Source organism: candidate division KSB1 bacterium, assembly GCA_024655945.1.
Taxonomy (GTDB): Bacteria; Zhuqueibacterota; Zhuqueibacteria; order JANLFK01; family Oleimicrobiaceae; genus Oleimicrobium.
Genome location: JANLFK010000001.1, coordinates 230,687 through 461,372 on the forward strand (window position 1 = coordinate 230,687; position 230,686 = coordinate 461,372).

The following is a 230,686-nucleotide window of genomic DNA, read 5'->3' on the forward strand; positions in this document are numbered from 1 at the left end:
TGTCGAGGTGCCAAAGTCCTGGTCGCAGATGGCCACCAATGTGGTAGCCTCCAAGTACTTCTGCACCAGGCTGCGTTCCGATTTCGAGGAAACCAGCCTCAAGCAGCTCATCGAGCGGGTGGCACGTACCATCTGCACCTGGGGCATGGAGGACGGCTACTTTGCCACCCAGGCGGATGCCCAAACCTACCACGACGAACTGGTCTACCTTCTGGTAAACCAGATGGCTTCCTTTAACAGCCCGGTCTGGTTCAACCTGGGTGTGGAGGAGCGCCCACAGTGCTCCGCCTGCTTCATCAACTCAGTAGAAGACACCATGGAGTCCATCCTCGACCTGGCCAAGGTCGAGGGTTTGCTTTTCAAGTGGGGCTCGGGAACCGGCACTAACCTATCCACGCTCCGTTCCTCCAAGGAAAGGGTGAGCGGTGGCGGCCTTGCGTCGGGACCTGTCTCCTTCATGAAAGGCTATGATGCCTTCGCCGGGGTCATCAAGTCGGGGGGCAAGACCCGCCGTGCGGCGAAGATGGTCATCCTGAACATCGACCACCCGGACATTGTCGAGTTCATCAACTGCAAGGCCAATGAGGAGCGGAAGGCGTGGGCCCTGATCGAGGCTGGCTACGACGGCTCCTTTGATGGCGAAGCCTACAGCTCGGTCTTTTTCCAGAATTCCAACAACAGCGTGCGCGTGCCCGATGCCTTCATGCACGCGGTGAAGAACAACGAGAAGTGGCACACGCGCGCCGTGCTGGACGGCAAGATTGTGGATACTTATGATGCAGTTGACCTCATGCAAATGATCGCGCAGGCGGCTCATCTGTGCGGCGACCCGGGGATGCAGTTCGATACCACCATCAACAAGTGGAACACCTGCGCCGCCTCCGGGCGCATCAACGCTTCCAACCCTTGTAGCGAGTTCATGTTCCTGGACGACTCGGCCTGCAATCTCGCCTCCATCAACCTGATGAGCTTTCGCAAGGACGGCATGGAATTTGACGTGGAGGCCTTTCGGGCAGCGGTGGACATCATGCTCATCGCCCAGGACATTCTGGTGGACCGATCCAGCTATCCCACGGAAAAAATCACCCGCAACAGCAAGATCTTCCGTCCGTTAGGGCTTGGCTACACGAACTTGGGCGCCTTGCTCATGTCGTGGGGCGTGCCCTACGATAGCCAGCAGGGGACGGCCTTAGCTGCAGCAATCACCGCCCTGATGACCGGGCAGGCGTACGTGACCTCGGCGCGCATGGCGGAGCGCTTGGGGCCCTTCGCAGAGTTCAAGAAAAATCAGGAATGCATGCTCAACGTCATCCGCATGTACCAGCAAGCGCTCAATGACGTCAACGCCGCGCTTGTGCCGTCCACGCTCTGGCAGGCTGCCCAGAAGGTCTGGGAAGAGGCAGTGGCACTGGGCGAGCAGTTCGGCTTCCGCAACGCGCAGGTTACCGCCCTGGCCCCCACAGGCACGATTAGCTTCATGATGGACGCCGACACCACGGGCGTCGAGCCCGAGGTGGCTCTCGTGAAATGGAAAAGGATGGTTGGCGGAGGCAAGGCCAAGCTGGTCAACACCACCGTCCCCATGGCCCTCAAGCACCTGGGCTACTCCCCCGAGGAGATCCGCACGATTGTTGCTTACGTGGACGCGGAAGGGACCATCGAAGGGGCGCCTCACCTGAAGCCCGAGCACTTGCCGGTCTTCGAGTGCGCGATGCGGCCAGCCAAAGGCACGCGCTGCATCAGCCACATGGGGCACATCCGCATGCTGGCGGCGGTGCAACCGTTCATCTCCGGTTCCATCTCCAAGACGGTGAATATGCCCAATGACGCCACCCCCCAGGACGTGATGAACGCCTACATGACCGCCTGGGAACTGGGGCTCAAGTGCATCGCTATCTATCGCGATGGTTCGAAGCGGACGCAGCCTCTCAGCACCTCAGCCAAGAGCGAAGGTCAAGCCGAGGGCAAGTTCAAAGCGAGTCGCCGGCGGTTGCCTGCAGAGCGACGCGCTCTGACCCACAGGTTCAATATCGCGGGCCACGAAGGTTACCTCACGGTAGGGCTGTACGATGACGGCACGCCCGGGGAGATCTTCATTGTCATGGCCAAGGAAGGTTCGGTGGTCTCCGGGCTCATGGACTCCTTTGCCACCGCCATTTCCTTAGCGCTCCAGTACGGGGTGCCGCTCAAGGTGCTGGTGAACAAGTTCAGCCACACGCGTTTTGAGCCCTGGGGCTACACCGACAACCCCGACATTCCGTTCGCCAAGTCGGTCATGGACTACATTTTCCGCTACCTGGCGCTCAAGTTCCTGCCGCCAAGCGAGCAGGCAGACGCCAGCGGCAACGGGCAGGGGCTGCAGGAATTCGTCGCGCAGCGCCCCATGCCGGCAGTGGCCCCGCAGCAGCGTGAGGAGGAAGGGGCCGGCTGGTTGAGCGACACTCCGCCCTGTCCGGAGTGCGGCTCCATCATGATTCGCGCGGGCAGCTGTTACAAGTGCTTGAATTGCGGTTCCAACACCGGGTGTGGCGGATGACCCCAGGGGGCGGCGACCGCTAAAGGTCTACCGACTCGTCTTGCCCCTCTCCTTTTTTCGCCTCGTCTGCTTCCCGGGCGGCTTCCTCGGCAAGGTGGTCGATGTCCTCACCGAGGTCTTCGCCGAGCGCGCTCCCCATTTTTTTCACGAAGCGGGCCACGCTGGCCGCGTCATTCTCATCGAAGCCGCTCCACTGGCTCGGGTCGGCCAGCCGTTCGAGGCGCGCTTCTTCGGACAAGGGGGCCGCGAAGCGGGACATAATGCGGCGAAGTTTGGTGCTCCCGCACTTGGTGCATTTCTCCTCATCGCCGCCCGAAGGCCAGATGAGCAGACTCACCTTTTTGCCACAGGACTCGCAGATGTACTCGTAGATGGGCATAGCTGCTCCCCATTCAAGTTGCTTCAGCCTCCCGGTCCCTTCATGAGGGGTTTGCCACTGAGTTGAGGAGCCTGATGGCCTCCTGTTCGCTGGCAAACGTCGGCAGAATTTCCTGCAAATGAGCAATGCGCATGAGGTCCGACACGCGCTTTTGGGTGTTCACCAGGACCATCTTGCCTCCTTTGTCGCGAGCCTGGCGCACCCCCAAAAGCAGCGCGCCCAGACCTGAGCTATCGGCATATTCGACTTCACCAAGGTCCAAGACGATCTTGTGAGGCGGCTGGCTCAGCAACACCAAAAGCTCGGTCTTCAGTTTCGGGGCCAGTGGGCTATCCAGCCGCTTCTCATGCAGCCGGACCACCTTGAGCCCTTCGCGTTCCTCTACGGATATCTGCATGTGGTCTTCCTCCCCTAGCGCAGGTCACTCCGGCCCGTGCTCCGTCTCCGCCGCCTCTCCTCTCCTGCTGGCGCGGAGATCGGCAAACCGAGCTTTTGGGCGCTCGGCTGGTGTCTTTGCTGGCCTTCATGCCAGATCTTCGCGTACTTGGCAAACGTATGCCCTGCCGACAGGAGCGCGAGTATGAGTCCCTGGATACCATCCAAAAAACCTGCCTTGAAAAAATACATTTTCGCGAAAGTGTGCACCGGCCTGGCAAGCATTTCCCATAGACCAACGGTTCGTCCCTTGGCCAGAGATGCATGCGCAGACAGCGTGGTGTAGGTGTTTAGCTTGTCCAGATAGTGTTCCAGAGTCAGATCGGTGTAGTGGAGCAAATGGTGCTGCAGTCGCCCGCAAGGCCCCGACAGTACCACCCCCTCGTGCACCGGGTCGTCGGAAAAACGGCCCTGGCCGCACCGGAAGAGGCGCACCACGCGTCCCGGATACCAGCCGCCGTGTCGTATCCATCGGCCCATGAAAAAGGCAAGCCTCGGAATCTCAAAGCCGGCAACGGCAGGATCCGCGGCCAGCGTGCTCTGAATCTCCCGAGCGAGCAGTTCGGCTACGCGCTCGTCGGCATCCAGCCACAGGACCCACTCACCCGTCGCCTTTGCCAGCGCAAAATTCTTGTTGGCCGAGTAGCCCTGCCACGGGACGATGTACACCTTGGGGGTGAACTGCCGCGCCAGGTCGGCCGTGCCGTCGTCGCTGCCGGAATCCACGACGATAATCTCGTCGGCCCAGGACACACTGCGCAGGCAGTCCACAACGTTGTGCGCCTCATTGCGCGTGATGGTGATCACCGAAAGACGCATCGTCTCCCACTGCTTCAAGCTGACACCGGGGTGCCCCGGCGCGCTGATAGGCCTCCATGAGCTGCTCCCGGTGTTGCAGTTGCCAAATCTTCATGTAAAGGGCCATTTTCTGGAACGCAGACATCGCGCAGAGGACGAAGCCGTGCGTCCCTTCCAGAGTTCCCCCAAGAGCGACGAACTTTCTCAAGAACTCAGAAAGCGGATGCAGCACAAAGTCGTACCACCTGACCCTCGTTTGAGCTGCTCGGTCGAGCGCCTCCAGCGTCGAATAGCGGTTCAACTTCTGCAGATTCTCTTCGAGATCGCGATACGAGTAGTGGAGCAACTCCCCACGGAGGTAGCCGACTTTACCCTGCACGATGAAGCCCTCGTGCACGCGCGACTGGGCTACGCCCACCTTGCTTTTCCGGAAAAAGCGCAGCTGATACCCGGGATACCAGCCGCAACGCCTGATCCATTTGCCGAGATACGAACTGAGCCGAGGAACATAGTAGCCGTCACATTCCGTTCGCAAAGCGATGAGGGTGGCGAGCTCGGCCCGTAGCGCATCGCTCACCCTTTCGTCCGCGTCCAGGCTCAACACCCACTCATGTCTGGCCTGCGCCACGGCGAAGGCCTTTTGCGCCGCATAGCCGGGCCACGGGCGCCGAAAGACCCGCTGTGTGAACTTGCGGCAAAGCTCCACGGTCCGGTCCCGGCTCTCCGCGTCCACCACCACAATGTCATCCGCCCACTGCACGCTCTCCAGGCAGCCTTCGATGTTGTCCTCTTCGTCCCGAGTGATGACCACCACCGAAATGGGGAGCCAGGAGCTCTGTCCGCCCATGCGAGCCTTACTCCTGGTCAGGCTGACCTGTGCTGAGCGCCTTAGCACACGCGGCATAGACCGTCTCCACCGCCAACTCTCGCATGCAGGCTCCGTCTTCGCACACCGTGCGATTGCATCCCAGACACGAAAGCGACTCATTGCGCACCACTATGTGCCCCGGCCCGAACGGCCCTTGCAGCAAGGGATTGGTGGGCCCAAACAGAGCCACCACTGGCGTGCCCACGGCTGCGGCGATGTGCATGGGAGCCGAGTCGGTGGTCACCAACAAGCGGAGGTCAGCCAGCAGGGCCGCGAGCTGGTGCAAGTCCGTGGGGGGAGCCAGCAGCACGCCCTGGCCAGCAACCGCAGCAATCTGCTCGGCCTGAGCCTGCTCCCCAGGTCCCCACAGCAGCAACACCGTTGCCCCATGGCGTTTGACCAGAAGTTGGGCCAGTCGCGCGACCCTTTCGGGCAGCCATCGCTTCGCCGGCCAGCCGCCGGAGTTATTCAAGCCTATGAGCAGCTTGTCGGACAGTTTGTTCCTCGCCACAAACTCCTGGGCATACTGCCGGGCAGGTTCGGGCACCGGGAAATGGAGTCGCGGGGCTCCCACCTGCACACCGATGGCCCGCAGGGCATCGAGGTTGAATTCCACTTCGTGCACCAAGTGCCCACGGGCAGGCACACGGACATTGTACGCCGCCTGCCTGAATCGGAAGTTGAAACCCACCCGCGTCGCAGCGCCGGTCAGCAGAGTCAGCAAGGCGCTGCGCGGATTGCCGAACAAGTCGATGACCAGGTCATAGCGCTTGGCCCGCAACCGCCGCAGAAAACGCACGCGCGTCGCAAGAGAAGCCTGCCGGTCATGGAGTAACAGCTCATCGACATCAGGGTTCCCCTCCAGCACCTGCCGTGAGGGCGGCTCGGTCAGAAAATCGATCTGCCCCCGTGGGAAGGCCCTGCGGGCTTCAGCCAGCGCCGGCGTGGCCAGCACCACGTCGCCAATCGCCCTCAGCTTGATCAGCAATATGCGCTGCGGGGCACCTCTCATGCCGTAGTATACGGAATTTTTCGACCCAACGCAAGCATTTTCCTCGGATGATGCTACTGGAGAGCGCGCAGTTCCTCCGTGACACACTCGTTGCGCACCTCCTCGGCCACCAATCGCACATGCGGGCTCAGCGCGGCCAGCGTGGTGAGAATCTGGCTGCGCCAGGTGTACTGGCGAAGGATTCGTTCGAGACCAGCCCTGCGCACACGTTCCCTCTCCGCATCAGTCATCGCCATGATGCGCCGCACCGTCTCCGCCACGTGGGCCACGTCGTCCTGCCGGGTGATGAATCCGTCCACGCCGTGCTCAATCTGCTCCGGCAAGCCGCCGGTGTCCGAGGTGATGACCAGAGGCCCCTGACGCCTTGCCTGCATGCGCGCCTCCATAGGCGTCAAGCCGCATGGCTCCAAGTAGGCCAAGATTGGCACCGCAACCGTGTTCTTCCACTGCAGCAAGCAGGCGATAAGCTCGGCATCAAAGGCAAAGATCAAGGACATGTCCAGGTGTAGGTCTTCCTTGAGCTGGAGGAGCTCCTGCGAACGTGGCGAGACGACAACCACGGCGTGCACTGCATCACGCAACTCGGCAGCGACCTTCATGACCACGTCGAAGCGCTTGTACAAGACTGCCCTTCCCCATGTCACCATGAGCGGTTTGTCAAGCGGGATGTGGTGTTCGCGCAGCTTTGCCACGATCTCCTGCTCGCTCCGCAAGCGAAAATGTGGGTCGTCGGGATTGAGGCCGTTGCCAGTGGGCACGGTGTGCTCCGGGCGCACGCCATAGTCCGAGATGAGGTGCCCGCGGATGAATTCGCTGATATAGCCGATGCGCACGCGGGGCGAGACCTTCGGCCAGTGCATGGCCACCGCCTCCGCCATGAGTCGATCTGGGTTGGGTAGCGGCAACTCGTGCGTCAATGCCGTCGAGTGCACCACATAGACGGCGCGGATGTCCGTCCCATAGGCCTCTGCCTCCAAGGCCGCGTACAGCGAGGCCAAGGCATAGACGCAGTCGTGGCAATAGAGCACCGCGGCCTGGTGGCGTCGCGCAAAGTTCAAGGCAAGGGCGGCACCCGAAGCGCAGGCGTGTTTCCAATTTTCCACCGGACCAAGGTCCTTCACCCCCCACTTGGTGAACGGCTCATCACCGACGCTGTAGTTGGTGAGGTAGGCAACCTCGCCTCCCATCGCCGCCGCCTTCTGGCGCGCGTATTCCTCGTAGCGCCGATCCCTGCGGGGATGGTCGGGCGCGTAAGCGATTTCCAGGAAATAGGGCGTGACCCGTATCGCTCGCCGTCGCAATTTGTCCTGCAAACGACCGAGGGCTTCCAGGTGCCCCCTTGTCACGGTGCAGACACCTCCTCCGAAAATCTGAATCCCCTCAAAGGTAAGGTGTACTACCGCCAAGTCCAGCTGGCGGTCGTCTTGCCGAAGCTTGCGAAGTTCTCCTTCAGAAATCGTGAATACGCTCTCCATGCTCCGTTCCTTTCCGGCCTTTTCTCAATGCTCCCGTGCATGTCCAAAATCGACCACGTAAGTGCAATGGTTGCGCAGCGTGCAGCACAGAGTCTCCCGAGCCCCGCGCCGCTGCACGCGGAATGGCGGCACCTCCCCTTTTGGGCCGCGGATGGCTCGCATCGGGCTCTGTCCAGCGAAGTCGAGCCGAACCTCAAACAAGCCGTTACCTTTGCCCTCGTAGACGAGGTCAAATTGCTGTCCGCAAAAGGAGAGGTTGCGGACACCCAGGCTGTGGGCCGGCCCAGACGCCATATCCGCAGGCAGCGCCGGGTTGAGAGTGATGGCGCTGGGCCGCTGCGGGCATTCCCGGAAGCCGAGAAGGCCCCGGATGATGTGCATGGGCATGGTCGCCCCCCAGCCGTAGCCCTCAGAGCCTCTTGGCTCGTCAAAACCCCAGCACTCAAGGCTGACGCCAGGCAGGGGCCCGCCTGGCTCCCAGGACGCACGGTCCCACTGGCGGTAGATCCGGTCTGCTGTCTGGTGGATGAGCTCACCGGCCATCTCCAACTCGCCCAGGCGGAAAAGGATCTCCGCAAACATGAAGAAGAAAGAAGGCCATTCGAGCCAGTAACGGGGATTGTCCACGTACCAGCGAATCCTGGGCTTGAGAAGGCGCAGCTGCTCTTCGCCGGCCAAGCCGCAGAGAAGGGGTGCCAGGTTTGTGATGTCCCAATAGTCGTGCGGGTGGACCCATTCCAGGCTGCGTCGGTCAAAGTCACAGAACCAGTCTCCCTGCCACATCTTGCCGATCATGGCAGCCAGGCGGTGCTCATCTCTCCTCCAGCGTGCAACCGGCAAGCCAAGTACCTTGCGCAGCCGTACCAGCACATCGACGCTGCAGTGCAGGCCAGCCTGCAAGTCCACCGGGCGAAGGTGTTCGACCAGCTCCCCTCCGGTTGGCTGTGCGATGCGAAATTTCTCGGAGCAATCCTGACCGCTTTCCCAGCTGCATTTGTAGAATCCCCACCCCTCTTGGTCGCAGCGATTCTTCAGCCACCAGCTAAGGTAGCGCTCCAAGTGGGGCAAGAGCTCCCGCAGCCACCCGCAGTCTCCGCTGCGGAGAAAGACCGATTCGATGCAGTAGAAGGGAAAGCACCAGGCGGGCGATGTCCCGCACTCGCTGCCATCGGCTGCGACCATATTGGTCGAGCCATCCTCGCGGGCGCATGGTACCTGCGGCCCGAGCGCGTCTGCGAAGGTGCCCAGCAATACCTCCTTGGCGAGCGACGGATCGGCGTAGCTGAGCATCATCATGTCCAGAGCAGTTTCGGCCAACACCACGCGCGGCTTCTGCACCTGCATACCATCCCACCGTCTGCGGAAGACTCCTGCTGGCTGACGGACGCACATGCGCAAGGTCTCCCAATCGTACACCCAACCATGTTGCCAGTGAGAGGGCCAATCGCCGACCAGTTGCGGACACCTGCGCCAGAAGGCGTCATCCTCCCTCCTCTTGGCAGCAATGGTGCGCGCCGGCTTCGCCATCTTGCTCTGCAAAACAGCCAACACCTCAGACTCTGACCAGCCCCTGGCTACCCCGCACTCCACAACGCGCTTCTCCCGTGAGCCGAGGGCAAATGGAATTTCCATCAGCGCCCCGCAGAGATTCTCTCCTGGCTTGGGCTGCTCGAGGACAAGCCCTTTCCATTCGCGCAAGAGCTTGTCGGCCCAGGGGCTCTGGGGTCCTATCAACTCCACAGCTTCCGGGCGAACCGAGGGCTGCACGGCAAAAACGGGGCCTTCAGCAAAGCTGCGCACAATCAAGGTTCCGTGGGAATGCTGGTATTGCCCGGCTGCCCCAAACTGCCACAAGCCAGTGCGGTCCTGGCCGGAAGCGTAGCTCACCAGCATCAGCAATGCAGCGTTCAGGGGCTCGTCGCTTCGATTGGCAAAATGGCAGGCGACCTCCAGCAGGTCAGCGGCCCCCATGGCGAACTCCACCGTGAACTCAAGGGCGCCCAGCCTGGCGCGGTGTATCATCAGGTTCTTGCTATGGTAGGGGCATGCTATCTCAGCCCCGGCTCGGGCCAGATCTCGACCTACGGCAGTGGTGGAGCCAATCCGGAGGCCCACGTGCAATGACAGCGCTGCGGTGCAATGAGGCGCGCTGGGGTAGTACCAGACTGCCCGCAGAGGCGCAACGAGGCGCACGAGCCCTGCGCGGTTCAACTTCCAGGTGTGGCCAGGGTTATCGAGGTAACCGAAAGGTGTATAGTTGTCGGTCGGAAAACCGGATCTCACTTCCCAGCAGCCCTTCCGCAAGTAGCCCAGCTCCGTCAGGGAACACAGATTGGCGCGCGTAATATAGCACAACCGCGCCAGCTTTGCAAGAAGTTTGTGCGCCTCATGCGCCGCTCAGAGGATCCCGCGTCTGACCTGTCCTTGCCGGACTCAGCAAAAAGACGGTCAAGTCCCCTCAGCGGGGCCGAAGCAGTGGCCGCCAAGAGCAAGCCAGCCGGGTGCTGCTCCTTCGCGCTTTGCGACCCGCGCCTTGGCTACCAGTAGATGAGGCGCATGAGTTTGTTGCGGTCGGAGCTTGGTAGATCAGCGACCGAGGGGATCACATAGCGGTTGTCGAAAGTATCGAGCAGCACCTTGCCGTTCTGGCCGTACTCCAACGCCTTCTCGTGCTGCCATCGCATGCTGAACTGCGTGCGCCCGTTGTCGGTCTCCACGTCGAAGAAGATGAGCCCGTACTCCCATCGCGTCTCGTATATGCGGCGAATGCGCTGCTCGTAGTACTGGCGGCCAAGACTTTGGCGAATGAGCTTCTGCATCTCGCCAGGAAAATCCTCTAAGCGCACGATGACGCCAATTTCGTGCTCCTTGCCCTGCTCGTCCGTGTACCACACCGAGATGAAGTTTTGCGGAAAGCTGATAGGGAACGAGAGCAGACAGTGCACATTGGCGTATGCCTCCTGGTCATCGACGATGCAATGCAGTGAGCCGAAGCTACCGATGAAGAAGTGGGAGTTTTCGGGCGTGAGGTAGCGCACACCCACTTCCCGCAGGGTAGCCCGTCCGTTGTCCTCGATCTCAGACATTGCCTGCCTCTTGTTCCTCCTACTCACAGCTCGCCTGGGGCTGCTACGCCTCCAACTTGGTCAGGCGGGTTTGAATCATGACGAGTCGATAGTAGAGCCCTTCCTTGCGCATGAGCTCCTCATGCGAGCCTTGTTCCACAACGCATCCATCGTCCAGCACATAGATGATGTCCGCGCCGCGCAGGGTGGAAAGACGATGGGCGATGGCTATGGTGGTCCTCCCTTTGCAGGGACAGCGAGCGCCTCCTGAATCTGCAGCTCCGATTCGGTGTCCACGTTGGAGGTGGCTTCATCCAAGATCAGGATGCTCGGGTCGCAGAGGAGAGCGCGCGCGATGCTGATGCGTTGCTTCTCACCGCCGGAAAGGCCAGCGCCTCGTTCGCCCAGCCGGGTGTCGTAGCCACTTGCTTGCCGCATGATGAACCGGTGGGCGTTGGCCGCTTTTGCGGCGTCGATAATCTCGGCAGGCGTGGCGTCAGGACGCCCATAGGCAATATTCTCGGCAATGGTGGCGCGAAAGAGAAACGGCTCCTGCAGCACCAGCCCCACGTGACGGCGGAGGTCTTCGTTGCACATCTCCCGCACGTCCACCCCATCGATAAGGATCTGCCCCTGCTGCGGTTCGTAGAAGCGGCAGATGAGGTTGACCAGCGTGGTTTTGCCGGAACCACTCTTGCCCACGATCCCCACCAACTGCCCAGGCTCAATCACCAGCGAGACATTGCGCAGAACGGGATCGTAGGGGTCGTAGCCAAAAGTGACGTTGCGGAACTCGATCCGGCCTCTGACGGCGCGCACAGGCCGCGGGTGTGCGGGCGGGCGCAGGGTCAGATCGGCGTCCAACACCTCGAAAATCCGTTGGCCGGCGGTGAGAAAGCCAGTCAGCCAGTTGGAAAACATGGTGAGAGCCGAGATCGGCCCGTAGAACACGCCCAAGTAGCCGAGGAAGGCCATGAGCGTCCCCAGGGTGATCTGCCCGCCGATCACGCTCTTTCCCCCGGCCAACCACACAATGAGGCCACCCAGGCTGAACGCATAGCCGAAAATGGGAAAGAAGGTAGCGGAACCACGGTCGACAGCACGCCGGGAGTCGCGCAAGTAGGCAGCCACGCCGTCGAAGCGCTTCTGCTCCCGACGCTCCTGGGCAAAAGCCTTCACGGTGCGAATACCCGAAAGCATCCCATTGAGCAGGGCGGCGAGCTTTGACTGGCTGTCCCAGAAACGATAGTAGCAGGGATAAATCGTGTGCCAAAAAAACCACGTCCCCAGCACCACGAACGGCACCGGGATGAGCACAAACAGGGCCAGCCGGGCATTTAGGCTAAAGAGCATGAAGCCAATGCCCACCACAAGAAAAATGTTCACCATGAAGCCAGAGGCAACTTGCTGTACGAAGCCGTGGAAGTAGTCCACATCGTGCAGGAGACGGGTCATTAGCGTACCCACAGAGGTCCGGTCGTAGAAGTCGACCGAGCTCCGACAGCTTCCGTTGCAGCTGCCGCCGCAGCTCGTAGGTGATGCGCGTGCCGATCTGCGTGCTTGTCCGGCCGATGGCGATGTTGAGGCCGGCACGGAGCAGCGTTGTTCCGGCCAATCCGAGCACCAGCCAGGGGAGCCACGCCACGTGCTGCTTGCTCGTCAACACATCGTCCACCAAAATACGGGTGAGATATGGTGGCACCAGGTCTAACGCCACCCCGGCCAGCATCATGACCAGCAACACGAACACGAACAGGCGGTAGGGAGACATCATGCGCAGCGTCCGGCGCACCAGGCCACCCTGCCGGGCGCAGCGCGGGCAAACTGCCTCCCGCGACGGCAAGGCCAATCCGCAGACTTCGCAGAACCAGGGATCCTTCTTCCGGAAAATCTCTAAGGGGGCAGGCCTCTTTTCCAACAGCCCCTCCAAGTAGAGGTGCGCCCTGTTGAACTCCTCCCGGCGAGCGTTGCTGAAGCGGATCACATCGACGTAGAAGTTCTGGATATACACCTGCAGGAAGCTACTTCCCACCCCGGTGAAGACGCGCGCCTTACTGATGCAGGCCAATACAAAAGCGCCGACGATCCGATCGCCACTGGGCGCGGAGGGGGTGATGGACACCACCGACTCATCGGTGATGAGCAACCAACTGGAGGCGTGGCCTCCTCGCAAATCGAGGTCACTGCGGATAGCCACCCGCACATTGGTGGGACGTATGCCACACTGTCTGAGCTCGCTGGTCACTTCCTCGGGCGGCTGCCCGCGAAGGATACCGGTATCTCGCCGTGCCGATTTCTCAGCCTTCGCCATAGTTGCTTTTTCCGCGTGAGAACGCTTGGCGGAGAATTTTTTCCGTCTCTTGGTCGGAATAGGGATTCTTGATCACTATCCAGCTACGGCGGTGCGCCAAAAGGGCAAGGCGCAGCCCCGGCCGCACCACCACCGGCCACCCGACAAAAGACAGGAGGAACCTGTCGTCCCAGTGGTCGGCGATGGCCCCGGCTTGCGCTGGCAGGAGCTTCTGCTCCTGCAGCCATTGCCTTGCGGCTGTCACTTTGCGCACCCCTCGCGGGTGGGGCCGCGCGAGGCTCCCAGTGAGCACTCCGTCCACTAGCGCCGGCTCGGCGCAGACGAGCTCGGCAATGCCAAGGTGTCGCGCCAGGGGAGCGGCAAGAAAGGTCGGCGCACCACTCAGGATCACGATTCGCACTCCGCGGTGTTGCAGCTCTTGCACCAGCGGTGCAATGCCGGGGAAAAGTCGCCCTTTGACGACCTTCTCCCAACACTCTTTGGCCCATTGCTCCACAGTCGCCAAGTGGATACCCGCAAGGTAGCGCAACTTAAGGTCGAACCAGCTTCTAGTCGACGCACTGAGGAGGCTCCGACAGTACAAAACAACCGCCTTAGCCGGACGCATCAGTCCCTCTTGAATCAGGTAGGGGACAAACCATTGCTCTAAGCTCCTGGGCAGGAGTGTGCCGTCGATGTCAAGAAACACCACTTCCGGCAACTTCGCTCTCCTTCTGGCGAATGAGCGCCAGGCCTTCGACGACCACCGGAACGCCCCGCACCAGGCACAGCACGGCAGTGAGCACGGCGGCCCAGTAGCCGATCTTCAGCCCGACGCTGGCCGCTCCACTCAGCCCTGGCTGCCACCGGCTTGCCGCTTCGCTTAGCACGCTCAGCAAGAGAATCCAGCCGAACGTGAAAGCCTTCAGCACCGCATAGGAAGTGCGCATCCAGGGCGAACCGGTGAGGAATCGACCTGCCCGGCTGCGCATCATAGTACTCTTGCCAAAGGCCGTATACCCGAAGCGCAGGGCAAAGCCGCGCATGCTGTCCGTGAGGATGTCCCGCGAAACGACCACAATGGGGATCCACACCGGCACGAGGCGCAGGTCAGCAAGCACAATCCACAACACCGCCTCGATGATGCGGTCGCCAGCAATGTCCAGGACACTGCCCAGCACCGTCGCAGCGTCCAGCCTCCGTGCCAGGTATCCGTCCAGCCAATCCATGACGATCACCAGGACGGCCAAGGCTGCGGCGGCAAGTCGCGCCCACAGGTTTTGGTTGTAGACCAGCACCGCCAGGAAAAACAGCAACCCTATTCGCGCCAAGGTGATCCGGTTCGGCCAGCTCAGCAGCACTCGCATGCGCGCCTCCGTCAATCGGGGTCTCTATGCCTTATCGCCGCACAGCCTCTTGCCCACGGCACGCACAACGCTCAGCGCCGGAAACCGAGCAAGCGGTAGATTGGCAGGACTTTGTCCTGGAAGAGGTCGCTAAACTGGTCGTAATGGGACAAGCCATAAAGGCTTCTCGGCTCCATAATCTGGACCAGCTTGGCCGCACCCACTCCATTGACCGGTACCAGCAATGCCCCGGGGTTGAAGGTCTTCTTGGCCCGCCAGTAGCCCCCTGCGGGCACGACGGTTTTTCGCCCCTCGCAGCGCAGAGTATCCCAGCCCTCCACTCGGAATTCTTCGACCATCATGGACTTCTTCGCCGTCAGCAGCTCATGAGCGAAGCCATGCGCCGCCAGCAGCTCCAGAAGAGGTCCGGTTGGCCGCTCGACCACATAGGCCTCCGGGGGCTCCACCGCATACAGCACCTCCGGCGCGCTGCGATAGTCCGGAAGCACGATGGTGGTGTCGCGCAGGTCGCGCGTGCTGAGGATCGTCACCTGCAAGGTGCCAGACGACGAAAGCGTGTAGTCGGCCTGAATGGCGACCTCTCGCGGCGGCTGAGCCGCCCGCGCCTTTCTCGCCTCGGACACCACCCGCACAATCTCTTCATGGTTCGCCTCGCACACGGCCAGGAACGACTCGATGAAGGCTAGTTGCCCCTTCGCCCTCTGCCATATGCGGTCGCCAGGCCAGAGGCCGTTGGGCCCTTCGAGGATAAACGACAACGTGCAGTCGATTCCGAATCCGTTGCGCCCGTCATCTATATCGGTGGTGCTGTGCCTCACCGGCAGAGCCGGGTCGTCTTGAGTGACAAGGTAGCGATTTGCGTTGACCCCCCGCTCGCGGGCTCTCTCAATGGCCGGCCACAGGAGACGCTCCCGGGCGAACTCCAGGAGCACCTCGGGGATCGCAGGGTTGCTTATGCAATCAAACTGCTCCCCCAGGTCCTTGCTGAGACCCTGACGCAACCAAGAGCGGATGCCGTACTCGTGCACGTCCAAGGTCACCTGCGCCGCATAGCGGTTGAAGAGCGTGCGCAGCAACCTTGTCTCCGGTTCGGTGAGAATGGCGTGGTTGCGATTGAGGTCCACCTGCCTGTCATTGCGGCGGCGGTGGGCCTCGCCGCCATCCGGATTGACGCTGGGCACAATCATGAGGTTGAGGTGCAAGAACGGCCACCCTGCCGGCTCCGCGCAAAAGTCATCCAACAACATCAGCAAAGCCTCTTTGCCCGAGGGCTCGTCGCCGTGCTGCTGGGCAAAAATCATCACCGTGGCGGCTTCAGTCCGCCACCTGCTGCGCGGGGGAATGAAGACGGCGGGTATCTCCCGACCGGCCACGCTCTGCCCGGCGATTTCCAACTCCATCTCAGGGCAGCGGCTGCACAGCGCGGTGAGGTAGGCAAGCATCTCCTTATGGGTGGTCCCCACCGGTGGTGTCTGAACTGCCAGAGGAAGCCGCGGCTTGGCAACCTCCTGGTGGCTTTTCCCTGAGGAACCGCCGCCGTCGGCCCTGGGCAACGACCTCTCCTCTTGACCGAGCACGCACCCGGCCAGCAATCCGAGCACCAGCAGAGCTGAGCGAATTCTCATGGCAACTACTCTTTGAAGGAACATGCCCACACTCCCCTCAATAAAGGAGAACGCACTTCCTGGTCAGACGCACATCGCCAACTACCAGCTGGTAGAGGTAGACGCCGCTGGCTAAGCGCACACCGTTCGCGTCCGTCCCATCCCAGGTGACCTGGTGGTAACCCTGGGGTAAGAGTTCGTCCCTGAGAATCCGCACCACCTGACCCAGCGAGTTGAGAACACGTACCTGCACCCTCGCCGCCTTGGGCAGTGCGAAGAAGATGTGGGTCCCCGGATTGAAAGGATTGGGATAATTGGGCGCCAGCGCGAAGTCTGCCGGCACGTGCTCTTCTGCCGGCTCCTCAACATCGCTCACCGTACCTTGCAGCCAGTCGAGGATGCGCATGAGCAGCAATTGCCGGAGCTGCGCGTCGGCGATCCCCTCCCATCCGAAACCGAAAAAGACCGCGCGGTAGGTAGCTCCCTCCGCTGCCACGGCCCCAGCCCCGCTGGATCGGATAGTGCCTGGGCCCTCCGGGGTGCTTCGATCATAGAAAAGCAACGCCTGGCCCGGTGCAATCGCGTCCACTTCGTTGGGGAGCGGCTGCCTATTGCCGCCCTCCCGCGACAGCCAGAACTGGACGCTGCCAAGGACCTGGTTAGCGCCCTGGGTCACCAGCCGGTGCAGCTGCGTGTTGTGATTGACGTAGGCAACGCGCAGCCAGTCCCGCAACAGCGTGCTGTTTTTCAGAGAAAGACCCAACATGGAACCATTCAGGAACAAATTGCCGCCACTGGCAAGATAGGCCTCCAAGGCTGCGGTGCCGTGGCTGTACAGGGTGTGGCCGAAATAGTGGCCAGTGTACCAGATGACGCGCGTGAACATGCGCAGCGTGTCTTCAGGCACCGGGCCCTCAACTCCGGTACCCCAATAGCGGAAGTTGAGCCCGAGCGTGTTGAGGGCGGATGTGTAGTAATCCGCCAAGGCAAAGTCCCCATCGTCCTCCACAAGCAGGATTCTGCCCTGTCCCACAGCAATGTTGAGAGGCAGAGTGGCTCGGCAGAAGCCGCCTCCTTCCCGGACTTCAAGCTGGAAGGCAATGGTGGAGGACGGAGCACCGGGCGCCACCCGCGCAGCGAATCTGTCTGCCCAATTGGCTCGCACTTGACCCACTCCGATATCGGGATATGCGGCGACGCTATCTTCGATGGTAACCCACGGCGAAGCGGTTCGCAGTACGGCCTCCACATGTTGCGCCGGGCGCAATCCGCTGTTCTTCAGGGAAACCGCCACGGTGAAGGTCTCGCCTGGGTCGATCTTGCCATCAGCGTTTCCGGTACTTTCCTGCACGGTCTGCGCCACGTAAGCGAATTCCGGCATGGTGACCAGCATCTTCAGCACGTCCGACCACATGCCGCCGGCGGCGTCGCGCGTCACCACCCGCAGCTCCACTCGTTGCCCGGCAGTAAGAGCTGGGGACAAGGCGACGACGACCGGAGTTTGGCTCTGCAGCACCGCTCCCACTGGCACATCGCCAACGTGGGCACTGTCCACCACCACTTCCACGCGGCGGTCATCGCTGTGTGCCTTGCAGTAGACGCCCTGTCCCGGTCGGTTGCCAAAGTTTCGCACATTGAGGTTGAGTTCCAGCCTTTCCCCAGCGTCGACGTAGCCGTTGCCGTTGCCCTGGCTATTCCCAACGGCGTCGTCGTCAACGGAAAAAGCCACCACCTTGACGAAGGGCACATCGCCGAAATTGTCGGCCGGACCAGCCAAGGCAGCAATGGCTGCGACGCTGGCCTGCACCACTTCGCGCATGTAGGGGAAATCCATGTTGCTGGTGACATCAGTCGGTTGATGCCAATGAGGGCTAAAGTCGCCCTCCGCCACAAATATAGCCGGTTGCCCCCACACCTGGAAGGAGCGATGGTCGCTGCCACTGCTGTTGCCCGGGATGGAAGGCAAGAGCGTTGTGTAAGTCCGAAACATGTCGGCAACAAACTCGGCAAATGGCCGCGAGGCCGCGTCGGTGTAGATGACCACGTCACGGGGCGGAGCCGCAGGGTTGTAGTTGCCGATCATGTCGCCATTCAGGTAGAAGGAGACCGGCCGACCGCTGCGGTAGGCTTTCTGGGCATAGGCGGCGCTTCCCACCAGGCCGATCTCTTCGGCATCCCACGCAGCAAACTTGAGCGTGGCCTCGAAGTTATGACAGGCCAGCACCCGCGCAGCCTCAAGCGCCAGCACGGTGCCGGAGGCGTTGTCGTCCGCGCCCGGCGCCCACACCAGCGGGTTGGCACCAGCACCGAGCACAATGGAGTCATAGTGCCCGCCGATCATGATGACGCTATCCGGATAAATAAGCCCCGGTTTGGCAGCAACGACGTTGAAGTGCGGTACGCCGGAAATGTAGAAGGTGTCGAACTCCACATCGGTGAAGCCAAGGGCTAAGTAGCGTTTGTAGAGCCACTGCGCCGCCTTGCGGATCGAATCCGAGTAGGTGTAACGGGTGCGAAAGTCCTGCAGACGCTGCACCCAGCGCTGCAGTGTATCGGCGCTCACCTCGGCGATGATGCTGGCAATAGTAGAGTCAAAAGCGCCGGGAACCAGGGAAATCTTAGGAGTCGCCGCACGGGGCACCGGTTTGGCCACACGGCTGATCTGCTGCAGGCTGTAGCCCGAATGAGCGAGGGCCAGAGCCTCGTCCGGCGAGGCCTTCACCAAAGCTTGCTTCGCCCGAGTGTACAGAATCCGCCCCTTGGGCAGCGCACTCAGGCTCGGTCCATGCACTCCTTCCGCCACCACGTAGTACTGGCCGCTCCAGCCGCTCTTGTCAACTACCTCATGGCGGATTCCCCGTCGCTGAAGGTCAGCGAGACCATTCTGGTCAATCTCGCCGAAGGCGAGGTCATCCTCAAAGTGATAAGGGACAAAGGGAGCCACTTCGCTGAGCTGCTGGAAATCGCTCGTGCGCACCACCACAAGCACGGGTTGCTGGCCTTGCGGTGCGTGCACCGCTATCACCAGCAACAGAACTACGAAAAGCACCGCCGATGCACTCCTTTTCACCGTGAGTTCCTCCTGGCGATTTATTCTGGCTAGTCACTCCGCATCACTATTCAGGCTTGTCTCTTTGAAGCCAGTGACGAGCGACTTGACGCTGATCGGCCGGCCGTCACGCAGGTACACACGGGGCAGCCGTGATCCAAAGCGCGCCATGACCTCGTATGACACCGAACCAATGGCATCAGCGATGTCATGCGGCGAGATCTCCTCCTCGCCATCCTTTCCCATCAGCGTCACGACGTCGCCCACACGCACCTCTCCCACCCCGTCTACGCGCACGAAGCAGGCATCCATGCAAATGCCCCCGACGATGGGCGCTCGCTTCCCTCGGATGAGCACCGTTCCCACGTTACGCAGGCCGCGATCGTAGCCATCCGCATAGCCGATTTGCAGCACGGCGATGCGCTCCTGACCTTCTGCCATGTAGCGCCGCCCGTAGCCAACTGTGTCGCCGCGCGCGATGGTTCGCACCTGCATGACCTTTGCCTTCACTGCCATGGCCGGCTCGAGAGCAAGGGGCATGTGGACATCCGGCGAGGGATAGTAGCCGTACAGCAAGAGCCCACATCTCACCATGTCCAGGTGCGCCTGCGGAAGATCCAGGATGGCTCCGCTATTGGCCGTGTGCCAGGCAGGTACGTGGATCCCCTGCGCCTCCACCTGCCGCCGCACCTGCTGGAAACGGCAAAGCTGCAGTTCGGTGAAGCTCTTGTCCAGGGCATCTGACATGGCAAAGTGCGTGAACACGCCCGCGCACTGTAGGCCGCGCAGGCGAGCTATCTGGGCGATCCACGCCGCCGCCTGGTCGAAGCGCACACCCCAGCGGCTCATGCCAGTGTCGACCTTGAGGTGGACCACTACCTGCTCCCCCGCGGCGACTGCCGCTCTGGACAACGCCTCGGCCACTTCGGTACTGGTCACCGCCTGTTCAATGTCGTATTCCACCGCCAGGTGGGCGTGTTCGGGGAGAATGCCGCCGACATTAAGGATCGGCGCCTGAATTCCCGCCCGCCGCAGTTCGATTGCCTCGTCCAGGAGAACGACACCCAACTTGTCGGCTCCGTTCTCCAGCATGACTCGCGCCACCTGCACTGCGCCACAGCCGTAGCCGTCCGCTTTGACAATTGCCAGAAGTTTGGTGTTCGTCAGCAGCTGCTTGACGGCCTGGGTGTTATGGGCAATGGCGTCCAAGTCGACTTCAACCCAAGCCGGGCGAAGGTCGCGAAGGGTGCTACTGTGCATCAATGGTGGTCCTCTCCGAGACAACGTCGCTCAGAACTCATGTGCAAAAGACAGAAGTATCCCGTTGCCTTCTGCTCTGCTGCCACATCCCCAGCCTAAATTCAACGGGCCCAGGGCAATGTACGCGACAAGGCCGCGCAGTGTCCGGCCGCATCCGGGGCGGCAAACTGGGTTAGAGTCTGCTTCACCATGCATCGGCAAAAGGGCCGAGCCTGCAGCAAGGTGATGAGGCAAAACCAGTTGAGACAACCAACGCGCCCCTTCGGCGCCCACCGCTTCGGCGTGCGCCGACCAACCAGCACCACGCGTACTCAACCCCGAGCACGGCGGCGGCTGTGGCGTTTGTGCCGCAATCCGAAGAGGTGAGCACCCTAGTGCGAGCACCAATCCACAGCGCGGGCTGGGCCGCCACCAGGCGATGTGGCCTGTGGTGAGACTTCCGTCTTTGGAGGGCAAATATAGCACTTTTTCCAAGGATTGCCAATGGATTTTGCACCGCGGGCAGAAAGCAAAAAGGGGAAGGCAAGTGCCTTCCCCTTGGCAATGCAAGGGCAGGACTCAGTTCTCTGGTCCGTGCATGGGACATTCCTCTGGCTTCATGCCAGGGTGTCCCATGGGGCCCGGCCGCCCTTTGCCAAGCCCTGGACGGCCCTTCATCCAGCCGGCAGTGCGTCCCGGGCGGGCGTCGAAAACGGCCTTTTGCTCATCGGTGAGCAGGCTGCGGATCTGCAGGCGATGGGCCACCTGCTTCTTCTCGATGTCCGCGCGCAACTTCGCGATCGCGTCGATCTTGGCGTTGATGGCCTTCTGGTCGGGGTTGTTGGCCGTTTTCAGCGACATCAACGCAAAGCGCTCCGAACGCAGTTGGTTACGCAACGGCGCCATCTCCTTGAGAAACGCCCGGTGCAGCTGTTCAATCTTTTGCTTCTGCTCATCCGTGAGGTTCGGGATGTGGCAGTACATCGCCGCCAGCCCCGGACCTTGAGCGGGTTTCTCCTGGCTGAATGCAGGCTGCCACGAGGACAGCGCAGCCAGCACGAGGAGCACCGTCGCTGCAATACTGAGTGTGTGTCTCATACCGAACAACCTCCTTTCTTGCCTGAACTCCTGTTACCTACAACGCTGCTGTGGAACCGTTCGCTCCACTCCTTTGGGAGTTCCCGGGATCCCTCCCTCACGCAGTGGGGGAACTGGTTCTCGTGATGGGCGCACTATCCCCCTGTGTTCCATGGCCCGTTCTTCAAACATGCGAATCAAAAAATCCAAACGCTCCTTGCCGATCCTGGGTTTTAGTGCCAGGAGGTGTCGCATCGTGAGCCGCTCCAGTTCGGCCTGGTGGGAGGCGAGCTCGTCGATGATCGCCATGATCTTGGTGGTGTCGGGCTTTTCCTGCCGCAAGAGCTCCACCAGTTGCAGCCGTGCCGCACGCAGGCTCATCTTCTCCTTCTGCGCCCTCTCAAAGTAGTCTCGCACCATCTTGGCCACGACCTCGTCCCCCTCTGGGTGGAAACGTGGCCGGCCTTCGCTTCTCCAGTGGGCCTGCGGCGCAGGCCTGCCCGGCGGCTTGGAGAACCAAAATACCGCCAGAGTCACCAAGGCTACCAGATTGACGGTCAGGGAGAACGCCAGAGCCACAAGCATCCATCTATTGCGCATGTTGCACCTATTTGATGTTGTTCGCCGAAGCCAAGGTTACGTATGCCTCGCTCAGCGAGCCTGGTGGCAAATCGCCAAAGCTTTCGAACTCCGTCGCAACCTGAGTGACCAGCGCCTCGCTCCCGTGCCGATACCCCCCGGTGATCCAACTGCCCAGCCGGCTGCCGAGGAGCACACCGGCCAGGATGCCTACCGACACCGCGATGGGCAGCAGCGGGCGAGCAAACACCAGCTCCCCCACCCGCTCAACTAGGTTTCGGCGCCCTGCCTTCACCTGCGCTAAGACACGCGTGGCAAAGAACGGCGGCGCTTGTACCGGCGGCAAGCTTCCCAAAAGCTGCCACACCTTCTGCAAGCGAGCCAACTCGGCGGCGCACTCCGTGCATCGGCTCACGTGCTCCCCTACCTGGCGAGTCAGCTCCTCGGTCAGCTCCCCATCCAGGAATGCTGACAGGCGACGTTGTACTGTCTTACAGGTCATCGTTCGTACTCCATGCCTTGTAACACGGCCCGAGGGTCAAACTTGCGGCCCTTCCTCCAGAAGATCGGAAAGCTCTCGATACAACTGGCGTTTGGCTCGGTGCAGAATTGACTCAACTGCCGAGACTGTCGTCTCCATCACCTCGGCGATCTCGGCATAGGACAAGTTCCCGAAGCGGGCGAGAACTGTGGCCACCTTCTGGCTCTCCGGCAAGGAGTCAATAGCCTTCCACAACGCTCGCCCGCACTCTTCTTGTTCCACAGCGCCATCCGGACCAGGGCCAGGGTCGCATTGGGCTGACGGTAGGTAGCCGTCGGCCTCGGGCTCCGTCCGCTGCAGCGAAAAGAACCGCCTCACCTTGCGAGCCCGCAGAACGTTCAAACAGTGGTTCGTGCTGATGCGGTAAAGCCAGGTAGAAAACTTTGCCCGGGGGTCAAAGCGCGGCAAAGCGTCGTACACCTTGACAAAGACCTCCTGGGCAGCATCCTCGGCATCGGCATGGTTGCCGAGCATGCGCACGCAGGTGGCCATGACCTTGTCCTGGTAACGACGCACCAACTCCTCAAAGGCGCCAACATCGCCCTTGCGGAATTGCTCTACCAGAGCCGCATCGTCCATTGTGCTGATGTCCCGTACACCGTAGTCACGCACACTGTTTGAACACGCCAGTCTCGGAAAAACTGCGCCGCGCCAAACAGTCCGGAGGCAGCAGGCAAGGCAGGATCAACGGAGCAATACCCCAGGCAGTTTCTTACGCCTCAGGGAACGGAGGAGTAGTCGACGGACCTCGGCGGAGGTGACGCGACCGAGCACGCAGTCGGCGAGCTCGGCCGCTTCCCGGCTATCCACGGCGCGCACCACGCGCTTGACCTCGGGGATGAAGTGCGGACTCATGCTCAGCTCGCGAAAGCCCAAGCCGATGAGAAGCTCCGTGTAGATCGGGTCGCCTGCCATCTCGCCGCAGAGACTTGCCTCTTTGCCAGCTGCGGCAGCCGCCTGCGCAACGCGCTTCAGAAGATGCAACACAGCCGGGTTGAGGGGATCGTAGAGGTTGGTGACCCGTTCATTGCTCCTGTCCACTGCCAGGGTGTATTGAATGAGGTCGTTCGTGCCCACGCTCACAAAGTCTGCTTCTTGCAAGAAGGCGTCGGCAAGCAGCGCGGCTGAGGGAATCTCAATCATGACTCCCAACGCCAACCTTTCTGCGCACTGCTGGCCTGTGGCCCGCACCTCGTCAGCCGCCTGGCGGAGAAGGGCCTTAACGCGCCTGACTTCATCCACAGACGAGATCATAGGCACTAAGATGGCGGCAGAACCGAACGCTCCCGCGCGCAATACTGCCCGCAATTGGGCACGGAACATCTCCGGGTGCTCTAAGGAGAGGCGGACCGCCCGCAGCCCGAGGTACGGGTTGGCCTCGCCACGCAGACCAGGCAGTGCCCGCACGAACTTGTCCCCGCCGATGTCGATGGTGCGAATCACCACAGGGCGCGGCGCCACCATTTCCACCACCTGGCGGTAAACGGCAAATTGTTCCTCCTCCGGAGGGAAGGAGTCGCGATCCAGAAAGAGCACCTCGGTGCGAAAAAGCCCGATCCCTTCGGCCCCCGTCTGCTTGGCCCATTCAACGTCCGCCACCGTCCCCACATTGGCCTTCAAGGCGACATGCACGCCGTCCACCGTGTGCGAGGGGAGTGCAGCAAACTCTGCCAGTTCGCGGGCGGTGCCGTCCAACAGGGCGCGGCGTTCTCGGTAGGCCTTCTCATCATCCGCTGAGGGATTGACAACCACCTGGCCACGATAGCCATCAACGATGAGCCTGTCTCCTACGGCCACTCGCCGCTGCGCGTCCTTCACGCCGGAGACCAGTGGCACGCCCATGGTTCTGGCCAGAATGGCAGCGTGCGAGGTAGCCCCGCCTCTTTCCGTCACAAAGGCCTTCACTTTGTGCCGGTCGAGCCCAACTGTCTGCGAGGGGGTCAGCTCCTCGGCAACGACAACCACCTCATCGTGAGCAGCGAAAAAGTCTTGTTGACTGCGGCCCAACAGGTGTCGCAACAGGCGGGTGCCCACATCGCGCAGGTCAACTGCCCGCTCCCGCAGGTAAGCATCCTCCACGGCGCTGAGCAAGCGCTCGGACTCCTCCATCACTTCGGCGATGGCTTGCTCCAGGCCCTTGCGCTCCCCGAAGAGCTTTTGCTCCACCTCCCGCTTCAGGTAAGGGTCATCCAGGAACAGAAGATGTGCCTCGAAGATCTCCGCCTCGCGCGGGCCCAGCTCTCTCTTTACGCCGTCGCGGAGGTCGAGCAGCTCACGGCGTGTCTGGGCTATGGCGCCTTCCAGCCGCGCCAGCTCCTGGCTTGCCTCTCCTGGGCGAAGAGTACGCTGGGGAATGGCAAGCCGCTCGCCCATCAGGCAGGCGTGACCGATGGCCAGACCGGGGGAGAGTGGCAGTCCCCGCAAGCGTCTGTGGCGTTCTGCAGTCATCTCGCCCCTTGTGGGTGGCAGAGATCCCATGCGGGCGCTATTGAATCACGCCATGCCTGCGCCCGACCTTGGCAAAGGCCCCCAGGGCGCGGTCGAGGTGTTCCTGCTCATGGGCAGCCGAGATCTGCACGCGAACGCGCGCCTCTCCCTTGGGCACCACCGGGTAGCTGAACCCCACCACGTAGATCCCTTCTTCCAGGAGGTCCCGGGCCATCAACTGCGCCAGCTGCGCATCATGGGGAAAGCGGCTCAGCATAATCGGCACAATGGGATGCTCTCCCGGCTTCACATCAAAACCCAGGCGGGCGATCTCGCTCCGGAAGTAGGCAGTGTTGCGCCACAGCTTCGTGCGCAATTCATCGACCGCCGAGAGGAGCTCCAGCACAGCCAACGACGTTCCTACCACCACCGGCGAAAGGGTGTTGGAAAAGAGGTATGGCCGCGAGTGCTGCCGCAGCACATCGACAATCTCCTTCCTGCCCGAGGTAAAGCCGCCCGAAGCACCCCCCAAGGCCTTGCCCAAGGTGCTGGTAATGATATCCACTCTCCCTTGCACGCCGTGATATTCCGGCGTACCGCGCCCATGGGCGCCAAGAAAACCGGTCGCGTGGGAATCATCCACCATCACCACGGCGTTGTGGCGCTCCGCCAGATCGCAGATGGCCGGGAGATTGGCGATGGCGCCATCCATGCTGAACACCCCGTCGGTAGCAATCAGCTTGACGCGCGCATTCCCGGCATTGACCAACGCCTCCTCCAAAGCAGCCATGTCGTTGTGTTGGTAGCGGTAGCGCTCCGCCTTGCACAGGCGGATGCCGTCGATGATGGAAGCATGGTTCAAAGAGTCGGAAATGACTGCATCTTCCGGCCCGAGCAGCGTCTCGAATAACCCGCCATTGGCATCGAAACAAGAGGAGTAGAGGATGGTGTCCTCGGTGCCAAGAAAGTCGCTAATCCGCTCTTCCAGCTCCCGATGGATGTCCTGTGTGCCGCAGATAAAACGCACCGAGGAGAGGCCGTAGCCTCGTTCCTCGAGGGCGCGGTGGGCTGCCTCGATGACCTTGGGGTGGCTTGACAGACCGAGGTAGTTGTTCGCACAGAAGTTCAGCACCTCCTTGCCCGGGCGAACGCGGATCTGCGGCCCCTGCGGCGTAACGATGATGCGTTCCTCCTTGTACAGTCCAGACTCCTTCACCTCGGAAAGCCGTTTCTGCAAGATCGGACGCAGTTGTTCGTACATTACGCTCCCTCCATGCTGAGTCCCTTCGACGAATCTACGGGCCTGCCCTGCGATGCCACCTCACATCCCGTACATCTCGATGATCTCTTTCTTCCCTTTGCCCAGGATGTTGTACTTTCTGCCGACCTTGACGAAGGCATCGATCGCCCGGTCCAGATGCGCCTGCTCGTGGTCTGCGGAAATCTGCACGCGGATGCGCGCCTGACCTTGGGGCACCACAGGATAGAAGAACCCAACCACGTAGATGCCCTCCTCGTAAAGGTCGCGCGCCATGTTCTGGGCCAATTTGGCGTTGTACAACATGATCGGCACTATGGGGTGGACGCCTTCGCGAATGTCGAATCCCGCCTCCTTCATCCGGCGCCGGAAGTAGAGGGTGCTCTTTTCCAACTTGTCCCGCCGCTCTGTCGTTTCCGAGATGAGATCGAGCACCGCCAGCCCTGCCGAGACTATCACCGGTGGCACAGTGTTGGAAAAGAGGTAAGGCCGCCCGCGCTGGCGGAGCATGTCCACCAGCTCCTTGCGCCCGCTGCCGCAGCCGCCCGATGCACCCCCCAAGGCCTTGCCGAGGGTGGTGGTGATGAGGTCCACCTGGCCCATGACGCCGCAGTGCTCATGGGTGCCACGGCCGGTCTTGCCCACGAAACCGGTGGCGTGAGAATCGTCCACCATGACCATGGCGTCGTATTTGTCGGCGAGCGCGCAAATCCGGTCCAGGGGGGCAATGTCCCCGTCCATGGAGAACACTCCGTCGGTGACGATCATGCGGAAGCGGCAGGACTGCGCTTCCTGGAGCTTCTCCTCAAGATGCGCCATGTCGAGGTGTTTGTAGACAAACTGTTGGGCACTGCACAGGCGGATGCCGTCGATGATCGACGCGTGTACCAATTTGTCGGCGATCACGGCATCCTCGCGGCCGAGCAGAGCCTCGAACACGGCGGCGTTGGCATCTAGGCAGGAGGCGAAGAGGATCGTGTCCTCTGTGCCGAGAAAGCGCGTCAACTTCTCTTCCAACTGCCGGTGGATGTCCTGAGTGCCGCAGATGAAGCGCACCGAAGACATCCCATAGCCGCGCTCCTCCAGGCCCTTGCGCGCCGCTTCCAAGATTCGCGGATGGCTGGAAAGGCCGAGGTAGTTGTTGGCGCAAAAATTGATGACCTCGCGTGTCGGCGCCCCCTTTGGGAATTCCACCGTGATCTCGGCTCCCTGGGGGGAGCAGATGTAGCGCTCCTCTTTGTACAGGCCGGCCTCACGAATCTTTGCTATCTCCTGCGCGTAGTAGTCGCGCGCTTTGCCGAATGCCACGTCAACCTCCCGCACCAAGCAAGTTGGCGCCTTTTTCCACGTGCATCACCATCCCCGAGCGCCGGCGTCAGGCCGAGGTCTGGCCCGCCTCACCCCGCAGCTCGTTCACCAAGGAGACGATGCCGTTGACCGTGTCGAACGCTTCCGGCGTGACCTTGGAATCCGGAATCTGGATCGCGTACTGCTTTTCCAGAAAGGTCTTCAACGAGACCATTGAGAAAGAGTCGACGATGCCACCGGAGATGAGAGGCGTGGTGTCGGTAATCTCGGTGTCGTCGGCCTCATCGAGGTACTCTTTCTTGATAAAGTCGATAATGAGCTTCTTCATGTCCTTCATGGCAGTTCCCTTCCTTTGCCTCTCCACCCCTCACGCGCCTGGCCGCCCAGCGAAGGCGCAGACTCTGCCCGTGGCCTTTGTCAGCTCGGGAGCGCAGCCGCTTGGTATGACTCCCTCCCCCCGCTCACGGAAAGAGCCTCGGCCAGTGGCTCTTCTTCATCGTCTGCACAAAGCTCCCGATTGACCGAAGTTCCTGGCACCAGCGCGACTCCCCGGGTAGCCGGTGTCAGCGCTTCACCCAATCCTCGAGCCTTCTACCCCCTTTCCAGAACCACCACCGCAGCAGCAGACTCCTTAGAGTGCGACACTGAGACGTGCACCTGGGTTACCCCCTGCCGCTCGGCGAGCTCTTTTGCTCTGCCGCGCAGGCTGACAGATGGCTTGCCCTGATGGTCATTTACCAGCACTACGTCCTGCCACGACAAGCCGTCTTGCCAGCCGGTGCCCAGGGCCTTGAAGGTGGCCTCCTTGGCGGCAAACCGCACCGCGTAATGTTGCGCGCGATGCGCCATGCGTTCGCAGTAAGCCACTTCTTCCGGCGCAAACACGCGGGTCAGGAACCGCTCGCCATGCCGCCTTACCTGTTCGTCCACCCGCGCGATCTCGATGATGTCGATCCCCACGCCAACGACCATTGGCTGGCCCTCCACCAGCGCTGCGGCTACGGCACGAGCACGATCTTGCCGCAATTGCCCTCTGCCATGAGCTGCATCCCCATCTCGAACTCTGCCAGCGGAAAGGTGTGGGTGATGATCGTCCTCAGGTCGATGAGGCCGCTCTTGATAAAGCCGGCGCTCTTGTACCAGGTCTGGAACATGGTGCGGCCGGTCACTCCGTAGATCCGCAAAGCCTTGAACACCACATCGTTGTTGAGGTCCAGCGTAACATTCCCATTGTACAGGCCCAAAATGGAGACGCGGCCACCGGGAGTGGTCACTCTCAGGGCCTGGCGCAGTGCCTCTGCGTTGCCCGACATCTCGAGGGCGACATCCACGCCGTTCCCATCGGTGGCCTCGATGATCTCGGCGACAACGTCAGTGGCGCGTGGGTTAAAGGTCTCGGTCGCGCCAAGCTTGCGCGCAAGGTTCAGGCGGTACTCGTTGACCTCAGTCACATAGATGGCCGAGGCCCCGGAAGCGCGAGCCACGGCAATGCCGAACAGGCCCACCGGGCCGGCGCCCATCACGGCCACCGTCTTGCCAGCCACGTCCTCAGAAAGCACGGTGTCCACGGCATTGCCCAACGGCTCCTGCACCGAGGCGAACTCATAGGGCACCGCCGGGTCGTTCTTGATAACGTCCACCTCAGGGACGACTGCGTACTCGGCAAACACACCGTCGCGATCCACGCCAAAGATTTTCAAGTTTCGGCAGATGGCCATACGTCCGGTGCGGCACTGGTAGCAGTGCCCACAAGGGATGTGCGTTTCGGCAGAAATTTTGTCGCCCACCTTCACGAAGTGGACATTCCGGCCCACCTCGACCACCTCGCCTGCCAGCTCGTGACCCATGATTTGCGGCGTCTTGATGCGGCTGGCCGCCCACTGGTTCCACTCGTAGATGTGCAGGTCTGTGCCGCAGATCGAAGTGGCGTGCACCTTGACGAGCACTTCGTCCGGCCCGCATCGGGGAATATCCACTTCGAGATACTCGGCCCCCGGGCCCGGTTTCGTCTTCACCACCGCTTTCATCTTCTCTGCCATACAGTCTCCCTTCCAGCTGTGCTCTCCGTGGCCCGTACAGGGCTCCAGCTCCCTAGCGGAGCAACGTCATCTTACGGACAATCCTTCCGGTTGGCGTAATCATTACGCAAAAGTAGACTCCGCTCGGCAGCGCATTGCCATTTCTGTCGTCGCCATGCCACCACAGCTTATGCGTTCCCGGCGGCAGTTCGTCGTCCAGAAGCCGCCGCACAAGGCGACCGCTGAGGTCGTAGATGCCCACCACCACGCGGGCCCGCTGGCCCACGATGCAGGTAATCTCCGTCTGCGGGTTGAACGGGTTCGGGTAGTTCCCCTGGATGTCGAACTGAGCCGCGCAAGCCGCGCCTGACTTGCCGGGCACAGGAGCTATCAAGTGGCCAGGCGCGACCACGATATCGTCCAAATAGACCCCCTCGTACTCTATTGCCGGGTCGCTCTCGAAGAGGAAGCGAATGGCAGTGAGCGTCCCCGGATCCAAGAAGGAGATGTCATAAACGTACGGGAGCCAATCGATGCCCATGAGGGCGGAATCCAGGGCGCCTCCGGTACCGATGAAGTCGAGAAGCACCCATTGGCCCTTGTCGCGGACCTGCACGTAGAGGCCGTCGCCGCGGTATCCCGGCTCCGAGTAAACGGCCACGTCATACCAGGCCCAGAAGCTCAAGGTGGCTGCAGGCGGCACGCGGAATTCGGGCGTGATGAGCGCAGTGTACATGTTCGGCAGATAGCGCGCCGAATCCTCTTGGCCGCAATACCAGGCATGCAGCCCAGAGTGCTGGCGTCGGCTGGAAACGTGCCACAGGTCGCGAGCCCCACCGTGCACATAGCCCGCCAGCGGCACTTCCACGTCGTCGTGGAAGCCTGTGGCACCGACGATGATTGTGGCGGAGGCGGTAAAGACCTGTCCAGCCTCGGTCAGCAAGCGAAACGCCACCGTCGGAAAGCATGGCGAAGCCGTCCCAAAGGCCACGCGCATCTCCACCGGGACAGAGACGGTGTCGCCAATCCCGACAGTCCCCAACTTGCGCCGAGGGGTAACCACCTCTAAAGCCTCTCCCCCTGCTTCGCACTCCAGCACGACGCCACGCGCCTGGCGCGAGCCGCGATTCACAACGGTGACCTCCAGGTCGACGACTTCGCCTGGCTCGAGCACGCCATCGCCATCTCCCAGGCGACGGTCCGATGGGGTCGCACTGGCAAGGGTCAACAGAGGCGCAGCAACCGGCACCCGGAAGGCACTACGCCAGGTTTGTCCATCGCGATCTGTAGCGATGAGGGAGAACCCCGCCACGTCCCCGTGGCTGCACTGCTCAGACACACGCAGCAGAAAGCCGCTGCCAGGCGGCACCGGGTAGGAAGAAGCCCCCGGCGGCAGATCGCCAAAGCTCGCGGTGCTGTCCAACAACGTCCCCAGCTGACCCTGCGGCCTGAGCACGCACTCCACCCCCATCGCGGGTGCCGTACCACGGTTGACCAGCTCCACCTCCAGGCGCACCTCAGCGCCCGGCTCGAACGCGCCATCCGGGACTGAGGTACCTTCAAGTCGGTAGCCCTTGTAGAGCACGTAAGGCCCTTCGCCCTGTACCGGAACGGTGACCACCCGCGGCAGGTAGTTCTGCGCCGTGACCGTGACGGTGAGCGAATCGAGTGTCGAGCCCGGGGCGACAGGCGCGACAAACAAGCCCGCGGCGTCGGTACTCCCCCGCTCGTAGACCCCGGCTCCGGCCATCACGCAGACCGATGCCCCTTTCACAGGCTGCCCCCCATCCAGCACACGCACCGCGAACTCTTGCTCTCCCGTGGGCACAGTCGCTGGGCAGTCCACCGTCAACTCTCGCGGTACGTCGGTCCAAATGGGCATCTCCGGGTCGCCCAACAGGGTGATTTCGTACTGACACCAGCGGTATACATTCTCCTGCCGAGAGAAAGGCGCATAGTAGGCCTTGGCCATGCCAATGGCTTGGCCAACGCGCGTCAGGCCCTCCTGAAAGAGGAAGCGGAAAAACTGCTGGTCGAACCTGTCAGAGTAGCCGTATTTTGGGTTCCCGGGTGAGCCCCACCCGTAACGCGAATTGCCGATGAAGGCAACACCACCCCCGCGAGCGTTGCGGACAAAATGCTCGGCGATGCAATCTTCTTCAAAATTGGCCGGGTAGCAGCCAATGGAATAGAGTACCGAAAAGCGCGGACCATTGGCCAGCCTGTCCATGTCCGCCATCTGCAAATAGCCGGTGCCCACCCCCATGACCGTGGTGAAGGCGTGGCCGTCATGGTTGACCAGATTCATCCCGCGATTCAGCGCGCTGACGACCGACTGCACGCTCTCGTTCCCCCGAGAGTGGTAGAGTTTAGTTATCTCGAAGCGGGCGGGCACGTACAATTCATCGATCAGGTCTTTGCCCACGCCAGAATCGGTGTACGGGTTATCCCACAGGACATCGGCTGCGAACAGGGCCCGGGTCTGGTAGTCGCAAGGCGGATTTCGCTCGTAAGTAAGAACCTTTTCCACGAACGCCTGAACTTGCGCCACGTTGTTCACCGGTGCCCGCCCCACGAACACGTCGGGATAGAGGTCCACGCTGTCGGCCACCTCTCCGTACACCAAAGACCTGTTCTCATCCCATGTGCGGTCCAAGTCGGAGAAGTAGAGGTCGCACGGGATCGCATTTGCTTTCGCCCCCTGCAGACAGTCCATGGCATAGGCCGTGCGATAGGGCACATGGTCAACATCGCCGCCCAGCAATACCCATCTGATGTTCCACACCGACCGCATAGCCTTGAGGAACTCTCGGATGCGAACTGCATTGTCCTTGGCGACATAGGTCCCGTAGATTTCCTCGGTGGTCACAACTGTCGCTGCCAGGCCCTTCTGCCGCTTCCAGTCAGCGAGTGGCTGGAAAGCGTCCCTGAAGGCTGGAGGCGTGATGATGACGTATTCGTGCTCCTCGGTGGGGGCCTTCACCCGCTTGGCCAGGCCGAGAGCCCTGTGGCGATCAACTTCCTCCTTGTTATCCACAAGCTTGGCAAGGAGCAGGAGGCCCTCTTCGTCCAGCTCCTGGGCCGGGCTGCCCTGGTCAAAGCGTACGCAAAGATGGATCTCGCGCCGCAAGAAGAGCCGATGCTGCGCCGGGACAAAGGCGACCGGGTAAACAGCTATCTCCGCAATGGTCATCCCTGCGAGTAGCCCCTGGCCTAAGAAGCGCGCCTGCACAGCCGGGTATGGCTCGGCGCTCATGTAGGCCTCCGGCTTTGGGACGACAAAGGGGATCTCCTGCGAGTGCGAATAGGGGTACGCCGGCTGCGCAGGAAAAACGGTCACCCCCGATGCCAGCTCCTGCGCATCCGAGGCCGTGGCTTCGACACTTAGCACTCGCACCCCAGGCGGCAACGCCAAGCGCACCACGCGCGCCGGCAGCTGTGGCTCCCCTACTGCCTCAGTGAGCTCACACCCTTCCATGGTCACCCGCGTGAAGCCCTGCACGTTCTGGAGCTCCACTTCCACCTCAGAAAAGCTGACAGTGTGGTGATACTCTCCACCGCGCACTGACCAGGCCGCCAATGACACGAAGGCCACAATGGCCAACGCAGCCACGCTGCTTTTCGTCCGCATACGCGCCTCGGGGCTGTGATAGGCGCTCATTTCACCAGGCTCACTTTCTGAACGACCCGGGTCCCTCCTGCCTCGAGCACGCAAAAGTAGATTCCGGAGCACACCGCGTTGCCCCGGTCGTCCATGCCTTCCCACGTCAGCTGGCGTTCCCCCGCGGCGATGGGGCCATCGTAGAGGGTGGCGACTCGCTGCCCGCGCACGTCGTAGATGGCAACGGACGCACATTCCGGAAGCGGGGATAGTCCGCCAGGTTGCGCCAGGACCTTCATCGCGGCGCGCGCCCGCTGAGTGAAGGGATTCGGGTGGAAAAGCGAGAGCTCCAGCTTCGTGGGGACTGCAGCGGCGAGGTTGCTGAAAGCAGGCTCGACCAAGGTGCGCAGGTCATCGCGTCCGCCAGCAGCGCGGTAACGCTGCGCAAACTCCTGCAGAAACTGGTTGGCAATGTCAGCGTCGTGGATGATGAGCGTATTCTCATCGTTGATCGTCTCCGCACTGCTGCTCCAGTTATGCGAGCCCGTGATGACCAGCGGGTCGCTTGCAGTCGCGTAAACGTCCACAATGGCATACTTGTGATGCAAAAGGCCTGCCTCCAAGTCAATCCAGACATCGGCCTTTGGCGACCAAGGGTAGGGGCCAGTCCCCGCCATGTTGCCAAACTGAGAGGCTGCATGACGCGCCTCGCTACTGTCGAACACGCCTTTCAGCTTGAATCCCGGCACTCCGTACCACTTCTCCCGCATCGCCGCTGCCACATCCGACCGCGTGAAGGAGTAGATGCAGAAGTAGATTGAAGCTTCTGCCGTGTTGAGGGCAGCGATTATCTTGCTGGTCGTACGGTCAGAAGGGCTCATGTATTGCTCCACGGCCCTGCCGCCAATCATGAACCTATGGGGCGTGTTTTCCCTTTTGCGCGAGCCAAATCGGGCATTTGCAGAATTGGGGGTGCTGCTCTCCCTACCCCACATTTCGTTGAACTCTGCGGTGTAGCAGGCGGCCAGCGCCTGATCCTGCACGAGCACGACGTTCTCGGCATTGCTGCTCACTCCCGCGTAGCTGGCATTGTAGGAGCCAGTCCAGACCCAGTCATCGGCAGCGCTGCTCTTGTCCCAGTAATCGAATACGGCGAACTTGTTGTGCATATACCCGGAGCCGTCGTTGTTGCCATAAGCATCGTCAATGACCGGGATGCCAGCGGCTACCAGGTCGGCAATTTGGGTGCTGCGGTTATCGCGTTCGGTGATTACCCGCACCCTCACCCCACGCTGCTTGGCCGCCACCAACGCCTGGGCTACGAGGGCATGGGTAAGATTGTAGAAGCAAAAGTCAATGGAGTACTGCGCAGCCTGAATGCGCTCCGTCAGGCGCTGCGCCACATCCACCTCTCCGTTGGCCACCGTGGTGCTGGCGTAAGCAGCATTGACGCTCTTGGTGAAGTAGACAATGATTTGTCCCGTACATTCCGGGGGCGAAGCCGTGCTGAAGAGCAGGTCCCTTCCGGCGGTGGTCCCCGCGGCATTGGTGGAAAGGACTTGGCAATGATAGAACGTCGCCGGTTCCAACCCCGTCAGTCTGATTGCGTGTTGTGTCACCAAGCTGCTGTCGCCGACGCTGCCCAGCTCATACTCATCCGTCCTGCCGTATCGCACCAAGCTGGAAGCAGGGGTGTCGGTCTCCCAAGTTATCATCACACTGTAAGGCTCGATCTCCGTCTCTGTCGCGTCGCGCACAAGGTGCGGCCCAGAGCTCATGATGATGTCGGTTCGATAGCGCGGTGATACCTCATAGCCGGAGGTGAAAGGAGAAGTCTGGTCATACTGTTTGAGGATGCCCACGACGTCAAAAATCCCGGTGGGATGCGGGATGCCAGTGTCCCTGTCGATGAAGAGGTCGCAGGAGGCAGTGCCATCGGAAATGGGGCCGCCGTAGAGGCCGGTCTGAGTGTAGGTCACGCGGTTTATGCGCACCAACCTCCCCTCGTTGGGTTCACTTCCGTCGGCGAGGAAAGAGTTGGCCACATCCCAGCAGGTCAACACCAGAGGGTCCGGTACGCGGAACCCTGACCCGTGGATGGTGAATTGCAGCGGCTGCGTTGGAAATCCGTAGATCTCCGTCAGACCGTAGTAAGACTTGACCACCCCTGTGACCGTGAGGCTATCCCCGAGCTCGACACGCGTAGGATCGTTGAGGCCAAACACGCACACCCCGGCGGTGGCGTCCTGCACGAAAATCTCAAGGTTGCTACCATAGGTGCCCGATCCCACGGTGGCGATCCCGGTCACGGTGACCTGGGTACCCTCAGCATATGGCGCTTTGGGCATGCCGGTGTGGTCGTTATGGTGCAGGTCGATGATTGGTACTACCTGGCCGAACAATAGGCCAGTGCGCAGCGAGAGCAACGCGCCCAACCCCAAAGCCCACATCACGGTTCTCCTGCATCGCATAGCAGTCTCCCGCCTAACCCTCACTACTTTCTGTTCTTCGTATCCCGCGCGCACTGCTATTTCCCCACAACACCACCGGCAACTTTCGCCACCCGAGGAAGCTTAAGCAAGGAGTTGGTCCGATGTTGGACCGCAGGCGCCGATGGAGGGCATCGGTGTGCTGGGGCTGCCTATGCTCTTCCCTGCCCAATGGATACCAAGGGCGAGGTTCGCCTGCGGCTCCGCCGGATTGGGAGCAAGAGGCATTGAAAGAAGCAACAGGTCCGATTCCGCCCGGCACGCGCATCCTTATCGATGGTGGTAACCACACGCTCGTTCTTCGTGGCAAATATACTGATATCCGCCCTTATTGTCAAGCTGATTGTCCCAGCGGCGTGGCATAGCCAGGCAAGACCCTCTCAGTAGTGCTGTGGTGGGGGTTGTGGAGGAGTTCGGCGGGGCAGAGGGGGAGTCTGTCGAGGATGACGGGCGGGAGGAAGGGCAGGGATGAGGGTGCCTGCGGGAGTTTTTCCTGGAGGAACTGGGAGGGGGTGAGGGCAGGTGTTGCCTGACCTCTCCAGCTTGCGACAAAATGATCCTTGATTCCCAAAGTCACCTTTACTACCTTTGCAATCGGCATGAGAGACCTCTTCGTAGCTCTAGGTGCTGCACAACGCACGAAGAGTTACGGATATGTCTCATGCCGTTCAACCATTTGCCTCAGGCACAGCCTGCACAAATTCCGGAGAGGAGCCCAAGCGTTGTCGGGCGCAATCTTTGGAGCGATAGGCAAAATCACAGGGAGGAGTGAAGAGTAAATGGCGAGAGTGTTCAACGTTATTATCGAGCGCGACGCGGAAGGGTGGTATGTGGCCAGTGTCTCTGAATTGCGTGGCTGTCACACTCAAGCTAAATCGCTGGATACCCTGATGAAGCGGATTAGAGAAGCAATTGAGTTATGCCTCGAAGTCGAAGGCTCAGAAATCCCGCCTCAAGAGTTCATAGGGGTTCAGCGTATCTGGGTCGAAGTATGACAAAACTGCCGCAGCTCAAAGGACAAGAACTAATCGCAGCGTTACGCAAGGCTGGTTTTGAAGTGATCCGTATCAAGGGAAGCCATCACTTTTTGCGTCACCCTGAGGGACGGTGTACAGTTGTTCCCGTTCATCGTGGAGAGACCATTGGTGATTGTGAGATGACGTCTGACGAGTTGCTGGAACTATTGTAAGGCATGCCTCTCTTGTTCCACGCACGTTGCGCCTAACAAGCGCTTCACGTAACGCCGCTCCGCTGCCCTTCGCGGCGCAAGTGAAGCCCGTGCCGTTGGGCCGCCTCGTCCAACGGTTAGACCGGATTGAAATTCTGGGCCACTTGGCGATTGGTGCTATAATTGTAGTACACTATCAGTGGGTACTGGCCATCAGCGGTGAGAATAGGCAGCGATGAAGGTTCGTGACGTTATCAAGATGATCGAAGAGGACGGCTGGTATCTGGTGGTCACGAGAGGCAGTCGCCGGCAGTACAAACATCCTACCAAACCTGGTTGAGTCACAATAGCCGGACACCCCAACGATGATTTGGCGCCGGGTACACTCAACAGCGTCCTCAAACAGGCACAGTTAGCAAAGCCAAGGAAGGAGGAGAGCTAGAGATGTACCGTTTTCTGATTGTTGTCGAAAAAGCGGATGGGAACTACTCAGCCTACTCGCCAGACCTACCCGGTTGTGTGGCGACAGGCAAGACCCGCGAACAAGTCACGCGCAATATGCACAAGGCAATCGAGATGCATATTCACGGTCTGCTTGAAGGGAACCTCCCTATTCCAAAGTCTCGTTCTTTTGCTGAATATGTTGCTGTTTCCTTGTAACCGGGGGACGGCGCAACCAACTCCCGGGGAGGGCAGAATCGGCCGCCCGCCGGCGTTCTTTGAGAAACCAGGGCAGGGCCCAACCAGGGTACCGGTTGCTCTCAAAACCTGGAACGACAAGGTTACCGGATGCCCTGATTGCTCCTCGAGGATGGAGAGGTTCCGGACTGCTTTGAACGAGCAACACCTCACTCCATCACGAAGAAGGCCGGCGCCCTGTGTTGGGCACCGGCCGCAGTCACCTCAGGCAGCTGCAACGGCCTCTTCCCCCTTAGGAGCTCTGAGGCCCCTTCCTACGTGATCCACACCCGCCGCGCAGCCGCCTGAGATGCCTCCCGTCTGATGCCACAGACACTATAGGTGCATCGCTGCAGATACCCGGTGCGTGCCGCGCAGTTGGTAGCTCACAAAGGCATAGTCCATGCGCACGCCACCCAGCCGCAAGCCCGCTCCCACCGCCAGGTCGCCGTCGTGCGAGCCAAGGCGCAGCGCCACTACCCTCCCTACGACAAGCTCGCCGCCCAGGTAGACCCCCTCTGCCCCAAAGTACTCCTTGTCAAGAGCCAGGCCTGCCTGCGACCTGAGGAAGGGCAGATTTTGCGTCAACGCCACCCCGCAGCGCACCACCGGCACGGTGCGGTCGATGACTCTTGCCGGACTGTTCCATTTGAGCGAGGTGCGCGAGAGGTCGCGCACACTGACGCCCAGACCCAGACTGCGCACCGGCTGGCCAGCAGACTCCGCCTCGGTGGTCAAACGCAGCAAGAGTCCAGCGTCCAGGCCTTGACCATGGCCAGAGAAGGAATCAAGGTGCTGTTCGAGGTACTTGTAGGTAGCTCCCAGGCAGAGCTCCGTGGGAATCCACACCCGCGACAGGCCCAGGCCAAGGCTCACCTCAAAGTCCATCTTGCGGGCAAAGGAGAGCATAATGGCGTTCTCGCTATCACTGAAATAGCCTTCTGGTTGTCCGGTGGAACGCAACGCAGGATTGGTGAACCGGTCCCAGCGGGTCTCGGCGAGCTCTCCGTAGCGGGGAATGTCTTCCACGCCTAGCCGGATCCAGCTCAACCCCACTGCCATCCCCGGCATCACGCGCAGGGCGATGCTGGCAACGTTGTATTGCGCAATACCGCCGAACATAGGGGTGTGCTCGAAGGTTAGCTCGGCGTGGCGCAGGTACGCTAAGCCTGCCGGATTCCAGTAGAAGGCCGTCCCGTCGTTGGCCAATGCCGCAAATGCGCTCCCCATTGCCGCAGCCCGTGCGCCGACCCCGATGCGCAGGAACTCGGCCGCATAGGTGCCGGCACGCAAGAGTTGCGGCATCAAAACCATCCATGCAACCAAGAGCATTGTCCCCCCCCACGTCTTTGCCCGCATAGTCATCTCTCCCATTCACTGCAAGAAGCAACTATCGCAACCTGGCGACTTTCTCGATCGTCTCGATCTTGTCCCGGCCTCGCTTGGCCACCAGCTTCAGGTAATAGACGCCGTTTGCTACCTGCTCGCCCTCTTCATCTGTGCCGTCCCACACGACCTCGGTGTAGCCGATCACCGACTCGACCTCGCGCGTCAGGTCTCGCACCAGGCGGCCTGAGGTGCTGTAGACGCGCAGTTGCACCTCCTCCGCCTCGGCGGTCAGCGTAAAGGCGATGACCGTCTGCTGGGAAAAGGGGTTCGGGTGATTGGCGATGTTGCGCAGGGCAAAGTTCTCGCTCACCGTGAAGGTGGCTTCTGCCACGCCCTTGTTGCCGTGCACGTCGTAGGCGGTCACCTGCAACTCGTGCTGGCCTGGGTGGAGGTTAGGGCTGAGGCCTACCACCAGCATGTTGGGCGAGTCAGGTGTCGAAGTGCACGAGAACTCGGCGGGGGCAAGCTCGCGTCCGTCCAGTACCACCCGCACCGGGCGAAGGTCATTGTCCACCGGGCTCTGATCCTCGACGATAGCGACGATGTTCGGCTTGGCAGGCACAAAGTCGCCCTGGGCAAACGTCTGGCCCTGGAACGTGAGGCGAATCGTGGGCGCTTGGCTGTCCACATTCACAAAGAGGCCGTAGACAGAGAAAAGAGTTGCGGCACTGGCGGTCACCTTGGCGCGCGGCAGGTCAATTTGGCTATTCAAGGACACCCACTGTCCCACAGCCTTATCCCACGCGTAGAGTTTGAGTCGACCCAGCGATGCTGCGTGGGCGGCCAACGTGTCGGTGGGGTCGAAGTACGTCGCCACAGTGTACGGGGAAGAAAAGCTGAGGGTGCTGTCGTCGCTGGCCAGGGCGTAGAGGTAGTTGGACTTGCCATCCTTCAATCTCACAGGCACCAGGTCTATCGCCTTGCCTGCACCTGCAAAGTGCTGCAGCGGCATGCCACTCACTGCGATGGCCGTGTGGCGTGACATGGCCTGCGGCGGGATGGTTAGCGAAAAGTTGCCCTCCGCTTCAATCGGCTGGGCACCGGTCCCTGTCGTCCTCAGCACGATCCAGCGGGTGCGCTGGGCGCTGTTGTTGCCGCGGTTCTGTTCCTTGACCGCTTTGGCAGAATCGGCGACCACGCGGAAGGTGCGCAGCCCTTCCACCGGGTTGGCGCAGACAAATGTCACGATGGTATCCCGCCCGGGGGCCAGGTTGGTCAGGCGTTGCTCTGGGGCAATGAGCACCTTTTGCCCAGAGGTGACATCGAAAAGGTGGAGGGCAAATGGGCCGCTGTCTACGTCCCCGGTATTGGCTATTTTGGCGCGCACCTCCAAGGCGCTCGTCCCTGAAACCGTCATGCCCTCGGCAGTCACCGCTACGTCGGCGGACTTTATCACGTCATAGCTAAAGACCTCGCTGACTAAGCTACGGAGTTCCCCTGCACTGTACTCAGCAACGATGCGGTAGTAGACGCGTGCCCCCCCTTCCACCTGCAGCGGGGCAACGGTTCTGTACAACCCTTCCCCCCGGGATTCCATGACCAGACGCGTCCATGTAGCGCTGTTGCGCGACCATTCGCAGGAGACCCCAGTTATGCCACCAGGGGCCAAGGTAGGAGAAACCACCACCTGGGCCGAAATGTACACCGAATCCATGTGGGCGGGGCGCGCAGGCTCGGTATAGACTTGGACAAAGTGGGGCTCATTGAGCCTGAATCGCACCGCGCCGATGCCGTCGCTCTGCTCGTCCCAGAAATAGGCGCGCACCACGCCAACTCCCTTGCTCCCCTGCCAATGCTGCGCAAACTGCGTCGTCACCTGCGCTAAATCGGCTTGGAAACGCCCGCTGCTGACCGGGACTATCGTGTCGGCCACCACCGAGTCGGCATCGTTGACGACCTCCAGCAAGACCATCCCGGTGCCGCCGCCTGCAACGGTGCCACTCACGGAGAGCACCTCACCGACACTTAGACTGGCCTTGGTCAAGGAGAGCTCCACGCTTGTCCGCGGCAGGGCAATTTCCAGCGCCGGATCGCCCATGAGGTTGAAGCTTTTCGCCTCGTCCGGATAGCGAAAGCCCCCGGCCAGCATGCTCAGCTTGCCTTCGGTCGTCACCTGTCCGACGCGCCGCCTGCCAATGGCAAAGAGCGACTTGAACAGGCCAATGTTCAAGAGCTGGTCGCCATACAAGCGTGCCCGCCCTGCCGAGCCAAAGTGGGCCACGATTCCCCTTCCGGGGACACGAAGTAGCTCCTCACCCAGCGAGGCCTTGGTGGGACTGTCGAAGTAGCCGATGAAACAGGTCAAGCTGAAGAGTACCGGGAACTTCATGGTGTTGTTGAGCAGGTTCACGTCATCGATTTGGAAGAGTTCCTCATCGGAAAAGACTCCGCCGCCGCCGTGGCCGATGAAGTTCATGATCACGGTGCCCTCCTCGAACAAGCGCACCAGGTCCTCGGTGCTGCCCATGTGCGGCGAGCGGGTATCGGTGGACAAGCGACGCACGCGGATCTCCGGCGGCGTGCAGGTGCGCTGCAGGTAGTCGGCGTTCATCTCGAACTCGTTGCGGGTAGCGGTACCAGTGCCGGTGATGAGGCCGAGCTGCCGCCGCCACTGGCCAATGAGCGGGTAGCGTTCATACTGGATGATTTTGGCCACTACGGCGCCGGCTTCCTGCGCGCTCGCCACGGGCAGACGCCCGATGTACAGGTCCGGCAGCACATCTGTGCCACTCACGCAGGCAAAGTAGTTGTCGCTGGACAGGATGCCCCAGGTGGTCGTGTACTCCAGCATGGTCGGCACGTAGGTCTTCGCCTTCCAGCCACGCGCCACTTCCTTGTCAAAACCGTAGGTGCAATCGCCGACCAGCAGGACGTAACTCAGCCGCGGCGGGGCCCAGTGCTCGTAGGCGTATTGCAGAAACCGCTTTATCGCCCTGGGGTCCATGCTGCCGTCGCCAAACTCATCGTAGACGTCGGCCACGTCCACCACCATCGTGCGGAGGCCCCTGGCGCGGCGATGCTCGGCCAGGCGCTCCACCTCAGCCATGAAGTCGGCGTGGGTGATAATCACATAGTCGGCGCTGTTGCCGGGATCGCGCAGCTGCGACGGGGAATCCTTGACGATGGCCGCCGGAGTTTGCCAGCCGTCAGCCGGCAGCAGGTAGTATGTGGTGCTCAGCGGCGCTCTGTCCTGAAATGTCACGCGATAGAGGTTCCCCTCCCTTTCCCAGGCAAGGTTGGTGAACCTCCTGCCCACGGCATCGATGATGAGCGCATCGTTGCGCGTGAGGCCGCCGATGCGGTACTCCACCACCTGTCTCCGGCTGCCTTGAGCCCGCTGTAGTTGGAATCTGTTGCCCACAGCTTCAAGACGCGCGTCATATTCCACTTCGATCCAGTCCAGCAAGACCAGGTCAATATCGCCTGCTCCCGTGTCGCCAGGCAACTCGATGCTGAGCGCATTCTCTCCGTCGCTGAGGGCAGAAGCAGGCACAGAGGCATTGTCCACGGTGTATGCTGCTTGCCCGTCCCACATCACGTCGCCGATGACCCAGCCGTTCAGCTTCACCACCACGTGGTGGTCAGGGTTGGCATACGAGGGGTAGGTGAGCCCCCTCAGCCGCACCTTCACCCGCGCCGGCCGGCCATCCGTGGCGGGCTTGTCCAGGCGCAACGGAATGACCCGCAGGCTGCCGGGTTGCAGTTGCATCCAGAACCAGTGGTCGGCAGTTTCATCAGAAACCAAGAGCAGACGCTCGAAAATGAGGTCTTCCTCGAAGTGTCTGGTCAACCTCGTGCTCGCCGGCCGCAAGGGATCCGGGTCATACAAGCCGCCGTCCACTTCCACCACTTGTGCGCCGGGTACCTCGCCAATGGTCAGCCAGTAGACGTTGGCCGGCGTGTAAGGGGAATGGTAGCTGTAGTCGCCACGGTTGAAGTCACCGCGAAAGCGGATGGCGTCCTGCGGGTCGAAGGTGCCATCACGGGTGCCGGTCACCCACACGGGCACAGGCTGTCCCTTATTGGTGAGGCTGATCAGGCGTGGGTCAACCCCATTGAGGACGGCGCCTGCGCCCTGTAAGTCACGACCGGTGACCTGGTAGAAGCCGTCTTTTTCCACAATGATTTTGAACACCTGCCCGGCGCGTGACGCCGTGGAACTCTTGGCGAGCGCCAGCGGCGTCTCTTGCCCTTTGCGCCACTGTCTGGCCTGCGCATAGTTAGCCAACGTGGTCCGGAAAAAGTCCTCAAAGACCGACTGCTGGGGAGAAACCTGCTGTGTGGTCACGGTTACCACCCCCGGCTGACCAAAGAGAACCGCCACGCGGATTGAGCGCGCCACCTGGGCACGGTGGGTTGCCTGGTTAACGCGCACCGGGTAGAATACCACCTGAGCTATGCGCTGTTCGCGCACAAAGCCCACTTGGCCCAAGGTGACAAAGTCGGCCGGATACCACTCGCTTGCCCCGCCGACGCCAACGCTCGCCTCCTGCGACTCATCCGGCGCCTTCTGGATGTCGGGGACAGTCTGCTCCACAAAGTCCACGCCTTGCACTTGCAGGGCGACCTCGCCCTCCTCGGGGACGCCGACCACTGCGGCGGTCGTGGGCAGCACAGGCCTGCCTGGTTCGCCAGTGCTGCCGTAGCCATCGATGACCAGCGAGACGACTTCCGCTTGCCCCTCAACCGGCACAATGCGCAACGAATCAACCCGCAGCTCTATCGTCACGCCAGTCGAAGTTGCATTGACCAGCTCCACTCCTGGATACGCGGGGAGCACTGCTACGCTCCCCAGCGCTATTGTCATAGCCATCTTCTTGCACCGCCTCATCACGCTCAGTCTCCCTTCCGCTCCGCAGCCATCAGCGTCAATGTTCCTTCAGCGCCTTCCATCTTGCGCCTGGCAAGGTACCGTTGGAGCCACGCCTCTGCCCCCACGCCAAATTCAGACCCAGTAGATTATCGTTGCGGCCATCAATGCCCAAAGGATGATAGCCGCCAGCAAGGGCACATCCGCAAAGAGGAGCACCTCCGGATTGCCGCCCCCATTTTCGTGATGCACCAGGTACAGGTAGCGAAAAATGCCAAAGACCACCAGTGGGACAGTGTAGACCAAGTTGGGCGTCCCAAACTCAGCCAAAGTGTGCGGCGACAGCGTGTACAGCGTGTAGCTCATCACCGCCGAGGTTGCCGCCAAGATGATAAATTGGTCAAGAAGCACCGGGCTGTAGGCAATCAGAGCCCGACGATGCGCGGTGGCAACGCTGCCCAGGGCGGTCAGCTCGTGGCGACGTTTGCAAAGGGCGACAAAGAGGGCCAAGAAGGTGGTGCACACCACCAGCCACTGCGAGATCGCCACGTCGACCACCACGGCTCCAGCCACCGCGCGCAGCACAAACCCGATGGCGATGATTAGCGTGTCAAGAGGCGCCACTCGCTTCAGCCACATGGAGTAGATGACCATCAGGACGTAGTAGCCCACGGCAAGTGCGGCGAATTGTGCATTCAGGCAGACGGCGCCGAAGATGCCGACAACTGCCAACATGCCGGCGACGCTGAGGGCGAAGACAGGCCTGAGCACGCCACTGGCTACCGGGCGCATGCGCTTGAGAGGGTGCTGCCGGTCCTGTTCGGCATCGATTACGTCGTTGACCAGATACACAGAACTCGAAAGAAGGCAGAATACCGCAAATGCCAGACAGGCCCTCATCACCAACGGGGCGGAGCCAAGGTTCAACGAGAACATGACGCCGGCAAAGAGCAACAGGTTCTTTGTCCACTGCCTGGGCCTGATTGCCACCAGCAATGCGCCAATGGTTTCCCTGCGCCACGACCGCGCGCGCGGCTGTGTGCCGGCTACCGCCGGTAAGCTGTAGCCTCCCATTTCACCTCCGCAGATTTGACCTGTTCGGCTCCAGGCTTCGTGCCGCCTGCTGCCCGCCACCGTTGCACAAGCCAGACGACCCCGAAGCCGGCAAAGGGCATGAGGAACACATCAAGCGGCAGCCGCAGCCGCACGATGGCAATGTACAGCGCGTGCGCCACATCAAAGCCGATGAAAAGGCAAAGGAACGCAAGGTTCTCTCGGGGACTCCTTCGCCACGAGGCGATCAACCCCAGTATGGCCAAGCCGAGCAGCGGACCGAAGGTCACGATGCTCGCCACTTTGGACAGCCTTTCGTTCTGCTTGAAGCCGGTTGAGGGCACCGGGTAGAGGCGCCAAAACGCCACCGCCTTGCTGGCGGCCAAACGGAGAAAGCGAACGGGCTGCTGGCGAATGAAAGCCAAGCCGGTGGCGTAGTAGATGCGGTCCCGCTCCACCTCGGAACTGGCCTGGTCTAACCTTTGGGCCAAGTCAGGGGGCAAGGCCACTTCGTTCCCTGTATCTGCCGTCGCCGCCGGGTTATTGCCAAGCCAGAAGTTGCGCCCCCCGTTGGTAGTCAGAGTGAATGCGCCCAGGCGCACGTAGTTTCTGGCGACCCATGGTGCAATAGTGGCAATTGCGACCAGCAGAGAGAGCGCGGCCATCCAGGCCAGCATGCGTCGGCGAACGCCCGGCACCCAGCAATACCACGCCACAAAGAAGGGCAGCGCCGCCAGAAGATTCGGCCTGATCAGCAACAGCGCCCCCAGCAACGTACCAAGGCCCACGAAGCGCAGGGTTCTTGGCTCATCGCAGGCGCGAATGAAACGGTACACGGCATAGGCCAAAAGGAACACGCAAAGGGCCTCCGAGTACAACACCCCTGCCACATAAACGAAGTAAGGATACAGCGCACAGATGCCGGCTGCGATGCGCGCCACTCGCCGATCAAACAAGCGCAACGCGAGCAGGTAGACCACGCCCACCAACGCGGTGGTCAAAACTGATTGCACTATGCGCACTGCCGCCAAACTCCGGCCAAAGAGTAGGTAGATGAGTGCCAAGAAGGCCGGATAGCCAACTGGCCGATATGCAGTGGCGCGTCCCTGCTCGTCCACGTAACCGTTGCCGGCCACCAATGAGCGGGCCAGATGGTCGTAGGCATTCTCGTCTATCGGCCAGTAGAGCCTGTTCTCCAGACTCGCCACGAAGAGCAGGCGAGCCGCCAGGGCCAGCAAGGAGATAACGACAAAAACGCGGTCTGCCAGCAGTTGTCTAACGGTTCGTGGCATACCGGAACACACCTCCGCCATAGGTTCCCGCATAGATAGCAGGCGCAGTTGCCACCATTGCACGCACGTTGCTGTGGGTCAATCCGTCACTCATCGTCGTCCACGTTTGCCCGCCGTCGTTGCTCTGCGTGGCGCCGCGGTCGGTGGCCGCATACAGCCGCAGGCGATTGCCCCTGTCAATGGCCACCTGCCGCACACGACGCCAGTCGAGGCCTTCGCTCATCAGCTTCCAGGTTTCGCCCCCGTCTTCGCTCTTGTGCAGATCCACAACGCCGGTGGGAGCGTATATCACCGCTGGATCCGCCGGGTCGAAGACAATGTGCCAGGGGGCATCGTAGGAACCCTCGGTTCTGTGCAGCCCGCTGTTCTTCGCCTGCCAGGTGATTCCGCCATCATCAGACCTCAGCACGCCGTGGTATTCCACACCGACGTAGAGCACCTGGGCTATCTGGGGGTGCACGGCGACACTCCGCACATTGCCATAGGGGAAACATGGCGACCAGGTACATCCACCGTCGTCGCTGAGGAACATCGCATCGGTCGTGGCTGCGTAGATGCGCGAGGTGTCATGCAGGTCAAACGCCACGGCGTTGATGCGCGGATTGCGGATGCCGTTGCTCCTGGCAGACCAGGTCTGGCCGCCGTCCTCGCTCAGGAACACCCCTTTGCCCCAGGTGCCGCACAGCATCACACCCGGGCGGTGGGGCGAGACGGCCACCGCCGAGATGTCGCTGCTGGTGATCCCCTGGCCGCAGGGTTCCCAGCGTCGTCCGCCGTTGGTGCTGCGGAAGAGCCCCCCAAAGGTACCCGCATAGAGGGTGTTGTCGTCATGCGGGTCGACGGCCAGGCACTGAACGTAGAGACTGCCGAGCCCCAAGTTGCAAGGGGTCCACACCGGGGCTTGGGGCGAAACAGGGTCCTTGGTGCACGCCACCAAGAGAAGCCCCATCATAGCCGCTGCGAGGGTCCCTCTTGCCATTGCATACGTCATCTTCCTCACCTCACTCCAACTCGCTCACGCACCCGTACCTTCGGCACCCAGCTTGGCGAGATGGCCAATCGCCAGGTGCGCGGTCTTCGCGGCGCGCCTGAGAGAAAGCCACTCGTATGCTCTCACCAGGCTGACGCTGGTATGCTCCCAGGAGAGCTGTTCCATCACTCGTTGCCGGCCGATCCTTCCCATGCGCGCACGCAGGGGCTCGTCCAACAGGACGCGTTTGATCTGCAGCGCAAGGTCGCTCTCCTCGTTGGGGCGAGCGTACACGGCTGCCTGGCCGGCAGAACGGCGGTGCTCCTTTAAATCGAAAGCCACTATGGGCTTTCCCAATGCCATGTATTCGAGAATCTTGTTCATGGTCGATCGGTCTGCCCACTCGCTCTTTGGGTCTGGATCCACGCAAAGATCGGCGGTGGAAAGGTAGCGGCACAAGTCGTGATCCGACACCCTTCCGGTGAATTTCACTGTGCCGTCCAGACCCAAGGAGTCGGCGTAGGCGCGGAGCGCAGGCAGCGCCGGCCCGCCGCCGATGAGCACCACGAGGACGTCAGCCATCCCCAGCTCATCCCGTAGCACCTTGACCGCGCGCAACAGGTAGTCGACCCCGTCTTGGGGGCACATCTCGCCCAAATAGGCGACCAGATATTTTCTCCCCTCCTTGAGCGCCGGCTCTGCAGGCAACTGCCGCAGCCGCGCGAAATCGGGGCCACTGCGCACGATGTGGATGCGCTCCTGAGGAACGCCGCCGCGCAGCAGGGCAATCTCTTTGTGCGATTCGTTCGTGGCCAGCACAAGATCGGCCGTTCTGAAGGTCATTCTTTCCAGGAACAGCAGGGCACGATAGAAGGCGCCCCTGCTGTCCGGAAACTTGGCCAGGTACATCTCCGGCGAGAGGTCGTGGTGGTCAAAGACGAACTTCTTCCCCGCCAGCTTGTACAATGCCGCTAGCGCGAAATAGGTGTCTGGCGGGTTGCAGGCCTGGATGATATCGAACCCTTCGCGCACCGCCACTACTAGCGAGAGGAGCGCCGTGGCCAACCAGCAATAGACGAATTCAAACGCATAGCCCAGCACGCCCCGGGCATTGCCGGGAACCCAATAGCGATACAAGGCCACCCCCTGCAGCACGGTGTAGGTCGCCTCTCCTCGGTCGCGAGGGGAAATCACGCTGACCTTGTACCCGTGCTTGGTGAGCGTAGTCGCTTCCAGCCATACCCGGCGATCAAAGGGCACGGGCAGGTTCTGCACGATGATCAGCACGCACCTACCAGCAGATCCCTTCATAGCTGCAGTCCTTGAGTTCACCGTTCACCACCAGACCAGCCAGGTCGATTACCGTATGGGACGCGTCTGCAGAACGCAGGGCGCGCCGATGCTCTTCGGATTCGTTGCCGACCACGATGACCTCCGACTCGGCCACTACCTCCTCTGGGCTCGACCGCAACAGGCGGGCGATGTGCGGAATCTCGCGCTCGATGTACTCCTTGTTGGAGCCCACCAAGGTTGCCAAGGAGACGTTTCGGTCAAAAATCGCCACGTCGTACCCTTTGCCAATCAGGTACTCGATGGTGGTCACCAGGGGGCTCTCGCGCAGGTCGTCGGTGCCGGCCTTGAAGCTCATGCCCAGAAAGCCGATGCGCCGTTTGCCAGTGCGGCGGATCTCGTCGATGGCGTGCTCGATGTGCCGCCGGTTGCTCTCCATGGCCGCCCCCAGCAGAGGCACCTCCACGTCCAACTCCTTGGCGCGATAGGTGATGGCGCGCAGGTCTTTGGGCAAGCAAGAGCCGCCAAAGGCAAAACCTGGACGAAGATAGTAAGGCGAGATGTTCAGCTTTGTGTCCTGGACAAAGATCGCCATCACCTGGCGGCTGTCCAGGCCGAGCCGCTTGCACAGGCGTCCGATCTCGTTGGCAAAGGCAATCTTGACCGCATGGAAGGCGTTGTCCGCATACTTGACCATCGATGCCGTATCGATGTCCACGCGGAAGAGGGGCGCTGGCAGGTGCTGGTAGAGGGCCACGAGCGGCTCGCCGCTGCGCTCGTCATACTCGCCAATCACCGTCTTGGGCGGATGGCGGAAGTCGTCCACCGCGGTCCCTTCGCGCAAAAACTCCGGGTTGACGCAGAAGCCGACATCTCTGCCCGGCTCCTTGCCTGAGGCGGCGACCAGTGCTGGCAATGCCACGCGACGCGCAATGCCGGGCAAGATGGTGCTCCGGATGGCGACCACGTGGTAACCCTCCTTGTGGCGAAGGGCTCCCCCAATTTCGGTGCAGACGCGGCCAATGTGCTTGAAGTCGAGACTGCCGTTGCCGTTGCTGGGCGTGCCCACACACACAAAGGAGACATCCGAGTTCGCGACCGCCTCCGTAGCGTCCTGAGTAGCCCGCAGTTTTCCTGCGGCCACGGCCTTGGCGATGATGGCCTCGATGTCCTTCTCGATGATCGGAGAGCGCCCGGCATTAACCAGGTCAACCTTCAATTGATTCTTGTCGACGCCGATGACCGTGTGTCCATCTTCAGCAAGGCACCCGGCGGAGACACACCCCACATAGCCCAAGCCGAACACGCTGATGCGCATAGCCACACCTCCTCACGTCCTCGTCGCTTGCAAGCGCACTCAACTGCGCACCTTTGACACGACCGCGCGGAACTTGCCCGTCTTGCTGCGGGGGATGCGGTCAACGACCTTGATGGTCACCTGCATGCGCGAACCCACACGCTCCTGCAGCTTGCGGCGGACGAATTCTGCGTCGCTGCTGTCGAACCTGCTGTCGGGCACGATGCGAACCTCCACCCTATCGACCACCTCCTGAACCATTTGCGCTTCTACGATGTGCCGCGCCCCCTTGAACACATGGTCCAGGCGGCCGATGAGGGCTCCGCTGGGCGTCACCAGGTAGTTGTCGCGCCGACCGACGATGGCCTTAGCCGTGGGGTAGGCGCGCCCGCAGGGGCACTTTTCCCGCGAAAGCTCCACCGTGTCCCCTATGCGGTACCTGAGCAGCGGCATGGCAAGGTTGTGCAGGCCAGTGCCCACGAGCTCGTAAACGTCGCGCTGATCCACCCCCGGGACCGGCAGAAACTCAGCGATGCCGTATTCGGGCAGCACGTGGTAGCTGCCGTGCTCACAGGTATGGATGGCCACCACTCGCTCTGCTTGCCCGTAGTAGTCGAACACTTTGCAGCCAAACACTTCTTCGATGAGCTCTCGCTGACGAGGTTCGAGCGTCTCCGAAGTGGTGAACACTGCCTTGAGCGGAATGGTGAGCCCTTGTTCCGCCATGAAGCGGGCGAGGGCATAGACCGATGACGGGTACCCTTCCAGGCCCACCGGCTTGAACCTGCGCAGCGCGGCGATGTAGGCCTCTGCGTTGCGCCTGGACAAGTGGTAGGAGGACATCACTAACTTCCTTTCCGAGGGACTGGAGCGCCAGAAGGGTGGCTTGTTGCGGTCTGCTGGCACCCTCTTTTCGCCTTTCAGCGTGGCCAACCGGTCGTTGTGCCGCAGTCCCCCCCACAGCCATTGCCTCTGCAAGGTGGCGTACTCGTAGACCACATTGTCCAGGTCACGATACACGGTCAAGGGCTTGCCGGTGGTGCCGCTGGTGTGCGCCTTGCGCAGCAGCCAGCGCTTCTTGGTGCGCGACACAAACAGCTCGCCCTGGGCACGAAGGGTGTCCTTTTCCAAAAGAGGGATCATGCGCAGGTCATCCACCGTGCGCACATCTTCCGGGCACAGTCCTATCTCGCGGAACAGCTCGGCGTAGTACGGCACGTGCGCGTCGCAATAGGCCACCAGTTGCCGAAGAGCCTGGTCTTGCAGCTGCCGCAGGCGTTCTTCGTCGTACCACTGGCTCTCCATGATTTGTCGCCAGTATTGGCCAAACCGGCCCGAATAGCGCTTGGTCAGCACGTAGATGCCGCCTTTGACAATGGTCACCACGTCAAACATCTGCCTCACTCCCATCTCACCTCGTCACTGAAGCACCTCCACACCATCAATTCCCGTCTGCCCTGGGGCACTGCGGCGTTCGCCAAGCAGGTTCAGGTAGTAGGGTCGCACGCGGTCCCAGGTGAGCGAGGTGGCCAACTGGCGCGCCTGTCGGCGACAGCGCCGACACAGGTCTTCGTTGGCCAAGGCATAGAGTACCGTTTTGGCCAGGGATTCTGGGCTCCCTGGCTCGAAAAAAAGCCCATGCCTGCCGTGCACCATGAGGTGCGGCAGTTCTCCCACCGGAGTGGCGATTACCATGGCGCCGGCATGCATGGCCTCGAGCACCGAGGTGGGCAGATTGTCCACCCGCGCCGCGCTAATGTACAGGTCCGCCTCAGCCAAGAGCTGGGCCATGGCTTCGTTCGTCACATGGCCGACAAAGGTCACGTTCAAGCCTCGGCGTGTGGCAAAGTGCTGCAGCGCGTCCTGCTGGCTCCCAAAACCGGCGACGACGAGCTTCGCCCTGGGGGAGGCTGCCTGCACTACCGAGAAAGCCTCCAGGATGGTGGACACGTCGTAGAGTGGCTCCAGGTAGCGATTGCTGAGCAGCGTCGGCCCGCGGCCATTGGCACGGCTCGCACGCACAGGCACGCACTCAATGATTGGAGGCACCACGACAGTCTCGATGCCATAGTTTCGAAAGACTCCCTGCAGCCATCGGGAAGTCACGGCCACCATATCGGCGCGTCGTAACAGCGGCTGCACCCACCAGTGATGCAGGCGGAGGAACTGGGGCGCGGCCCCCCCGTGGTAGAGCACGCTCACCGGCTTTCTATGCCGCTGGGCGACCAGGATCGCCACCGCCACCGGCATGAAGCCCCACCACGAGCACCCGGCCACCAGGACCCGGTCAACTTCTCGCACGCGGGACCTGCACGCGGCAATCAGAGCCAGCACTTGCCGCAGGCCCTTCCACACCTTGCCGCAAACACCCCTGCTCGGTGCCGCATAGTGGGCGTTCACCCGCACGACGGGCACCCCCTCTTGCTCCAGGCGTCGGGCAAGCGTGGCGCTCTGCAGCGGCAGGCCACCCACACGCGGGGGGAAGAGGCTCACGAACAGGACCTTGTCAGGCTTGTTGCTCATGACCTTACCCTCGACCTGCCCGCTTCCTTGCCAACCACGCCCACACGATTTCCCCTCCGGCCCCGGCGTAGACCGCCAGCACCGGCAGCAGCGGCACGTGGAAGCGTTGGTTGGCGAAAAACACACAGCTGACCAAGGTGAAGTAGACAATTGTGGCCAGCAGAATCCACGTCCGCCGACGCCGCAGGGTGGTTGCCACACCCACGAGCACCAGCGGCATGAGAAGCGCGGAGGGAGCTCGGTCACTGGCATGGGGATAGGGCGACCAGAAGATGACCAACTTTCGCGCCGCCAGGCACACGGTGCGCCCCGGATGGGCCAGCATGAACTGCACAGCCGCCCGGTAGTATTGCCTGTCCACCTCCACTTCGCTGCTTCCCGAAGGGGACCAATAATCGCCCGGCTTGAGCCAATCTCCTGTGGCACGCTCGTTATTGCCTATCCAAAGATTCACCCCGCCGTTTGTGGACACAGGCACAAAGCTCCCCTGCACGTGGAGGTTACGGATCGACCAGGGCAAAATGGCGACCATGGCAACCGCAAGACAGAGCACCGTCTTCTTGATAGAAGCCACGGTTGGCAACCGGCAGCCCCATCGCCACCAGAAGGCCAAGGCCACGGGCAAGAGTAACACATGGGGCCGCATCAATGCCGCCACGCCGAGCAGCAACCCTGCCCAGGCTACCGCCCGATCGGCGCCGCTGGTGTTCTTCCGCGCGACGATCACCAGCACGGCCACCAGCAAGGCAGTGAAAACGGTCTCGGCCATGAGCTGCGCGCTGAAATGGACCAGCACCGGCAGCAGTGCCACCGTCCATCCGGCCACAACGGCTGCTTGCGGCGAAAAGAGGTGCCGCGCCAGCATCATGACCAAGGCTGCGGTCAGGGCTCCGATCAGTGCCTGCGCGAGCTCCACCGCCACCCGGTGCGGTCCAAAGGCCCAGTAGATGGCCGCCACGAACGCCGGATAGGCCGGCGGTCGATAGGAACTGCCGGGCATGAACTGCCCGCCTGCCACCCATTCGCGCGCTATGCGGTCATAGGCGGCTTGGTCGCCGACGTCCAGGGCGTACGAGCCGTCGCACACCAGCACGTAGGCGATCCTCACCAGCAGCGCCACCAGAAAAACAACCGTGGTGCGCCGCAATAAGCGCCACGGCTCTTGGCCGATCAATCGACCCGCTATGTCCGAAACTGTCACTGTCATGATTCCACAAGTATGCGGTAGAGCATGCGATAGGCCTCTGCGACGTGGCGGATGTCATGGCGACGCTCCACGTACGCCCGTGCTTGTGCGCCAAGGGCCGCGCGGAGCTCTTTCGCCTCGGCCAGTTCTACCAGGGCTCGGGCAAAGCCAGCCGCTCCACCATCGTCCACCAAGTATCCCCGCCTGCCAGGGAGGAGCAATTCGTCGGTAACCCCTGGCAGCGTGCGGGCAACGCAAGCGAGGCCACATGCCATTGCTTCCAGGAGGGCGTTGGGTTGCCCCTCGGCCTGGCTGGGGAGCACAAACGCATCTGCACAGCGCAGGTAGTCCTGCACGTTCTCCTTCACGCCCAAGAAGTTCACCACCGAATCGAGCTGATGCTGCGCCACAATAGCTGAAAGTTCTTTGCCGAAGGGACATTTGCCCAAGCTCTCGGCGAGCACGCCCAGCACCAACAGTTGCATCGACCGCACGCCCTCGCGGCGCGCCGAAGCCACAGCGCGGATTGCCACATCCAAGCCCTTGCGGCGCTCCAGCCCCCCGACGAAAACGACAAGAAAGGCTCGCCTGTCCAGTCCCAGGCTCTCTCGCATGGCCCTCTTTTCTGGCCCCGATGCAGGCCGGAAACGCTCCAGATCGACGCCGTTGGGGATTGACCATAAGCGGTGGGCCGGGATGCCGCCTGCCCGTGAGGAGACGATTGCCGCTTGCGACGGCCCCACCACCGCGTCGGCCATCCGCGCAATCCACGCTGCCACCGCGCCCGATTTCCGCTTTTGCAGAGAGGCGGCGTCGTCAAGTCCCACCAGGGTGACCTTCTGCACGAGCCTCTGCCTGGCTATGCGCGCGGCTGCTGTCACCTCAGGCATGAAGCCGTGCGTGTGCACCACATCGGCCCACCGGCAGCGTCGCGTCAGTTCCGCGACCAGTGCGACCGCGGTGCGCATTCTGGACGCCAGGTGCCCGTTGGCATCGGGCACGCGCGTCACCTTCACGCCCTCCACCACAGTCTGGCCCAGGAGAGCCTTCTGCCTGGTGCGCGCCACCACCTCAACGTCCACGCCTTTCTGCCTGAGATGCCTCACCAGGAGCTGGCATTGCTGGGCGCCCCCGCCGTACTCCGGGGTGTAGATCCAGTTGACCATCAGCACCCGGAGAGAATCCCTCTTGGGTTGTCTTACGATTGCACTCGACATAGCGACCTCATCTGCACACAGCTTACGACGCGCAGTATCCCGTGCCCCTGGCGCGCAGCGCTTGCTGCCGGGCCCGCACTGTTTGCCTGCAGGCATTGAGCAAAGACCCGTCGATACCGCGCTTTGTACACCTGGCGACGGAGCAGGTCCGCCCCTCGGTGCCAGTGGCTGACCGCAAGGCGCGCCAGCCGCAGCCACATGGACTCGGTCAGCCCGTTGAAGACCGCCGCATGGAGCAGATGCCGCAGCGTCGCCTTGGTTGAACTGTACGGCGTCTGCAGGCCATAGTGGGCGGTGATGAACGTGCGCGCTTCCGGCGCGTGCCCGTACCAGCGGGCCAGGGACGCGCCATAGCCGGACGCCTTGCGCAGGTAGCTTGCCTCATCGGCCATCGGATGGTAATGGATGGCTACCGCCTGCGGCAGGAAGAAGAGGCGCGCCCCCCGCTGCCGTAGCCTAAATGCAAGCTCGGTGTCCTCAGCAGCGGAGCGCATGCCGGTGTCAAAGCCACAGGCATGCATTAGGAATTCCCTCTTTGCCGAGAAGTTACTCCCACGCGCGTAGTGCCAAGGTATTGCGATCGGCGCTTGGCAACTGAACGGGAGCCTGGTTTCATGTTGCCGCACCTGTCCGGTATGAGCCAACTCCGCTGCCATCTCCACTACGCCCAGAGCAAGGTGGGCCAGGCATGGGTGCTCCCGATGAAACTGCTGGTGAGCCGCCACCAGACCGGGAGCCGGGATAACGTCGCCGTCGAGGAAGATCACCACCTGTCCGCGCGCGTGCGACAAACCGGCGTTGCGCGTGGCGGCCGCCCCCTTGTTCTCCTGGCAAATGTACCTCCCGGGCAGTTCTCCCTTGCGCAGGAGGGCAGAAACAAACTCTTCGGTCTGGTCTTGCGAACCGTCATCCACCACCAGCACCTCCCTGCCAGGCCCCATCTGTCCAGCAAGGGCCGCCAGCACCCTCCGGAGAGTGTGGGCCTGGTTGAAAGTGGGAACCACTACTGAGATTTCCAGCTCCTCTGCCATAGCGTTCCTCGCTGTCATATGGTGCGCAACTGCTGCAGGAGCTTGCGGTCGCCGCGCGTCACTGCACCGGTCAACACCAACAACAGCACATACACGGCAGCGCCGACCAGAATCTGCAGGGCAAGAAAAGCGTTGTGGCACAGCACCACCACCACGACCATCGCCAGCGCCGCGATGAAGGGCTTGAGCGCCGAGCGGCCAAGCGGCAACCAGAAGAGTCTGCGATCGACAAAGAAGAGCTCGGTGGCGGCAAACACCACCGTCGCAAGCAGGGTTGCCAGCGTCGCACCAAATGCACCGGCCCGGGGGGTGAGCCACAGATTGAGCACCAACACCGCTACGAAGGCCACCGCGTTGGCCAGCATGTCGAGCCTTTGCTGATTGCGCACGATGAGGGCATAGGCCATTATCTGCGTCATCCCAAAGCTCAATAGGCTCCAAATGAGCACCTGTAGACCTGGTGCTGCTAACAACATCCCCCTGCCGTAGAGAAGCAGGACGATCTTGTCCGCCAGCACGGTACCACCAGCCGCCAACGCGAGAGTGAAAAAGACCACGAGCTTCAAGGACTTGAGGCACACATCACGAAACATCTGCTCGGAAAGACGCGACATGCGCGCCATCACCGGAAACGTGGCCAGCGCGAAGGCCGAGGATACGAGCAACAGCACGTCGACCACCTTGTAGGCAGCGCTGAACAGCCCGGCCTCTTCCACCCCGCTGATCTTGGGCAACAGCATGACAGGCACAGACCAAAACAGGCTATTGAATAGCGTGGTGCCAAAGAACACCGGCGTCTCCTTGACCATCGCCTTCATCAGGCCCCAATTGGGTCGCAATGTGCCGAGGCGCATGCGCCCGAAGGTCACGAGCGCCAGTGCCACGGCACCGGCAAGGCGGCTTGCCACGACCAAAAGGACCAATGTCAAGATTCCTACCCCCTGTCCGATGAGCACGATGCCCCCGACCACTTTCGTGACGTTCTCCACGGCGCGCCCAAAGGCAGGGAAGCGCATCTCTTGCAGCCCACAGAGCACTGCCCGGAGCCAGTAGAAAAGGCTCATCGGGAGCAGCGACAGGGCCATCAAGTAGCAGGCCTGGCTAACCTGCGCCTCGTAGCCCATCACCCGAATGAACCCGACCATCCCTGCCATGGCGACCAGGGTGCCAACCGCTCCCAGCAGCAATCCAGCCACCAGAAGCTCGCCGCTCCTTTTCTCATCCTTCGACACTTCCCTGATCACCCAACTCCCCAGGCCCAACGTGGCCAGCATGGAAAACACCGAGCAGAGCGATACCGCCGTGGCCATGATGCCCAGCCCTTTTGCTCCATGGGCGCGGGTCACCAGCACCCAGAAGAGCGCCGAACCCAGGCGGTTGAGCAGCTCGGCCACCGAACGGGCCACAGTATTCTGAGCAATGCGGCGTACTGTGTTCATACTCTCATTCTTGCGCCAAAGCCAGAAGCTGGCGCGAGATGCTCATCGGCAAAGGTTCGTCCACCTCTTTGGCGGCGCGCTGCACCTCAGCCTGTGCCTGAGCTAACCTCGCCACCACCAGCCCTAAGGCTGCTACGACCCACATCGTGTTCATCAAGGCAAGCGACTGCTTGTAAGCATAATCGCTGGTAGCCATAACCAACATCGCGGCGAATCCTGCGAACAGGCCTACGGCCGTGGCTGCGCAAAGGGGATCGCGCGCCCGCAGGCCAGGCAGCATAAGGCGCAGGACGCTCAACATCAACCACACAAAGAGCGCCAGGCCCACCAAACCCAGCTCACCTGCATACAGCAAGTAGAGGTTGTGCACCGGTGCCACGCGCGTGAACGGGTCGCTCGGATCGAAATAGGTGTCCAAGACCTCCTTGTAGTTGTTCATGCCCACTCCGAGAAACGGATGGTCCCGGATAACCCGCAAGGACACCTTGGCAGTGGTCAAACGCGACATGGTGGCACCAAAGTCCGGGGAGACCATGCGACGATAGACCATCGGGCCGAAGGCCACGCCCAGTATCACCAGCACTGCGACAAGCCCGAAAGTCTTTCTTGGCCGCGGCACCGCTTTGCGACGCCTCTGCACGACCCAGGCGATGACCAGAGCAAAGGCCAATCCGATCCAGGCACTGCGCGAGAGCGTCAGGATCATCCCCAACAAGCCCAAGCCGGTGGTGACCATGCAGAGGACTCGTTTCCTCTCACCGCGCAACACAAGAAAGATGCCGGTGGGAAGCAATAGCACAAAGTAGCGGCCCAGGGTGTTAGCGTGTCCCACCGTGCCACCAGGCCTCTTCACTAACGAGGCTTCTACCTCTGGGCGAAAAAGCTCGGCTCGTGTCTCCTGGCCAAAGAATCCTAAGCTCAAACCCGTGGTGTTCTGCAGGAGCACCACCACCCCTTGGAGGGCTGCACCGATCAGCAGGAGCTTCACGACGAATTCTACCTCGTCGCGGTCGCGGACAGTGTTGACCAGGTAGTGGAACAGCACCAGCACCTTGCTCATCTGCCAGACGTCAAACAGGGTGAGCAGTGGCTTTGGCGCCCATAGAGCAGAAAAGGCTGCCATGGTGAGAAGCGCCAGGTAAGGCACGGTGACTTTTGGCACCCACCGGATCGGCTGCTGCCACAGGCCGCTGGCCACTTCGATGAGCCATACCGCCACAAGGACCAAAAGACAGAGGTCCGGGAAGGCAATCACTAAGCCGCGCGTGCCTGCCGCTTCTGGCCTGTAGAAGAGGTGCACGTCCGCGTTCAGCGGTATGGTGAAAAGCATCAAGGCCAACAGGAACCGGCGAAGGTCACCACTGAGTGCGCCCACGAACGGGAGCCCAAGGCCCAAGATGGCAAACACGGCCCACTTGGCCTCCAGCCCGAGCGATAGCAGGGCAGCCGTCCCGGCAGCCATTCCCGCAAGCAGGGCCCAGATAGCGTCACCGCGCCCAGAGCGTGGGTGCAGCTGATATGTCGTGGAATAGGACATCGCCTCTCGCGCCTCCTCGTTGCCGTGCTTAGTAGATGCCCTGGGGAACCACTTCTCGTCGGCGATTGAGGACGATCCCCAACACGCGCACCTTTGCAGCCACCAGCCGCTCGATGACCTCCCGCGCCACGTCGGTGCGCGTCTTGCCGGCCCACACCACCAGCACCACGCCGTCCAGCCACTGCCCAATGCGCACTGCCTCGACGTTCGTGGCCGCCGAGGGTAGGTCGACTATCACCCGGTTGAAGCGGTCGCGAAACTCATCGATCAGGCGATGCATACGGGCAGAGGTCACCAGCTCAGCCGCACTGGGATGCGCTCTCCCGGCGGTGATGACCTTGAGCCTCCCCTCGTTGACCAGGCGCACCACCTTCGGCCAGAGGACGCTCCCGCTGAGCACCTCGGCCAAGCCAGGAACCGGTGAGATGCCCAACAGACGCGCCACCCTGGGCATGGCCACGTTGCTGTCGACAAGCAGATTGCCCTTGCTGAGCGCATCGGTCTTGCCCACGGGACCTCCTTGAGCGTTCTGGCCGTTGCCATTTCCGTTGGTGATGTAGCCACCCGCCATGGAAAGGGCGAGGAGTGAGGCCACCGTCGACGCCCCGGCACCGGGGGTACAGCCACTGATGCCGATGGTCTGCACCCGGTTGAGCCCACTGAGCAGTTCAATGTTCTCGCGCAGGGCGCGGACCTCGGCCGCCAATCCAGGGGGCACATGCAACTCCACCTTCGCTGCAGGGGCACTCTGCACTGCCTGCCGATACTCCTCTGCTTCCACTCTCTCCGAGGCTTGCGCCTCCTCCAGGATATCTCTGATCACACTCATGGCGACTCCCTCTCCAATCTGCTACGCGATGCGGTCAACGACGCGCACCGAATTAACCCCGCCCAACGCTCCGACGTCCACTGCTTCGAATCGGCATCCTGTGCCATTGCGCCGCCCTTCCATGCCCTGGAGAGTGGCCACCTGTGGCTCGGGGGCGGCCAGCAGCCCCTCTCGCGCAAGGCTCCGGATCAAGCTGGCATCGACGTACGTCCTGTCCATGATGAAGGCGTGCAGCAAGGCGTTGTCGCAGATGCAATTGATGATGCGCGGCACGCCTGCGGACAACCGGTAGACCTCGGCCAGGGCATCGGGCGCGAAGAGCCGCTGCGGCGCCTTGGCCCCTGCGACCTTCAGACGGTGCATGACGTACTCTGCCACCTGCTCGCGCCCCAAGGGACGCAACCGAAATCGGACTGCCACCCTCTGGCGGAACTGCCGCAGCTCGGGGAGGCGGAGCCTCTCCTCCAGCGGTGGCTGCCCCACCAAGAGGATCTGCACCAGCTTCGTGTTGGAGGTCTCCAGATTCGTCAGGAGGCGAATCTCCTCCAACGTCTTCGGGCTCAAGTTCTGGGCCTCGTCCACGATGAGCAGCGCGTTGCGCTTGCGCTCAAAATTGCGGATCAGGAACTGGTACAGGTCCAGGAGCATCTCCGCCCGGTTCTCGGACCTCACTTGCACGCCAAAGTCGCGGCACACATAGCGCAGGAGGTCTTCAGCTTCCAGCGTGGTGTTGAAGACCCAGGCGCTGACGGCCTCCTCTCCCAAGTGGCGGATGAGGGTGTGCAGGAGCGTGGTCTTGCCAGTCCCAGCCTCGCCTATCAGCACAATGAGGCCCTTGCGCATCTTGACGCCGTACATCATGCGCGTCAACCCCTCTTGGTGATCCGGACTGGGAAAGAGATAGCGCGGGTCCGGGTTCACGTCGAAGGGGATTTCTTTTAGCCCAAAGTGCTCAGTGTACATTGCTCTGTCCTGTGTTGCAAGTGGCGTTCGGCGGCTGCTCTGCATGTAGCGGCCGCCTCATTCTTCATCATCCCCTGGGAAGAGCTCTGAGACGGGCACTTCGAATATGCTGGCCGCCCGGCGCTTGAACTCCTCCGTGGGCTCCACGCGATTGTTCTCCACCATCGACAGATAGGGGGCGCTACACCCGAGCATGTACGCCAGCTCGTACTGCTTGAGGCCAGCCTCCCAACGTCTCACTTTGAGCAGGTTTTTGGCGCGGACAAAGGGCCGCTTTGGACGTGGCAGCGGACGCCCGTCAAGGCCAGCGTCTCCCGTCCCAACCTCAACCCGCACTTCTCGTTTCTCGTCCATGGCTCCACATCCTTCATGAAGACTCACGCGACATGCCCTGCGTGCCACGCCTCATGGTCGCCCACCGCCGCAGATGGCCGAGGCCTGGCACCCTTGCCTGTTCATCTCCTTTGTCCAGCACCGAGCGGGAGCGGAAGACCCGTCTCGGCGATGGAGGCCAGCACCGGAAAGCCCAAGGCCCGGCGCACGTCCTCTGCGCTTTCGATAGAGTTGTCCAGGGACTCCACAAAGAAAGCGGAGCCCAACGCCACCAGCCCGCCGAGGAGCACCCCCACCAGCAGGTAGAGCGGACGGTTGGGCCGCACCGGCGCCTGCGGTGGCACCGCGGCGCTCACCACCTTCACCTGCACCAACTGATCCTGGCGGGAAAGGGCCAGGCGGGCTTCTTCCCGCTGCTTGAGCAGGACCGAGTAAAGCTCCTGGGTCTCCTTGATGCCCCGCGAAATGCGGCCGAGCTCGTAAGCATTGCTGGCAAATCGTTTGAGCTGGCCTTGCACTTCGGCGATCCTCGCTTCCAACGAGGCCTCCTCGGCCCGCAGAGCCCGCAGGTTAGCCTCCTCCTCAGCGATGATTTCGCGCAGTTCCTGGCGGAGCTTCTCCTGCACCAGGGCAACCTGCTTTTCGGCGGCGACCACCTGCGGATGGCTGGCCGTGTAGCGCTGACGGAGACGATTCCTTTCCAGCTCCTGGGCCAGCAGTTCCGTTTTCAGGCGCGACAGGTATTCCTCGCGACTGGGACTGTCGCTGGTTTCGGTGCTGGGGATGACCACCGGCCCATTGCCGTTCAGCCCCTCGCGGTACACCCGCAGCTTCGACTCCTTGCCGATGCGCTTGGTGCGCACCTCGGTGAGCGCCTGATCATAGTCGGCCAGCTTCTTGTAGAGGATCTCCGCCTCCCCTTCTGGCACCACCACACCTTCCTGCCGTTTGAACTCGGCCTCGCGTCGCTCCAGCTCATCGAGCTTGGCCGCAGCCATCTTGATCTGCTCATCAAAGAAAGCGTAGGTGCGCACGTCCTTAGCCAGCTCTGCCCGGTGCCGCGAGTACTGCTCGACGATGCAGTTGGCAATGGCAGCAGCCCGCTTGGGGTCATGGTCGCTATAGGTGACCTGCAGCAGGTTGGTCTCTTTGGTCTGTTCCACCTTCAGCCCCTTCTGCACCATGGCCACCATCTGCTCAAAGCGGGCACTGTCGGCTCCGGTGCCACCGGCCTTGGCCATGCCAAGTGCCTTCACCACCCGCTCAGCGATGGGCCGGCTCTTGAGGATCTGCATCTCGGCGGCAATCTGGTCGTAGTTGCTCCGCCGCAGCCACCAGTTGAGCTCGATGATGAGCGTCTTCTCGGCGTCCTTCTCCCAATCGACCAGGATGGTCGCGCTGGCCCGATAGAGCGGCCGTACGGTGAAGGTGCCCACGGCCACGGTAGCCACCGTGGACAGAAAGAGGAGGGTAATCATCCTCTTCCGCTTGAACAGGACCCTCAGCACCCGGCGCATCGACGCTGAGCGATCGCATGCATAGCTTTCCATGGTTGACTCCTTTGCCAAGTGTTTCTTCGCCAGGCGGCTCACTTCCACGCCCGCGACCAGAATACCGAGCGCGCATAGAGGTCCAGCGGCGGTATCACCGTGTCGTAGACCTGGGTCATGAACGTGCGAATGTTGCCGATGAAGGTCTTGGGCACGTAGACGATGTCGTAAGCCCTGACCTCGACGTCGGGACTGGTGTCTTTGCGGGCGAGGGCCTGCGTCAAGTCCGAGCGGATGGCGGAGACGCGCTTTTCGTCCAGCACTCGGATGAGCATCACGCTGCTCAGATTCGCCTCGCTGGTCGGCCCGCCTGCAGTGGCGATGGCGCGCAGCAACGTCATGTTGCGCTGCACCACATAGCTGCCCGGGTTGCGCACTTCACCCAGCACGTACACCGTGTTGCCCCCGAACTGCTTGACGGTCACGGTGACCTCTGGCTGGAGCAAGATTTCCGCGTACTTCTCGCTAATCAGCCGCGCCAGCTCCATAGGGGTCATGTCGGTGACCTTGATGTCGCCGATGCGCTGCAGGCTGATGCACCCGTCAGGCCGGACCGTGACCTCGACGTTGAATTCCTCGTTATTGAAAAACCTGATGTCGAGGACGTCCCCGTAGCCGAGGCGGTAATGCCTCTCTTCTTCGGCTGGGGCGGGCGCTTTCTGCTGCGCCACGTACACATCGCCGCCTGCGGCTCGCGGCGCAGCAGCCGACTCTGTGCCTGCCCGCGGCCGCACGGCACACCCCGCCATGGCGACCAGGGCTACCAGCACCCCGCCACACCATGCAGAGTGCCTCAATGAGAATTGCTTCATGATCCACCTCCACAACCAAGTTGCGCGACGTTCGGACCGTATCCGGTCAGCCGCCACGGCTCACTTCAAAAGTTGCATGGTCTGGGTGAGCTTCACGCCCTCGGCTTCCAGGGTGTAGACGTAGATGCCGCTGGGCACCCGATTGCCGAGGTCATCGGTGGCGTCCCAGCGCACCTCGTGGCGACCAACCTCCAGGTACCCTTGCACCAGGGTGCGGACCAGCTGCCCTTTGATGTTAAAGATCTTCAGGGACACGCTCCCGGCCTCTCTGACCTCAAACCTGATCCACGTCGCGGGGTTGAACGGATTGGGATAGTTTTGTGCCAAAGAGACCTTTTCCGGAACTGCTGCCACCGGCGCCAGAATGGGGCCGTGCAGGCGCACTCGACCGGCATAGTCGATATCCGCCAGCAGGTAGTAATAGGCAGTGTCCGGAGCTGCCGTGTGGTCGTGGTAGCTGTACTCATGGCGCTCCGTGCTGCTGCCTGCCCCAGGAATCAGCTGGCTGGTGATTCTGGCAAATGGCCCCTGTTCGGCGGTGGCCCGCCGCAGCTCGAAGCCGCGGTTGTCCGTCTCCGATTGCGTTACCCACACCAGCTTCACGCCGCCGTTGACCCGAGTGGCCTCGAAGGCAATCAGCTCCACGGCCACCACCGCATCCTGAGTCGACCAGGTGGGGAAGTCCACGCTGCCGAAATCGCCCTCAAGTTCCAGCATGGCGAGCTGCGAGTCCCCGTAGTTGGTGGCCGTGGCCACGCTGGAATCGTTCCAGGCGCGGCAATAGATGACCGCCCCGTTTACCAGCAGCTCGTGGGTGAGCTGCGTGGTGAATTTGCCTTCGTGGGGATTGAAAGGAAATCCTGCCCCAGCGAAGGTCGTCCCGATGAGCACATCGTCTCCGGTGGGATTGCCGTTTTCGTCCGGCATGTTGTTCAGCTGATCGGGCCCGGCGTAGATAATCTGAATCAGGTCGCCGTAGCCGTCAAAGGCTGAACCCTGCAGCCAGTTGCCGAGCTCGTCCTGCACCCCGCTGATGCAACTGACATCCACGGTACCAGCTCTTGCCTGGGCACTTGCGAGCACCAGGCACAGCATCCCAACCACTGCGCAGAAGACTCCTCTTCCACACATCGCACTTCCTCCTCTCTGCTTCACACCGCAACCACACTGCCCAAATCCCCCTGTTACCGGCCTGGAAACGGATTTGGAAAGTTCCAGGTCCGCGGCTGCCCTCCACTGCGAATGTGCAGCCAGTACCCCTTGCCCGGCTCGAGCCGCAACTGCGAGGTGTCGCTGCCGGTGGCATTCAGCCATTTCCCATCGTAATTCGTACCTGTGCCGTCGACCAGCCAGGCGACCTCGTAGTGGTCACCCCTCCAGGCCATGATCCGATCCGCCTCGCGGCTATTGGTCGCGCCCTTGGCTACGCCCTGTTCCCAAAGGCCGGTTGCCGTGAGCGGCACGCTCACCGGATAGCAACTGCCGATGAGGTTGAGCCCAGGCCTGACCACGATGGCGTGGGCACTGTCGGTCGGCACCTCGCCGAAGAACTGGAGCGTTGCTGGCTGGTGGCCCTTGCGCACCTCCGCCCAGAACCCTTCGCCTCGGGTCAGCGTCATCGTGCTCACTGCGCTACCTGCCTCGTTCATCCACTCTCCATCGTATGGCGTGCCGGTGCCGCTCACCAGCCACGCGATCTCGTAGCCGGCGCCATGCCATTTCATGACGCGATCGGCCACCAACGCATTGGCTCCTCCGGTGAGCGTCTGTCCCAGCAGGCTCCTAATGTGGCCCTCGCGGCTCTGGAGTGGCACCGAAACCAGGTTCCGCCCCACTTCCAGCCGCACGCCGAAGGTGCCGATTCTACGCCTGAGAGGCTCCTGTCCCGCGCCACGCACCGCCTCGAGCACGTAGTAGCGGCCGGCCCCTGTGGCAGCCCCTTCGTCCACGAATTCGGTCTCGCCCACCACTGCGCAGGCGGACTCAGGGCAGAAGTACGGGTGCTCGCCGCGATAGACGCGGTAGTACTGGGCGTCGGGCAGGGCATCCCACGACAGAACCAGGTCCGCCCCGGAGCGGGCGATCTGGGGCTGCAAATCGGCCGCTGCGCTTTCCACCCTGAGCAGCACCACGTACATGCTCCCCGCGCTCGCTGCACCGTTGCAACCGAGAATCACTGTCTCACCTGGCTGGTACTGCCGCTTGGACTCCCAGAGGCGAAAATCGGTGTTGCCCGCATCGCTGACGCGAATGGCAGCAGCAGTCAGGGTGAAATCGCCACTCAGCCAGGCCGGAGTCGACACCCGACTGTCGTGCGCGACGAACAACCGCACGCGGCGCAGCAAGGAAAACCGCACCTGAAGCTGCGGGTCGAACTTGCTGTCGTTCTTCGTCTTGATCCACAACAGGCCCTCAAAAGCCTCCGGTATCTCCACGATCTGGTAAGTCCGGTCCACGTAGTACTGGTCTCCCTCACGCAAGGCCGCCACCACGTATTCCTCAGGCTGGAGGTCTATCACCGTGCTGACGTCGACGCCGGCAACGCCAGAGACCTCACTGGAGAAGAGGCTTTCGTTCCCAGTGCTGTCGTAGGCGGTAACGGCAAAGTAGTAGCGCATACCACGCGCCAGGTCGTCAACCAACGCGCTGGTCGTGTTCCCCACATCAAGGGTCCAGAGGTAGTGGTGCGAACTGGGGCCGTAGTGGAGCCTGTAGCCGGCCACGTCGGGTTCGCTGTTGGCCTGCCAAGCGATGCGCAGCGAGCACGCTTCAGGAGAGGACCCCATGCCTGTCGGCTTGTGCTCTACCGGCACGCTGAGCAACGCCACACATTGTCCGGCCACCAGCAACATCGTCCACGACCTCTTCGCTCGCATCGCCATAGCTTGCTCTCAGAAAGAAGAAATTCTTAACTGCTCGCCCAAAAAAATTTCCCTTTTCCTGCTGGCTCCCTCTCCAAGCGACTGACTTTCCCGATCTGGTAGCACTGTGATCACTACATCCGCCCTCCGCGTCTGCCGGGCGAGGCTACAGCGGCGCTAGCCACTGTAGCCTCCGCCTCAGCTGCTCGACCTGCCTCTCCTGCCGGGGCAGACTCACCCAGCTATCTGGTGAGGAGGACCTTCTTGCTCAGTTCCACGCCGTTGACGCGCATGACGCAGAAATAAGTGCCGCTGGAGAGCGGCTCACCCGCGTCGTTCTTGCCGTTCCACACCAAGGAGTGGCTGCCGGCGCTCATAATCTCGTCCGCCAGGTGGCGCACCAGCTGCCCAGCTGCGTTGTAGATGCCGATCCACACCCTGCCCTCGCTCTTGACATGGAAACGAATGGTGGTCTCCGGGTTGAACGGGTTCGGGTAGTTCTGCTGGAGCTCGTAGACCATGGGCACCGGACCAGAGGCCACCGAGATAGGCCCATGGAGACGAATGCGCCCGCGGTAGTCAACGTCGGCCAGCTTGTAGTAGTAGCCCTTGCCAAGCTCGACATCGCGGTCCACGTAGGTGTAGGTGTGCAACACACTGGCATTCCCGGCTCCAGGGATGAGCGCCTTGTTGATCTTGACAAACGGGCCGTCTTCCCCTTCGGCGCGGTAGACGTCAAAGCCCATGTTCTCGGTCTCCGACGCCGTGCTCCAGCGCAGATGCACCTCCTCGTTGTGCCACACTGCCGAAAACGACGTGAGCTCCACGGGCACCGGGTTCTCCATGTAGCCAAAGTCGGCATCGTCATAGTCCTGACCTTCGGCAAGGTCCACCACCAAGGGGTCCCCGGCAGTGGTCAAGATGGGGGGCAGCCCGGCGAAGTTCACTGGCAGCGTGGTGTCATCCACGTCCACCAGGTAGTGGCCGGCAGTCAGGCCGGTGAAACGGTACCAGCCATGCTCGACCTCTTCGGTGGCCGGGTTATCGCCGGTCACTGTCCAGGTGATCCGCTCCGTCTCACCTTCGCTGCCTTCTCGCAGGATGACGGTGACGCCGTCTATCCCCTGTTCGCCCTCATCCTGCACGCCGTCGCCGTCCGCGTCGTTCCAGACAAAGTCGCCGATCGAGCCCATGCCAACCAGGGGCAGACGCATGGCGCACACGACCCAGATGCCACTGGCTGAACGTTTGCCGTAGGGGCTGTCCGACTGGGACTCGATCTGCACCGCCAACCAGGCGCTCTCGGCAGGGAGCTGGACACTCATCGTGAGAATGTCCCACTCCTGACCATTGGCTGAATGGAACGGATCGGTATCCTCGCCGTTCACTGGGCTTGAGGAGTGGTCGTAATCGACGGCTCCCGGGGCATCCACGATGCTGCCTGCTGGGATGGCGTCGCTGCCCACCTGGTACCACAGGCCCGTGGCCTCGTCCTCCTCCACTCCACCGACCATGAGGAGCAGCTCCGTGGTGCGCGCCACAGGTGCGGCGCTAAAGCCGAACCGCAAGATTTGGCTCGTGGGATGAAACTTGGAGAACAGGAAGTAGTCCACGCCGTCGGCGATGGAGATGGTGGCAAGCGGCAGATCCGGCTTGCTGTAGACCACCAGAATGCCACCACCGAAGGCCCGCCCAGAGGAGCCCAGCAGGCCAGGATCAAAGCCCGACAGGCTCACCATGTGCGTGCCCGGAGTGATCTTCGCAGTGACATCCGCCCGGTAGCTGAACCGGAAGCGCCCGGCAATTGCTGTGGTCATGCCGATCAATTGGCCAGTGATCGTGGTGCTGGCCCCACCGTCGATTTGCAGCTCAACTTCAGGGTCACCCCAATGGTTCGGCGGAGAATTGCTGTCCTGCCCGCCCCAGTACAGATACGCCGCCTCGATGGTTACTCCCTCAGGCACGACCAACTGGAAGGTGCCGCTGCCAGTGACCAAACCCACGCCCCCTGCCACCATGTCCACGTGGCCGGTGATTGGCGGCAGAGTCACCTGCATATAGTCGTCGCCGTCGAGTTCCTTGGCACCCGCCTTGTCGCTGCGCACAAGCAGGCCGAGGCAAGCTGTCACCCCCGTCAGCAGCACTGCGCAAAGCAACACAGTGCCTTTGCTTATTGTTCGCCTCATCATGACTCCTCCTTTCCTGCACTTCGTGGTTGCCGTACATCAGGCAGTGATGAGCCGCCCGTGCTCGCCACGATGCATGGCATCCCACCCCCCACACCTACCGTCTGGCACCCTTGGGGCATCTTGTGCCTTACCAGTCACCTTTTTCATTGCCACCGACACACTCTGTGTCCCCCGCTTGTCCATCTCTACCTCCCTTCAAGCTCGGATGCCCCAGCATGTATGTCAGAAACGCGATTGTTTTCGCTCTGCTTGCTGGCCTGCAGCCGGTGCGAGTGACCAAGCCGTGGGATCCCTTGTGCTCTTCCCGGCCGCGGCCGCCGTGGCTGCCCGCAGGAGCAAGGGCCGACGGGCAGCCAAACGGCTTCAATGCGGTCTCGTTCGCTCTGCCGTGGGCCAAGCCGCCTGGGGTCTCGCGAGCGTTGCACTCCCGAGCTCTACGGGCGCGCCCGCCCCTAAACCTCCTTTCTTCTTCATCTCCGTCCACCTGCGTGGAGCAGCAAACCTGTACGAGCTCGGCGTTTGCTTATGGCCTGTCGCGAGTGACGAAGGTTCGCTCGTCTTCAGGGTTTTCATCTTTGCGCACCACGTAAGTGACGTAGATGTTGCTTCGATCCTCCCTCAGGAACATGGCCGATGCGCTTCGGCAGAAGGCGATCAGCTTTGGTGTCACTGTTCCTGGGATTCGCACGTCAAATCTCCGGTAACGCTCTTGCGAGGTTCTTGACTCCATGTGAGGGCGGAACCTCGCTGCTCGAGGTGATCTAGCGCTCCAACTGAACCAACCCATTCCCAAGACCCCAGCACCCAAGAGCGCGATCGCCACCATCAAGTTGTCCATGGATGCTCCTCCGACTGGGGGATGCATGAGCGGACTTGACTGCGATCTTTTCGCCCAAGGCGCCGCGGACCGCTCTGTCCGAGGTCTGGCGATATGGTACAGCGATTGTCTGGGCGCTAACCTGAAATGAGCCTCCGCGCTCCTCACACCTCACCGCACGTCATTCCGGCCGCCTGCGTTCACCTCCTTTCTCCTCTTTCCTCCGCTGCAGCCCACGCAGCCCTTTCCCCTTCCCCTTTGGGCTGCTCCCCAAGTTCCCCCACCCCTGCAATTAGCGGGTCAGCACCATCTTGCGCGTGGCACGAAAGCCATTGGCGCGCAGGACGCAGAGATAGATGCCCCCTGGGAGCGACGTACCCGCCTCGTCCTTGCCGTCCCAAGTCACGCTGTGCACACCTGCGGGCACCTGCCCGTCCACCAACGTCCTGAGAAGCTGGCCAAGCATGTTGTACACCCGCAACTCCACATGTCCATCCACAGGTAGAGTGAACGAGATGTGCGTGACAGGATTGAACGGGTTCGGGCTGTTCTGCGCGAGCGCATACTCCCGGGGCAACGCCTTGATGGTGATTGTGGCCGGCCCGTGCAGCGTGCGCCTGCCTCGGCAATCCACATCCGCCAGCCAATACCAGTAGGCTTGTCCAGCCTCCACCCTGTCGTCCTCGAAGACGTAGAGGTTCGTCTCGGTCGTAGTGCCAGCTCCTGGAATGAGCTCCGAGGTCAGCTTCACGCGCGCCTCCAGCGCATCCTGCGCCCGGTAGACCTCGAAGCCAAGGTTCTCCGTTTCGCTGTGGGTCTCCCAAGTGAGCCGTGCACATGACCCCACCTGAGCGACTTGAAGGTTAGTGAGTTCTACAGCTACCAAGTCGTCGTTGTGTACTGTGCCCGAGCCGAAAACATTGTCCTTGCCGGGGTCCCCGTAATCATGGGAGACGGATTCTTCCAATCGAGCAAATACCTGGGAGGGGCTCCACTCCGGGAAGCGGTCGAGCAACAGAACCGCAGACCCCGCCACGTGCGGTGCTGCCGCTGAGGTGCCGCCGAACAACCCGCCTCCAGTGAACACCGACACGCTCGTGGGGCCCATGAGGTCGGGCTTCACTCTGCCGTCATAAGTCGGCCCTTGCGAGCTGTAGTAGACCTGCGGTCCAGTGTGCCACTGGCTGGCAAGCACCGCCCCGACGGTGAGGGCGCGCGCGGCGTCCCCTGGGATGAGGACGCTGCTCGCTTCATGGCGATACTCCAGGTCGTAGTAGTTCGTGAAGAGGGTCAGCTCCTGGGACCCGTCCGCAGCCGTCTTGCGAATGCGCACCGCCAGTTGCGCCGAGCGATCCATGAGCACCGATATGCTTTCCACAGGCCACTGGCTCCCGGTCTGCCTGGTCGTGGAAGAGTCATACACCACCCAGGACCCACTGCCTGCATCGTAGTAGTACAGGAACAGGTCATAGTCTTGATCGGAGTACCACCAGTCGTTCCACGAGAGGTACACGCCCACCGATGCCCCGACACTGACGGAGCCGAGGTTGTTGAACTCGTCGATGCTGGCGCCCACCGCAAAGTCGTGCCATCCGTTGCCGTCGCTGTCGGAGAAGTGCGCACGATAGTGCCGACGGGCATGGTTGCCTGCGGCGTTCACCCACACGATGCCATGAGCAGAGGCGGTGTCCACAATGGCGCAAATGGGGCCGGTGCCGTCCAGGGGGCCAGCATTCGGCCAGCACATGGAGTGGTTGATCACCCGCACGCCTCTGGCAATGCAGCTGTCCACCGCCTCAGCAAGATCAAGGTCATCGCCAATCTTCATCAGGTAGAGCTCGCTTCCTGGCGCCATGTCGTACACCACCTCGGCCACCATAGTGCCGTGAGTAGTCCCACCAATAGCGGTGCCGGTAAAGTCATCCAGGTGCACGGCACTGGGCAGCTCCCCATTGGCAATCGCCTGGTCAAGATTGCCAAAGCCGGCATCGATCACTGCCACCTTCACGCCGAAGCCATTCCAGCCATTGGCATGATAACCGTCGGCATTGGTGAGCGCCACCCCTTCACTGGTCACCATCTCCAGAGGCCGCAAAGGAAGCCTAACGCTTCTTGCCCACCGAGCCTCGCTGGCGAAGCGCGGCAGCTGAGATTGAGGAATGGCGATTTTTGCGAATCGCTGTCGCGCACCCAACAGCTCAGCGCCGAAACCAGTCAAGGCCTCCTCTAGGCTCCTGGCACTCAGATCGGACTCCACGACCACGATAAGCCGGCCATCGTGCAAGGGGAGGCCATGCCGGTAAGCCCAATTCTCGGCCTCCTTCTGAGGAGCACGGCCGATGAGCTCGATGAGGTCACAGAGCCGTCCCTCCACGTGAGCCAGGCGACTGCGGCGCAGAAGCTGCCCTTCTTCAGCCCCGCCGTATCCACTCAGGGCCGCGACCAACAGGAGAACCAGGGCAGTCAGCAAGCTTGACCTTTCTGTTGGCAGTCCCATCCTCGACCTCGTCCGTGCCGTGTCACTTGGTGAAAGCCATCTTGCGCGTCGCACGGTAACCGTTCACCGTGAGGGTATAGACGTACAACCCTGTAGGCACTGCATTACCCTGGTCATCGGTCCCGTCCCACGAGACGACATGGCGCCGCGGCTGAAGCTGGCCGTCCACCAACGTCTTCACCTGTTGGCCGAGCATGTTGTAGACCCTGATCGTTGCATGACCCTGTTCCGGCAAGGTGAAGCCAATCGTGGTAGTTGGGTTGAACGGGTTCGGGTAGTTCTGCTCCAACTCGTAGCTGCGGGGCGCAGAGCGCACCGTCGCCGAGACAGGCCCATGGAAGCGCATGGCGCCGCGGAAGTCCACGTCTGCCAGGCGGTAGTAGTAGGTCATACCCTCCTGCACGTCCGTGTCCTCAAAGGTGTAGGAGCGCTTCTCACTGCTGGTCCCCGCACCCGGAATCAACTCCCTCGTGATTCTCTGATAGCTGCCGCGCTCTTCCTGGGCGCGGTAGAGGTGGAAGCCTAGGTTCTCTGTCTCGCTCTCCGTCTGCCAGCTCAGGACCACTTTACCAATTTCTCCTGAGGCCTGGAAACTGCTCAGCTCGATGTCCACAAGCAGGTCACCGTAGTCTTCCACTTCGCCATTGTCGGCCAGGCCGGTGGGAGTTTGCGTTCCTACCGGAGCGCGGTCCAGCCGAGCGCGGAGCCAGGTTGTACCCAGCGGCTGGCCTGCCAGCCATTCGGGCGCGCGAAACACCGCGGTGCCGCTCCCCGTACTGACGATGGTCGTGTCCACGACCACCTCGCCAGGGTGCTCCCAGGAGCCACTGCGATCCCAGTCGATCCAGATGTGCAGGGAGGCCGGATTCTCCTCGGAGATATTGCCGCTGGCGATCCACTCGATGGCTGCATAGTCGCCGGGCGAAAAGCTGCCGCCGTTAATGAACGGGCCGCCTCGATCCGCCGCGTAGCCGAGGAAATTGATGCCGTCATCGTACTCATCGAGGTCGATCTGCTTGGTGTCCAGCTCGTCGCTCACCCCAGAGCCTAACCAGATGTCGCCGATCACATGCGCGGCGCCGTCGTTGATCCAATGACTGGGATAGGTCGTGTCCGGGGCGTCACCAAAGTCAAGCAGCAGCTGCTCCTCCACCGGCGCGGCAGTGGGGTCATAGTCCTCCACCTCACCGTTCAGCGCCCCTCCGGTGGGCTGGCTGCTGGTATTGTCCTCGTCAATACGGAAGCGCGACCAGCTCCCGCCGGCCTTTGCGCCGCTCGGCACGGCAAACTCCACGGTGTACACACCCGCACCAGAAACGGGGTACCCAGTGAAGAGCCTTTCGCCTGCGTCATTCCAGTCGCCGTCGCCGTTCCAATCGTACCACCCATGAAGGTAGGCAATGTCAGCCGTGCCGCCGACGGTAATGCGCACGGCACCATACCAGCCGGGCCGATAGGGAAGCTGATACGGCCCCCCGGCAACCGGGGAGGAGCCAAGGAACTCTACGCCATCTTCGTCATCCACCCCGGCGGAGTCACCGTCCACAGGCTGGCCATCCCATTCGGCATCGACCGTGGCACCCATCCAGACATCACCCAGGGTGTGATGGGCACCGTTGCTGCTCAGCAAGGTGGGGTAGGTTGGGTCCGGCGCATCGCCAAAGTCTGAGCAGCGGCAGGCCCCGGCGTCCAGAGTGAAGTTGTTTTCGCCCTCGATGAGAGTGACCACCTCAGTGAGGCCTGTATAGGGATCCACATCCGAGTCCAGCTCGTCGTCGCTGCCCTGGTTTGGCCGCGAAAAGCCATAGCCTCGGGGGAGGACGAACTTCAGCCGGTAACTCCCCGGCAACAGGTTGTAGAACGCATACAGCCCGTTCTCGTTGGTGGAGGTAGAATCTAACGGCTGCCCGGCTTCCGAGAGCAGATAGACAGCCACTCCTTCGATGCCTTCTTCGCCTTCCTCTTGGATACCGTTGCGATTGAGGTCCATCCACACTCGATCGCCCAAGGAGGCATCAAGAACCACCACTAAGAAGGCAACGCCCCGATTGCTATTGCCATCGTTGCGGCATCCCTCCACCCAGCGGACCTTGACCGTGTCGCCTGGCTGCGGGTTGTCTGCGCCGAGCAGCGCCCGCGGGATGATCGCCTCCACCACGTAGGTGGCGTACCCACACTCCAGGTCTTGTTCGTCCAACTGCCCGTCGTGGTTCAGGTCGTACTGGTAGTAGGCCGTTTGCACCCCCTCGGCAGCGGTCCCCAACAGAGTGCCGGAGAAATCGGCGGCCAATGGGTCAAAGTTCGTGTACTCCTTGTGTGCGGTGGTTGCGTACCTGTCACAGCTGGTGTACCAGTCGCTGTTGTTGGTGCGGTACAGCTCGCTGCCCACACTGTTGTCGTACATCACCGTGGAGTATGATCCCACCCAGGGATCCGGCTTCTTCTCATGGACGATATCCACGCCAAAGTCGTAGCGCCAGTTATCCCCACCGGTGGTGCGGAGCGAATTGAGCCCCATGTCCAGCGCCAGGTCCCCTGGCCTTATCCACACATTGAGGCCGCTGCGCGTCTCGTGGATTCCCCCTGCCTGCGGACCTGGACAGGAGGTCACCACGGCGATGTAGAAATTGTCCTGGTCGACGCTGGCATAATAGGCTTCGACGTCATAGGGCTCGGAGCCGGACGGCCACTGTCCCCAGTAGTCCTCATGGCCAGAAATCGAGGTCGAGCTCCAGTAGCCGTACCAGTCGCTGCCAGAAGAATTGCTGGTCGGGATCAGCATATCCAAACCCGGAGGGCACAGCCTTGGCACAAAGCTGGACAGGTCGAAAGGCAGCCCCGTGGGTGCATATGCGTGCGCCTCTTGCGACGGAGCTGGTGCCAAGCGGAGCGATACCCCGAAGTAAGCGCTCAGCAAGGTCCCCGCCGCCTGCCCAGTGGCTGGCGTGGTAGTCCACATGGTCGCCAACACCAACCCCGCCCATGTCAAAAAGGTCGCTCTCTTGCCGAGCCTCACGATGGGCCGGCTTGAGAATCCCTGTTCATTTCCCAAAGCTCTGGTGACAGTTGTGCTTCTCATGGCCCTTCCCTCTCTACCTTACTGTGCCCTCTTCGCCTCTCCACTCTTTCGTAGCGAAGCTGGGCCTCTCATTCCTCAGGCCACCGGTGTGGCGGCGGCCCCTCGCCGTTCGCTCAGCGAGGCGAAGAAGAAATTATTAACCAGCAAGAAACGACAACTGCGCCCCTCTGCCTTTTCCCCTCTCTCGGCCTGCAGTGGCGCGCTACCTCAGTGCCTGCAGGCCTTGGGGCCGCAGTCGAACCGGTCTGAGGGGGAGGTCACTCGCGGTGACCTCCCGCCCTCGACCGGTGATGGCTTCGCCCATGCCGAGACTTCCATCATCCATACGTGCGAGCACTTCTTGCACCACATTCGGACTCCCTTCCACACCACACCGCAACCAAGCTCGGCACGAGCTCCCAACCTCACCTCACCGAACACCCGAAGCCATCAGTAACCTTTCCATCCCTCTTGCCTCCGTTGCACCCTTCGGAGCTGGAGGTGGTGGGCGCATCCCACTTGCGTGGGACGCGACCCACCAAGCCTCCCTCTTTGAGCAACTCCTAATTCTGCTCCTATCTGGCAAAGACCATCTTCTTGGTCATGCGCATGCCCTCGGCTTCCATGACGCACAGGTACGTGCCGGTAGGCATGACCACGCCGTAGTCATCGGTGCCGTCCCAGAGCACTTCGTGGCGGCCGCTGGTCATGGCGCCGTCCACCAAGGTACGCACCAGGCGGCCCATCAGGTTGTAGACCTTGACCTGCACGCGTCCCTCGGCAGGCACCCTGAAGCCGATCTTGGTCTCCGGGTTGAAGGGGTTGGGGAAGTTCTGCTCCAACTCGAACCTCTCCGGCACGCGCGGCACTGTTGCAGCCACCGGCCCGTGCTCGCCGACGTTCCCCTTCAGGTCCACATCCACAACCTTGAAGTAGTAGGTCTGCCCAGGGGCCACGCTGCGGTCCACGTACTGGTAGGACTGCATCACCTGGGTCGTCCCTGCGCCCGGGATGAGCGACGCGGTGATGCGCTCGTAGGGCCCGTCCTTGGTGACCGCGCGCGTGAGGTAGAAGCCGAGGTTCTCGGTCTCGCTCTGCGTCACCCACTGAATCTTCACCCTATCCTCGTAGGCAATCGCCTTGAGCACGTGCATCTCGACTGCCACTTGCCCGTCGAGCAGGAAGTAATCCTCAACCTCGCCGAGTTCAGCGAACCCCACGTAGGAATCATAGTCCCGCTCGTACACGCGGAACCGCGCCCAGGTGTCGCCGGCTGGCGCCCCCTCCGGCACCCAGAACTCAACAACGTAGACGTTGGGGATCGGCACGGCCACGTCCACGACGTGTTCGTACTCATCGTCCCAGTCGCCGTCGAGGTTCCAGTCGATCCATCCGTCTACATAGGCCGTCTGGCGGGGCGCACCGCGCACCGTAATCTGCACTGCGCCCCATGTGCCGGAGACGTATGGCATCTCGTAGCGGCCGCCGGAAATCGGGCTGGAGCCTAAGAAGACCACACCGTCATCCCACTCATCCATGTTGGTCTGCTTGCAGTCGCTTTCGGTATTGACCCAACCGCCCAGGTAGAGGTCACCGATGCGGTGACGCGGCCCATTGTTGGCCAGGTAGGTTGGGTAACGCGGGTCGATGGCGTCGCCAAAGTCCAGCGCCCCCTCGTCGCGGTGGTAGCCAAAGTCCGCCTCGTCATAGGCGGCCCCATAGGCGAGCTCGATCGGGCCAGCCGGATCATGTCCGTAGGTCAAGCTCATCGCCGGGGGCAGCGTCGTTTCGTCCACGTCCACAAAGTAGACGCCAGGGACTAGGCCGGTGAACTGGTAGGAGCCGCTCTCGCTGGTCGCAGTGCTGGCCACCAACTCATCCGCTGCCGCGTCCAAGGTGCCGCTGCCATCCGTGTCGCGATAGAGCTTGAGCACCACCCTTGCTATCCCAGGTTCGCCGGCCTCCGGCACACCATCGCCATCGACGTCTTCGAACACCTGGTCGCCGATGGATCCTGGCACGCCCTCCATGCGGAAGTAAGCGGCAGGTTCCCGGCGTGCATACCATCCTGGTGTCGTCGCGTAGTACTGCGGGGTCATGTGGGTGGAGATCCAGTTGCGATACCCTTGCGGCTCGGGCCCTGGGTCGCGCACCACGCCTGACCACACGATGCGCACCGTGTCACCCGCCGCGCAGGCGATGTTCTCCACAATGATCGAGTCGGTCACTATGCTGTTGACCGTGGCGCCCGGCGGAATGGACAGCACCTGCACCTCTTGCAGCCGGGAAGCATAGTTGAAAATCTCGAACCTGATGGGCGGATTATCTCTGCTCGGCACGTCCGCTGACCCGCTGTTGATGATGTGGAGAGTGAAGGTCATGACTTCCCCTCTGGTGGCCATCCCGAAGATGAGTACATCGGGCACCAGCTGGCCGACCACGCTCCCCTGGCACTCCAAGAGGTTGTGGCTGAAATCCGGGGCCTGCGCCCAGGCATCCGCCCACACCCAAGCCGTCGCCACGATGGCAGCCAGCGTCATCCACCGCGCCGGCCACCCTCTCTTCTTCACCATCCTCACTTCCATTCCCTTTTCTCCTTCTTCAGCAAAGTTGTCCTGCTTGATGTCGTGCTTGGCGTCACCTTGCCGTCGCCACTCACGATGCTCCTTATGCGGCGCCGCCGCGAGATGTCGTCCCTCTCATCGCCTTTGCTTTGTCTGGACGTCTCCAGCGACGCCGCATAAGGTCCACCTCCCATTGCCAATTGCTCGCCACCGGTCACCTCCTTCGTCCGTTGCTCCTGTTGCCTCAAACGTTTCTCAAGCGCAATACGAAGAGAATGGTGCGCGCCATAATCGCCAAGTCGAACCAGATGGAACGTCGCCACACATAGTTCAGGTCCAAGTGGATATTGTCGTGAATCCTCTCGTTCCGTGGGCCCTTCAACTGCCAAAGGCCGGTGATGCCCGGCTTGACCGTGAGGCGCTGTTCCTCCAGCGAGTTGTATTCCTGAACGATGTGAGGAAGCTCTGGCCGCGGTCCAACAAGGCTCATGTCCCCCTTCAGCACGTTCACCAATTGCGGCAGCTCGTCGATGCACAGGCGGCGCATGATGCGGCCCACCCGTGTCACCCGGGGGTCGCCATTTCCTTTCGGGCGCCAGTCGTAGTCATCTACGTTCACGTACATGGTGCGGAACTTGTAGATGGTAAAGGGCCTGCCCTTGAGGTCGCCGTTCCTGCGATCGAAGAGGTGCCCATTGCGGCGCTGCGCTCGCCGGCGGTTCTGACCGATGCGCACCTGCTTGAAGAGCACCGGCCCCGGCGAATCAAGACGCACTGCTATTGCCACCAGCGCAAAGAGCGGCATGCACAACACCAGGCCGATTGCCGCCACCACCACGTCCATGATGCGTTTGGCCACCTCGTACGCCCGCCGCGATCGCCAGTCGATGACCCGTTCCAGAACCGGCCAATCAATGCTCTGTCCCTCGCACGTGTCGAACTCCACAACTTGCCCGGTGGCGGCGCACCAGATGTTGCCGGGGATGCGCTCCGCCTTGGAATCCATAAGCTGCTCGAAGGGCAGTAGCTTGTCCCGCCAGTCGTCTTTCATCTCTTCCTCACCATCCTACGCCACGCCGTCATTTCATCAGCAGCAGACGCCGCGTAAGGCGCCGGCCATTCACCTCCAGCACGCATTCGTACAGGCCCGAGGGAACGGCCACACCATACTCGCTCCGCCCATCCCACTCCCGGCGATACCGACCGGCCTCCATCTTGTCGTTGACCAGCACGCGCACCAACTGCCCAAGCATGTTGTAGATGCGGAGCGACACCATCCCCGGCTCTTTGAGGTCGAACTGAATGGTAGTCGTCGGGTTGAAAGGGTTCGGGAAATTGGGGTGCAGTTGATACTCTTTGGGCACAAACTTCCTCACACCGCTCACCGGTCCATGGAACCCGCGGTGACCGGAAAAGTCGACATCCACGAGCCGATAGTAGTAGGTCGTATCAAAATCCACCTCCTGGTCATCGTAGACATAGGTACGCTGTTCCTGACTGTTGCCAGCGCCCGGGATCAGCTTGGCGGTGATTTTCGCATAGGTCCCTTCGCGCTTGCTGCTACGGTAGAGCTCAAACCCCAAATTCTCCGTCTCTGTGGCAGTGACCCATTTCAGGCGAATCCCAGAGGGTATGCTGAGGGCCTCGAAGGAGACCAGTTCTACGGCCACCACCAAGTTGTCGGTCGACCATGTGGGGAAATCCACCGCCCCGAAGCCTCCGACCAACTGCACAGTGCGCAGCTCCGAGTCGCCGTAATGGGTCGCTTCGATCACCGAGGGGCCGTTCCACGCCCGCGCGAAAATGACGCTCCCGTGGGCCAGGCAGTCGTGAGTGAACTGCCCGGAGAACTTGCCCTCGTCCGGATTCAGTGGAAACCCGGCGCCGACAAAGGTCACGCCGATGAGCTCATCGTCACCAGTGGGATTACCAAAGTCATCCGGGATGTCGTTGATGCCATTTGCCCCGACATAGATGACCTGGATGAGGTCACCGGTGCCGAGGAAGGCGTTGCCATGCAGCCATTGGCCCGTGTGGTCCTTCGCGCCGCTGGCGCAACTGATGTCAACGGTGCCTGCCGCGGCCGCCCCTGCCCATTGGAGGGTCACTGCGACTGCGAGCGCGTACAGCCATTTTACCCTGCCACCCATTCACATCCTCCCACAGGTCGCCCAGACCTGGCTATTCTTTCGTCACCGCGCGGGATTGGGGAACATCCACACCTTGCTGCCCTGACTGTTCCTGATGTGCAGCCAGTATCCCTTTCCCGGTTCCAGCTTGATGTCGGCCACTGCCGACCCCACCTCGTTCAGCCAGAGCCCATCGTACTGCGTACCCGTTCTGTCGACCAGCCAGGCAATGTCATAGTCCTTGCCGTTCCAGGCCATGATGCGGTCGGCCTGGCGCATGTTGGAGGCACCCACCACAACCCCATTCTCCCGCAGGCCGGTCTCGCGCAGGTCAACGACGGTGGGAAAGCAGGTGCCGATGAGATTGTATCCCGGATTCAGCGTGATCACCCGCACCGAGTCGGTGCACACTTCCCCGAGGAAAGTAAGGTCGACCAGGGGATGGCCTGGCCGGATCTCCACCCAAAAACCCTCGCCGGTACGCAGCTTCATCTTGCTCAAGGAGCCGCCGGACTGGGAGAACCACTTGCCATCGTACGGGGTGCCGGTGCCGCCCGCCAACCACGCAACCTCGTAGCCGCTGCCGGTCCATTTGAGCACCCGATCGGCCTGGGTGGCGTTCGATCCGCCGGTCAGCCGAGCCCCGAGTATCTCGCCCAAGGAGGAGTCGGCAGGGATCAGGGGGAGAGAGACCAGATTGAGGCCGGGACTCAACCGGCGGCGCATTTTGCCGATGCGGCATACAGCCTCTTTGGCGCCAGCAGGACGCTTAGCCTTTATGACGTAGAAACGGTCCACCTCCTCCGAGGCAGCGCCTACGTCCGTCCACTCGGTGCCGCGAATGGAGGCGATGGGATTCTGCGGCTCAAAATAGGGGGAGTCTCCGCGATAGACGTAGTACGCCTCAGCACGGGGCACTTCCTTCCATCGTAAGGTGAGGTCGCCACCCACCGTGGTGGCGCGAGGCTGCAGATCCGGCGGTTTGCTCGTGCAGCGCACCATGACCACGTACATGCTCCCCGTGCCTGATGTGCTTCCGTTTGGACCAAGCGTGATCGCCTCCCCGGGAGCATATGTCCGCCGCGAGCTCCAGATACGAAAATTGCTGCAACCCGGATCAGTCACTCCCAGCCGGTCACTTGTCTGCACAAAGCCAGTGGTCAGCCACGAGGGCACCGGCACGCGCGCGTCATGGACCACGTAGACGGTCACGGAGTCCCCAGCGGTGAAAGACACGGCCAGGTCGCTCTTCGTTTTGTCATTGTTGACGGTCTTGATCCAGAGCAGACCCTCATAGCCTTGGGGAATGCTTGTTACCCGGTAATCCCGGTCGGCGTAGTAGGCATCGCCCACGTTGACGTAAGCGGGTAAGTAGGTGCTCGGCGTAATGGAGTGAACGACTCCTTCGCCGGCAATTGCCGCTACCTGGATGTAGACGAAGGTCATCGAGGTCTGCCCCTGGTCGTCAGTCACGTAGAGGCGTGGCTCATAACCTCCGTCCTCCAAATAGGTGTGGGTTACCACCGGCGACCAGGAGCTGTCCCCGTCGCCAAATTCCCACAGGTAGGACACGATGCGCCCGTCCAGGTCGTAGGAAGTGGTCGCGTCGAACCTCACGGTGAGCGGCATAGTCCCAGAAGTGGGCGTGGCCTGGATCACCGGCATGGGGGCGTACCCCCTGCTCTCTATCACTGGGATTTCACCCAGAATGCGATGGAACAGACTCCCACGCTTGTCCATCCACACCACGTGCGCACAGTTTTGGCCGGCAGCCACTGCTGGGTGTCCGCATCCGGTGGGGGCCGCCGGGTCGATGAGCTGCGCCTGGCCCCACCCAGTTGTGGGGTCGGAGACGTTGTAGATAACCCGGTCAGTGTCGGTGAAGAGGGTCTTGTCCCCTTGGTGACTGACCACGTAGATGCGCCCTTGTCCGTCAATAGCTATGCGAGGATAATGGCTGCCGTACACCTGGCTCCACTCCAAGCCTGGCACGCGCTGGCGCTGCCAATTGCTCGCACCCACCCGCTTGGCAACCCAGGCAGCCCTGTCCCAATAGCTCACGTACGGAGTACCGTCTGGGTGCACGGCGATGAACAGACCCTCGCCAATCTTGCCTTCGGAGTTGTCGATGTTTTCGACCCCTTGCCAGGTGCCATTGCGATAGAGGCGGTACAGGGGGTCATAATCCTCGCCCATGTTATCCCACCGCCAGAGAAGGTGGATGTCGCCGCCCGGCCCAGAGGCAATGTCGCAATACGCGTGTGTGCGGTCGGTGACCGTGTAGTAGACGAGCACCGAATCGCCAAAGCTGGTGGCGTCGGCGGTCTTCATGCGATAGAACGGGGCTTCGCTCCCAAGGTACTTGCCCCGATAGAGCACCCAGAGGTTGTCGCAGGTGTCTGTGGTGATGGCGAACTTTTCGGCAGTGGCCACGTACACGGGCTGCGACCAGTTTTCGCCAAGGCGCGCCGAGTACTTCACCTTGCTTCCGTCGTACCAGGCCACATGCGGCAGGCCTCGACTATCCGCCGCGATGTCCAGAGAGTTGTGGCACCTGGCCCAGGCGCCCCCGCTCCCAGGGATGCGCTCCGGTTCACTCCAGCTGGAGAGATTGAAGCGCATGTAGTATACCCCCTCGGGCCCCAGGAAGACCAGGTGTGCGCGTCCGTACTTGTCCACTGCCATGGCGGGGAACCTGCCGTCCACGCCCAGGGGCAACGGGTGCCCGGCTTGTGTGCCGGCATAGAGGGTGAGACTCTTGCTCTTCGTCTGACCGGCACAGTTGACCCTCATGCGCAATTGGTAAGTGCCAGGCATGCTGAAAGTGACGGTCCCGGAACGGCCAGTGCCCAGCGCCACATTCTCAGAACCACCCACTCTGTCGTAGAACCAACTGTACGCCGATGCATCGGTGATGAGCTGACCCTCGCTGTCGTAAGCCTCCCCTTCATAAGGAATCGCCTGTCCCAAGTCGAAGCGGTTCTGCGTCGGCTGGGTGATCACCAGAGAGAGCTTATTGCTCACGGAAGCGAAAAAGTCCAACATCCAGCCATCGCCAGGATTGGCCTCGGTACCACTCCCGGTGAGGGTGAAATTGAAGGGGTAGTACTGAATCCAAGCGCTGTGCCAGAACCAGTAGTTGCCATTTTCGCGCTCAAACACCGCCTCGCTCGTGATCTGCTGCTTCAGGTCCTCGGTGTAGACGCCATTGGATCCGCGGTTCAATTGCTCATTGTTGACCTGCGGCCTATTGCCGGACAGGTGCGGCTGCGGGTGGCCGTGCGTGTAGCAGATGTCAGCAGTGGGCACATCGATAATCCCCTCGTCGGACATGGGACTGATGCCACATAGCCTCTGCGGGTCGACCGCATGCACCGTGTCCACCAGCGCCTTTGCCAGCGGCACGCGCTCAGACGGCCTCTTGGCCGTCGAAAAGACCTCCGGGTATTGATAGCCGCCGTGCCCGTACTCGTTGGCGATGTCCAAAAACACATGGCGGTAGGGACGCAGCCACTCCGTGGCGTTGCGCACCGCCCGATAGATTGCTGCAGGGCTATCCCAATGGTCGCGGGTCAAATTTGGGGTCAAAGCTGCCTTGCGGCACTGCCGCTGGTAGAAATAACCCACGTTGACCACCATGTCCAGTTCACGCGCCCGCTCCAGTATGGCCCGTAGCCGCTCCATGTACTCGGGTTTCAGCGACCCATCGGAGCGAAAGGCGCTATTGGAGTACCATTTGCCATTGGCATCAATCTCAAAACCGGGGCTCCCACCTTGCAGGTTGACGCCGATCGTGTTAATGCCGTAGGCACGATATTGCGACATGGCAACCAGTAACTCCTGGGTCTGTTGGTCATCCCACAAGGCATTGACGACACGGATACCCCACATTTCGAAGGGCTTGCCGTCAAGCAGAAAACGTGTGCCTTGCACGCTCAAAACGTCGCCTCCCTGAAGTGGCGCAACAGACCCGACGAACACCATCAGCGCGATCGTCAGGCCGCGTAGCATGCCGTTTGCCTTGCCGACTCCGATTGCCGTAGCACTGCACAGGCTGCTCTTTGTCACGTCTTTCACCTCGCCTCGTCCTTGGAAAGAAAAGCAGTGCGCCACTTTTGCGCAGCAGGACCAACGGCTGCGCTTTCGCTGTGCTTGGCTGGTAGAGCGCGACCACCGCATAGGTGTCTCGTTGCCCGGCCAACATCTCCTCTCTCCACTGCTTCTCTCCTGCCCTGCCGAGGCTCACCCCTTCCCCTTCGTCGTTGAACCAAGCTTGCAGCGCCTCTCTCTCCTCATTCGCTTGTCGTGGTGACCGATCAAACCGTGCATCCGGCCAAGCCGCGGCTCTATGCCAGGAGGCTGCGGGCGGTGGAAATGACCTCATTCACTTCCCGCATGTCTACCGGCTTGAAGATCTGGTAGGTGACGCCCTCCTGGGCTACCATCTGGCGGACCTGATAGTTGAAATCGCGCGAGATGACCACAACGGGAAGGCGCGGTCTGCTTCGCCGTACAATGGGCACCAAGTCGATGCCATGTATCCCCGACAGGTCCAGGTCAACAATGAGCAAGTCGACCTTGTCCTCCAGGATGCGGAGCAGCACATCACCCGCCTTGCGCAGGCAAGTGACCTGAAACCGCGCGTCGGCCATGTCGCGCGCGAAGATCGCCTCTATTTCCGGATCAACTGTCGCCACCACGATCTGCTTCTTGCGTGATGCTGGTCTCGTCTGCATCGTCTCTCTGCCAGAATGAACCCGTTCCGCGTCGCTCGCTGCTGGAATACCTGCCTTGGCATCCCCGGTTTTACAAAGGCTATGCCATGCGCGGGGCAACACCACGTCACCTGAGGAGAGCGTTGCATCTCATTGACATTACACAATGTTAGGCGACACACTGGCGGGAGCAATTTGGCGGGGAATTTCTGAACATTTAGCTCAGACTGTGGCACGCATGCCACACTCGGAAGGCAAGAGAATTGCTAACCGTTTGTGGCTAAGAGAATTGTGTCTATGTGGCGTGAGCTACACAAAGGGGCAAGAAAAGCAGTTCCCGGGGACACAAGACTGGCGCGCGCGCACCACAACCTCGCGCACGGCGGGTGGAACGCGCTGTCCAGTCTTCCGTGCCCAGGCGGAGAAATGGGTTGGGGGGAGCACGCTCTCAAGACAAGACAGGTTGCGGGAGGGGAGCTCAGCGGGAGAAAGAAAATCCGTCCTGTGGGACGGATTGGGTTACTTGCGCCAGTGCAGAGGACGAGGGTACGGCTCTGGAGCGCGCTCACTCCTCCCCTCGTACGTCCCCTGCGTAGATGGCTTCCTTGCTCAGGTTATGCTCCTCGAGCATGCGGTAGATGGTCTTGCGGTTCAACCCTGCGGCCTCTGCGGCGCGGGAGATGTTACCGCCATGTCTGCGGATCAGCCGCTCCAGATACTCACGCTCAAAGCGCTGCACCACTTGCTCCTTCGCCTCGTGGAAGGGCAGATCTGTGGGAGTCGGCGGGTAGGAGGTCTTCCCCACAGAGCGGACCTTCTCCGGCAGGTCGCGCAGCTCCAAGGTACCCGTGGTGGACATGGATACGGCATGCTCAATGGCATTCTGCAGCTCTCTGACGTTGCCCGGCCAGTGGTAGCGCTGCAGCGCCAGAAGAGCCTCATTCGAAATCTTGCCCACCTCAATCTGGTTGGACTTGCTGAATTCGCGCAGAAAGTGGTAGGCTAAGAGCGGAATGTCCTCGGCCCGTTCGCGAAGTGGCGGCACCTTGATGTTCACCACGCAGAGGCGGTAGTACAGCTCGTGGCGAAGCCGTTTGCTGGCCACCGCTTCTTCCGGGTCGATGTTGGTGGCCGACACCACGCGGATGTCCACCCCGATGAGCTTCTTACCGCCGAGGCGCCGGAATTCCAGCTCTTCCAGCACGCGCAGCAGCTTCCCTTGGAGGTTGTAGCTCATCTCGGCAATTTCATCGAGGAAAAGAGTGCCGCCGTGGGCGATCTCTATCAGACCCTCCTTCGTCGTCACTGCGCCGGTGAAGGCACCGCGCTCATACCCAAAAAGCTCGCTCTCAAGGAGATTCTCGGGCAGGGCTGCACAGTCCACAGCCACGAATGGTCGCGCAGCCCGGCTGCTATAGTAGTGAATGGCGCGCGCCACGAGCTCCTTTCCTGTGCCCGACTCGCCGGTGACCATGACGTTGGCACTGGTGCGCGCAACCTTCCTCACCTGCTCCAGGATCTTCTTGATGGCATCGCTGGTGCCCACAATCTTATCCGGGCGAGGCCCCGCCTCTATCTGTGAGCGCAAAGCGGAGTTCTCGCGGGTCAACTCGGCGTACTTCAGCGCTCGTTCCACCACGATGCGCAGATCATCGCTGGAAAAGGGCTTGGGGATGTAGTCAAACGCCCCTTCGCGGATGGCCTTCTTGGCACTGTCGATAGAAGCGTACCCCGTGTAGATGACCACCACGACGTCCGGGTCCTCCTCCAGCGCCGCCTTCAGTAACTCAATGCCACTCATATGCGGCATGACCAAGTCGGCGAGAATGACCCACGGTTTCTTCTCTCTGAGCACGGTGAGCGCCTGGTGACCGCTGTTGACGCCGATGCACCCATAACCCAGATTGCGCAACAACTCCAGGCGACTGCTCAGAGAGTCCTCTTCGTCGTCGACGACGAGAATCAGTCGCTCCTTCTCATTCATGCGCGCGCTCCTATGGACTGCGGTTCCATGACCATAGCCGGCAGGGAAACAATCACTGTGGCCCCTCGTCCAGGTTGGCTCCTCACCTCGATGTGACCGCCATGGTCGCTGACAATGCCGTAGCAAAGGGAAAGCCCAAGGCCCGCCTGCCTGCTCACCTTCTTGGTGGTAAAGAAGGGCTCAAAAACATGCGGCAATATGTGCTCCGGGATTCCTACGCCCGTGTCGCTCACTTCCACCTCAACCTGCCCGCTGTACGGATTGTGACGTGCTGCGATCCGTATCACCCCCTTGTCCACGATGGCCTCGGCAGCGTTCCGCAATATGTTCACGAAGCAGCGTTCGAGGTCGCTCTCGCTCCCCAGAATCTTGGGCAAGTCCGGCCTGATGTCCGTCTCCACGGTGAGGTCAGCCGGCGATCGCGTAATCTCGGAGACGGCGGCGGCATTGCGCAGCACCGTGGCGAGGTCCACGGGTGCGTACTCTTCTGGAGAGCCTCTGGTGAACCCCACCAGGAGGCTTGTGACATTGGCGATTTGCCGAATCTGCTTCTGGATGGCTTCCAACTCCGCACGCACTCCGGCCACATCAGCCCCCTTGGCAATTTCGATCTCCAAAAGGCTGACATGGTTCTGCAGGGCTTCCAAAGGATTGTTGATTTCGTGGGCGATGCGCCCTGCAAGCTGCGCTAAGCTGTCCATCTTTTCCTGGAACACCTGCCGGGCGCGCGCACGTACCATCTCGCTCACATCCCGGGCGCATAAGGCGACAACCCGCGTGCCGTCTGCCAGTACCTGGGCCTGGAACTCATAGTCAAGGTGGCATTCACCTTTGTCTGGACTCCGCCAGCTCAGTCTGCCGCGCACTGTGTTGTCCGCGCCCAAAGCTTTGCGGAACTCCGTCTCCAGACGGTCCCAAGGAATTTCCCCGCCGAGGTTTGACAACGCGCTGCCGACGAGCTTGTCCGCGCTTTGCTCTGCCGATGCCGCAAGAGCCCGATTGCAGAAAAGCACCTTGCCCTCGGTGGAAAGGACCGCCACGAGCTCCTCGATGGTGTTGAGCACCCCCTCGGCATAGGCCGCCCGCACCCGCATCTGGGCGACTTGGCGCGCGATCTCTTTGCGGAGCAGGTCCTTCTGGGCGGTGGGCAGCTCCGGACCGGGTCGGCCCTCAACTGCAAGACCCTCGGCGAGCAACAGGGTCTCGCCTTTGCCGCCGGGCAGCGGCAGCGCGGAAACGGCGACCGTGGCACCTCCCCCCTGCTGCTGGGGGGTGTTCAACTCCGCGCGCACCCACTTGCCGCTGCGTCGAGCTTCTGGCACCGGGCAGTCTTCACATACCGCGCGACGTCCCCGAAGGACCACGTAGCAGCGTTGGCCGACAAGCCCCTCATGCGACTCGACGGCAAAAAGCCGTGCGTAGGCGCTACTTGCCCGCACGATCTGGAAATCAGCATCGATGACCATGACGGGCGCAGGCAGAGAGTCCAGAACCGCTTGCAGGTGAGAATAGGCTTGGTGGCGTTCCCGCCAGAGCCTGAGCTCCTCGTTCACCGGGATGCTCAGGATGAGCGCGCCCACTACCTTGTCGTTGCTGCGCAGGGGAACTACCTCGTCGCGGAAGGCCTGCACAGTCTCCCCATCAGGGGCTTGCAGAGGCACCTCGATCGGTTGCCCCCGCCAGGGAGTGCCTGTGGATAGCACCTGGCGCACCACCTGGTCCAGACCGCTTGCCCTTACGGAAGGGCTATCGAACAGGCACCGACCCAGGACCTCCGTGCGTTTCACCGCCGACAGGCGCTCTTGGAAGCGGTTCAGCAGAAGAATGCGCCCCTGGCTGTCGACCACGCAGACTCCCCAGGGGAGGTGGTCCAGGACCCCGGCGTAAAGCTTGTCGCGTTCGCGCTCCTTATCTGACTCCACCGCGCTCGCTCCTATCGCTCACCATCCCAGGGATCGGGAAAGGGCCCATTGGTACCTTCTTGTCGGCGCCATGTGGAATGCCTCGGCTCACGCTGCGGTCGCCGGCCTGGAGGGTCACCGTCACCCTTGTGCCGCGCGGGGCAACGTTCTCGATCTGCAAATCGCCGCCATGGCGCAAGGCGACCTGATAGGCCGTCGCAAGACCAAGGCCCAAGGCCCGCCTGTACTTTCTGGTGGTGAAGAACGGCTCTCGGGCGCGATCCAAGTGCGCGGCCGGAATGCCCTCGCCTGTGTCGGTGACAGAGACCTCCACCTCGCCGGTTTCAGGAATCCAGCGTGTAGCCACGGCAAGCCTCCCCTCGCCGCCCATGGCTTCCACGGCGTTATCCACGATGTTGCGGATACAGCGCTCCAAGTCTGTCTCCCACCCCCAGACGGCAGGGATGTCAGGCCGAAGAGCCTTGCTCAGAACCAGGCTGCACTCCGGCGCTGCCGCCTGCGAGGTGGCTAGCGCCCGCAAGACCACGCTGTTGATGTCTACTGGGGAAGGCTCCTCGGAAGCCGGGGTGGCAATCTGGAGTAACTCCTTGGTGGCAAAGGCGATGCGACGAACATCCTCCTTGACCAGCGCCACTTCCGCTTCCGCCTTTGCTTCATCAATACCGTCGCTCAGCTCGATCCGCAGACAATCGATGCGATGCGCGATAGCGTTGAGGGCATTGTTCACCTCATGGGCCAGTGCTGCTCCGAGCTCTGCGAAGCAGGTGAGCCTCTGCAAAAGTGAATCGCGGTCCACCATGCCTTCTTCGTTCACCGGCTTCGCATTGAGCGCCACCACCGCGCCGCTCTTGTCGTCAGGGAAGAGCACGGGAAGCACCACTGTTCTTGCTGACCCTGGTCTGGGGGTACCGACGAATGGCCTCCCGTGGCTGATGGCTGCTTTCACCACTGCTGCTCCTTCCGCCCCCAGCCACCTTTCCAGGAGGCTCGCCTCTTGATGCACATCCGCACGCACTGTGACATGTCCAAACTGGTCCACGACGCGTGCGGCCCTCTCGACCACCAAGACGGCTATGCCACAGGCTCGGAGCGCTGCCTCGCCCAGCTCGAAGGAGCGTCCTGGGCCCACACGAGCACGGTCCTGCGGTCCGTCCTTAGGCGTCGAGAGGATGTGGGCCGCGGTAGGCCCGGTCAGCACCTCCACCAGGGCGCTGCACATCGGACCGCTGGCAGCACCGATGGGTCGGGCAATTATCGTCGAGCTGCTGCTTGCGCCATGACGGCTCGTGGCGGCGTTGGTGCCAATAGCAGTCACTGCAGTCCTGATGGCACAACCCCCGCAGGACCACTCTCCCCGGCAGAGCAGGTCCCGACATGACGGGCGCGCGGTGCCAAAGTTTGCTGCCGGCGTGAGGGCTTGCAACGTGCGGCTCCAGGCATGCACTTGACAATGGTCATCAACAAGTGCGATCGGCCGAGGAAAAACGGCAATGACCCTCTGCACCAAGTCAGACTCGTCAAGTCCGCTACTTTCCCGCGTCGGTTCCGTGACCGCGAGGAAACCGCTGAGGTCGCCGGCATCGCAGATGGGCCACACCCTCACTTGGCCTCGGCTGGTGGGAAAAATCCACTCCCTCTGACCAGGCTCTGGAGTATGATCCTTTGGCTTGCACGGATCGGCAGCCGTCCTGAAGCGAGGGGGCCAATCGACTTCAGCAAAGGGCAAAACCTCGCCTATCGAGCAACCAATAAGCGAATCGCGCCTCTGGCCGGCAAGTTGTTCCTGGCAGGCATTCATCGCCAGCAGGCGCCCGCGTGGGTCAATGATTGCGATTGCCGCCGGTATCCGCTCGATGACCTCACTCAGGAGCCAGTCAGCACGCAGGATGTCGCCGCTGCTGTCGCCCAACCCTTCCTCCCACAAGCACCACATCCCACGGCCCAAAAAAAGAACAAGGACACCGGAGCAGTCCAGGTCCTTGCCGTCAGTCGCCATCGTCTCCTGACTGGATACACGCCATCACAGGCCACCCTTCGCAATGTCGCCTGCACCTCCGCCACACCAGCCACCTCCCGAAAAGCCGCCATGCCTCCGTTGCGTGTCGCAACGCACCGAAGTCGAATCCCAACCCTCAGGAGTTTTTCGGCTTAATGATAACAATTTCTTTCATTAATTTCAAGGCTTTTTTGCAATTAGTCTTGCCTCGCTTCGAGGCGGCGATGCCCCACTAGACGCGGGCGCAGGGCACCATGGGCGGCACGATTCACGACAGCGAGAGCGGATCCTTGTTGGCACGATTTCTCGCCGGGGCAGGGCCCCTCGTGGTGTGGGGAGCGCCAACCAAGGCACGCCCAGGTCGGCTCTTGATGCCCGGCTCAGACGGCCCGGCAAAGGGCTTTGGGCGCACGCAGCAGAAACTTCTTGACATTTGCCCGAAAAACGCTAAATTTCGCCCACAGCTATCTCCGCAAACAGCCAACAAGGAGAGACTCTTCGTGACAGTGGCGCTGATTATCAACCCGGTGGCAGGCAACGGGCGAGGTCGCAAAGCAGGACAGCGGACGGTCGCCGCGCTGACGCAGAAAGGCGTCGAGTGCAAGACGCTTGTGTCTGAGTATTCCGGCCATGCAGTGCGTCTTGCAGAGGAGCTCGACCCCTCCGCCTTCGAGGCCGTCGTCTGCGTGGGCGGCGATGGAACGGTCTTCGAGGTGGTCAACGGCCTCCTCCATGCGGAAGCACCACCCTCCACCACGTTGGGCGTAGTGCCGGTGGGCAGCGGCAACTCTTTGTCGCAGGACCTCGGCGTCTTCGGCGACTTTGCCGGGGCAATCGAGGCGCTTCTCGACAAGCAGAGCAGAGCTGTCGATGTGGCTTGGTTTAGTGCCGATGGGCAACGCTACTTCTTCCTCAACATGCTCGGCTTTGGCTTCGTCTCGGATGTCTGCTATGCAGCTGCCCGTTACAAGGTAGTGCGCCACTTTAGCTACGTCCTGGGCGTCTTTCAGATTACGGCGTCGCTCTCGCACTACCACCTCGAACTCACGGTGGACGGAAAGACTTACGAGAGGACCAACTGCTTCGTGGAGATATGCAACTCCCGCTACACTGCCGGCACCATGCTGATGGCGCCACAAGCAGCCATCGATGACGGTCATCTGGATGTGGTCATCCTGAATCGCATCTCCCGCCGCAAACTGCTTCGCTCTTTTCCTCGCATCTTTCGCGGCACACACCTGGAGCTGCCAGAGGTGGAGACTTTTCGAGGGCAGCACATCGTCGCGGTCACCGACCGCCCAAAGGTGCTCGCCCCTGATGGCGAACTGCTCGGCTCCACGCCCATCGAGGTCGGTATCCTTCCCAAACGCTTGCAGGTGTTGGGCAAGTGGCACAGATAGTCTCAGCGCTGCTGTGGATGTGGGGCGGGCTGCTCCTGGGAGTCTTCGGGAGCACCATTGTGCTTGCCAGCTTCGTTCTTCCCATGCGCACCTATGACCCGCTGCTCAAATGGATGTGTCGTACTTTGCTAAAGGCCATCGGCATTCGCGTATGCGTCCAAGGTTTGGAGCAGATCCGTCGGGACAAAACCTATCTCTTCATGAGCAACCACGTGAACATCTTCGACGTCTTCGTGCTCGGTGGTTACCTGCCCCAGCTGGTGCGGGGCGTTGAGCTGGAGAGCCATTTCCGATGGTTATTCTACGGGATGGTCATCAAGCGGATCGGCAACATTCCCATCAGCCATCATCAACCCTTCAGGGCCATGCACAGCCTGCGCCGGGCCGAGGAGGCGCTCCGCAAAGGTATCTCCATCGTCCTGCTCCCCGAAGGGCATCGCACTCTCGATGGCCGCCTCCGGCCCTTCAAGCGGGCACCGTTCGACATGGCGCGCCATGCAGGCGTGGATCTGGTGCCCGTGGCCATGGTCAACGCGTTCAGCATCAACCGCAAGGGGAGCTGGTTGATTCGTCCTGGCAGTCTCACGCTGCGCATAGGCGAGCCTCTCCCCTACCCAAAGCTGCATGCCATGAGCAGCGTCTCCCTCAAGGAGGCAGTGCGCGACAAGATCGCCCAGCTCCTAAATGCAAACGAGCCAGGATGAGCAGGGTGCTGAACGCCTTTTTGCGTGAGCTCTGCAAGCAGTGGCGACAATCGCCTTGACTTTTTCAGCACATCTTCGTAGATTGGAGCGAGAACAAGGACCGGAGCAACCGGCCTTCGTCAGGCGCGGAAGGGGTAAACTCGTTGCCGGTCCTCTTTCGTGGGGAACTGACGTTTCCGCAATGGGCGCATGTGGACTATGCTCCTTTGCACGGCGCGATGGCGCTTAGGGGCCGAGCAGGACCGCGCCAGCGCAAACACCACGGCAAGGGCGGGTGCCTGGTCCAGAATCCTTTGAGTGCCACAGCGCAAGGAGGGGAGATGTGGGCACGAGCGAGCAGATTTGCCTTGGATTGAACCGCCTCTTTCCACGGCGCAAGCTTCCGGGCAGGGAATCGCCGAAGAGTTACTTCGAAGCCGATCTCGGTGAGGCAGAGGAAATCCTCTCGTCGTATGAGCCGCACCTCCACCTGGCGGGGCAAACTATCCTGGATGGAGGATGCGGACTCGGTGGCAAGACCCTGTACTGCGCCCAGCGCGGGGCACGATATGTCGTGGGACTCGAGAATGACCTCTACCACGTCCGGTACGCTGCAAAGTTCACGCAGGCCAAGAGAGCTCACCACCTCCGGTTCATGGTGGGAAACCTGCGCACGCTCCCCTTCCCTCCAGACTTGTTCGACGTCGTTTTGCTCAATGGCGTCGTGGAGCACATCAGGAGACCGGACCTTCAACCGGCCCTGGTGGAGTGCAGAAGGGTCCTCAAACCCGGGGGTGTGCTCTGCGCCCTCTTCCCCCCATGGACAAGCCCCAGCGCCGGTCATGTCTACGACTATATCCACATCCCTTGGTGCCAGCTCTTTTTTTCGCGCGCGACGATTGTGGCAGCGCTCCAAAAGCTGAACCCTGCACCTCGCTTCGGGAGGCTCTCGTACGTGGAGCACTTCTTGGAGCTCAACGGGATCACCATCGGTGAATTCAAACGGCTGGTAAGCGAAGTGGGCTACGAGGTGCTCGCATTTCGTCTGAAGATGGTCAAAGGCCTTAATTTCATGAGCAAGATCCCCGTGGTGAACAAGTACCTCACTTCGCATGTGGTCGCGGTGCTGCGCAAGAGCACGTAGCGGGGACGGCCAAGGTTGAGGCAGCTGCAAGCCTGCGGCTCGGCCTGTGGCACGCGGACATGCCGAGCCGCAGGGCAGCCCAACGGCAGCAATACCGATTCGACCCGCGGAGGTGTGGTTCCTCTAGCTGATAGACGGAAAGGAACAGAGTGGAACAAACAGTTCACGCCCAAATCAGTTCAACCAAGGAGGTCGGGGAAGAACGCGGTCACCCCTACCAGGTGTTGGCCGCCGTGATGTTGGGAGGCATCATGGGGCCCATCGACGGGAGCATCGTCAACGTCGTCTTGCCGACTATCGGCGCTTCCTTCGGTGTGCCGATCTCGACGGTGCAGTGGGTGCCCATGAGCTACTTGCTGACCATAAGCAGCCTGCTGATGTTCTTCGGTCGGCTTGGCGTCATCGTAGGTTACAGGCGGGTGTACCTATGGGGCCTGGGCGGGTTCGTGCTGGCTTCCGTCATGTGTGGGTTGGCCCCAACTGCCCCCTGGCTCATCGGTTGCCGGGCTCTACAGGGACTGGCCGCCGGCATGATGATGGCCGTTCCTTTCGCAATCATCACCGCGTCGTTCCCCCCGGAGGAGCGAGGCAAGGCTTTGGGCATCAATGCCATCAGCATCTCCGCCGGTCTGGCCATTGGCCCTTCGTTGGGTAGCCTCATCACCTCGTTGCTCGGCTGGCGGTTCGTGTTCTTAGTCAACCTTCCCATTGGCATTGCCGGACTTTTTTTCGCCGCAAGGACCTTGCCGTCAATCAGAGGTGAGTCGGGCGGAATCGACTGGACAGGGGCGATTAGCGGCTCCTTGGCCCTGCTGGGCTTACTGCTCTTTGTCAACCGGGCGCAGACGGGCGACCCTTCAGTGCTCGCCTGGTGCACACTTGTCTTGGCAATCCTCGCCGGTGCGTTTTTCCTTGGCGCCGAGAAGAAAGCCCCGTCGCCCCTGCTGGACCTTGGTCTGTTTGCCAATGTCGTCTTCAGCCTGGGGCTCCTTGCCGCCCTGTTGAGCTTCATGTCCCAATATGTGCTCGTTTTCCTGACGCCCTTTTATTTGCACCGGGTCCTCTCTTTGCCGCCGAACAAAGTGGGGTTGGTGATGACGGCCTCCCCTTTGGCAGTGATGCTCATCGCTGCCTTCAGCGGGTGGCTCTCCGATCGGGTGGGCACCAGGACGCTGGCCTGCGTGGGTGCTGGGGTCTCCAGCATAGCCCTCGCCCTCATGGCACAGCTACCGGCCAATGCGCTGCCCCGTGAGGTGGCTTTGCGGCTGGCTCTGTTCGGGCTCGGAACGGGGATCTTCCAATCCCCCAACAACAGCGCGGTGATGGGCAGTGTGCCCAAGCCGCGACTGGGGACGGCATCTGGGATGTTGGCTACGATGCGCAATGTGGGGATGGTGCTGGGCGTTGCCCTTGCCGGGCTGGTGGTGTATGCCCTTGCGCCGCCGGAAGTGCTGCGCAAAGCTTCCCTGACGCCCATGGAGGCGCAGACTTTTCTGCACGCATTCCGTCACGCCCTTGCGGTGGGAAGCCTGCTCAGCGCCGGAGCCGCCGTGGTTTCTCTCGCCCGGCGCGCCCGCTAAGGCTGGATTGAGGCAAGTTGCGCCGCAACGCCCCTTTGAGTGTCCCTCTTCGCCCACTACTTGGCAGCAGGTCGAAAAGAAAACCGCAGGAGGTGAAACGCCATGCCAGAACATCCGCTTTCAGTATTCGAGAAGCTCGACCCCGAGGTGCTTGCCCATGTGCGGCGCATGGACGATTTTGTCTTTGCCTCAGGCGCCCTGCCGCGCAAGGTGAAGCTCCTCATTGCCATGGCCTTCGACGCCGCGCATGGGGCAGTCAACGGCGTGCGGGCGCTGGCGACTGCGGCCATGCAGGAAGGGGCAACACCGGCAGAGATCGCCGAGGTGTTGCGCGTGGCGTGCCATCTGGCGGGAGTTGGCGCCTTCTACACCGCAGCCATCGCGCTGCGGGAGGTGGTGGAGTAGGCGGGGGAGGGCGGCGGCCACGCGTCCCGGACCGTGTTCGCGCAACAGAAGCAGCTGTCCCTTCGACTTGAGGACGGGCAGCCCCGGCGGCTGGAGTCGCGCATCGGCCGCAAGCTCGACATCCCCTTGCCGGCCATGGACCTTCGTCCCTCAGGGGGCCAGCGCTGCTCGCCCGAAGGCAGAGTTCTCACAACGCGGGATGGCGACTTGTGGTTAAACGCTCCGGGCACAGCGAGAATTCCGGCCGACATGGACGCCGCAAGACCAGCCCGTGGCCTGGTTCGATAGGGCGCAAGGAAGCGTGGCCCAGAGAGGCGCTGTGAAGGTCGAGTCGTCAGTCCGTCTCCCACTTGTCATTACCGTCTTCCTCAGAGGGAAAACCACCCCTGTTGGCCGCGGCCACGAGGTCATCGGGTGTGAGTACTTCCCCTCTTTTCTGGGCGAGCTCTGCACATGCGAGATCAAGCAGCTCCACGGACTTCCCCGGAAGAACACCGGGCTTTCGCAGCGACAGCCGGACACACAACTCTACCATTGTCTCGGGGATTCTGAGGTGGTGATGTCGCTCAAGCAATGATCTCAGAGCAAGAAGGACTTGCTTCGTCTGCTCACAACTCAGCTCTTCCAGCACCACGGGAAGGTATCTCCGACGGATGGCCGGGGAGTCAACCACATGCAGAAAAGCAGGCAGGGCTGTGGCGACAGCGGGCACTCTGAAGTCTGCGAGCCGCTGCAGAACAGCGTCTTTCAGAGAGCAGACTGCCAGAAGAGCGTCCAGACCATCTACCGCCAGCATAGTGTCGGGTTGCCCTTCCAGCTCTTCCAAGATTTTGCAAAATCCCCTCTCTGCTTGGCCAGGGAGGTTGTACTCCGTGATGAGCTTGGCCACATCGAGGACAAGGAAACGCTTCTGGAGGCCAAGTGAGCGCGCCTTCTTGGAAAGACCAAAGAGCAAGTTCGTCTTACCCGACCCCGGCTCGCCTACGATGAGCGGCACCGCCGGACTATCCCACATGTGCACCACCGCGAGCACTTGGTCGATCTCTCTGTCTCGGGCGATGGTCGGAGGCAATCGACGTGAAGGCTACTCCTGACGGCCACTGGGCCTATGTGAGCAGTGCCGCCACCCGGCAGGTGTTCGTGGTGAACCTGGTCTTGCGCAAGGTCGAAAAGGTGCTCCAGGTACGTTACGGCCCTACCGAGTTGGCCATCAGCCCGGATGGTTCCTTTGTCTACGTCAGCTGCTCACTTTCCGGCTACGACCAGATGGAGTACATCTCGGTCATCGCCACCAAGGATCACACTCCGTTCCACGAAATCCCCACGGGGGTGGCGCCATTGGGAATTGCTTTCACGCCGGATGGCAAGTGGGCGCTGGTGACCAACCCTGCAGTAGGTGACGCAGCGGGCGGCACCGTGACCCTCATCGATGCCACCACCCACTCCATCCAGGGGACGCTTACCATCGGTGGCACGCCAGCCGGGGTAGCGGTGGAGCCGACGGGTCACTACGCCTACGTCACCAACACCATCGGTGGCTCCGTGGCGGTGATCGACCTCCAGGCTACCCCACCGGCAGTGGTGGGCACGGTTGACCTGGGGGCGCTGACCACGCCTACGGCCATCGCCGTGTCGCCGGACGGAAGCGAGGCGCAGCTCACCAATAGCTTCTTGGGAATGGTCACCATCCTGGACCTCAGCAACCCTGCGGCACCGGTGGTGAAAGGGCAGGTTGCGGTGGGCACCCTTCCCACCGACGTCCTCTATTCCCCCAACCCTCACTACTCCTACGTGAGCAACACCGGGAGCAACACGTTGTCGGTAATCGACAACACGGCCGTGCCACCCGCAGTGGTGGCAACCGTCGATTTGGGCGATGTGCACCCGCGCGGGATTGACGTCGTTCGCCAAGGGCCGGCCGAGGTGGATCTGCGACCGACGGGTGGCCTTCCGAACATGTTCATGTGGATTCCAGCATCGCAACGCTCTTACACGTGGCACATCGAGATCCCCATCGATCCCTCCTCGGCTGTGGAGGCAGAGCTCATCCTCACAGCTCGGGACATCGATGGGACCGGTGAGGCGAACCTCGTGGTGAACGGTCATGCAATTCCACTGACCGCGGACATAGTCTCGCACGGCTACGCAGCTGCAGCAACCGCGTACCTGCCACTGGACATCAGCTACCTTCTGCCGGGAAACAACTTCGTCACCATGAGCATGCCCGCGCTGAGCGATGGGTTCCTGGTGCAGGACGTCGTCATCAGGCTGCGCTTTGCCGGTTCGACGGCGCTGCTCAAGAGACTCTCACAGCCGCCAGAGGTCCAGCCCAACGCTTTGCCTGGACTGGTCGAGAACTTTGTGCTCTCGGGCAACTTCCCGAACCCGTTCAACCCCTCGACCACCATCGATTTCCAGATCCCGAAGGACTCGCGCGTCACGATCACGGTCTTTAACAGCAACGGGCAGCTCATCCGCACGCTGGTCGACGGGGACCTCCAGGCAGGGGCCCACAGGGTGCAGTGGGATGGTCTGGACGACCAAGGCAATCATGTGGCCGCCGGCATCCACCTCTGCCGCATGAAGGCCGGGGACTTTATGGACACCAAGCGCATGATCATGGTGAAGTAGCCCAGGGCAAGGTCGAAAACGCGCTGGCCGAGGCTGGCTGCCCTAGTTCGCCCGCCCCAGGGGAATTGAGAGGTCGGTCCTCACCAACGACTCACCCGGGTTCTGCTCCGCCCACTGGAGTCTTAACACGGCGGGAGGTCGAGGCGCTGCATGCGCCTTCGACCTCCCGTTCGTCGTTTCTTCCTGGCAAAAAGGGGCAAATGAAGGTCAGCTGGGGAGCGGCTACTGATGAGGCGGCAAGCGCGGTGAGGCCCTGACGGCGCAAGTCAAGCGGCTTGCCTCCTCGCCCCGACTGCGCCGTTGGGCCTGCCCAACGCAACCCGGGAGGGTTCCGGCCTCGCCATGAGCGAAGGTGGCGCGGAGAGACCGATTCGCCTGGAAGACAGAATGCGGCCGGCGCCTTAGCCGAGCAGGTAGCCGGTGCGCACATGCCCAAGTGCCTTGAAGATATTCTCCTTGGTGCCGCGGTGGTCGCGCTCCAGCTGCGCCAGCAGTTTCTTCACATAGGCCCGCTTGGAGAGGGGCTCATTGGGACAGCCTTCCTCGATGGTAGGAAAGTGCTGCTCCCGGGCAAGGGCTTTGAGGCCGCGTTCCCACACATAGGCCAGCGGGCGCACTATGTAGAACCGCCCCCGAAAGACTTCTTGCCTGGGGACCATGGTGCTGAGTTCCCGACCGTACAAGACGTTTATCAAAAAGGTCTCGATGATGTCGTCCTTGTGGTGGCCGAGGGCGATCTTGTTGCATCCCTGGGCCTCGGCGATCTCGAAGAGGCGCTTGCGGCGCAGGCGCGAACAGAGGAAGCAGGGATTCTTTCCGGCCCCCTCCCTGTTGGCTTCCGGCCCGAAACGTGTGCTCTCGGCGTGATAGGAGCTTGTAAACCGAGAGAAGAAAGAGGACATGCGCGCCACATTCTCTGCGGCGGCTGGGGTGAAACCCATGTCCAAGTAGACCGGCACCAGGCTGATGCTCAGCCCGTACACGGCCACCCGCTCTGCGAGCAGAAAGAGCATGCTCATCGAGTCCGCCCCGCCGGACACGGCGACCAGTATCCGATCTCCAGAAGAGATCAGTTGATAGTCGCGCACCGCCTTGTCGACAAGGCCGATCAGTTTGTGGTGCAGTTTGCTGCGACGCTCGGTCATGGGGTATCGGGGCAAACGGAATGGGGTCAAGCAGTCAGACTTAGTCTTGCTGACCGTGCAAGCTGCCAGCCTAAGGCTCCCCGCTGATGATTTGGCGGAGGCGGCGAAGAAACTCTCGTTGCGGCGCAAATTCCTGGGGTTCCACGGACTCGCCCAGGCGCACGGCTCGCTCCAGCAAGGCGTAACCGTCGCTGATCTTCCCTGACTTCAGGCGCAGCAAGCCGAGAGCAAAGAGCGAGAGGGCCTCGCCATGCACGTCGCCGTTGCTCTTTGCCGAATTGAGCGCCCGGTTGTACCCCTCTGCCGCCTGGGCGAAGTTTTGGCCGTCGCGACACAAGTCACCAAGGTTGAGAAGCACGCGGGTGGTCAGGACATTGTCCCCCAGCTCCTCTGCGGCCCGCAGGCTCTCGCCGTAGAAACGCGCGGCACGAGCACTATCCCCCTGCTCATGGTAGATCGAGCCGAGGTTGTTCAACGCCCGCGCCATGCCGGGCATGTCGCCCATCAGGCGCATCTGCTCCAAACTGGCCTGGAAGTGCACAAGCGCCGAGTCCAGACGGTTGTCGGCGCGCAGGAGGAGGCCGAGGTGGAAGTGGCCTTTGGCCAACAACGGCTCGCTGCGCAACTCCTGGGCCAGAGCAATCTGCCGTGCAAAGTGGCAGCGTGCAGAGTCTGCCTCGCCCACACGTCGAAATGCGGCGCCAATCCTCCCCTCGAGCTCTGCGACGCCGTAAGGATTGCCCACCAGACGATAGACTTCCAATCCCCGGCGGTAGGCCTGCAGCGCACTATCGGCCTGCCCTTCCACTTCGAGGAGCATGCCCAAGCTTTCGCATGCCTCGCCCATGGTGAGTGCATCGCCTGTGCCTTGGGCGATGGCGACGACCCGGTTGCACATGGCCCGCGCCGCCGACCATGCTCCCTGCGACCTGTGCAGCTCTTCACGTGCCTTGTATGCCAGGATTTCCTCTCGCCAGGCATTCTGCGCGGCAAAGCCCGATGCCGCCTGCCCACACTCCGCCACAGCCTTGTCAACCTCTCCGCGGAGCCGGTGCAAGTCGGCAATGTTGAACAGCAGGTACGGCACGGCAAGGGAATCGTCGGCGGTGTTGCTCACTGCCAGACACGCGGCATAGTCGTCTAAAGCCTGGGCGGCGCGCTCGCCCCGGACGTTGCCCGACCGCACCAGGGCGTGATTGGCCTGCGCCCGCACCAATTGCAGCCACAGGCGCCCAGCAGCCGGGCCGGACGGCGCTTTCAGCCAGGCGGTGGCCAGAGCAACCGCCTCCGCGTGGCGTCCTGCAGCGTACAGTGCCCGCACGGCGAAGAGGGCTGCTCCCTCGCCCGCCGCGGACTCTCCCCCGTTCTCCAGCTGCACCCGCACGCACGGTCCAGTCGCCGGCAGCAAGGGAATGCGTACCTTGGCGGCGCTCACTGCAGGCGGGGTGGTTGCCAGCAGCACTGGGCCGGCGGCTTGCGAGCAATCGATCGCCAGGTGTGAGCGCACGAGCTGGGCTGCGCGCGCTGCTTCCTGCTCGAGCCAGGGGTCGCCCTGCCGCACGGTCTTCAGTCTGGCGTTCTCCAGGCCCAACTCCGCCAAGCGGCTCTCCGTCGCTTCGGCGAGCGCGTGCCAGTGGTTGGTAGAGTCGGAGACGAGGAATAGCAGACCCACTTCTTCCTCGGCGAACGGGTAGCCACAGGGGGTACCCTCGCTAAGCAGGCGCGCGCTCAGTCTGGCCAGTGCCTCGTCCAACGGCTCGAGGCTACCTTTGTAGCCATCGGCGAGGGCCAGGTCGCCGACTTCTCGGCCGACGGTGATGCCTGAGCCCAGTTCCACGGCAGCGCAGTCGTAGCGCAGCAGGCTGTCGCGGAACGTGATTCTGAAATCGAGCACCGCCGCGATGGCGCACTCGAGGGCCAAGGAGTCTGCTAAAGGAGGCGAGAACCTGCCGCGTCGCCGGTCAAATGTGGACGCCAAACCCTCACGCCCCTCCCAGGGGTTGAGGAGCGCCAGACCACGCACGGAGCCGATTCGCTCCCGCACCTGCGCAAAAAAGCTGTGGGCGAAGGCAAGCCGAGCGGTGTCGGCTACGCCATCAACCTGGGTGGCAAAAACTATTCTCACCTCTTGTTGCGCCTGGGCAACACCCAAGGCAACCGTCCAAAGCAACACCAGAACTGACGCAACCTTGCCTGCTTTCTTCATGAGCACCGCCTGACCGCCTGGAAAGCTGAACTGGACACGCGAAACCCTTTTTTCAATCTACCATTCGCAGCCGGAAAATCAAGTGTCATTTCTGTAATTTCCCGGAGTGCCGCCGGCCCTGGCCTCTGCGTGGCCGGATGGAGCTTGCCCGAAAGATGGCCTCCTCGCCAAAGCGGTCGCGCACAAGGTCGATGGCCTCGTCGATCTTGCTGCGCGGACCCTCATCGAACAGGCCGAGCTGTGTGGTACCCTCCCTCACCAGTGCGGAGACTCCCACGCCCAACAGGCGCACCTTCTTGGTGCCACGGTCGAAGCTGCGCAGCAACTCCGCTGCCGTGGCACTGATGAGCTCCGAGGAATTCGTCGGCTCCTCCAAGGTGCGGCTGCGCATGAAGGTTGTAAAGTCCTCGAGCCTAATCTTCAGCGTCACCGTGCAGCCGCGCAGCTTTTCCTGCCGCAAACCCCGCGCCACAGCGTCCGCCAAAGCAATCAGTGTGGCATGCAAAAGTTCTCCGTCGTCGGTATCGCGCTCGAAGGTCGTCTCCTTGCTCATGGACTTGGCGGCCGTTGTGGGTACCACGGGCCGGTCGTCGATGCCGTTGGCCAGTCGCCACAGATGCAATCCATTCGCTCCAAACCTTTCCTGCAAGAACGAGGCTGATTGCCGCGCCACATCACCAATAGTGCGCAGTCCCAAGCGTTCCAGGTGTGGCCGCGTTTTCTCACCGACGCCCCACAGTTTGCCCACCGGCAGCGGCCAGAGGAAATCCCTGACTTCGTGCTCTTCCACCACCACGAGGCCGTCCGGTTTGCGCAGGTCGGAGGCAATTTTGGCCACAAACTTGTTCGGGGCAATCCCCACCGAGGCAGTCAGCCCTGTGCGCCGGCGTACCTCCTGCTTGATGCGCATGCCCACTTCTCGCGGCGGACCGAGTAGCTTCTCGGTGCCCGAGAGGTCCACAAAGGCCTCGTCGATCGAAACCTGTTCAATCAGCGGGCTGAATTCGCCCAACACCTCCATCACCTGCGCGGAGACCTCCGCGGAGCGTTCCCCGCGCACCGGCAGGAACACTGCATGCGGGCAGAGACGGTAGGCCTGCGAGATCGGCATGGCCGAGCGGAGACCAAAGGCCCGCGCCTCGTAGCTGCAGGTGGCGACCACGCCGCGTCCCTTGCCACCCTTGGGATCCGCACCGACCACCACCGGCTTGCCGCGCAGCTCCGGATGGTCCAGCTGCTCGATGGCAGCAAAGAACGCGTCCATGTCCAAATGGAGAATCATCCGGCGCATGGGCAATCCTCCTCATCAGCCGAGGGCAATTCGCGCATGCGGCGTGCGAGGGAGTTATCTACCACGAGAGAATGCACTGCTCAGCCGCTTCCTCTGGCTTCCACCATCTCCAGAAACTTGTCCACCTCGGCGAGGAGCTGACGTTGGTCCAGGTATGCCCGGACCTGCAGGCCTGGGCATGTGTTGCCCACGATGATGCGCGAGATGAACAGCCCCGCCCGGTGCAGACACAGAATCGGCTTGCCGAGATGCGTCGCCTGGCAGATCTCATAGCCCACGCCCAGCGACGGATTGGAAACCTCCGCCACCACGGCGTCGCACTCCCGCAACCAGGCCATGTCGCGCTGAAAAATCTCCTGGGGCGAAATCGTCCTCTCCAGGTCGAGAACCCCAGGGTTGGCCACGTGTTCGGTCAGCACCTGGTGGCCTTGCGCCTTGAGGTGCGCGACGATGGCCACATAGGTTGCCAAGTCATTTCGCCCGCCAGCGATTGAGCCGGAGAAGTAGATGCGCATGTCTTCAGAACGTACCTGAAAAGGTCCGAAAGCAAAAAAGCACGCGAACAAGCAGAAACCGCATCCGTCATCTCACCACACGCGCTGCGAGCACGTCATCCGGCGCACGCAGGCTCGCCCAGTGGGCTGTGCGCCTTTTCCTGCAAAGCCACCCCCTGCCTGGCCACCGGGAACGATCCTTGCGCCATGCCAGAAGCCCGCGCAAGACGCCTGAACTGCTCACAGGTGATGACCGCGGCCTCTGGCCAATGAGCCGCTCGCTGCAGCCTCTGTGGCCACCGCGGCTCCCCTTCCGTTTCGCCGCACTGCTAATGGTGCTTGAGGTAGTCGAGCACGATGCGCGTCGCCAGCCTGGGTCGCCGCAGCGCCTGGAGCACATAGTGCGCCGAGAGGTTCCGCAGAATGCCCGGCAAACGACGGCTGCCGGCGATCTCCACGGTCTGCCGCACCAACTTCTGGAACTCGGCAAAGGGGATCTCTTCGTTCACGTAAAAGTCCGGCTGCAGGCTCAGCTCCGGGTTCAGGCTGAACTGTCGCCAATCCACCGGGGTGCTGATGATCCCGCGCGCGACCGCGTACTCCCACAGCCCTGTGCCCGGGAGCGGCGTGGTTACCGAGACTTGGCAGAAGTTCTGCGGGTGGGCGTCCAGAATCTCTTTGATGAGCTCCTGAGTCAACCGGATATCCTCGCGCGTCTCATTGGGCGCGCCGAGCATGAAGCAGCAGTAGCAGCCGATGCCATGCCGATTGGCAATAGCCACCGCTTCCCGGTTCTGGGCCACGGTGACGTCGCCCCTTTTCAGATAGGCGAGCACCCTGTCCGACCCGGACTCCAGACCCAGGGAGATTTTCACCACTCCCATCTCGCGCAGCAAGGCCATCAGCCGGTCGTTGACCAAGTTGGCGCGCAGGTCGGCGAAGAAGCGCACCTTGCCCAGCACGCCGCGCTCGTCAAGGCCGGCGATGATGTGCTGCACGCGCGTCGGATTGGCGGTGAAAAGGTCATCGGCAATGTAGATCCCCTGCACGCCGTAGCGCTTGACCAGCAGCTCCACCTCCTCGGCAACGCGCTCGGCGGAATGGAAGCGCGGCCGCCCCCACTTGGCTGCCACATGGCAGTAGATGCACTTGAATGGGCAGCCGCGTGAGGTCAGCATCGTCGTGCCCCGCAGGTATTCGTTGTTCATGAGGATGGGGCTTGGCTTCAGGAAGCGCTCGATGTGCAGCGCCTCGCGGTCCGGCATGGGAATAGCGTCGAGGGGAAAGATCGGGGCGCGCGGTGCAGTGACCCGCACCCCGCCATCTGCATGGAAGGCAATCCCTGCAATCGAGGCCAGGTCCGCCGCTGCGAGTCTACCCCTGTCCAGGTACAGGCGCGTCAGCTCCAGCAGCGTCTGCTCCCCTTCGCCGATCACGCCCACGTCCACGCAGGGGTCCAGGCTCTGCGGCAGGGCGGTCAGGTGCGGACCGCCCATGAGGGTCACCACGCCCAGTTCGTCTTTGACCCGCCGCACCAAGCGCAGGACGGCAGCATAGTTGGCAGAGTAGGCGGTGAAGCCGACCAGCTCCGGGCGGGCAGCACGAATCTGTTCGAACACACCGGCCCCGGTATTGACTACCTCCACGTCCGCGAAGCCTAAGTAGCGCTTCAGGTAGGAAACGAGGTAGCCCAGGCCTAACGGGGGCTTGTTGTTGCTAATCCCTTCAACCCACTGGTTCACCAACACCAGGCGCGCCACGACCTGCGCCTCCAAAAAGGGAACGAACCTTGGCCACTTCCCGCGGGTCGAAAAAGCCAACTACCTTCAGCAGCACGGGGAACAATGCCATGAGCACCAGGTGGAAGGCAAATCCCCAGGGCACATGAACCCGCGTGCCGGCAAGAAAGATGACGGCAACCACCGCGCCCAGCTTAGCGACTCTGCCAAACTCGTACGACACAGGGTAGAGATGTTGGCCAATCGGGTAGAGCACCGCCGCCATGACCGTGTAGGCAATGACCCGCGCCCAAGCGGCACCCATCATGCCCATCAGCGGGATGAGCAGGAAGTTAGCCGCAAGATTGGCCGCCATCCCCAAGCCTGTTGACAGCGGCAGGTAACCCGTCCTTTTCTCAAGGTAGATGCCGATGAGAAAGTTAACGTGCGCGGCATACGGGATGTAGGCGAGCATCAGAACCGGGACTACCGTGGTGCACTCCCAGAACTCCTTGCCGAAAAGCGTAATGCCCCTGATCTTGACGCGCAGCAGATGATCGATGAAAAGGGACACAAGCAGGAAGACGCCCAGGCACACCACCATCACGTAGGTCAGTACCTTGGAGAAAATCTCCTTGGCGTTCTCCTCCTTGACCGTGGACAGAAAGAAGGGGTGCCAGGCAAAGCTGAACGCGGAAACCAGCAGGTTCATGACAATAGCGATGCGCGCCCCTGCGCCATAGAGGCCGGCTACGTCCACGCCGGCCAGACGCTCAAGCAGGGGCCGGTCGATGGTGTCCAAAATCACCACCGAGAGCGTGGACGGCATGTAGGGCAGGCCAAAGGCCAACAAGTCCCGCAGGTCACTGCGCGAAAAAGTGAGCCGCATCCTGCTCACCACTAAAGGCATGAGCACTGCCAAGGTGAACGCAGAGGAAAGGACATTGGCTAAGAAGATCCCCTCCACCTTGCGGCCCATCTTGGCAACCAACACCACATTGAGAAGGATGTTCACCAGGACATTGAATGACTTGAAAAGCACAAAGCGCCCGGAGCGTTCCTCAGCCCGGAGCACGAGGAAAGGCAAAATGGCCAACGAGTCGCAAAAAAGAATCATTGCCCCGTAGCGGACCACCGTGTCCACCGGCACGCCGGTGGCTCTTGACTCAGCACTAAAGAGCAGCGTTGCCACGGGATTGGCCGCAAGGTAGAGAACCAAAGAGAAGCAAAAACTGCTCGCCAGCAGGGTCAGAAAAGCGGTGGAGAAAATCCGCTTCTTGCCCGGCTCGGTCTCCTCCATGATGTAGAAACGCAAGAAAGCCGAGTTCAGCCCGTAGGTGTAGAGGATCGTGAAGATGGCAAGGTAGGTGAACATGATGGTAGTGACACCCATTTCCTCCCGCGTGAGGAAATGCGTGTACAGGGGCAAGAGGAGAAAGGCCATAAACCTCGAGATGATGTAGCCCACTCCGTAGACTGCCGAATGCTTTGCCAATCGTTTGATGCTAGCGAAGACCATGTGCACGTCCGCCCAGTTCGTAGAGTTCGGGGCGCCGGTCGGCGAGGAGGTCGTTTCTGGGGGTGAGCAGCTTGTCCCGTGCTGCGTTCGGGTCGATGTCAACGACCCCCACCGTTTCTGCGATGTCATCGGCGGCGAGGAGCAGCTGGCCGCGCGGGTCAACAACCTGACTGCCGCCCGTGAACCGGAGGCGCACGCCGTCGCGCTCCTCCACGCCGATGCGGTTGGCGGTGATGGCATAGACCCCATTCTCCAGCGCCCTCGTGGTCATCGCCTTCTGGCAGTACGGGAAGACCAGGTTTGAGGGATGGCAGAGGATGTCCGCCCCTTTGAGGGCAAGGGTCCTTGCCGCCTCCGGAAAGATCCAGTCGAAGCAGATCATCAGCCCGAGGCGCGCCTGGCCGATGTCGGCGGCGACGAAACCGGTATCGCCGGGCGCAAACCACAAAGCCTCTTCAGAAAAGAGATGAGTCTTGCGGTACAGAGCAACAACCCCCTGTGGCCCCACCAGAACCGCGGAATTGTAAACTTTGTCCGCTGCCGCTTCTGCCACTCCTGCCACGATGTGGCACCGCTTGCGTGCCGCCAGCGTCGCCAGCATGCGAACCGTAGGCCCAGAGGGAACCTGCTCGGCGGCGGCAACCACCTCCTGGCGGCTGCGAAAGAGATAGCCAGAGGAAAAGAGCTCCGGCAGGACAAAAAGGTCCGCCTCGTGCGCGGAGATGAGCGCTTCAGCTTTGGCGAGGTTCTCCTCTCGCCGGCCGAAGAGGCAATCCATCTGCACGAAAGCCACCCGCATCGCTACCCCTATGCCTCCAGCGGATAGCGACCAAACTTGTGCACAGTCTCCACCATCGCCGCGAAGTTTTCCACCGGCACATAGTTGGGCACGGTGTTGCCGGAGCCGACGCAATAGCCGCCGCCTGGTCCGACGTCGCGAATGAGCTCCCGCGTGACCTTGGCCACCTCCTCCGGTGTGCCGCGCGCCAGGAGGTCGACGTCCACATTGCCCACCAGGCAGAGACGATGCCCATAGCGCGCCTTCACCTCGCGAATGTCCATGGCTTTCGGCTCGATGGGCTGCAGGGCATTCACACCACGCTCAATGAGGTCATCCATCACCTCCCAGAGGCGGCCGTCCGTGTGGTAGATGAACGGCATCTGTCGCTGGCGGCATAGGTCGGCGATCTTGCGCATCCAGGGGAAAAGATAGGTCCGCAATACGCCTGGGGAACAGAGCAGCCCAGAGTAGAAAGCGATGTCGTCGCTGTAGAACAAGGCCCCGACATTGGGGATATCCGCCATGGTGGCGAACATCCCGTACACAATCCCGCCAATGGTGTCGAAGAGTCGCGCCACCAGCTCTGGGTTCTCGATGAGCGCGTAGGAAAAAGTCTCAAAGCCCATCCGCTCCCAGACCATGGTGAAGATGTCCCCATACTGGCCGATAATCTTCATGCCGTCCGGGAGGAGCTTCTGCACGAGCTCGAAGTTGCGGTAATCGATTTCCTCCGGGCGCGGCCAGCGGTAGCGCTCGAACTCTTCCATGGTGGTGATGACGCCGGCACCCTCGGCACTCCAAGTGCGCTCGCGATCGCTCTGCGAGGCGGAGCTCTGGCGCAACCCCTCCTTAGGTTGGATCTTCGCCGGGTTAAAGTCCACGATCGGAGCAAGGCGGATATAGTCGTAGCCGGCCGCCACGAAAAAGTCCACCTGATCCTTGAGCGTCTCCACCTTGCGCCCTATGTAGCCGCCCATCACGCCCAGGTCGATGGCCAGCTCCAGCAGCGGCACGCGATCCGCCTGTCCGCCAAACAGCGTTCTACGCAGCCGCTCAAAGTCTGGTCCCCAACTCTTGGTCATGACTCTCTCGCCACTCACAAGTTCCTAACGCGCTACCGCCGCGAAGCCCCGGCGCTGCAGGTCACGGTAGAGCAGTACTGCCGCCCCGAGACTGGCCGCCACCAGAAGCAGACCAACGGTAGTGTGCCCGAGTATCAACTTGCCGATGCCGAAAAGGGCTGTGTAAACCAGCGCACAGCCGGCGAGCCAATCCACAAAGTCGCGCCAGAGCGGCTCTGCCGGCCCCGGGTTGCCCAGCTTGTGGCGAATGGGGCCCCAAAGAGGGCCACCCGGCCTTGCCTTTTGGTAAAAGGCCACAAGCCTCTTCTCGTCCACCGGGGGCGTCAGCAGCGTCACGGTCACCCACACTATCGTCGAACAGGCCACCGTGAGGAGCATCAGCACCGCAAAGTCCTGGGGCTGGTCAGCGTTGAGACCAAATCCCAGCTGCAACACCAGCGCCACTGCCAACGAGGCGACCATGGCCGAAATCTCTGACCAGGCGTTGATCCGCCACCAGAACCAGCGCAGGATGTAGACGCCGCCGGTGCCGGCGCCTATGGCGAGCAGCACGCGCCAGGCACCGGAGACGGTATCCATAAAGCTGGTAATCACTGCGGCGATGACCATCATCAACACCGTCGCCCCGCGCGACACGAGTACATAGTGCCGCTCGCTTGCCTCGGGTTTGAGGAAGCGCCGGTAGAAATCGTTGACGATGTAGCTCGCGCCCCAGTTGATGGCCGTGCTGATCGTGGACATGAAGGCAGCGCCAAATGCCATCAGCAGCAGCCCTCTGAAGCCAACTGGGAGCACGCGCACCATAACGTGCACATACCCGGCTTCTTTGTCGGCAAGTCCGGGAAAGAGCACCATCGAAACCAACGCCACGATGATCCACGGCCAAGGCCGCAACGCGTAGTGGGCCACGTTGAACCACAGTGTGGCCAGCAGAGCGTGCTTCTCGTCTCTCGTGGAAAGCATGCGCTGTGCGACCGAGCCGCCACCCCCTGGCTCAGCGCCCGGGTACCACGCCGCCCACCACTGCACGCCAATGTAGACCAGGAAGGCGGACATGGGCATCCATGCCGAGCCAACCCTCGGGAAAAAATCGAGCAGAGCGTGCTCAGCCCCGTACTGCGCCGCCAACTTCTGGGTGAGGCCGGACATCCCTCCTACCTCGTGCAAGGCGAAAAACGCTAAGGCAATGGTTCCCCCCATGGCCAGGCCGAACTGCACAAAGTCGGTGATGACCACGCCCCAGAGGCCGGACATTGTCGAATAGAGAACCGTGAGAGCCACGCAGATGCCCACTGCCACCCAGCGGTCGACGCCAAGACAGATGCCCAGGATCTTGGCCATGGCCAACGTGACCCAGCCGATAACAATGCAGTTGATGGGGACTGCCAAGTACAGGGCACGGAAGGCGCGGAGAATGGCCGCAGGCCTGCCGGCGTAGCGAACCTCGGTGAACTCCACGTCGGTGAGCACCCCCACCCGACGCCAGAGGCGCGCGTAGAAAAAGACGGTGAGCATGCCGCTCATCACAAAGTTCCACCACAGCCAGTTGCCGGCGATGCCATTACGAGCCACCAAGCCGGTGACCGCCAACGGCGTGTCCGAGGCAAAGCTGGTCGCCACCATGGAGGTGCCAGCCAGCCACCAGGGGAGACTTCTTCCGGAGACGAAAAAGTCCGCCATGCTGCTTCCCGCCCTGTCCCGGTAGCGGAGGCCGATAGCCGTGACAAAGACGAAGTAGGCGATGACCAGCGTCCAATCGATCCAGTGCACGGTCATGCGGAGCCTCTCTGTTCACCGGCAGCCACTCGATTGCGCAATACGCCCAACCCTTCGATGGCCGCCTCGACGATGTCGCCGGCTTGCAGAGGCAAGGTGCCCTCCGGCGTTCCAGTGCAGAGGATATCCCCAGGGGAAAGCGTCATGTAGCGGGAGACGTAGCTCACCAACTCCGGGATGGAAAAGACCATCATGCCCACGGTGCTCTGCTGCCGCGTCTGGCCGTTGACGCGCAACTCCATGTGCGCCTGCTGGATGGCGGGCATCTCGTCCCTTGGCACCAGGTAGGGGCCGATGGGACAAAAGGTATCAAAGCTCTTGGAGCGCAACCATGGACGCTTGGCCTCCATGTCGCGGCGCTGCAGATCGCGCGCGGTCACGTCGTTGGCAATGGTGTAACCGGCTACATAGTCCCACGCGGCCGATGCCGGGATATTCTTGCCTCCTTTGCCAATGACCACGGCCAGCTCCAGCTCGTGGTCAACCCGACCCACTCCTGGCGGCAACACAATCGTCCCCTCGTGCGGCAGGAGCGCTGATGGCATTTTTGCGAAAAAGATGGGTTCTTCCGGCACCTGGGCACCCCACTCCTCGGCATGCGCCTTGAAGTTGCGCCCGATGCACAGGATCTTCTGCGGGCGCGCTATGGGCACCTGAAAGCGAATTGCATTATCCAGGCACAGGTCGTCGAGCGGACGGATGCGACGCAGGGTGGCCAGCACTTCGCGGAACGTCTCGCCACTGAAAAAGTCCAGCTCCACCATCAGCTGCAAGAAGTGAAAATCGGGACCGCGCCCCTTGGCCTTGAGGTCCTTGTACATCTCCCACGCATGGGTGAAGTTGAAGCGCCCCTCCTCGGTCTCCACGCCAACGCGAATCTCACCTTTGCGGGTCTGATAGGAAAATGCCTTCACGCTCTGCCTCGACGCATCCATGGGTCAGAAGTTGCCTGACGGCACGCAACGTTGCCAAGTATAGCAATTTGCCGACTAAGTTGCAAGCGGAAAATGGCAAGCGGGTGGCCATGCACGCAGGCTTACCCACAAGCGAAGGGGAAAAGGCAGTCCGAGGCTATCCCTGTGGCGCGGGGCGGAACGACGGTGAACAGCATGGCCCAAAATGTCTCGTCCAGGTGCCAGGACGTTCAGGCTGAGGGCCTACATAAGTCAGGACCCCCAGTCCATGCTGCGCGCCGTCGCTCACAGGCGAGCGAGCCCTCTCAGCCAGACGCGTGCACTGCGAGGCGGAGGTCCCGGCTTCTTCCCACTGCGCAACAGGTGTGAGCCATTGCACGTTTCCGGCCACAAGGCAGGCAAAGAGCGGCCTGCTGGCTTTCTCCGGCAAAGGAACGGCCGCGCCTCTTCAGCTTCTCTTCTTCTTCAGCACCGCCTTGAAGGCAGCGATGGCTAAGTCAATGCCTTCGTCGTCCACATCGAGATGGGTGACCAGACGAATGACGGAGGGGCCGAGGGCTAGACACAGGACACCGTGCTCACGCACCTTGACCACCACCTCAGCCGCACTCAGCCCGGAAGCGCCCACGTCGACGAAAACCATGTTGGTCTGGACGCTTGCCAAATCCACTGCGGCGCCGGGCATTTCCGCCAAGGCCTCGGCCAGTCGTCGCGCGCGCCGATGGTCATCGGCCAGGCGCTCGCGGTGGTGGGCAAGAGCGTACAACCCCGCGGCGGCCATGATACCCACCTGGCGCATCCCTCCACCGAATACCTTCCGATAACGATGCGCCAGCTCGATGAGCTCTCGCGACCCGACGATGAGCGAGCCCACCGGGGCACCCAGCCCCTTAGAGAGGCACACCGAGACCGAATCGAAGGGCGCCGCAAACTCGCGCTCCTTAATGCCGCTGGCCACTGCCGCGTTCCACAGGCGGGCACCGTCCAGGTGCATGCGCAGCCCGGAGCGGTCCGCCACCTCCCGAATCTCACGGATGGTCCGCAGGGGGAAAATGGTCCCCCCTGCCCTGTTGTGGGTGTTCTCGATGCACACCAGCCTGCTGCACGGATAGTGGTGGTCGCCGGGACGCACCGCCCCTGCCACCTGCGCCGCGCTGATCACCCCCCGCACGCCAGGGATGGGGTGGAGCTGCACGCCGGAGAGCATCGCCGGCCCGCCGCCCTCGTAGTGAAAGCTGTGGCTGTCAGCCTCAAGGATCACCTCGTCGCCCGGCTGCGTGTGGCACTTGATGGCAATCTGGTTGCTCATCGTGCCGCTAGGCACGAACAGCGCCGCCTCTTTGCCCAGGAGCTCGGCCACCACCTCCTGCAGTCGGTTGACCGTGGGGTCTTCGCCAAACACGTCATCGCCCACCTCGGCGCGAGCCATCGCCTCGCGCATGCCAGGTGTGGGCTTGGTCACTGTGTCGCTGCGCAAGTCTACCACTTTCACACACTCCTCCGACCTCGCGTGTTGCGCTCCTTGTTTGCGGCAATTGTAACACATTCCAGGCTAAATAGCAAGGAGTTTTCCCAGAGCATTGTGGGCCCACCTGGATCGTGCCCTCGGCCGGCGACGGCATGGCGTCATGCCTCATTCTCTTCCTTTTTCGTGCCCAAAGGCTCGCGGTAGTGTGGTACGTGCCTCCGCCCACCCCGTATCGCCCTTCGCAGCTCTGCCCTTGGCACGGGCGAACTGCCAAGCACGGCGGATTTTCCCCTTGATTTTGTGCCGCAAAATGGTTAAGCTATTGACCGCGCAACGGCGGAGGCCTGCAATGAACAGGCCCGCCAATACAGGGTCCCTTTGACCTCACCTGAGGCCAAGGGCTCAGAAACACGAGGAGACTGCTCATGGGAAAGGGAATTCTGGCCGTTCACGTCGCCACGATAGCGGCCATGCTCGGGTGGAGCCAAGCACTGCTTCCCCAGGAGGACATCAAGGCCAGGGCGAGGTTGATTCACGAGCGCGTCTTGACCATCGACACCCACTGCGACACACCCCTCAACCTGCTGCGTGGCAACTGGGACGTGGGGCAACGCCACCAGCCAGGCAGCCGAGGGAGTGGCAAGATCGACCTGCCGCGCATGAAAGAGGGCGGCCTTGACGCGGAGTTCTTTGCCGTGTTCGTGGCCCAAGGTCCGAGGACGCCCGAGGGGTACGCCAAGGCGCAGGAACGCGCCTTGCAGCTTTTCGAGGCAATTCACGCCGTCTGCGCCCGCTACCCAGAGATGGCCGAATTGGCAACCACCCCCGACGATGCCTACCGCCTGGAGAAGGCAGGCAAGCGGGCCATCTACATCGGCATCGAAAACGGCTATGCCATCGGCAAGGACCTGTCGCTCATCAAGAAGTACTACGACCTCGGGGCGCGCTACATCACCCTGTGCCACACCGCCAACAACGACATCTGCGACTCTTCCACCGATCGCAACGGGCCGGAGCACCACGGACTCAGCGAATTCGGCAAGCAGGTGGTGGCGGAGATGAATCGCCTGGGCATGATGGTCGATGTCTCGCACATTTCCGACGATGCTTTCTACGATGTCCTCGAGGTGAGCAGGGCTCCGGTGATTGCCTCGCACTCCTGTGCTCGCGCCCTGTGCAACAACCCGCGCAATCTGAGCGATGACATGCTGGTCAAATTGGCGCAAAAAGGCGGGGTGATGCAGCTGTGCATCCTGAGCGCCTACGTCAAGGAGACGCCGCCCAGTCCGGAGCGGGAGGCAGCCTTGCGCAAGCTGCGGGAAAAGTATGGCTCATGGGGCCAAATTAGGGACGAAAAGCTGCGTGAGCAACTCCGCCAGGACTGGGAAGCCCTGGACGCCCAGTATCCCGAGCCCAAGGCGACCGTGCAGGACGTGGTGGACCACATCGACCACGTGGTGAAGTTGGTGGGCATCGACCATGTGGGCATCGGCACCGACTTTGACGGCGGAGGTGGCGTGATTGGCTGCGACGACGTCTCGGAGATGCCCAACATCACCCTTGAGCTCCTCAAGCGGGGGTATTCGGAGGAGGACATTGCCAAAATCTGGGGCGGCAACTTCATGCGCGTGTTTAGAGAAGTGATCCAGGAGGCAAAGAGAAAGGGCGGAGTGAGGCCTCATCTGCCTCTGACGATCCAGGACGCAAGCGTGGACACAGGGAAAAGACCGAGAGAGGGCCGACACATGCCGCGGAGAAGGACTCCAGCAGCAGGGGACGACGGGGTGCAGGACTTTCGCCACGGGCAGGCGCGGCGTACGAACAACCCCCCTGCAGGCATTGCGCCCACCTACGAGGTGCGTGAACGCCGCACCACCACCTATGCCTACGACCCCCACCTCGACCCGCAACTGGTCTGGGCGGGCAAACCCGAGCATACCGGGTTCGATGTGGATGTTGTGTCGCTACACATTCACGAGCGGATTTCGGCGCGTGCGATCCTGGATGCTGTCCGTCGGCCCCAGCCGCCGCAGCTTGAGCTGTTCGGCGAGACGCCGCTGCCCGCAGATCAGCAGATTGAGTTTTATCGGCATGAGGTAGACTGGGCCAACCGCCTCATCCTGGGCGATTCCCTCCTAGTGATGAACTCGCTCCTGGTCAAAGAAGGCATGGCGGGCAAGGTGCAGATGATTTACGTGGACCCGCCCTACGGCATCAAGTATGCCTCCAACTTCCAGCCCCGAATCGACCGGCGGGACGTGAAGGACAAGGACGAGGGCCTCACCCACGAACCGGAGCAGATCAAGGCCTACCGGGACACCTGGAAGCTCGGCATCCACTCCTACCTGACCTACCTGCGGGACCGCCTGCTCCTGGCCCGCGAGCTCCTCCACGAGTCCGGCTCCATCTTCGTTCAGATCAACGACGAGAACCTGCACCTGGTGCGGTGTCTGCTGGACGAGGTGTTCGGACGGGAGAACTTTGGCGGTGGTGGCGTTTAGGAAGACGGGTAGCTTGGTCTCGAGAACGATTGATTCTATATCTGATTACCTCCTCTGGTATGCTAAGAACAAGGAACAACTAAAATTCAATCCTGTGTTCTTGTCTGAGGATACGTCGGGAACAGCCGCGCAGTATCGCTATGTAGAGTTGCCCGATGGCCAACGCACTCGCTATGAATTAGGCAGGAGCGTGCCACACGGCTCCAAATCTTTTCAGCCTACTGCTTTACACTCGGCTGAGGCTACCCAAGCCGGTGCGTTTGAATTTGAACTTGACGGGCTAACCTTCGCACCTCCTCTAAATAGACATTGGTCAACCAGTAACGAGGGTATAGCACGGCTGAAAGCCGCAGACCGGATATGGGTTGCTGGCAAGACTCCCAGGTATGTCAGGTACTTGGATGACTACCCTGTGTCGTCATTGACCAATGTCTGGGACGACACAATGGGTGCTGAGGATATGGTCTACGCCGTCCAGACCAACACGAAGGTTGTCGAGCGTTGCATCCTGATGACCACCGACCCGGGCGACCTGGTCTTCGACTCCACCTGCGGCTCCGACACCACCGCCTACTGTGCCGAGAAGTGGGGCCGGCGCTGGATCACCTGCGACACCTCCCGCGTGGCCTTGGCCATCGCCCGCCAGCGGCTCATGACCGCGAAGTTCGACTACTACGAACTGCGCGAGCCCGAGCGCGGTCCTGCCGGCGGCCTCATCTACGAGACCGTGCCGCACATCACCCTGGAGTCCATTGCCAAAAACACCGAGATTGACGCCATCGCCGCCGAATATCAACCGCAGATTGACCAGGCGCTGGCAGATTTGAATGATGCCCTCGTTGGGGTAATTCAACACACGGAACACGTAGGGGCGACCCGGCGGGTCGCCCCCCCGGGGCCGGCCACGCCCCAGATGAATTCACGAGATTGCGCGAATGGGAGGTGCCGCGAGAGGTGCCCCATCCGGTTTGGCCGGGGGAAGGCCAGGAGGCATACCAGAAGCTCCTTGCCCTGAAGCGCTCCGGGAAGCTGGGTGCCGAGAAGGAGGCAGAACCGCTCCTGGAGACGGTCTATCGCTTGACCGGGCACCGTTGGGAGAGCCTGGGCGAGGTGCCCGACCCGATGCCGCCGGAGGACTGGCCCGAAGAGGCCCAAAACGCCCTGTGCCGCTTCTGGGAGCTCAAGCGCCGGAAGCGCCGGGAGATTGACGAGAGCATCCAGCGCAACGCCCCGCAGGAGGTGCTCTACGACCGTCCGAAGGTCGTGCGGGGTGTAGTGCGGGTTTCTGGCCCGTTCACGGTGGAGGCCATCCCCGTGCCGGCGGTGGAGGACCCCACCCAGGCGCCCATCCCGCAGTTTGAGACCGAAGAGGCCCAGGTCCGTGTCTCCGACCGGGGCGGAGATTATCTGACCACCATGATCAACCTGCTCAAGCAGCAGGGCGGGGTGCTCTTCCCCGGCGGCAAGCGGCTGGAGCTCCAGAACCTCCGCCCGCTGAATCTGGGTTACCTCCACGCGGAAGCTGAATCCAGGCAGAACGGCAAGGCCCACCGCGTGGCCGTCAGTTTCGGACCCCAGCACGGGCCGGTCATCGCTCACCAAGTGCAGGAGGCGATCCCTGCGGCCAAGATGAACGGTTACCAGATGCTCATCTTCGCTGGCTTCGCCTTCGACCCGGAGGCGCAGGCGCTCATCCAGAAGGCGCCGGTGGCGGGACTTCAGGTGCATTTTGCCAACATCGCGCCGGACGTCCTGGTGGGCGCTCTCCTCAAGACCACCCGCGCCAGCCAGATCTTCACCGTCTTCGGCCAGCCGGATGTGCGGGTGGAGAAGCGGAAGGACGGCACCTATGTGGTGGAGCTGCGAGGCGTAGACGTTTACGACCCGCTGACGGGTGAGGCACAGTCTACCCGCGGCGAGGATGTCGCCGCCTGGTTCCTGGACACCGACTACGACGGCAAGACCTTCAAGATCGCCCAGGCCTTCTTTCCCGGCGATCCAGACGCCTGGGACAAACTCCAGCGGGCGCTGAAGGCGCAGATTGACCCAGAAGCGTTTGAGAAGATGCGTGGCACCATCTCCTTCCCCTTCCAGGCCGGCGAGCACGGGCGGATCGCGGTGAAGGTGATTGATTTTCGGGGGAACGAGGTGATGAGGGTGGTAGCGTTGGATGGAGGGTACGATGGCCTTTGACCCAGAACGCCACCACCGTCGCACCATTCGGCTCAAGGGCTACGATTATAGCCAGCCCGGGGCGTATTTTGTGACGATTTGCATACAAGATCGTGCGTACCTCTTTGGCGAGATCGTCGATGGGGAGATGCGATTAAACGACGCGGGCCGGATGGTGCATGGGGTGTGGCACGATATGCCCCATCATTATCGGGGTGTGGACATAGACGCATTCGTCGTCATGCCCAACCACATCCACGGCATTATCATCCTCGTAGGGGCAGGCCCCTCTGCCTGCCCCGGGACACGGGGCAACCACGGGGGGTTGTCCCTACGTTGTCATTGCCGGATGGGGTGCACCGGTTCAAAACGATGACGACCAAACGGTACATTGATGGCGTCAGACATTTCGGGTGGACACCATTTCGTGGGCGTCTTTGGCTACGCAACTATTACGAGCACATGATCCGCAGCGAGGAATCGCTGCACCGCATCCGGGAATATATCCTGACCAACCCACTGCGCTGGGCGCTGGATCGGGAAAACCTCAACCGCTCCGGTGCAGACGCCTTCGATGCATAGCTGGATAGTTTCACCAAAGGAGACGGTCTCCATGCTCGTGGATAGCCCCATCCTCAACTCGCCCTTTGAAGAGCCCAGTCGTTACTGGGCATACGAGGAAGGACAACCTGTGCTCAAGGAAGGGCGGCGCGCGGCGGGCTATTACCTCAAGGCGCGCACCCGTGGGCCGCAGACGGCGCTACTTGAGGAAGAGTTCGTCCCGCTGGACCTAGTCAACACGATCCGCGAGCGGATCAAGGCGTGGCGCGAGCGGGGATACCTGGGCGTGACTCCCATCACGCGGCAACTCGTCAACCATTGGAACAACCCCGAGCGGGAGCGCAAGCTCTTCTTCTGCAGGCGGGAGGCCGCCGAGACCCTCATCTGGCTGATGGAAGCCTCCCCGGCAGAAAAGCAGGGGATCGCCATCCCCAGGGACAACGGCCTGGCCCGCTACGCCTGCAAAATGGCCACTGGCTCCGGCAAGACGGTGGTCATGGGTATGGTCATCGCCTGGCAGGTGCTGAACAAGCTCGCCAACCCGCAAGACCGGCGCTTCTCCGACGCGGTGCTCCTGGTCTGCCCCAACCTGACCATCCGGGAGCGCCTGCAGGTGCTGCTCCCCTGGAGGCCCGGCAACTACTACGACAAGTTTGACCTGGTGCCGCGGGGGTTGCTGGAGCGGCTGCAGCAGGGCAAGTTCGAGATCACCAACTGGCATCTCTTCCAGCCCCAGGACGACAGCCGCTCCCGCAGCGTGGTCCAGCGGGGGGTTGAAAGCCATGCCGCCTTCTGCCGCCGGGTGCTCAAAGAACTGGGCAGCAAGCAGAACATCCTGGTGGTCAACGACGAGGCCCACCGCGCCTACCGCCCGGCGCCGCTGCCGGAAGAGGTGAAGGCGCAGCTTTCTGCAGACGAGATCGCGGAGCGGGAAGAGGCCACGGTATGGGGCAGCGGCTATGAGGAAGGCGCCCCGTTTCCTTGGGTCGTGTCGGATTTCGGCCTGGTCGATGCCATCGAGTCGGGCATCGTCAAGATTCCACGCGTACCCGTTGACGACAATACCGGGGCGCTTATCCCCAAATACTTCTGCCTGTGGGAGGCGATCAACCAGGCGCTGCCCGCCTCCGAGCGCCAAACCGCCCGCCGTCGCGCCAAGCCCGAGTCGGTGCTTCGGGAGGCGGAGGGGGCGCTGGCCACTTTAGCGTCGGAGTGGAAGAGGACCTTCGACGCATTCCAGCGCGCCGGATCGCCTGTGCCTCCTGTGCCCATCGCCGTTTGCGACAACACCGACCTATCCAAGCTCATTCACGAGCACATCGCTCGGAGCAACACTCTGCCGGAACTCGCCAACGGCCCAAAAGGAGAGGTCACGTTCCGCATCGACACCAAACTTCTCGCCGAAGCCGAGACGGCCATCGAGGGTGAGACGAAGGCGGAGGCGGCAGAGCGGCTGCGCAAGGTCATGGACACGATCGGCAAGATAGAATGGGAGGGCGAAGGCGATCCTCCCGGCAAACACATCAGGTGTGTGGTCTCGGTCGGCATGCTGAACGAGGGGTGGGATGCCCAGAACGTCACCCAGATTCTGGGCCTGCGGGCTTTCACCTCGCAACTGTTGTGCGAGCAGGTGGTGGGACGGGGCTTGAGGCGGCTCAATTGCGACGACTTCTCGGAGCCCGAATACGTGGATGTCTACGGTGTCCCCTTCGAGGTCATCCCGGTCAAAAAGAAGCCCCTGAGCCATACCGAGGTGCCGAAGGTCGCCACGCTCGTGAGGGCGCTGCCGGAACGGAAGGACCTCGAAATCACCTTCCCGCGCGTGGAAGGGTACATCGTTGATGTACGAAGCCGTATCCGGCTCAACCTGGACGGCGTTCCCTATCTGGAAATCGACCCAGGGAGCGAGCCGACAGAAGTGACAGTCAAGCCGGCGGTGGGCTATCGGATCGGGCGGCCCGACCGGCTGGGGCCGGGGCCGGAGGTGGAGCAGGACCGGAATCCGTTCCACCGCGAGAGGAGGCTCCAGGCGACAGTGTACGAGATTGCGGCGGAGCTTGTGCAGCGGCTCAAAAAGAAGCGCGAGGATTGGGGAGCGAGGCATACCCTCTTTCACCAGGTGCTCAACGCCGTGTGGCAGTATCTGGAAGAGCGCGTCATCCTCAAGCAGGACGTTCCGCTCGAGGAAGTCGCGCTACTCAAGTACAAGCAGCGGATCCTCGAGCGCCTGACCGGCGCCATCGAACCGGATACCGAAACAGGGGAGCCACCCATCCTCCCGGTGATTGAGAGATTCCGCCCGGTTGGTTCGACGAAGTCCTCTTCCGCACCGTGCGCCCCTGCGTCGGCACCACCAAAAGCCACGTCAGCCACGTGGTGCTGGATGCTCCCCAGTGGGAGCACTCGGTGGCGTATCAGTTTGAGCAGATGCCGCAGGTGGTCGCTTACGTTCGCAACGACCACCTGGACTTCACCATCCCCTACGAGTGGCATGGCGTGCAGCACGAGTACCGTCCGGATTACCTCATCCGCTGGCGTTGTCAGGACGGGCCAGAGGTGAAGGTGATCCTGGAGGTAAAGGGCTTCGAAACGGAGCTGGACCGGCAGAAGGAGGCTGCGGCCAGGCGGTGGGTGCGCGCGGTGAACCACCACGGGGAGTTCGGTCTATGGGCATTCCTGCTGTGCCGGGAGCCGGCCAGATTGGGGCAAGTGCTATTGACCGAGGTCAGGACGTGAAGTGCGACCACCGCCCGTCTCATGTGGCTGCACATCGGTCGGCCACAGGATTAAGAGCCGTTAACCAAACCAGGAGGTGAAAAATGAAACCCAACTGGCTGCCTGTTGTCCTCGGCGTGCTTTTGTTTGCAGGAACCGGGAGCTGCCTGGCCCAGGTGGCGCCCGACACGGTGGTCTATAAGGTCACCGAGTTTCAGGGGAAGGAACGTCTCACACTGACCCTCGATTTCTCCACCCTCGCCAAGCCAAGCTCTGTTGAATCCTTCGCCCCACTTTTCCATCTGCCGCCGCTGAGCCAGGGGCGCACCGGCACCTGCTGGGCATTTGCCGCGACCTCGTTCTTTGAGTCAGAGCTCAGGAGGCTGGGACGCGCGGAGACAAAGCTCTCCGAAATGTACACCGTTTACCACGAGTACATCGAAAAAGCCCGCCGTTTCGTGCGCGAGAAAGGAGACTCGAACTTTGCCCAGGGCTCCGAGCTCAATGCGGTGATCGAGCGGATGAAGCAGTACGGAGCGGTCCCTGCCTCTGCCTACCCCGGGCGCAAAGCAGACCAGGAACAACACGACCACAGCAAGTTAGAGCGGGAGATGGCCGACTACCTGCAGTTTGTGAAAAGCCATGAGCTGTGGGACGAAGAGCAGGTGCTCACCCACATCAAGATGACCTTGAACAAGTACTTGGGCGAGCCGCCGACGACCATCACCGTGGGCAAGAAGCGCATGACGCCGCGTGAGTTTCTTGCCAACGTGCTGCGGCTCCCCCTGGACGAGTATGTCTCAGTGATGTCCACCAAGCCGGAGCCCTTCTACACCAAGGCCGAATATAAGGCGCCCGACAACTGGTGGCATTCCAAGGACTACTACAATGCGCCGTTGGATGAGTTCTACGCGGCGCTGAAGAAGGCGCTCGAGCGCGGCTACACCGCTGCCTTAGCGGCCGACACCTCCGAGCCGGGCAAAAGCGGCGAAAACGACGTGGCCATCGTCCCCACCTTCGACATCCCACCCTCCTACATCAACCAAGACTCACGTGAGTTTCGCATCTACAACCGGACCACCACCGATGACCACGCCATCCATGCGGTGGGCTACCAGCGCATAGGCGATCACGACTGGTTTCTGATCAAGGACTCTGGCTCCGCCGCCTTCCGTGGCGAGCACAAGGGCTACTTCTTCTTCCGCGACGATTATGTGCGCCTGAAGGTCCTGGTCTTCATGGTGCACAAGGATGCCATTCCGGAGTTGCTGGCGAAATTCCGGTGAGATAGCGTTTGTGCGCAGGCAGGCGATAGCTCCGGCCTGCCTGACGACGCCACGCGCGGGGGTGTCGGGAAGTGACCGGCGCCCCCGCGTGCTCCGTCTGCCCATGGAGAGAACGACTGCTACTGAAAGGTGAAGCCTATGTGGTGCGGAATTGATGTAGGCTCCTCGCATGTAAAGATCGCAGTGTTGGATGACCGCGGCGACATCAAGGTAGCTCTGTCCAGGCCGGCCAAGGGCCGCCCTTTGCCAACTTTGGCAAAGATGCTGCTTCAGGTGGAACGGCGCATCAAGACGCAGGACGCCGCCTTGGTGGTAACCGGCGTGGGGAAGGAACTCCTCTCCACGCTCCTTGAGCTGCCGGTGGAAAACGAGCTCCTGGCTGCTGCGCGTGGCGCCGGCCAACTTTGCCCGGAGGCCGCCTCGCTGATCGAAGTGGGCGGACAGTTTACCAAGTGGATCCAGTTGGAACCGTCTCAAGGGGCTGAGCACGTGGGCATTGGCGATTACGCCATGAACGAGCTTTGTGCTGCCGGCTCGGGGGCCTTCTTGGAGGAGCAGGCGGCGCGCCTGCAGATCAGCGTAGAGGAACTGGGCGAGCTGGCGGCCCAGGCTCCTCGCGGCGCGACCATCGCCGGCCGGTGCAGCGTCTTCGCCAAGTCGGACATGATCCACCTGCAGCAGAAAGGGACGCCGCTGGCAGAGATCGCCTATGGCCTCTGTCTGGCGCTTGCCCGCAACTTTGTCACCACGGTGCTGGCAGGACGGCAACTTGCGCTGCCGGTGGCACTCATCGGCGGGGCAATGGCCAACAAAGGACTGGTAAGGGCATTTCGCGAAGTGTTGCGCCTCGAAGCGGAGAAGGCAGGGGTGCCTCCCTATCACGAGTTCTTCCCTGCCATTGGCGCGGCCCTCGCGGCCCAGGAGCAGCATGCGCCCGTGCTGCGCCTGCGCACCTTGCGCCGCAACCTGATGGCGGCGACGGAGAGCGCAGAGGCGCGCGACCATCGGCTGCCACCCTTGTCGCCGCCCGCGACGAGGGCCATCCCAGAGCCCAAAGGCGAAAAGCTGCTTTCGGCACCCACGCCGGCGTTTCTGGGCGTGGATGTGGGCTCGGTGAGCACCAATCTCGTCCTGCTGGACGAGCGCGGTCAGGTGCTGGCTGGGGTGTACCTGCCCACGCGCGGCCGCCCCATTGAGGCCTTGCAGGAGGGCTTTGCCCAACTGCGCCAGCAGTGTGGGCGGCGCGTGCAGGTCTTGGCGGCCGGCACCACAGGAAGCGGCCGGCACTTAGCGGGCCGCTTTGTCGGCGCCGACGTGGTGAAGAACGAAATCACCGCGCAGATGGTGAGCACCCTCTTCTACTTCCCAGAAGCCGATACCATCTTCGAGATCGGCGGCCAGGATTCCAAGTACATCAGCATCCAGGAGGGGCGGATCGCCGATTTCACCATGAACAAGAGCTGCGCTGCCGGCACCGGCTCGTTTCTGGAGGAACAAGCGCAGCGGCTGGGCATCAGCATCATCGACGAGTTCGCGGAACTGGCCTTTGCCAGCAGCCGCCCAGTCGACTTGGGCAGCCGGTGTACGGTATTCATGGACGGCGAGGTGGCGCACAGCCAGGCGCGGGGAGTGCCCTTGCCGGATATGGCCGCCGGGCTCGCCTATTCCATCGCCAGGAACTACCTGGAGAAGGTCGTCGGCAACCGCCGCATCGGCAATGCCATTGTCTTCCAGGGGGGCGTCGCCTCCAACCAAGCAGTGATAGCCGCCTTTTCGTCCATTCTCGGCAAGGAGGTGAAAGTCCATCCCTACAACCGGATTTCCGGTGCAATTGGCGCCGCGCTCCTGGCGCAACGCCACTACCAGAAGGAAGGGCGCCCCATGCGCTTTCGCGGCATGGAGCTCGTTCAGGAGTACACCGTATCGAGCTTTGAGTGCGCTCACTGCGCGAACCGCTGCCAGGTCAACCGCATCCACTTCGGGACGGAGGTGGTGCATTTTGGCGACACCTGCGAGCGCTACACCAGCCGCGAGACCTCGAAGACAAGCCGTACGCCACAGCCGGACCTTTTTGCGGAATACGTGACTCTGCTCGAATCCCACCTGCCGCCGGAGGGCGGTGAAGTTCGCGGCCGCGTCGGGCTGCCGCGAGCTTCGCTCTTTCACGAGCTCCTGCCCTTCTGGGCAAGCCTGTTCAGCGAGCTTCGCTTCCAGCCGGTGCTGTCGGGGCGGAGCTCTCCCACCCTGTTGGCGCGCGCCATGGCCGCGCTCCCCTCGGAAAGCTGCCTACCCGTGAAGGTGACCTTTGGGCACGTTCTGGAGCTGCTGGACAACGACGTCGACCTGGTGGTACTCCCCTCCGTGCTGGAGTTGCCACCCACCGAGTCGGCAGAAACTGACCACAGCCACGCCTGTCTGTACACGCAGGCGCTCCCCTACATGGTCGAAGCGTCGGTGCGCGCGCGAGAGCTGACCCCGCAGATGCGCTTCACCGAGGAATTCGAGGGCCTGGCCGAAGGGCTGCAGGCGCTGCGCGAGCAACTGGGCGTAGAGGAGGACGAATTGGTGGCAGCCTACCGCCACGCCAAGCGAACCTACGCCGAATTCAAGGCGCGCCTGGAAAGACGGGGCAAGGAGATCCTCAAGGGCAGGTTCGAGCGAGCAGTCGTGGTACTCGGCCGCCCCTACAACACGTTTGACCCCTTTCTCAATCTCAATTTGGCGGCGCACCTGAACCGCCTTGGCATCCTCGCCATCCCCATGAGCTATTTGCCGCTGAGAAGCATACGCCTGGGCGAGCAGTGGCGCGACCTGCCCTGGAAGTTCCCGCGCGACATGGTGCGCGCCGCCCTGTTCACGCTACAGGACGAGCGTCTCTTCCCGATCATCGTGTCCAACTTTGGCTGCGGACCGGACGGCTTCACCCAGAAGCACTTGGAGCGCGTGCTCCGCGGCAAGCCCCACTTGTTCCTCGAGTTCGACGAACACCGAGGTGAAGCTGGCCTGATCACGCGTCTTGAGGCCTTCTTGGAGGAAATCGAGGCGGCACCACGTTCGCTGCGGGCACCAGGGGTCCTCAGGGCGGGTGAGAAGGAAGAGCGAGCTGCCAAGGTGCGCCACTTTTTCATCCCCTACTTCGCAGACCACGCCCATGCGTTTGCCGGGGTGCTGCGGGCTGCCGGTCACCAGGTGGATCTTCTCCCGCCTCCTGATGAGGAGAGCCGCCGCCTCGGCACACAATTGAGCTCCGGCAAAGAATGCCATCCCTTCTCCCTGCTGGTCGGTGATATGGCAAAGCTCATCCAGAGCAGGAAGCTGCCGGAGGACAGCGTCTTCTTCTTCCCAGGGACTTCTATGCCGTGCTTGCTGGCCCAGTACGGCTCGGCACACGGCCTTGCCCTGAAGGAGTTGGCCGTGGACCGCATTGAGGTCATGACGCCCGACACCGCCGGCTTCTTCACCCTTCTCAAGCCTGCGGGGATGCTCAATCTGTGGCGCGGGCTGGTGATCATCGATCTGTTGCTGAAAGCCACGTGTGAGGTGCGTCCCTACGAAAAGGTGCCGGGGAGTGCCGACCACGCCTACCAGCAGAGCCTCAAGGAGATCGAGCTCGCTTTGGCTGGAGAAGTGAATCTCGGCTTTGCCTTGGAGCACTGCATTGCGCGCTTGGAAAGCGTGGAGCTCCGGCCGCACAAGCCGCGGCCGATTGTAGGCGTGGCAGGCGACATTTACACGCGGGTTAACCCCTTTGCCAATGACGAGCTCTTCTACCGCCTCGAGGCCATGGGGTGTGAGGTGTGGCCATCGCCGTTCCTGGTGGATACGACCGAATTCGGCGCTCGGCATGCCCTGGAGCGTGGCCTGAGCAGGCGCAAAGCTGCCGAAGTGCTCAAGTCCACGGCGCTGGTCTTGGCAGAGGAGCACGAGGCCAAGCTCATTCGCGAGCGCTTCCACGAGCGGCTGGGCCTGGCGCCCGATGCAGGCTATGACGAGATTCAGGCCATGGTGCGGCCCTACCTGGGCGCAGATACCACCAGCATCCTCTTGCTCAACGTGGCGAAAGTAGTGGAGTTCGCCCGGCGTGGGGTAAACGGGGTCATCAACGCCTACTGCTTCAATTGCATGGTGGGCAACGCCACTGCCGCACTGATTAAGCGGATCGGCAGGGAACGTGGCAACCTGCCCATCACCAGCTTAGTGTACGGCGACGCAAGCGCCGCGGCGCTCACCACGCGCTTAGAGGCCTTTGTGCACCAGGTGAAGCGCCATTACTGCCGCACCCGCATGCGCGCGGCCAAGGCGCCCGTCTAAACGAGGGGTAGGCCGGCGTCGCCAGAGGTCAACGCCTCCTCCTGGCGCGTTCGTGTTCCCCCCTGCGTCGCAGCAGTTCGCGATTGTAGGCCTCGATGAGGCCCTCGTGCGAAAGCAGACCCACGATGCGGGTGGGGTCCCGCTCATCAACAACGGGAATTTGTCCATAGCCGCTGGCCACGAATTTCTGCAGGGCGCTGTGCAGATTCTCGTTGAGCGTGACTATCACCGGCGGGACCATCAGGTCGCGGGCGATGAGGGCACGGTCCAAATCCTCGGCGAAGAGCACCGAGTGCACATTGCGCAGCGAAATGATCCCCACAATCCTCTTGTGGCGATCGACCACGGGGAAGTAGGACTCCTCGTGCTGGGCCACCAGGCGGCGAAATTCCGGCATGCGCATGTCCTCGCGCACCACGACCACCTTTTCGGCGGGCCGCCAGGCATCCCGAACACTCAGCTCCTCTAACACATTGAGCGTAAAGTCCCCCAGGTGCGCCGGCGAATCGGCCATGCGCATCGGCTGTTTCTCGTAGATGCTCGTCTGCCCGGTGAGCAGATAGGCCAGCGAGGCGGCGCCCATCATGGGGACTAAGAGCTGGTAGCCGCCGGTCATTTCGCAAACCATCAGCATGGAGCTAATCGGCGTCTTGGCGACGCCGGCAAAGAAGGCTCCCATTCCCACCAGAACGAAGACGTTGGGGTCAGCGATCAAGTGTGGAAAGAGCTGTTTGGCCGCCTGCCCGAAGGCTCCGCCCAACATGCCACCGATGACCATGGAGGGCGCGAACACTCCGCCGCTCCCGCCGGAGCTGACCGTGAAGGCGGTCGCCAGTATTTTGGCGCAGGCCAGCACCGCCAACGTCTTGAAGGCCAGGCTCCCGTCCATTGCCATCTGCAGGAAGCCGTAGCCGCCGGAGAGCACTTCGGGCAGAAACCAGGCCAAGGCCCCCAACATGAGCCCGCCGATTGCCGGCTTCAAGTAGCGGGGCACCGGCAGCCGCCCGTAGAACCGGTCTCGCATGCCGTAGAACACCCGCACGAAGACGATGCCCAAGCCGGCGCAGACCACTCCTAAGCCCAGGTGAAACAGGAGCTCCGCCGGCCGTTCGAAAGGCGCCACGTGCGCGGCAAACAAGTGGCCAAACCCGAACCGGTAGGTGAACACCGAATAAGCAAGGATGGAGGAAATGAGCGAAGGGATGAGGGCCCCAGCTTCGAAGTCGCGCTTGTAGAGGACTTCCACACTGAAGAGCGCTCCGCCCAAAGGAGAGCGGAAGATGGCACCCACGCCAGCGGCCATGCCCGAGGTGAGCAGAGTCCGTCGCTCCGCATCGGTGAGACGGAGCAAGGAAGCCAGCACCGAGCCGAAACCGGCGGCAATCTGCGCGATGGGGCCCTCACGACCGGCACTTCCCCCTGAGCCGATGGTGATGATGGAGGCGATAGCTTTCACCAGAGGCACTTGGGAGCGAATGCGCCCGCGATGGCGATGAAATGCCTCAATCACCGCATCGGTACCATGGCCCTCCGCCTCAGGAGCAAGAAAGAACACGATCCCCCCTGCCAGCAGTCCACCCAGGGCAGGCATGAGCACCAGAAGCCAGCGCACAGGCAATGTCGCGCCAGGTAGCCCCGGCGTCGCCTCGCCCGCGGGAGCCGGAGGGCGATAGTGGCAGAGTGTGCCGAGGAAAAGACCGCTGGACAGCTGGAGGAGCTCAAAAAAGGCGATGGCTGCCAGTCCCCCCACCACACCCATGAGCACGCTCAGCAGCACCCACTTGCCGGTGTGCCAAAGGGGGCGGAGGTGCGCCACCGGGGGTTGTTGCGCCCCTTGCTGGGCAGAATCCATCTACTCCTCCTCCGCCGCGCTGTCTGCCTGATCGATCGCCCGGAGCACCTCGGGGGCGGAGGTGGCGCGCAGCAGGCGTTCGCGCAATGCCTGCTGCCGCATGAGAGCGGCAAACCGCGCCAGTAGCTTCAAGTAGCGAGCTATGTCCTTGGGTGGTGTGCCCATGAGCACCACCAGGCGCACTCTCTTCCCGTCCTCCGCGCCGAAATCCACGCTATTCTTCAGGCGCCCCACCGCGACGACGATCTGGCTGACAGCTTCGCTGCGCGCGTGGGGGAAGGCGACCCCCTCGCCCACAGCGGTGGTACCCAACTTCTCGCGCGCCAATACTTCGCGCAGGAACCGCTCCGGGTCGCGCACCGCGGCGCTCTTTGCCGCCAGACGCACCAAGTGGCGGATGGCTTCGTTCCGGCTCCTCGCCTTCACATCCAAGGCGATAAGGCTACTGTCCATGAACTCCGTCAACCTCACGATCTCCTCCTGTCCCTTGGTGGCAGTAGCGCTCGACGCTCAAAAGGGCCGAATGTTCAGCCCCAAGGAGAAGAAAAAGCCGCCGATGCTGGAGCCTTCGAATCCGGTGCGGCCGCCCACCCCGGCGGAGGTGATCTCCAGCTCGGAAGCTACGCCAAGCCAGGGTCTCCATGAATAGTCTATGCTCACGCTGAGGAAAAAGCCCCTGCCCGTCTGATGGGTCGCCTCGCCTTGCGGTGGCGCCAGCACCGCTCGATGAGGATTCTCCTCGACCCAAAAGAAGGCATAGCCCAGTCCCACCGCTGACCCCCAGCGGCGCTCGCCAAAACTCCATCGTCTGATGCCCAGCAGCAGCCACTTCTCGCGCCAATATGCGTCGGACGAAAGGACATCCTGAGGCCAAGAAGCCTCCTTGCCGGCCTTTTCGAAACGGCGGCCACCGCAAAAGGCATACAGGTTGCCGTAGACCCGCAGCGCGGCATCAGCGCCATAGCATGGCCCCCAGCGGCTGGCATACACCTCCTCGAAGCGGTCCAGCGAAACGCGGAACTCGCCGCCTTTCAGGCCTACCACAAAATGCGGCTCCTCCGTCGGCACCTGACAGGCCCCTTCGTTTGTCATGGGCACAAAGAGTGCGAAGGACATCAGAAAGACAATGCCAGAAGGGGAAAACAGTCCGCTTACTCGCATATCTCCGCCGCCTATGACACGCACCCGGCTTCGACTGCTGCTGCGGGACGTGCTGGTGGAATGTTCAGCGCTCCTTTGCCCGCGGCCCTGCGGCCCGTCCGGATGAAGAAGTTTCATGGGCTCCACTTGCAGCTTCGGGCACAATCTGGGCGCGCAGGCGACTCCGGTACCAGCGCAGATAGACGAACAGACCAACCATCACGCCCAGCGTATCGGCGATGGCATCCTCCACCGTGGCAAAACGCCCAGGCACAAATTTCTGGTGAAACTCGTCAAGGACAGCATAGGCGACCCCCAAGATTCCCGCCGTGACCAGGCTTCGCCGAATCGGGCGGTGCCCGGAGGAATGCGCGAAAGCGCCAGCCAGCAGCAGGCCGAAGACAAAGTACTCCACGAAATGGGCTACCTTGTCAATGGGCCGAAACCCCGTTGGGATGGTCGGGATCTTTGGCAGGGACGAGAGCACGAAGATGAGCAGCGCCCAGCCGATGGCGCCCATCTGTGCCGATGTCAGGCCTCTCACGTGCGGGCGTCCTCCGTGCGTCGGAGGGCAGCAGGCACCTGCCGCATGATGTCGCCTGCCAGCATCCCCCTCTCCCCGAGTTCGTCCCTTGCCAAATCGCCCGCCAACCCGTGCAGGTAGACGCCAGCCACCGCCGCCTGTTCGGGCGAAAGTCCCTGGGCCAAGAGCCCGGTAATCAGCCCGGTGAGGACATCACCTGAGCCCCCCGTGGCCATCCCTGCATTGCCCGTGGAGTTGATGAAGACTTTGCCCTCAGGCGTGGCGACCACCGTGGGCGCTCCCTTCAGCACCAGCACCTCCCCCCAACGCCCTGCCCACTCGCGCGCCGTGTCCACGGGGTTGGCAACGATGGCATCCCGCGCCTGGCCGGTCAGGCGCGCCAACTCTCCAGGATGAGGAGTGAGAACGACTCGTCCTGTCTTGCGGAGCAGCAACTCCGGCTTCTTGGCCAGCGCGTTAAGGCCGTCGGCGTCCACCACCAGCGGCCGAGGACAAGACGCTACCATCGCCCACACTGCTTCCACGGTCTCCCCCTCTGTGCCCAAGCCTGGGCCGATTGCCACTGCGTCCACCTGCCGCAAGAGCGCCTCTATCTGCTCTACCGCCGCTCTACCTAAGTGCCCCGGCGTCACCTCCGCCATTGGCTTGCTGATGACTTCGGTCGCCTTTTCCTCGATGATGGCGTTCAGGCTCTCCGGTATCGCCAGGTAGGCGAGCCCAGCTCCGGCGCGGAGCACGGTCTCGGCGCTGAGCACGGCCGCACCCGTCATCCCTGTGGACCCCGCAACCACGAGCGCCACGCCGCACTGGTTCTTGTAGGCATTGGGAGCACGCCTCGGCAACATCTGGCGCACATCTTCTGCCTCAACCTGCCAGGTGTTGACCAGTTCATCCGTGAAAAGGTCCTTCGGCATGCCGATGTCGATGACTTTTACCGTGCCGGCGTGCTCCCGCCCGGGGGCAAAGAGCAGACCGCGCTTCAGAGCGCCCATAGTTCCCGTGGCAGTGGCACGACTGGCAACACCAAGCGTGCTCCCGCTGTCTGCATCCAGGCCAGATGGAACATCAATTGCCAGGATAGGAGCATGAGAACCACTCAGGACTTCGATAACCTCGGCCAACAGCCCCAGTACCCGGCCTTGCAGGCCGGTGCCTAGGAGCGCGTCGACCACAAGGTCTGTGCTCCGCAGGTCAGGGATGTGCTCCGAGGTGGCAATCTCCTGCAGGTCCAGGCCCATCTTTTCCACGATACAAAGGTTCGTGGCGGCATCTCCCCTCACTTCGCTACGCTTGCCGACAAGGAACAGGCGCACCCGTGCTCCCCGGTTGGCAAGGTGCCTGGCAACCACGTAACCGTCGCCGCCATTGTTGCCCTTGCCGCAGAAGATTGCCACCTGCTTTTCCGCAACATTCCCGAGGAGTTCCCCAGCCAGCTCGGCCACTCCTCGCCCGGCGTTCTCCATGAGCACCACGCCAGGGATGCCGTACTCCTGGATGGCCCGTCGGTCACACTCGGCCATCTGGCGTGCCGTCAGCACGGGGCGCATGCTTCGCCCTCCGGTTCACCTGGTACTGCCATTGGTTTGCACCTCTTGCGCTGCCCCATGACACCGTCGCTCATTCCTGCTCAAAGTAATCGGCATCGACGCGCTTGGTCTCGTAGGAAGCCATCCTTGTCACCCCTACGTCGTGATCGATCATCAGCTCGGCCAGCTGATTGCCATCCACAAGCACGGTGCGCATGTCGATACGGTCGGAGGAACCCACGCCATCCTTCACGAGACGGGCTCGCTGCAGGGCCAGGCTGCCGCGCGCAGACCTCGTCCGGAAGGCCTCAGACTGATACCTCGCTCCGGCGCTCACTCCCCTCCCCGAATGTTCAGTAGGCCCAATGTCTCAAGAATACCCTTCAGGTCCTGCAAGTGGGAAAGTGCGCGCTGCAAGTCATTGACCTCGAAGTGCGCAACGGAGTTCCGAAAACCCTGGTCGAGGGAAGCTATCTCGCGCCTGAAGCTTTCCAACTCTGCCCGCGACGAGACAAGGACGACTTTCTGAACCGTGGGATCTCGTCTGATCCGCTGCAAGTTCAGGATGGCGGAATCGCGGCTTCCTCTTCTGTGCACCTCAAAGGCGTACGAGATGCTGCCCAGATTTGCGCTCCGGCTCCGCCAGATTGCGTCGATGCGGCAACCTGGCATCAGCGTGAATTCTTTCTGCACTTCAAAGCCAAGTCCATCACCCAGCTCCACCACCTGGTCGACTACTTCATCATGCTCAAAATCCTCAGACTCCTGATCCGACGAGCCGACAATTCCCTCGGGCGTTTGTTGCAATGAAGCGTAGTATGGCAGAAAGTCGAGCTTGAAGAGGTCGTCAAACTCGGGTGCCACGCGGGCTATCTGAGCCCTCACGTCTTGCATGAGCGCGCAGAAAGACTGGTACTGGACGCCGCTGATCTGCGACGAACGGGGCAGAAGTCTCTCTTCGACGCCCAAAAGCACCAGGCCTCTCTTGCTCCTCGTATTCCAGATGGCGTACTTCGCATGGTCGTGGTGTGCGAGGATCTCTGAGATGCAGGCGGCGCCCATCATCCGTACATGCTTTTTCATGTCGTCGAAACGCGCGGCAATTGGTTCGCTGCCGTAGAGTAGTCGCTTAAACGCCGAGCGGATCGAGGGCAATCCGGAGCGCAGCATTTCCTGGAGGAGCCAGTCTTTGTTAGTCCAGCCAGCAAAGGCCCAAAGTGAGCGGATCATTTCGCGAAGTATTCCTTCGTCAAGCTTGTCAATTTGCCCCTCCGCAAAATACCGAGCAAAAAACCCATCCTTCGCCTCCCGCTCACGCTGCCAGCGCGGCCCCTCCTCAGCTCAGCCCATCCGCCGGGCCGACCCATACGTCACTTGCCTCGTCCCAGTGCCAGCCTGGCTCTTCGACCTTCAGCGGGTTCATGCGCAGGAGGCCGCTCTTGAGCTGCGCGGTGGTCTCTTCCCAACTGCGGATGCCGCTCAAAGCATCCAACTCGTGCAGATTCTGGTAGCCGAGGCAATTGGCGTACTTGAGCGTGCTCACCGGGTCAAAGCCGCGCACAAACGCGGCGAGAAAGCCCGCTATGGCCGAGTCCCCCGAGCCTGTGGCACTGGCAATGCGCGGCACATAGAAGGAGGGGCACCAGAGTTCGCGCTCCGACCACTCGTCCGGTTGCCCGGGGAGCTTGGCGTCCGTGTACCCTAAGGCGCCAACCCTCCCCGTGCGCAAGTACGTCCCCTTGACTGCCGCCTTGAGCATCACAACCTTAGCCCCCATGGCTAAGAACTGCGCGGCCAAGTCCGAATAGGTGCGGGCGGAGAGGCTCTCCACCACATCGCCTCCGGCGGCGCGTCCTTTCTCGGCGAGAAATTCCTCCGGCGCCATCATGTAGTATGCTTCGCTCACGCTTGGTAAAAGGAGGTCGACATAGGGCAGCAGGTGCTCCAAGATCTCGCGCCACGGCGCCCGGCCGGATTCACTTGCCGGGTCGGGCAAGGACATATCCAGGGAGGTGATGGTTCCTGCGTCGTGCACGCGGCGAAAGATTTCCACCAGTTCGGCGCCGCCGTCAGCAAACAGCCGCCGCATGAGCGGTGGATAGCCAAGGTGGAACACCTTTGCCTGGTCCACCACCGTATAGTCCACATCGTCGGCGCCGAAGGTATCGTTCGTACCGGGATTGTGCAGAAAGATGCGGTCGATCCCAGGGGGCGCGATGGCCACGGTGTAGGACGAGGCCTCTCCTGCCGCCACAGCGATGCCGGCGTCGCTCCCTTCACGGCGCAGACGCTCGCGAATAAGCCGCCCAAACTCGTCATCGCCCACCTTGGCCATGAACGCCACGTTGAGGCCCAGCTTCTTCATCGCCAAACCCGTGTTGGAGACCGGTCCACCGGTGCTTATGGCCGCCGGCCCAACGTTCACCAACTTGCCCGGGCGGAGCAAGGCGCCAATGTCCTGAACCTTGGTGTCCGGAAAAGCCGGGATGATGTCCAGGCAGATGTGCCCGGCCGCGATCACGTCGTAGATGCGTTGTGTTTCCTGTGTGCTCCTCATGGTTGCTCACTCGCAGTTTGTCCTCGACAGAGCCGTGCGTCGTCCTTCGCTTCCACCATCCAGAGTTCTCTGCCCGAGTACGAGCCACGGAAATCCGGGTCATTCGCCGGAGGCTCGTCGCAAAACCATCCCCGAAGTCGGCGGCACCTTCACCAGCCCACGCACGGGTGGACCGAAAGGTTCCAGGCCAGCTGTACGGTGGTCCACCACGGTCCACCATGTCCCTTCCGGCAACGCCATGGCAGCTTCCTGCTGCGGGTCCCCGTTAAGCACTACTACAAAGTCGTGGCTGTCGCCCAGCCAGCGGCCGTCGACCAGGTAGCCGAAGGAAAAGAGCAGCGGTCCGTTGAAGAAATGGATCTCGTCCTTGCTGGCGCGCCGAAAAGAGGGATGGGCCTTGCGCAGGGCGATGAGGCCACGGTAGTAGTCCACCAGCTCGCGATTGATGTCCGCGTGCCGATAGTTTAAATAATTGGTCTCGTCGTCTTTGTTGTAGCTGTTGTGGTCGATGGTGCCGCAGCGTACGTCAGGGAGGTCGCAGCGGGCAATGACCTTGCTGCGCGCAAACTCCTGCCCTTCGGCCATCATCACCATGCCCTGTGAAGTGAACAAAAACAGCGCCCCCAGCTTGTTCAGCCGCATCTGCCTTTCGGTGAGCCGGGCGTGAGCATCGAGGTCTACCACTACATCGTCTTCGCGGACGTCGCCGTTACCTATGCGCACAAAGTCGCCGAAGGTGTGGTCATCGTGGGACTCCAAGTAGTTGACTGCATGGGCGGGGTCAAGGTAAAGCCCCCCTTCCGAACGCAAAGTGCCGAGCACGTAGTTCTGAATGGTGTGCAAGTTGTTGCCGCCTTGCCACTTGCCAAAGATGAAGCCCAGCCCATCGTAGGGATTCTGCCCTTTGACGCCGTTCCGTATCTGGTCGTTCCAGGAGGCCCAGCCGCGGTCGGAGAAGCCGGCCAGCTCGTACTTGCCCATGCCCCATGCTTCGGCGATGAGAATGACGTCCGGGTTGATGCCCCGCGCCTCGGCGATTATCTGCTCGCAGGTCTCCCAGTCGATAAGCGCCGCCAGATCGAAACGAAAACCATCAATGTGGTACTCGGTCATCCAGTACTTGACGCTCTCGATGATGAGCCGGCGCGCCATGGGGCGCTCGGTCTTGAAATCGTTGCCGCACCAGCTCACTGAGGTAAAGTTTTGGTCGTCGTCCAAGCGAAAATAGTACTTCTTGTCGATGAGCTTGAAGCAGTTCCACTCGTACTGGGCCACGTGGTTGTAGACCACATCCAGCAGGACCGCGATGCCGGCTTTGTGGAATGCCTTGACCAGCTCCTTGAGTTCCCGTACCTGCCGGCCATCGATGCCACAGTACCGTCCAGGCTCCATGGTGCCGCCGGTGGCGTAGTACGACTCAGGGGCGAAAAAGTAGGAGGTCATGTACCCCCAGTGGTTGCGGGCATAAGGGTTCCAGGTGTTCGCCGGCAATATGGTGGGGTCCTTGTACGGCGGCTCCATGTTGGCAAACTCGTGCACTGGCAGCAGCTCCACCGCGTTCACCCCAAGGCTCTTGATGTAGTCGATACCCCCTGGTGCCCCCGGGTATGCTAAGCCGAGGTAAGTGCCGCGCAGCGCTTCGGGCACGCCGGAGCTCTGGTGGGCAGTCATGTCGCACACATGTAGCTCGTAAATGATGAGGTCACGGGGCGAGACCTTCACCCAGGTGTCGCCCTCCCAGTCGAAATCGTCCTCAGGAAGGATGAGTGCCTTGCCCGGGTGGCGAAAGTGATTGAGCGTGACCACCGCGCGTGCATAGGGATCGACAATGTGCCGATGGGGATCAAACATCTCGGTGGGACTCTGCGGCCCGGCTACGCGATAGGCGTAGTACTTGCCGACGCACGGCTCTTGCACAGTGCACTCCCACACACCTTGGCTATCGCGATGCATGCGGTACTCCACGCCGCGCTCTTGGTCATGGCGTTCAAATAGCTCCAAAGTGACCTGGCGAGCGCGGGGCGCAAAAAGGCGAAAGGTTGCCTTCCCCGCTTGCACCTGACAACCGAGTGGTTTGTCAGAGTAGAACTGGTCCAGCACGCCGTCGGGCTGGAGTTCCCTCTCACCGGCGCCGCGCACGCGGAGGGTGTAGGACTCGGTCAGCTTGAGCGGAGCTGTCGTCAGGAAGACTTTGCGCCCCTCCTGCCGAACCCCCTTGATCTTGGTAGGCGGTGAAATCTCGATGTCAGCCGCGCGCAGATTGGGCGCATCGAACCCCAACATGAATTCCACTGTGTCCAGGCGCTGGATCTTTGCCCATACGACACCCTGCCCTGCCTGTTCCATGCTGTCCTCTCCTGCTGCCACCACCGACGTAGTCAACGACCAGGCCACCAGCGCTGCACTGCAACGGAACCAGACAGCTCTGGCTCCGGGGCTTATCACCCTCCACCTTCTGCCTGGCATGCCGGGCCCCTCCTAAGCCGCGAGTTCATCCAGCAACTCGGCGGCAACCTCGGCGTCGTTGAAGGGCACCGTGCGGTCCTTCAGCGTCTGGGTGGACTCGTGCCCCTTGCCCAGCAGCATGACGATGTCCCCGGGCCGTGCCTGCCGCAGCGCATAGGCGATAGCCTCGCGCCGATCAAGGATTACCTTGTGTGGCACCGCGTCCATCCCGGCGACGATCTCCTCGGCAATCTGCGCCGGGTCCTCATTGCGCGGGTTGTCTGCAGTGACGACCACCAAGTCGCTCATCTGGCCGGCAATTCTGCCCATGATGGGGCGCTTTTCCTTGTCGCGGTCACCGCCACAGCCGAACACCGTAATCACCCTGTTCGGCTGCAGAGAGCGGGCTAAGGTCAAGACGTTGGTCATGCCGTCAGGCGTGTGCGCATAGTCCACTACCACGGTAAAATCCTGGCCCCGTTCGATGAGTTCGAACCTCCCGGCCACGCGAATTGGCCGCTCCAGTCCCTGCTTGATCGTCTCAAGATCGAACCCCTGGCTGAAGGCCGCGCCGGCAGCAGCAAGGGCGTTGTAGACGTTGAACATGCCCAGCAGGCGCATGTGCACGGGAATCGTACCGGCCGGCGTGCAGAGCTGGTACTCGGTCCCTCGCACCGAAAGGCGAATGTCCCGCGCCATCAGGTCGGCTGGCTTCCCTACGCCGTAAGTCAAGACGTTCGCCCGCGTGGCCTGGATGAAATAGTCGGCAGACGGATCGTCCCTGTTCACCACGGCATGCTTGTCCGCTGCCAGCCATTCGAACAGGCGCATTTTGGTGCGCCGGTAGTTCTCGATGGTGCCGTGATAGTCAAGATGGTCCTGCGTAAGGTTGGTGAACACTGCCACATCGAACTGGCAGCCGTCCACGCGATGGAAGTCGATGCCGTGGGAGGAGACCTCGAGCACGCAATAGCTCACCTTTTCGTCCACCATACGCCGGAAGATGGCATGCAGGTCCGGCGGCTCAGGCGTGGTGTCCTTGGATTGGTGAATGACCCCGTTGATCTTGTAGTACAAGGTGCCGATCAGGCCGACCCCCGTCTTCTGCAGGAGGATGCTCTCCACGATGTGGGTGGTAGTGGTCTTGCCGTTGGTTCCGGTCACGCCGATGAGCTTCAGTGGCTGCGAAGGGTAGCCGTAGAACTTGTTTGCCAGCAAGGCGAGCGCGGCGCGGGAGTCGGTCACTTGCACCTTCACTGCGGGCGTCGGCACATGCTGGTCCCTTTGCACGACCACCACGGCGGCGCCTCTGGCCACAGCCTCGCCCATCTTGTCGTGCCCGTCAGGGATTTCTACTTTGTCCTGTTGCGTGTAGACATTGATCGCCACAAAAACAGCGCCCGGCACCACCCGGAGCGGATCGTAGACAACAGCGGGAACTTCCAGGTCGGGAAGAGCAGGCAGCCCCTTAGCCTCGGGAAGGACAGAGAGCAACTCACTGAGACGCATCAGTAGCAGATTCCTCCAATTGCCACACCATCTTCTGGGAAGAAGAACCGGCTGACCACCCTGCCCCTTGCCGGCCCGCGTGGGCAGAAATATAGCAAATCCAGGACAAATTGTAAAGCTCTTTGTTACCTGGTTGCTGCAACGGCTTCGGGCAGCGCACGCTGCTCGCCTCCTATCCCAGGGGGGAAAGTCAGGCTCCTTTGTGCCGCTGCCCATTCCTCTCTGGGAGATGCCCCTTCGTGAGGCAACTCTTACGGACACAAGCTGATTGCGACCTTGCGCCCTGGGCACCTTTCCCTGAGGGACCGCACCTCGCAGTACGAACTTCAGGAGCCGATCGTAATCATCAGCAAAGACCAAGCTGAGCTTCTCGCCTGCCCAGATTCCCATTGACATTTTGCGGATTTGTTGTATCTTTAAGCATTCAAACGTGTGGACTGAGCAACGGCGAGGTAACGGAGATGAACATTGTCGTCCTGGTGAAGCAAGTACCGGATACAGAAGCGGCGGTGCGGCCGGATAGCAGTGCGCCGGCACGCATCGTCGAGTCGGGGATCAAGTTCATCGTCAATCCTTACGACGAGTTCGCGGTTGAGGAGGCCATCCGCATCAAGGAGGCCAAAGGGGGCCATGTGCTGGTGGTGACTGTTGGGCCGCCACGAGCCGAGGAGGCCCTGCGCACCTGCATCGCCATGGGCGCGGACGATGCCATGCGCATCGACGACAGCCAGCTTCCTGAGCTGGATGCCCTTGGCCGCGCGCGACTGCTGTCCAAGGCGATATCGAAGTCGCCATTTGACCTCATTCTCTGCGGCAAACAGGCCATCGATGACGACCTTGCGGCAGTGGGCACCTTCGTGGCGGAGTTCCTTGAACTGCCCCACGTGGCGGTGGTCACCAAGTTGGAACTCGCCAATGGCAAAGCAATCTGCCGCAAGGAAATCGACGGCGGCGCGCAGACGGTCGAGCTTCAGCTACCGGCGGTCATTACTGCGCAAAAGGGTCTCAATGAGCCCCGCTATCCGGCGCTGCGTGGCTTGATGCTCGCCAAGAAGAAGGAAATCGCAGTCGTCACCCCTTCGTCTCTAGGAATATCGGCAGAAGAGCTGCGCCCCTCCTACAGGGTGCAGCAGCTGGAGTCGCCCCCGACCCGCGGCAAGGGCAAGATCCTGCAAGGCGAACCAGAGACGACTGCGGTTGAGCTGGTCCGTTTGCTGAGAGAAGAGGCCAAAGTATTCTGACGTCATGGCAAGCGATCGGAGGACGATAGATGGCACAGGATGATGTTCTGGTCTGGGTTGAGCTGAAAGACGGCGTGGTTCGGCGGTCCTCGCTGGAGGCAATCGGCGCGGCAACTCAGGTCGCTGCGCAACTCAACAGCAGCGTGGCGGCAGTTGTGGTCGGCAACGCTGACCAGCAGACCCTGAAGCAACTGGGTGATGCGGGCGCGTTGCGGGTGTACAGAGTGGAAGGCGCCGATTACGTCCAGTTTGAACCCTGCCGCTATGCCGACGCGCTCCAGGCGGTGGTCAAGCAGAGCTCGCCTGGGCTCATCCTCATGGCGGCCACGGCCCTTGGCAAGGACCTCTCGGCGCGTCTGGCGGCGAGACTGCGCTCAGCCTTAGCCACCGACTGCATCGCGCTTGAGGTCAATGATGGACAGATTAGCGTCGTGAGGCCGGTGTACGCCGGCAAGTTGCGCGCCAAGGTGATATTGTCCGGCCCTTCGCCCATCGTCACCGTGCGCCCCAACACTTTCCCAGTACCAGCTGCACAGACGAACCGCCAGCCAGAGGTAACAGGCGTGACGCCCGAAGTGAGTGCGGTGTTGCGCAAGGTCGCCCTTCGCGAGACCGTCTATTCCACGGGCGAGATGCCCGATGTCTCTGAGGCAGACATCGTCGTTTCCGGGGGCCGCGGCATGAAAGGCCCGGAGAACTTTGCCATGCTCGTGGAGCTGGCGAAGTTGTTGGGTGGCGCGGTGGGCGCGTCGCGTTCCGCAGTGGACGCCGGCTGGATGGACCACCAGCACCAGGTTGGACAGACCGGGAAGACCATCTCTCCCAATCTCTATATCGCCTGCGGCATCTCCGGCGCCACGCAGCATTTGGCTGGCATGTCTTCTTCGAAATGCATCGTGGCCATCAACAAAGACCCCGAGGCCAACATCTTCAAGGTTGCCGACTATGGCGTGGTAGGCGACCTGTTCAAAGTCGTCCCTCTGATGACCGCAGAGATCAAGAGGCTAAAGTAGGCCACTGCGGTGTCCCCTCGGCTATCACATGGTTACCTGCAGGTCTACACCGGCGAAGGCAAGGGGAAGACCACTGCCGCCATGGGGTTGGTCTTCCGTGCGGCAGGACACGGCCTGCGTAGCCACGTCATCCAGTTCATGAAAGGCGACATTCGCTACGGAGAGATAGCCGCCGCGCGCCGCCTTGGCGGGCTGGTGACGATCACCCAGATGGGCAGATCGAGCTTCGTAGACAAGAATAACCCAGACCCGGAGGATGTGCACTTAGCGGGCCAGGCCCTCCGCCTGGCCCAACAGTCGCTGAGCTCAGGGGAGTTCGATCTCGTGGTCCTCGACGAGGTGAACGTCGCGCTCGATTTCGGGCTCATCGCCGTGGAGGACGTGCTGGCCCTCATCGCGACAAAGCCGCCGCACGTGGAGTTGATCCTCACTGGCCGCAACGCCCCGCAGGCGATCCTCGATGCTGCCGATTTGGTCACAGAGATGCGCTGCCTCAAGCACTACTATGACCGCGGGGTTGCCTCTCGCCGGGGAATCGAACTCTGAGGAATCTGCTTTGCGACGGGGCAGACCCAAGTTTCCGTCCCGCGCTGAACACCCCTGAGAGTCGCCTGTGAGGACCATCCCGATGCATAACTGCCGGTAGCTCCCTCGTCCTGCCTACCAGTTCCTCATCTGCGCTGCGCACCCCGTCTTGGGAAGACCTCATAGCAAAGTCGGGGTCGTCATCGGCGGTGGTATCGCCGGCTTGAGCGCGGGCATCTGCGTGCAGCCCTGCGGCTACGGCTGCACCATCTTTGAGATGAACAAGACCCCGGGGGCCTGTGCACTGCCTGGAACAGGGCCAGTTACACCATCGACAGCGGCGAGCGTCTCGGCTTGTCGGGTCGAGCCCGGCGAGTCCCCTTCACCAGCTGTACGACAAGGTCGTCCACCTCTGCCAGATGCATTACCTCCACTCTTGCGAACTTCCACGGGGAGGACGCGGAGGGCAAGCAGCTCGTGTTTTTCACCGATGTCGACGGGCTGGAGGAAGAACTCTTACAAAGTCCCCGAGGACGGAGGCGTGGTCAAAGCATTTGGCAAGGCAGCCAGAGACCCCACGCGCTGCGAGCTGCCGGTGCCTGTGACACCCGAGCTCATATCTTAGCGCCATGGGCTGACGGATTGCAAAGACGCTCCCCAGTCTTGATGGCCTCGCCATGGCTGGGCTTGGGTGGAGCCAGGTGGCCTGCCGCCGGCCTTGCTCTGGTGAAGGAATGTGGCGCAGTTGATCTGCCAGCGCCACGCGGCCCTCTCCCGGCACACGACCCGTATCGTAACCGCGCCTGCAACAAGCTGTCCACAAGCAGGAAGCGCCGCGCCTCGCACCTTGACGGTGAAGCGCACGGCGCTTCTTTCTCCGTAGGTGGCCGCTGGGCGCAGGCGGGGAACTACTTCTTGGACTGGATTACCTCGCCATTGAGCGCAGGGGCCTCGGGTATGAAACCCTGCTTCATGAGCATCTGCACCTCTTCCCGCGCGCGTCGTATGGTGGCAGAAGCCTTCTCAAAGGCCTGTTCTCGGCTCAGTTTGATGCGCGCCACACCCTGCTCGATGGCCTTCTGTCCCACGGCCACGGCCTCGCGCGGGTAGACCTCCCACTCGTCCATGGTGGGGATGATGTACTCCTCGTGCAGCCCTTTGTCCTCCGCGCACTTGGCCAACTCGTAGGAAGCGGCAATGCACATCTCGTCGGTGATGGTGCTGGCGGCAACGTCAAGCGTGCCGCGGAAGATGCCTGGGAAGCCCAAGGAATTGTTGATCTGGTTGGGAAAATCCGAGCGCCCGGTGGCCACGATGCGCGCGCCGGCCTCCTTTGCCTCCCACGGCCAGATCTCGGGGATGGGATTGGCGCACACGAACACGATGGCGTCCCGGCTCATCTTCGCGATCGACTCTTTCTTGATCACCCCTGGCCCGGAGCGCGACAGGGCGATGAGCACGTCGGCCGCTTCTATCCCCTCCTCGAAGGGTACGTCCACCCCTTCGGCATTGGTCTGCTCGCACAGATGCCACTTCTGCGGCTCCTCGTGGATGAACTCGGTGCGGGACTTGTTCAGAGGGCCTTTGCTGTCGTAGACGATCATCCGGCCGGGATTGACGCCCACGTGCATGAGCAGGCGAGCCACCGCCACATTCGATGCGCCGGCGCCATAGAGCACGATCTTGAGCTGATTGATCTTCTTGCCCACCAGCTTGACGGCATTGATGAAGCCGGCCACGGTAACGGCCGCAGTCCCCTGCTGGTCATCATGCCAGACTGGGATGTGGCACTCCTGGCGCAGACGGTCCAGGATATAGAAACACTTCGGCTTGGCAATGTCCTCGAGGTTGATGCCGCCAAAGGTGGGCTGCAAAATCTTCACCGTGCGGATGAACTCCTCGGCATCCTTAGTGTCCAGGCACAAGGGGAAGGCATCGACCCCGCCGAGGTACTTGAAAAGGATGGCCTTCCCTTCCATGACCGGCATGCCCGCCTCTGGGCCGATGTCGCCGAGACCAAGCACGCGCGTGCCATCGGTGATGACGGCCACCAGGTTGGCTTTGTTCGTGTATTCGAGAACCTTCTCCGGGTCCGATTGAATGGCCTTGCACGGTTCAGCCACGCCGGGCGTGTACCAGATGGCGAAATCATCAAAGCTGCGGATGCAGCACTTGGGGACGATCTCGATCTTGCCCCGGTAGAAGGGGTGAAGTCGCATTGCCTCTTTGGCCGGACGGTATGCCTTCGCCAACAACTCATCGGTGTTCAGCTTCTTCGCAGTTGCCATCGTTCTGCCTTTCTGTTGTGACACCTACCAAGCCAAGAACCCTCTTCCCCCAGCTCGTGGGCCAAATAGAAAAAGCAGGCGCGCTGAAGCCTGCCTACACTCTCACCCGGTCGTGGCTTCTCCCATTTTCGCACGCCTCTGGACCGCGCTCGGCTGCAGCATCCTCGCGGCAAGCCGGCCCCCCTTGGGGCGCCCTGGGTGTCAGCTTCCCCTTGCGGCACCCGATCCGTCGCGCCTATGATGGCCGTCTATTATACCAAAAAAATCTCTAAAAGTCAAGGTGAAAACCACTTTTCTTATGCGCGCCTTGGGCGGCTCTACGGGCCAGGGACGCAAGCAGGCAATACCTTTCGCATCGCGGCTATCGGTAGAGCAGGGACTTCTGGCGAACTTTCATAAAGTCGTCCAGCGCCGGCTGCCATTGGCGCATGATCTCCTGGGCGCTGTGCCCCTCTAGGAGGGCCTTGCGAACCTTGTCGGTGCCCATGGCACGGTCAAAGCTATCCGGGCGGTAGCGGCTCCGATCGAAGAGGTCGACCTGCGGGTAGAGCTTGCGCAGGGCCGCCAAAATGTGCATTTGCGTCTCCATCGGCCGGAATGCTCGGGGGTCGGTTATGTGAATCTGTACGCCATGAAGCTGCTTGTCCTTGAACCGAAAGTAGTAGGGACGGAAATACTGCGGGCGGAAGACCACGCCAGGCAAAGCCTGGGCATTGAGATGGTCTGCCAGGGCCTGGCCATCGGTAAACTCGTCGGCAACAAGCTCAAAGGGGAGCGTGTAGCCCACTCCCTCGCAGATCCCCAGCTCGCCAAGGCAGCCAGTGGCCGGGTAGAAAAGGGCGGTCTCGGCGTGGGGGATGTGAGGAGAGGTCGGCACCCAGGGCAACCCGGTATCCGCAAAGAGCATATCCCGTCGCCATCCCTCCATAGGCACCACCGTCAGCTCGCAGTTGATGCCAAACTCACGATTGAAAAGCATGGCCAGCTCGCCCACCGTCATGCCGTAGGTGTACGGGATCGGGTAGCGGCCGATGCCCGATTCGAACCCATGCTCCAGAACCGGGCCTTCGACCAGCAGCCCACCCACGGGGTTCGGGCGGTCGAGCACCACAAAAGGGATTTTTTGGGCAGCAGCCGCCTCCATGGACGAGGCCATGGTGTAGATGTAGGTGTACGTGCGCGAGCCTATGTCCTGGATGTCATAGACCAACACGTCCACGTCCTTGAGCATCTCGGCAGTAGGTTTGCTGCGGCGGCCGTAGAGACTGTACACTGGCAACCCAGTGCGAGCATCGACAAAGTCGCTCACCTGCTCTCCGGCGAAGACGTCGCCGCGCACGCCATGCTCCGGGCCAAACAGGGCAACCAGCTTCACGCCGGGCAGCGCATTAAGCACGTCGATGGTCGATTTCAGAGTGGAAGTGACCCCCGTGGGATTGGTAATCAGCCCGACGCGTTTGCCGCGAAGCAGGTCCTGGCGCTTGGCAACCAACACCTCCACACCTGGCTTGACGCGGGCCGGAGCAGAGCACACCAGAGAAGAGCCCATCAAGGCCCCTGCTGCTGCCAACACGGACACCTTCCAACCTCTTGTTCCTCTACGCACGGAAAACCTCCTCGTTTGCCTCCGGATGGAGCGCTACTTCAGCTCCTTTGCGTACCGCCAGAACACACGGTACACGTGGGCGTTGCAGTAGTGCATGTAGAACGGAATCGGTCCCACCCAAGGGATGGTGGAGAACTTGTGCCCTTGTTTCTGCATATCGCGCAGGCACCGCTTGAGCAGAATGCCTCCTACGCCTTTGCCGCGGAAGACTGCCCTGGTGCCCATGGGGCCAAACCACCCTGTGCCCACGTTGTTCGCGTCATAGGCGGAAAAAGCTTCGATGCGGCCGTTAAGGAGCGCCACGTGCAGACGGATCGGCCGTCGCGAGAGCGTCTTGTGCACCTCCGGCACCCACGCGGCCCACTCGCTGCGCAGCAACTCCTCCACTTGCGGCCAGTCTTCTGGTCGCGCCCGCCTGATTTCGATGCCCTGCTTGGCGAGCTCGCGCTCCTCTGCGACGGTGTCGAAGTTCTGTTTCTGCAAGTCGGCCTTCAGGTGCGAGGTATCACCCACCTTCTTGAAGCCGCGACGCTCCAAGAAGCAAATGGCCTCGGTGTAGGCCAATGGGTCGATGCCCGGCTGCAGGTAGTTTACGGGACAGTCCATCACCTGCAGCCTGCTCACTCCGCAGCCCCGCAAACCTTCTTCCACCGACTCCAACAATTGTGAGGCTATGCCGCGCCGGCGCCATTGGCGGGCAACAGCGAAGAGTTTGATCCAGCCCCTGGCGGTGTCACCCATGCTGCGCCGCGTGACGCCCATCATAAAGCCTACTATCTGGCCTCCCTGTTCGGCGAGCAGGGCAAGTTCCGGCTCAAAATCGGGATCCTCCCACACCTTCTCCTCGAGGAGGCCCTTGTTCAGGCGATCGGCGCGCACCGCCCGGTTCCAGAATTCGAGAAGCACCGGAAGGTCCCGTTTGGACAGCTGACGAATAGTCAACATCGCTCCTCCTCAGTTTCAGCGTTCACAGGCATTCCCATGGGGGAGGCATGCCGGCAGCGGGCGTCGTCTCTCTGCCACCCGCACGACAGCGTTTTTCGCAGGAAAAACGCTCACGAACCTCTTGCCTTTTCCCTGAAGATTGTATACATTTGGCTGGGCAAGTAAGTGAAAGAAACAGCTCACCACTAACCTGGAGGTGCAAAGGGCTTATGTCGTCCATCTCCGATTTTCGCCGCGGCATGGCAATCCGGTTCGCGGGGGACATTTACATCATAACCGAGTACCAACATGTGACTCCCGGCAACTTGCGCGCCTTTGTGCGCACGCGCCTGAAACATGTCAAGACCGGCAGGGTGATTGAGAACACTTTCCGCTTCACCGACAAGTTGGAGGAAGTGCGGCTCGACCGTAAGGACATGCAGTTCCTCTATCGGGACGGCGATCACTTCGTGTTCATGGACCCAGAGACCTACGACCAAGTCACCATCGACGCCGATTTCTTGGGCGATCAGCTCGCCTTCCTGAAAGAAGGCAACACAGCGACCATCCTCTACCACGAAAATCGGCCCATCTCTGCCGAGTTGCCCATCACGGTCGACTTGGAGGTGACGCAGGCCGACCCGGTTGCGCGCGGCGACACGGCGGGTAACCTGACGAACACCGTGACGCTGGAGACGGGAGCGCGCATCCAGGCGCCGCCCTTTGTGAAGGCGGGCGACGTCATCCGTATCGACACGCGCACCGGCAAGTATCTGTCGCGCGTGTGAGCAGCATTGCCCTCTTCCACCCTGTCGCGCGACCTCACTTCATCTGGTCAAGGAGTTGCCTGGCCAACTTCCAGACTTTCAGCGCCAAAGCGGCCGTGGTGTCGGTGAGCATCTGCTCAGCCTTGGCAGGCGACTCCTTATGGACCGCCAGGCAATTGGCCTCAAAGGTTTGCTGCACCCTGAAGATGTCCTTGTCCACCGAGTCCCAGACCTGGCGGACCTGCCGCAGACGTGGTGCAAAGTCGATGTCCACTTTGTCGGCAAGCGTCGAGAAGGCAACAAACGCGGTGTTCTCTGCCGTCAACCCCTGCCAGTGCGGCTTGGCAAGATGCTCACGAAGCGCCGTCGCATAGTCGTCTGTCGCATAACCTGGGGGGATGCTCTGCACGCCTGCGTACCACGGCACGAACGCTTGCACATCCGGGCGACGAGGCGCCAGGTAGAGCACTGCCCCCAGCGGGATGGGCAGCCAGGAGCGCAAGTGGGCCACAAAGCCAAACTGCGTGGATGGTGCACAGATGGTATGGTCGCCCAGCCGATGAGGGCTGCCTTTCTTGTAGCCCTGACTCTTGTCCAGTTCGGTGCCCTCAAAGTGGTCACGTAGGACGAGCATCAGCTCCTGGATGGTGACCTTTTTCTTCGGTCGACAGGCGAAAGGAAACTGCGCATCGAGCGAATACGGACGGTCGGCGAGCAGATTGACGCCTCGCCACATGCGGTGGACGTTGCTTGGATGCTGGAGCTGGCTCGGCTTGGAGTAGGCTCTGGCAAAATGGAAGGCGCCGTCGCGCTCCGGCTGGTACCAGCCCCGCTCGCGCGCATAGTCGATCAGGTCGGAACAGCCAAGGAAGTTGAGGGTGTCGGCGAGGTCCACCTGGCCAATGGTGTAATAGTTGGGGATGACGGCCACCATGTCGTCGGGCACCCGCTGGGCTACCCAATGCTTGCCGCGCACCACAGCCAGCAGCCATCCCTCCTGAGGGTCGGCGATGACGTAGGTACGGCCGCTGGAGGCATAACCGAACTGCTCAACCAGGGCCCCTGCCAACTTGACTGCCTCCCGTGCAGTGCGCGCCCGTTGCGCCACCACATGGCGGAGCCAGTAGCCGATACCGCCGCCCAGCACCTCGCCCTGCTCTTCCCGCGAAAGGCAGGCATCAGAGGCGACCACCACACCCCATTCGTTCAAGAAGCAGTCGGCAAAGTCCATCCCGCGCATCTCCAGCCAGAGGTAGCCCCACGTCTGCCGGGCCTGCGCCAGCTTTGCACCAGGGGAAAGAGTCACCGTTTCTTCGGGCGCATGCTGCAGGCGGGGGACCTTGTAGATGTTGACCAGCTGACGGCCACCATCGTCTTCGTTGTGGGCCACCAGCACGGAGCCGTCAGCAGAGGCGTTCTTGCCGACGACAATGGAAAAACAGCTATGCTCGGCGTTCCGGGCAAGGACAAAGGACACCCAGAGGAATACAAGGGTAAGGACGAGCAAGGGACGTAGCTTCATGCCAGACCTCCGTCAGACGTGTGCTTCTGGCTGGATTGCACTAAAGCGAGCTGCGCGTATTATGTCAGTGGGCCACGCGCCCTTGCTGCGCGGGTTCGCGCGGCTGGCCGGCTGCTTCTCGGTTCTTTCGGCAATGGCGAAGACTGCTCCCCCACGCATGCATGCTCCGGCACGCTCTCATCAGACAAAGGGCTCACGGCGTGTTGCTGGACCCCGGTGCTCGCAGGCCGACTCGCTGCCTCAAATATATGAAGATGCCGCTCAAAATCAAGGAAAAAGTACCGGCAGCGCCAGAAACCGGGGAGCGAAACAGGAAACCGGGGGCTTCATCTAATGCATTGGACTTTACCAGGAGGTGACGAAGATGAAATGGTCGTTGAACATCGGCTCTTTTCGTGGCATTCCCGTGCGGATTCACACCACGTTTCTTCTCATCTTAGCATGGGTGGCGTTCAGCTACTTGCGCCAGGGTCACAGTTTGAGTGTTGCCGCCGCCGGCGTGGGGTTTGTGGTGGCCATTTTCCTCTGCGTGGTGCTGCACGAGTTCGGTCATGCGCTGGTGGCGCAGAAGTATGGCATTCGCACGCGTGATATCACCCTGCTGCCCATCGGGGGCGTGGCGCGCATCGAGCGCATGCCCGATGACCCGCGGCAGGAGCTGTGGCTGGCCGCGGCCGGGCCGTCGGTGAACATAGCAATCGCCGCCGTGCTGTTCATCATCCTCAACGCCACCACGGCCTTGGTCCCCATGAGCAAGCTGACGGTGACCACCGGCCCCTTTGTGCAACGGCTGCTGCTGGTCAACCTCTTCCTGGCCGGCTTCAATCTGTTGCCGGCGTTCCCCATGGACGGAGGACGGGTGGTTCGCGCGCTCCTGGCCATGCGCATGGACTATGCCCGTGCCACCCATGTGGCCGCCTCCTTGGGGCAGGGGATGGCGCTGCTGTTCGGCTTTTTGGGAGCCTTCTTCAACCCGTTCCTGATTTTCATTGCCTTGTTCGTCTGGATAGGGGCTGCACAGGAATCCAGCGTCACCAGTCTGCGCACCCTGTTCAACGATGTGCCTGTGAGCAGCGCCATGCTCACCGACTTCCGCACCCTGCACCCGGACGACACCCTGCAACGCGCCGTAGACCTCATTCTGGCCGGCTACCAGCAGGACTTCCCGGTGGTGGTTGACGGCTCGGTGGTCGGGATTCTCTCGCGCACCGACCTGATGAGCGCCCTTGCCGAGCACGGACAAGACTATCCAGTGGCGCAAGCAATGAGCAAGGAATTCGAGGTGGTGGAGAGTTCGGACATGCTGCAGAACGCCATGGCCAAACTGCAGGGGTGCAAGTGCCACATTATGCCTGTGCTCAAAGCTGGCACGCTGCGCGGGCTCCTCGCACCGGAGAACATCGCGGAGTTCATGATGATTCATGCGGCGCTGGAGAAAGCAGTGAGCCGTGCCCGATAAGCAGGCTTGGTGAGCTTGACCAGGCCCGGCTTGCTTATGCCGGGCCGTTTTCGCTCTCAACCCATAGGCGAGGGCTGGTGCAGCATGGGAGCGTAGCGGCGGAGGGCCCGCCCGCCGGAGCCCAGTCTCTGCCCGCCAGAGGTGCGGCTCTCGGGAGCTTACGGGAACGAAGTGCGAAGGCCCAAGCCCTTTTTCCGAACAGCGCTGGCCCTGGCGACGTGCAGCTGGCTGCGATTCTCTTAGTGGCCTGTCCACCCCCGCGAAGAGATGCTGAGGCGGGCGACGCCGCTGCGACAATGTGGCACCTGATCAGGCCGCGGAATATTTCCCTTGACAATTTCGTAACATAGATGTAAATTTGCCAGCGTTTTTGGGCAGTTGCAGGAGTGCAGCGAGAACAGAGCCTGAGGACGAGCATCCAACAGGGAGAGCATCGTGGGCAAAAAGCGTGAGTCGCCGCAAACCCGAGACATCCTGCTTGACAAGAACGAGAACAAGTACGGCCCCTCACCCAAGTGCATGAAGGTGCTGCGCAGTCTGCACAAGAGCTGCCTTTCGGACTATACCAGGGACGATAATCGCGGCCTGCGGCACCTGCTGGCAGAGCGATTCGACGTCGCCGTCGAGCAGGTACTGCTGGGCTACGGCGCCGAGGACATCTTGAAGCAAATCTTCGAGCTGGCGCTCGGGCCTAGCCAGACCGTGCTGTTGCCCAGCCACGGCTGGTACTATTACGACCAGCTTTGCGACGTCCGGAAGTTGGAGAAGCACACCTACCTCATGTACCGACATGGGCGGCAATTCCTCTACGACTACGAGTCGCTGTTGGAGCAGTTCGTGACCCTGCGCCCCCGTCTGACCGTGGTCTGTTCACCCAACAACCCAACCGGGTCAACGTTCGCCCCCGGCCACTTCGAGTCCGTGCTGCTGAGTTCCCATCCCGAGCAGGTTCTGCTCTACGATCAGGCGTACGCAGGGTTTGCCTCTGGCGAGCAGCCGCCCATCAGCAGGTGGCTGCAGATCTACGGCAACCTGATAGTGCTCGGCACCTTCTCCAAGTACTACGCGCTGGCCGGGGCGCGCATCGGCTTTGCCTTGGTCAGCAAAGGGCTTCCCGAGAAATTGGGCCTCACGGAGCGCTTGCTTGGCTTCAGCCAGGTGCTCGAGCAGTTAGCGATCGCCGCCCTCGACTCCGACAAGTACTACCGCTCAGTGGCCAAAAAAACGCGTCGCGACCGCACGAAACTGATCGAGAAGATCAACTCGCTTCCTGGATTCGTCGCCTTCGACTCCGAAGCAAACTTCTTCCTGGCTGAGTACCCACCTCATGCCAGAGAGCTCCTCACCGAGGAGCTGGCCAAGAGGCACCTCAAGATCAAGTTCATCACCGATGCACCTGCGTTTCGCAACATGGTGCGCATTTCGATTGGCAAACAGGAGCATACGGCTCTCCTGGTGGGCGCCCTGGACGCGGTGGCCAGGCGGATGGCGTTGCGTCGCCATGTGCTGCGCACCATCAACGCCATGGTGCTACGCCGGGCCATCGTTGCGGTGAGCAAGGCACCGCGTGTGCCCGTTTCCCTGCTCAACCGCTACGTGATCCGTGGGGTACCCGTCACCCTGGTAACTGCTGCGGTGCGCAAAGTGCTCGGCCAGGAATGCTCTCCAGGCCAAAGGCTTCCGTCTTAGAGGTTTCGCCACCCGCAGGAGGTCCGCCGAGCGAGTGCGATGAGGATTCGTGAGCTTTTCTTCCGCTCCCTCAAGCCAGTGGAGACCGAAGAGCCGCTTGACCTGTTCGTGAACCGCCCGCTGGCTTTCGTGCTTGCGCTCCTTCTGCGTCCTCTCCCGATTAGCCCCAACATGGTGACGCTGGTGGCCATGCTCGCGGGTGTGGCCTCCGGGCACCATTTTGCCCAAGGGACCCGCAGCAGCGCTCTCTTGGGCGCCCTCTTCCTGATGGTTGCCAACGTACTGGATTGCACGGACGGGCAGGTGGCGCGCCTGCGCGCTACGAGCTCCCGGCTGGGCAAGACCTTGGACGGGCTGGCCGACATGGTCGTTTACGTGGCGATCTTCGCGGGGGTAACGACCGCGATGGTGCGACAATCCGGCGCCGTGACGTGGTGGTGGACGTACGCCGCCCTGGCCGGGCTGAGTGTGATAGTCCACATCACTTTCTTTGACTATTTCAAGAACGAGCTCATCTTCTACGCCATTCCTTCCTACCACGAGAAACTCGAGCCAATCGCCAAGTTGCGCGCGCAGCGGGCTGCGTTGGGCTGTGGCTGGACGGCAAGAATCCACCGAGTTCTCCTCACCCTCTACATCGGCTTGTACCAGTTCGAGCGCGCGCTCACCAATTTGGCGCAGCCGAAGGGCTACGGTGGCTACCTGGAGTGGTATCAGGCAGAAAGCGGCGTGACGAGTGCGGTCAAGGAGCGATTCCGGGCCGACTATCGCCGGCACCAACAACTGCTCGTGCGCTGTTGGACGCTCATCGGCTCCACAGGCCACCTCACCGTGTTCCTGCTGGCCGGTCTGTGCAACCGCCTGGATCTCGTCTTCTGGGTCATCTGCGGGCCGTTCAACCTGTGGACGGTGCTGATCGCCCTGCTGCAACGCCTCACTTTGGCGCGCCAGCTCCGCCTGGCCATGGAGCCGGACCAGACACACCCTTCAGCCTGATCGAACATTGCCCTCTCGGGACAACAATGCGTCCGAATGGCTGGCGGCCACCCCTGCCCCCATGGCGGCAGGGAGGTATTGGTAGAAGAGGCGCCAGAGCACGACCGCCACACCCAAAAGGTGCGTAGGAACCGCCGCCGAGTAGACAAGCACGAAGAGGGCCTCCCCGAGCCCCGAGCCGCCCGGCGTGGGGAGGAACGACAGCAGGAAGATGAGCAAAGCACTGAGCGCTAACCCTTGCAGAAGGCTCGTTGGCAGAGAGAGCGCGCGCAGCACGGCCCAAAGGAGGAGCACTTGGGTGACGTAAACAAAAGCACTGCAAAGAAGGACCCAGCCCAATAGCACGGCGTGCGCACTGAAGAACCGCCGGAAACTGTTGCGAGCATGAAGCACATGCCGGTTGACCCTCTGCTGGAAACGCCTTTGCCGCCGCAGCACGCCGATCCTGCTCAACACCTTGCCAGAGACCCCACCAAGCCCCGCCGAGACGCGTGGATTGAGAAGCGCGGCCACCGCCAGCGCCGACAGCCCCAGGAAGACTATGGCTGTGGCCAGCATGACGCGACGGATTGCTGGCTCCTCTGTGACGAGGTGCCCGAATGACAGGAGCGAGAGGAGGGCGCCCGAGAGAACAAAGAAGCCAGTTGCGAGGAGCCTGGTGAGTACCACGGATGCTCCCCTGCCTGAAGGAAGGCGCTGCTGCCGGAGGAGGTAGACGATGGCCACATGGCCCCCGGTGCTGAACGGTGTGACCACGTTGCCAAAGACGCCAAGAACCCCCAACTTGCAACCCTGCCAGAAGCCAATTTTCCCATCCGCCGCTCGGACCAGGAACATAATCCTCGCGCCATCCAAGGCAATCCCGGCCAGGCCGAGCATGAGCAGCAAGCCGATGTACGACGGCCTGATCTGTGTCAGTGCCACAATCGTCTTACGGCTGCCGGTGAACACGAAGATGAGGACAATCGCGGCTATGCTCAACGCCAGCGAAAGGAATAACCTGCGCAGGTAACGGGGGAGACCCATGCCTCACTCCACGCTGCACAGGCCTGCGGCGACCTCCCGGGCGTGGCGATAATCTTCGAGCGTGTCGATCTCCACGCACGCCAGTGGCGAGATGTCCAGCCCATAGAGGCGCATGCTCGCCTCGATGACTGCCTGGAAAGAGGCCTCGTAGAACTCCTGCGCGCCTCTTCCCCCATCCATCCGCCGTCCAAGTTCGGCAAACAGAGCGCGGGCAAACTGTGCACTGAACTTCTCGATGCCAATAGACTCTCCTGATGCGCTCTCCACTCTCACCTTCTTGCTGATGGTCTGGACGAGCCCTTGGGGGTCGAGAACCACCTTCATATCCTCTTCTGACCAGTGGCCGGCGGTGCGAACGGCCAGGGCGTCATGGTGCCTGAGGCCCAGTAGCATGGCGAGAATGCGTCGGTCAAAGAGAATATCTGCGTCCAGAAGGAGAAATGGCCCGCGCACAGCCTCGCGGGCCAGCCACAGCGAATAGGCGTTGTTGGTGGTGGCAAACCTTTCGTTGTGCACCCAGCGCACCTGCAGGCCTGGGTAGTGCTTTGCCATGTGGGCGCGGATCTGTTGGGCACAGAAGCCTGTCACCAGCACTAACTCGTCCGCGCCTGCCCAGAGCAAGTTCCTGACGGTGGCGTCGAGTACAGTAGTCCCATCGGCCACCTCGAGGAGGCATTTGGGTTTGTTGTCCGTCAAAGGCCTGAGGCGTCGTGCCTCGCCTGCGGCCAAAATCACTGCCTGCATGCACCTCACTCCGTTACTGAAGACTGCCGGACCCCACGACGATCCATGCCACTCCACGTGCAATTGACCAAACTGCGGAGCCCCTTCGCTCCACCTGAAAAAGCAGGCGGCCAACTCCACAAAAGACGCCCGCACGCGGCGCCGCTGCTCTTTCTACCGCGTAATGAACGCTCTGTTTCTGTCGCGCAGGAATTCAGTCTTGGCACAAGGGGCTATGTCGGCGCATGGCTTGGGGGACTCCCGCCCAAGCGGGCACCCGCCCTACCCCTCTGACCAACACCGCAACCACAGCCGCCACAGCGTCTGCACCCACACGCCAGGGACGCTCGGGCGCCGCGCGCCCTCCCCCCTGCTTAGCCGTCCGCGGGCACCACTGCGACCCGAGGGGACCGGGCGCTCGCTTGGCAAGGCGCCGCCTGCCGCGATTGGCACCTAACTCTCACGTGCGCAAGAAAAGGGGCCCCGTGCCCCGGCCAGGTAGAAGGGAACGCCTACTTCTTCCCCACCGGCATGATGTACAGCGGCTCCTCGTCCGATTTCAGGCCCATGACTTTCCTTACGGCTTCGTCGTCGAATGCGCCCACTGCACAGGTGCCTAAGCCCAGTGCCTCCGCCTGCAGATAGACGTTCTGCGCCGAGTGGCCGAGGTCCATGCACACATAGCGGGCCCGGCCGCGCTCGCCGTACTTGCCGGTGGTGCGCGCAAAGACTGCCGAGTAGACCAGCACCGCCGGCGCCTTGGCGATGAACGACTGCTCCCAGGCGGCGTGTGCCAGCTCGTTGCGAGAATCACCAGAGGAGACCTTTCTCAGGGCATGTCCCTCGGACTCATAGCGGTAGATGCCCGGGGCCAGGCGCGCCACCTCTCCCACGACGACATAGATCTCGAGCGGATACAAGGCACCTGCCGAAGGAGCGGTGCGTAGCCCCCCACGCAGGAATGCCGGTAGGGGCATTTCTTTGGTGATTCCGTACGCAGCCCAGAGCAATTGACCGAGCTCATTGATGGTGAGCGGCTCCGGCCGGTAGCTCCGCACGGAGCGCCGCTGGCGGAGCGCCTTTTCCACAGAACAATCGCTGTCAAAGCGCGGCGCCGGCAACGAAATGACCGCCTGCCCTTCACCCATGCGAGCTGCCTCCTGCTTTGCCGTCTTTCCCCCTCCGAAAGCCAAGGGGACAACGGAAACGATCCCAGCCACCAGGAAAATCGACCAGAGTCTCATGCAGCACCTCCTTCCGGAGGCCGTGGGCAGCCAAGCCGCCTGGCCCCCTGAGGATTTCTCCCACAGGTCCCGAGAAGCAACCCTACTCCTTGCACCACTGGTCCAACCACTCTATGACCGTTTCATGCCAGAGGATGGAGTTGTGGGGCTTGAGCACCCAGTGGTTCTCATCGGGAAAGTAGAGCAGCTTGCTGGGGATGCCACGGCGTTGCAGGGCATTGAAGGTGCCCAGCCCCTGGGTCTCCGTCACGCGAAAGTCCAGGGCACCGTGGATGACCAGCATCGGCGTCTTCCAATTCTTAACAAAATTCACCGGGTTGTGCACCTCGTAGCCTTTCGGGTTGTCCCAGGGTGTGCCCACATGGTCCCACTCCGGGAACCAGAGCTCTTCGGTATCGAAGTAGGCCATGCGCTCGTCCAGATTGCCGTCGTGGCAAACCAGGCACCGGAACCGGTCCGGCCAGTTGCCGGCAATCCAGTTGATCATATAGCCGCCGAAGGAGGCGCCAAGCGCCGCCACACGGTCGCCATCCATCCAGGGGTAGCGTTTGAGGGCTGCGGCCAAGCCTTTTTGCAGGTCAACCAGCGGCTTGCCACCCCAGTCGCCGCGAATGGCGTCGCAGAAGACCTGCCCGTAGCCGGTGGATCCATGGAAGTCGACCATCACTGCCGCATAGCCCGCGCCGGCGTAGGCCTGCGGGTTCCAGCGGTAGTGGAAGTGGTTGCCAAAAGACCCCTGCGGCCCCCCATGAATGAGGAAGGCCACCGGGTAGCGCTTGTTGGGGTCAAAATCCACCGGCTTCACTACGTAGCAGTACACCTTCTCGTCGTTCCACCCCTTGAAAGTGAACTGCTCATAGTCGCCCATGCGCGTCGCTGCCACCTTCTTGGCATTGAGCGCCGTGATAGGCTGCGGGTTGCTGCCGTCCGTATTGACCACGTAGAGTTCAACGGGCGACCGCAGGTGGTCCAGCCCGTAGACGATCTGCTCATCTGCCACACCCGGCGAGCTGACCGTGCCCTGCTCGACAATGGTACGCACTTTGCCGGAGGAGACATCCACCGCAAAGAGCGAGCTCTGACCCAGATTGGCGGCAGTGGCATAGAGGTACTTACCGTCCTTCGACCAGCAGAGCGAGTTCGGCGAACGGTCCCAGCTCTCGGTCAACGCTTTCGCGCTTCCCTCCGGCCAGGGGCGCAGCATGATGCGAAAGCGATCGGCCTCGTAGCCGGGCCGCGACATAGCCAAGTAGGCAAGCGTCTTGCCGTCGGGCGAAAAGACCGGCGTGGTATCCCAGGCGCGGTTGTCCGCAGTCAGGTTGCGTGGCGGTTCAGAGCCATCGATCGGCACGTAGAACAGGTCAAAGTTCGTCGACCATGCCTCTTCGCGTCCCACGTTCTTGGCGGTGAAGACCAGACCGCCATTGTCCGGAGCGAAGGCGATCTCCTCCGGCCCGCCGAAAGGACGAGACGGCGTATCCGCGTCCATGCCGGGCATCAGCTCGCGCACCTCGCCATCTTTGATGGACATGACGAACAAGTGGGAACGACGCCCGTCCTTCCAGGTGTCCCAGTGGCGAACGAGCAGACGCTCATAGACGCGGCCAGAGGCCTTTCGCGCCGCGATGGAATCCAGCCTGCTCTTCGTGCACTCGACGCTCTGGCAGTCCGGAAAGACCTCCATGGTGAACGCCAGATACTTGCCATAAGGCGATACCACCAAATTGGCGACGTCCAAGGGGAGGTGCGTCCTTTGCGTTGCCTCGCCACCGGAGACGGGGATCACCCAAACCTGCGCCGAACCAGAGCGCGTGGAGATGAACCAGATGTACTTGCCGCAGGAGGACCATCGCGGGTTGTAGTCCGAGGCCGGGTGTGTGGTGAGGCGACGCAGGCCGCTGCCATCGACTCCAACCATCCAGATGTCGGTGCGACCACGGTTGGCTTCCAGGTCGGTGGTGCGCACGGTGAAGGCCACCCACTTGCCGTCGGGCGACACTTGGGGCTCGGAAATGCGCTCCATAGCCAGCATGTCGTGGACTGAAAACGGGTGGGTTTCCTCCTGAGCAACCCCGAAAGTGCACAGCATCGCCAGCAAAGCTGCCACCAACACCAAGTACATACGCTTCTGCATAAGGAATCCTCCTTTCTTTGCCTGCGACCTTGCCTGCCTCACGATTTGGGCAGCCCTTGCTTGATCACTCGTTCCACGGCGTCGCAAAAACGGTCGATTTCCTCCAAGGTGGTGTAGATGCTCGGGCTCACCCGAATCCCTTCGAACTCCTGATGTTTGATGCCCGCCACGAGGATGCGGTGCCTGTCCCACAGGTGTTGCGCCAGTTGACCAGAATCGATCCCCTCCACCTGAAATGTGCCGAGCCCACTGGCGACGCCCGGCTTGGGGCTCGTGTGCAGCCGCACACGCTCGTGTTCGGCCAGCCGCTTCGCCCAGCGGTCGCGCAGGTAGATGAGCCGCGCTTCCTTGCGCTTCGGCCCAATGCCCTGGTGCAAAGTCAACGCCTCCGCAATCGCCAGGTAGGGCGCTGCAGGGTGGGTGCCGATCTCTTCGAACTTGCGGATATTGTCGTCCATATCCGCAGGAGCCGCCATCAACGGCCACAGGCTGCGAATCTTGGCGCGGCGCACGTACAAAAAGCCGGTGCCGTGGGGCGCACAGAGCCACTTGTGCAGACTGGTCGCGTAGTAATCGCAATCCAGATCGGCGTGCGTAAAGTCCAGGTGCGCAAAGGCGTGCGCACCATCCACAATTACCGGCACCCCCTTGGCTCGCGCCATGTGCACGATCTTCTTGACCGGGAGAATCTGGCCGGTGAGGTTGATGACGTGGTAAATGAGAATCGCCTTCACCCGAGGGGTGAGGTGTTCTGCGAACAAGGAAACGATCTGGTCCGGATCCTCCGCAGGCACAGGGAGAGAAATCTGCCGCAACACGATCCCTTCGCACCGCTCGCGCTGCCTCCAGGTAGTGAGCATGCGCGGGTAGTCCTGGGTGGTGGTCAACACTTCGTCCCCCCGTTTGAGGTCCAACCCGAACTGGCAGATCTGCAGCCCTTCCGAGGCGTTGCGCGTGAGGGCCATCTCCTCCGGGTCGCAGCCAAAAGCCGCCGCAAGCTGCCGTCGTACAGGTTCGCGCTGTGGCTCCAAGACTTGCCACATCGTGTAGCAGGGAGCCTGGTTGCCAAAGTCCCAGTGTCTTTTCAGCGCCTCCATTACCGTGGCCGGAGAAGGCGAGACCGCCCCATTGTTGAGGTTGATCAGTGTGCGGTCCACCGCAAGGGCTTGTTGCACCTCGAACCAGAGAAGTTCGTCTGCCGCTGCCTGTTGCGGGGAGCCGGCATAACCGGCAAGGGCGGCTAACGCGCGTCGCACACCGAGAGGGTCCAGGGCGACCACGGCCGCTGCGGCTGCAGGAGCCGCCATTACGCCAAAGAACTCGCGGCGACAGTACATGTGCATTCCCTCCAAATGGAACGAGCGGCTACCGAACCGGCTCTGCCCATCTCTCGTGCGCCAACAGCTTGGCCACCCCCCAGAAGCACAGGGCAGTCGCCGCCAGTAGAGCCAGACCCAACACAGTCGCTCCCAGCACCAGCTTGCCAATGCCAATGAGTGCCGCGTACACTGCCACAATGCCGAGGAGGGCGCCAAGCACATTGCGGCGATTGAACAGGCTCTCGGCGACGCTCTCCTGCGCCCCCGCTCCCTGGGCCATGGCGGTGACCTTCTTCCAGCCAGGGCCCCCCGGCTGCACCCGGCGGCAAAACTCCACCAGATTGCTCATGTCCACCGGCCTGGTCACCAAGGTGGTCGTCAGCCAGACGACAAGCGAAACAGGCGCAGTGTAGAGCAGCGTCCACGGGAACTGCCTGGCTGGCAGCGTGAACTTGCTCACCAGCCACAAGGCGGCGAATCCCGAGAGCAGCGCAGCGACGACCCCTCCCCAATTCTCCTGGGCTTCGCCTGGCTTGGCCAGAACGAACCATGCCAACACGGCCATGGTCACCCCGACTGCCGTCTGCAGCACCAGGCGCACGGTGGTCATGCTGGGCACAAACAGCACCAGCGCCACTACCACCAGGATGGCGACGATGGCCGACATCTCCGACCAGGCGTTCACCCGCCACCAATACCACCTGCAAATGTACACAATGCCGATGCCCGCGACGATTGCCGAAAACAACAGCCACCCCTTGAAGATATCGTTCATGAGAAAGGTCACCCCACCGCCGAGAATGGCCATTAGCGCAGTGGCCAGCACGCCCATCACCACGTAGTGCCGCTCGCCGGCGTGCGGCCGCACAAAGGGTCTGTAAAAGTCGTTGACCAGGTAGGAAGCACCCCAGTTGATCTGCGTGGCGATGGTGGACATGAAGGCCGCCAAGAACGAGGCAAGCATCAGGCCCAAAAGGCCCGGCCGCAGCAGGTCGAGCATCACGGCGATGTAGCCCACCTCCGGATCTGGCGCGTTCGTATGGGGATTGATGATGCCCGGGAAACGCACCGCCGCCACGATGCCCACCACGATCCACGGCCAAGGACGCAGGCAAAAGTGGGCGATGCTGAACCAAAGGTAGCCCAGAAAGGCGTGCCGCTCGTTTTTTGCGGAAATCATGCGCTGGGCAAAATAGGCCCCTCCATCGGTATTCCCCACCGTCCACCAGAGGAGCAAGACGTAGAGAAGGAAGATGGAAAAGTCCTGGCCACTCGCAGTTGAGGGCACAATGCTGAGCATCGAGGCAGCTTTCTGCGACCCGTACAGGCGGGGGAGTTCGCTGAGGAGGGTGCCCATTCCGCCAACGTGGGCCACGGCGTAGATTGCCAGAAAAATGGTCATCCCCATGGCCAAGAGGAATTGGAAAAAGTCGGTCACCAATACTCCCCACAGGCCGGAGACTGCCGAGTAGAGCATGGTGATCAAGATGCACGCCGGCACGGCGATGTTCTTCGGGATGTTGAAGGTGAGACCCATGATCTTGGTCATGGACAAGTTCACCCACCCCATGATCAGGCAGTTGTACGGCAAGGCAAAGTAGAGGGCGCGAAAACCGCGCAGGATGCGCGCCGGCCGACCAGAGTAGCGCAGGGTCACCAGCTCGGTGTCGGTGATGATTCGCGCCCGCCGCCACAGCCGCGAGAAAAAGAACACCCCGATGACGAACATGGGCACCTGCGACCACCAGAACCAGTTCCCCCAAATACCCTGTTTCACCACGAGCCCGCTAATGGCCAGCGGCGTGTCGGCGGCGAAAGTCGTGGCCACCATCGAGGTACCCAGCAGCCACCAAGGTACGCCTTGGCCCGAGGCGAAGTAGTCGGCCATGGTGCGCGTGCCACGACGGGAAAAGCAGACGCCTATCAGCACCGACAGCACAAGAAAAGCGACGATGATGCCCCAGTCCAGCAGGGTGAGCTGCCGGGCAAAAGAAAAACGCGCGGTCATCTCTAGCGCATTGGCGGTTTGTTCTGTCATGGAGGTTCCTGTGTCAGTTTCGACGCCTCAGCTTCGCAATGGAACGCAAGCTTGCCCGCCCGGCCCGAGCTGCAGCCGGTCCTCCTACAATTACAAGGGTGCGCCCTGGGCGAGGCAACACTCACTTCAGCGTGTGGCGCTCATGCCAAGCAGTTGCGCAAAATACCTGTCCACCCCGTGGCCGCAAGCTCAAGCCCGCGCTACTTCTCCCAATCCTCGCGCAGAATACCCATCACCCAAAAATCTACGTACCCACCGCGGCGGTACATGGCCTGGCGCACTACGCCCTCTTTCAGGAAACCAGCCTTCTCATAGATGTGGATGGCAGGAGCGTTCTCCGCACACACGTGCAGCTGAATGCGGTGCAGGTTCAAGGTGGCAAAGGCATAGTCCACCATGAGTCGCGTCGCCTCGCCCCCATAGCCCTTCGACCAGGCACCTGGGTCGAGCAGCGCCAAGTAGAAGACAGCTGCGCGGCTCACATAGTCAATGCGAAAAAACGCCGTCACCCCCACCGCCTGGGGCGGCTCATTGCTGCAGACGGTGAACAGAACCGCCTCGCGGCTCTCCAGCTGCTGGCTGAGGCGCGCGCGCAACGCCTCGCGCGTCATGGGGAAGGCCAAGAAGAGCGCATCCCGCACCGTTGGGTCATTTTCCCCTCGATAGAACAGCTCCAAGTCGGCCTCGAGGTCGACCGGCCTGAGATGGACACGCTCGCCCCTCAAGAACACCGCGCCTTCCATAGGCAATTCACCTCCCAACCAAGGGTGAGGCACTCCTCACAGCAGACCTCGACGCATCGCCTCGCGCTTGACAGGGCCCCAGAAGCCGATTGGCCGCGACATCACATAGTACTTCACCAGGTGGTCCATCTCTTCGGGTTTGGTCAGCAAGGTGACCGGCACGTAGATAAGGGCGTTGAGGACGATCAGTGACCAGAACTGCAAATAGTCAGGCAGCTCCGGGATGACCCCGAAACGAGGCAGTACCCAGACCACCAGCCAGCTCAAGCCCAAATTGGCCACCCAAGCAGTCAAATACCCCCAGGAGTTAAACCGCCACCAGATGACCTGCAGGATGTTGGGCAACCATACGCCCGCAGCCATGATCCACAGGGCGAAGATTAGCCATGCGGTAATCTCCTCGCCGATAATCAGCCCGAAGACGAAGGAGCCTCCCAAGACGACGAGAGTGGCAACGCGTCCCACCCACACCAGACGCCGCTCGCTCGCTTGCGGGTTGACGTAGTGGTGGTAAAAGTCGCGCGTGGCATACAGGGCACCCAGGTTCAGGTGCGTTGAGATAGTCGACAAGTGGATAGCCAGAATTCCCGCGAAGAAAAACCCCACCATTCCCACTGGCAAGTACTTGAAGCCGATTATGTACCAGCTCATCTCATAGTCTTTCTGCGCGGCGATGTGGGGGAAGAGCACGAAGAAGCCCAGCACGGCCACGGCCCACATGGTATTGCGGACGATTGTGGCCAGCGTGCCTGCCCAGATGGAGTACGAGGCATCGCGCACGGTTCTGGCCGACTGGATGCGTTGCGCCTCCGTGTACCAGTCGATGCTGGTACCCATGCCGAAACCTCCGAGAAGGGCCACCACCAACATGGTGATGAACCACGCCACCGGGAATTGGCCCCGGAACATGCCGGTGAAGCTCAGCGGGTTCAGCCGCCACCGTTGACCTTGATAATGGCTCTGCTCCACCGTCTGCCAGGTGCGCCCTTCATCCAATGACGCTTCCACTCTCACAAGGCGACGCGCGCGCTGCGGAGTCCAGACAATGTTAATGGCCTGGCCAGCGTACACGGTGTCGTACGCTGCAGGATAGAGCACCACCCCAGGCGCAGCCTCTTCGTAGAGCGCCGCCTTGACCCGTTGATTGGTCCTGCCTCGGGGGTTCGCTTCCCCTCTGGGCACAACCACAAAATTGCCCTGGCTGGAAGCGAGCACCTCGTCCGTTGCCGCGTCCTTGATGCGCACGCAGCCCCCTGCCACCGGCTGGCGCACCTCGGGTACTGTCCAGGTGCAACTGCTATTCATGCCGCTCAGCCTATTGACGATACTGCGCGGCCCGCCGGCTGCCGCAACACCCCAGGCGCACACCATGGTGATCATGACAAACGCAATCACTCCCTGCTGAAAATCTGCCATGACCACCCCCCAATAGCCTGCGGCGAGCACATAGATGACGCACACCGACGAAAAGGTACCAAGCCCAACCCAGAGTGGCCAGCCGAAGAAGACGTTGCACAGCTTGCCCATGGCAATGCCCACCCAGCCAAGGATGAACATGTTCATGAAGACCTGCCAGCCGGCCACCCACCCGCGCAACATCTCGCTGCCCAGGCCGCCGAAGCGCAGACTCTGCCACTCCGCCTGGCTATAGGCCAACGAACGGCGAAAGATCCGCGCGGAAACAAAAGCGCTGACCGCCGCCCACGCACAGAAGAACGTGTACCAGAGCCCTGCCAGGCCGTACTTGTAGATCACACCGCCAATCCAGATTGGCGTGTCAGTGGCAGTGTGGGTCGCATAGACCGAAGAGGCAGGCAGCCACCATGGCAAGCCGCGGCCAGCCAGAAAGAAATCTGACTGCGAACGCTTGCCCAGTCGGTAGAAGAAGACGCCACAAACCACCATCAGGAGGGTAATGAGCAGCAACCAGAACCAATCCAAAGGGGCGAAGAGACTCATCATAGCTGTGCCTCCTTATGCAGCGGAAGGGACCGCTCTGCGGACTAGATGCCCTTCATGAAGCGCTTGATCAGCAGGTAGGTCAGCAAGAACGAGACGAGGAAGACCCCCGCAGGCAGCAAAGCGCCAAGAATCGGACTCCCCAGACGCGTCGGTTCGAGCAACTCAGCCATTGTTCGCTTCTCCTTGCTGGCGACCACGGTATTTGCGGTAGTACAAATACGCAAAGACCATCCCCACCAGGGATGCCCCGTAGGCGATGGTCATGCCGAGCACCACTGCCAACCCTTTGCTCATGCTGGCTCCTCCCAGCGCTGAATGCGCTCAAGTTCCTTGAGATGTCCTTTCTGCTTCCTCTCGTACTCGGTGGAAATCACGCGCAGCTTGGGGTCAATCACCCAATACATCAGCGCGGTGAAGGCAATGCCGGCCGCCAGGATGACATAACCCCATGGCAGCAGGAGAAAGGATACCGCCAGCCCTACCAGTATGCACGTATAGGAAAGCGCAGAGAACAGCATGGCAATCCAGTCCTCTCTGCTCCATTCGTCTGCCTGGCGCGGCGTCCACGTACGGCGAATGAGTGGCATCGCGATTCCTCCCACTATGGCTTCAGCAGCAACTTTGCTCCGACAGCCAGCACGAAGTCGTTCCAATCGCACGGCCGGCAACACATCTACTTCTCCGGCGGCTGACCGGCAACCCTCTCTTTCAGAATCTCGGCCACCCCGGCAATACTGCTGAGCACCCCGGAGGCCTCATACGGCAGGAAGATTTTGGTCGCCTGGCCGTCGGCTATCTTCTGCAATGCTTCCAAGTAGCGGATAGCAATGAGGTCGTTGGTGGGCTGGCCCCGGTGGATGGCAACGAACACCGTCTCGATCGCTTCGGCTTCGCCCTGGGCCACGGTGACCTTCTGGTAACGGTGAGCATCGGCCACCTTCTTGATGGCCTCTGCTTCGCCCTCTGCCCGGAGGATGGCCGACCGCTTCTGGCCTTCCGCCTCCAAGATCATGGCGCGTCGCTCCCGCTCCGCCTTCATCTGACGGTGCATTGCCTCGGTGACGTCGGCAGGCGGCTCGATGCGCTGCAACTCGACTCTTGTCACGCGGGTCCCCCACTTGTCCGTGGCGTCATCGAGAATCTGCCGCAGCTTGGTGTTGATTACCTCACGCGAAGTGAGCGATTCGTCCAGAGCCAAGTCGCCGACCAGGTTACGGAGATTGGTCTGGGCGAGTTTGGTGGCAGCGATGTAAAAGTTCGACACGTTGTAGGTGACCTTCACCGGGTCGGTCACTTCGTAGTAGACAACGGCGTCCACCTGCACAACCACGTTGTCTTTGGTGATCACTGCCTGGGGCGGCACATCCACCACCTGCTCGCGCATGTCCACCTTGATCATCTTCTCCAGAAACGGGATGATCACGGTGAGCCCACTGTCTGCGGTGCGCTGGTACCTGCCCAGCCGCTCGATGAGCCCTTTCTCCCAGGGACGGACGATCTTCACGCCGGTGGCCATGACTACGAACACCACCAGCGCCGCGAGAACGAAGAGTACAGTCATGTCACCTCCCTTCCTGCTGTTTCCGGACCACCAGATGCGCGCCCTCCACCCGTAGCACCTCCACCCTTGTGCCGACGCCGAGTACTTGGTCGTCGGCGCTGCTGGCGCGCCATTCTTCCCTGGCCACGCGCACCATGCCGGTGTTGGCCACGTTGTCCACCTCTTGCAGGACGACGCCCGTCTGCCCAACGAGCCGATCCGCCCCGATGCCTGGGCTCTGCGCCCTCGTCATGCGGCGGGCAAGCCTGCGGGAAAGGGGAACCAGCGCTGCGGAGATCACCACGAAGGCGCCCCACTGCCATGCCGGACCAAGGCCGACATAGGCCAGCACCGCGGCCACCACTGCTCCCGCCGCGAACAGGATGATAAAGAAGCCTGAGGTGAATATCTCGGCCACCACAAAGAGCGCAGCCGAAAACAGCCAGACGAGCCACGCGCCGTGATTCATCGCTCTTCTCCCTCGTGCGCTCTGGCCAACGACAGCTCCGGCCACGGATGGGTGCCGTGCTCGTCGATCAGCGCCTGGATGAGAGGGGGCGGCGAAACCGGCTCAGCAAAGATGCGAAAGGCATCGCGCACCATGCGCGCGGCCTCGTCGAGCATCGGGCCTTTGTTGCAATAAAGAGACGCGAGCACATCACCCACGTGAACCCTTTCGCCCACTTTCTTGTGCGACACCACTCCGGCGCTGTAGTCGATGGCATCCTCCACCACCTGGCGCCCGCCGCCCAGCAGACAGACAGCCGTCCCCACAGCCCGCGCATCGATGGCGCTGACAAAGCCCTCGCGCAGGCTATGCACTTCCCCCTCGCAGCGCGGCGGGGGGTATGAGTCGGGATTATCGACCACGGCCAGGTCGCCCCCTTGGGCCTCCACCATGTGGACAAACCGCTCATATGCCGCACCGCTGGCGAGGACCTGGCGCAGCGTGGCATCTGCCTCGTGCCGCGAGCTGCACCGCCCTGCCAACAGCAACATGACCGCCCCCAGCGCGAAGGTCACCTCCATCACATCCTCGGCCCCTTGTCCTCGCAAGCAGAGGATGGCCTCCTTTGTTTCCAGCCAAGTGCCGACCATGTGGCCTAAGGGCTGTTCCATGCTTGTGAGCAGGGCCACCGTCGGCAAGCCGTGCTCTTGCGCCGTAGACACCAGGCTGCGGGCCAGGGCCTCCGCTTGCTCCTGTTCCTGAAAAAAAGCGCCCCCGCCCGTCTTCACATCGAGCACCAGGCCGTCTATCCCCTCCGCCAACTTCTTGCTGAGAATGCTGGCCGTAACCAGAGGGATGGAGTCCACGGTGGCTGTGGCGTCGCGCAGGGCGTACATTCTGCGGTCGGCCGGCACCAGGCGGGCAGTCTGCCCCGCGATGAACAGCCCCACCTCCTGCAGCTGCTCCGCCAAAGCTTCTGGTTCGAGGTCAGTGCGAAAACCAGGGATGGCCTCCAGCTTGTCTAACGTGCCGCCTGTGTGTCCCAGCCCGCGCCCCGAAATCATGGGCACCTTAACGCCGGCGGCTGCCACCAGTGGGGCTAACACTAGCGACACCTTGTCGCCCACGCCGCCGGTGCTGTGCTTGTCCACCTTGGGACCTGGGACATCGGCAAAGTTCAAGACTTCTCCGGAATGCAGCATGATTTCGGTGAGGCAGGCGGTCTCTTGGGTGTCCATGCCGCGCAAGCAGATCGCCATGAGCAAGGCGGCCATCTGGTAGTCAGGGATGCGTCCTTTGACGTAGCCGCGCACAAAGTAGTCGATCTCGTCGCGGGTCAGCTTATGGCCGTCCCGTTTGCGGCCGATGATGTCGCGGGCGGTCATACGCTCAGGAGGTCGCTTGCTGGCCGGACACGATGCTGACGCTGGCGCTGGCGCCAATGCGGTCTGCTCCTGCCGCCACCATGGCCTGTGCAGCCTCGAAGTCACGGATGCCCCCGGCGGCTTTTACCCCCATGCTGGTGCCCACCACGCGACGCATGAGGGCCACATCGGCAGCCGTGGCTCCGCCAGTGCTGAAGCCCGTGGAGGTCTTTACAAAATGTGCCCCTGCCCTCTGTGCCAGCAGGCAGGCATGGATTTTTTCCGCGTCGGTGAGCAGGCACGCCTCGATGATGACTTTGACGTGGGCGGGAGCTGCCGCCCGCACCACCCCGCGAATGTCCTCTTCCACGTAGCGGTGCTCCCCGGACTTGAGCATGCCGATGTTCATGACCATGTCGATCTCGTCGGCGCCGTCTTGCACCGCGCGCGCCGCTTCTATGGCCTTGACCCGCATGAGATTGGCACCCAAAGGAAAGCCCACTACCGAGCAGACCAGTACTCCTGACCCCCGCACGGCGGCGGCGCACAACTTTGCCCAACACGGGTTGACGCAGATACTGGCAAAGCCGTACTGCACTGCCTCTTCGCACAGACGGACTATCTGCTGCCTGCTGGCATCAGGCTTCAGCAAGGTGTGGTCGATGAGTCTTGCCAGTTCGGCGGCCGGCCTGGCCATCCCCAAACTTGCCCCTATGCGCGCTGCGCCGCTGCGCACGATGGCATCCACTGCCGCAGGGTTGCGCACGCTGCACTGCTGACAGTTGGTGCAGGTGCCCGTGGTGACTTCACTGCAGGGAGACAAAGGTTCTGCCACGCGCTCCACCAAGCGCTGCACGTTGTCTGATGTGGTTTCCATACCCTTCCCTATGCCAAAAGCCGGGCAATTTCCACCTTCATCTCCTCGACGAGGGCCTGGGCTTGCGCGGCGCTCGGTGCCTCGGCGATGATGCGAATGATGGGCTCGGTGTTTGACGGACGCACGTGGACCCATGACCGCTCGTAGAGGACCTTCACCCCGTCGAGCAGGTCCAACTGTCCCCCGCGATGTTCCTGCGCAAGCTTTTGCACGACTGCTCCTGGGTCTATCCCCGTACCCAATTCGACCCTGTGTTTGACCATCTCGTACTGCGGCAAGGTTGCGTTGAGTTCGGAGACGGTGCCGCCGAATTCTACCAGGTGCTGGAGGGTCAGCGCAACACCTAGGGGGGCGTCGCGGCCCAGGTGGAGCTCTGGCAGCATGACCCCACCGTTGCCCTCGCCGGCGATCACCGCCCCCACCGCGCGCGCTTTCAGCGCCACGTTGACCTCGCCGACCTTGGCCCGCACCACCTCAGCCAAATAGGCCGCTGCCACATCGTCGATGGCACGGGTGGTTGAGGCGTTCACCACCACCTTGCCCGGGCGCTTGCCGAGGATGAGCTTGACGGCCAGCACCAGCGTATAGTCCTCGCCCAAAGGCTGACCCTTCTCTGAGACGATGGCGAGTCGGTCCACATCCGGGTCGACGGCGAAGCCGATATCGGCACCAAGGGAGCGCACCGCGGCGCACAATTCGGTGAGGTTTTCTGGCCGTGGCTCGGGATTGCGCGGAAACAGCCCGGTCGGTTCTCGGTAGAGGAAATGCGCCGCGCAGCCCAGCCGCTCGCACAGCATGGGCATAATCACGCCGCCCGCCCCGTGGCAACAGTCCACCACCACGCGAAACCTTCTGCGGCGGATGGCTGTCACGTCGATCACGGAGACCTTTTCTATGGCCTCGATGTGGTCTGCGGCGGCGCGCTCATAGGCCTGCACCTTTCCCACGCGGTCCCAGGTGGCCAACGGGATAGGCCCCTCTCGCACGAGCCTGTTCACTTCCTCCCCTTGCTGGGGACCGAGGAAGAGACCGTCGCTGGCGACCAGCTTCAGGGCATTCCATTGAATGGGGTTATGGCTGGCGGTGACGACGATGCCGCCACGCGCATGGAGCTTTTCCACGGCCAATTGCGTAGTCGGCGTAGGCACGATGCCGAGATCGATGACATGGCGCCCCACCGAGAGCAGGCCGGCACACACGGCATGTTTCACCATGTCACCGGTCACCCGGGAGTCCCTGCCCACCACCACTGCGCCATCGCCCACCAGGGTACCGAACGCCTGCGCATAACGCAGCACTATCTCTGGAGTAAGACTTCCGCCCACGGTGCCCCGGATACCGGACACAGAGATCATCAACCTTTCGCTGCTCACGGACATGGCTCCCTTTGTTGCTGTCCACGGTTTCGAGCACCTCAAGATAAACAATTTGTCCTGAAAACGCAACGAATTTTTGCCGGAAGGCCGCCCGGCTGACCCAGCGAGGGCAGAACATTTTGCTTGACTATGCGGCCTTCGCCGCCTATATTGCCATTGCATCAGCAAGAGGCTTCTCAGTCCTTCTGCCGAACGGAGGGAAAAGCGATGAGCAGGAAACTCCGAAACACTGAGGCCGCACTCCTTGTTCTCGCCTGCGTGTGCTGCTGCGCCAGGGACAAGAGTCCCCTGCAAACACAATCTCCGCCTGCGCCTGCGCAGTCACCATTGGATCCTTTCGTCCAGAATGCCCTTCTGGCCCGGGGAGTGAATCTAGGCAATGCCCTCGAGGCTCCCAACGAGGGCGAATGGGGCGTGGTGCTCGAGGAGAGGTATTTTCAGCTGATCAAGGAAGCAGGGTTCACAGCGGTGAGGATCCCTGTGCGCTGGTCCGCGCACGCCTCTAACAAGGAACCGTTTGCCATCGACCCAACCTTTATGGAGCGCGTGGATTGGGCGGTTGGCCAGGCTCTGCAGCGCGGCCTGGCAGTGGTGCTGAACATCCACCATTACGAAGAGATGATGGAGAACCCGGCCGGCCACAGGGAGCGGTTCCTCTCCCTCTGGCGGCAGATTGCCCAGCATTACCGAGACTGCCCTGCCGAGCTCTTCTTCGAATTGCTCAACGAACCCTGTGGCAGTCTCACCGCCGAGTTGTGGGACGCTATCTTGCCCGAGGCCATCGCGGCGGTGCGGGCAAGCGATCCCTATCGCATTCTGATCATCGGCCCTGGGCAGTGGAACGCAGTGGGCGCACTGGAGTCGCTCCAGCTGCCTGAGGAAGAAAGAGGCATCATCGTCACGTTCCACTACTACAATCCCTTTCAGTTCACCCACCAGGGCGCAGAGTGGGTACAGGGGAGCCAGGCGTGGTTGGGGACGACCTGGACCGGCACCCCGCAGCAGAAAAACGCCATTGAGCTGGAGTTGGTACGAGCCAAGCTATGGGCCGAGCAGCACAATCGCCCCCTTTTTGTCGGCGAGTTTGGCGCCTACAGCAAGGCAGACATGAACTCCCGTGCCCTGTGGACGAGCTTCGTGGCCAGGCAGGCGGAAAAGTACGGCATGAGCTGGTGCTATTGGGAGTTTTGCGCCGGGTTCGGCGTCTATGACCGCAATGCTAACGACTGGCACCACCCTCTGCTCCGCGCGCTCATCCCGTGAAGGCCAAGGCGCACGTTGCCGAACGAGGGTGCAGGCTACGGGAGCCCACACCACCTGCCGCGCGCCGCCGCACGGCTTCCGCACCGGTTTTGCGCGGGCGAGGGACCTTGCCGATTGAGGGGTGCCAAGCGGTTCTGACCGCCAAATTCCTCAATGGCCTCGCGCTGATGGCCTCGGCCTTCTACGGCAGGGGCGCGCTTGACGAACCTTTCCACCCGAAACGCTGGCCGCGCGCATCCTCTGAGGGCCGTCAGCAAACCAACCGGTATTACCTTCAGGAACATGCACGGCGCTCGCATCAGTGCTAAGCAAAAACCGTTTGTTTTGTCGCTAGACTTCCCTATATTTAAAGGTGCATGGAGGCTCAAGACCGCCTCGGAGGTACCCTGTCGTACTCATCACGCTGTGCACCATCAATGGAGGGATTGCTTGTTTACCTACGACCGGGGCATTCGCCTGTCGGGCTCTGAGCTCTGGCTGGACGCCGAGCACAAAGTCGACTTTTCGTACGTTTCCCATGGGCACGCCGACCACCTGAAGAGCCATAATCGCATCATTGCCACTGCGCCCACTGCCCGCTTCTTCCAGCAGCGCCAGCGCCAGGTGCAGGTGCAGGAAGTGGCCTATCGTCAGCCGTTCGAGCTAGACGGCTTCACCATCGAGCTCTACCCCTCGGGGCACATCCTCGGCTCTTCGATGATCCTTATCGAACGCAACGGGGTCAGCCTGTTGTACACCGGCGACTTTAAGCTTCGCGAGAGCGCCACCGCCGAGTCGATCCAAATTCCGCAAGCTGACATTCTCATCATGGAGTGCACTTTCGGCAAATCAGAGTATCGGTTCCTGGATCGCGACACTTTGATTGCGGGGCTGGTGCATTTTGTTGAGGAAACGCTCCTGTGGGGAGCCGTGCCGGCAGTTCTGGCCTATTCGTTGGGCAAGGGCCAGGAGGCCATGAAGCTGCTGGGTGACCATGGCTTTCGGGTGAAGGCCTGGCCGGCGATGTGGGAACTGGCCCTCATCTACCGCGAGTTTGGCATCGAGTTTAGGAACTGCGAGCCCTGGGACTATGGCTCGCTGCGCGGCGAGGTGTTGGTCATCCCGCCGCAGGCGCTGCGCTACCGCTCGGTGGGCTCGATTCCCCGCCTGCGCACGTTGCTCCTCTCCGGATGGGCAGCAGACCCGGCTGCCAAGTATCGCTATGGAGCCGACGAGGCGCTGCCTTTCAGCGACCATGCCGACTTTGACGAACTCATCGAATTCGTACGCAAGGTGCGGCCAAAACAGGTCTTCACCACCCACGGATTTTCTGAATTCCCGGTGTATCTGCGCGCCGAAGGCTTTGCCGCCCAGGAGCTGGGCAGCGGAGAACAACAGCTTTCGCTGCTGTGATGCGCCAAGTTGCAGAGTGCGTCACCTGTATTCCGGCGCGTCAGGTCGCTGAGGTGCGAAGAGATGGCTGTGGTTGAGGTCACAGACTATCTTTCCGAGGAGGCTGCCGCTGCCATTCGCCAGGCGATAGCCGATGCCGGTGGCAACGAAGTCTTCCTCCTCGGCGAAGGGGAAGACGATGGCACGGTGCGCCAGGTGCGGGTCCTGGCTCGCGGCAACCAGGAAGCCGTGCCGGCAGCGACGCACCTGGCGAAGCCAGGCGATGCGGTCATCCACAACCACCCTTACGGCCCCCTCACTCCTTCGGAGGCCGACCTGGCGGTGGCCTCGCGCGTGGGCCAGTTCGGCGTGGCCTTCTACATCGTCAACAACGAGGTTGACGAAATCTATGTGGTAGTCGAGCCGAGCCCACCCGAAAAAGAGATCCCCTTAGACCGTGATGAGATTGCCTCGCTCATCGCGCCCCATGGGCCGATCGCGGCCAAGCTTTCCGGCTACGAAGACCGCCCCCAGCAGGTGGAGATGATCGAGGCGGTGTGTCAGGCCTTCAACGAACACCGGTTGGCGGTCATCGAGGCGGGAACCGGCACGGGCAAGACGTTGGCGTATCTGCTACCGGCCATCTACTGGAGCGTGCGCAACAAGCAGCGCTGCGTGGTCTCCACACACACCATCAATCTGCAAGAGCAGATTATCAACAAAGACATCCCTTTCTTGCAGCGGGCGTTGGACATAAAGTTTAGGGCCGTGCTGGTGAAGGGTCGGGGTAACTACGCCTGCCTGCGCAAGGTAGCTGAACTTGAGCGCGAACCCGAGCTGTTGCTCAACGAAGAAAATGCCGACGAAGTGCGAGCGCTTATCGCCTGGACGAAGGTCACCAAGGACGGCAGCAGGGCTGACTTGCCCATCATGCCGCGCAACGAAGTGTGGGAGGCCATCGCTTCCGAGAGCGACACATGCCTGCGCGCCAAGTGTCAGCACTTTAGCTCGTGCTTTGTGAACCGCGCCCGCCGGCAGGCCGCACAGGCGCATATCCTAGTCGCCAATCACCACCTGCTCTTTGCCGATCTTGCTGTTCGCAACCAGCTCGGCAACTTGGGCGAAGCAGCAGTTCTGCCCCCTTACCGACACATCATCTTTGACGAAGCCCACAATATCGAGGAGGTGGCAAGTAGCTACTTCGGCAGCCGCATCACGCGCGCTGGGCTGGCGCGCATGCTGCGCCGCTTTCATCGTCCAGGAAAAGACGAGCACAGAGGGCTGCTCCACCTGGCTCGTGCCAAGGTGCACAAACACAGTGATGTGCTGCCCATGGAGCTTTTGCGGGAAGCCACCAGCCTCATCGAACGCACTCTCGTGCCGCTGGCGGACCAGTTGCTCGAGGACAACAGTGCGGTCATGGAGTCGCTCTGGCAGGGCGTGCGCGCGCAGGCCGAGGAACAAGAAGGCGAAGTCAAACTGCGCTTGACCCCGCTCGCGCAGCGACTGCTCCTGGGCGGCGAAGGAGAAGAAAAGGTGCGTGCCCTCTGCGCTGGCCTTCGCCAGTTCGCCAGCAGGGCAAAAGATTTCTTGGGGATCCTGGACCGCGCCAGCAGATATGTGGAGGAGGACTTTTGCTCGCTTGCCATCGAACTACGGGCGGCAAGCGAGCGCTTGGAGGCGGCCGCCGACACCATCGAGGACATCCTCTTTGGTTCCGACGAGGCGCACACGCGGTGGATCGAGGTGAAGGCGGGGCAGCGCGACAACATAGTCCGGCTGCTCAGCGCGCCATTGGAAATCGGCCAGATGATGCGCACCGCGGTGTTCGAGCGCTTCCAGACCGTGGTCATGACCTCTGCCACCATGACGGTCGCCGGCAGTTTCGAATTTGTCAACGAGCGCACCGGCGCCGGGCTGGTGGAAAAACGTCTGGAGCTCATGCTCCCCGCGCCGTTTGACTTCGAGCGGCATGTGCTTCTGGGTGTACCCTTGGACATTCCTGATCCGCGCGACCACGACTATGCAGCGGCACTGGCCGAGCTCGTGCTGCGGGCGCTGCTCATTTCCGAGGGGCGCGCCTTCGTCCTTTTCACCTCCTACGGCCTCCTCAACAAAATCCACCGCCAGTTGGATCCACTGCTCATGGAGCATGGCATCGTTGCCCTGAAACAAGGTGCAGAGGATCGTCACCGCCTGTTGGAGCGTTTCCGCAGGGACACGACTTCGGTCCTCTTCGGCACCGACAGCTTTTGGCAAGGGGTTGACGTCGAGGGTGAAGCGCTGGAGTCGGTGATTATCACCAAGCTGCCGTTTCAGGTTCCCACAGAACCGTTGGTGGAGGCCCGGGTGGAAGCGCTCAAGAACCGCGGCGGCAACCCGTTCACGGAGTACACGGTACCCTGGGCCACCCTCAAGTTCAAGCAAGGCTTCGGCCGCCTGATTCGCCGCAAGACCGATCGCGGCTGCGTACTCATTTTCGACAAGCGCGTCGTCCTGAAAAGCTACGGCAGCGTCTTCCTGGGCTCGCTGCCCAAGTGCCGGCTGGTCACCGGGTCCACCGAAGAGGTGTTCGCCGCGCTGCGCGAGTTTTTCGCCCGGGCCAGACGGTCGTGAGTTCCTCGCAGGAGGAAGTCATCCCAGGAGGGAAAAGCTGGGGAGAATGCCGCCGACCATGCCAAAGACGGGCTTTCGTTCAGCTTTGCGCGGCGCCGTAGTGCCCGCCTACGCGTTGAGGCACTGCTCGGCGCGGGCGTACATCGTCGCCGGGCTGGAGTCCCCGGGGGGCTGAGCTGCGGCCCTTTGGCAAGAGGCGATTTTCCGGTCTCTCGTGCCCATCATCCTCGGGTGCGGTCAGGGTGGAGCGGTGGGAAAGGCGACTGATCTGAATAGGCATGGGCGAAAGGAGGTGCTGTGGCATGCGTTCCCTGAGCTGTCTTGTCGTCGTTCTCTTGGTGGTGCAGGCTTGGGCACAGAGCGCGGTCGACACGCGCATCCCGTCCGAAAGCCGGCGGGCGCAAGGGATATTCATCCGCATCACCGTGCCGGCAAGCGCCCGTTATGGCCCCCCGGTGCGCCCGTGGTCATCCATGTTCCGGGTGGTTTTGCTTCGGGAGGCCTTTCTGTCGCGTCGCCCCCCTGGTCGCTACCGGGCTGTATAGAGATCCGCTTCAACTTCCCTGGCGGGGGCACAGGGGCAACAGCCAGCGGCGGCATCTATGATGAGCACGGCATCAACTGTTTGAAGGCCCTCCGGGACATCGTGCGTTTTGCCTTCGGCCTGAGCACAGACACTGCGGGCAGGGGTCTCGCCCAATTGGTCCCTCCCATTGTGCCCCTGAGCACAAATATCGGCTTGGTCGGCTGGTCCAACGGCGGCAATGCCACCCTGGGCGTGGCAGGCATACATGGGAGCGAGCTTGCCGGACTCGCCTGGATCGTGAACTGGGAGTCGCCGGTGGGTGACGGCATGGCCAACGCCGAGTGTGGCGGGCGTCTGGCGAGTCCATACCTCAATCCTCGGGTCAATCCGGCGTATGATCCCGACAGCGGGACATGGGACATGAGCTCTTTGGCCTACTGCGACACGCTGCAAGTGGCGCTCGAAATGGCGGCGCTACGCGGGGGGCTGTACTTTGACATCAACCGCAATGGCGCCCTGGACAGCGGCAGCGACTTTCTCCTCAACCCTCACCTCTGGAGGACCCCCTCTGGCGCAAGGGTTTACTACTCCAACCGCGTCATTCGTGCAGCGGTAGAGAAGCATCTGCTCCCTCTGCCTCTCCCTTCTCACATTGCTTCGCCGGCGGAGAGCGAGGTCTTCTGGCAATACCGGAATGCCGAGGGTTGGCTCTCGGAAGTGGTGCGCTTGCTTCCCAACCTCATGTTCCTGGTTGCCGCCGCAGACACCGACCACGTGCAGAGCGCTCCCGAGCATCCCCATGTGCTCATTCAGTATGAAGGATTGCGCACGGCGGGCGCTCGGTTGACACGCCTCAACCCCGATCGCGCATACGTGGAATACGCCCTCGGACACGCCTTCCCTTCAGCGGCGGACAACGACGCCTTCGCGCCATTGGACCACCTGACGATCAGATCAGCGCTCGAACCTGACCCTGACTCTCTTCCGACAAACATCACTGTGGCTGCGGCCATCTATGAACTCGCCGATCGAACCTTTACCGGCAACACCACCCCGCAGCTGGCTGCAACCCTCACGGGCGTAGAAGAGGCTGTTTTCTCCTGCCCACCGGCCCGCTCCTTTGGCAAAACTACCCCAATCCGTTCAATGCCGCCACAACTTTTGGCTTCTGTCTTGCGCATGATGCACACGTGCAACTGGAGGTTTTCGACCTTCTCGGCCGTCGCTTGGCCAAAGTGGCGGAGGCAGACCTACCTGCCGGGGAGCACGCTGTTGGTTTCTCCGCCGAAAACTTGCCCAGCGGCCTGTATGTCTATCGTCTGCGCGCCGGCTCCTTTGCGGTGAGTAAGACGATGCAAGTGGTGAGATAACCGGAGGGACCTCCCGTGAGACTTCTGCCACTGCTGATGCTCTTCATCTGCGTGGCTGCAGAGAGCCAAGGCCAGGTCAGCTTGTGGGAACGGCAGTACGGTCAACCCGACAGAGCCGAGTTCGCCACTGGCCGTGTGGTCGAAACTCTGTCGGGCGAGTACGTCCTGTGCGGGTTCACCATGGGCGCGACCCCATGGGAAATCGACGGGCTGATCATCAAGCTCTCTGCAAGCGGCGACACTCTGTGGACACGACAAGTGGGCAGCACCGGGCTGGGAGGAGCAGCGGACTTCCTATGGGGAATTGCCTTGGGCAGCAACGAGGAACTCCTCCTGACCGGAACCCGCTACCAGGCCCCCCTTGGGCGACAGGTCTGGTTCCTCAAGTATGACCAGGACGGCAACTGCCTCCTTGACAAAAGGTTCGGCAAGAACCAAGAGGACAATGGCAACGAGATTCTCCAGAACTCGGATGGAAGCTACGTCATTCTGGGCAATACCGCGTCCTTCGGCACGCAGCACGGCGGCAAGGACGTGTGGCTTCTGAAGCTGGATGCCCAAGGCGACACCGTCTGGACCCGAACCTATGATTTCGGTTTTGATGACGCCGGAGCAGGGATCATCCCCTTCCACTCTGGCGGCTACCTCATCGCCGCTCACAGCTGCGTGGCTCACTGCGGAGGATTGCTCCAGGAGAACTTCTGCAGCTACTTTCTTGTTGACAGCGCGGGCAATGTGCTCAAACGCCGTGTCTTTGACCGAGGCAGGAAGAACACTTTCAGTCAGGTGGCCACAACAACAGACGGTGGCGCCATTCTCTGTGGTGCCACCTGCATGACCGACACTTTTCCCAACCCTGACGTCTGGCTGGTGAAACTGGACCAGGAAGCGGAGGTCAGCTGGAGCAAGACCATCGGCTACGTCCACCGCTACGACGGAGGGCTGAGCATCCTCCAGAGCAGAGATGGCGGATACTACCTGGCCGCCTACTCCCAAGGTGTGCAGACACCGGAGATGAATTATGACAACTGGTGGCTACTTCGCCTCACCGGCACAGGCGACACCCTGTGGACGAAGTGGTGGGGGTGGCCGCTCAATGATGACCCCTATTCCATCATCCCGACATCGGATGGGGGAATCGTGATTGCCGGCTGGAAGGACGCAAATTCCAACCCCTTCTATTCCCTTTCCCTTGGGAATGCGGACATCTCCGTCGTCAAGGTAGACACTCTGGGCAGAAGCACCGCAGTGGGGCCCGCTGTGTCGGAGGGACGGAGCGAGTACCTGGTGGGGCACATTTACCCGAATCCCTTCAACGATGCCACCACCATGCATATTTCTCTGAGCAATGCGAGCCACGTCAGGTTGGAGGTGTTTGATGCCCGCGGCCGGCTGGTAGCCACCCTCCTCAATGGCCTCTACGAGCCCGGCGAGCACGTGGTGCACTGGGCAGCAGCCCGTCTCCCCAGCGGCCTGTATTTCTGCCGTCTGAGTTCGGACAACAACGTGCGCTGGACAAAGGCGCTCCTGCTAAGGTAATCATCCAGGTTTGCGCGCATCAACAAACACCGATTACACGCAGAAGACCCAGCGGGGTAGGAGCCTGGGGCGCCGGGTCTGCTTTCGTTGCAGCGAAAGAGGACCCAGCGCGCCTGCTGCTGCCAGGGCTAATGGGTCGAAGCGGCTCGGAGGCGGAAGTACGCCCTTCTTAGCTGTGGCCGACTCATGTCACTGAGGACTCGACACACGGCGAAGCGGCCGCCCTCTGGCAGCTCGTCCCCGCCACATCGCAGGGGAAGCCCCCGCTTTCTCACACGACCACTGCAGGAGAAGCGCCAGCCTTCGTGGGGCGTTCTCGTGACCCAGGCACACTCCGCTCTGTGTGGCCCCTCTCCATCGTCTGTTTGAATCCTCATGAAAATTGCCTCTGCGGCACGCGAGATTTTCCGCACGCCGCCACTGCACGAAGGGCCTCACGACCAAATCCCGCCATTCCGGAAACGCGATCGAGAGGCTGGTCAAAGGACCACAGCTTTTTCCACCTGCGCGCATCACACGCCGGCATAATGAGGTTGATTTCCTGCATGTTATTTGATAAATTAGGCGCGTCCTTTTGCCGTTGGAGCCTTTATGATCAGTGACAAGATTCGCAACTTTTGCATCATCGCCCACATCGACCATGGCAAGTCGACCCTGGCCGACCGCCTTCTTGAGCTCACCGGCACACTGAGCAAAGAGGAGATGGTGGAGCAGGTGTTGGACAACATGGACCTGGAGCGCGAGCGCGGCATCACCATCAAATCGCACGCGGTGACCATGAACTACACGGCGCGCGACGGGCAGCGGTACACCCTCAACCTCATCGACACCCCTGGCCACGTGGATTTTTCCTACGAGGTTTCGCGCAGTCTGGCTGCCTGCGAAGGGGCTATTCTGGTGGTGGATGCTGCCCAAGGGGTCGAGGCGCAGACCATCAGCAACCTCTATCTGGCCTTGGAAAACGACCTCGAAATCGTGCCAGTCATCAACAAGATCGATCTCTCCAACGCGCAAGTGGAGCTTGTCAAACGCCAGATTGTGGAAATCCTCGGCATCGCGGAACAGGAGATCCTCCTGGCGAGTGCCAAACACGGCCTCGGCATAGAGGAGGTGCTGGAGGCGGTTGTGGCGCGCATCCCGCCGCCACGAGGAGACGTCTCGGCTCCTCTTCAGGCGCTCATTTTCGATTCTATGTTCAACAGCTATCGCGGGGCCGTTGCCTACGTCAGGGTGGTGAACGGCGAAATCGGCGTCGGCTCACGCATCCGGCTCTTTTCCTCAGGCAAGGAGTTTGAGGTTGAAGAGGTAGGCATCCTGCAGTTGCGCCAGATCAAACGGCCGAAGCTTTGCGCCGGGGAGGTAGGCTACGTGATTGCCGGCATCAAGGAGGTGCGGGACACCAAGGTGGGCGACACCATTACCGACGCAGCACGGCCGGCAGCGGCACCGCTTCCCGGGTTCAAGGAGGTCAAGCCGATGGTCTTCAGTGGCCTGTACCCGGCGGTGGCCGAGAGCTACGATGAGCTGCGCAAGGCCTTGGAGCGCCTCAGCCTCAATGACAGCTCCCTTCACTTCGAGCCGGAGACGTCGGTGGCGCTCGGCTTCGGCTTCAGGTGTGGCTTCTTGGGCCTGCTGCACATGGAGATTGTCCAGGAACGGTTGGAGAGGGAATACAACCTCAACCTCATCACCACCGTCCCCAACGTCAAGTTCCGAGTCACCCGCAAGAACGGCGGGGTCATGTGGGTCGAAAACCCCGCGCAAATGCCCCCTGCCGGCGACATCGCCCTCATCGAGGAGCCGTACATTGCCGCGCACATCCTCACGCCGGCCGAGTACATCGGCAGCATCATGCAATTGGTGCAGGAGCGGCGCGGCGTTTTCGTCACCACTGAGTATCTTGACCCGACGCGCGCCCATTTGCACTACGAGTTCCCGCTGGCCGAGGTGATTTTCGACTTCTACGACCGGCTGAAATCGGTGTCGCGGGGCTATGCGTCGTTCGACTATGAGTTCCTCGCCTACAAGCCGGGCGATCTGGTCAAATTGGACGTGCTGCTCAACGGCGAGGTAGTGGACGCCCTTTCGGTGGTGGTACACCGGGACAAGGCTTACGAGTGGGGCCGACGCGTGTGCGAGAAGCTGCGCGAGCTCATTCCGCGGCAGCTGTTTCAGATCGTCATCCAGGCGGCCATCGGCAGCAGGGTCATCGCCCGCGCCAGCATCAGTCCGCTGCGCAAAAAGGTGACGGCCAAGTGCTATGGCGGGGACATCACCCGGAAGCGGAAGCTTCTGGAGAAACAAAAGGAAGGCAAGAAACGTATGCGGCAGTTGGGCCGCGTGGAGATTCCCCAAGAGGCCTTCCTCGCCGTGCTGAAAGTGTAAATGACGAGAGCCTATGATTGTCGCCGAAGACTTGAGCAAGCGCTACGGTTCCACACTGGCCGTTGATGGATTATCGCTGACGGTCGAAGGGGAGCTCTTTGTCTTTCTCGGGCCCAATGGCGCCGGCAAGACCACCACGATTAAGCTCATGACTGGCCTGTTGCGGCCGGATCGTGGGCACGTGCGCATCAACGGGTTCGACGTGGCCACGCAGCCGCTGCAAGCAAAGGGCTGCCTTGGCCTAGTGCCGGAACGGCCGTACGTCTATCCCAAGCTCACCGGACGTGAGTTCCTCTTCTTCATGGCCGACCTCTACCGTGTCGACCGCGCGACGGCCGTGCGTCGCTTCGAGCACCTGGTGGAGCTTTTCGATTTGGCAGGCCACATCGACCGCCTCATCGAAACCTACTCGCATGGCATGAAGCAGAAAATCGCGCTGAGCGGCGCTCTCATTCATGACTCGAAAGTCTTGTTCCTCGACGAGCCAACCGTGGGCCTTGACCCGAAGAGCGCACGGAATCTGAAGAGTCTGCTCAAGGGCCTGGTGCAGCGTGGGGTCACGGTGTTTATGTCCACCCACATCCTCGAGATTGCCGAGTCGATGTGCGACCGCGTGGGGATCATCGACAAAGGGAAGCTGATTGCCCTTGGCACAATGGCAGAGCTGCGCGGGAAGTCGTCGCGCCGCCAGTCGTTGGAAGACATCTTCCTTGAGCTCACCGGCGGGGACGAGTACCGGGAGGTGCTCAAGTATCTGGAGGAGAGTTAGAGGCCCATGCTGCTTTTCCTGCTCCGCAACAGGCTCCGCATGTACATCAACCTGCTGCGCAGGGTCGAGGGCACCAGGCGCCTGCGCACAGTCTTGCTCGTGGCACTGTGGCTCTTTTTCGTGGGCTACGTGTTCCAGGGCACGCAGGCGATGTTCCAGGCCATAGCACAGGTTGCGGGCCCGCAGGCTACAGGAAAAGTGCTGGCGGTGCTCCTTTTTGCCCTGCTGGTGGCACTCCTGCTGAGCGGTACCACCATCTGCATCCACATTCTTTTCGTCTCGCAGGATCTGCCCCTGCTCCTTTCCGCGCCCATCCGGCGGCGCACCCTGTTCTTGTACAAGCTGGTAGAGGCAACCGTCAGCAACTCGTCGATGTTCTTGATGCTTGGCTTCCCTCTCCTCTTGAGCTTTGGCGCGGCGCAGAACGCTGCCTGGTGGTACTATCCGCTCATGCTGGCGGTAGCCACTGTGTTTGTGGCCGTACCCACGAGCCTCTCGGCGATGGTGGCGCTGCTTGCCGTGCATCTGCTTCCGGTGCGACGTGCGCAAGAGGTGATGAGCGTGGCGTTGGCCTTGGTCTTCCTGGCCGTGTGGACGGGGATGCAGCTGCTCCGTAGCTCGCTGGATGCCAGTGGACCTGGAGGGGTCACAGGGCTGCTCGCCTTGACCCGTTCCAATCTATTCGCCGTGACACCTGCAGGGTGGGCGGCAACCATTATCGCCGGTCTGTTGGCGGGCCACTGGACGAGCGCGAGCCTGGCCGCTGTGCTGTTGGCCGGCAGCACCGCAGCCATGATCGTAGTGAGTGTCGCGCTGGTGGATAGCATCTACGCACGCGGCGTAGGAAAGGAAGAAGCGGCCCCACTCAGCAGAGGCAGCGAAGTGCCAAGTCGTAGGCTGGCAAGGGCCGGCCACGCTGGCTCTCTTTTCCGCGCCGCCTTTCTGCGGGACGCGCGGCTGCTGCGCCGTGAGCCCACCCAGCTGATGCAGCTCGTCATGCTCGCCGCGATGATGGTCGTGATGACGTTCATTCTCAAACGGGATACCGAAGGAGAACAACTCTCCCGGCTCGAGTTGCTCATGCCCCTGATCTTCGTCGTTCTGTTCAGCGCGATGAGCACGGTGGGAATCGCCGCGCGGCTCATCCCTCTGGAAGGGAAGGCCTTCTACCTGACCAAGATCGCGCCCCAGCGGCCTACGCGCCTCTTGGCGGCCAAACTCTCTCTCGCGTGGCTCCTGGGAACCACGGTCGCGTTGTTTGGCACAGTCGTGGTCACCATCCTGTTCGCCCACCCCCTGAGCAGAGGGCTGGGCGCATTCGGGCTTGCCTCGCTGGTCTGCCTGGGCACGGGCGGCCTCGGACTTTTGTTGGGGGCCTACTTCGCTGATTTCGACTGGGAAAGCCCCAAGCGCATGATCACCGTGGGCGGCGGCTTGCTCTCGGCCGTTGTGCCGCTGGTCTACCTTGCCCTCCTCGGCGGACTCGGGGCGCTGGTCTATTTATTGGCCCACACCCTTCTCGGAGCCGAACAAGTAGTGGCATTGCTGTGTGGCGCCCTCGTCCTCTTGAGCCTGAGCATCGGGGCAGCAGCAGCCTCGCTCCTGGCGGCAGGGCGTCGTGTGGACACTATGGCCTGGCTTCACTGAGCTGCATCGGCTATGGCAACAAGGAAAGGAACGGAAATGCCAATGGAAAGTACCGGACGGAAAAAGGGCCTGATGAGGGAATACGCGGAGGCAGTGGCGGTTGCTGTCGTGGCAGCACTCATCTTGCGCATCCTCGTCATCCAGGCGTTTCGCATACCCACCGGATCAATGAAGGACACGTTGTTGATCGGCGACTTTCTCATGGTGAACAAGTTCATCTACGGCGTGCGCACGCCGAGCAGCCTGCCTTTGGTGAAAGCGAAGATTCCCCATACCCGCTTGCCGGCGATAAAGCAACCCAAACGCGGTGAGGTCATCGTCTTCAAGTACCCGTTGGACGAGCGGCTTGACTACATCAAGCGCTGCGTTGGCCTGGCCGGCGACACGATCGAAGTGCGCAACGGCGACCTTTACATCAACGGCAAGCCCGAGGGCAAGAAGGAATTGATTGGGCGGCGCTACGACCCGGAGGACGGCCATTACGTGCTGGAGTACCGCATCACCACCGAGCGAGGCCAGAAGTACAACATCCGCCACTACGAGATGCGCAGCAGGAGCTTTGACAACTTCGGCCCGATTGTGGTGCCGCGCGGCCACCTGTTCATGATGGGAGACAACCGCGACAACAGCGCTGACAGCCGCTTCTGGGGGCCCTTGCCTTTCGACAACGTGCTCGGCGAGGCAATGATTATCTACTTTTCTTGGGATTCCCGCGTGCCCCTGTACAACTTCACCAAGAAGATCAGGTGGTTCCGCCTTGGCAGGATCATCCGCTGAGCCGCTGCCGCCGGCTGGCCTCTACGTCCATGTGCCCTTCTGCCGGCGCAAGTGCCCATACTGCGACTTCTATTCCGTCCCTTTCCGTACCGAAGAGGCCGAACACTTTCTTGCTGCACTCCAGCGCGAGATGCGTCTTTGGGCGAAGCAGGGCCCGCTTGCCGGCACCCCCTTCACTACCCTTTACATCGGCGGCGGAACACCTTCTCTGCTCACGCCGGCGCAACTGTCCACGATCTTCTCAGCCGTGGACTCACTCTTCCGCCTCCACTCCGGTGCGGAAGTGACCCTGGAGGCCAACCCCGCGACTCTGTCGGCCAGTCAGCTTTGCGCGCTCCGCACGGTGGGCGTCAACCGCCTGAGCCTGGGCGTGCAGTCATTGCACGAGGGTGAGCTGCACACCCTTGGCAGGCTGCACACCGCCGCCGAAGCGGAGCGAACCTTCCGCCAGGCGCGCGAAGCCGGGTTCGACAACCTGAGCGTAGACCTCATTTTCGGTATCCCGGGTCAAACAACGGCAAGTTGGGAAGCGACCCTGCGCAAGGTCATCGACTGGTCTCCCGAGCACCTCTCCACCTACGCGCTGACGCTGGAACCGTGCACGCCGATGGCACAGGCGGTGGCAAGGGGAGCGCTCAGGCCGGTGGGTACCGAAGAAGAGAAGAGGATGTACCTCCTTGCCCATGACCTCCTGACGGCGAATGGTTACGAGCACTATGAAATTTCCAACTACGCCAAACCAGGCTCTCGATGTCGGCACAACATGCAGTACTGGCAGCGCCACCCTTACCTTGGCCTCGGGCCCTCGGCCCACTCTTTCCACGGCAACCAGCGCTGGTGGAACGTAGCGGACGTGAGCGCGTACTGCCAGGCCTTGGCGCATGATTCCCTGCCCGTGCAAGAAAGAGAGGTCCTCACTGGTGAGCAGGGGCGCTTGGAGACCATCATGCTTGCCCTGCGCACCGCAGAAGGGCTTGAACTGCGCAGCCTGCCTCCTGAATCAGCGCGTAGGGCCCTGGAGGGCGCTGCTCGCCTGTCTCCGGACGGCAAGCACCCGCTTGCCCTGTTAGACGCGGAGCGAATTCGCCTGACGCACTATGGCTTTCTCGTGCACGAGGAAGTGTGCAGGCTCTTGGCATAGACGGAATTCGGCAGCGTTCCTCTCCTGGCTTTCGAGGCAAGAGAGGCGCCGAGGCAGAAGTTGGCGAAAATGTGACTTCGCTCACCAACGCTCTTGCCGAAAGCCCGTATCATGAGGCAGCAGGAAATGGGCGCAGACTCCATGAGGCTCCAGGTCACACGGTATTGCCGGATGTCAGATCCGGATGCATGCTGCAGCAGTCGCTTTCCACCAACTAGGAGGAGAGTCCCATGGCAAGAGTCGCTGTTCTCACCCTCGCCGCTGTAATGCTTATCCCCATTGCCGCCATGGCGGGCGGACCCTTCTCGCTCGGGCCCCGTGTGGGGTACTACAAGGCCCAGGACGCCGACGAGGGGAAGCTCTTTGCTGGCGCCGCCGCACGCCTGCGCCTCAGCTCCGCCCTCGCCGTTGAGGGCTCGGTGGACCTTCGCAAGGAAGAGTACATGCGGGGACGGGTCACCGTCACCAGCTGGCCGGTGATGGTCACCGGTTTAGTCTACCCGTTGCCCTTCCTCTATGGCCTGATTGGCGCTGGTTGGTACAACACCAAGGTTGAATACGCACCCCTCGGCGGGCTCTTGGCCCGAGAACCGGAATACGAGTAACAATTTGGCTGGCACTTTGGCGCGGGATTGGAAATACCTCTCGGCGGCAACCTGCGCCTGGCAGGGGACGTGCGCTACGTTTTCCTCGACTATGACTTCTCTGCCGTGCCCGGAAGCGAAGAGGTAAAAGCGGACTTTTACGCCGCCACCTTAGGACTGCTCATCCGGCTGTAGGGAACGCAGCCAAGGGGTGTCCGGCGAGGGCAGTTTATGGAAACAAGAGGCGCCTCGCACACCGCCGTTTCCTCCCCTCAGCACTCGCCGGTGTCGCTCATAGCAAAAAGGGCTGGCCAATAGCGGCCAGCCCTTTTCCATGCCCTGCAAGAAGACAACCTCAATGCAGCTTCTTCTCCACCTCCTGCAACTCTTGCTTCGCTTCTTCCTTGTAGGTCGGGTCGTCGGCGTCGGCCACTGGTAAGGCGATAACTTGCTCGTAGTGCTTCTTGGCTGCCTGCCAATTGCCCACCATCTTGTAGGTGCGCGCCAGTTCCAGGTGGTGATTGATGTGCTCCGGCTTGATGGCAATGGCCTTCTGGAAGTAGGCGATGGCCTCCTCATTGGAGGCCGAAGGCAGACCGCCGTAGAGCACTTTCGCAAAGGCCTTCAGCACACCACTCAGGTTCGCCACTTCGCGGTGCCAGCGCCCCAGCAGGTGCAGCGCCCCGTCATGCTCCGGATTGAGCGACAAGGTCTTCTCCCCTTCTGCCTTCACCTCTTTGGACAGCTCGACCTTAGTCTTCCCACCAACGTCCAGCGCCACGCGCCCTACCGCAACGGCCAGTTGGAAATGAGCCTCCGCCTCATTTGGGCAGAGAGCCACCGCCCTGCGCGCCGCCTTTTCGCCCAGGGAATAGAACTGGCGGCGCTGCGCCTTGTCCGCCTGCTCTCCCACGTCCACATAGGCGCGTGCCAACTTCCACCAGGCCTCGCACTTGTTGCTGTCGGCAATAGTGGCCCTCTTGTAGGCTTCCAGCGCGCCCTTATTGTCAAAATTCTCGTAGCTCTGGTCGCCCCGTGCCAACCAATCTGCGGCGGTGCCCTCCATGATGGCCTCCTGCGCGAGGACCATGCCCGCCAAGCCCATTAGAAGCGCAACCACACCGACGATTCGGTAGCTCATGACGTTCCTCCTCGAGTTTCTGATACACTCCAACCGGAAAACGCTGCCTATTGTACGAATTTTCCCTGAAAAAGTCAAATGATATTTGAACGCGGTTCAGCAATGAGGTGCCGGCGGCCAACAGCTCAGGAACCGAAAGGGATGCGCCAAGGCCCTCAGGCCCCAGTTGCCTGAGGTGCCACCAAAGGTGGCGAGGCGCCCATTTCTGGTCGCCTCTCTTGCAGCAGGCTGGTGGGCCCACTCGCACGCCGAGGGCCAGTCGGCTCCGTAATGAGCAGGCGTGCGCACTGGAGCCATGCCGGAAAGAGCCAGCTTACTACCTTCTGGGCAGAGAAGGTCCTTGCCTACATGCAATTCCGGTCGAGAGCCCGGGAGCTCACCATGCTCTCATCGAAGGGGAGAAGAATCGAGGTCTCCGGCGAAGTGAAGATGACTGGGACCCGATGCGAGGGGAGATGGCAAGGCCGCTTCAGCCCGAACAAGCCTTTCGCCTACCGGGCAATCACCAGCTTGCCAATGGCTTCTGCAGAGGTGGGACCATCGCTTCCCTGGGCGCGGGCCACGATGCGGTACAGGTAGAGGCCGTTGGCTAACTCGTCACTGTCCTCATCCCGACCGTCCCACAGAATGGCGTTGAAGTTGCTCATCGCCTGCGCTCTGATCTTCCTCACCAGCCGACCCGCCAGCGTGTAAACGCTGATGGTCACCTCGGCCTCTCTGCTCACGACGAAGGTAAAGTCGGTTCGTTCCCGAAACGGGTTGGGGAAGTTGACCACATCGCTGATCTTCAGCTCTCGCAGGGCCACCACCTCGAACGTCGCCGTGGCGACGCCGGAGTTGTTGGAATTGTCCCAAGCCTTAATCGTCACCGTGTGCGCCCCCTCGGCGAGGTCAAAGAGCTGGTATTCGAGGCTACCTTTGGTCCAGCTCCCTTCGTCATAGTTAAAGAACTCGGTGAGGTCTTTGCGCTCTTCTTCTCGCCCATCCAGCACCATGGTGATCTTGTGCCCGATGTCACCGGCGACGTTCACGCCGCTCAGAGAGTCGGCGATCTCCACCCTGATGACTGGGTTCGGGCCCACGTACTCGCCGCTGGCAAAATCCCTATCCTTGAAGCCGATGACGATGTGCGGGCCCTGGGAGTCCACCACCTGGGCACCTGTGCCCCCGACGCGCAAGCCGCTGCGGTAGCCTGCGCCATCACCTTCCTTTCCCCAAAAGTAGACGCTCACGCGCGCATCGGCGCCGCCGTAGGAAATGTCCTTGGGAACGATGAACTTGATGGCAAAGCGACCTTGCTCCACTTTGGCTTGCCCGCGAAAGAGCACATTTCCCGGCAGGACATAGCTCAAGGTTCCTCCGCCTTCCACGGTGTACGTCCGTGGTCGACGCGTGTCGAAGACCTTCACCAGGGCTTGACCGGCGAAGTCATCCCACGGAGCTCCGTTGCGGTAGATCCTGCCGGTCACGGTGGTTACCGCCAAGGCGGCGATGCTGTCCGGCTGCACGGATTCGATGGCCGCCTGATACCGCGGCGCCGCGATGCGCAACGTGGGATCTCCGAGGATCACGTAGCGGTCCTCGTTCTCTGCCGAGGCAGTCGCCAGTTTGGCTAACCACAACGCCTCCCCGAGGGTGCGCACCGTTCCCTTGGTTGCATAGTTGGCGAATAGTCTCACTAAGAAGCGCTTGTTCAAGTCGGCGTTCTGTTGTGACCAGGCGTCGCGGGCAGCAGCGAGCACGGCAATGGCCCCTCTGCCCTCGGCGGCAACAAGCTCTTCCGCCATACTCTGTTCGTAGGGGTCATCGAAGCGGCCGAAGCTGCACGTGGCGGCAATCCACAAGCCGAATCGCAGCCCATTCTGGATCTTGGGAAAATCAACAGGTGAGTTGAGCACCCGTTCGTGCGTCCACAGCTGTGGGTTGCCGTGGCCCACGAAGTTGATGATCAGGCTGCCCTTGTTAATCTGGTCCAGAAGAGCCTGGTTGGCAGCAGGTTTGACCACCCCGGAAATCGCAGGGCTGCGCACCGCTGGATATTCCACCAAGTACACCTTGCTCACGTCGAACAATTTGGGTATGGCATCCTCGGCAAGTGATTCCGCCTGCTGCGTGTGCATCAGCTCGTTTCCTACTCCGCCAAGGACCAGCTCATCGTCGCCCACCATCGTCACACTATTGCGCCAGTCGCCGTAGAAGGGGTTGGTCTCATAGGAAACAACTTTGTTCACCATCTCCTGTGCTTCTGCTGGCGACCGTGCCGTCAAGCGGCCGATGGCCAGGTCTGGCTGCTCGTCGTTGCCCGAGACGTAGGTGAACCAATCTTCCGAGGTAATGGAGTAGTCCTTGACGGTGTGACTGTTCTCGTAGGGCGGGATCCAGTTGGCATCCGCCTGGCTAACTATGTTGCGGTAGTCATAGTCCCCATCCCCGAAAAGCAAGACGTGGGTGGGCGCCTGGGCCCAGTTGTGGTAGGCGTACTTCAAGAAATCCCGAATGGCCGTGGGGTCAGTCAGGCCCCATGAGAACTCGTCGTAGACGTCGCTGATGCGCACCACTTGGGTGGTCATCCGCGCCGCCGCGTTCCAGGTTTCGCGCAGGCTTTTGAGCAGCATGGCCTGCTGGTAAAAGTCATCATGGGTGATAATCACGAACTCCGCGCCATTCTGCGGGTCGCGGAGGTGGGAGACTGCGTCCTCGCGGATGGAGACCGGCGTCCGTACCGCTGAGGTGGCGAACAGAAAGTATCGCCTACCGTCGGGCATGCGCGCCGAATCGGCAAAGGTGACAGTGCCGGCGCTCACGCTGAGCGGTTCGATGCGCCGGATGTTCCAAAAGTCTGACACATCCAGCACCACCACCTCGCCCTGGCCGAAACCCCGTACCGCAAATCGCTGAACCCCCTCTCCTGGCGGCGCATAGATGAGGAGTTGGTCATTCACCGCCACCAGCGAGCGCGCGTAGTGAATCTCAAACCAGTCCAGATAGCCTTGAGCGATGGCGGTGGCCCCGGTGAGGCGCACGGCGATCGCATTGCTGCCGCTCACCAACTTTCCGTTGGTGGAGCCCTCCCACTTCCCTATGCTGACTGCCTTGTATTGTTCGGTAGAATAATTAGACAGGCTGGTGCTCCCCAGGGACAGGCCGTTGGCCGTAAAGGTGAAAGTGTGTTGGCCCGAGGAAGCAGCGACCACATTGAATACGAACCGGGCCGTGTCCTCGGCCACCGCATTGGGAAGCTCGACCTTGTAGGTACGCGTGTCGCCGTGAGTCAGCAGGGCACCGAACCAGAGTAGGCCACTGCCAAAGGGGTTATGGAGGTCCTGGTCCAGGAAAAAGTGGTCGGTGAATTTCGTCACCTCTTTGGCGCCGACAGCCGAAGGCGAAGGGACGCTCGTCACCCTTTTGCCGGCGACCGCTTGCCCCCAGGTCAGCCAATAGACATTGTCCTGGGTGTAGCGGTTGATGTAGTGGCTCCAGCTCCTGGAAGCGGCATCGAAACTCCACCCTTGCACCCCTTTGCCATAGAACAACAGATAGTCATTGCTATCGAAGCGATTGTCGCCGCCGTCGTACACGAGGATCGGGTTTTCGATCAGGCTGTCCGCACGGGGAGCACTGAGGGCCTGAGGTAGTTCTCGGCCTCCGTTGTTGAACAGGCGCAGGGTCTTAGGGTCGATGCTGGCCAGGTTGACGCCAGCCGCTGCCAGCCGCGCTCCGTCGATGCGGTAGACGCCGTCCTCCCGGACGACGATCTTGTACCAAGGGCCTTCAGCTTTTGGCTTGTGCACTCCGACCGCGCGCCGCTGACGTTCCTTGCGCCACGCCCGTGCCTGCTCATAGTTGACCAGAAGCTCTCGATAAAAGTCCTCTTCCTGCGGCTGGGCCAAACTGAAGCCTCGAGCCTCCTGCACCTCGCCCTGAAAGCGCAGGCGCACCGAAATGCGCTCGTAGCGCCTAATGCGTTTTGCAGCAGGCAGGTACTGGACGGGCGTGAAAGTCACTTTCACTACGCGCTGCTGCCGCACCATAGCGGGATTGGATATCGCCACTGGGGAAGCCGGCCACACTTCGGCCGCATAGATGGCACTGTCTGGCGCCAAGTGCTCTTGTGGCAGCCCCTCCTCGTCGCGGCGGAGATGCGGCCGCGGCAATAGCTCACCACTCGGCAGTTCTGTGTAGCGAGCCTCTGTCACGGTGGCGGTGACCTCCCCTGTGAGCGGGACGCCGACCATGAAGGCGCGGGCTGGCAGCTGCGGTGCACCCTCCTCACCCACCAACTGCGCATCGCGGAAGGAGATGACCGTGTACTCCCTCCGGTCTCTTGCCACCGTGGAAATGGACCATTCGCGCGGCGAGAAGGTGAGAGTGAGGCCGTCGGCGTGAGTGACCACCAGCAGATCATGCTCAGGGCCCTGCCGTGCCATCGGGGCCTGGCGGTCGTGCGACAAAAGAGCCAAACACACCAAGACCACCAACGCAAGAAGATGATGTCGGCTCGTTGTCTGCATGCTCACTGCCGGCTCAGTGGGCAGTCCAAATATCGTGCAAGGGCGGCGCGGCGAAGCTCACTACTTCAGGGCCGCCCTTTCCGGCGCGGGCAAAGCGCCGGTCGTAGACCCGGATGAGGAGGAAGCCTGTCCCAAGACTAAGGAATGCAACGCTGATGCCGCGCGCCTCCGCACTCATAAAGCCAGGCCACGGAACCGCCCGACCCAGCGCGTAGCCAACAAGGAAAAGCAGTAGCGGAAAGATGAAGAGGAGGAACGAGTGGCCCACGACGACCTTCGGGTTCACTTCGACTTCCACCATATCGCCCACCGCCGCGCCGATGGTATTGCGCGCCTCCATCACGCCGCCGCCCTCGCCCAGAGCCTGGCACACGCGGCATTCCCCGCACTTGTCGCCCCGTATCACCTTCACCTGGGCGAACTCGCCAGCGACGGCCACCACTTCACCACATTCGCGCATTGCCACCTCCTTCTCGGAAGCCACTGGCTCCCCGCTCCTCCAACCGCGTTACCCGGCCGCCTTTTGCACAAAGTATTCGTGGATGCGCGGGTCCTCGGTTAGCTCGGGGTGAAAGCTCGCTGCCAAGAGGTTCCCTTGCTCGGCCATGACCACATCGTCGCCATGCCAGGCCAGCGGCCGCACACCTTGGCCAAGGCCGACAATTTTCGGCGCGCGGATAAACACCCCTTCGTAATCAAACGGTCCGTTGCCGAGATCCACTTTGACGGTGTCGATGAACGAGTTGACCTGGCGGCCGTAGGCATTCCGTTTGGCCTGGAGCTCAATAAGACCGAGGGTCTCCACAGCGGTGCCGTCCACCTTGCTCGCAAGGAGAATCAGTCCCGCGCAGGTACCGAACACCGGGTGTTCGCGAGCGTAGGCCTTAAGTTCTTCCCAGAGACCGTGCTTGCGCAGCATGAGGCTGAGGGTGGTTGATTCGCCTCCGGGGATGATCAGGGCCTGGCACTTGCGCAGCTGCTCCGCCGTTTTGACCAAGACCGGCACCACGTCCAGGTGCGCCAGCATCTGCTGATGCTTCTCGAAATCGCCCTGCACAGCCAGTACGCCAATCCGCAGTTGCTTCACCAGGGGCCTCCTACCATCCGCGCACGGCCATGCGCTCTTGTTCTGGCAGGCTGGCCACATCGATGCCGCGCATCGGTTCCCCGAGGCCTTCGCTCACCCGCGCAATCAGGTCAAAGTCCAGATAATGGGTCGTAGCCGAGACGATGGCCTTCGCGCGTTTGGCGGGGTCGGAGGACTTGAAAATACCGCTTCCCACGAAGACCGACTCGGCGCCCAGTTGCATCATGAGCGAGGCGTCCGCTGGAGTGGCCACTCCTCCAGCAGCAAAGTTTGGCACGGGCAGGCGACCGTGTTCCTTGACGTAGCGCACCAGTTCCACTGGCGCCCCCAGGCGTTTGGCTTCCGCCACCAACTCCTCATCGCCCAATGTGGTGATGCGTCGGATGGCCGACTGCACCATGCGCATGTGGCGCACCGCTTCGACGATGTTGCCGCTGCCGGCCTCGCCTTTGGTCCTGATCATGGCCGCCCCCTCGGCGATGCGCCGCAGGGCCTCTCCCAAATCGCGGCAGCCGCACACAAAAGGCACTTTGAACTTCCACTTGTCGATGTGGTGCTCCTCATCGGCTGGCGTCAACACTTCGCTTTCGTCGATGAAATCTACGCCCAGGGCCTGGAGGACCTGCGCCTCGGCAAAGTGGCCGATGCGGCATTTGGCCATGACCGGAATGGACACCGCCTTTTGGATGGCCTTGATGACCGCCGGGTCCGACATGCGCGCCACGCCACCCTGGGCGCGGATGTCAGCCGGTACGCGCTCCAGGGCCATGACCGCCACCGCGCCGGCGTCCTCGGCGATCTTCGCCTGCTCGGCGTTGGTCACGTCCATGATCACCCCGCCTTTCAGCATCTCGGCGAGGCCGACCTTCAGCTTCATGTCTTCGGCTGTTTTCATCTATCAGAGCCTCTCTGCAAAACCTCTACCCTGTTTGGTGAGCGTGGTAAATATATGAAATCGGCGAGCAAAGTGCAAGGAGCAATCGTGCTGCGAAGTGGCGGCAAGCAACTCCTCCCTAAGGAGTAGGGGCCTGCGCATGACTTTCTCCAGCCTGCAAGATTTCCCCCAGGCCGCGTTTCGACCCCGGAGTGCGCCGCCTTTATGCGGCGCCACCCGGCCGCAAGGCCGCGTAGGGGTGGCGGAAGGGAACTCCCCCCGCAATGCATAAAGGCATTGCACTCCAGCCCCACCCTGGGGCATCAAGCCCGACGTCCCCGACGCTTCCTGCGCCGCGTCACGGCAGGAAAAGCTCAGTCAGCCTGTCACCCACGGCCATGACGCTAGGCTCATTGCGGTTGGTCAGCACGATCACCGCAAACCGATCGTCCGGGTAGCGGTGGATCAAGGTCGCAAAGCGGCAAGTGCTTCCAGTGTGGTGCATGCGCCGCCGGCCACGATAGCTGTCCAGGCGCCAGCCATGGCCGTACCCGGTGCTCGTGCCGTCGTTCAACAACCCAGGGGTGAATGCCCTCTCCAGCGTTGCAAGCGAAACAAGGCGGTCACTGTACAGCGCCTGGTCCCAGCGAAACAGGTCGCGCACGGAGGAATAGATGCCCCCATCACCCAGCACAGCGCTGCTGGGACTCTGGTCTCGGAACACAAAGCCGCTGTCTTCCGCGACCATGTACCCTTAGGCCCGACAGGACACAGGCGGAACGCCCTTCTCGTAGGCAATCGTCGAAGTCATTCCCGCCGGGAGGAACACATTCTCACGGAGAAAATCGGCGAAGCGCATCCCCGACACTTTCCCCACGACCATGGCCAACACGGCATAACCGGCATTGCTGTACCGGAACTGGTTCCCGGGCGGAAAGTAGGTGGAATCCTGTTCCATCATCATGCGCAGCACGTCCGCGTCACTGACCTGCGAGGTCATCGTGTCGGGCAGCAGCGACTCATACTCGATGAGCCCGGATGTGTGGTGGAGCAGGTGGTCGATGGTGACCGCATCCCCGTACGGCGGAAATGCTGGAAAAACCTGCCGCAGGGTCTGGCCGTAGCGCAATAGCCCGCCCTCGACCAAAATCATGATACCCATGGCGGTGAACTGCTTGCTCACCGAGGCCAGGCGGAAGTTGGTGCACTCTCCAACCGGCCGCTCCTGTTCCAGACTCGCCAGTCCATAGCAGCGGGTGAGGATGGGGCGCCCTTTGTGGACGACCATCACTGCAGCGCCTGGCACCTGGCCACTGTAGGCACAGAAGAGCTCGTCCACCTCGTGCAGCTTCCGGGGTGCGCAACCCTGGGCGAAGAGAGCTGCTGCCAAAGCTGCGGTCAGCCAAGGTCTGCTGCGCATCCACCCTCCTCTGCAAGCCATTGATTTGCCCCCTGCGGCTTCTACCTGAGAAGCACGCAATGGCCCACAGCCGTTTTCCCACAGGCCTGAAGTCGATAGGTGTACACGCCCGCCGGAAGAATGCCCGGCTTCCACACTACCTCGGCGTATCCGGCTGGCACGTAGCTATCTTCCCGGGTAAATACTTGCTGCCCGAGCACATTGAAGACCGTCAACCTCATCGGTCCGGGCATGGGCACTTGGCAGCGAAAAGTAGCGTAGGGATTGGATGGATTCGGGTAGACTTGCACAGCGAGGGGGCTGCTCTCGGGCAACCACCCCTCCGGGGCAGAAGCAGCCCGCAAGCCGAGAATCTCGCAGGCCTGGACCAACATCTTGTCCATGGCGTACAGGTGTTTCATGTGGTCATCAGCGGTCTCACCCAAGTAACCGCGGAGATGGAACTGGCCCGTGTCGCAGCGCGAGTACTGGACGCCGATGTCGTCCGTGAGCGAACAGGGCAGGCGTTGGGCACCGATCCCCGCAAGGAGGTAATCGGCCGTCTGAGTGGTGGACTGGTACCCGACCGTCTTGATACTGGAGTGCGTGAGGAGCATCACCTTCCGGCCTGCAGCCGTATCGCGAGCCAGCCTTAGGAAATCCGCCATTTGCGCAGCCATCAGGCTAGGATCAGAACTGCAGTGGAGACCATCGGCCAGCGTGAGAGCATCGAGCCGGGCGTAGTACGCGGGGTTCTTGAGGACTTCTCGCACGCCAGCATAGCCGGCGCTGAAGGAGGTCACGATGAGCCACCCGAGGCGAGGTGCGGCCACGATTCCCAGGGTCGCCAACTGGCGAAGCGCGACGTCCAGGATCGCGGCAAAGCGGCTCTGGTCGGAGAAGTAGTTCTGGTAGGGGCTGGAGAGCGCGCCCAGGTGAATGTTCACCAGTGCGGCATTGGCGCGTGCCTTGTAGACCTGGTTCTCCGCAGCCCACGAGGCGCCGTGAAGGTGCACCACCAACAGGACATCTCCATCGCCCGGGGGTTGGAAGTAATCGGGCACGAACAGTTGGGCAAATTGGCCTCCCGCCCTGTTCAACAGCAATGAGTCGGTCAAGTCCACTCGGGTGCCGACGCCCACGCCCTGCGCCAGAGTCGCTGGGGCGCCCACCAAGCACAGGATGCAGCAGGCCAACGCTCTCGTCATCTGCGCCTCCCGCTAAGAATGCACGGCGCCTTTGTCCCAGGAGGAAATCCCTTTTGCGACCACCACATGGGCTACTCGGAGAGTTCAACTAATACGTTTCAGGATCTCCTGGAGCCGCTCAAAGACCATCGCCGCGTACAGGTGGTTGCCATGCGCCGTGAGGTGAATTCCGTCCTCTTGGACAAAATCCGCCAGCTTGATCTCCCACTCGCTCATCATCATCGGCAGGTCAACAATCGGCGCCTTGAGCTCGGCGGCCAGAAGCCGCACCGCTTCGTTGTACGGCTGAAGGTTGGCATGGAGCGTGCGACCATTTCCCTGAGGCAGCTTGGCGCGGGAAACAGGGTGGTTCACCACGAACACGCACACTCCCTTGCTCACCCGGCATAGGCGATGAAACTCCCGCAGGTTCTTCTTGTACTCCTCCACACCCACCGCCGGCACGCGCCGCCATGTCGGGTGGTTGCAGTCGTTGATGCCGAATTCCACCACCAGCACCCCGGGCAGAAGTGGCAACACATCGTCCGCAAAGCGCGCCAAACCGTTGGCGGTAGTGTTGCCTCCTACCCCGCGGTTGAAAACCCGGTAGGTACCGACCCTCCAGTCGTCCAGGGCGATCTGCAGCACCGTCGGCCAGCGGTCGCCCTCCGAGCGGTCACCGGCCTGGGTGATGGAATCGCCGAAGCAGATGATATTCACGTGTGCTCCTCGGCGAAGCCTCTGCCGCTCACTTATCTTGGGAAAGAGCCTCCAGGTCGGCGAGCACCTCCTCGGCGTGTTTGTCCGGCTTCACGTTCTCGTACACTTTGGCGATGCGGCCGTCTGGATCGATGAGGAAGGAGGTCCGCCTTGTCCCCATGAATTCTCTCCCCATGAATTTCTTCTTGCCCCACACACCGTAGAGCTGCACGACTTCCTTCGTACGATCGGCCAGGAGCGGAAACGACAGACGATACTTGGCAGCAAACCGAGCATGGGAAGCCGCTGAATCTGCACTCACGCCCAAGACCTGAGCACGGAGCTTGTCAAAAGACGGCAGCTGGTCCCTGAACGCACAAGCCTCCTTGGTGCATCCCGGAGTGTCGTCTTTTGGATAGAAGTACAACAGTACCCATCGCCCCCGATAGTCGGACAGGCGATGTGTGAGGCCATTCTGGTCAGACAGCGTAAAATCAGGAGCAGGGTCACCCGGTTGCAATTGCATGAGTTCCTCCTCGGCAAGCACAATTCCACGGCGAGGCACGCGCCTCCTCAGTCTCCCCAGAACCAGATCCCTCCGCGGTTACTGAGGTAGTAGAATTCGTCATTCAGGATCCTGCGATGAAGGACCTCTTCCTCGGCGAGTTTTTCGAACATGGCCTTCCCCTGAGGATCCTCAGTTTGGGCGGCGAGAGAACGGTAGCGCTCGTGGGCCTGGGTTTCCGCCTCGATGACCATCTGCAGAATGCTGAGCGCATCCTACTTGTTGGGCTCGATCTTGCCCGAGATCTCCGCTTTGGGCCGATAAGGGGCAAATGTTGTCCCTTGGTAGGGGGTGAACGTGCCGGCGGAGGCAAGCGAGGTCCTTAGCCTGTCCAATGCCTCGTAGTGGCTCTGCTCAAAGTTGGCCAGTTGCGTCAGCAAGTTTCTGCCGCGCTCGTTAGCCACCTTTCCCGCAGATTCGGCGTAGAACTGCTGCGCTTTCTTCTCCGCCTCCATGGCCAAGTTGATGGCGTCGATGATTGTCGGCTGTTCCTTCATGGTCTTGCCTCCCTCTCTGCTATATTCGCCCTACGGTTCAGGACTTGCCGTCCATCTGGAATTCCGGGATGCCGAGCCAGAAACCGGTGTGGTTGATGTAGTCCAGCTCCGCCTGGATCAAATCGTAGTGCGTGTCTTCCCATTCTGCCAGGCGCAGGAACATGGCCTTTGCCTCGGCATTGGCGGTCTTGGCCGCCTGCTCGCGGAAAAAGGCTGCTGCCTTCCTTTCCAGGTCGAGGGCAGTGTGCAATGCATCTACCTCTGCCAGGCCCGATTCGCCTCTGGTCTTGAGCTGCTTTTCTCTGAGCGCCGGAGCGATGCGCTCCACCTCGGACTTTGGGATCTCCACCTGGGTGAAGGGCTGGCCTTCTAACACGGCACGCCACTGCCGTTCAATAATCTTGTGGTGCTCATGTTCATCCATCGCCAAGCGGATGAACATGTTCTTGCCGGTTGTGTCTTTAGTCTGTCTGGCAAACTTGAGAAAGGTGGTCAGTCCCTGATCCTCGATCTCAAGTGCAGTCTGCAGGGTCTTGGTCAGCTCACTCGCTTCGGATGACATAATTCCTCCTCTCGCCGCCTCGGCAACACCGCCGGAAACGGCTCGCAACTCTCTCCACTCTGCGCCGCCGGAAAGGCGGCCTCTGCTCCTGCCTCAAGTGCGGAAGCGCTTCGGCCGCCGGAGGCGTCGCCTTAGATGTCCAATGTGCGCTCAACTGGGCGCCGTTCGGGAATTTGCACGTGCGGCACCTTGCCGTCGATCCAGTCCTGAGACACGTACAGCCAACAGTAGCAGGCACCGTACTCTTCGATGTCGGGCTTCGCGTATTCGCAAGGGCAGACGATGTCGCGATCCTTTTGAGGGTCGCCTGTGGCAGGGCGACACGGACAGGTACGCAGGCGATAGCGCTCGCCGTTCTTCAACAAACCCTCAAGCAGGGGGCGCACTATTTCCCAATCTGGGTTGAGGATCAGCCCGCGCGTCGGCGCAAACCTTTTCAAGCTCTCGTAATACTGTTCCACTGTCATAGATCGAGGACCTCCTTCACCCCTTGGTAGTCTTCGCCAATCACCGCCATGTCGCCCACAACCAGCGTAGGGAACGACAGCCGTGGGTTAATGGGTTGGAGGAAACGCAACACCGGCCGCTTCTCCTCAGGCGGCAGCAAGTCATAGTCCACCACCTTCGCCTGCACCTTGTGTTCCTGCAGGAACTTCTTCATCCGCTGACAACGCGGACAGGTGCTCACAGCAAACAAAATGGGGATCCGATTGGCAACTTCTTGCTCGTACATGGGACCTCCCGGTTCTCTTCTCGGTAACCTTCCAAGCCTTACTTCAGTACCTCTTCCGTAGTGAACGCACGGTATGGACTCAACTGCTCTAAGATGTCGTCGAAGCGCCTGCTGCGCTCGGCGATGACTTCAGCCAGGATGAGGCCCAGGCCAGGGCCGAGCATGAAGCCCTGCCCGCACATCCCCACGGCCAGGAGGAGATTGTCCAACTCGTTGCTAAAGCCGACAATGGGAAAGCCGTCGGGCGTCATCGGGTACAGACCGCGCCACGTGCGCCGCACACGCAGATAGCGCAGCCTCGGGTAGAGGGCCACCATTCTGCGCACCACCAAGGGGAGGAAGGCCGAGGTGCAATCGCATTCCTTCCCCGGTATTGGAGGACAAGGGGTAATGCAGAAGACCACCTGGCCCTCTTTGTTCTGATAGAAGTAGTAGTTGGCCGACTCCTGGTCAGACCTGGTGTCCACTACCATAGGCCGAAACAGAGGTTGCACTGGCTCGGTAATTCCTGCCTCATGCGAGTCGGGGAAGACAGGAACATCGAGCCCGAGCAGAGCGGCGGTGTCTCTGGCATCGGCGCCGGAGGCATCGACCACCATGTTGCAAGGGTAGGTGGCCCGGTTTGTGCGCACTGCTATCAGGCGCCCGCCCTGGGTGCGGAAACCCACCACCTCCTCGCAGAACGAAAACTTGGCCCCTGCCTCGCGGGCCAGCTGGTAGTAGGCTGCCGCCACCTTCAATGGAGAGGCAGAGCCGTCCTCCGGGGAGTAGGTGCCGCCGCGCAGCCCCTGGCGATTGATACCAGGCACCAGCGCCTCCACCTCATCGGGCCCGATCCAGTCGATGTGCAGGCCAAACTGCTTCTGCATGGCCAGCAGGCTCCGCAGCGCCCGCTCTTTTGCCTCGTCATAGGCGGGGAAAAGGTAGCCTCCCTGCACCCAGTTCACGTCGATGCCATGCTCTTCCTTCATGTGGCGGATCAGGTCCAACGAGCGCAGACAGATCCTGATTTTCGCGGGATCAGAGTGTGTGGCGCGCATGCCGCCGATCGCCGCCTTGTTCTGCCCTCTCCCCGGTGAAGCCTCCCTGTCGATGACCCTCACTTTCAGGCCTTTGCGGGCCAGGTAGTTACTCAAGGGCAGCCCAACACTCCCTGCGCCAATGACGACCACATCTGCCGCGCTGTCCACGGCTCGCTCCTGCAGGATGATCTCCTTCCGGTTCAACGCTCCTCATTAAGGATCGCCGACATGGGTACTTCCACGGTGAGCGGTCTCACCGTCCCCTTAGTGACCCTCTCCCAATCGACGCCGGCCATGGCAAACGCTCGCGCCAATACCTGCGAGCAGTTCTTGCCCCCGCATGCGCCCATTCCCACGCGCAACACCTTCAGCTGGTTGACGTCGGTCACGTGGTGGGTCTTGATGAAATCGACCACTTCTCGCAACGTCACCATTTCGCAGTGGCAGACCACGCCGTCCTCGGGTGCATGGGTAAGAGAGGCGGTTGGCAGGGGCAAAGTGGCCTCCGGCGGTTGCACCCGTACGCCTGCCGCCAGAGGCCCATTGGCCAGCGAGACGCGCAACGTAACCAGGTGGGTCTTGTATTTCCTGTTGAATCGTATCCTCGTCACTTGGCCCATTTCCAGGAACTTTCCTTCTTGGTCCATTACGGGGAGCTGGTCTCCCGGGCCAAAGTTCGGAACAAATTCGTGCGGCATCACCACTTCTGCCCACTGCTCGTCGATCTGCCTGGCCAGGGTGATGGCCAGGCCCGGGCAAGCAGCAACGCACAGCATGCATCCTGAACACTCTCCGGAGTAGACGGGCGGGTCGAGGAGATTGCCCCTCTCTCCTCGCAAAGTGATTGCTCCCGTAGGGCAGACTGCGGCACAGGGGTCGCAAGGGATCTCCTCCACACAGTGGAGCACCGGTTGAAACTTGGGGCCCAGTATCGCAGCTTGCTTGGGATAGATCTTTCCTGGGGGGCTCTTCAGGATTTCCATCTTCTCGGCAAAGGAACCTTCGATGTGCACCTGGTCGCCGAGCATCCTGGCCATGCGCAGCCCGGCGATGCGCCCGCCGAACATCGCAGAGGAAGCCTCGGCGATCTCCTCTGCGTCTCCGGCCCTCACCACCCTGAAGCCAAAAGGCCGCGCCAGTTGATAGAATTCCTCGATAGGGCTCAACCCTACGGCAAGGAGGAGGGTATCCACTGCATAGGTGCGCGCCGTGCTGAGGATCGGCTGAAAGCGCTCATCCACTTGGGCAATGGTGAGGCGTTCTACTCTTCCTCTCCCTTCAGCCGAAAGGATAGTGTGCGAGAGGTAGATGGGAACCCCCATCCTCTTGACTTTGTCCTGGTGCACCTTGTAGCCGGCCACCTTTGGCAGGATGTCGGCAATGCCCACCACCTGCATGCCGGCTTGCAAGGCGTGGTAGGCAGCAACGAGCCCCACGTTGCCGCTGCCGATGATGAACAGCCTTTCCGCGGGGCGGACCAGGTCTCTGTTCACCAGAGTTTGGAAGGCTCCGGCGCCGTAGACGCCCGGCAGATGGTTACCCGGGAAGATCAGCCCCTTTTCGCGGGCGCCAGCGCTCACCACGAGGCCCTGGAAGCCCACAATCACGTAGTGGCGGCCGTCCACGAAGACGCCGGCCTTCTGGTCCTTGTAGACGCCGACCACGGACGCGTTGGTCATCACCGTGATGTTCGGCAGCTCCGCCACCTGTTGTGCCAAGAGCCGAGCGATGTCGATGCCGCGCGTGCCGGCGTAACAATCTTTTACCGAGCCGAAGAACTTGTGCGTCTGCAAGACCAGCTTGCCCCCCAACGCGGCCTTGTCATCCACCAGGAGCACGGAGAATCCCCTCTTGGCGAGCTCGATGGCGGCGGTCAGCCCGGACGGCCCACCGCCCACGACGAGCACGTCGCAGGCCACCACCTTCTTTTCCCAGCGGCCCAACGGCCGGTTGTCCTCCGGCAGCGCCGGTACGCCTCGCAGCGTGCGCACGTCCATTCCCTCGCGCAGAGGGGTAACACACGACTTTTGGGCCACACCGTCAATGAGCACGACACAGTGGGAACACTGACCATTGGCGCAGAAAATGCCTTGAGTGGTGTCTCCCCTCCTGTGCAGGGAAAAAGTCCAGACGCCATTGGCGATGAGGGCAGAGGAGACCATCTCGCCCTCGAAGCCGAAAAGTTCGGTGCCGTCAAAAGTAAAAGGAACCCTTCTTCGCTCGGCAGGGACCGGAAGGATGGGATGGTTTTCTATTCTGGCCATGCATTTCCTTGTGAGATGCCCAGTGCAGGTGCGGATTCTACATGCCACCGGAGATGAGCTGCCGCCGTACCTCGTCCACCATCATGTCGCGGTTGACCTTGGTGATTTCGTAGAGCTTAATAAAGGGCAGCTGCTTGATGCGATCGGCAAAAGGGTGACGTTGGGACATGATGGCGCCCAATACCGGTTTGCGGCCGTCCAGAGCCTTGGTGACGATATCTTTGAACTTTTTCGAAAAGAGCTCCATGCGCCCGATCTCGTCAATGATTACCAGGTCATCCTCCACCAGGGCCCTCTCCAGGGCGGTGACACCGATGCGGTGCAGGTCACGCAGGTTGACGAAATACTTGCCCACCCAGTATCGGCTCTTGAAATCCACATGGGCCAGTATCCCTCTTTCTCCGCGCAAGGAGACGACCTCAAAGCCGACGCGCCGCCCTTGCTCGCGAATCTCGTTGGTGATGAACCCGCCCGCCTTGAACGGCGTTCGCTCCAAAACCTTCTTGATAATGGTCGTCTTCCCCACCCCGGCTTCCCCTGTGAGGAGTATGACGGGCATAGATTTCATAGACATCCCTCATCCGTTAGTTCTCTCCCGCTTCCGCCTATGAGACCTTCACGTATTCCCGGAGAAACCTTCCCGTGTGCGATGTGGGGTGACGGGCCACTTCCTCAGGGGTGCCCGTTGCCAGCATGTAGCCGCCTTCGTCGCCACCCTCAGGCCCCAGGTCGATGACATAGTCCGCACATTTGATGACGTCCATGTTGTGTTCGATGACCAGCACGCTGTTTCCCGCCTCCACCAGCCGTTCGAAACAGGCCAAAAGCGTTGCCACGTCGTCGAAATGCAATCCGGTGGTAGGCTCGTCGAAGATATACATGACGTGCCTACCCGCGCGCTCTGCCAAATGCGCCGCCAGCTTTACCCGCTGCGCCTCGCCGCCGGAGAGGGTGGTGGCCGGCTGCCCGAGCTTGATGTAGCCCAGCCCCACATCCTGCAGAAGCTGCAGACGACGTATCACCTGCGCGTCGGCGGCGAAGAACTCGAGTGCCTCGCTCACCGACATCTCCAGCACTTCAGCGATGTTCTTTCCCCGGTAACGGATCTCGAGGATTTCCTTCCTGAAGCGTTTGCCGCCGCACACATCGCACTCCAAGAAGAGGTCGGCAAGGAATTGCATCTCCACCTTTACGGCGCCGGCTCCTTCGCATGCCTCGCACCTGCCGCCGGGCACATTGAAGGAGAAGGCCCGCGGCTTGAGGCCCTTGATGCGCGCCTGCCGAGTTTCCGCAAAGGCGCGGCGAATGGGGTCCCAGGCCTTGACGTACGTCGCGGGGTTGCTGCGCGGCGTACGTCCGATGGGGGACTGGTCGACCAGGACGACATCGTCAAGGTAGTGCACCCCTCGCAGGCCCGCGTGAGCACCGACCGGCCGCTGCCACTTACCGAGGTGCTTCATCAATGCGGCGTAAAGTACATCGTACACCAGAGAACTCTTGCCAGATCCCGACACGCCGCTTACCACCACAAAGAGTCCCAGCGGAATGCGCACATCGATCCCTTTGAGGTTGTGCTGACGGGCGCCCAGCACCTCCAGCCAGCGTCCATCTGGATGCCGCCGCCGGTCGGGCAGGGTAATCTGCTTGTTGCCGCGCAAGTAGGCACCGGTGAGCGAGTGGCCATCGTCGCGGATGCCCGCGTAGGTCCCCTGGTAGACGATCTGGCCGCCGTGTGCCCCTGCCCGCGGCCCCAAATCGCAGATAAAGTCGCTCACAGCCATCATGTCCCGGTCGTGTTCCACTACGACCACCGTGTTGCCAATATCGCGCAGCGCCCTGAGGATGCTAATGAGGCGGCGGGTATCCCGGGGGTGAAGGCCGATGGTCGGCTCGTCCAGCACATACAGTGTGCCCACCAGCTTGGCACCCAAGGCGGTCGCTAAGTTGATGCGCTGGTACTCGCCGCCGGAGAGGGTGGCAGTGCGGCGGTCCAAAGTCAGGTAGCCCAGTCCCACGTCGTCGAGGTAGGAAAGGCGATTGCGCAGCTCCCGGAGGATCTGTCCTGCCACCTGCTGCTCGAATGGCGGAAGCTGCAGCTCGTCGAAAAAGCGGCGCGCCTGTGCCAGGGTCATGCGGACGATGTCGGCGATGGTCAGGCCACCCACCCGCACATAGAGCGCCTCCGGCCGCAAACGACTGCCGTGGCAGTCAGGACACTGCACGTAGCCGCGGTAGCGGCTCAAGAAAACCCTCACGCCGATCTTGTAGCGTTTGCCCTCCAGCCACGAGAAGAAGCCGTTTATCCCCGGGTAGCCATTCACGCCTTCCCAGACCAGGCGGCGCTGTTCGGGAGTGAGACGCTCATATGGCGCCCCCACGTCGATTCCCTGTCGCGGGGCGATTCGCAGCAAGTCCAGGAGCAGTTCCCGGTGGGTAGGGGTATTCCAGGGAGCAATGGCCCCTTCCGCCAGGCTCTTCTGCTTGTCGGGGATGACCAGGTCTTCGTCGATGGTGATGATGTCCCCGAACCCCTTGCAGGTCTTGCACGCGCCGTACGGATTGTTGAAGGAAAAGAGGCGGGGCTGCGGCTCGACAAAACTCAAACCACAGCGGGCACAAGCGTAGGCCTGGCTGAAACGACGCACCTCGCCGGTGGATAGATGGGCCTCTGCCCTGCCGCCCCCTTCGGCAAAGGCCAAGCCTATGCTGTCCGCCAGGCGCTCCCGCACGCCCTGCTTGATGGTGAGGCGGTCGACCAGCACGGTCAATACAGCCGCCGAGCGAGGAGCCCGCTCCAAAGGCACCACCTGGCCGTCGATCAGCAGACGGCGAAAGCCCTTGCTGGCCAGGATCTCAATATTCTGATCACAATCCAGTTCGGCTGAGCATGGAAAAGCGATGTAGAGGCTGGTGCCGAGGGGGAGCTCCATGAGCTCATCCACCACGGATTCTACGCGGTCGCGGCGCACTTCGTGGCCGCATTGCGGGCAGAAGGTGCGTCCGATGCGCGCAAACAGCAGGCGCAAGTAGTCGTGGATTTCAGTGGCCGTGGCGACAGTGGAGCGGGAGGTGCGCGTGGGGTTCTTCTGCTCGATGGCCACTGCCGGCGGGATGCCACGAATCTCGTCCACATCTGGGCGGTCCATGCGCTCGAGGAACTGGCGGGCGTAAGCGGAGAGGCTTTCCACGTAGCGCCGTTGTCCCTCGGCGTAAAGGGTATCGAAGGCAAGGCTTGATTTGCCAGAGCCGGAGACCCCAGTGATGACGGTAAGCTTGTTCCGCGGCAGATCCAAGGAGATGTTCTTCAGATTATGCGTGCGCGCACCGCGGATCGAAATGGGTGTTGGCATCGACTCGTCTATACCATATTGATTGCGCCTGAGCGCCTAATTTATCAAAAGAGGAGAAAAGATGCAAGCGCTTTGCGCGCCTGCCGGCTGGGGGTCGAGCAAGGAAACACGGTCCACCGCTGAGATATTCTCTCGGGCCCATGAAAGGGACTGCGCCTTGCCCCGACTCCTGCGGCATGCGCATCAACATGCGGTCTCTTCTCCGTCCCCTCTGCGCCACATGGGCAAGAGGCCTATCCTTGCCAACACGGCATTGAAGCCCAACGCAGCAAGGACTCCGGCCAGCGCAGTGAAAAGTTGCCAGGTGGTCAGCACGAGGACAAGCGAGGGGGACAATTTGGTGCCCAAGACCACCGGGAGAATGAGTCTCACGCCCAGCGTGAGCCAGAGATACTTGGCCAGCGCCGCTGCCACCACCGCCACAGTGCCGGGTAGCACCCCAGGGGAGGCAGGTAGCCGCCGCCACAGTCGACACACACTTGCGTATGCGCCGACAAGAAGCCCGTTGCCCAGCGCAATGACCGGCACTGCCGGACCAAGCGCCGGTGGAAGCAGTCCTCGCAGCAGGGCGACCACCGGCGTGACGCACCCGAGGCCCAGCGCGGGTACCCACCCGACAAGGGCTACCGTGAGAACAAGCATGGCGTTCACGAACGGGCCGGTGAACGGTTGCGGAAGACCGGCAGCCTGGCCTGCCACCGTCAGGGCAGCCAGCAAGGAGAGCCGTGCCAGCACCTTTGAACGCTTCATCGCCCGCCCACCTTTCCGAGAAAGCGGAACGCCAAAGGTTCAATGAGGCCTCGAGATACCCGACGTACCCCCGCAGCTATCGGTCCCTTGCGCTGAGGGGGCCCCACCGCGGGAGCGCCTCGCCCTTGAGGCAGGGAAAATTCTCCTTGAAAATCGCAGTGGCGATTTGTATACTTCACGGCAGTGTTTCGGACCTCTCTGGGCACGCGATGAAGCACTCCAAGAGCTCACACGCCGGACATGTCCCTTTGCGCACTTGCGTGGGTTGTCGCCAAGTGCGCGAAAGGTGGCGCCTGCTGCGCATCGTCAGAGCCAGCGACGGTTCGGTGGCCGTGGATGACCAGGGCACGGCACCTGGCCGTGGTGCATATGTGTGCCGGAATGCCGCGTGCGTGCAGCTTGCTCGCAAGCGGCGCGCTCTTGACCGATCGTTGCGCGCCCACGTGCAGGAGAGCGTCTACGACACGCTGACCAAAATGGTCGGGAGTGACGATGCTGCTTGCTGAGTTAGGCATTGTCGGCCTTGCCCAGCGAGCTGGCAAGGTGGCCGTCGGCCGCGAGGCGGCACGCACGGCCATCCTCCGCCACCGTTGCCGAGTGCTCCTCCTGGCACAAGATGCGCCCACCAGGGTGCGTACTCGCCTCGCCGCCCTGGCCGCAGAGTCGCAAATACCCATCGTGGAGGTGGTCAGCAAGGTCGCGCTGGGGGAGCGACTGGGGTACCCAGAGGTTGTCGCGGCTGCGGTGTGTGACCAGAGCTTCGCTGAGGGCATCATCAGCAAGTGCCTCCGCGCGTCGGTTGGGAGCGCTTCTGCAGGAGCACAAGCAGCGGATACCCCAGAGCACAACAGGCAATAGCCTCCCCCGCGGCGATGTACAAGACCGTAAGCCAGTACGGCATGCCGGCGATGCGGTGGAGATAGAGGCTTACGCCAAAGGCATTGCAAAGGATAGGCGGCAGCGGTGCCAGCCACGCCTTGCCGGTGCAGCGTAGCAGGTAAGTGAGGCAGGCGGCAACCAGAGAGATGAAGCTGCCGCCGAAGATGTCCACCGGGCCCAGGCCACCAAAGACATTTGCCACCATGCAGCCGAAGTAAAGGCCTGGAATTGCCCAAGGGGTGACAAAGGGGAGCACGGTGAGCGCCTCGGCCACCCGCACCTGCAGCGGACCATAGCTGATGGGCGACAGCACCACGGTGAGCGCCGCGTACAGGGCGCCGATAATCCCAGCCGTCGCAATCTGTTTGCTTGTCACTGTCCTCTTTGGACGCGAATCCAAATCTCAGGAACCTCCCAATTCGATGATGCGCCGGACACAACTTGCTCGTGATCAGTCAAGGAGCGCTACGGCCAGGACTGCGCAGGTCGTGCGCCTGCTGGAGGCAGCATTTGGCGAACCGCGCTGGCGCGGCCCAGCCGACCCTTTAGAGGTGCTCATCCGCACGATCTTGTCGCAGAATACCAACGACCGCAACCGCGACCGCGCCTACGAAGCCTTGCGAGCTCGCTATCCGCGCTGGGAAATGCTGCTCGAAGCGCCGGCCGCCGAGGTGGCCGCTACCATCCGTCCCGCCGGCCTGAGCAATCAGAAAAGTGTGCGTATCAAGCAGATCCTTTCGTGGATACGCCAGACGTACGCCGCCCTCGACTTGCGGGCAATCTGTGCGCTACCACGCGAACAAGTGGAGGAGACTTTTCTGAAGCTCAACGGCATTGGCATCAAGACCATCAGTGTCGTACTCATGTTTGCTTGTGGACACGACGTCTTTCCGGTGGACACGCACGTGCATCGCATCTGCGCGCGCTTGGGCCTGGTGCCAGAAGGCGCCAGCGCCGAAAAGACGCACTACCTCATGCAGCCGCTGGTGCCGAAGGGCAAGGCTTACTCGCTGCACATGAACCTCTTGCGCCTGGGCAGGACCATCTGTCGTGCCCGCAAGCCGGCCTGCCAGCTCTGTCCGTTGCGTGCGGTCTGCCCCTATCCCGCAGAGGCTACGACGTGACCTGTTCGCCTCTTCCCCCAGGGCCGCAGCCAACGCCTTTTTCCTCCCGTCGCCCGCCGAGGGGGGCCATCGAGAACCTGCAGCCCGCGTCTCTCGGCCCTGATCCGTCCAACGTGGAGCCCCAGCCGGCGGAAGGGGCAAGGTCCCCCTTCCGCCGGACGGGACCTGGCGCACTTCGTTCCCGCCGCTATCTATTCTCCTCACCTGTCCCAGGGGCTTCATCGGCCTTAGCCATGGTGATGCCCGTGTACCCGTAGAACATCGACACCACCGGATTGGAGAGGTTAAGAAACGCAAACGGGAGGTAGACCAGGGGACTCACCCCAAGGGTGGCATGCATAAAGGCCCCGCAGCTATTCCAGGGGATCAAGGGCGAGGAAAGCGTCCCGGAATCCTCCAAACAGCGGGATAGGTTCTTTGGGTGGAGCCCCATGCGGTCGAAGGCGTCCTTGTACATCCTGCCCGGGATGACGATGGCCAGGTATTGGTCGGAAGCGATGGCGTTCATGCCGATGCAGCTGAAGAGCGTGGTCGCCACCAAGGAGCCTGTGGTGCGCACGCGGCGCAGGAGCGCCTCGGCAATGGTGGCCAACATGCCAGTCTTTTCCATGATGCCGCCAAACGACAGAGCGCAGATGATGAGCGCCACGGTCTCCATCATGCTCACCAGCCCGCCCCTGGTGAGCAGTTCATCGACCACGGCGACACCGGTTTGGGAGACATAGCCGCGGTGGGCGGCGCCTACCACGGCAGAAAGTGACGCCGACTGCGCCGCCAGCGCGCAAATTCCACCCATGGCCGTGCCAGCCAACAGCGCCGGCAATGGCGGCACACGTCTTATGACCATCACAATCACCAAGCAAGGCGGCAAGAGCAGCAGAGGGTGAATAAGAAACGCACCTCGCAGGGTGCTCAGGATGAGGCTGACATTTTGGGTGTCCAGGGTGCCTCCCCGGAAGCGGAGGCCGAGCACCGTGTACAAGACCAGGGCAATCGCATAGCTGGGTGCGGTGGTGTAGACCATGTGGCGCACGTGGGAAAAGATGTCCGTCCCTGCCACGGCCGGCGCAAGATTCGTGGTGTCCGAAAGCGGCGACATTTTGTCGCCAAAGTAGGAACCCGAGATAATGGCTCCAGCCACCATGGGCAGGGGGACTCCGAGGCCGTGCCCCACACCGATCAGCGCCACCCCCACAGTCCCTGCCGTGGACCAGGAGGAGCCGGTGCCCAGCGAGACGATGGCGCAGATAATCAAGGTGGCGACCAGAAAAACGGATGGCGAAAGAAGCTGCAGGCCGTAGTAGATCATCGTGGGCACCACCCCGCCGAGGAGCCACGTGCCGATGAGCGTGCCCACCACCATGAGGATGAGGATGGCGTCCAAGGCCAAGGTGATGCCCAGCACCATCCCCTGCTGGATTTCCCTCCACGGGTAGCCGTGCGCCACGGCGATGATGGCCGCCACAACCGCCGCGCAAATCAACGGCACGTGCGCGGACTGTTTGAGCACCACTATGGTAAAGGACAGGGCCACCACCAGGAACACCACTGGAACCAACGCTAACCCCAACCTGATCCGTCTGCTCTTTTCCGCCATGCCGGCTCCCGAGCTCAGGGTTGTTCTCCAGACATGCCCCAACGTCCGTTCGCAGCCGCCAGTGCCGGGCTCATCGGCCATTCCCTTCTTCTCTCCCCTCTTCGCCGCCTATCAGAATCGGCAGGGATAAAGCCGAGCTCATCGCCACTCTAAAGTGGTCACTCCTCGCACACTGGAAAGCTTCTCCAAAAAACCAGACCCGCCGGAGCGGGTGGTGCCCCGCAGGCGAAAGATGACCTGAGCCACCCCTGCCTTTGGCTTGAGAACATACTGCGTGTCCTGGATGCGCAGCCCTTCCCGTGAAAGAATCTCGCGAAAGGCCCGCTCAGCCTCATGCCGCTCGGTCATGGGAACCACCACCCGCAAGCAGCGATAAACCACGTGCGCAAAACGGTGCTCGAAGCGGTCCAGCACGATGAGGACGAAAAGCGCTATCGCCGTGGCCACCACACTGAGCAAGTAGAACCCCTCGCCAATAGTGATGCCCAGCGCAGCCACGAACCAGAGACACGCGGCAGTGGTCAGCCCCCGCACAAAGTCACCCGATTTGATGATGGAGCCGGCGCCAAGAAAGCCGATGCCAGTGATGATGCCCGCGGCGATTCTACCGGGGTCGACGGTTATCCTCGCCAACAGGCTCCCTTCCGGGCTCACACTGGCCAGGCCGCGAGCTGTGAGCATGATCATCGTCGAGCCCACACACACCAGGGCATGGGTGCGCAGCCCGGCAGGACGCCCGTGCAGCGCCCGCTCGAAACCCACCGTTGCCCCCAACACCACGGCAAGAAGCATCTGCAACACGGCGACCAGTTCAAACGGCAAAGATAGCATGGCTCACTCCTCGCCATTAGCCCTAATCTGTCTTTGCAAGCCAAGAGGCTGCCGCAGCGACTCGCGCCTCCTCCCTTGCTAAGCTGCCAGCTCGCGACGCAAGAACATGCCGGTGTAGGAAGATTCCACCTTGGCCACCTGTTCCGGAGTACCTGCAGCGACCACATAGCCGCCCTCATCTCCCCCCTCGGGACCAAGGTCGATAATGAAGTCAGCTCCCTTGATGACGTCCAGATGGTGCTCGATCACGACCACGGTGTTCCCCATGTCCACCAGGCGGTTCAGGACGTTGAGCAACATCTTGATGTCCTCAAAATGAAGGCCCGTGGTCGGCTCATCCAGGATGTAGAGCGTGCGGCCAGTGCTCACCTTGGAAAGCTCGGCAGCAAGTTTCACGCGCTGCGCCTCCCCTCCGGAGAGGGTGGTGGCCTGCTGGCCAAGGCGGATGTAGCCCAGGCCGACATCGTGCAATGTCTGCAACTTGCGCCTTATCTTGGGGATGTTGGCGAAAAACTCAAGCGCCTGCGTCACGGTCATGTCCAGCACATCAGCAATGGAGCGGCCCTTGTACCTTATCTCCAACGTCTCGCGATTGTAGCGGCGCCCCTTGCACACCTCGCAAGTCACGTACACATCGGGCAGGAAGTGCATCTCGATTTTGATGATGCCGTCTCCTTGGCAGGCTTCGCATCTCCCGCCCTTCACGTTGAAGCTGAACCTGCCCGGGCGATAGCCGCGGATTTTCGCCTCCGGAATCTGCGCAAACAGGTCCCGGATCAGGCTGAACACACCCGTGTAGGTGGCAGGGTTCGAGCGCGGCGTGCGCCCTATGGGCGATTGGTCGATATCGATGACCTTGTCAATGTGCTCTAACCCCTCGATGCGGTCATACGGGAGCGGCTGCTCCTTGCTGCGGTAGAGCTCCCTGCTTAGCACCCGAAACAAGGTTTCGTTGACCAGCGTGCTCTTTCCCGAGCCGGATACACCGGTGATGCAGACGAACATGCCCAGGGGGATGCCCACGTCGATGCTCTTGAGGTTGTTCCCCCGCGCGCCGCGGATCGTCAGGAAATTGCCGTTGCCTGGGCGGCGCCTGCTGGGGACCGGAATGGAGCGCCTGCCGGCCAAATAGTCACCGGTAATGGAACCGTTGCTTGCTCGAATGACCTCGGGGGGCCCGGCTGCCACTACCCTCCCCCCGTGCTCACCAGCGCCCGGGCCAAGGTCAAGGATATAGTCGGCGTGCTCCATGGTCTCGCGGTCGTGCTCGACCACCAGCACCGTATTGCCCAGGTCGCGGAGTTGCTCTAAGGTGGAAATCAAGCGGCGGTTGTCACGCTGATGGAGCCCCACCGAGGGCTCGTCCAGTATGTAGAGCACCCCCACCAGCTGGGAGCCGATCTGCGTGGCCAGACGGATGCGCTGCGCCTCCCCCCCCGACAGGGTGCCCGCTGCCCTGTCGAGGGTCAGGTAGTCCAGCCCCACGTTGAGCAAGAAGGTGAGCCGCTCGCGGATCTCCTTCAGAATCTGACGGGCGATCTCCATTTCCCGGGCGCTGAGCTGCAGAGAATCGAAAAAGTGCAGCGCCTCCTTGATGGACATCGTGGTGATGGCATGGATGTTGTGCTCGCCGATGCGCACCGCCAAGCTCTCCTTCTTGAGCCGCGCTCCGCCGCATTCCGGACACTGCACCGCACGCATGAAACCCTCGATCCACTCCCGCACTGCTGCAGATTCGGTCTCCCTGTAGCGCCTCTCCAGATGCGGGGTGACGCCCTCGAACTTGCCGGTGAAGGAGCTTTCGCGCTGCCCGGTGGAGCTGCGATACTTGAAGTGGATTTCCTTTTCCCCGAGGCCATAGAGGAGAGCGTCGCGCTGCTGGCGAGTCAACTCCCTGACCGGTGTGTCTAGGGCGAAGTGCAGATGGTGGGCCACGCCAAGGAGCAAAGCCCGATACCAACCGTCGCGCAGGTCCTTCCAAGGGGCGATGGCCCCCTGGTTGAGGCTGAGTGCGTCGTCGGGAATGACCAGCGCCGGGTCGACGACCATGCGCTCGCCCAAGCCATTGCACGTGGGACAGGCGCCGTAGGGACTGTTGAAGGAAAACTGGCGCGGCGCCAGCTCTTCGTACGAAATGCCGCATTCCACGCAGGCATAATGCTCGCTGAAAAGCAGTTCCTGCTCGCCGAGCACATCTACCAGCACCATTCCGGAGCCGAGACCCAAGGCGGTCTCCACCGAGTCAGTGAGGCGGGAGGCGATCTGGGGGCCGATGACCAGCCTGTCCACGACCACCTCGATGTTGTGCTTCTTGTTCTTGTCTAACTTGATCTTGCTCTCCAGGTCATAGACCTTGCCATCGATCCGCACCCGCACGTAGCCGTCGCGGCGGGCCTCTTCGAACACCTCGCGGTATTCGCCCTTGCGCCCGCGCACGATCGGTGCTAAGACCTGAATCTTCTGTCCGAGTGGCAGGGCGAGGATAGCCTCGACGATCTGCTGCACGGTCTGCCGCTGAATGCGTCGCCCGCACTGGTAGCAGTACGGCACGCCGATGCGCGCAAAAAGGAGGCGCAGGTAGTCATAGATCTCGGTTATTGTGCCCACCGTGGAGCGTGGGTTCTTGCCAGCGGTACGCTGCTCAATGGAAATGGCCGGCGACAGCCCCTCGATATAGTCCACATCGGGCTTTTCCATGAGGCTGAGGAACTGCCGGGCGTATGCCGAGAGCGACTCCACATACCGCCGCTGCCCCTCGGCATAGATGGTGTCGAAGGCCAGCGACGACTTGCCAGAACCGGACAGGCCGGTAATGACCACCAGCTTGTTGCGCGGGATCTCGAGGTCGATGTTCTTGAGGTTGTGCTCCCGCGCCCCGCGAATTATGATCGAGTCCTTTTCAGCCATATGACGTGCGAAAAACCTCACCTTCCTCTTTTGTCCAGGCATGCAATATACAAAAACGGCAGGCAATTGTAAAGGGAAAAGTCCCTGTTGGAGGAAAAGAGGTTGACTCTCATGAGGGCCTTTGCTACATTTATCGCCGTCACATCTGTAATTGTCGCAAGCCGAACAGCTACTTCCGGAGGTGTCACAGCCTGAGACACGTGCCCACCCCATCCTGACCTGCAGAGTACAGAGGGTCGGTGGCCTGAAAATTGCAAGTCGAAAGGCACACACTTCGCACAGGCAAAAAGGGAAAGGAGACAATGCGCCGCCACTTCCAAACCTACGCATGGTGTTGCACCGTCTTCGTGGTCCTTTCTTGGGGAACTGCCCGCGCTGGAGACATTCTCAGCATCGATGGCACCAGGTTCCGCCTTGACGGCAAGCCATTCGACATGTGGGGTGTGCGCGTGCCCAACGCGCTGTGGGACGACGCCACCGTGCAGGCATGCATCAACGAACTACCCACCTACCTCTCCTACGGCGTCAACACAATCTACGTGAACCTGCAAGGGTGCTGGCCGGGTTTCGATCGCAATGTCGACCCCAACACTGGCAAGTACTACGACTCCAGCACCTTCAATCCGGATGGCTCGCTCCGGCCGCAGTATCTTGCGCGTCTGCAGCGGCTTCTTGAGGCCACGCGCAATCAGAACATGGTGGTCAACATCTGCTACTTCTACCAGCGCCAGTGCCGGCGCGCGGCCACCACCCCTTACCTTGACCACGACCACTTTGTGGACAATGCAGCCATTTTCCGCGCGATGAGGAACATCACCGAGTGGTTGAAACCCTATCGTCACGTGTTCATCGATGTGGCAAACGAGTTTGGGCATGAGGCCTACGACTATGACGATGTCTTTCCCTGGAACGGCACGGACAAGTGGCCCACTGCGCTCGTACTCCAAAAAGCAAAGCTGCTGGTTGACAGCGTGCACGCCGTTGATCCCAACCGCATCTGCGGAGTGAGTCCGTGGTCCAACTGCGGCGCCCTGGAGGTCTCCTCGGCGGACGTGTGGTTCTACCACGGTTCAGGGATATCACGAACGCCCTCACGGCACGACCGGCCGATAATAAACAACGAGTCGTGGCACGCTCCGGCCTATAGGGTGGGCGATCCTGGCATCAGACTCGACGGGGTCTACACCGAGGACCAAAAGGACATGCTGAAGAACGAGCCGGTTCAGCAGTACAACATGGGCTATTTCTGGTTCTGGCACAGCGGCTGGTTGCTGATGTACCCATTTCGTTTCGACGTCGGAGGGGATGGCACCGAGCAAGACCCAGGCGACCGCTGGATGTTCGAGCATATCCACCAATTCCGCTTCAAGGTCACGCTCTCGGACCTCGATGCCGAAGTTGCAGATGGCAAAGTCCACCTTTCGTGGAAGGCCGAGACAAGGCTCGAGAACACGCGCTTCAACGTGTATCGGTGTGCCGAGCCGTTTTTCTCGCTGGGCGGCCCCCTGGTGGTCAAAGTGGGTGCGGCGGTGGCCGACCAAGACCCGGCAACCCAGGCTATCGACTGGAGCGAGGCGGCGGAAGGTTTCCTCGGCAATCCTGCGCAAAACGCTTTCTACGCCATCACCGCCACGCATGGTGGACTGGAGTCGGCCCTGTACGGCTACGCGGGCGAGCTCGACTTTCCCCTCGTGATTACCGCCGGCACCGATTTCAATGCCGTCGCACTTCCCTTCGCTCAACAGACTCCATTTACTGCTGCGGACCTGGTCGCTCGTTTTCCCTGCATCAATTCAGTGGCCTGCCTTGACCCGGAAAGCGGACAGTTCCAGCAGTATGCCCCGCAGCTCCCTGCGACGAACTTTCTCCTGAACCCTGCTGAGGCACTGTTAGTGAATGCTACCGCTCCGGGGGTAATGAGCTTAGCTGGCGCTCTGGTCAATGGGAGCTACCAGCTTAAGGCATCGCTCCAGGGGCGCCTCAACACCATTGTGCTGCCCTTCAGCAAGCGGCACCTGACCAAGGCCTCGGACTTGTTGGCCAACATCCCGCGCTGTACCCAGGTCGGAAGGTGGAATCCCGAAGCGCAGGCGGTCGAATTCTACCAGCCTTCGCAACCCGCCAGCAACTTCACGCTGATCCCCGGCTGGCCTTACTTTGTGCGCGTGAGCCAGGACGTCACCTGGCCGTGAGGAGGAAAGAGAAGATGACACGTGGGACGCATTGTGCGGTGCTGCTGGCGACGGCTGCCGTGCTGCTGAGCTGCAGCGAGGTTCTCAGGGCGCAAGTGCCCCATCTGGTCTACGGCGAAGTTCGTGCCAGCGACGGCAGTGTGCCGGCAGCGAGCCAAGTGACCTTCGAAGCATTCATCCAGAACCGTCCCGGGGAGATGCTGACAGACAGCGCTCCAGGCCAGACCGGCCTGCTGCCGGAGACTTCGCCTCTGATCTGGATGGTGCAGTGTGCCGACTTCCCAACGCCGTGGTCGATCGGCGACCTCCTGGTGGTAAACGTCCGCAGCCAACTCACTGGAGAGTCTGCCTCTGCCGAGGTTCTGCTCACCTCGGACCCATACCAGGACGCGGGCATCCTGCCCCTGCCTCTTCACCTGGTCCTGCTGGAGGCCGCGTGGCAGGACGAGGGTGTGCTGGTGAGATGGCAGACCACTGACGAAGTCGATTGCATGGGCTTTGACCTTTGGCGGGCTGAGCAAGGAAAACAGGGCTGGGTGCGCCTCAACGCGAGCCTGCTCCCCGCCGTGGGAGGCATAGGCCGCCGGCAAGAGTACCGCTACCTCGACCAGGAAGCGCCGCGCCGAACACGATGCCACTACCGCCTTGAGGAAGTTGCCAGAAACGGTGTGCGGACTGTCCTGGGTACCGTGAGCGTGGAAACGCCCGGCCTCCTGCCAACCGCTTTCCGCCTCTCGCCGGCGTTCCCCAATCCCTGTCGTGGGGCAACGCGCATCTCGCTGTCGTTGGCACGAGAGTCATCGGCGCGGGTGGCGATAGTAGACCTGCGTGGCGCGCTGGTCAAGGTGCTGGCAGAAGGGTCGTTGCCACCTGGGGAGCACGGCCTGACCTGGGACGGCAAGGATCAGCATGGGCGCGAGCTCCCTGCAGGCATTTACTTCTGCCGCGTGACGGCCGGCGGTGAGCACCGCGTGGAGAAGATTGTCTTGACCAGGTAGAACACTCAGGGACGCAGTTGCTCTTTGAGGCGCTTCTTGAGCATCTCGCGGGCGCGGAAGATGCGGGCCTTCACCGTGCCCAACGGCACGTTGAGAATCTGGCTAATCTCCTCGTAGGAGCGATCTTCACTGTGGCGAAGGATGATGCAGATGCGATACCTTTCGGGCAGACTGGCGATGGCCTCCTCGATGATTCTCGTGCGCTCCTTGGCCAGCAGCGTGCGTTCAGGGGTGGCTGAAGCGTCGGCAAACTCGCGGGGGATCTCGCCGTCCTTGGCCTGGATGGGATGCTCCAAGGAACAGGTGGCAAGTTTTTTCTTGCGGAAGTAGTCGATGCAGTTGTTGATGGCGATCTTGTAGAGCCAGGTGGAGAAGGCGTACTCTTCGTTAAAGTTCGCCAGGGCGGCAAAGGCCTTGATGAAGGTCTCCTGCACGAGGTCTTCAGCCTGTAGCCGATTCCGGACCATGCGATAGACGACACTGAAGATGGGCCCACGGTAGCGTTCCATGATGCGGCGATATGCTGCCTGATCACCGCCCAGCGCGCGCTTGATGAGGATGGAGTCGGGTAAGCCGCTTCTCTTCACGCTTTGGCCCTCAGAGGTTGCCCGAAAATAGTGGAAAAATGCCAAACAATCAAGGGGATTTTGGACGGCCGCGCCAGAAAGCGGGAATGGCTGGGGGCCGAGCGCGCTGCCAGATAACGGCTGGCGCAAGAGCCAGCGAGGAAAGGAATTCCGGTGCCCACTTTGAGGCGATTTTTCCTCTTGACAAAGAAGGAAAATCTTCTATATTTGTCACCGGTGACTTGGCGCTTTAGCTCAGTCGGTAGAGCAACGGACTGAAAATCCGTGTGTCCCCAGTTCGATTCTGGGAGGCGCCACTCCCAGGCCCTGGGTGCCAGCTCAGGGCCTTCTTCATTAGGCGCCAAACACGCTGGGTGATGCAGAAGGTGTGGGCTGGGTGTGGCGCGCATCGCAGGATGCGCTACCCAAGCGCTGACACATAACGAGCTGTCCTGGCGGAGAGGGCCAACGTCCACCGCAGTTTCACAACGCCGGCATCGGCAAGCAATAGGGCTCATGGTCATCCTCCTCATTGGAGGGGCCATCCGGCTTTACAGGCTCGGCGCCTGGAGCTGCTGGATCGACGAGCTCTACACCTTTGAGCGCCCACAGCAGCCGTGGGGCAACAACCTTTCCTATCCCTTTCTCCTTTTGAGCCGCGTTTCCCTTGAGCTCTTTGGCCATAGTGCCTTCGCCCTGCGTCTGTTCCCTTGCCTCTTCGGCATCCTCGCACTGCTGGCAATCTACGCACTGGCGCGGCACCTGTTTGACGCCCGGGTGGCAATGGTCGCGCTGCTCTTTGCCACCTTCTCGCCATGGCACATCTACCTCTGGCAGTTTGCCAGGGCTTACTCGGCGGTCATCCTCTTCTCCCTACGTGCCCTCTTCTGCCTGCACCGTTTCGCGCAAAAAGGGCCCCCTGCCGACCTGGCGCTCTTCCTTGACCTGTTTTTCCTGGGCTTCTTCTTCCACAACACCGCCGCCTTTGTCCTCGTTACTGCCCTCGTCTTCATGCTCACGGCCCACTTCTTTCCCCCCCGACCACAGGCGGAGGTGGCAAAGCGTGCGGCCCTTGTCACTGCAGTAGTAGCGGTTTTGGGACTATTGTTCTTCCCCAGCTTTCTCCGGTTTGCAGCACATTGGCGCGAGAAGCAGATGGCCTCAGGCTACTGGGGGGCCACGCCTGCTGGCTTTGTGCTGAGAGTCGGCTATCACTTGACCCCCAGTTTAGGGGTGGCCGCCTTGTTGGGGATGGGTCACCTGCTGGCAATACGCCGGCGCGAAGGGGCCTTGCTGGCAAGTTACGCACTCATCGGACCCGTGGCCCTCGTGCTTGCTGCCGCATGCCGAGTCAACGTCAGCGCAAAGTACGTCTCCTGCACGCTCCCAGCTTTTTGCATTGCCGCCGCCTACTTTGTGGCTCATCTGGCGAGTGGCGCACAGGGGAAGAAAGTTGCCTGGGCAGGGATCGCTGCGCTGGTGCTCATTCCTTCATTGGAGACTTGCTACGGCTACTTCACTCACGGCTGGGGCAACCGCGACCGGCTGCAGGAGGCGATCTGCTATGTGCACGAGCAGGCGGCAAAGGAAGATGTCATCGTGCCTCTGTATTTCTTCAAGGACCCCGCTGAGGCGCGCTTCTACGTTGTCGGCATTGCGCAGTTGAAGGGAATTGCGCTGGACAGCAGTCGCATCTACGTGCCGCGGCAAGAAGAGGACCTGCGGACCCTTCCTCGCGCGTGGGTGCTCACCGTAGGCAAGACCGTCCCGCCGGAACGCCCTCACATGTATCGTTGGTTGACAGCGTCTTCCCACCTTGTGGCGGAATTCCCTGCTCTCCGCGGGGTGCAGGATAATGCAGTCAGGGTCTATTTCCATGACACCCAGTAGGGTTCCATGCGAAGCCATTTTTTCCCCCAGCGCCTTGCGAGGCCAGGATTGTCCAGGCAGTCTGAGGCCTGGGGCCATCCGCGCGGCAAGTTGGCGAACAAGGCGGAGGAGGTGAAAATGCCGAGAACCTGCACAATTTTCTTCATTGCTCTGTTCGCGCTCCCTTCCCTCGCGCAGCGCCAAGGCGTCCTTGCCCCGTTCGAGGCCTTCATCGAGCGTGGCGAGTTTGCCAAGGCACAGAGCGAAATGAGAATGGCGCTTGCCCAACACCCCGACATGCCGGCCTTGGAACGCTTGACTCTGGAGTTCGAAATCGAGAGGCTGGACCGCATTCGCAAGGACTTTTGCAAGACAAAGGAGGAGGTGGTCGACTACATTCGCCTGTACATCCCGACGGTGGGCGATGCAGATCTGGAACACTGGGAAAAGGAGCGCTCGTTGGAGTGCATGATAATCGACGGCCAGAAGTGGTACTTTGCCAGGGCGGCCAGCAACCTCTTCCGCATCGACAAGGAGGCACGACGCATCAAGGAGGCCTACGATCGCACCCATGGCCTGCTTCCCAAGAGGGGCTATAGCTACGAGCAGGACGCGGCGGAGATCATCCACGCAAGCGAAACCTTGGGGTGCCGGCTCGTGAAGCCGAAGCGCTTCCGCATCACCTACACCATTCGGGTTCATCCCGATGCCGTCCCTGCGGGGGAGACGATCCGCGCCTGGCTTCCGTTTCCGCGGGAGGGCAATCGCCGCCAGCGGCACATCCGCATAGAGCAAGCAAGCCCCGACACCTACATAATCGCCGACAATGAGCGCTATCCGCAGCGGACTGTCTACATGGAGCAGAAGGCGGTCGCCGGGCAACCCACCGTCTTCCAGTACCGTTTCTCTTTCACCTCGTATGCCGAGTACAACAACATCGACCCTGCTCGCGTACAACCCTACGACACCTCCTCGGCATTGTACAAGGAGCACACCCGAGAGGTGCCGCCGCACATCGTCTTCACCGAGGAGTTGCGGGCAGTCTCGCGCAGGATTGTCGGCAACGAGACCAACCCTTACCTGAAAGCCAAGAAAATCTTCGCCTGGGTGGATGAGTGGGTGCCCTGGGCAGGGGCACGAGAGTACTCCACCGTGCGCAACATCCCCATGTACGCCTATCAGGAGCGGCATGGGGACTGCGGGATGCAGACGCTCCTTTTCATGACCCTGGCGCGCATGAATGGCATCCCCGTCCACTGGCAGTCCGGCTACGAAATGATGCCCGGCCAAGAGTCTATGCACGACTGGTGCGAGATGTACTTGGAACCGTACGGCTGGGTGCTGGTCGACCAGTCGTATGGCCTCAAGGAGTCAAAAGATGAGCGCGTCCGTTGGTTCTGCCTGGGCAATACCGATGCTTACCGCTGGATCGTGAACGACGACTTTTCGCAGCCGCTCTATCCAGCCAAGATCTACCCGCGCAGCGAAACCGTAGATTTTCAGCGGGGCGAAGTGGAGTGGCGCGGGGGCAACCTCTATTTCGACTCTTGGGACTATGACTGGCAGGTAGAGCGATTGGACTGACAATGCGGGACGTCGGCGGCGCGAGGCGTCGAGGCAATGCGCCCCTCCCGCCTGCGCGACCCGAGGGAAGGCCACTTTCGCCAGCTTTTTGGCTTGCAAATGTTGCAACATTTTCGTAAATTGGCATTCGCCGTGTGCCACTAAGGACAGCCATAATTTTCAGCAACTACGGAGGGAGCCGCCTTGTTAGAGCGTGTTCATGAGGCGATGTACCACGTGATGCCAGATGGCACCGAGAAACAGATCCACCCCTTCACCGGTACCGAGGTCTGGGCCATCCCCGGACGAAGGCACAAGCCCATAGCCAACGAGCGACCCAAGACTGCCAAGAAGCTTGAGATTCACACGCCTGAGGACTACTGCAACTTCTGCGAAGCAAACTACTTGAACACTCCCCCAGAGAAGGGTCGCCTGGTGCGCAAGGACGGCGGCTACTACGCTTTGGAGAGAATCGACCCAAGCCAGCTCTTTGCTACGGACGCCGAGTTCCGGCGCATTCCCAATCTCTTCGAAATCGTCAGCGTAGACTACTGGAAGAAGAACCACGACTATCGGCTGAGCGAAAAGAACCTCGCCTGGAAGCAACGCTACCTTTCCAGCAAAGAGGGGCTGGCTCATGTGCTGCACATGGTGGACATGAAGCTGAGCATGAGCGGCTACGCAGAGGCCCAGCTGCGCAGCATGTCCGCGGATGAAAAACTGGAATACTCGGATGCCTTCTTTGGCGGCTGCCACGAGCTGCTCATCTACCGTCGCCATTACATCCCCGGGGCGCAGTACGATTCGGACTCTTTTTCCTCCGGCATGCTCACTCCCGACGAGCACTTCTGGTACTTCAAGTTCACCATTGCCGCCATGGAAGACATCTACGACCAGAACCGCTACGTGCGCTACGTGAGCGTCTACCAGAACTGGCTGCGCCCGGCTGGCGCATCGTTCGACCACCTGCACAAGCAACTGGTCGGTCTGGACGAATGGGGCGTCTCGGTGGAGCGCGAACTGCAGCTTGCCCACGCCAGCCCCAACATGTACAACGAGTACGCCGCCAATTTCGCCTCCTACCAGAACCTGGTGGTTGCCGAGAACCCCTTTGCCATGGCCTTCGTCGACTTAGGTCATCGCTATCCCACCATCGCCATCTATTCAAAGAGCCAGCACTGCAAGCCGAGCGAGCACACCGACGAAGAACTGCGCGGCTTCAGCGACATCGTCCATGCCATTCACGCGGCCATGGGGAACCAGCTTTCCTGCAACGAGGAGTGGTACTACATGCCGCGCGACGCGATCATCCCCATGCCGTGGCATGTGCTGATCAAGTGGCGGGTCAATATCCCTGCGGGATTCGAGGGCGGTACCAAGATCTACGTGAACCCCTTCCGGCTGAAGGACCTGCGCGACATGATTGTGCCGCGGCTATTCGAAGTGCGGGACAAGGGCCTGATCGCCGGCGTGTGTATCGCACAAGAGTGTGAAGTCAAACCAAACTCCCTGAAATACTATCTGAACGGCCGCTGCTGAGCAGCCGCAGAGCAGGTCTGTCTGCCCAGGGTCCCGCACACGGGGCCCTGAAGATGAACCACAATCCCCGAAAACGAGCAGAGGGGGCTAAGCCCCGAAGGTGGTGCCGCGCAGCGGCAGGGGATGCTTCGCCCATGCGCTGATTTCCGTTCATTTTTCTCGCTTTTCCTCTTGACTTTTTCTCCGGCTGTGGTTATATTATAGGCGGTGTGTGGGCGTAGACGACGCTCAGGCACCTGCTCTATTGTGCTCGCGGCAGTGCAGCGTCGACGTGTGGGCTCGACCATCACACGGAAGGAGGAAAGAGCTATGAAGCGTGGTGTATGGCTGGCGGCAATCGTATCGGTGGCAGCCCATGGCTTCCTCTGGGCAGGGACCACGGGCAAGATCGCCGGTACGGTGAAGGACAAGAGCACCGGCTCCCCCTTGCCTGCGGTCAATGTCATCCTGGAAGGCACCACCATGGGTGCGGCCACGGACAATGATGGCTACTACTTCATCATCAACGTGCCGCCAGGCAAGTATAGCGTACGGGCCACCATGATCGGCTACACGGCGGTGGTGAAGCACGAGGTGCAGGTCACGGTCGACTATACCACCAGGGTCAACTTTGAGCTGTCGCCCACGGTGCTGGAAGGGCAGGTCGTGGAAATAATCGCCGAGCGACCGCTCATCGAGCGCGACATGACCGCAACGGCCAGCGTCACCACGGGCGAGCAGATCGACAAGATGCCGGTGAATACCTACCAGCAGGTGCTGGCCACGTACCCCGGCTTTGTGGAGTCAGGCACCGGGCTGAACCGCGAGTTCAATGTCCGTGGTGGGCGTGCCGGGGAGCTTGCCTACCTCATCGACGGCTTTTACGTGGAGGACCCGCAGGTCGGCAGCATGGGGAGCAACGTGGCCAACGTGGGCATCGCCGAGCTGGCAGTGATGACCGGTACGTTCAATGCCGAGTACGGCGAGGCCATGTCTGGGGTGCTGAACATCGTCACCAAGGAAGGCGGTGCCAATTACTCTGGTCGTGTTCGCTTCCGTACGGATAAGGGGGCGAATCCGCACGAGGTCACCTATTTGCGCAAGTACCAGCGCATAGAGAATGGCGTCCGCACCGATTGGGTCACCTCCGACGGCCAGCCTATTAGCGTCGCGGGCACCGCCCCGGCCACGCCAGGCAGCAATAAGAACAACCCGAAGTACTGGGAGACCGTCACGCAGAAGCTGCGCGACTATGACACCTACCGCCTGGACGCCTATGTGGGCGGACCTATCCCGTTCTTGGGCAAGGCGAACACCTTCTTCGTCTCCGGCGACTATTTGGACACCGATACCTACCTCGGGTGGACCGGCATTCCCTACCGCATCGAGAGCCGGGGCAACGGCAAGCTGGTCTTCAAACCGCTGGAAAGCATCAAGCTTACCCTCGGAGGCGTAGTGGGCAGGTCGCAGTACAAGAACTACGCACACGGGTACAAGTACGTGCCCGACGCGCTGGAGACCAACTACGAAGACAACTACATGTTGAACTTCACCCTCACCCATGCGCTCAGCCCCAGAACGTTCTACACGCTGCGCGGCTCCCACTTTGTGACCAACTACGCCTACAGGGGCTTGGAGGAAGACAAGTTCTTCGTCTACAAGAGCAAGCGCACCGGCAAGACCTATGTGGGCAGGGAGTACGCAAAGTACTACCAGCTCAGCGACTCGCTGGAGTACGCAGGCAAAGCCGGCCGTACTCGTCCAGACGAGGAGTACGAATTCAACAAAGGGTGGTGGACCTACCAGTACGATGAAAGCGGGGCGAAGGTCGACAGTACCTGGACGATCGGCGGCGACAACGACTTTGAAGAGCGTAAGAACGCCATCAGCACCCTCAAGTTCGACCTTACCAGCCAGGCGACCAAGACGCACCAGTTCAAGGCCGGAGTCGAGGTCAAACAGTTGGATCTGCGTTATTTCTACGTGGGCGGCCCCTACAACCCGAAGCCCGAGTACTACCACTACAGCCACAAACCCGTGGAGGGCGCTGCCTACATCCAGGACAAGATGGAGTTCGAGGACTGGGGTCTGGTGGTCAACGCCGGCCTGCGCGTAGATTATATGGACACCAAAGCGAAGTACTTTGGCGATCCCACCAAACCCACGACCGCCGAACTGAAGGACGCGGAAAAGAGGATCCATGTCAGCCCCAGGCTCGGCTTCGCTCACCCCGTGACCGACAGGGCAGTGCTGCATTTTGCCTATGGTCACTTCTACCAGGTGCCCGACTACCAGTACCTCTACTATTTCGAGAACCAAGACGACCCGAACTATCCCTATCCGGACCTGTCCATTTACGGCATCTACAGCTGGGTGGGCAACGCCAATCTGAAGCCAGAGAAGACCATTGCCTACGAGATCGGCGTGCAGACTCGCCTGAGCCGGGACATCGCCCTGGACGTCAGCCTCTACTACAAAGACATCTTCGACTACACCGCCTTGCAGCGCTTCATGGCCACGCCTACCTCCTACTGGCGCTATGTCAACATGGACTATGCCAATGCCAAGGGAGTGGAGGTCTCGTTGGAAAAGCGCTTCTCCCGCTTCTTCGGCGGCACGCTCAACTACGCCTACTCGCGAGCGGAGGGCAATGCTGCGAACGTCTCTTCTCACTACAACGATTGGTACTCTTTCTCGGTGTTCAAGACCTATCCGCCCAAGAAGACGGTGACCATGGACTGGGACCAGACCCACACCATGAATTTTGTGCTGGACATTGGCAGACCCGGCAACTGGGCGGTGAACATCGTGGGCAACTATGGCAGCGGTCTCCCCTACACGCCCATGAGCTCACGCGGTCTGCGTCTCGACGAGCCGAACAGCGCTCGCCGTCCGTGGACGATGACGGTGAACCTGCGCGCGCAAAAGTTGTTCCGACTTATGGGCATGGAACTGGCGCTCTATGCGGATGTCTACAACCTGTTCAACAAGCGGAACGTGCTGGCCGTCTTCGGCGATACCGGCAAGCCCGATGCCACATCCGACTGGGACGAGACCCAGGACTTTGTCTCGCGTCCCCACTACCTCGGGCCGCCGCGCACGTTGGAGCTCGGTCTAAGCGTTGGATTCTGACGAGCCACACAAGGTCAAAGCCCGTACGGAGGAACCTGCCATGAGAGGAAGATTCATCGCCTTGGCGATTGCCATTCCCCTGCTGCTGGGCGTGGTGTTTGTCTCCACGGCTGGCGATCGCCCTGAAGGAGGCATGAGCAAGTGGGAATACTACCAGCGGCTGGCGCAGCAGCGCAATCTGTCCGGTGCTCTCGGCAAGCCAAGCGGTTTCCAAGACCGGAAGTACGGCCGCTTGGATGTGGGCAAGATACGCCTGGAGATCAACAATGCCAACCGTCTGGGTTACAGCCGGGAGATGATTACCTTCGAGTACCCCATCGGCTCGGGCATTACGTATCAATGGTGCGAGGCGCTGATTGTGGGCGGCAAGCTCAAGGGCGAGAAACGGATCTCATGTGGCGCCCGTGGCTGCTACGATGACATCAATGAGAACCACTACGAGCCGCTCCCTGGCTACGACTCAGGCATCGGCGAGAATGGCCTGGCCATGAGCAACAAACCCAATTCCTGGGCGCCGCAGTGGCCGGCGGATGTGGGGCCCATCGGTTCGTTGGGCTTCCCTGGAGTGAAACCCAACGGCGAGGTGGCTGCCGACGCCGAGGCCATCTGGATGGCTGTGGATGACGACCCCACCTGCCAGCAGCCGACGCCGCTGCACATTCGCACCTACGGACGGGCCATGCAGTGGTCCAGCTTGCTGGCCGATGATTTCATCGTCTTCAAGTACTTCATCACCAACACTGGCACCGATACCATCAAGGACTGCTACGTTGGCGTGCACACCGATATGGACTGCCCGGAAGAAGGCGACAACGAGTGGATGGACGACTTTGCAAAGTACATTGCCCCACAGGACGATCCACTGCTCGGCAGCTTCTTGTATATCTGGGACGGCGACGACAAGTCGGCGGGATATGTGAATAAGAACGTTGCCTGGCAAGGCCTGAAGATGTTGGAGACGCCCAAGGGCAAAGACGGCAAGGAACTTGGCCAGACCACGCTTTTCGTGGCAACTTACGACGACTTTTTCGTGCCCACTCAGGCGGATGTCTACGACATGCTCGCCTCGGGCATCGACAAGATTGACAACGTCCAGCCTCACCCCAACGACTGGACGCGGACGCCGGGCACGTACGGGCCGGACGTGACCTCTTTGCACGCCTCGGGGCCATTCGACTTGGCCCCCGGGGAAACGGTGACCTTCACCTTCGCCAACATCTTCGGCGCTAACAAGGCCGAGCTCATGGCCAATGCCACCCTGTGTCAACTCCTGTACAATGCCGGCTACAGCGCACCCAGCGCACCTCAGCAGCCCAACGTGCGCGCCTATGCCGGCGATCAGACGGTGACCCTCTACTGGGATGCCGAGCCTTCGGAGAGTTCGGTGGACCCGCTCACTGGCAACAACGCCTTCGAGGGGTACCGCATTTATCGCTCTACTGATCGCGGCCTGACCTGGGGCGAGCCCATTCGCGATGCCGTCGGCGCAGTGGTTGGCTACGTGCCCATTGCCCAGTTCGACCTCGAAAACGGGGTCACAGGAACAAGCCCCTTGAACCCCTATCTGAAGCTCGGCGATGACACGGGACTGCAGCACAAGTACGTTGACCGCAACCTGCAGAACGGCGTCGAATACTGGTACGCCGTCTGTGCCTACGACCGGGAGGATATCTACGGCGACTTGCGCATTCCGCCCATGGAGAATGCGCGCAGCACCGAGCCAGACAAACCCGGCGACAACACGGTGCGCGTCGTGCCGCAGAGCCCGGCGGCAGGCTTGCGGCAACCGGCCCTGGCCATCGACCACCAGGCAGGGCTCTCCACGGTGGAGCCGCATGCCGAGATCTTAGACCCCTTGGCAGTGATCGACAATCGCTATCTCCTCACCATCGACGACTCGAACCCGGCGGCGAAGACCTTCAGCTTGTATGACAGCCTGCGCAAAGCAACCGTCATCGCTAACTCGCCGCTACTGCACGGCGAGGAGTACGCGCAGGTGGTCGACGGATTCCGGCTGATCATTGTCGACGAAGAGCGGATCGCCTTCGACAAGTCACGCAGCTATTGGGCCACAACTGCCGGCGACACCGCGCAGACCAATTGGTCCATTCTGGCCGTGCCCACGACCACACCCAGAGGGTCCGACTACGAGGTGCGCTTCACGGCGCGGGGTGACACGCTGACCGGGCGCATTGTGCCGTTCGAGCTGTGGAACGTCAGTTACGGACAGCAGATCGACGGCATTGTGCAGAGCCCGGCCAGCGACACCAACCAGTACAAGGTGCTGCTCAAGGAGAAGGTCGATGACAAGACAAAGTTCACCTGGACGGTTACTTTGGCTGCCCCACCGCCAAAGCAAGTCATCACCACCCGCGACACGGTGATCAACGGCGTGCCGACCACAATCTCTGATACCACCTACGTGCACATCGGCATAAGGCCGCGCACTGGGGATATGGCCAAAATCTACACATTGCGGCCACTGGCCGCTGCCGATCGCTACCTGATAACCACCACGGCAGCTACTGCGGCTGGGGCAACGGTCAAGGACCTGCAACAGGTCCGCGTGATCCCCAACCCGTACGCAGTGACCTCGGTCTACGAGAATTCGCTGACGCCTTGGGTGCGGGAGCTGCAGTTCCATGGCCTGCCTGAGCGCTGCAGCATCAGGATCTTCACCGCCTCGGGAGAACTGGTGCAGATTCTCCATCACCAGCCTGGTGACCCGGGCTACCGTGGCCCCAGCGTGCAGGCATGGAACTTGTGGACCTATAACGACCAGGAGGTAGCCTTTGGCGTGTACATCTTCCACGTTGAGGCACCTGGGATTGGCGAGAAGTTAGGCAAGTTCGCCATCATCAAGTAGCCAGGCCCGTATGCGGCACTCACCATCCAATTGAGGAGGCCGGAGAATGAAAGTGCGTCTGTACTTCTGCGTTCTGCTGGCGGTGGCGGTCGCTGCCGCACCGCTCCTGGCAGGCAATGACAATACCGGAACTTCCTGTGCCAACTTCCTCAAGATAGGCGTTGGTGCCAGGGCTGCAGCCATGGGCGGGGCATGCGTGGCTTCTGTCACCGACTACTCTGCGCTGTACTGGAATCCGGCGGGCATTGCCCGCATCGGCGGAGCGCATGTGGGCATTGCCTACACCGACTGGATTCTGGACATAAGCCATAGCTTCATCGGCGCCACCTACTCGTTGGGCCCGTGGGGCACAGTGGGCGCCAGCCTCAACTTGCTGGACTTTGGCGAGATGGAGCGCACCACGCCGTCAGAGCCCTATGGAACCGGCACTTACTTTGGCGCCTCTGACTTGGCCTTAGGGGTGGCCTATGCGCGGGAACTGACCGATCGTTTTGCCGTGGGCGTGCAGTTCAAGGTCATCCGCGAATCCATCAGCTTCAGTAGCGCGAGCGCCATCGCGGTGGACGCCGGCACCCAGTTTGTTACCGGCTTTCACGGCATGCGTCTGGGCATGTCCATCACCAACTTTGGCGGCAAGATGACCATGCGCGGCACCGACCAAATGGTGAAGGGCGACATCGACGACGTCATCGAGGGGAACCCGCTCAAGGAGTCGCGCTTGGAAACAGAAGCGTGGCCGCTGCCCCTCACTTTTCGCATGGGCCTGTCGCTGGACGTGCTGCGGGGCGACTTTGCGACGGTGACCGTCAACACGGACTTTGTTGACCCCCGCGACGTCAACCCCTACGCCACCTTGGGCACTGAGATTGGCTGGAACAAGATGGTCTTTCTACGCGGCGGGCTGGTCTATGCCCCAGATGGTTTCGATGAGCAAAAGTTGAGCAAGGAGCAGGAGCTCAGTCTCTTTTACAAGGTAAAGATTGCCGCAGGCGGAGGCCTCCGCTTCACCGTGCCCGGCACACGGGCGACCTTCTGCTTGGACTATGCCTACACAGACCTGGGCATGCTGGACTATGCGCACCGCTTCTCTTTCAGCATAGGCTATTGAGTTCTGTCCCTCCTGCAAGAAGCACAGCGCCTCGTCGGAGCGGCGGGGCGCTGTGCATTTGTGGCGGCACAGGAGAAGTTCTTCTACTCGAGCACGAAGCTGGTCGCTGCCGACGCCTGTTGTCCAGTGTTGTGGTCTGTCACGGTCACCACGAGCTCCGTGCGCCCGGCTGGACAGTTGCTCATGTCCAGCTGCACGTAGCGCTGCTCCCAGTCCGCAGTGCCCTGGCTGCGAAAGGCCATCTCCACTGCCTCGCTCCTTTTGCCTTGCACCAGGAAGCTCACCGCCTTGGCCAGCTCGGTGAGCAGGCCACTGCCGCCGGCGCTGCGAAGCGCATAGGCGACGTGATAGTCACTCTTGCCGCTGCTATCCAGCCTCAGGTTGTAGACCTCGAAGTAGACAAAGACCGGTTTGCCCCTCGGGAATTGCCGCTGCAGGGTGGGTACCACCAACACACCGTTGGGCTTCAGGTGGCGGGCTGGCACCTGCTCCACAATGCGCAACGAAAGCTGCAGGTCGCTTATCATGAGGCTGTCCCCGGCAAACGACCGCACCCGCAACTGGCTCTTCAAGACGGCCAGACGATCTGACTCGGGGCATTCCAACTCCAGAGCCACGTTATACAGGCCAGGGGTGAGCAGCTCATCATGCTGGTTCACATAGGACCGCCTCGCAATCTCCTCCCGCGCACCTGCGGTGAGCTCCAACGTTTCGCTTCTGCGCAGAAGCGGCTGATAATCTTCGTCAAAGAGCGTGAGACGCTTGTGCAGATGACTGACCAGTGTGGCCTTGTCCCCAGGCGAAAAGCTCAGCTCCTCCAAGGGGACAGAAAAGTAGAACTCCACGCGCGTCGCCCCCTCAGCAGCACGAAAGCAGGCCGAGGCAAGCTGTGCGCTAAGGGGCTGCTGCCGGTGCTGGAAGCTGAACCGATGCGGCGGCGCTAAGCCGAGAGCTTGCGTCTTCTCCGTTGCCAGACCGCTCACCAAGCTAAAGTAGGCGTCGGCGTTTCGTTGCGCACCTCGAAAGGCACCGTAGCGGTGGTGCAGAGACTCGCGTTCGGCGTAGAGCTCGCAGGCAATACGCGCCTTCTCGTTGAGCGGCACACCGACCACTGCCTGGGAGAGGTCGTTTACCTCCTGATACCCGTAGCCCATGCGCCGCACAAAATCGACAAACAGATTGAGGCCGAAGTACGCCCACGTCAGGTTGTCAAGATACTGACGGCCCGAGCCAGCCATCTCCACAGAATCGTCCGGAGGACCGTACCGGAGGTAGTACTTGGCGCGGTCGTCCAAGTAGGTCGGGCCAACGAGGCAGGAGAAGTGCTCCCACGCGTAGGCAAAGCGCGTCTCGAATTCCTCGCGGTAGGGATTCTGCGGAGAAGATGGCAGAGGATCAATCATCCGCCAATACTTCTCTTCCCATCGGGCACGGGCGCCGGAATCGGGCAACGCCTCGTACAGACGAGCTAACTCCTGCGGCAGGGTCAGGGAAAAGGCCGCTTCTCGTGCACGCGCACGACGCTGCTCCCCGGGAGATGCCATGGTCGCGAGCCCTGCCAGCACTGCGACACACACCGCGCCGCAGTAGAGCACAGTCCGCATGTTGCCCATATGCTGAATCCTCCTTTCGCTGGTGAGAATTGTAAAGAATTCCGTCGGAAAATGCAAGAGGAATTCAGCCCGGCTGGCCAGGCCTGCGATAAAGCAAAGTTGCGAAGCTGATGACGCTCTCCCCTGCCGCAGGGGAGGAGCATTTGCGCCCCAAGGCCTATCGGGGGAGGTCCCCTTTGTGCGAAACCCCCCGCCGCCTGGAGACGACAGGGGGTTTGCACGTAGGATGGTGGAAGAGTGAGGGTGTGGTTTCAGGATTGTTCGGTAAGCAGCCCAGCCATCCAGTGAAATGGTCACACGACGCCAGGGATGAATCTGTAGCGCACGCGCCGTCTATAGGCCCGGTAGCTGGCCTCAGAGGAAAGGATCTCCTCTTCAGCTGCGGCACGCACATATTGGCCCACAAAGATTCCCGTGACAAGCAAGGCGTTGAGCCAGGTCACATTGCCCAGCAGAAATCCGAAATAGTAGAGCAGCTCGCTGGAATAGAGCGGATGTCTGACAAAGCGATACATCCCCGTGGATTTGACGGTGCGCACTGCGGGCACCACCCCGAAGCTTCGTCCCAGGCTGACAAGCGAGGCGACTATAGCGACCATCCCGATGCCCTGCACCGCCGCAGACATCGTGTACAGGACAGTCGATCCGGATTTCGCCGGGTGGAGGCAGAAGGAAAGAAACACGGTGCCGAGCGCTGCAAACCAATCGAAGGTGCGACTAGACACGGCCGTGCTCTGCCGACGGGTCAGGAAAAGGTAGAACAGAAGGGAATTCACAAACATTAGTTCGAGGGTGAGGACATCCCCAGTGTGCCGCCAGTGCGCGTAAGAAAGTCGGGCGAAGCGCAGGTAGAAGAGCGCAAGTACGCCGTTGGTGAGAAAGTGGGTAAGCTTGGCAAGGTAAGCGAGGTGCGTTCCGTCCGGGGCAAGGTGAACTACATCGCCCACGCGCACCTTTGTGCTGCGGCACACGCCTGCAGGCAGCTCCAGCACACTGTTGGCATTAGGCACCGTCTGCACCACGCGCCCAGGTTGCAGTTCCGATACGATGCGCACCACACGGTTCTTCGCGTCTAGAAAGAGCGCGTCTATGGGCTGCCGCATGCCCAGGGTATGGATTGCCTGGCAGGGCCGCAACCAAAGGGCCAAGCCGTGACGGAACTGGCGGATGCCGAGAAGTCCCACCAACCGGGCAAGGTAGGTATTTGCCTCCACCACTGTGGTAGCTAAGGTGCGCCGCCTAGTCGTATCAATTGCGGGCATTGGGTCCTCCCTGCAATTGGGACTGCACGCCCTTACCAGATCTTCAGCACGACCACGGCGTGCTTCTGCAAGTCGATGACCCGCTCTTCGCGCACCACGCGGCTCCCCTCCACGCGGGTCTTGTAGCCCTCGGCCAGCGTCACCTGCCGGTCACTGATTTGCACCAGACGCCCTTCGTAGCGACGCCCGTCTTCGGTGACTGCTTGCATCAGGGGAGCAGTCTCTGCACGCAAGCGACCGTCGGTATGGAGGCTCTTGATCTGGCTCCCCACGAAGACCGCCTTGGGCGGCGTTGCCGGCGGCGCATACTTGTGGATGCCGCCTCCGCAAGCCACCAT

At 61.6% G+C, this 230,686-nt stretch carries 178 protein-coding genes, 1 tRNA gene and 3 pseudogenes (2 of these 182 cut by a window edge); 50 read left to right on the forward strand and 132 right to left on the reverse strand.

The features are described 5' to 3' along the window. On the forward strand, positions 1-2,536 hold the 3' portion of the coding sequence (locus NUW13_01025; protein MCR4437610.1) for a vitamin B12-dependent ribonucleotide reductase. It extends 188 nt beyond the left edge of the window; the window shows 2,536 of its 2,724 coding nt (coding positions 189-2,724); the start codon falls outside the window, past its left edge; the stop codon is at positions 2,534-2,536. Positions 2,537-2,555: 19 nt separating this feature from the next. Here the strand turns inward: NUW13_01025 and NUW13_01030 are convergent, their stop codons facing one another. The 28 genes from NUW13_01030 to NUW13_01165 form a co-directional block, all read right to left on the reverse strand. Continuing rightward, positions 2,556-2,915 (reverse strand): zinc ribbon domain-containing protein, encoded by a 360-nt coding sequence (locus NUW13_01030; protein ID MCR4437611.1) that lies wholly within the window; start codon positions 2,913-2,915, stop codon positions 2,556-2,558. Positions 2,916-2,955: 40 nt separating this feature from the next. Then, a complete protein-coding gene (locus tag NUW13_01035) occupies positions 2,956-3,312 on the reverse strand; it encodes an STAS domain-containing protein (GenBank protein ID MCR4437612.1) in 357 nt (118 codons plus the stop codon). Positions 3,313-3,326: 14 nt separating this feature from the next. After that, positions 3,327-4,169, reverse strand: coding sequence for a glycosyltransferase family 2 protein (locus tag NUW13_01040; protein ID MCR4437613.1), 843 nt, complete (start codon positions 4,167-4,169; stop codon positions 3,327-3,329). Beyond that, entirely contained in the window at positions 4,135-4,995 is an 861-nt protein-coding gene (locus NUW13_01045) for a glycosyltransferase family 2 protein (GenBank protein MCR4437614.1), read from the reverse strand. The genes NUW13_01040 and NUW13_01045 overlap by 35 nt, the downstream gene beginning before the upstream one ends. A gap of 7 nt (positions 4,996-5,002) precedes the next feature. Then, positions 5,003-6,004 carry a glycosyltransferase family 9 protein gene (locus NUW13_01050; protein ID MCR4437615.1) on the reverse strand — a complete coding sequence of 334 codons (1,002 nt, stop codon included), beginning with the start codon at positions 6,002-6,004 and terminating at the stop codon, positions 5,003-5,005. Between the two features lie 77 nt (positions 6,005-6,081). Beyond that, complete coding sequence (locus tag NUW13_01055; protein MCR4437616.1) at positions 6,082-7,503, reverse strand: glycosyltransferase family 4 protein; 1,422 nt, start codon at positions 7,501-7,503, stop codon at positions 6,082-6,084. 24 nt (positions 7,504-7,527) lie between these two features. Further along, positions 7,528-9,786 (reverse strand): hypothetical protein, encoded by a 2,259-nt coding sequence (locus tag NUW13_01060; protein ID MCR4437617.1) that lies wholly within the window; start codon positions 9,784-9,786, stop codon positions 7,528-7,530. Positions 9,787-10,040: 254 nt separating this feature from the next. Beyond that, entirely contained in the window at positions 10,041-10,589 is a 549-nt protein-coding gene (locus tag NUW13_01065) for a DUF1854 domain-containing protein (protein ID MCR4437618.1), read from the reverse strand. 207 nt (positions 10,590-10,796) lie between these two features. Then, positions 10,797-12,023, reverse strand: coding sequence for an ABC transporter ATP-binding protein/permease (locus NUW13_01070; GenBank protein ID MCR4437619.1), 1,227 nt, complete (start codon positions 12,021-12,023; stop codon positions 10,797-10,799). Beyond that, positions 11,911-12,879, reverse strand: coding sequence for a hypothetical protein (locus tag NUW13_01075; protein MCR4437620.1), 969 nt, complete (start codon positions 12,877-12,879; stop codon positions 11,911-11,913). The genes NUW13_01070 and NUW13_01075 overlap by 113 nt, the downstream gene beginning before the upstream one ends. Continuing rightward, complete coding sequence (locus tag NUW13_01080; GenBank protein MCR4437621.1) at positions 12,866-13,570, reverse strand: HAD-IB family phosphatase; 705 nt, start codon at positions 13,568-13,570, stop codon at positions 12,866-12,868. The genes NUW13_01075 and NUW13_01080 overlap by 14 nt, the downstream gene beginning before the upstream one ends. Then, the gene (locus NUW13_01085) at positions 13,557-14,225 is read right to left on the reverse strand and encodes a CDP-alcohol phosphatidyltransferase family protein (GenBank protein ID MCR4437622.1); all 669 of its coding nucleotides are present in this window, start codon (positions 14,223-14,225) and stop codon (positions 13,557-13,559) included. The genes NUW13_01080 and NUW13_01085 overlap by 14 nt, the downstream gene beginning before the upstream one ends. A 71-nt stretch (positions 14,226-14,296) precedes the next feature. Beyond that, the gene (locus NUW13_01090) at positions 14,297-15,850 is read right to left on the reverse strand and encodes a M14 family zinc carboxypeptidase (GenBank protein MCR4437623.1); all 1,554 of its coding nucleotides are present in this window, start codon (positions 15,848-15,850) and stop codon (positions 14,297-14,299) included. Positions 15,851-15,887: 37 nt separating this feature from the next. Further along, positions 15,888-18,899, reverse strand: coding sequence for a M20/M25/M40 family metallo-hydrolase (locus NUW13_01095; GenBank protein MCR4437624.1), 3,012 nt, complete (start codon positions 18,897-18,899; stop codon positions 15,888-15,890). A 33-nt stretch (positions 18,900-18,932) separates the two neighbouring features. Continuing rightward, positions 18,933-20,138 (reverse strand): alanine racemase, encoded by a 1,206-nt coding sequence (alr, locus tag NUW13_01100; GenBank protein MCR4437625.1) that lies wholly within the window; start codon positions 20,136-20,138, stop codon positions 18,933-18,935. A 558-nt stretch (positions 20,139-20,696) separates the two neighbouring features. After that, on the reverse strand, positions 20,697-21,215 hold the full coding sequence (locus tag NUW13_01105) for a Spy/CpxP family protein refolding chaperone (protein ID MCR4437626.1): 519 nt from the start codon (positions 21,213-21,215) through the stop codon (positions 20,697-20,699). Between the two features lie 33 nt (positions 21,216-21,248). After that, positions 21,249-21,794, reverse strand: coding sequence for a periplasmic heavy metal sensor (locus NUW13_01110; protein ID MCR4437627.1), 546 nt, complete (start codon positions 21,792-21,794; stop codon positions 21,249-21,251). Between the two features lie 7 nt (positions 21,795-21,801). Further along, on the reverse strand, positions 21,802-22,275 hold the full coding sequence (locus NUW13_01115) for a zf-HC2 domain-containing protein (protein MCR4437628.1): 474 nt from the start codon (positions 22,273-22,275) through the stop codon (positions 21,802-21,804). Between the two features lie 36 nt (positions 22,276-22,311). Next, complete coding sequence (locus NUW13_01120) at positions 22,312-22,893, reverse strand: sigma-70 family RNA polymerase sigma factor (GenBank protein ID MCR4437629.1); 582 nt, start codon at positions 22,891-22,893, stop codon at positions 22,312-22,314. Positions 22,894-22,998: 105 nt separating this feature from the next. Next, positions 22,999-24,762, reverse strand: coding sequence for a phosphoenolpyruvate--protein phosphotransferase (gene ptsP, locus NUW13_01125; protein ID MCR4437630.1), 1,764 nt, complete (start codon positions 24,760-24,762; stop codon positions 22,999-23,001). Positions 24,763-24,799: 37 nt separating this feature from the next. Continuing rightward, on the reverse strand, positions 24,800-26,002 hold the full coding sequence (gene kbl, locus NUW13_01130; protein ID MCR4437631.1) for a glycine C-acetyltransferase: 1,203 nt from the start codon (positions 26,000-26,002) through the stop codon (positions 24,800-24,802). A gap of 60 nt (positions 26,003-26,062) precedes the next feature. After that, on the reverse strand, positions 26,063-27,307 hold the full coding sequence (gene kbl / locus NUW13_01135) for a glycine C-acetyltransferase (protein MCR4437632.1): 1,245 nt from the start codon (positions 27,305-27,307) through the stop codon (positions 26,063-26,065). 67 nt (positions 27,308-27,374) lie between these two features. Beyond that, positions 27,375-27,644 carry an acyl carrier protein gene (locus NUW13_01140; protein ID MCR4437633.1) on the reverse strand — a complete coding sequence of 90 codons (270 nt, stop codon included), beginning with the start codon at positions 27,642-27,644 and terminating at the stop codon, positions 27,375-27,377. 254 nt (positions 27,645-27,898) lie between these two features. Beyond that, positions 27,899-28,279: a holo-ACP synthase gene (gene acpS, locus NUW13_01145; GenBank protein MCR4437634.1), complete on the reverse strand. Its 381-nt coding sequence runs from the start codon at positions 28,277-28,279 to the stop codon at positions 27,899-27,901. A gap of 26 nt (positions 28,280-28,305) precedes the next feature. Beyond that, positions 28,306-29,346 (reverse strand): L-threonine 3-dehydrogenase, encoded by a 1,041-nt coding sequence (gene tdh / locus NUW13_01150; GenBank protein MCR4437635.1) that lies wholly within the window; start codon positions 29,344-29,346, stop codon positions 28,306-28,308. A gap of 52 nt (positions 29,347-29,398) precedes the next feature. Next, positions 29,399-32,956: a C25 family cysteine peptidase gene (locus NUW13_01155; protein ID MCR4437636.1), complete on the reverse strand. Its 3,558-nt coding sequence runs from the start codon at positions 32,954-32,956 to the stop codon at positions 29,399-29,401. 26 nt (positions 32,957-32,982) lie between these two features. After that, a complete protein-coding gene (locus NUW13_01160) occupies positions 32,983-35,397 on the reverse strand; it encodes a phospholipase D-like domain-containing protein (protein ID MCR4437637.1) in 2,415 nt (804 codons plus the stop codon). Between the two features lie 352 nt (positions 35,398-35,749). Beyond that, positions 35,750-36,016, reverse strand: a complete 267-nt coding sequence (locus NUW13_01165; GenBank protein ID MCR4437638.1) for a hypothetical protein — start codon at positions 36,014-36,016, stop codon at positions 35,750-35,752. Positions 36,017-36,194: 178 nt separating this feature from the next. Between NUW13_01165 and NUW13_01170 the strand changes: the two genes are divergently transcribed. The 4 genes and pseudogenes from NUW13_01170 (at position 36,195) to NUW13_01185 (ending at position 37,243) form a co-directional block, all read left to right on the forward strand. Next, complete coding sequence (locus NUW13_01170) at positions 36,195-36,410, forward strand: type II toxin-antitoxin system HicB family antitoxin (GenBank protein ID MCR4437639.1); 216 nt, start codon at positions 36,195-36,197, stop codon at positions 36,408-36,410. After that, a complete protein-coding gene (locus NUW13_01175; GenBank protein MCR4437640.1) occupies positions 36,407-36,604 on the forward strand; it encodes a type II toxin-antitoxin system HicA family toxin in 198 nt (65 codons plus the stop codon). The genes NUW13_01170 and NUW13_01175 overlap by 4 nt, the downstream gene beginning before the upstream one ends. Positions 36,605-36,818: 214 nt before the next feature. Beyond that, a pseudogene (locus NUW13_01180) lies at positions 36,819-37,025 on the forward strand (type II toxin-antitoxin system HicA family toxin). Positions 37,026-37,027: 2 nt separating this feature from the next. Then, positions 37,028-37,243 (forward strand): type II toxin-antitoxin system HicB family antitoxin, encoded by a 216-nt coding sequence (locus NUW13_01185; protein MCR4437641.1) that lies wholly within the window; start codon positions 37,028-37,030, stop codon positions 37,241-37,243. A 354-nt stretch (positions 37,244-37,597) separates the two neighbouring features. Here the strand turns inward: NUW13_01185 and NUW13_01190 are convergent, their stop codons facing one another. The 35 genes from NUW13_01190 to NUW13_01360 form a co-directional block, all read right to left on the reverse strand. Next, on the reverse strand, positions 37,598-38,566 hold the full coding sequence (locus NUW13_01190) for a UPF0164 family protein (GenBank protein ID MCR4437642.1): 969 nt from the start codon (positions 38,564-38,566) through the stop codon (positions 37,598-37,600). An 85-nt stretch (positions 38,567-38,651) separates the two neighbouring features. After that, a complete protein-coding gene (locus tag NUW13_01195; protein MCR4437643.1) occupies positions 38,652-43,463 on the reverse strand; it encodes a C25 family cysteine peptidase in 4,812 nt (1,603 codons plus the stop codon). 132 nt (positions 43,464-43,595) lie between these two features. Continuing rightward, entirely contained in the window at positions 43,596-44,534 is a 939-nt protein-coding gene (locus NUW13_01200) for a decaprenyl-phosphate phosphoribosyltransferase (GenBank protein MCR4437644.1), read from the reverse strand. Continuing rightward, positions 44,507-45,805, reverse strand: a complete 1,299-nt coding sequence (locus NUW13_01205; protein MCR4437645.1) for a glycosyltransferase family 39 protein — start codon at positions 45,803-45,805, stop codon at positions 44,507-44,509. The genes NUW13_01200 and NUW13_01205 overlap by 28 nt, the downstream gene beginning before the upstream one ends. After that, a complete protein-coding gene (locus NUW13_01210) occupies positions 45,789-46,784 on the reverse strand; it encodes a hypothetical protein (protein ID MCR4437646.1) in 996 nt (331 codons plus the stop codon). The genes NUW13_01205 and NUW13_01210 overlap by 17 nt, the downstream gene beginning before the upstream one ends. A gap of 36 nt (positions 46,785-46,820) precedes the next feature. Further along, complete coding sequence (locus NUW13_01215; GenBank protein ID MCR4437647.1) at positions 46,821-48,086, reverse strand: glycosyltransferase family 4 protein; 1,266 nt, start codon at positions 48,084-48,086, stop codon at positions 46,821-46,823. After that, positions 48,067-49,383: a nucleotide sugar dehydrogenase gene (locus NUW13_01220; protein MCR4437648.1), complete on the reverse strand. Its 1,317-nt coding sequence runs from the start codon at positions 49,381-49,383 to the stop codon at positions 48,067-48,069. The genes NUW13_01215 and NUW13_01220 overlap by 20 nt, the downstream gene beginning before the upstream one ends. A 39-nt stretch (positions 49,384-49,422) precedes the next feature. Continuing rightward, entirely contained in the window at positions 49,423-50,772 is a 1,350-nt protein-coding gene (locus NUW13_01225; GenBank protein ID MCR4437649.1) for a hypothetical protein, read from the reverse strand. A 9-nt stretch (positions 50,773-50,781) separates the two neighbouring features. Further along, entirely contained in the window at positions 50,782-51,885 is a 1,104-nt protein-coding gene (locus NUW13_01230) for a glycosyltransferase family 4 protein (GenBank protein MCR4437650.1), read from the reverse strand. Between the two features lie 4 nt (positions 51,886-51,889). Continuing rightward, complete coding sequence (locus NUW13_01235) at positions 51,890-53,092, reverse strand: glycosyltransferase family 39 protein (protein MCR4437651.1); 1,203 nt, start codon at positions 53,090-53,092, stop codon at positions 51,890-51,892. Beyond that, positions 53,089-54,288 carry a glycosyltransferase family 4 protein gene (locus NUW13_01240; GenBank protein MCR4437652.1) on the reverse strand — a complete coding sequence of 400 codons (1,200 nt, stop codon included), beginning with the start codon at positions 54,286-54,288 and terminating at the stop codon, positions 53,089-53,091. Before NUW13_01240 ends, NUW13_01235 begins: the two co-directional genes overlap by 4 nt. Beyond that, positions 54,270-55,319: a glycosyltransferase family 2 protein gene (locus NUW13_01245; protein ID MCR4437653.1), complete on the reverse strand. Its 1,050-nt coding sequence runs from the start codon at positions 55,317-55,319 to the stop codon at positions 54,270-54,272. Before NUW13_01245 ends, NUW13_01240 begins: the two co-directional genes overlap by 19 nt. 14 nt (positions 55,320-55,333) lie before the next feature. Further along, positions 55,334-56,758, reverse strand: a complete 1,425-nt coding sequence (locus NUW13_01250; GenBank protein MCR4437654.1) for a flippase — start codon at positions 56,756-56,758, stop codon at positions 55,334-55,336. Between the two features lie 4 nt (positions 56,759-56,762). Beyond that, complete coding sequence (locus NUW13_01255; protein ID MCR4437655.1) at positions 56,763-58,295, reverse strand: O-antigen ligase family protein; 1,533 nt, start codon at positions 58,293-58,295, stop codon at positions 56,763-56,765. Positions 58,296-58,323: 28 nt separating this feature from the next. Further along, the gene (locus tag NUW13_01260) at positions 58,324-59,124 is read right to left on the reverse strand and encodes a CpsD/CapB family tyrosine-protein kinase (protein MCR4437656.1); all 801 of its coding nucleotides are present in this window, start codon (positions 59,122-59,124) and stop codon (positions 58,324-58,326) included. A gap of 21 nt (positions 59,125-59,145) precedes the next feature. Then, on the reverse strand, positions 59,146-60,087 hold the full coding sequence (locus tag NUW13_01265) for an AAA family ATPase (protein MCR4437657.1): 942 nt from the start codon (positions 60,085-60,087) through the stop codon (positions 59,146-59,148). A 57-nt stretch (positions 60,088-60,144) separates the two neighbouring features. After that, positions 60,145-60,441 (reverse strand): helix-turn-helix transcriptional regulator, encoded by a 297-nt coding sequence (locus NUW13_01270; protein ID MCR4437658.1) that lies wholly within the window; start codon positions 60,439-60,441, stop codon positions 60,145-60,147. Between the two features lie 101 nt (positions 60,442-60,542). Then, the gene (locus NUW13_01275; protein ID MCR4437659.1) at positions 60,543-61,970 is read right to left on the reverse strand and encodes a Wzz/FepE/Etk N-terminal domain-containing protein; all 1,428 of its coding nucleotides are present in this window, start codon (positions 61,968-61,970) and stop codon (positions 60,543-60,545) included. 38 nt (positions 61,971-62,008) lie between these two features. Continuing rightward, positions 62,009-62,782 carry a polysaccharide export protein gene (locus NUW13_01280; GenBank protein MCR4437660.1) on the reverse strand — a complete coding sequence of 258 codons (774 nt, stop codon included), beginning with the start codon at positions 62,780-62,782 and terminating at the stop codon, positions 62,009-62,011. A gap of 60 nt (positions 62,783-62,842) precedes the next feature. Beyond that, complete coding sequence (locus NUW13_01285; GenBank protein MCR4437661.1) at positions 62,843-63,913, reverse strand: T9SS type A sorting domain-containing protein; 1,071 nt, start codon at positions 63,911-63,913, stop codon at positions 62,843-62,845. Between the two features lie 53 nt (positions 63,914-63,966). Then, positions 63,967-65,664, reverse strand: coding sequence for a fibronectin type III domain-containing protein (locus NUW13_01290; GenBank protein ID MCR4437662.1), 1,698 nt, complete (start codon positions 65,662-65,664; stop codon positions 63,967-63,969). A 221-nt stretch (positions 65,665-65,885) separates the two neighbouring features. Further along, complete coding sequence (locus NUW13_01295; protein ID MCR4437663.1) at positions 65,886-67,832, reverse strand: T9SS type A sorting domain-containing protein; 1,947 nt, start codon at positions 67,830-67,832, stop codon at positions 65,886-65,888. A gap of 36 nt (positions 67,833-67,868) precedes the next feature. Further along, positions 67,869-68,015 (reverse strand): hypothetical protein, encoded by a 147-nt coding sequence (locus tag NUW13_01300; GenBank protein MCR4437664.1) that lies wholly within the window; start codon positions 68,013-68,015, stop codon positions 67,869-67,871. A gap of 340 nt (positions 68,016-68,355) precedes the next feature. Beyond that, entirely contained in the window at positions 68,356-68,520 is a 165-nt protein-coding gene (locus tag NUW13_01305; protein MCR4437665.1) for a hypothetical protein, read from the reverse strand. A gap of 421 nt (positions 68,521-68,941) precedes the next feature. Continuing rightward, the gene (locus tag NUW13_01310; protein MCR4437666.1) at positions 68,942-70,729 is read right to left on the reverse strand and encodes a S8 family serine peptidase; all 1,788 of its coding nucleotides are present in this window, start codon (positions 70,727-70,729) and stop codon (positions 68,942-68,944) included. Positions 70,730-71,168: 439 nt separating this feature from the next. Beyond that, entirely contained in the window at positions 71,169-74,225 is a 3,057-nt protein-coding gene (locus NUW13_01315; protein ID MCR4437667.1) for a GEVED domain-containing protein, read from the reverse strand. A 554-nt stretch (positions 74,226-74,779) separates the two neighbouring features. Next, positions 74,780-76,789, reverse strand: a complete 2,010-nt coding sequence (locus NUW13_01320; protein MCR4437668.1) for a GEVED domain-containing protein — start codon at positions 76,787-76,789, stop codon at positions 74,780-74,782. Next, positions 76,780-77,016: a hypothetical protein gene (locus NUW13_01325; GenBank protein MCR4437669.1), complete on the reverse strand. Its 237-nt coding sequence runs from the start codon at positions 77,014-77,016 to the stop codon at positions 76,780-76,782. Before NUW13_01325 ends, NUW13_01320 begins: the two co-directional genes overlap by 10 nt. Then, positions 77,013-77,819 carry a sugar transferase gene (locus NUW13_01330; protein MCR4437670.1) on the reverse strand — a complete coding sequence of 269 codons (807 nt, stop codon included), beginning with the start codon at positions 77,817-77,819 and terminating at the stop codon, positions 77,013-77,015. The genes NUW13_01325 and NUW13_01330 overlap by 4 nt, the downstream gene beginning before the upstream one ends. Before the next feature lie 28 nt (positions 77,820-77,847). Continuing rightward, positions 77,848-78,918: a T9SS type A sorting domain-containing protein gene (locus NUW13_01335; GenBank protein MCR4437671.1), complete on the reverse strand. Its 1,071-nt coding sequence runs from the start codon at positions 78,916-78,918 to the stop codon at positions 77,848-77,850. A 42-nt stretch (positions 78,919-78,960) separates the two neighbouring features. Further along, the gene (locus NUW13_01340; GenBank protein MCR4437672.1) at positions 78,961-82,974 is read right to left on the reverse strand and encodes a PKD domain-containing protein; all 4,014 of its coding nucleotides are present in this window, start codon (positions 82,972-82,974) and stop codon (positions 78,961-78,963) included. A gap of 269 nt (positions 82,975-83,243) precedes the next feature. After that, the gene (locus NUW13_01345) at positions 83,244-83,633 is read right to left on the reverse strand and encodes a response regulator (GenBank protein MCR4437673.1); all 390 of its coding nucleotides are present in this window, start codon (positions 83,631-83,633) and stop codon (positions 83,244-83,246) included. A 544-nt stretch (positions 83,634-84,177) separates the two neighbouring features. After that, on the reverse strand, positions 84,178-85,596 hold the full coding sequence (locus tag NUW13_01350; GenBank protein ID MCR4437674.1) for a sigma-54 dependent transcriptional regulator: 1,419 nt from the start codon (positions 85,594-85,596) through the stop codon (positions 84,178-84,180). Then, positions 85,593-87,518, reverse strand: a complete 1,926-nt coding sequence (locus NUW13_01355) for a PAS domain-containing protein (protein ID MCR4437675.1) — start codon at positions 87,516-87,518, stop codon at positions 85,593-85,595. The genes NUW13_01350 and NUW13_01355 overlap by 4 nt, the downstream gene beginning before the upstream one ends. Then, on the reverse strand, positions 87,505-89,514 hold the full coding sequence (locus NUW13_01360; protein MCR4437676.1) for a PAS domain-containing sensor histidine kinase: 2,010 nt from the start codon (positions 89,512-89,514) through the stop codon (positions 87,505-87,507). Before NUW13_01360 ends, NUW13_01355 begins: the two co-directional genes overlap by 14 nt. 500 nt (positions 89,515-90,014) lie before the next feature. Between NUW13_01360 and NUW13_01365 the strand changes: the two genes are divergently transcribed. From NUW13_01365 to NUW13_01385, 5 genes are all read left to right on the forward strand, one after another. Then, positions 90,015-90,914, forward strand: coding sequence for a diacylglycerol kinase family lipid kinase (locus tag NUW13_01365; protein MCR4437677.1), 900 nt, complete (start codon positions 90,015-90,017; stop codon positions 90,912-90,914). Then, positions 90,902-91,618: a 1-acyl-sn-glycerol-3-phosphate acyltransferase gene (locus tag NUW13_01370; GenBank protein ID MCR4437678.1), complete on the forward strand. Its 717-nt coding sequence runs from the start codon at positions 90,902-90,904 to the stop codon at positions 91,616-91,618. The genes NUW13_01365 and NUW13_01370 overlap by 13 nt, the downstream gene beginning before the upstream one ends. A 322-nt stretch (positions 91,619-91,940) precedes the next feature. Then, the gene (locus NUW13_01375; GenBank protein ID MCR4437679.1) at positions 91,941-92,741 is read left to right on the forward strand and encodes a class I SAM-dependent methyltransferase; all 801 of its coding nucleotides are present in this window, start codon (positions 91,941-91,943) and stop codon (positions 92,739-92,741) included. A 149-nt stretch (positions 92,742-92,890) separates the two neighbouring features. Then, entirely contained in the window at positions 92,891-94,321 is a 1,431-nt protein-coding gene (locus NUW13_01380) for an MFS transporter (GenBank protein MCR4437680.1), read from the forward strand. A gap of 102 nt (positions 94,322-94,423) precedes the next feature. Next, entirely contained in the window at positions 94,424-94,726 is a 303-nt protein-coding gene (locus NUW13_01385) for a carboxymuconolactone decarboxylase family protein (GenBank protein ID MCR4437681.1), read from the forward strand. 334 nt (positions 94,727-95,060) lie between these two features. On the opposite strand, the gene NUW13_01390 is transcribed toward NUW13_01385, so the two are convergent. Beyond that, on the reverse strand, positions 95,061-95,759 hold the full coding sequence (locus tag NUW13_01390) for a hypothetical protein (protein MCR4437682.1): 699 nt from the start codon (positions 95,757-95,759) through the stop codon (positions 95,061-95,063). 44 nt (positions 95,760-95,803) lie between these two features. Between NUW13_01390 and NUW13_01395 the strand changes: the two genes are divergently transcribed. After that, entirely contained in the window at positions 95,804-97,357 is a 1,554-nt protein-coding gene (locus NUW13_01395; protein ID MCR4437683.1) for a T9SS type A sorting domain-containing protein, read from the forward strand. 401 nt (positions 97,358-97,758) lie between these two features. Here NUW13_01395 and NUW13_01400 read toward each other — a convergent pair whose 3' ends face one another. The 11 genes from NUW13_01400 to ltaE all read right to left on the reverse strand — a co-directional run bounded on the left by NUW13_01400 (position 97,759) and on the right by ltaE (position 111,775). Continuing rightward, positions 97,759-98,502 (reverse strand): tRNA 2-thiocytidine(32) synthetase TtcA, encoded by a 744-nt coding sequence (locus NUW13_01400; protein ID MCR4437684.1) that lies wholly within the window; start codon positions 98,500-98,502, stop codon positions 97,759-97,761. Between the two features lie 70 nt (positions 98,503-98,572). Further along, positions 98,573-100,708 carry a tetratricopeptide repeat protein gene (locus NUW13_01405; GenBank protein ID MCR4437685.1) on the reverse strand — a complete coding sequence of 712 codons (2,136 nt, stop codon included), beginning with the start codon at positions 100,706-100,708 and terminating at the stop codon, positions 98,573-98,575. An 85-nt stretch (positions 100,709-100,793) separates the two neighbouring features. Next, positions 100,794-101,999: a DNA polymerase IV gene (locus NUW13_01410; protein ID MCR4437686.1), complete on the reverse strand. Its 1,206-nt coding sequence runs from the start codon at positions 101,997-101,999 to the stop codon at positions 100,794-100,796. An 80-nt stretch (positions 102,000-102,079) separates the two neighbouring features. Further along, positions 102,080-102,514, reverse strand: a complete 435-nt coding sequence (locus tag NUW13_01415) for a nucleoside 2-deoxyribosyltransferase (GenBank protein ID MCR4437687.1) — start codon at positions 102,512-102,514, stop codon at positions 102,080-102,082. A 308-nt stretch (positions 102,515-102,822) separates the two neighbouring features. After that, positions 102,823-104,253: a B12-binding domain-containing radical SAM protein gene (locus NUW13_01420; GenBank protein ID MCR4437688.1), complete on the reverse strand. Its 1,431-nt coding sequence runs from the start codon at positions 104,251-104,253 to the stop codon at positions 102,823-102,825. Next, positions 104,219-105,730, reverse strand: a complete 1,512-nt coding sequence (locus NUW13_01425; protein MCR4437689.1) for an oligosaccharide flippase family protein — start codon at positions 105,728-105,730, stop codon at positions 104,219-104,221. The genes NUW13_01420 and NUW13_01425 overlap by 35 nt, the downstream gene beginning before the upstream one ends. Next, positions 105,717-106,529: an acyltransferase gene (locus NUW13_01430; GenBank protein ID MCR4437690.1), complete on the reverse strand. Its 813-nt coding sequence runs from the start codon at positions 106,527-106,529 to the stop codon at positions 105,717-105,719. The genes NUW13_01425 and NUW13_01430 overlap by 14 nt, the downstream gene beginning before the upstream one ends. Before the next feature lie 8 nt (positions 106,530-106,537). Further along, positions 106,538-107,593, reverse strand: a complete 1,056-nt coding sequence (locus NUW13_01435; protein MCR4437691.1) for a uroporphyrinogen decarboxylase family protein — start codon at positions 107,591-107,593, stop codon at positions 106,538-106,540. 24 nt (positions 107,594-107,617) lie between these two features. Further along, on the reverse strand, positions 107,618-109,369 hold the full coding sequence (locus NUW13_01440; GenBank protein ID MCR4437692.1) for a Na+:solute symporter: 1,752 nt from the start codon (positions 109,367-109,369) through the stop codon (positions 107,618-107,620). Next, a complete protein-coding gene (locus NUW13_01445) occupies positions 109,366-110,283 on the reverse strand; it encodes a fumarylacetoacetate hydrolase family protein (GenBank protein MCR4437693.1) in 918 nt (305 codons plus the stop codon). Before NUW13_01445 ends, NUW13_01440 begins: the two co-directional genes overlap by 4 nt. 448 nt (positions 110,284-110,731) lie before the next feature. Beyond that, complete coding sequence (gene ltaE, locus NUW13_01450) at positions 110,732-111,775, reverse strand: low-specificity L-threonine aldolase (GenBank protein ID MCR4437694.1); 1,044 nt, start codon at positions 111,773-111,775, stop codon at positions 110,732-110,734. Between the two features lie 401 nt (positions 111,776-112,176). On the opposite strand from ltaE, the gene NUW13_01455 reads away from it, so the two are divergent. The 8 genes and pseudogenes from NUW13_01455 to NUW13_01490 all read left to right on the forward strand — a co-directional run bounded on the left by NUW13_01455 (position 112,177) and on the right by NUW13_01490 (position 125,297). Then, on the forward strand, positions 112,177-114,252 hold the full coding sequence (locus NUW13_01455; protein ID MCR4437695.1) for a membrane dipeptidase: 2,076 nt from the start codon (positions 112,177-112,179) through the stop codon (positions 114,250-114,252). Then, the gene (locus NUW13_01460; GenBank protein ID MCR4437696.1) at positions 114,242-115,267 is read left to right on the forward strand and encodes a site-specific DNA-methyltransferase; all 1,026 of its coding nucleotides are present in this window, start codon (positions 114,242-114,244) and stop codon (positions 115,265-115,267) included. Before NUW13_01455 ends, NUW13_01460 begins: the two co-directional genes overlap by 11 nt. Next, complete coding sequence (locus NUW13_01465; protein ID MCR4437697.1) at positions 115,207-116,445, forward strand: hypothetical protein; 1,239 nt, start codon at positions 115,207-115,209, stop codon at positions 116,443-116,445. Before NUW13_01460 ends, NUW13_01465 begins: the two co-directional genes overlap by 61 nt. Beyond that, positions 116,435-117,006: pseudogene (locus tag NUW13_01470) on the forward strand (transposase). Before NUW13_01465 ends, NUW13_01470 begins: the two are co-directional and overlap by 11 nt. Positions 117,007-117,037: 31 nt before the next feature. Next, positions 117,038-119,545 (forward strand): DEAD/DEAH box helicase family protein, encoded by a 2,508-nt coding sequence (locus NUW13_01475; GenBank protein MCR4437698.1) that lies wholly within the window; start codon positions 117,038-117,040, stop codon positions 119,543-119,545. Continuing rightward, positions 119,542-119,721 carry a hypothetical protein gene (locus NUW13_01480; protein ID MCR4437699.1) on the forward strand — a complete coding sequence of 60 codons (180 nt, stop codon included), beginning with the start codon at positions 119,542-119,544 and terminating at the stop codon, positions 119,719-119,721. Before NUW13_01475 ends, NUW13_01480 begins: the two co-directional genes overlap by 4 nt. Positions 119,722-119,804: 83 nt before the next feature. Next, positions 119,805-120,986 carry a peptidase C1 gene (locus tag NUW13_01485; protein ID MCR4437700.1) on the forward strand — a complete coding sequence of 394 codons (1,182 nt, stop codon included), beginning with the start codon at positions 119,805-119,807 and terminating at the stop codon, positions 120,984-120,986. A gap of 138 nt (positions 120,987-121,124) precedes the next feature. Further along, positions 121,125-125,297: an acyl-CoA dehydratase activase gene (locus tag NUW13_01490; protein MCR4437701.1), complete on the forward strand. Its 4,173-nt coding sequence runs from the start codon at positions 121,125-121,127 to the stop codon at positions 125,295-125,297. Between the two features lie 28 nt (positions 125,298-125,325). Here NUW13_01490 and NUW13_01495 read toward each other — a convergent pair whose 3' ends face one another. The 10 genes from NUW13_01495 to NUW13_01540 all read right to left on the reverse strand — a co-directional run bounded on the left by NUW13_01495 (position 125,326) and on the right by NUW13_01540 (position 136,870). Beyond that, positions 125,326-127,149: a chloride channel protein gene (locus NUW13_01495; GenBank protein MCR4437702.1), complete on the reverse strand. Its 1,824-nt coding sequence runs from the start codon at positions 127,147-127,149 to the stop codon at positions 125,326-125,328. Further along, the gene (locus tag NUW13_01500; GenBank protein MCR4437703.1) at positions 127,150-127,620 is read right to left on the reverse strand and encodes a PTS sugar transporter subunit IIA; all 471 of its coding nucleotides are present in this window, start codon (positions 127,618-127,620) and stop codon (positions 127,150-127,152) included. 39 nt (positions 127,621-127,659) lie between these two features. Beyond that, positions 127,660-128,310 carry a hypothetical protein gene (locus NUW13_01505; GenBank protein MCR4437704.1) on the reverse strand — a complete coding sequence of 217 codons (651 nt, stop codon included), beginning with the start codon at positions 128,308-128,310 and terminating at the stop codon, positions 127,660-127,662. Positions 128,311-128,374: 64 nt separating this feature from the next. After that, positions 128,375-128,833 carry a VanZ family protein gene (locus NUW13_01510; protein MCR4437705.1) on the reverse strand — a complete coding sequence of 153 codons (459 nt, stop codon included), beginning with the start codon at positions 128,831-128,833 and terminating at the stop codon, positions 128,375-128,377. Next, positions 128,830-130,380 (reverse strand): NAD(P)H-hydrate dehydratase, encoded by a 1,551-nt coding sequence (locus NUW13_01515; protein MCR4437706.1) that lies wholly within the window; start codon positions 130,378-130,380, stop codon positions 128,830-128,832. The genes NUW13_01510 and NUW13_01515 overlap by 4 nt, the downstream gene beginning before the upstream one ends. Before the next feature lie 70 nt (positions 130,381-130,450). Next, complete coding sequence (locus NUW13_01520; GenBank protein ID MCR4437707.1) at positions 130,451-130,612, reverse strand: hypothetical protein; 162 nt, start codon at positions 130,610-130,612, stop codon at positions 130,451-130,453. Positions 130,613-130,692: 80 nt separating this feature from the next. Continuing rightward, positions 130,693-131,589: a hypothetical protein gene (locus NUW13_01525; GenBank protein MCR4437708.1), complete on the reverse strand. Its 897-nt coding sequence runs from the start codon at positions 131,587-131,589 to the stop codon at positions 130,693-130,695. A 106-nt stretch (positions 131,590-131,695) separates the two neighbouring features. Further along, positions 131,696-132,916, reverse strand: coding sequence for a carbohydrate kinase family protein (locus NUW13_01530; protein ID MCR4437709.1), 1,221 nt, complete (start codon positions 132,914-132,916; stop codon positions 131,696-131,698). Positions 132,917-133,015: 99 nt separating this feature from the next. Continuing rightward, on the reverse strand, positions 133,016-135,382 hold the full coding sequence (locus NUW13_01535) for an alpha-amylase family glycosyl hydrolase (protein ID MCR4437710.1): 2,367 nt from the start codon (positions 135,380-135,382) through the stop codon (positions 133,016-133,018). A 12-nt stretch (positions 135,383-135,394) separates the two neighbouring features. After that, entirely contained in the window at positions 135,395-136,870 is a 1,476-nt protein-coding gene (locus NUW13_01540) for a UDP-N-acetylmuramoyl-L-alanyl-D-glutamate--2,6-diaminopimelate ligase (GenBank protein ID MCR4437711.1), read from the reverse strand. A 461-nt stretch (positions 136,871-137,331) separates the two neighbouring features. On the opposite strand from NUW13_01540, the gene NUW13_01545 reads away from it, so the two are divergent. Genes NUW13_01545 through cobO form a run of 3 tightly spaced genes read left to right on the forward strand, consistent with a single transcriptional unit; the run spans position 137,332 to position 139,670 of the window. Beyond that, the gene (locus NUW13_01545; GenBank protein MCR4437712.1) at positions 137,332-138,111 is read left to right on the forward strand and encodes an electron transfer flavoprotein subunit beta/FixA family protein; all 780 of its coding nucleotides are present in this window, start codon (positions 137,332-137,334) and stop codon (positions 138,109-138,111) included. A 29-nt stretch (positions 138,112-138,140) separates the two neighbouring features. Beyond that, a complete protein-coding gene (locus NUW13_01550) occupies positions 138,141-139,124 on the forward strand; it encodes an electron transfer flavoprotein subunit alpha/FixB family protein (protein MCR4437713.1) in 984 nt (327 codons plus the stop codon). A 9-nt stretch (positions 139,125-139,133) separates the two neighbouring features. Then, positions 139,134-139,670 (forward strand): cob(I)yrinic acid a,c-diamide adenosyltransferase, encoded by a 537-nt coding sequence (cobO, locus tag NUW13_01555; GenBank protein MCR4437714.1) that lies wholly within the window; start codon positions 139,134-139,136, stop codon positions 139,668-139,670. Positions 139,671-140,557: 887 nt separating this feature from the next. On the opposite strand, the gene NUW13_01560 is transcribed toward cobO, so the two are convergent. The 3 genes from NUW13_01560 to NUW13_01570 form a co-directional block, all read right to left on the reverse strand. Then, positions 140,558-141,937, reverse strand: coding sequence for an NADP-dependent malic enzyme (locus NUW13_01560; GenBank protein ID MCR4437715.1), 1,380 nt, complete (start codon positions 141,935-141,937; stop codon positions 140,558-140,560). 361 nt (positions 141,938-142,298) lie between these two features. Then, positions 142,299-143,543 carry a DUF1343 domain-containing protein gene (locus tag NUW13_01565; GenBank protein MCR4437716.1) on the reverse strand — a complete coding sequence of 415 codons (1,245 nt, stop codon included), beginning with the start codon at positions 143,541-143,543 and terminating at the stop codon, positions 142,299-142,301. A 33-nt stretch (positions 143,544-143,576) separates the two neighbouring features. Continuing rightward, positions 143,577-144,488 (reverse strand): GNAT family N-acetyltransferase, encoded by a 912-nt coding sequence (locus NUW13_01570; GenBank protein ID MCR4437717.1) that lies wholly within the window; start codon positions 144,486-144,488, stop codon positions 143,577-143,579. 209 nt (positions 144,489-144,697) lie between these two features. On the opposite strand from NUW13_01570, the gene efp reads away from it, so the two are divergent. Then, on the forward strand, positions 144,698-145,255 hold the full coding sequence (gene efp / locus NUW13_01575) for an elongation factor P (GenBank protein MCR4437718.1): 558 nt from the start codon (positions 144,698-144,700) through the stop codon (positions 145,253-145,255). 34 nt (positions 145,256-145,289) lie between these two features. Here efp and NUW13_01580 read toward each other — a convergent pair whose 3' ends face one another. Continuing rightward, complete coding sequence (locus NUW13_01580) at positions 145,290-146,756, reverse strand: C69 family dipeptidase (protein ID MCR4437719.1); 1,467 nt, start codon at positions 146,754-146,756, stop codon at positions 145,290-145,292. A 364-nt stretch (positions 146,757-147,120) separates the two neighbouring features. On the opposite strand from NUW13_01580, the gene NUW13_01585 reads away from it, so the two are divergent. The 3 genes from NUW13_01585 to NUW13_01595 all read left to right on the forward strand — a co-directional run bounded on the left by NUW13_01585 (position 147,121) and on the right by NUW13_01595 (position 150,900). After that, entirely contained in the window at positions 147,121-148,215 is a 1,095-nt protein-coding gene (locus NUW13_01585) for a site-2 protease family protein (protein MCR4437720.1), read from the forward strand. Between the two features lie 435 nt (positions 148,216-148,650). Continuing rightward, the gene (locus NUW13_01590) at positions 148,651-149,904 is read left to right on the forward strand and encodes a histidinol-phosphate aminotransferase family protein (GenBank protein MCR4437721.1); all 1,254 of its coding nucleotides are present in this window, start codon (positions 148,651-148,653) and stop codon (positions 149,902-149,904) included. A 39-nt stretch (positions 149,905-149,943) separates the two neighbouring features. Then, positions 149,944-150,900, forward strand: coding sequence for a CDP-alcohol phosphatidyltransferase family protein (locus tag NUW13_01595; GenBank protein ID MCR4437722.1), 957 nt, complete (start codon positions 149,944-149,946; stop codon positions 150,898-150,900). Here the strand turns inward: NUW13_01595 and NUW13_01600 are convergent. From NUW13_01600 to glmM, 16 genes are all read right to left on the reverse strand, one after another. Continuing rightward, entirely contained in the window at positions 150,892-151,926 is a 1,035-nt protein-coding gene (locus tag NUW13_01600; GenBank protein ID MCR4437723.1) for a flippase-like domain-containing protein, read from the reverse strand. The two genes, NUW13_01595 and NUW13_01600, sit on opposite strands and share 9 nt — an antisense overlap. A 3-nt stretch (positions 151,927-151,929) precedes the next feature. Next, positions 151,930-152,670, reverse strand: coding sequence for a phosphocholine cytidylyltransferase family protein (locus NUW13_01605; protein ID MCR4437724.1), 741 nt, complete (start codon positions 152,668-152,670; stop codon positions 151,930-151,932). Between the two features lie 491 nt (positions 152,671-153,161). Beyond that, entirely contained in the window at positions 153,162-153,893 is a 732-nt protein-coding gene (locus tag NUW13_01610; protein ID MCR4437725.1) for a SagB/ThcOx family dehydrogenase, read from the reverse strand. An 82-nt stretch (positions 153,894-153,975) separates the two neighbouring features. Beyond that, on the reverse strand, positions 153,976-155,982 hold the full coding sequence (locus tag NUW13_01615; protein MCR4437726.1) for a S9 family peptidase: 2,007 nt from the start codon (positions 155,980-155,982) through the stop codon (positions 153,976-153,978). Between the two features lie 83 nt (positions 155,983-156,065). Beyond that, positions 156,066-157,370, reverse strand: coding sequence for an aminotransferase class V-fold PLP-dependent enzyme (locus NUW13_01620; protein ID MCR4437727.1), 1,305 nt, complete (start codon positions 157,368-157,370; stop codon positions 156,066-156,068). Between the two features lie 22 nt (positions 157,371-157,392). After that, positions 157,393-159,384 (reverse strand): Na+:solute symporter, encoded by a 1,992-nt coding sequence (locus NUW13_01625; protein ID MCR4437728.1) that lies wholly within the window; start codon positions 159,382-159,384, stop codon positions 157,393-157,395. 200 nt (positions 159,385-159,584) lie between these two features. Next, the gene (locus NUW13_01630) at positions 159,585-160,127 is read right to left on the reverse strand and encodes a GNAT family N-acetyltransferase (protein MCR4437729.1); all 543 of its coding nucleotides are present in this window, start codon (positions 160,125-160,127) and stop codon (positions 159,585-159,587) included. Positions 160,128-160,163: 36 nt separating this feature from the next. Beyond that, positions 160,164-162,089: a sodium:solute symporter gene (locus NUW13_01635; GenBank protein MCR4437730.1), complete on the reverse strand. Its 1,926-nt coding sequence runs from the start codon at positions 162,087-162,089 to the stop codon at positions 160,164-160,166. Positions 162,090-162,130: 41 nt separating this feature from the next. Beyond that, a complete protein-coding gene (locus NUW13_01640) occupies positions 162,131-162,259 on the reverse strand; it encodes a hypothetical protein (GenBank protein ID MCR4437731.1) in 129 nt (42 codons plus the stop codon). Beyond that, complete coding sequence (locus tag NUW13_01645; protein MCR4437732.1) at positions 162,252-162,383, reverse strand: hypothetical protein; 132 nt, start codon at positions 162,381-162,383, stop codon at positions 162,252-162,254. Before NUW13_01645 ends, NUW13_01640 begins: the two co-directional genes overlap by 8 nt. After that, positions 162,380-162,676 carry a hypothetical protein gene (locus NUW13_01650; GenBank protein ID MCR4437733.1) on the reverse strand — a complete coding sequence of 99 codons (297 nt, stop codon included), beginning with the start codon at positions 162,674-162,676 and terminating at the stop codon, positions 162,380-162,382. The genes NUW13_01645 and NUW13_01650 overlap by 4 nt, the downstream gene beginning before the upstream one ends. Before the next feature lie 86 nt (positions 162,677-162,762). Next, on the reverse strand, positions 162,763-163,650 hold the full coding sequence (locus NUW13_01655) for an SPFH/Band 7/PHB domain protein (protein ID MCR4437734.1): 888 nt from the start codon (positions 163,648-163,650) through the stop codon (positions 162,763-162,765). A gap of 1 nt (position 163,651) precedes the next feature. Continuing rightward, positions 163,652-164,098 (reverse strand): NfeD family protein, encoded by a 447-nt coding sequence (locus tag NUW13_01660; protein ID MCR4437735.1) that lies wholly within the window; start codon positions 164,096-164,098, stop codon positions 163,652-163,654. Beyond that, positions 164,095-165,462 (reverse strand): thymidine phosphorylase, encoded by a 1,368-nt coding sequence (locus NUW13_01665; protein ID MCR4437736.1) that lies wholly within the window; start codon positions 165,460-165,462, stop codon positions 164,095-164,097. The genes NUW13_01660 and NUW13_01665 overlap by 4 nt, the downstream gene beginning before the upstream one ends. Positions 165,463-165,466: 4 nt before the next feature. Beyond that, positions 165,467-166,138, reverse strand: coding sequence for a deoxyribose-phosphate aldolase (gene deoC / locus NUW13_01670; GenBank protein MCR4437737.1), 672 nt, complete (start codon positions 166,136-166,138; stop codon positions 165,467-165,469). Between the two features lie 188 nt (positions 166,139-166,326). Next, positions 166,327-167,691: a phosphoglucosamine mutase gene (glmM, locus tag NUW13_01675; protein MCR4437738.1), complete on the reverse strand. Its 1,365-nt coding sequence runs from the start codon at positions 167,689-167,691 to the stop codon at positions 166,327-166,329. A gap of 330 nt (positions 167,692-168,021) precedes the next feature. Here glmM and NUW13_01680 point away from each other — a divergent pair, with 330 nt between their 5' ends. The 13 genes from NUW13_01680 (at position 168,022) to NUW13_01740 (ending at position 183,877) form a co-directional block, all read left to right on the forward strand. Then, complete coding sequence (locus NUW13_01680) at positions 168,022-168,957, forward strand: glycoside hydrolase family 5 protein (GenBank protein MCR4437739.1); 936 nt, start codon at positions 168,022-168,024, stop codon at positions 168,955-168,957. Between the two features lie 429 nt (positions 168,958-169,386). After that, positions 169,387-170,349: an MBL fold metallo-hydrolase gene (locus NUW13_01685; GenBank protein MCR4437740.1), complete on the forward strand. Its 963-nt coding sequence runs from the start codon at positions 169,387-169,389 to the stop codon at positions 170,347-170,349. 63 nt (positions 170,350-170,412) lie between these two features. Then, positions 170,413-172,944 (forward strand): DEAD/DEAH box helicase, encoded by a 2,532-nt coding sequence (locus tag NUW13_01690; protein MCR4437741.1) that lies wholly within the window; start codon positions 170,413-170,415, stop codon positions 172,942-172,944. Between the two features lie 302 nt (positions 172,945-173,246). Then, a complete protein-coding gene (locus tag NUW13_01695) occupies positions 173,247-173,489 on the forward strand; it encodes a hypothetical protein (GenBank protein ID MCR4437742.1) in 243 nt (80 codons plus the stop codon). A gap of 80 nt (positions 173,490-173,569) precedes the next feature. Beyond that, positions 173,570-174,814 (forward strand): hypothetical protein, encoded by a 1,245-nt coding sequence (locus NUW13_01700; protein MCR4437743.1) that lies wholly within the window; start codon positions 173,570-173,572, stop codon positions 174,812-174,814. Positions 174,815-174,855: 41 nt separating this feature from the next. Beyond that, entirely contained in the window at positions 174,856-176,379 is a 1,524-nt protein-coding gene (locus tag NUW13_01705; protein ID MCR4437744.1) for a T9SS type A sorting domain-containing protein, read from the forward strand. A gap of 591 nt (positions 176,380-176,970) precedes the next feature. Beyond that, a complete protein-coding gene (gene lepA / locus NUW13_01710) occupies positions 176,971-178,764 on the forward strand; it encodes a translation elongation factor 4 (GenBank protein ID MCR4437745.1) in 1,794 nt (597 codons plus the stop codon). A 13-nt stretch (positions 178,765-178,777) separates the two neighbouring features. Then, a complete protein-coding gene (locus NUW13_01715; GenBank protein ID MCR4437746.1) occupies positions 178,778-179,533 on the forward strand; it encodes an ABC transporter ATP-binding protein in 756 nt (251 codons plus the stop codon). 6 nt (positions 179,534-179,539) lie between these two features. Beyond that, on the forward strand, positions 179,540-181,180 hold the full coding sequence (locus tag NUW13_01720; protein ID MCR4437747.1) for a hypothetical protein: 1,641 nt from the start codon (positions 179,540-179,542) through the stop codon (positions 181,178-181,180). Between the two features lie 42 nt (positions 181,181-181,222). After that, positions 181,223-181,957: a signal peptidase I gene (gene lepB / locus NUW13_01725; protein ID MCR4437748.1), complete on the forward strand. Its 735-nt coding sequence runs from the start codon at positions 181,223-181,225 to the stop codon at positions 181,955-181,957. After that, complete coding sequence (gene hemW / locus NUW13_01730; GenBank protein ID MCR4437749.1) at positions 181,938-183,098, forward strand: radical SAM family heme chaperone HemW; 1,161 nt, start codon at positions 181,938-181,940, stop codon at positions 183,096-183,098. Before lepB ends, hemW begins: the two co-directional genes overlap by 20 nt. A gap of 230 nt (positions 183,099-183,328) precedes the next feature. Continuing rightward, a complete protein-coding gene (locus tag NUW13_01735; GenBank protein MCR4437750.1) occupies positions 183,329-183,703 on the forward strand; it encodes a porin family protein in 375 nt (124 codons plus the stop codon). A 27-nt stretch (positions 183,704-183,730) separates the two neighbouring features. Continuing rightward, on the forward strand, positions 183,731-183,877 hold the full coding sequence (locus NUW13_01740; GenBank protein ID MCR4437751.1) for a hypothetical protein: 147 nt from the start codon (positions 183,731-183,733) through the stop codon (positions 183,875-183,877). 160 nt (positions 183,878-184,037) lie between these two features. Here NUW13_01740 and NUW13_01745 read toward each other — a convergent pair whose 3' ends face one another. From NUW13_01745 to NUW13_01835, 19 genes and pseudogenes are all read right to left on the reverse strand, one after another. Further along, the gene (locus NUW13_01745; protein MCR4437752.1) at positions 184,038-184,823 is read right to left on the reverse strand and encodes a hypothetical protein; all 786 of its coding nucleotides are present in this window, start codon (positions 184,821-184,823) and stop codon (positions 184,038-184,040) included. Positions 184,824-185,314: 491 nt separating this feature from the next. Next, positions 185,315-189,250 carry a type IX secretion system sortase PorU gene (gene porU / locus NUW13_01750; GenBank protein MCR4437753.1) on the reverse strand — a complete coding sequence of 1,312 codons (3,936 nt, stop codon included), beginning with the start codon at positions 189,248-189,250 and terminating at the stop codon, positions 185,315-185,317. Positions 189,251-189,347: 97 nt separating this feature from the next. Then, entirely contained in the window at positions 189,348-189,794 is a 447-nt protein-coding gene (locus NUW13_01755) for a SoxR reducing system RseC family protein (protein MCR4437754.1), read from the reverse strand. A 48-nt stretch (positions 189,795-189,842) separates the two neighbouring features. Next, on the reverse strand, positions 189,843-190,412 hold the full coding sequence (pdxT, locus tag NUW13_01760) for a pyridoxal 5'-phosphate synthase glutaminase subunit PdxT (GenBank protein MCR4437755.1): 570 nt from the start codon (positions 190,410-190,412) through the stop codon (positions 189,843-189,845). 19 nt (positions 190,413-190,431) lie between these two features. Continuing rightward, positions 190,432-191,316, reverse strand: a complete 885-nt coding sequence (gene pdxS / locus NUW13_01765; protein ID MCR4437756.1) for a pyridoxal 5'-phosphate synthase lyase subunit PdxS — start codon at positions 191,314-191,316, stop codon at positions 190,432-190,434. A gap of 337 nt (positions 191,317-191,653) precedes the next feature. Beyond that, a pseudogene (locus NUW13_01770) lies at positions 191,654-192,715 on the reverse strand (beta-lactamase family protein). A gap of 41 nt (positions 192,716-192,756) precedes the next feature. After that, entirely contained in the window at positions 192,757-193,902 is a 1,146-nt protein-coding gene (locus NUW13_01775; protein MCR4437757.1) for a hypothetical protein, read from the reverse strand. A gap of 84 nt (positions 193,903-193,986) precedes the next feature. Beyond that, positions 193,987-194,601 carry an SGNH/GDSL hydrolase family protein gene (locus NUW13_01780; GenBank protein MCR4437758.1) on the reverse strand — a complete coding sequence of 205 codons (615 nt, stop codon included), beginning with the start codon at positions 194,599-194,601 and terminating at the stop codon, positions 193,987-193,989. Between the two features lie 28 nt (positions 194,602-194,629). Further along, the gene (gene bcp / locus NUW13_01785) at positions 194,630-195,106 is read right to left on the reverse strand and encodes a thioredoxin-dependent thiol peroxidase (GenBank protein ID MCR4437759.1); all 477 of its coding nucleotides are present in this window, start codon (positions 195,104-195,106) and stop codon (positions 194,630-194,632) included. Positions 195,107-195,153: 47 nt separating this feature from the next. Then, complete coding sequence (locus NUW13_01790; protein MCR4437760.1) at positions 195,154-195,339, reverse strand: hypothetical protein; 186 nt, start codon at positions 195,337-195,339, stop codon at positions 195,154-195,156. 21 nt (positions 195,340-195,360) lie between these two features. Continuing rightward, positions 195,361-195,642 (reverse strand): hypothetical protein, encoded by a 282-nt coding sequence (locus NUW13_01795; GenBank protein ID MCR4437761.1) that lies wholly within the window; start codon positions 195,640-195,642, stop codon positions 195,361-195,363. A 37-nt stretch (positions 195,643-195,679) separates the two neighbouring features. Next, positions 195,680-196,204: a ferritin family protein gene (locus NUW13_01800; GenBank protein MCR4437762.1), complete on the reverse strand. Its 525-nt coding sequence runs from the start codon at positions 196,202-196,204 to the stop codon at positions 195,680-195,682. A gap of 131 nt (positions 196,205-196,335) precedes the next feature. Beyond that, the gene (locus tag NUW13_01805) at positions 196,336-196,671 is read right to left on the reverse strand and encodes a ferredoxin:thioredoxin reductase (GenBank protein MCR4437763.1); all 336 of its coding nucleotides are present in this window, start codon (positions 196,669-196,671) and stop codon (positions 196,336-196,338) included. Next, complete coding sequence (locus NUW13_01810) at positions 196,668-196,937, reverse strand: glutaredoxin family protein (GenBank protein ID MCR4437764.1); 270 nt, start codon at positions 196,935-196,937, stop codon at positions 196,668-196,670. The genes NUW13_01805 and NUW13_01810 overlap by 4 nt, the downstream gene beginning before the upstream one ends. A 38-nt stretch (positions 196,938-196,975) precedes the next feature. Further along, the gene (locus NUW13_01815; protein ID MCR4437765.1) at positions 196,976-198,163 is read right to left on the reverse strand and encodes an FAD-binding oxidoreductase; all 1,188 of its coding nucleotides are present in this window, start codon (positions 198,161-198,163) and stop codon (positions 196,976-196,978) included. Further along, a complete protein-coding gene (locus tag NUW13_01820; protein MCR4437766.1) occupies positions 198,160-200,223 on the reverse strand; it encodes an FAD-dependent oxidoreductase in 2,064 nt (687 codons plus the stop codon). The genes NUW13_01815 and NUW13_01820 overlap by 4 nt, the downstream gene beginning before the upstream one ends. Positions 200,224-200,260: 37 nt before the next feature. Then, positions 200,261-200,791 carry an NTPase gene (locus tag NUW13_01825; GenBank protein ID MCR4437767.1) on the reverse strand — a complete coding sequence of 177 codons (531 nt, stop codon included), beginning with the start codon at positions 200,789-200,791 and terminating at the stop codon, positions 200,261-200,263. Positions 200,792-200,828: 37 nt separating this feature from the next. Beyond that, positions 200,829-203,573 (reverse strand): excinuclease ABC subunit UvrA, encoded by a 2,745-nt coding sequence (uvrA, locus tag NUW13_01830; protein MCR4437768.1) that lies wholly within the window; start codon positions 203,571-203,573, stop codon positions 200,829-200,831. 183 nt (positions 203,574-203,756) lie between these two features. Continuing rightward, a complete protein-coding gene (locus tag NUW13_01835; protein MCR4437769.1) occupies positions 203,757-204,323 on the reverse strand; it encodes an ECF transporter S component in 567 nt (188 codons plus the stop codon). Between the two features lie 209 nt (positions 204,324-204,532). On the opposite strand from NUW13_01835, the gene NUW13_01840 reads away from it, so the two are divergent. Beyond that, positions 204,533-204,829: a YlxR family protein gene (locus NUW13_01840; GenBank protein ID MCR4437770.1), complete on the forward strand. Its 297-nt coding sequence runs from the start codon at positions 204,533-204,535 to the stop codon at positions 204,827-204,829. A gap of 269 nt (positions 204,830-205,098) precedes the next feature. Here NUW13_01840 and NUW13_01845 read toward each other — a convergent pair whose 3' ends face one another. Further along, entirely contained in the window at positions 205,099-205,578 is a 480-nt protein-coding gene (locus NUW13_01845; GenBank protein MCR4437771.1) for a QueT transporter family protein, read from the reverse strand. A gap of 46 nt (positions 205,579-205,624) precedes the next feature. Here NUW13_01845 and NUW13_01850 point away from each other — a divergent pair, with 46 nt between their 5' ends. Further along, positions 205,625-206,326, forward strand: coding sequence for an endonuclease III (locus tag NUW13_01850; GenBank protein ID MCR4437772.1), 702 nt, complete (start codon positions 205,625-205,627; stop codon positions 206,324-206,326). Positions 206,327-206,513: 187 nt separating this feature from the next. On the opposite strand, the gene nhaC is transcribed toward NUW13_01850, so the two are convergent. The 3 genes from nhaC to uvrA (NUW13_01865) all read right to left on the reverse strand — a co-directional run bounded on the left by nhaC (position 206,514) and on the right by uvrA (NUW13_01865) (position 211,661). Next, positions 206,514-207,923 (reverse strand): Na+/H+ antiporter NhaC, encoded by a 1,410-nt coding sequence (nhaC, locus tag NUW13_01855; GenBank protein MCR4437773.1) that lies wholly within the window; start codon positions 207,921-207,923, stop codon positions 206,514-206,516. Between the two features lie 138 nt (positions 207,924-208,061). After that, on the reverse strand, positions 208,062-208,754 hold the full coding sequence (locus NUW13_01860; protein ID MCR4437774.1) for an MgtC/SapB family protein: 693 nt from the start codon (positions 208,752-208,754) through the stop codon (positions 208,062-208,064). A 78-nt stretch (positions 208,755-208,832) separates the two neighbouring features. Then, entirely contained in the window at positions 208,833-211,661 is a 2,829-nt protein-coding gene (uvrA, locus tag NUW13_01865; GenBank protein ID MCR4437775.1) for an excinuclease ABC subunit UvrA, read from the reverse strand. A 302-nt stretch (positions 211,662-211,963) separates the two neighbouring features. Here uvrA (NUW13_01865) and NUW13_01870 point away from each other — a divergent pair, with 302 nt between their 5' ends. Continuing rightward, a complete protein-coding gene (locus tag NUW13_01870; protein ID MCR4437776.1) occupies positions 211,964-213,853 on the forward strand; it encodes a hypothetical protein in 1,890 nt (629 codons plus the stop codon). 14 nt (positions 213,854-213,867) lie between these two features. Beyond that, on the forward strand, positions 213,868-214,851 hold the full coding sequence (locus NUW13_01875) for a T9SS type A sorting domain-containing protein (GenBank protein MCR4437777.1): 984 nt from the start codon (positions 213,868-213,870) through the stop codon (positions 214,849-214,851). 5 nt (positions 214,852-214,856) lie between these two features. On the opposite strand, the gene NUW13_01880 is transcribed toward NUW13_01875, so the two are convergent. Then, a complete protein-coding gene (locus NUW13_01880; GenBank protein ID MCR4437778.1) occupies positions 214,857-215,438 on the reverse strand; it encodes a sigma-70 family RNA polymerase sigma factor in 582 nt (193 codons plus the stop codon). A 223-nt stretch (positions 215,439-215,661) separates the two neighbouring features. Here NUW13_01880 and NUW13_01885 point away from each other — a divergent pair. The 7 genes from NUW13_01885 (at position 215,662) to NUW13_01915 (ending at position 227,473) form a co-directional block, all read left to right on the forward strand. Next, positions 215,662-215,734 (forward strand) — tRNA-Phe (locus NUW13_01885). Positions 215,735-215,933: 199 nt separating this feature from the next. Further along, entirely contained in the window at positions 215,934-217,307 is a 1,374-nt protein-coding gene (locus tag NUW13_01890; protein MCR4437779.1) for a glycosyltransferase family 39 protein, read from the forward strand. A 117-nt stretch (positions 217,308-217,424) separates the two neighbouring features. Further along, positions 217,425-218,870, forward strand: a complete 1,446-nt coding sequence (locus NUW13_01895) for a transglutaminase domain-containing protein (GenBank protein MCR4437780.1) — start codon at positions 217,425-217,427, stop codon at positions 218,868-218,870. A 183-nt stretch (positions 218,871-219,053) separates the two neighbouring features. Continuing rightward, positions 219,054-220,388, forward strand: coding sequence for a DUF4921 family protein (locus NUW13_01900; protein ID MCR4437781.1), 1,335 nt, complete (start codon positions 219,054-219,056; stop codon positions 220,386-220,388). Positions 220,389-220,697: 309 nt separating this feature from the next. Continuing rightward, positions 220,698-223,499, forward strand: coding sequence for a TonB-dependent receptor (locus NUW13_01905; protein MCR4437782.1), 2,802 nt, complete (start codon positions 220,698-220,700; stop codon positions 223,497-223,499). A gap of 40 nt (positions 223,500-223,539) precedes the next feature. After that, a complete protein-coding gene (locus tag NUW13_01910; protein ID MCR4437783.1) occupies positions 223,540-226,365 on the forward strand; it encodes a hypothetical protein in 2,826 nt (941 codons plus the stop codon). A 46-nt stretch (positions 226,366-226,411) separates the two neighbouring features. After that, a complete protein-coding gene (locus NUW13_01915; protein ID MCR4437784.1) occupies positions 226,412-227,473 on the forward strand; it encodes a PorV/PorQ family protein in 1,062 nt (353 codons plus the stop codon). Positions 227,474-227,556: 83 nt separating this feature from the next. Here the strand turns inward: NUW13_01915 and NUW13_01920 are convergent, their stop codons facing one another. From NUW13_01920 to NUW13_01930, 3 genes are all read right to left on the reverse strand, one after another. Further along, positions 227,557-229,086 (reverse strand): GWxTD domain-containing protein, encoded by a 1,530-nt coding sequence (locus NUW13_01920; protein MCR4437785.1) that lies wholly within the window; start codon positions 229,084-229,086, stop codon positions 227,557-227,559. Between the two features lie 293 nt (positions 229,087-229,379). Beyond that, a complete protein-coding gene (locus tag NUW13_01925) occupies positions 229,380-230,348 on the reverse strand; it encodes a DUF192 domain-containing protein (GenBank protein ID MCR4437786.1) in 969 nt (322 codons plus the stop codon). 32 nt (positions 230,349-230,380) lie between these two features. Further along, positions 230,381-230,686, reverse strand: partial view of a hypothetical protein gene (locus NUW13_01930; protein ID MCR4437787.1) — the 3' portion only. The gene runs 45 nt beyond the window's last position; 306 of the gene's 351 nt are visible here — the last part of the coding sequence; the start codon falls outside the window, past its right edge; its stop codon occupies positions 230,381-230,383.

Coding starts and splice junctions, on each gene's coding strand:
- NUW13_01030 (MCR4437611.1), bottom strand. CDS start 2,915: ATGCCCATCTACGAGTACATCTGCGAGTCCTGTGGCAAAAAGGTGAGT.
- NUW13_01035 (MCR4437612.1), bottom strand. CDS start 3,312: ATGCAGATATCCGTAGAGGAACGCGAAGGGCTCAAGGTGGTCCGGCTG.
- NUW13_01040 (MCR4437613.1), bottom strand. CDS start 4,169: ATGCGTCTTTCGGTGATCACCATCACGCGCAATGAGGCGCACAACGTT.
- NUW13_01045 (MCR4437614.1), bottom strand. CDS start 4,995: ATGGGCGGACAGAGCTCCTGGCTCCCCATTTCGGTGGTGGTCATCACT.
- NUW13_01055 (MCR4437616.1), bottom strand. CDS start 7,503: ATGGAGAGCGTATTCACGATTTCTGAAGGAGAACTTCGCAAGCTTCGG.
- NUW13_01065 (MCR4437618.1), bottom strand. CDS start 10,589: ATGTCTGAGATCGAGGACAACGGACGGGCTACCCTGCGGGAAGTGGGT.
- NUW13_01070 (MCR4437619.1), bottom strand. CDS start 12,023: ATGACCCGTCTCCTGCACGATGTGGACTACTTCCACGGCTTCGTACAG.
- NUW13_01075 (MCR4437620.1), bottom strand. CDS start 12,879: ATGGCGAAGGCTGAGAAATCGGCACGGCGAGATACCGGTATCCTTCGC.
- NUW13_01085 (MCR4437622.1), bottom strand. CDS start 14,225: ATGCGAGTGCTGCTGAGCTGGCCGAACCGGATCACCTTGGCGCGAATA.
- NUW13_01090 (MCR4437623.1), bottom strand. CDS start 15,850: ATGAGAATTCGCTCAGCTCTGCTGGTGCTCGGATTGCTGGCCGGGTGC.
- alr (MCR4437625.1), bottom strand. CDS start 20,138: ATGCACAGTAGCACCCTTCGCGACCTTCGCCCGGCTTGGGTTGAAGTC.
- NUW13_01105 (MCR4437626.1), bottom strand. CDS start 21,215: ATGAGACACACACTCAGTATTGCAGCGACGGTGCTCCTCGTGCTGGCT.
- NUW13_01110 (MCR4437627.1), bottom strand. CDS start 21,794: ATGCGCAATAGATGGATGCTTGTGGCTCTGGCGTTCTCCCTGACCGTC.
- NUW13_01115 (MCR4437628.1), bottom strand. CDS start 22,275: ATGACCTGTAAGACAGTACAACGTCGCCTGTCAGCATTCCTGGATGGG.
- NUW13_01120 (MCR4437629.1), bottom strand. CDS start 22,893: ATGGACGATGCGGCTCTGGTAGAGCAATTCCGCAAGGGCGATGTTGGC.
- ptsP (MCR4437630.1), bottom strand. CDS start 24,762: ATGACTGCAGAACGCCACAGACGCTTGCGGGGACTGCCACTCTCCCCC.
- kbl (MCR4437631.1), bottom strand. CDS start 26,002: ATGTACGAACAACTGCGTCCGATCTTGCAGAAACGGCTTTCCGAGGTG.
- NUW13_01140 (MCR4437633.1), bottom strand. CDS start 27,644: ATGAAGGACATGAAGAAGCTCATTATCGACTTTATCAAGAAAGAGTAC.
- acpS (MCR4437634.1), bottom strand. CDS start 28,279: ATGGTCGTTGGCGTGGGGATCGACATCATCGAGATCGCGCGGGTGGAC.
- tdh (MCR4437635.1), bottom strand. CDS start 29,346: ATGGCAGAGAAGATGAAAGCGGTGGTGAAGACGAAACCGGGCCCGGGG.
- NUW13_01155 (MCR4437636.1), bottom strand. CDS start 32,956: ATGCGGACGAAAAGCAGCGTGGCTGCGTTGGCCATTGTGGCCTTCGTG.
- NUW13_01160 (MCR4437637.1), bottom strand. CDS start 35,397: ATGCGATGCAGGAGAACCGTGATGTGGGCTTTGGGGTTGGGCGCGTTG.
- NUW13_01165 (MCR4437638.1), bottom strand. CDS start 36,016: ATGCCGATTGCAAAGGTAGTAAAGGTGACTTTGGGAATCAAGGATCAT.
- NUW13_01170 (MCR4437639.1), top strand. CDS start 36,195: ATGGCGAGAGTGTTCAACGTTATTATCGAGCGCGACGCGGAAGGGTGG.
- NUW13_01175 (MCR4437640.1), top strand. CDS start 36,407: ATGACAAAACTGCCGCAGCTCAAAGGACAAGAACTAATCGCAGCGTTA.
- NUW13_01185 (MCR4437641.1), top strand. CDS start 37,028: ATGTACCGTTTTCTGATTGTTGTCGAAAAAGCGGATGGGAACTACTCA.
- NUW13_01190 (MCR4437642.1), bottom strand. CDS start 38,566: ATGCCGCAACTCTTGCGTGCCGGCACCTATGCGGCCGAGTTCCTGCGC.
- NUW13_01195 (MCR4437643.1), bottom strand. CDS start 43,463: ATGGCTATGACAATAGCGCTGGGGAGCGTAGCAGTGCTCCCCGCGTAT.
- NUW13_01200 (MCR4437644.1), bottom strand. CDS start 44,534: ATGGGAGGCTACAGCTTACCGGCGGTAGCCGGCACACAGCCGCGCGCG.
- NUW13_01205 (MCR4437645.1), bottom strand. CDS start 45,805: ATGCCACGAACCGTTAGACAACTGCTGGCAGACCGCGTTTTTGTCGTT.
- NUW13_01210 (MCR4437646.1), bottom strand. CDS start 46,784: ATGGCAAGAGGGACCCTCGCAGCGGCTATGATGGGGCTTCTCTTGGTG.
- NUW13_01215 (MCR4437647.1), bottom strand. CDS start 48,086: ATGAAGGGATCTGCTGGTAGGTGCGTGCTGATCATCGTGCAGAACCTG.
- NUW13_01220 (MCR4437648.1), bottom strand. CDS start 49,383: ATGCGCATCAGCGTGTTCGGCTTGGGCTATGTGGGGTGTGTCTCCGCC.
- NUW13_01225 (MCR4437649.1), bottom strand. CDS start 50,772: ATGGGAGTGAGGCAGATGTTTGACGTGGTGACCATTGTCAAAGGCGGC.
- NUW13_01230 (MCR4437650.1), bottom strand. CDS start 51,885: ATGAGCAACAAGCCTGACAAGGTCCTGTTCGTGAGCCTCTTCCCCCCG.
- NUW13_01235 (MCR4437651.1), bottom strand. CDS start 53,092: ATGACAGTGACAGTTTCGGACATAGCGGGTCGATTGATCGGCCAAGAG.
- NUW13_01240 (MCR4437652.1), bottom strand. CDS start 54,288: ATGTCGAGTGCAATCGTAAGACAACCCAAGAGGGATTCTCTCCGGGTG.
- NUW13_01245 (MCR4437653.1), bottom strand. CDS start 55,319: ATGGCAGAGGAGCTGGAAATCTCAGTAGTGGTTCCCACTTTCAACCAG.
- NUW13_01250 (MCR4437654.1), bottom strand. CDS start 56,758: ATGAACACAGTACGCCGCATTGCTCAGAATACTGTGGCCCGTTCGGTG.
- NUW13_01255 (MCR4437655.1), bottom strand. CDS start 58,295: ATGTCCTATTCCACGACATATCAGCTGCACCCACGCTCTGGGCGCGGT.
- NUW13_01260 (MCR4437656.1), bottom strand. CDS start 59,124: ATGAGTGTGATCAGAGATATCCTGGAGGAGGCGCAAGCCTCGGAGAGA.
- NUW13_01265 (MCR4437657.1), bottom strand. CDS start 60,087: ATGTACACTGAGCACTTTGGGCTAAAAGAAATCCCCTTCGACGTGAAC.
- NUW13_01270 (MCR4437658.1), bottom strand. CDS start 60,441: ATGGACGAGAAACGAGAAGTGCGGGTTGAGGTTGGGACGGGAGACGCT.
- NUW13_01275 (MCR4437659.1), bottom strand. CDS start 61,970: ATGGAAAGCTATGCATGCGATCGCTCAGCGTCGATGCGCCGGGTGCTG.
- NUW13_01280 (MCR4437660.1), bottom strand. CDS start 62,782: ATGAAGCAATTCTCATTGAGGCACTCTGCATGGTGTGGCGGGGTGCTG.
- NUW13_01285 (MCR4437661.1), bottom strand. CDS start 63,913: ATGTGTGGAAGAGGAGTCTTCTGCGCAGTGGTTGGGATGCTGTGCCTG.
- NUW13_01290 (MCR4437662.1), bottom strand. CDS start 65,664: ATGGCGATGCGAGCGAAGAGGTCGTGGACGATGTTGCTGGTGGCCGGA.
- NUW13_01295 (MCR4437663.1), bottom strand. CDS start 67,832: ATGATGAGGCGAACAATAAGCAAAGGCACTGTGTTGCTTTGCGCAGTG.
- NUW13_01300 (MCR4437664.1), bottom strand. CDS start 68,015: ATGGACAAGCGGGGGACACAGAGTGTGTCGGTGGCAATGAAAAAGGTG.
- NUW13_01310 (MCR4437666.1), bottom strand. CDS start 70,729: ATGGTGACCAGTGAAGGGGTGGCGCTCACCAATGCCGACGGTTATCAT.
- NUW13_01315 (MCR4437667.1), bottom strand. CDS start 74,225: ATGAGAAGCACAACTGTCACCAGAGCTTTGGGAAATGAACAGGGATTC.
- NUW13_01320 (MCR4437668.1), bottom strand. CDS start 76,789: ATGGAAGTGAGGATGGTGAAGAAGAGAGGGTGGCCGGCGCGGTGGATG.
- NUW13_01330 (MCR4437670.1), bottom strand. CDS start 77,819: ATGAAAGACGACTGGCGGGACAAGCTACTGCCCTTCGAGCAGCTTATG.
- NUW13_01335 (MCR4437671.1), bottom strand. CDS start 78,918: ATGGGTGGCAGGGTAAAATGGCTGTACGCGCTCGCAGTCGCAGTGACC.
- NUW13_01345 (MCR4437673.1), bottom strand. CDS start 83,633: ATGCAGACGAGACCAGCATCACGCAAGAAGCAGATCGTGGTGGCGACA.
- NUW13_01350 (MCR4437674.1), bottom strand. CDS start 85,596: ATGAATGAGAAGGAGCGACTGATTCTCGTCGTCGACGACGAAGAGGAC.
- NUW13_01360 (MCR4437676.1), bottom strand. CDS start 89,514: ATGGCGACTGACGGCAAGGACCTGGACTGCTCCGGTGTCCTTGTTCTT.
- NUW13_01385 (MCR4437681.1), top strand. CDS start 94,424: ATGCCAGAACATCCGCTTTCAGTATTCGAGAAGCTCGACCCCGAGGTG.
- NUW13_01400 (MCR4437684.1), bottom strand. CDS start 98,502: ATGACCGAGCGTCGCAGCAAACTGCACCACAAACTGATCGGCCTTGTC.
- NUW13_01405 (MCR4437685.1), bottom strand. CDS start 100,708: ATGAAGAAAGCAGGCAAGGTTGCGTCAGTTCTGGTGTTGCTTTGGACG.
- NUW13_01410 (MCR4437686.1), bottom strand. CDS start 101,999: ATGCGCCGGATGATTCTCCATTTGGACATGGACGCGTTCTTTGCTGCC.
- NUW13_01415 (MCR4437687.1), bottom strand. CDS start 102,514: ATGCGCATCTACTTCTCCGGCTCAATCGCTGGCGGGCGAAATGACTTG.
- NUW13_01425 (MCR4437689.1), bottom strand. CDS start 105,730: ATGGTCTTCGCTAGCATCAAACGATTGGCAAAGCATTCGGCAGTCTAC.
- NUW13_01430 (MCR4437690.1), bottom strand. CDS start 106,529: ATGCGGGTGGCTTTCGTGCAGATGGATTGCCTCTTCGGCCGGCGAGAG.
- NUW13_01435 (MCR4437691.1), bottom strand. CDS start 107,593: ATGACCAAGAGTTGGGGACCAGACTTTGAGCGGCTGCGTAGAACGCTG.
- NUW13_01440 (MCR4437692.1), bottom strand. CDS start 109,369: ATGACCGTGCACTGGATCGATTGGACGCTGGTCATCGCCTACTTCGTC.
- NUW13_01455 (MCR4437695.1), top strand. CDS start 112,177: ATGGGAAAGGGAATTCTGGCCGTTCACGTCGCCACGATAGCGGCCATG.
- NUW13_01475 (MCR4437698.1), top strand. CDS start 117,038: ATGCTCGTGGATAGCCCCATCCTCAACTCGCCCTTTGAAGAGCCCAGT.
- NUW13_01485 (MCR4437700.1), top strand. CDS start 119,805: ATGAAACCCAACTGGCTGCCTGTTGTCCTCGGCGTGCTTTTGTTTGCA.
- NUW13_01490 (MCR4437701.1), top strand. CDS start 121,125: ATGTGGTGCGGAATTGATGTAGGCTCCTCGCATGTAAAGATCGCAGTG.
- NUW13_01495 (MCR4437702.1), bottom strand. CDS start 127,149: ATGGATTCTGCCCAGCAAGGGGCGCAACAACCCCCGGTGGCGCACCTC.
- NUW13_01505 (MCR4437704.1), bottom strand. CDS start 128,310: ATGCGAGTAAGCGGACTGTTTTCCCCTTCTGGCATTGTCTTTCTGATG.
- NUW13_01515 (MCR4437706.1), bottom strand. CDS start 130,380: ATGCGCCCCGTGCTGACGGCACGCCAGATGGCCGAGTGTGACCGACGG.
- NUW13_01525 (MCR4437708.1), bottom strand. CDS start 131,589: ATGATCCGCTCACTTTGGGCCTTTGCTGGCTGGACTAACAAAGACTGG.
- NUW13_01530 (MCR4437709.1), bottom strand. CDS start 132,916: ATGAGGAGCACACAGGAAACACAACGCATCTACGACGTGATCGCGGCC.
- NUW13_01535 (MCR4437710.1), bottom strand. CDS start 135,382: ATGCCAGGCAGAAGGTGGAGGGTGATAAGCCCCGGAGCCAGAGCTGTC.
- NUW13_01540 (MCR4437711.1), bottom strand. CDS start 136,870: ATGCGTCTCAGTGAGTTGCTCTCTGTCCTTCCCGAGGCTAAGGGGCTG.
- NUW13_01545 (MCR4437712.1), top strand. CDS start 137,332: ATGAACATTGTCGTCCTGGTGAAGCAAGTACCGGATACAGAAGCGGCG.
- NUW13_01550 (MCR4437713.1), top strand. CDS start 138,141: ATGGCACAGGATGATGTTCTGGTCTGGGTTGAGCTGAAAGACGGCGTG.
- NUW13_01560 (MCR4437715.1), bottom strand. CDS start 141,937: ATGGCAACTGCGAAGAAGCTGAACACCGATGAGTTGTTGGCGAAGGCA.
- NUW13_01570 (MCR4437717.1), bottom strand. CDS start 144,488: ATGTTGACTATTCGTCAGCTGTCCAAACGGGACCTTCCGGTGCTTCTC.
- efp (MCR4437718.1), top strand. CDS start 144,698: ATGTCGTCCATCTCCGATTTTCGCCGCGGCATGGCAATCCGGTTCGCG.
- NUW13_01580 (MCR4437719.1), bottom strand. CDS start 146,756: ATGAAGCTACGTCCCTTGCTCGTCCTTACCCTTGTATTCCTCTGGGTG.
- NUW13_01585 (MCR4437720.1), top strand. CDS start 147,121: ATGAAATGGTCGTTGAACATCGGCTCTTTTCGTGGCATTCCCGTGCGG.
- NUW13_01595 (MCR4437722.1), top strand. CDS start 149,944: ATGAGGATTCGTGAGCTTTTCTTCCGCTCCCTCAAGCCAGTGGAGACC.
- NUW13_01600 (MCR4437723.1), bottom strand. CDS start 151,926: ATGGGTCTCCCCCGTTACCTGCGCAGGTTATTCCTTTCGCTGGCGTTG.
- NUW13_01605 (MCR4437724.1), bottom strand. CDS start 152,670: ATGCAGGCAGTGATTTTGGCCGCAGGCGAGGCACGACGCCTCAGGCCT.
- NUW13_01610 (MCR4437725.1), bottom strand. CDS start 153,893: ATGAGACTCTGGTCGATTTTCCTGGTGGCTGGGATCGTTTCCGTTGTC.
- NUW13_01615 (MCR4437726.1), bottom strand. CDS start 155,982: ATGCTGTGCACTTTCGGGGTTGCTCAGGAGGAAACCCACCCGTTTTCA.
- NUW13_01620 (MCR4437727.1), bottom strand. CDS start 157,370: ATGCACATGTACTGTCGCCGCGAGTTCTTTGGCGTAATGGCGGCTCCT.
- NUW13_01625 (MCR4437728.1), bottom strand. CDS start 159,384: ATGACAGAACAAACCGCCAATGCGCTAGAGATGACCGCGCGTTTTTCT.
- NUW13_01630 (MCR4437729.1), bottom strand. CDS start 160,127: ATGGAAGGCGCGGTGTTCTTGAGGGGCGAGCGTGTCCATCTCAGGCCG.
- NUW13_01635 (MCR4437730.1), bottom strand. CDS start 162,089: ATGATGAGTCTCTTCGCCCCTTTGGATTGGTTCTGGTTGCTGCTCATT.
- NUW13_01640 (MCR4437731.1), bottom strand. CDS start 162,259: ATGGCTGAGTTGCTCGAACCGACGCGTCTGGGGAGTCCGATTCTTGGC.
- NUW13_01645 (MCR4437732.1), bottom strand. CDS start 162,383: ATGAGCAAAGGGTTGGCAGTGGTGCTCGGCATGACCATCGCCTACGGG.
- NUW13_01650 (MCR4437733.1), bottom strand. CDS start 162,676: ATGCCACTCATTCGCCGTACGTGGACGCCGCGCCAGGCAGACGAATGG.
- NUW13_01655 (MCR4437734.1), bottom strand. CDS start 163,650: ATGACTGTACTCTTCGTTCTCGCGGCGCTGGTGGTGTTCGTAGTCATG.
- NUW13_01660 (MCR4437735.1), bottom strand. CDS start 164,098: ATGAATCACGGCGCGTGGCTCGTCTGGCTGTTTTCGGCTGCGCTCTTT.
- NUW13_01665 (MCR4437736.1), bottom strand. CDS start 165,462: ATGACCGCCCGCGACATCATCGGCCGCAAACGGGACGGCCATAAGCTG.
- deoC (MCR4437737.1), bottom strand. CDS start 166,138: ATGGCCAGGCCGGCCGCCGAACTGGCAAGACTCATCGACCACACCTTG.
- NUW13_01690 (MCR4437741.1), top strand. CDS start 170,413: ATGGCTGTGGTTGAGGTCACAGACTATCTTTCCGAGGAGGCTGCCGCT.
- NUW13_01695 (MCR4437742.1), top strand. CDS start 173,247: ATGCGTTCCCTGAGCTGTCTTGTCGTCGTTCTCTTGGTGGTGCAGGCT.
- lepA (MCR4437745.1), top strand. CDS start 176,971: ATGATCAGTGACAAGATTCGCAACTTTTGCATCATCGCCCACATCGAC.
- NUW13_01715 (MCR4437746.1), top strand. CDS start 178,778: ATGATTGTCGCCGAAGACTTGAGCAAGCGCTACGGTTCCACACTGGCC.
- NUW13_01720 (MCR4437747.1), top strand. CDS start 179,540: ATGCTGCTTTTCCTGCTCCGCAACAGGCTCCGCATGTACATCAACCTG.
- lepB (MCR4437748.1), top strand. CDS start 181,223: ATGGAAAGTACCGGACGGAAAAAGGGCCTGATGAGGGAATACGCGGAG.
- NUW13_01735 (MCR4437750.1), top strand. CDS start 183,329: ATGGCAAGAGTCGCTGTTCTCACCCTCGCCGCTGTAATGCTTATCCCC.
- NUW13_01745 (MCR4437752.1), bottom strand. CDS start 184,823: ATGAGCTACCGAATCGTCGGTGTGGTTGCGCTTCTAATGGGCTTGGCG.
- porU (MCR4437753.1), bottom strand. CDS start 189,250: ATGGCACGGCAGGGCCCTGAGCATGATCTGCTGGTGGTCACTCACGCC.
- NUW13_01755 (MCR4437754.1), bottom strand. CDS start 189,794: ATGCGCGAATGTGGTGAAGTGGTGGCCGTCGCTGGCGAGTTCGCCCAG.
- pdxS (MCR4437756.1), bottom strand. CDS start 191,316: ATGAAAACAGCCGAAGACATGAAGCTGAAGGTCGGCCTCGCCGAGATG.
- NUW13_01775 (MCR4437757.1), bottom strand. CDS start 193,902: ATGACGAGAGCGTTGGCCTGCTGCATCCTGTGCTTGGTGGGCGCCCCA.
- bcp (MCR4437759.1), bottom strand. CDS start 195,106: ATGCAATTGCAACCGGGTGACCCTGCTCCTGATTTTACGCTGTCTGAC.
- NUW13_01790 (MCR4437760.1), bottom strand. CDS start 195,339: ATGGTCATCGAGGCGGAAACCCAGGCCCACGAGCGCTACCGTTCTCTC.
- NUW13_01795 (MCR4437761.1), bottom strand. CDS start 195,642: ATGAAGGAACAGCCGACAATCATCGACGCCATCAACTTGGCCATGGAG.
- NUW13_01800 (MCR4437762.1), bottom strand. CDS start 196,204: ATGTCATCCGAAGCGAGTGAGCTGACCAAGACCCTGCAGACTGCACTT.
- NUW13_01805 (MCR4437763.1), bottom strand. CDS start 196,671: ATGACAGTGGAACAGTATTACGAGAGCTTGAAAAGGTTTGCGCCGACG.
- NUW13_01810 (MCR4437764.1), bottom strand. CDS start 196,937: ATGTACGAGCAAGAAGTTGCCAATCGGATCCCCATTTTGTTTGCTGTG.
- NUW13_01820 (MCR4437766.1), bottom strand. CDS start 200,223: ATGGCCAGAATAGAAAACCATCCCATCCTTCCGGTCCCTGCCGAGCGA.
- NUW13_01825 (MCR4437767.1), bottom strand. CDS start 200,791: ATGAAATCTATGCCCGTCATACTCCTCACAGGGGAAGCCGGGGTGGGG.
- uvrA (MCR4437768.1), bottom strand. CDS start 203,573: ATGCCAACACCCATTTCGATCCGCGGTGCGCGCACGCATAATCTGAAG.
- NUW13_01835 (MCR4437769.1), bottom strand. CDS start 204,323: ATGAAGCGTTCAAAGGTGCTGGCACGGCTCTCCTTGCTGGCTGCCCTG.
- NUW13_01840 (MCR4437770.1), top strand. CDS start 204,533: ATGAAGCACTCCAAGAGCTCACACGCCGGACATGTCCCTTTGCGCACT.
- NUW13_01850 (MCR4437772.1), top strand. CDS start 205,625: ATGATGCGCCGGACACAACTTGCTCGTGATCAGTCAAGGAGCGCTACG.
- nhaC (MCR4437773.1), bottom strand. CDS start 207,923: ATGGCGGAAAAGAGCAGACGGATCAGGTTGGGGTTAGCGTTGGTTCCA.
- NUW13_01860 (MCR4437774.1), bottom strand. CDS start 208,754: ATGCTATCTTTGCCGTTTGAACTGGTCGCCGTGTTGCAGATGCTTCTT.
- uvrA (MCR4437775.1), bottom strand. CDS start 211,661: ATGGCTGAAAAGGACTCGATCATAATTCGCGGGGCGCGGGAGCACAAC.
- NUW13_01870 (MCR4437776.1), top strand. CDS start 211,964: ATGCGCCGCCACTTCCAAACCTACGCATGGTGTTGCACCGTCTTCGTG.
- NUW13_01875 (MCR4437777.1), top strand. CDS start 213,868: ATGACACGTGGGACGCATTGTGCGGTGCTGCTGGCGACGGCTGCCGTG.
- NUW13_01890 (MCR4437779.1), top strand. CDS start 215,934: ATGGTCATCCTCCTCATTGGAGGGGCCATCCGGCTTTACAGGCTCGGC.
- NUW13_01895 (MCR4437780.1), top strand. CDS start 217,425: ATGCCGAGAACCTGCACAATTTTCTTCATTGCTCTGTTCGCGCTCCCT.
- NUW13_01905 (MCR4437782.1), top strand. CDS start 220,698: ATGAAGCGTGGTGTATGGCTGGCGGCAATCGTATCGGTGGCAGCCCAT.
- NUW13_01910 (MCR4437783.1), top strand. CDS start 223,540: ATGAGAGGAAGATTCATCGCCTTGGCGATTGCCATTCCCCTGCTGCTG.
- NUW13_01915 (MCR4437784.1), top strand. CDS start 226,412: ATGAAAGTGCGTCTGTACTTCTGCGTTCTGCTGGCGGTGGCGGTCGCT.
- NUW13_01920 (MCR4437785.1), bottom strand. CDS start 229,086: ATGGGCAACATGCGGACTGTGCTCTACTGCGGCGCGGTGTGTGTCGCA.
- NUW13_01925 (MCR4437786.1), bottom strand. CDS start 230,348: ATGCCCGCAATTGATACGACTAGGCGGCGCACCTTAGCTACCACAGTG.